Origin of the sequence: Mycobacterium sp. Aquia_213 (assembly GCF_026625985.1) — a bacterium.
GTDB lineage: Bacteria > Actinomycetota > Actinomycetes > Mycobacteriales > Mycobacteriaceae > Mycobacterium.
Window position 1 is genome coordinate 173,015 of record NZ_CP113116.1, and the last position, 226,553, is coordinate 399,567.

211 protein-coding genes, 5 tRNA genes, 1 other RNA gene and 3 pseudogenes (1 of these 220 cut by a window edge) are annotated in these 226,553 nt (G+C 65.9%); 124 read left to right on the top strand and 96 right to left on the bottom strand.

Annotated features, from left to right (window positions below; translation table 11 throughout):
• Positions 1–136 precede the first annotated feature (136 nt).
• Entirely contained in the window at positions 137–1,237 is a 1,101-nt protein-coding gene (locus LMQ14_RS00720; RefSeq protein ID WP_267732975.1) for an SPFH domain-containing protein, read from the bottom strand.
• 42 nt (positions 1,238–1,279) lie between these two features.
• Positions 1,280–1,489, bottom strand: coding sequence for a hypothetical protein (locus tag LMQ14_RS00725; RefSeq protein WP_267732976.1), 210 nt, complete (start codon positions 1,487–1,489; stop codon positions 1,280–1,282).
• A 297-nt stretch (positions 1,490–1,786) separates the two neighbouring features.
• Between LMQ14_RS00725 and LMQ14_RS00730 the strand changes: the two genes are divergently transcribed.
• Positions 1,787–2,518: a C39 family peptidase gene (locus tag LMQ14_RS00730; RefSeq protein ID WP_267732977.1), complete on the top strand. Its 732-nt coding sequence runs from the start codon at positions 1,787–1,789 to the stop codon at positions 2,516–2,518.
• Here the strand turns inward: LMQ14_RS00730 and LMQ14_RS00735 are convergent.
• Genes LMQ14_RS00735 through LMQ14_RS00755 form a run of 5 tightly spaced genes read right to left on the bottom strand, consistent with a single transcriptional unit; the run spans position 2,515 to position 7,635 of the window.
• The gene (locus LMQ14_RS00735; RefSeq protein ID WP_267732978.1) at positions 2,515–3,345 is read right to left on the bottom strand and encodes an ABC transporter permease; all 831 of its coding nucleotides are present in this window, start codon (positions 3,343–3,345) and stop codon (positions 2,515–2,517) included. The two genes, LMQ14_RS00730 and LMQ14_RS00735, sit on opposite strands and share 4 nt — an antisense overlap.
• Positions 3,342–4,256 carry a glycosyltransferase gene (locus LMQ14_RS00740; protein WP_267732979.1) on the bottom strand — a complete coding sequence of 305 codons (915 nt, stop codon included), beginning with the start codon at positions 4,254–4,256 and terminating at the stop codon, positions 3,342–3,344. Before LMQ14_RS00740 ends, LMQ14_RS00735 begins: the two co-directional genes overlap by 4 nt.
• Positions 4,249–5,097: an ABC transporter ATP-binding protein gene (locus tag LMQ14_RS00745; RefSeq protein WP_085222028.1), complete on the bottom strand. Its 849-nt coding sequence runs from the start codon at positions 5,095–5,097 to the stop codon at positions 4,249–4,251. The genes LMQ14_RS00740 and LMQ14_RS00745 overlap by 8 nt, the downstream gene beginning before the upstream one ends.
• 12 nt (positions 5,098–5,109) lie before the next feature.
• Positions 5,110–5,649, bottom strand: coding sequence for a bacterial proteasome activator family protein (locus LMQ14_RS00750; RefSeq protein WP_267732980.1), 540 nt, complete (start codon positions 5,647–5,649; stop codon positions 5,110–5,112).
• Between the two features lie 12 nt (positions 5,650–5,661).
• Complete coding sequence (locus LMQ14_RS00755; RefSeq protein WP_267732981.1) at positions 5,662–7,635, bottom strand: DUF6541 family protein; 1,974 nt, start codon at positions 7,633–7,635, stop codon at positions 5,662–5,664.
• Between the two features lie 118 nt (positions 7,636–7,753).
• Here LMQ14_RS00755 and LMQ14_RS00760 point away from each other — a divergent pair, with 118 nt between their 5' ends.
• On the top strand, positions 7,754–8,950 hold the full coding sequence (locus tag LMQ14_RS00760; RefSeq protein WP_267732982.1) for a cysteine desulfurase-like protein: 1,197 nt from the start codon (positions 7,754–7,756) through the stop codon (positions 8,948–8,950).
• A 113-nt stretch (positions 8,951–9,063) separates the two neighbouring features.
• On the opposite strand, the gene LMQ14_RS00765 is transcribed toward LMQ14_RS00760, so the two are convergent.
• A complete protein-coding gene (locus LMQ14_RS00765; RefSeq protein ID WP_267732983.1) occupies positions 9,064–10,032 on the bottom strand; it encodes an NAD(P)H-quinone oxidoreductase in 969 nt (322 codons plus the stop codon).
• Positions 10,033–10,068: 36 nt separating this feature from the next.
• Between LMQ14_RS00765 and LMQ14_RS00770 the strand changes: the two genes are divergently transcribed.
• Positions 10,069–10,155, top strand: a tRNA-Ser gene (locus LMQ14_RS00770).
• Positions 10,156–10,161: 6 nt separating this feature from the next.
• Here the strand turns inward: LMQ14_RS00770 and LMQ14_RS00775 are convergent.
• The 3 genes from LMQ14_RS00775 to LMQ14_RS00785 form a co-directional block, all read right to left on the bottom strand.
• Positions 10,162–11,247: a hypothetical protein gene (locus tag LMQ14_RS00775; RefSeq protein WP_267732984.1), complete on the bottom strand. Its 1,086-nt coding sequence runs from the start codon at positions 11,245–11,247 to the stop codon at positions 10,162–10,164.
• A 91-nt stretch (positions 11,248–11,338) separates the two neighbouring features.
• Positions 11,339–12,577 (bottom strand): lipase LipE, encoded by a 1,239-nt coding sequence (gene lipE, locus LMQ14_RS00780; RefSeq protein WP_267735722.1) that lies wholly within the window; start codon positions 12,575–12,577, stop codon positions 11,339–11,341.
• Positions 12,578–12,632: 55 nt separating this feature from the next.
• A complete protein-coding gene (locus LMQ14_RS00785; protein ID WP_267732985.1) occupies positions 12,633–13,457 on the bottom strand; it encodes a crotonase/enoyl-CoA hydratase family protein in 825 nt (274 codons plus the stop codon).
• A gap of 23 nt (positions 13,458–13,480) precedes the next feature.
• Here LMQ14_RS00785 and LMQ14_RS00790 point away from each other — a divergent pair, with 23 nt between their 5' ends.
• Positions 13,481–14,065, top strand: a complete 585-nt coding sequence (locus LMQ14_RS00790) for a TIGR03086 family metal-binding protein (RefSeq protein WP_267732986.1) — start codon at positions 13,481–13,483, stop codon at positions 14,063–14,065.
• Between the two features lies 1 nt (position 14,066).
• Here LMQ14_RS00790 and LMQ14_RS00795 read toward each other — a convergent pair whose 3' ends face one another.
• The 3 genes from LMQ14_RS00795 to LMQ14_RS00805 form a co-directional block, all read right to left on the bottom strand.
• Positions 14,067–14,969: a LysR family transcriptional regulator gene (locus LMQ14_RS00795; protein ID WP_267732987.1), complete on the bottom strand. Its 903-nt coding sequence runs from the start codon at positions 14,967–14,969 to the stop codon at positions 14,067–14,069.
• A gap of 73 nt (positions 14,970–15,042) precedes the next feature.
• Entirely contained in the window at positions 15,043–15,501 is a 459-nt protein-coding gene (locus tag LMQ14_RS00800; protein WP_267732988.1) for a DUF4334 domain-containing protein, read from the bottom strand.
• Positions 15,498–16,571 (bottom strand): pyridoxal phosphate-dependent aminotransferase, encoded by a 1,074-nt coding sequence (locus LMQ14_RS00805; RefSeq protein ID WP_267732989.1) that lies wholly within the window; start codon positions 16,569–16,571, stop codon positions 15,498–15,500. The genes LMQ14_RS00800 and LMQ14_RS00805 overlap by 4 nt, the downstream gene beginning before the upstream one ends.
• Before the next feature lie 89 nt (positions 16,572–16,660).
• On the opposite strand from LMQ14_RS00805, the gene LMQ14_RS00810 reads away from it, so the two are divergent.
• Both LMQ14_RS00810 and LMQ14_RS00815 read left to right on the top strand, forming a co-directional pair.
• Positions 16,661–16,749: transfer RNA gene (locus LMQ14_RS00810), tRNA-Ser, on the top strand.
• Between the two features lie 34 nt (positions 16,750–16,783).
• Positions 16,784–16,856, top strand: a tRNA-Arg gene (locus tag LMQ14_RS00815).
• On the opposite strand, the gene LMQ14_RS00820 is transcribed toward LMQ14_RS00815, so the two are convergent.
• The 7 genes from LMQ14_RS00820 to LMQ14_RS00850 all read right to left on the bottom strand — a co-directional run bounded on the left by LMQ14_RS00820 (position 16,830) and on the right by LMQ14_RS00850 (position 21,926).
• Positions 16,830–17,957 carry an alanine/ornithine racemase family PLP-dependent enzyme gene (locus tag LMQ14_RS00820; RefSeq protein ID WP_267732990.1) on the bottom strand — a complete coding sequence of 376 codons (1,128 nt, stop codon included), beginning with the start codon at positions 17,955–17,957 and terminating at the stop codon, positions 16,830–16,832. The two genes, LMQ14_RS00815 and LMQ14_RS00820, sit on opposite strands and share 27 nt — an antisense overlap.
• Entirely contained in the window at positions 17,954–19,120 is a 1,167-nt protein-coding gene (locus LMQ14_RS00825; protein WP_267732991.1) for a DUF1611 domain-containing protein, read from the bottom strand. The genes LMQ14_RS00820 and LMQ14_RS00825 overlap by 4 nt, the downstream gene beginning before the upstream one ends.
• Positions 19,121–19,271: 151 nt before the next feature.
• On the bottom strand, positions 19,272–19,763 hold the full coding sequence (locus LMQ14_RS00830) for a hypothetical protein (RefSeq protein WP_267732992.1): 492 nt from the start codon (positions 19,761–19,763) through the stop codon (positions 19,272–19,274).
• Between the two features lie 17 nt (positions 19,764–19,780).
• Positions 19,781–20,008, bottom strand: coding sequence for a hypothetical protein (locus LMQ14_RS00835; protein WP_267732993.1), 228 nt, complete (start codon positions 20,006–20,008; stop codon positions 19,781–19,783).
• Positions 20,009–20,029: 21 nt separating this feature from the next.
• Entirely contained in the window at positions 20,030–20,509 is a 480-nt protein-coding gene (locus LMQ14_RS00840) for a hypothetical protein (RefSeq protein WP_267732994.1), read from the bottom strand.
• An 11-nt stretch (positions 20,510–20,520) separates the two neighbouring features.
• Positions 20,521–21,516, bottom strand: a complete 996-nt coding sequence (locus tag LMQ14_RS00845) for a phosphotransferase family protein (RefSeq protein WP_267735723.1) — start codon at positions 21,514–21,516, stop codon at positions 20,521–20,523.
• A gap of 62 nt (positions 21,517–21,578) precedes the next feature.
• Entirely contained in the window at positions 21,579–21,926 is a 348-nt protein-coding gene (locus LMQ14_RS00850; RefSeq protein WP_267732995.1) for a nuclear transport factor 2 family protein, read from the bottom strand.
• A 128-nt stretch (positions 21,927–22,054) separates the two neighbouring features.
• Between LMQ14_RS00850 and LMQ14_RS00855 the strand changes: the two genes are divergently transcribed.
• Positions 22,055–22,996, top strand: a complete 942-nt coding sequence (locus LMQ14_RS00855) for a class I SAM-dependent methyltransferase (RefSeq protein ID WP_267732996.1) — start codon at positions 22,055–22,057, stop codon at positions 22,994–22,996.
• On the opposite strand, the gene LMQ14_RS00860 is transcribed toward LMQ14_RS00855, so the two are convergent.
• A complete protein-coding gene (locus LMQ14_RS00860) occupies positions 22,993–23,943 on the bottom strand; it encodes a quinone oxidoreductase family protein (RefSeq protein WP_267732997.1) in 951 nt (316 codons plus the stop codon). The two genes, LMQ14_RS00855 and LMQ14_RS00860, sit on opposite strands and share 4 nt — an antisense overlap.
• Before the next feature lie 93 nt (positions 23,944–24,036).
• On the opposite strand from LMQ14_RS00860, the gene LMQ14_RS00865 reads away from it, so the two are divergent.
• From LMQ14_RS00865 to LMQ14_RS00890, 6 genes are all read left to right on the top strand, one after another.
• Entirely contained in the window at positions 24,037–24,447 is a 411-nt protein-coding gene (locus LMQ14_RS00865) for a MarR family winged helix-turn-helix transcriptional regulator (protein WP_267732998.1), read from the top strand.
• Positions 24,448–24,457: 10 nt separating this feature from the next.
• Positions 24,458–24,877: an MmcQ/YjbR family DNA-binding protein gene (locus LMQ14_RS00870; protein WP_267732999.1), complete on the top strand. Its 420-nt coding sequence runs from the start codon at positions 24,458–24,460 to the stop codon at positions 24,875–24,877.
• Positions 24,878–24,941: 64 nt separating this feature from the next.
• Complete coding sequence (locus LMQ14_RS00875; protein ID WP_085222124.1) at positions 24,942–25,178, top strand: hypothetical protein; 237 nt, start codon at positions 24,942–24,944, stop codon at positions 25,176–25,178.
• 10 nt (positions 25,179–25,188) lie between these two features.
• Positions 25,189–25,344, top strand: a complete 156-nt coding sequence (locus LMQ14_RS00880) for a DUF6131 family protein (RefSeq protein ID WP_267733000.1) — start codon at positions 25,189–25,191, stop codon at positions 25,342–25,344.
• Positions 25,345–25,469: 125 nt separating this feature from the next.
• Positions 25,470–26,174, top strand: coding sequence for a two-component system response regulator TcrX (gene tcrX / locus LMQ14_RS00885; RefSeq protein WP_267733001.1), 705 nt, complete (start codon positions 25,470–25,472; stop codon positions 26,172–26,174).
• Positions 26,152–27,669, top strand: coding sequence for a sensor histidine kinase (locus LMQ14_RS00890; RefSeq protein ID WP_267733002.1), 1,518 nt, complete (start codon positions 26,152–26,154; stop codon positions 27,667–27,669). The genes tcrX and LMQ14_RS00890 overlap by 23 nt, the downstream gene beginning before the upstream one ends.
• Here the strand turns inward: LMQ14_RS00890 and LMQ14_RS00895 are convergent.
• Positions 27,662–28,138: a lipoprotein LpqH gene (locus LMQ14_RS00895; RefSeq protein WP_267733003.1), complete on the bottom strand. Its 477-nt coding sequence runs from the start codon at positions 28,136–28,138 to the stop codon at positions 27,662–27,664. The genes LMQ14_RS00890 and LMQ14_RS00895 overlap by 8 nt on opposite strands.
• 168 nt (positions 28,139–28,306) lie before the next feature.
• Between LMQ14_RS00895 and LMQ14_RS00900 the strand changes: the two genes are divergently transcribed.
• The gene (locus LMQ14_RS00900) at positions 28,307–30,187 is read left to right on the top strand and encodes an alkyl/aryl-sulfatase (protein ID WP_267733004.1); all 1,881 of its coding nucleotides are present in this window, start codon (positions 28,307–28,309) and stop codon (positions 30,185–30,187) included.
• 160 nt (positions 30,188–30,347) lie between these two features.
• On the opposite strand, the gene LMQ14_RS00905 is transcribed toward LMQ14_RS00900, so the two are convergent.
• The 6 genes from LMQ14_RS00905 to LMQ14_RS00930 all read right to left on the bottom strand — a co-directional run bounded on the left by LMQ14_RS00905 (position 30,348) and on the right by LMQ14_RS00930 (position 35,794).
• Positions 30,348–31,316, bottom strand: a complete 969-nt coding sequence (locus LMQ14_RS00905; protein ID WP_267733005.1) for an NADPH:quinone oxidoreductase family protein — start codon at positions 31,314–31,316, stop codon at positions 30,348–30,350.
• Positions 31,316–31,927 carry a TetR/AcrR family transcriptional regulator gene (locus LMQ14_RS00910; RefSeq protein ID WP_267733006.1) on the bottom strand — a complete coding sequence of 204 codons (612 nt, stop codon included), beginning with the start codon at positions 31,925–31,927 and terminating at the stop codon, positions 31,316–31,318. Before LMQ14_RS00910 ends, LMQ14_RS00905 begins: the two co-directional genes overlap by 1 nt.
• Positions 31,924–33,231, bottom strand: coding sequence for an acyl-CoA dehydrogenase family protein (locus LMQ14_RS00915; protein WP_267733007.1), 1,308 nt, complete (start codon positions 33,229–33,231; stop codon positions 31,924–31,926). The genes LMQ14_RS00910 and LMQ14_RS00915 overlap by 4 nt, the downstream gene beginning before the upstream one ends.
• A gap of 16 nt (positions 33,232–33,247) precedes the next feature.
• A complete protein-coding gene (locus LMQ14_RS00920; RefSeq protein ID WP_267733008.1) occupies positions 33,248–34,006 on the bottom strand; it encodes an SDR family NAD(P)-dependent oxidoreductase in 759 nt (252 codons plus the stop codon).
• Position 34,007: 1 nt separating this feature from the next.
• Positions 34,008–35,054: a phosphotransferase family protein gene (locus tag LMQ14_RS00925; protein WP_267733009.1), complete on the bottom strand. Its 1,047-nt coding sequence runs from the start codon at positions 35,052–35,054 to the stop codon at positions 34,008–34,010.
• 260 nt (positions 35,055–35,314) lie between these two features.
• A complete protein-coding gene (locus tag LMQ14_RS00930) occupies positions 35,315–35,794 on the bottom strand; it encodes a hypothetical protein (protein WP_267733010.1) in 480 nt (159 codons plus the stop codon).
• 179 nt (positions 35,795–35,973) lie between these two features.
• Here LMQ14_RS00930 and LMQ14_RS00935 point away from each other — a divergent pair, with 179 nt between their 5' ends.
• Together LMQ14_RS00935 and LMQ14_RS00940 are read left to right on the top strand one after the other, a co-directional pair.
• Positions 35,974–36,582 carry a histidine phosphatase family protein gene (locus tag LMQ14_RS00935; protein ID WP_267733011.1) on the top strand — a complete coding sequence of 203 codons (609 nt, stop codon included), beginning with the start codon at positions 35,974–35,976 and terminating at the stop codon, positions 36,580–36,582.
• A gap of 9 nt (positions 36,583–36,591) precedes the next feature.
• Positions 36,592–37,638 carry a phosphotransferase family protein gene (locus LMQ14_RS00940; RefSeq protein WP_267733012.1) on the top strand — a complete coding sequence of 349 codons (1,047 nt, stop codon included), beginning with the start codon at positions 36,592–36,594 and terminating at the stop codon, positions 37,636–37,638.
• Here LMQ14_RS00940 and LMQ14_RS00945 read toward each other — a convergent pair.
• Positions 37,635–38,051, bottom strand: a complete 417-nt coding sequence (locus tag LMQ14_RS00945; RefSeq protein ID WP_267733013.1) for a LapA family protein — start codon at positions 38,049–38,051, stop codon at positions 37,635–37,637. The genes LMQ14_RS00940 and LMQ14_RS00945 overlap by 4 nt on opposite strands.
• Before the next feature lie 103 nt (positions 38,052–38,154).
• Between LMQ14_RS00945 and LMQ14_RS00950 the strand changes: the two genes are divergently transcribed.
• Genes LMQ14_RS00950 through LMQ14_RS00970 form a run of 5 tightly spaced genes read left to right on the top strand, consistent with a single transcriptional unit; the run spans position 38,155 to position 42,244 of the window.
• Positions 38,155–39,099 carry an ABC transporter substrate-binding protein gene (locus tag LMQ14_RS00950; protein WP_267733014.1) on the top strand — a complete coding sequence of 315 codons (945 nt, stop codon included), beginning with the start codon at positions 38,155–38,157 and terminating at the stop codon, positions 39,097–39,099.
• Between the two features lie 25 nt (positions 39,100–39,124).
• A complete protein-coding gene (locus LMQ14_RS00955) occupies positions 39,125–40,216 on the top strand; it encodes an ABC transporter ATP-binding protein (protein WP_267733015.1) in 1,092 nt (363 codons plus the stop codon).
• A 2-nt stretch (positions 40,217–40,218) separates the two neighbouring features.
• Positions 40,219–40,902 carry an ABC transporter permease gene (locus LMQ14_RS00960; RefSeq protein ID WP_267733016.1) on the top strand — a complete coding sequence of 228 codons (684 nt, stop codon included), beginning with the start codon at positions 40,219–40,221 and terminating at the stop codon, positions 40,900–40,902.
• The gene (locus LMQ14_RS00965; protein ID WP_267733017.1) at positions 40,899–41,642 is read left to right on the top strand and encodes an ABC transporter permease; all 744 of its coding nucleotides are present in this window, start codon (positions 40,899–40,901) and stop codon (positions 41,640–41,642) included. Before LMQ14_RS00960 ends, LMQ14_RS00965 begins: the two co-directional genes overlap by 4 nt.
• Positions 41,643–41,689: 47 nt before the next feature.
• Positions 41,690–42,244, top strand: coding sequence for a putative glycolipid-binding domain-containing protein (locus LMQ14_RS00970; protein ID WP_420714726.1), 555 nt, complete (start codon positions 41,690–41,692; stop codon positions 42,242–42,244).
• On the opposite strand, the gene LMQ14_RS00975 is transcribed toward LMQ14_RS00970, so the two are convergent.
• On the bottom strand, positions 42,207–43,151 hold the full coding sequence (locus LMQ14_RS00975) for a prephenate dehydrogenase (RefSeq protein WP_267735724.1): 945 nt from the start codon (positions 43,149–43,151) through the stop codon (positions 42,207–42,209). The genes LMQ14_RS00970 and LMQ14_RS00975 overlap by 38 nt on opposite strands.
• A gap of 131 nt (positions 43,152–43,282) precedes the next feature.
• Between LMQ14_RS00975 and LMQ14_RS00980 the strand changes: the two genes are divergently transcribed.
• The 3 genes from LMQ14_RS00980 to LMQ14_RS00990 all read left to right on the top strand — a co-directional run bounded on the left by LMQ14_RS00980 (position 43,283) and on the right by LMQ14_RS00990 (position 44,378).
• Complete coding sequence (locus LMQ14_RS00980) at positions 43,283–43,804, top strand: tRNA adenosine deaminase-associated protein (protein WP_267733019.1); 522 nt, start codon at positions 43,283–43,285, stop codon at positions 43,802–43,804.
• Positions 43,801–44,259 (top strand): nucleoside deaminase, encoded by a 459-nt coding sequence (locus LMQ14_RS00985; protein ID WP_267733020.1) that lies wholly within the window; start codon positions 43,801–43,803, stop codon positions 44,257–44,259. The genes LMQ14_RS00980 and LMQ14_RS00985 overlap by 4 nt, the downstream gene beginning before the upstream one ends.
• 29 nt (positions 44,260–44,288) lie before the next feature.
• Positions 44,289–44,378: transfer RNA gene (locus LMQ14_RS00990), tRNA-Ser, on the top strand.
• A gap of 68 nt (positions 44,379–44,446) precedes the next feature.
• On the opposite strand, the gene LMQ14_RS00995 is transcribed toward LMQ14_RS00990, so the two are convergent.
• Positions 44,447–44,734, bottom strand: coding sequence for a carboxymuconolactone decarboxylase family protein (locus LMQ14_RS00995; protein ID WP_267733021.1), 288 nt, complete (start codon positions 44,732–44,734; stop codon positions 44,447–44,449).
• A 6-nt stretch (positions 44,735–44,740) separates the two neighbouring features.
• Positions 44,741–45,379, bottom strand: a complete 639-nt coding sequence (locus LMQ14_RS01000) for a TetR family transcriptional regulator (RefSeq protein WP_420714590.1) — start codon at positions 45,377–45,379, stop codon at positions 44,741–44,743.
• A gap of 107 nt (positions 45,380–45,486) precedes the next feature.
• Here LMQ14_RS01000 and LMQ14_RS01005 point away from each other — a divergent pair, with 107 nt between their 5' ends.
• Genes LMQ14_RS01005 through LMQ14_RS01025 form a run of 5 tightly spaced genes read left to right on the top strand, consistent with a single transcriptional unit; the run spans position 45,487 to position 50,337 of the window.
• Positions 45,487–46,317: a mycofactocin-coupled SDR family oxidoreductase gene (locus LMQ14_RS01005; RefSeq protein ID WP_267733022.1), complete on the top strand. Its 831-nt coding sequence runs from the start codon at positions 45,487–45,489 to the stop codon at positions 46,315–46,317.
• Positions 46,314–47,150: a mycofactocin-coupled SDR family oxidoreductase gene (locus LMQ14_RS01010; protein ID WP_267733023.1), complete on the top strand. Its 837-nt coding sequence runs from the start codon at positions 46,314–46,316 to the stop codon at positions 47,148–47,150. Before LMQ14_RS01005 ends, LMQ14_RS01010 begins: the two co-directional genes overlap by 4 nt.
• Before the next feature lie 30 nt (positions 47,151–47,180).
• Positions 47,181–47,996 (top strand): carboxymuconolactone decarboxylase family protein, encoded by an 816-nt coding sequence (locus LMQ14_RS01015; RefSeq protein WP_267733024.1) that lies wholly within the window; start codon positions 47,181–47,183, stop codon positions 47,994–47,996.
• On the top strand, positions 47,993–49,468 hold the full coding sequence (locus LMQ14_RS01020) for an aldehyde dehydrogenase family protein (RefSeq protein ID WP_267733025.1): 1,476 nt from the start codon (positions 47,993–47,995) through the stop codon (positions 49,466–49,468). The genes LMQ14_RS01015 and LMQ14_RS01020 overlap by 4 nt, the downstream gene beginning before the upstream one ends.
• Before the next feature lie 47 nt (positions 49,469–49,515).
• On the top strand, positions 49,516–50,337 hold the full coding sequence (locus tag LMQ14_RS01025) for an NAD(P)-dependent oxidoreductase (protein ID WP_267733026.1): 822 nt from the start codon (positions 49,516–49,518) through the stop codon (positions 50,335–50,337).
• A gap of 25 nt (positions 50,338–50,362) precedes the next feature.
• On the opposite strand, the gene LMQ14_RS01030 is transcribed toward LMQ14_RS01025, so the two are convergent.
• From LMQ14_RS01030 to LMQ14_RS01040, 3 genes are read right to left on the bottom strand one after another with little or no spacing between them, the layout of a single operon-like run.
• Positions 50,363–51,817, bottom strand: coding sequence for an aldehyde dehydrogenase family protein (locus LMQ14_RS01030; protein WP_267733027.1), 1,455 nt, complete (start codon positions 51,815–51,817; stop codon positions 50,363–50,365).
• 41 nt (positions 51,818–51,858) lie between these two features.
• Complete coding sequence (locus LMQ14_RS01035; RefSeq protein ID WP_267733028.1) at positions 51,859–53,139, bottom strand: cytochrome P450; 1,281 nt, start codon at positions 53,137–53,139, stop codon at positions 51,859–51,861.
• A gap of 49 nt (positions 53,140–53,188) precedes the next feature.
• Positions 53,189–53,401, bottom strand: a complete 213-nt coding sequence (locus LMQ14_RS01040) for a ferredoxin (RefSeq protein WP_267733029.1) — start codon at positions 53,399–53,401, stop codon at positions 53,189–53,191.
• 224 nt (positions 53,402–53,625) lie between these two features.
• Here LMQ14_RS01040 and LMQ14_RS01045 point away from each other — a divergent pair, with 224 nt between their 5' ends.
• Positions 53,626–54,180 carry a TetR/AcrR family transcriptional regulator gene (locus LMQ14_RS01045; RefSeq protein WP_267735726.1) on the top strand — a complete coding sequence of 185 codons (555 nt, stop codon included), beginning with the start codon at positions 53,626–53,628 and terminating at the stop codon, positions 54,178–54,180.
• 196 nt (positions 54,181–54,376) lie between these two features.
• Positions 54,377–55,216 (top strand): mycofactocin-coupled SDR family oxidoreductase, encoded by an 840-nt coding sequence (locus tag LMQ14_RS01050; RefSeq protein ID WP_267733030.1) that lies wholly within the window; start codon positions 54,377–54,379, stop codon positions 55,214–55,216.
• A 68-nt stretch (positions 55,217–55,284) separates the two neighbouring features.
• On the opposite strand, the gene LMQ14_RS01055 is transcribed toward LMQ14_RS01050, so the two are convergent.
• The 4 genes from LMQ14_RS01055 to LMQ14_RS01070 all read right to left on the bottom strand — a co-directional run bounded on the left by LMQ14_RS01055 (position 55,285) and on the right by LMQ14_RS01070 (position 58,606).
• A complete protein-coding gene (locus LMQ14_RS01055) occupies positions 55,285–56,496 on the bottom strand; it encodes an MCE family protein (protein ID WP_267733031.1) in 1,212 nt (403 codons plus the stop codon).
• A 177-nt stretch (positions 56,497–56,673) separates the two neighbouring features.
• On the bottom strand, positions 56,674–57,432 hold the full coding sequence (locus tag LMQ14_RS01060; protein WP_267733032.1) for an alpha/beta fold hydrolase: 759 nt from the start codon (positions 57,430–57,432) through the stop codon (positions 56,674–56,676).
• A gap of 104 nt (positions 57,433–57,536) precedes the next feature.
• Positions 57,537–58,172 (bottom strand): TetR/AcrR family transcriptional regulator, encoded by a 636-nt coding sequence (locus LMQ14_RS01065; RefSeq protein WP_267733033.1) that lies wholly within the window; start codon positions 58,170–58,172, stop codon positions 57,537–57,539.
• 101 nt (positions 58,173–58,273) lie between these two features.
• Positions 58,274–58,606: a hypothetical protein gene (locus LMQ14_RS01070; protein ID WP_267733034.1), complete on the bottom strand. Its 333-nt coding sequence runs from the start codon at positions 58,604–58,606 to the stop codon at positions 58,274–58,276.
• A 298-nt stretch (positions 58,607–58,904) separates the two neighbouring features.
• Between LMQ14_RS01070 and LMQ14_RS01075 the strand changes: the two genes are divergently transcribed.
• Positions 58,905–59,978, top strand: a complete 1,074-nt coding sequence (locus tag LMQ14_RS01075; protein WP_267733035.1) for a sensor domain-containing diguanylate cyclase — start codon at positions 58,905–58,907, stop codon at positions 59,976–59,978.
• Between the two features lies 1 nt (position 59,979).
• Here the strand turns inward: LMQ14_RS01075 and LMQ14_RS01080 are convergent, their stop codons facing one another.
• The gene (locus LMQ14_RS01080) at positions 59,980–60,546 is read right to left on the bottom strand and encodes an isomerase (RefSeq protein ID WP_267733036.1); all 567 of its coding nucleotides are present in this window, start codon (positions 60,544–60,546) and stop codon (positions 59,980–59,982) included.
• A 13-nt stretch (positions 60,547–60,559) separates the two neighbouring features.
• Positions 60,560–61,615, bottom strand: a complete 1,056-nt coding sequence (locus LMQ14_RS01085) for a dihydrodipicolinate reductase (protein ID WP_267733037.1) — start codon at positions 61,613–61,615, stop codon at positions 60,560–60,562.
• 202 nt (positions 61,616–61,817) lie between these two features.
• On the opposite strand from LMQ14_RS01085, the gene LMQ14_RS01090 reads away from it, so the two are divergent.
• The 7 genes from LMQ14_RS01090 to LMQ14_RS01120 all read left to right on the top strand — a co-directional run bounded on the left by LMQ14_RS01090 (position 61,818) and on the right by LMQ14_RS01120 (position 67,819).
• Positions 61,818–62,459, top strand: a complete 642-nt coding sequence (locus LMQ14_RS01090; RefSeq protein WP_267733038.1) for a TetR/AcrR family transcriptional regulator — start codon at positions 61,818–61,820, stop codon at positions 62,457–62,459.
• Positions 62,460–62,560: 101 nt separating this feature from the next.
• Positions 62,561–63,334, top strand: a complete 774-nt coding sequence (locus LMQ14_RS01095) for an SDR family NAD(P)-dependent oxidoreductase (RefSeq protein ID WP_420714727.1) — start codon at positions 62,561–62,563, stop codon at positions 63,332–63,334.
• A gap of 16 nt (positions 63,335–63,350) precedes the next feature.
• Positions 63,351–63,791, top strand: coding sequence for a nuclear transport factor 2 family protein (locus LMQ14_RS01100; RefSeq protein ID WP_267733040.1), 441 nt, complete (start codon positions 63,351–63,353; stop codon positions 63,789–63,791).
• The gene (locus LMQ14_RS01105) at positions 63,788–64,636 is read left to right on the top strand and encodes an enoyl-CoA hydratase/isomerase family protein (RefSeq protein ID WP_267733041.1); all 849 of its coding nucleotides are present in this window, start codon (positions 63,788–63,790) and stop codon (positions 64,634–64,636) included. The genes LMQ14_RS01100 and LMQ14_RS01105 overlap by 4 nt, the downstream gene beginning before the upstream one ends.
• 31 nt (positions 64,637–64,667) lie before the next feature.
• A complete protein-coding gene (locus LMQ14_RS01110; protein ID WP_267733042.1) occupies positions 64,668–65,771 on the top strand; it encodes a nitronate monooxygenase in 1,104 nt (367 codons plus the stop codon).
• 60 nt (positions 65,772–65,831) lie between these two features.
• Positions 65,832–66,920 (top strand): Rieske 2Fe-2S domain-containing protein, encoded by a 1,089-nt coding sequence (locus LMQ14_RS01115; RefSeq protein WP_267735727.1) that lies wholly within the window; start codon positions 65,832–65,834, stop codon positions 66,918–66,920.
• Positions 66,921–66,991: 71 nt separating this feature from the next.
• Positions 66,992–67,819 (top strand): SDR family NAD(P)-dependent oxidoreductase, encoded by an 828-nt coding sequence (locus LMQ14_RS01120; RefSeq protein ID WP_267733043.1) that lies wholly within the window; start codon positions 66,992–66,994, stop codon positions 67,817–67,819.
• 241 nt (positions 67,820–68,060) lie between these two features.
• Here the strand turns inward: LMQ14_RS01120 and LMQ14_RS01125 are convergent, their stop codons facing one another.
• Positions 68,061–69,191: a cellulase family glycosylhydrolase gene (locus LMQ14_RS01125; protein WP_267733044.1), complete on the bottom strand. Its 1,131-nt coding sequence runs from the start codon at positions 69,189–69,191 to the stop codon at positions 68,061–68,063.
• A gap of 95 nt (positions 69,192–69,286) precedes the next feature.
• Positions 69,287–69,742 carry a TM2 domain-containing protein gene (locus LMQ14_RS01130; RefSeq protein WP_267733045.1) on the bottom strand — a complete coding sequence of 152 codons (456 nt, stop codon included), beginning with the start codon at positions 69,740–69,742 and terminating at the stop codon, positions 69,287–69,289.
• A 175-nt stretch (positions 69,743–69,917) separates the two neighbouring features.
• On the opposite strand from LMQ14_RS01130, the gene LMQ14_RS01135 reads away from it, so the two are divergent.
• The 7 genes from LMQ14_RS01135 (at position 69,918) to LMQ14_RS01165 (ending at position 75,556) form a co-directional block, all read left to right on the top strand.
• Positions 69,918–70,250, top strand: a complete 333-nt coding sequence (locus tag LMQ14_RS01135) for a PE domain-containing protein (protein ID WP_324291094.1) — start codon at positions 69,918–69,920, stop codon at positions 70,248–70,250.
• 80 nt (positions 70,251–70,330) lie between these two features.
• Positions 70,331–70,717, top strand: a complete 387-nt coding sequence (locus LMQ14_RS01140; protein ID WP_267733046.1) for a DUF2237 family protein — start codon at positions 70,331–70,333, stop codon at positions 70,715–70,717.
• Between the two features lie 67 nt (positions 70,718–70,784).
• On the top strand, positions 70,785–72,053 hold the full coding sequence (locus LMQ14_RS01145) for a sulfotransferase family protein (RefSeq protein WP_267733047.1): 1,269 nt from the start codon (positions 70,785–70,787) through the stop codon (positions 72,051–72,053).
• Between the two features lie 9 nt (positions 72,054–72,062).
• The gene (locus LMQ14_RS01150) at positions 72,063–73,322 is read left to right on the top strand and encodes an MBL fold metallo-hydrolase (protein ID WP_267733048.1); all 1,260 of its coding nucleotides are present in this window, start codon (positions 72,063–72,065) and stop codon (positions 73,320–73,322) included.
• A gap of 22 nt (positions 73,323–73,344) precedes the next feature.
• Positions 73,345–73,830 carry a VOC family protein gene (locus tag LMQ14_RS01155; protein WP_267733049.1) on the top strand — a complete coding sequence of 162 codons (486 nt, stop codon included), beginning with the start codon at positions 73,345–73,347 and terminating at the stop codon, positions 73,828–73,830.
• Position 73,831: 1 nt separating this feature from the next.
• Entirely contained in the window at positions 73,832–74,797 is a 966-nt protein-coding gene (locus LMQ14_RS01160) for an LLM class flavin-dependent oxidoreductase (RefSeq protein ID WP_267733050.1), read from the top strand.
• A 69-nt stretch (positions 74,798–74,866) separates the two neighbouring features.
• Positions 74,867–75,556, top strand: a complete 690-nt coding sequence (locus LMQ14_RS01165) for a rhomboid family intramembrane serine protease (protein WP_267733051.1) — start codon at positions 74,867–74,869, stop codon at positions 75,554–75,556.
• 18 nt (positions 75,557–75,574) lie between these two features.
• Here the strand turns inward: LMQ14_RS01165 and LMQ14_RS01170 are convergent, their stop codons facing one another.
• From LMQ14_RS01170 to LMQ14_RS01180, 3 genes are all read right to left on the bottom strand, one after another.
• Entirely contained in the window at positions 75,575–76,897 is a 1,323-nt protein-coding gene (locus LMQ14_RS01170) for a M1 family metallopeptidase (RefSeq protein WP_267733052.1), read from the bottom strand.
• The gene (locus LMQ14_RS01175; RefSeq protein ID WP_267733053.1) at positions 76,894–80,814 is read right to left on the bottom strand and encodes a Pls/PosA family non-ribosomal peptide synthetase; all 3,921 of its coding nucleotides are present in this window, start codon (positions 80,812–80,814) and stop codon (positions 76,894–76,896) included. The genes LMQ14_RS01170 and LMQ14_RS01175 overlap by 4 nt, the downstream gene beginning before the upstream one ends.
• Before the next feature lie 69 nt (positions 80,815–80,883).
• Positions 80,884–81,534, bottom strand: coding sequence for a GntR family transcriptional regulator (locus tag LMQ14_RS01180; protein ID WP_267733054.1), 651 nt, complete (start codon positions 81,532–81,534; stop codon positions 80,884–80,886).
• A 67-nt stretch (positions 81,535–81,601) separates the two neighbouring features.
• Between LMQ14_RS01180 and LMQ14_RS01185 the strand changes: the two genes are divergently transcribed.
• The 23 genes and pseudogenes from LMQ14_RS01185 to LMQ14_RS01295 all read left to right on the top strand — a co-directional run bounded on the left by LMQ14_RS01185 (position 81,602) and on the right by LMQ14_RS01295 (position 103,368).
• The gene (locus LMQ14_RS01185) at positions 81,602–82,975 is read left to right on the top strand and encodes an LLM class flavin-dependent oxidoreductase (RefSeq protein WP_267733055.1); all 1,374 of its coding nucleotides are present in this window, start codon (positions 81,602–81,604) and stop codon (positions 82,973–82,975) included.
• Positions 82,968–84,152 (top strand): CaiB/BaiF CoA transferase family protein, encoded by a 1,185-nt coding sequence (locus LMQ14_RS01190; protein WP_267733056.1) that lies wholly within the window; start codon positions 82,968–82,970, stop codon positions 84,150–84,152. Before LMQ14_RS01185 ends, LMQ14_RS01190 begins: the two co-directional genes overlap by 8 nt.
• Before the next feature lie 19 nt (positions 84,153–84,171).
• On the top strand, positions 84,172–85,083 hold the full coding sequence (locus tag LMQ14_RS01195) for an HpcH/HpaI aldolase/citrate lyase family protein (RefSeq protein WP_267733057.1): 912 nt from the start codon (positions 84,172–84,174) through the stop codon (positions 85,081–85,083).
• 94 nt (positions 85,084–85,177) lie between these two features.
• A complete protein-coding gene (locus LMQ14_RS01200; protein WP_267733058.1) occupies positions 85,178–85,333 on the top strand; it encodes a hypothetical protein in 156 nt (51 codons plus the stop codon).
• Positions 85,334–85,529: 196 nt separating this feature from the next.
• Positions 85,530–86,222: a type 1 glutamine amidotransferase domain-containing protein gene (locus LMQ14_RS01205; RefSeq protein WP_267733059.1), complete on the top strand. Its 693-nt coding sequence runs from the start codon at positions 85,530–85,532 to the stop codon at positions 86,220–86,222.
• A gap of 151 nt (positions 86,223–86,373) precedes the next feature.
• Positions 86,374–87,168 (top strand): hypothetical protein, encoded by a 795-nt coding sequence (locus LMQ14_RS01210; protein WP_267733060.1) that lies wholly within the window; start codon positions 86,374–86,376, stop codon positions 87,166–87,168.
• A gap of 87 nt (positions 87,169–87,255) precedes the next feature.
• Complete coding sequence (locus LMQ14_RS01215) at positions 87,256–87,909, top strand: class I SAM-dependent methyltransferase (RefSeq protein WP_267733061.1); 654 nt, start codon at positions 87,256–87,258, stop codon at positions 87,907–87,909.
• A gap of 108 nt (positions 87,910–88,017) precedes the next feature.
• Positions 88,018–89,286 carry an aromatic ring-hydroxylating oxygenase subunit alpha gene (locus LMQ14_RS01220; protein WP_267733062.1) on the top strand — a complete coding sequence of 423 codons (1,269 nt, stop codon included), beginning with the start codon at positions 88,018–88,020 and terminating at the stop codon, positions 89,284–89,286.
• A gap of 5 nt (positions 89,287–89,291) precedes the next feature.
• The gene (locus LMQ14_RS01225) at positions 89,292–89,621 is read left to right on the top strand and encodes a hypothetical protein (RefSeq protein WP_420714591.1); all 330 of its coding nucleotides are present in this window, start codon (positions 89,292–89,294) and stop codon (positions 89,619–89,621) included.
• Entirely contained in the window at positions 89,618–90,871 is a 1,254-nt protein-coding gene (locus LMQ14_RS01230) for a metal-dependent hydrolase family protein (protein ID WP_267733064.1), read from the top strand. Before LMQ14_RS01225 ends, LMQ14_RS01230 begins: the two co-directional genes overlap by 4 nt.
• Positions 90,872–90,882: 11 nt before the next feature.
• Positions 90,883–91,338 carry a MarR family winged helix-turn-helix transcriptional regulator gene (locus LMQ14_RS01235; protein WP_267733065.1) on the top strand — a complete coding sequence of 152 codons (456 nt, stop codon included), beginning with the start codon at positions 90,883–90,885 and terminating at the stop codon, positions 91,336–91,338.
• A gap of 59 nt (positions 91,339–91,397) precedes the next feature.
• Positions 91,398–91,697, top strand: a pseudogene (locus tag LMQ14_RS01240) (2Fe-2S iron-sulfur cluster-binding protein); the annotation flags it as partial.
• Between the two features lie 35 nt (positions 91,698–91,732).
• A complete protein-coding gene (locus LMQ14_RS01245) occupies positions 91,733–92,437 on the top strand; it encodes an SDR family NAD(P)-dependent oxidoreductase (RefSeq protein ID WP_267735729.1) in 705 nt (234 codons plus the stop codon).
• A gap of 39 nt (positions 92,438–92,476) precedes the next feature.
• Positions 92,477–93,745 (top strand): aromatic ring-hydroxylating oxygenase subunit alpha, encoded by a 1,269-nt coding sequence (locus LMQ14_RS01250; protein ID WP_267733066.1) that lies wholly within the window; start codon positions 92,477–92,479, stop codon positions 93,743–93,745.
• A 2-nt stretch (positions 93,746–93,747) separates the two neighbouring features.
• On the top strand, positions 93,748–94,083 hold the full coding sequence (locus tag LMQ14_RS01255; protein ID WP_420714592.1) for a hypothetical protein: 336 nt from the start codon (positions 93,748–93,750) through the stop codon (positions 94,081–94,083).
• 44 nt (positions 94,084–94,127) lie between these two features.
• Positions 94,128–94,973, top strand: a complete 846-nt coding sequence (locus tag LMQ14_RS01260; protein ID WP_267733068.1) for a TauD/TfdA dioxygenase family protein — start codon at positions 94,128–94,130, stop codon at positions 94,971–94,973.
• Entirely contained in the window at positions 94,974–95,519 is a 546-nt protein-coding gene (locus LMQ14_RS01265) for a carboxymuconolactone decarboxylase family protein (protein ID WP_267733069.1), read from the top strand. It abuts the gene before it with no gap.
• Positions 95,516–96,655, top strand: coding sequence for an acyl-CoA dehydrogenase family protein (locus tag LMQ14_RS01270; RefSeq protein WP_267733070.1), 1,140 nt, complete (start codon positions 95,516–95,518; stop codon positions 96,653–96,655). The genes LMQ14_RS01265 and LMQ14_RS01270 overlap by 4 nt, the downstream gene beginning before the upstream one ends.
• On the top strand, positions 96,652–97,881 hold the full coding sequence (locus tag LMQ14_RS01275; protein WP_267733071.1) for an acyl-CoA dehydrogenase family protein: 1,230 nt from the start codon (positions 96,652–96,654) through the stop codon (positions 97,879–97,881). The genes LMQ14_RS01270 and LMQ14_RS01275 overlap by 4 nt, the downstream gene beginning before the upstream one ends.
• Before the next feature lie 127 nt (positions 97,882–98,008).
• Positions 98,009–98,551, top strand: coding sequence for a TetR/AcrR family transcriptional regulator (locus LMQ14_RS01280; RefSeq protein ID WP_267733072.1), 543 nt, complete (start codon positions 98,009–98,011; stop codon positions 98,549–98,551).
• Positions 98,548–100,473 carry an MFS transporter gene (locus LMQ14_RS01285; protein ID WP_324291144.1) on the top strand — a complete coding sequence of 642 codons (1,926 nt, stop codon included), beginning with the start codon at positions 98,548–98,550 and terminating at the stop codon, positions 100,471–100,473. The genes LMQ14_RS01280 and LMQ14_RS01285 overlap by 4 nt, the downstream gene beginning before the upstream one ends.
• Positions 100,470–101,846, top strand: a complete 1,377-nt coding sequence (locus LMQ14_RS01290) for an FAD-binding oxidoreductase (protein WP_267733073.1) — start codon at positions 100,470–100,472, stop codon at positions 101,844–101,846. The genes LMQ14_RS01285 and LMQ14_RS01290 overlap by 4 nt, the downstream gene beginning before the upstream one ends.
• Before the next feature lie 46 nt (positions 101,847–101,892).
• Positions 101,893–103,368 carry an APC family permease gene (locus tag LMQ14_RS01295; protein WP_267733074.1) on the top strand — a complete coding sequence of 492 codons (1,476 nt, stop codon included), beginning with the start codon at positions 101,893–101,895 and terminating at the stop codon, positions 103,366–103,368.
• Positions 103,369–103,489: 121 nt separating this feature from the next.
• On the opposite strand, the pseudogene LMQ14_RS28115 reads toward LMQ14_RS01295, so the two are convergent.
• Positions 103,490–103,675: pseudogene (locus LMQ14_RS28115) on the bottom strand (SDR family NAD(P)-dependent oxidoreductase); the annotation flags it as partial.
• A 185-nt stretch (positions 103,676–103,860) separates the two neighbouring features.
• On the opposite strand from LMQ14_RS28115, the gene LMQ14_RS01305 reads away from it, so the two are divergent.
• The 4 genes from LMQ14_RS01305 to LMQ14_RS01320 all read left to right on the top strand — a co-directional run bounded on the left by LMQ14_RS01305 (position 103,861) and on the right by LMQ14_RS01320 (position 106,277).
• Positions 103,861–104,466 carry an MspA family porin gene (locus LMQ14_RS01305; RefSeq protein WP_267733075.1) on the top strand — a complete coding sequence of 202 codons (606 nt, stop codon included), beginning with the start codon at positions 103,861–103,863 and terminating at the stop codon, positions 104,464–104,466.
• 29 nt (positions 104,467–104,495) lie between these two features.
• The gene (locus LMQ14_RS01310; protein WP_267733076.1) at positions 104,496–105,068 is read left to right on the top strand and encodes a hypothetical protein; all 573 of its coding nucleotides are present in this window, start codon (positions 104,496–104,498) and stop codon (positions 105,066–105,068) included.
• A 200-nt stretch (positions 105,069–105,268) separates the two neighbouring features.
• Positions 105,269–105,928 (top strand): hypothetical protein, encoded by a 660-nt coding sequence (locus LMQ14_RS01315; protein WP_267733077.1) that lies wholly within the window; start codon positions 105,269–105,271, stop codon positions 105,926–105,928.
• A 190-nt stretch (positions 105,929–106,118) separates the two neighbouring features.
• A complete protein-coding gene (locus tag LMQ14_RS01320; protein ID WP_267735741.1) occupies positions 106,119–106,277 on the top strand; it encodes a hypothetical protein in 159 nt (52 codons plus the stop codon).
• Here LMQ14_RS01320 and LMQ14_RS01325 read toward each other — a convergent pair.
• From LMQ14_RS01325 to LMQ14_RS01355, 7 genes and pseudogenes are all read right to left on the bottom strand, one after another.
• Positions 106,274–106,702 (bottom strand): ArsI/CadI family heavy metal resistance metalloenzyme, encoded by a 429-nt coding sequence (locus tag LMQ14_RS01325; RefSeq protein WP_267733078.1) that lies wholly within the window; start codon positions 106,700–106,702, stop codon positions 106,274–106,276. The genes LMQ14_RS01320 and LMQ14_RS01325 overlap by 4 nt on opposite strands.
• Positions 106,703–106,726: 24 nt before the next feature.
• Positions 106,727–108,239: pseudogene (arsB, locus tag LMQ14_RS01330) on the bottom strand (ACR3 family arsenite efflux transporter).
• Entirely contained in the window at positions 108,236–108,601 is a 366-nt protein-coding gene (locus LMQ14_RS01335; RefSeq protein ID WP_267733079.1) for an ArsR/SmtB family transcription factor, read from the bottom strand. Before LMQ14_RS01335 ends, arsB begins: the two are co-directional and overlap by 4 nt.
• A 62-nt stretch (positions 108,602–108,663) precedes the next feature.
• Positions 108,664–109,278, bottom strand: a complete 615-nt coding sequence (locus LMQ14_RS01340) for a TetR/AcrR family transcriptional regulator (RefSeq protein ID WP_267733080.1) — start codon at positions 109,276–109,278, stop codon at positions 108,664–108,666.
• Positions 109,275–110,048: an SDR family NAD(P)-dependent oxidoreductase gene (locus LMQ14_RS01345; protein ID WP_267733081.1), complete on the bottom strand. Its 774-nt coding sequence runs from the start codon at positions 110,046–110,048 to the stop codon at positions 109,275–109,277. Before LMQ14_RS01345 ends, LMQ14_RS01340 begins: the two co-directional genes overlap by 4 nt.
• Positions 110,045–110,488, bottom strand: a complete 444-nt coding sequence (locus tag LMQ14_RS01350; protein WP_267735731.1) for a VOC family protein — start codon at positions 110,486–110,488, stop codon at positions 110,045–110,047. Before LMQ14_RS01350 ends, LMQ14_RS01345 begins: the two co-directional genes overlap by 4 nt.
• A 59-nt stretch (positions 110,489–110,547) precedes the next feature.
• A complete protein-coding gene (locus LMQ14_RS01355) occupies positions 110,548–111,630 on the bottom strand; it encodes a dihydrodipicolinate reductase (RefSeq protein ID WP_267733082.1) in 1,083 nt (360 codons plus the stop codon).
• A 105-nt stretch (positions 111,631–111,735) separates the two neighbouring features.
• Between LMQ14_RS01355 and LMQ14_RS01360 the strand changes: the two genes are divergently transcribed.
• On the top strand, positions 111,736–112,599 hold the full coding sequence (locus LMQ14_RS01360; protein WP_267733083.1) for an SDR family NAD(P)-dependent oxidoreductase: 864 nt from the start codon (positions 111,736–111,738) through the stop codon (positions 112,597–112,599).
• Between the two features lie 3 nt (positions 112,600–112,602).
• Here the strand turns inward: LMQ14_RS01360 and LMQ14_RS01365 are convergent, their stop codons facing one another.
• Complete coding sequence (locus LMQ14_RS01365; protein WP_267733084.1) at positions 112,603–113,268, bottom strand: TetR/AcrR family transcriptional regulator C-terminal domain-containing protein; 666 nt, start codon at positions 113,266–113,268, stop codon at positions 112,603–112,605.
• Positions 113,269–113,361: 93 nt separating this feature from the next.
• On the opposite strand from LMQ14_RS01365, the gene LMQ14_RS01370 reads away from it, so the two are divergent.
• Genes LMQ14_RS01370 through LMQ14_RS01380 form a run of 3 tightly spaced genes read left to right on the top strand, consistent with a single transcriptional unit; the run spans position 113,362 to position 115,319 of the window.
• On the top strand, positions 113,362–114,267 hold the full coding sequence (locus LMQ14_RS01370) for an alpha/beta hydrolase (protein WP_267733085.1): 906 nt from the start codon (positions 113,362–113,364) through the stop codon (positions 114,265–114,267).
• On the top strand, positions 114,251–114,886 hold the full coding sequence (locus LMQ14_RS01375) for a maleylpyruvate isomerase family mycothiol-dependent enzyme (protein WP_267733086.1): 636 nt from the start codon (positions 114,251–114,253) through the stop codon (positions 114,884–114,886). Before LMQ14_RS01370 ends, LMQ14_RS01375 begins: the two co-directional genes overlap by 17 nt.
• A 49-nt stretch (positions 114,887–114,935) precedes the next feature.
• Positions 114,936–115,319, top strand: coding sequence for a DUF1330 domain-containing protein (locus LMQ14_RS01380; protein ID WP_267733087.1), 384 nt, complete (start codon positions 114,936–114,938; stop codon positions 115,317–115,319).
• 6 nt (positions 115,320–115,325) lie between these two features.
• On the opposite strand, the gene LMQ14_RS01385 is transcribed toward LMQ14_RS01380, so the two are convergent.
• Positions 115,326–117,239, bottom strand: coding sequence for an ABC transporter ATP-binding protein/permease (locus LMQ14_RS01385; protein WP_267733088.1), 1,914 nt, complete (start codon positions 117,237–117,239; stop codon positions 115,326–115,328).
• 236 nt (positions 117,240–117,475) lie between these two features.
• Here LMQ14_RS01385 and LMQ14_RS01390 point away from each other — a divergent pair, with 236 nt between their 5' ends.
• Together LMQ14_RS01390 and LMQ14_RS01395 are read left to right on the top strand one after the other, a co-directional pair.
• Positions 117,476–118,831: a WS/DGAT/MGAT family O-acyltransferase gene (locus tag LMQ14_RS01390; RefSeq protein WP_267735732.1), complete on the top strand. Its 1,356-nt coding sequence runs from the start codon at positions 117,476–117,478 to the stop codon at positions 118,829–118,831.
• 5 nt (positions 118,832–118,836) lie between these two features.
• Positions 118,837–119,322: an NUDIX domain-containing protein gene (locus LMQ14_RS01395; protein ID WP_267733089.1), complete on the top strand. Its 486-nt coding sequence runs from the start codon at positions 118,837–118,839 to the stop codon at positions 119,320–119,322.
• Here the strand turns inward: LMQ14_RS01395 and LMQ14_RS01400 are convergent.
• On the bottom strand, positions 119,306–120,379 hold the full coding sequence (locus tag LMQ14_RS01400; RefSeq protein WP_267733090.1) for a DUF2330 domain-containing protein: 1,074 nt from the start codon (positions 120,377–120,379) through the stop codon (positions 119,306–119,308). The two genes, LMQ14_RS01395 and LMQ14_RS01400, sit on opposite strands and share 17 nt — an antisense overlap.
• Positions 120,380–120,458: 79 nt before the next feature.
• On the opposite strand from LMQ14_RS01400, the gene LMQ14_RS01405 reads away from it, so the two are divergent.
• The gene (locus LMQ14_RS01405) at positions 120,459–121,739 is read left to right on the top strand and encodes a cytochrome P450 (protein WP_267733091.1); all 1,281 of its coding nucleotides are present in this window, start codon (positions 120,459–120,461) and stop codon (positions 121,737–121,739) included.
• A 22-nt stretch (positions 121,740–121,761) separates the two neighbouring features.
• On the opposite strand, the gene LMQ14_RS01410 is transcribed toward LMQ14_RS01405, so the two are convergent.
• Together LMQ14_RS01410 and LMQ14_RS01415 are read right to left on the bottom strand one after the other, a co-directional pair.
• Entirely contained in the window at positions 121,762–122,094 is a 333-nt protein-coding gene (locus LMQ14_RS01410; protein WP_267733092.1) for a DUF732 domain-containing protein, read from the bottom strand.
• Positions 122,095–122,230: 136 nt separating this feature from the next.
• Positions 122,231–123,295 (bottom strand): ATP-dependent DNA ligase, encoded by a 1,065-nt coding sequence (locus LMQ14_RS01415; protein WP_267733093.1) that lies wholly within the window; start codon positions 123,293–123,295, stop codon positions 122,231–122,233.
• 37 nt (positions 123,296–123,332) lie between these two features.
• Here LMQ14_RS01415 and ligD point away from each other — a divergent pair, with 37 nt between their 5' ends.
• Together ligD and LMQ14_RS01425 are read left to right on the top strand one after the other, a co-directional pair.
• Complete coding sequence (ligD, locus tag LMQ14_RS01420) at positions 123,333–124,373, top strand: non-homologous end-joining DNA ligase (protein ID WP_267733094.1); 1,041 nt, start codon at positions 123,333–123,335, stop codon at positions 124,371–124,373.
• A gap of 163 nt (positions 124,374–124,536) precedes the next feature.
• Positions 124,537–124,659 (top strand): hypothetical protein, encoded by a 123-nt coding sequence (locus LMQ14_RS01425; protein ID WP_267733095.1) that lies wholly within the window; start codon positions 124,537–124,539, stop codon positions 124,657–124,659.
• 74 nt (positions 124,660–124,733) lie between these two features.
• Here the strand turns inward: LMQ14_RS01425 and LMQ14_RS01430 are convergent, their stop codons facing one another.
• The 5 genes from LMQ14_RS01430 to LMQ14_RS01450 all read right to left on the bottom strand — a co-directional run bounded on the left by LMQ14_RS01430 (position 124,734) and on the right by LMQ14_RS01450 (position 129,414).
• Positions 124,734–125,645 (bottom strand): rhomboid-like protein, encoded by a 912-nt coding sequence (locus tag LMQ14_RS01430; RefSeq protein ID WP_267733096.1) that lies wholly within the window; start codon positions 125,643–125,645, stop codon positions 124,734–124,736.
• Between the two features lie 2 nt (positions 125,646–125,647).
• Positions 125,648–127,027 (bottom strand): diaminopimelate decarboxylase, encoded by a 1,380-nt coding sequence (gene lysA, locus LMQ14_RS01435; RefSeq protein WP_267733097.1) that lies wholly within the window; start codon positions 127,025–127,027, stop codon positions 125,648–125,650.
• Between the two features lie 107 nt (positions 127,028–127,134).
• A complete protein-coding gene (locus tag LMQ14_RS01440; RefSeq protein WP_267733098.1) occupies positions 127,135–127,902 on the bottom strand; it encodes an SDR family NAD(P)-dependent oxidoreductase in 768 nt (255 codons plus the stop codon).
• Positions 127,903–127,933: 31 nt separating this feature from the next.
• Complete coding sequence (locus tag LMQ14_RS01445) at positions 127,934–128,869, bottom strand: NmrA family NAD(P)-binding protein (protein ID WP_267733099.1); 936 nt, start codon at positions 128,867–128,869, stop codon at positions 127,934–127,936.
• Complete coding sequence (locus tag LMQ14_RS01450) at positions 128,866–129,414, bottom strand: PaaI family thioesterase (protein ID WP_267733100.1); 549 nt, start codon at positions 129,412–129,414, stop codon at positions 128,866–128,868. The genes LMQ14_RS01445 and LMQ14_RS01450 overlap by 4 nt, the downstream gene beginning before the upstream one ends.
• A gap of 91 nt (positions 129,415–129,505) precedes the next feature.
• On the opposite strand from LMQ14_RS01450, the gene LMQ14_RS01455 reads away from it, so the two are divergent.
• The 3 genes from LMQ14_RS01455 to LMQ14_RS01465 all read left to right on the top strand — a co-directional run bounded on the left by LMQ14_RS01455 (position 129,506) and on the right by LMQ14_RS01465 (position 132,217).
• The gene (locus tag LMQ14_RS01455; protein ID WP_267733101.1) at positions 129,506–130,087 is read left to right on the top strand and encodes a TetR/AcrR family transcriptional regulator; all 582 of its coding nucleotides are present in this window, start codon (positions 129,506–129,508) and stop codon (positions 130,085–130,087) included.
• A gap of 81 nt (positions 130,088–130,168) precedes the next feature.
• Positions 130,169–131,002, top strand: coding sequence for a mycofactocin-coupled SDR family oxidoreductase (locus LMQ14_RS01460; protein ID WP_267735733.1), 834 nt, complete (start codon positions 130,169–130,171; stop codon positions 131,000–131,002).
• A gap of 12 nt (positions 131,003–131,014) precedes the next feature.
• The gene (locus LMQ14_RS01465; protein ID WP_267733102.1) at positions 131,015–132,217 is read left to right on the top strand and encodes a cytochrome P450; all 1,203 of its coding nucleotides are present in this window, start codon (positions 131,015–131,017) and stop codon (positions 132,215–132,217) included.
• Positions 132,218–132,257: 40 nt separating this feature from the next.
• On the opposite strand, the gene LMQ14_RS01470 is transcribed toward LMQ14_RS01465, so the two are convergent.
• From LMQ14_RS01470 to LMQ14_RS01490, 5 genes are all read right to left on the bottom strand, one after another.
• Positions 132,258–132,827: a TetR/AcrR family transcriptional regulator gene (locus LMQ14_RS01470; protein WP_267735734.1), complete on the bottom strand. Its 570-nt coding sequence runs from the start codon at positions 132,825–132,827 to the stop codon at positions 132,258–132,260.
• 60 nt (positions 132,828–132,887) lie between these two features.
• Positions 132,888–133,217 carry a hypothetical protein gene (locus LMQ14_RS01475; protein ID WP_267733103.1) on the bottom strand — a complete coding sequence of 110 codons (330 nt, stop codon included), beginning with the start codon at positions 133,215–133,217 and terminating at the stop codon, positions 132,888–132,890.
• Positions 133,214–134,518 carry an aromatic ring-hydroxylating oxygenase subunit alpha gene (locus tag LMQ14_RS01480; protein WP_267733104.1) on the bottom strand — a complete coding sequence of 435 codons (1,305 nt, stop codon included), beginning with the start codon at positions 134,516–134,518 and terminating at the stop codon, positions 133,214–133,216. Before LMQ14_RS01480 ends, LMQ14_RS01475 begins: the two co-directional genes overlap by 4 nt.
• Positions 134,515–135,411 carry an enoyl-CoA hydratase/isomerase family protein gene (locus LMQ14_RS01485; RefSeq protein ID WP_267733105.1) on the bottom strand — a complete coding sequence of 299 codons (897 nt, stop codon included), beginning with the start codon at positions 135,409–135,411 and terminating at the stop codon, positions 134,515–134,517. The genes LMQ14_RS01480 and LMQ14_RS01485 overlap by 4 nt, the downstream gene beginning before the upstream one ends.
• A gap of 107 nt (positions 135,412–135,518) precedes the next feature.
• A complete protein-coding gene (locus LMQ14_RS01490) occupies positions 135,519–136,484 on the bottom strand; it encodes a TIGR03621 family F420-dependent LLM class oxidoreductase (protein ID WP_267733106.1) in 966 nt (321 codons plus the stop codon).
• 80 nt (positions 136,485–136,564) lie between these two features.
• On the opposite strand from LMQ14_RS01490, the gene LMQ14_RS01495 reads away from it, so the two are divergent.
• The 6 genes from LMQ14_RS01495 to LMQ14_RS01520 all read left to right on the top strand — a co-directional run bounded on the left by LMQ14_RS01495 (position 136,565) and on the right by LMQ14_RS01520 (position 140,749).
• Entirely contained in the window at positions 136,565–137,275 is a 711-nt protein-coding gene (locus LMQ14_RS01495) for an SDR family NAD(P)-dependent oxidoreductase (protein ID WP_267733107.1), read from the top strand.
• A 41-nt stretch (positions 137,276–137,316) separates the two neighbouring features.
• On the top strand, positions 137,317–138,774 hold the full coding sequence (locus tag LMQ14_RS01500) for an aldehyde dehydrogenase (RefSeq protein WP_267733108.1): 1,458 nt from the start codon (positions 137,317–137,319) through the stop codon (positions 138,772–138,774).
• Between the two features lie 150 nt (positions 138,775–138,924).
• Positions 138,925–139,488, top strand: coding sequence for a DoxX family protein (locus tag LMQ14_RS01505; RefSeq protein ID WP_267733109.1), 564 nt, complete (start codon positions 138,925–138,927; stop codon positions 139,486–139,488).
• Between the two features lie 12 nt (positions 139,489–139,500).
• Positions 139,501–139,848, top strand: a complete 348-nt coding sequence (locus LMQ14_RS01510; protein WP_267733110.1) for a UBP-type zinc finger domain-containing protein — start codon at positions 139,501–139,503, stop codon at positions 139,846–139,848.
• A gap of 80 nt (positions 139,849–139,928) precedes the next feature.
• Positions 139,929–140,315, top strand: coding sequence for a PPOX class F420-dependent oxidoreductase (locus tag LMQ14_RS01515; protein WP_267733111.1), 387 nt, complete (start codon positions 139,929–139,931; stop codon positions 140,313–140,315).
• Between the two features lie 41 nt (positions 140,316–140,356).
• Complete coding sequence (locus tag LMQ14_RS01520; protein ID WP_267733112.1) at positions 140,357–140,749, top strand: hypothetical protein; 393 nt, start codon at positions 140,357–140,359, stop codon at positions 140,747–140,749.
• Here LMQ14_RS01520 and LMQ14_RS01525 read toward each other — a convergent pair.
• From LMQ14_RS01525 to LMQ14_RS01540, 4 genes are all read right to left on the bottom strand, one after another.
• Positions 140,746–141,735, bottom strand: a complete 990-nt coding sequence (locus LMQ14_RS01525) for an SDR family NAD(P)-dependent oxidoreductase (RefSeq protein ID WP_267733113.1) — start codon at positions 141,733–141,735, stop codon at positions 140,746–140,748. The two genes, LMQ14_RS01520 and LMQ14_RS01525, sit on opposite strands and share 4 nt — an antisense overlap.
• A 51-nt stretch (positions 141,736–141,786) precedes the next feature.
• The gene (locus tag LMQ14_RS01530; RefSeq protein ID WP_267735735.1) at positions 141,787–142,428 is read right to left on the bottom strand and encodes a cutinase family protein; all 642 of its coding nucleotides are present in this window, start codon (positions 142,426–142,428) and stop codon (positions 141,787–141,789) included.
• A 159-nt stretch (positions 142,429–142,587) separates the two neighbouring features.
• Positions 142,588–143,088 carry a nitroreductase family deazaflavin-dependent oxidoreductase gene (locus tag LMQ14_RS01535; protein ID WP_267733114.1) on the bottom strand — a complete coding sequence of 167 codons (501 nt, stop codon included), beginning with the start codon at positions 143,086–143,088 and terminating at the stop codon, positions 142,588–142,590.
• A gap of 153 nt (positions 143,089–143,241) precedes the next feature.
• A complete protein-coding gene (locus tag LMQ14_RS01540) occupies positions 143,242–143,415 on the bottom strand; it encodes a CsbD family protein (protein ID WP_267733115.1) in 174 nt (57 codons plus the stop codon).
• Between the two features lie 179 nt (positions 143,416–143,594).
• On the opposite strand from LMQ14_RS01540, the gene LMQ14_RS01545 reads away from it, so the two are divergent.
• Positions 143,595–143,762 carry a hypothetical protein gene (locus LMQ14_RS01545; RefSeq protein ID WP_267733116.1) on the top strand — a complete coding sequence of 56 codons (168 nt, stop codon included), beginning with the start codon at positions 143,595–143,597 and terminating at the stop codon, positions 143,760–143,762.
• Positions 143,763–143,869: 107 nt separating this feature from the next.
• On the top strand, positions 143,870–145,174 hold the full coding sequence (locus LMQ14_RS01550) for a serine hydrolase domain-containing protein (protein WP_267733117.1): 1,305 nt from the start codon (positions 143,870–143,872) through the stop codon (positions 145,172–145,174).
• Here LMQ14_RS01550 and LMQ14_RS01555 read toward each other — a convergent pair.
• Genes LMQ14_RS01555 through LMQ14_RS01565 form a run of 3 tightly spaced genes read right to left on the bottom strand, consistent with a single transcriptional unit; the run spans position 145,171 to position 148,693 of the window.
• On the bottom strand, positions 145,171–146,226 hold the full coding sequence (locus LMQ14_RS01555; protein ID WP_267733118.1) for a dihydrodipicolinate reductase: 1,056 nt from the start codon (positions 146,224–146,226) through the stop codon (positions 145,171–145,173). The two genes, LMQ14_RS01550 and LMQ14_RS01555, sit on opposite strands and share 4 nt — an antisense overlap.
• A gap of 29 nt (positions 146,227–146,255) precedes the next feature.
• Complete coding sequence (locus LMQ14_RS01560) at positions 146,256–147,377, bottom strand: hypothetical protein (RefSeq protein WP_267733119.1); 1,122 nt, start codon at positions 147,375–147,377, stop codon at positions 146,256–146,258.
• The gene (locus LMQ14_RS01565; protein ID WP_267733120.1) at positions 147,374–148,693 is read right to left on the bottom strand and encodes a hypothetical protein; all 1,320 of its coding nucleotides are present in this window, start codon (positions 148,691–148,693) and stop codon (positions 147,374–147,376) included. Before LMQ14_RS01565 ends, LMQ14_RS01560 begins: the two co-directional genes overlap by 4 nt.
• 44 nt (positions 148,694–148,737) lie before the next feature.
• Here LMQ14_RS01565 and LMQ14_RS01570 point away from each other — a divergent pair, with 44 nt between their 5' ends.
• Complete coding sequence (locus tag LMQ14_RS01570; RefSeq protein ID WP_420714593.1) at positions 148,738–149,082, top strand: hypothetical protein; 345 nt, start codon at positions 148,738–148,740, stop codon at positions 149,080–149,082.
• 3 nt (positions 149,083–149,085) lie between these two features.
• Here the strand turns inward: LMQ14_RS01570 and LMQ14_RS01575 are convergent, their stop codons facing one another.
• From LMQ14_RS01575 to LMQ14_RS01585, 3 genes are all read right to left on the bottom strand, one after another.
• Positions 149,086–150,456 (bottom strand): CHAT domain-containing protein, encoded by a 1,371-nt coding sequence (locus tag LMQ14_RS01575; protein WP_267733121.1) that lies wholly within the window; start codon positions 150,454–150,456, stop codon positions 149,086–149,088.
• Positions 150,453–152,177 (bottom strand): hypothetical protein, encoded by a 1,725-nt coding sequence (locus LMQ14_RS01580; RefSeq protein WP_267733122.1) that lies wholly within the window; start codon positions 152,175–152,177, stop codon positions 150,453–150,455. Before LMQ14_RS01580 ends, LMQ14_RS01575 begins: the two co-directional genes overlap by 4 nt.
• 88 nt (positions 152,178–152,265) lie before the next feature.
• A complete protein-coding gene (locus tag LMQ14_RS01585) occupies positions 152,266–152,751 on the bottom strand; it encodes a lipoprotein LpqH (RefSeq protein WP_267733123.1) in 486 nt (161 codons plus the stop codon).
• 139 nt (positions 152,752–152,890) lie between these two features.
• Here LMQ14_RS01585 and LMQ14_RS01590 point away from each other — a divergent pair, with 139 nt between their 5' ends.
• Positions 152,891–153,277 carry a hypothetical protein gene (locus LMQ14_RS01590; protein ID WP_267733124.1) on the top strand — a complete coding sequence of 129 codons (387 nt, stop codon included), beginning with the start codon at positions 152,891–152,893 and terminating at the stop codon, positions 153,275–153,277.
• A gap of 28 nt (positions 153,278–153,305) precedes the next feature.
• Positions 153,306–154,049 (top strand): enoyl-CoA hydratase/isomerase family protein, encoded by a 744-nt coding sequence (locus tag LMQ14_RS01595; protein WP_267733125.1) that lies wholly within the window; start codon positions 153,306–153,308, stop codon positions 154,047–154,049.
• Here the strand turns inward: LMQ14_RS01595 and LMQ14_RS01600 are convergent, their stop codons facing one another.
• Positions 154,050–154,916 (bottom strand): hypothetical protein, encoded by an 867-nt coding sequence (locus tag LMQ14_RS01600; protein ID WP_267733126.1) that lies wholly within the window; start codon positions 154,914–154,916, stop codon positions 154,050–154,052. It abuts the gene before it with no gap.
• A 101-nt stretch (positions 154,917–155,017) separates the two neighbouring features.
• Positions 155,018–155,102: transfer RNA gene (locus tag LMQ14_RS01605), tRNA-Ser, on the bottom strand.
• A 79-nt stretch (positions 155,103–155,181) separates the two neighbouring features.
• Here LMQ14_RS01605 and ffs point away from each other — a divergent pair.
• From ffs to LMQ14_RS01620, 3 genes are all read left to right on the top strand, one after another.
• An RNA gene (ffs, locus tag LMQ14_RS01610) (signal recognition particle sRNA small type) lies at positions 155,182–155,276 on the top strand.
• A gap of 89 nt (positions 155,277–155,365) precedes the next feature.
• Positions 155,366–156,679 (top strand): aminotransferase class I/II-fold pyridoxal phosphate-dependent enzyme, encoded by a 1,314-nt coding sequence (locus LMQ14_RS01615; protein WP_267733127.1) that lies wholly within the window; start codon positions 155,366–155,368, stop codon positions 156,677–156,679.
• Between the two features lie 79 nt (positions 156,680–156,758).
• On the top strand, positions 156,759–158,660 hold the full coding sequence (locus tag LMQ14_RS01620; protein ID WP_267733128.1) for a DNA polymerase III subunits gamma/tau: 1,902 nt from the start codon (positions 156,759–156,761) through the stop codon (positions 158,658–158,660).
• 53 nt (positions 158,661–158,713) lie between these two features.
• Here the strand turns inward: LMQ14_RS01620 and LMQ14_RS01625 are convergent, their stop codons facing one another.
• Both LMQ14_RS01625 and LMQ14_RS01630 read right to left on the bottom strand, forming a co-directional pair.
• Complete coding sequence (locus tag LMQ14_RS01625) at positions 158,714–160,024, bottom strand: class I SAM-dependent methyltransferase (protein WP_267733129.1); 1,311 nt, start codon at positions 160,022–160,024, stop codon at positions 158,714–158,716.
• A complete protein-coding gene (locus LMQ14_RS01630) occupies positions 160,021–161,355 on the bottom strand; it encodes an FAD-binding oxidoreductase (protein WP_267733130.1) in 1,335 nt (444 codons plus the stop codon). Before LMQ14_RS01630 ends, LMQ14_RS01625 begins: the two co-directional genes overlap by 4 nt.
• 129 nt (positions 161,356–161,484) lie before the next feature.
• On the opposite strand from LMQ14_RS01630, the gene LMQ14_RS01635 reads away from it, so the two are divergent.
• Positions 161,485–161,922, top strand: coding sequence for an SRPBCC family protein (locus LMQ14_RS01635; RefSeq protein ID WP_267733131.1), 438 nt, complete (start codon positions 161,485–161,487; stop codon positions 161,920–161,922).
• Positions 161,923–161,925: 3 nt separating this feature from the next.
• On the opposite strand, the gene LMQ14_RS01640 is transcribed toward LMQ14_RS01635, so the two are convergent.
• Positions 161,926–193,101 carry a non-ribosomal peptide synthase/polyketide synthase gene (locus LMQ14_RS01640; protein WP_267733132.1) on the bottom strand — a complete coding sequence of 10,392 codons (31,176 nt, stop codon included), beginning with the start codon at positions 193,099–193,101 and terminating at the stop codon, positions 161,926–161,928.
• A 131-nt stretch (positions 193,102–193,232) separates the two neighbouring features.
• On the opposite strand from LMQ14_RS01640, the gene LMQ14_RS01645 reads away from it, so the two are divergent.
• Positions 193,233–193,385, top strand: a complete 153-nt coding sequence (locus LMQ14_RS01645) for a hypothetical protein (protein ID WP_267733133.1) — start codon at positions 193,233–193,235, stop codon at positions 193,383–193,385.
• Between the two features lie 217 nt (positions 193,386–193,602).
• Here the strand turns inward: LMQ14_RS01645 and LMQ14_RS01650 are convergent, their stop codons facing one another.
• A complete protein-coding gene (locus tag LMQ14_RS01650) occupies positions 193,603–194,364 on the bottom strand; it encodes an Rv3717 family N-acetylmuramoyl-L-alanine amidase (protein WP_267733134.1) in 762 nt (253 codons plus the stop codon).
• A gap of 98 nt (positions 194,365–194,462) precedes the next feature.
• Here LMQ14_RS01650 and LMQ14_RS01655 point away from each other — a divergent pair, with 98 nt between their 5' ends.
• The gene (locus LMQ14_RS01655; RefSeq protein WP_267733135.1) at positions 194,463–194,813 is read left to right on the top strand and encodes a YbaB/EbfC family nucleoid-associated protein; all 351 of its coding nucleotides are present in this window, start codon (positions 194,463–194,465) and stop codon (positions 194,811–194,813) included.
• Positions 194,814–194,825: 12 nt separating this feature from the next.
• Positions 194,826–195,437 (top strand): recombination mediator RecR, encoded by a 612-nt coding sequence (recR, locus tag LMQ14_RS01660; RefSeq protein WP_069401925.1) that lies wholly within the window; start codon positions 194,826–194,828, stop codon positions 195,435–195,437.
• Positions 195,438–195,441: 4 nt separating this feature from the next.
• Here recR and LMQ14_RS01665 read toward each other — a convergent pair whose 3' ends face one another.
• The 4 genes from LMQ14_RS01665 to LMQ14_RS01680 form a co-directional block, all read right to left on the bottom strand.
• The gene (locus tag LMQ14_RS01665; RefSeq protein WP_267733136.1) at positions 195,442–196,101 is read right to left on the bottom strand and encodes a C39 family peptidase; all 660 of its coding nucleotides are present in this window, start codon (positions 196,099–196,101) and stop codon (positions 195,442–195,444) included.
• A 110-nt stretch (positions 196,102–196,211) separates the two neighbouring features.
• Positions 196,212–196,646, bottom strand: coding sequence for a hypothetical protein (locus LMQ14_RS01670; RefSeq protein ID WP_267733137.1), 435 nt, complete (start codon positions 196,644–196,646; stop codon positions 196,212–196,214).
• Positions 196,647–196,648: 2 nt separating this feature from the next.
• Entirely contained in the window at positions 196,649–197,356 is a 708-nt protein-coding gene (locus LMQ14_RS01675; RefSeq protein WP_267733138.1) for a type 1 glutamine amidotransferase, read from the bottom strand.
• Positions 197,349–198,578, bottom strand: a complete 1,230-nt coding sequence (locus tag LMQ14_RS01680; protein WP_267733139.1) for a Mur ligase family protein — start codon at positions 198,576–198,578, stop codon at positions 197,349–197,351. Before LMQ14_RS01680 ends, LMQ14_RS01675 begins: the two co-directional genes overlap by 8 nt.
• Before the next feature lie 82 nt (positions 198,579–198,660).
• Here LMQ14_RS01680 and LMQ14_RS01685 point away from each other — a divergent pair, with 82 nt between their 5' ends.
• Entirely contained in the window at positions 198,661–199,653 is a 993-nt protein-coding gene (locus LMQ14_RS01685) for a DEDDh family exonuclease (protein WP_267733140.1), read from the top strand.
• Between the two features lies 1 nt (position 199,654).
• On the opposite strand, the gene leuA is transcribed toward LMQ14_RS01685, so the two are convergent.
• The gene (gene leuA, locus LMQ14_RS01690) at positions 199,655–201,469 is read right to left on the bottom strand and encodes a 2-isopropylmalate synthase (RefSeq protein ID WP_267733141.1); all 1,815 of its coding nucleotides are present in this window, start codon (positions 201,467–201,469) and stop codon (positions 199,655–199,657) included.
• A 284-nt stretch (positions 201,470–201,753) separates the two neighbouring features.
• Between leuA and LMQ14_RS01695 the strand changes: the two genes are divergently transcribed.
• The 6 genes from LMQ14_RS01695 (at position 201,754) to LMQ14_RS01720 (ending at position 207,639) form a co-directional block, all read left to right on the top strand.
• Positions 201,754–203,019, top strand: coding sequence for an aspartate kinase (locus LMQ14_RS01695; protein ID WP_267733142.1), 1,266 nt, complete (start codon positions 201,754–201,756; stop codon positions 203,017–203,019).
• Positions 203,020–203,021: 2 nt separating this feature from the next.
• The gene (locus LMQ14_RS01700) at positions 203,022–204,068 is read left to right on the top strand and encodes an aspartate-semialdehyde dehydrogenase (RefSeq protein ID WP_267733143.1); all 1,047 of its coding nucleotides are present in this window, start codon (positions 203,022–203,024) and stop codon (positions 204,066–204,068) included.
• Between the two features lie 43 nt (positions 204,069–204,111).
• On the top strand, positions 204,112–205,209 hold the full coding sequence (locus LMQ14_RS01705; protein ID WP_267733144.1) for a DUF4185 domain-containing protein: 1,098 nt from the start codon (positions 204,112–204,114) through the stop codon (positions 205,207–205,209).
• A 66-nt stretch (positions 205,210–205,275) separates the two neighbouring features.
• A complete protein-coding gene (locus LMQ14_RS01710; protein ID WP_267733145.1) occupies positions 205,276–206,748 on the top strand; it encodes a hypothetical protein in 1,473 nt (490 codons plus the stop codon).
• Between the two features lie 14 nt (positions 206,749–206,762).
• Positions 206,763–207,299, top strand: coding sequence for a hypothetical protein (locus LMQ14_RS01715; protein ID WP_267733146.1), 537 nt, complete (start codon positions 206,763–206,765; stop codon positions 207,297–207,299).
• A 46-nt stretch (positions 207,300–207,345) separates the two neighbouring features.
• Positions 207,346–207,639, top strand: coding sequence for a hypothetical protein (locus LMQ14_RS01720; protein WP_267733147.1), 294 nt, complete (start codon positions 207,346–207,348; stop codon positions 207,637–207,639).
• A 5-nt stretch (positions 207,640–207,644) separates the two neighbouring features.
• Here the strand turns inward: LMQ14_RS01720 and LMQ14_RS28120 are convergent, their stop codons facing one another.
• Positions 207,645–208,871, bottom strand: a complete 1,227-nt coding sequence (locus LMQ14_RS28120; RefSeq protein WP_324291095.1) for a PPE family protein — start codon at positions 208,869–208,871, stop codon at positions 207,645–207,647.
• A 390-nt stretch (positions 208,872–209,261) separates the two neighbouring features.
• Between LMQ14_RS28120 and LMQ14_RS01730 the strand changes: the two genes are divergently transcribed.
• From LMQ14_RS01730 to LMQ14_RS01780, 11 genes are all read left to right on the top strand, one after another.
• A complete protein-coding gene (locus LMQ14_RS01730; protein WP_267733148.1) occupies positions 209,262–210,611 on the top strand; it encodes a PPE family protein, SVP subgroup in 1,350 nt (449 codons plus the stop codon).
• Positions 210,612–210,727: 116 nt separating this feature from the next.
• Positions 210,728–211,114 carry a hypothetical protein gene (locus LMQ14_RS01735; protein ID WP_267733149.1) on the top strand — a complete coding sequence of 129 codons (387 nt, stop codon included), beginning with the start codon at positions 210,728–210,730 and terminating at the stop codon, positions 211,112–211,114.
• 212 nt (positions 211,115–211,326) lie between these two features.
• Positions 211,327–211,749, top strand: coding sequence for a hypothetical protein (locus LMQ14_RS01740; RefSeq protein WP_267733150.1), 423 nt, complete (start codon positions 211,327–211,329; stop codon positions 211,747–211,749).
• 148 nt (positions 211,750–211,897) lie between these two features.
• The gene (locus LMQ14_RS01745) at positions 211,898–213,340 is read left to right on the top strand and encodes a catalase (RefSeq protein ID WP_267733151.1); all 1,443 of its coding nucleotides are present in this window, start codon (positions 211,898–211,900) and stop codon (positions 213,338–213,340) included.
• Positions 213,341–213,387: 47 nt separating this feature from the next.
• Positions 213,388–214,035, top strand: coding sequence for a sensor domain-containing protein (locus tag LMQ14_RS01750; RefSeq protein ID WP_267733152.1), 648 nt, complete (start codon positions 213,388–213,390; stop codon positions 214,033–214,035).
• Positions 214,036–214,195: 160 nt separating this feature from the next.
• Complete coding sequence (egtA, locus tag LMQ14_RS01755; protein ID WP_267733153.1) at positions 214,196–215,485, top strand: ergothioneine biosynthesis glutamate--cysteine ligase EgtA; 1,290 nt, start codon at positions 214,196–214,198, stop codon at positions 215,483–215,485.
• Between the two features lie 92 nt (positions 215,486–215,577).
• Positions 215,578–216,870 carry an ergothioneine biosynthesis protein EgtB gene (gene egtB / locus LMQ14_RS01760; RefSeq protein ID WP_420714648.1) on the top strand — a complete coding sequence of 431 codons (1,293 nt, stop codon included), beginning with the start codon at positions 215,578–215,580 and terminating at the stop codon, positions 216,868–216,870.
• Positions 216,870–217,568 carry an ergothioneine biosynthesis protein EgtC gene (gene egtC / locus LMQ14_RS01765; protein WP_267733154.1) on the top strand — a complete coding sequence of 233 codons (699 nt, stop codon included), beginning with the start codon at positions 216,870–216,872 and terminating at the stop codon, positions 217,566–217,568. The genes egtB and egtC overlap by 1 nt, the downstream gene beginning before the upstream one ends.
• Positions 217,568–218,533, top strand: coding sequence for an L-histidine N(alpha)-methyltransferase (gene egtD, locus LMQ14_RS01770; RefSeq protein WP_267733155.1), 966 nt, complete (start codon positions 217,568–217,570; stop codon positions 218,531–218,533). The genes egtC and egtD overlap by 1 nt, the downstream gene beginning before the upstream one ends.
• Positions 218,530–219,675 (top strand): ergothioneine biosynthesis PLP-dependent enzyme EgtE, encoded by a 1,146-nt coding sequence (gene egtE, locus LMQ14_RS01775; RefSeq protein WP_267733156.1) that lies wholly within the window; start codon positions 218,530–218,532, stop codon positions 219,673–219,675. Before egtD ends, egtE begins: the two co-directional genes overlap by 4 nt.
• Before the next feature lie 11 nt (positions 219,676–219,686).
• Positions 219,687–220,259, top strand: coding sequence for a VOC family protein (locus LMQ14_RS01780; RefSeq protein WP_267733157.1), 573 nt, complete (start codon positions 219,687–219,689; stop codon positions 220,257–220,259).
• Positions 220,260–220,265: 6 nt separating this feature from the next.
• Here the strand turns inward: LMQ14_RS01780 and LMQ14_RS01785 are convergent, their stop codons facing one another.
• Both LMQ14_RS01785 and LMQ14_RS01790 read right to left on the bottom strand, forming a co-directional pair.
• Positions 220,266–220,943 carry a class I SAM-dependent methyltransferase gene (locus tag LMQ14_RS01785; protein ID WP_267733158.1) on the bottom strand — a complete coding sequence of 226 codons (678 nt, stop codon included), beginning with the start codon at positions 220,941–220,943 and terminating at the stop codon, positions 220,266–220,268.
• Between the two features lie 20 nt (positions 220,944–220,963).
• Positions 220,964–222,439 carry a glutamate--cysteine ligase gene (locus LMQ14_RS01790; RefSeq protein WP_267733159.1) on the bottom strand — a complete coding sequence of 492 codons (1,476 nt, stop codon included), beginning with the start codon at positions 222,437–222,439 and terminating at the stop codon, positions 220,964–220,966.
• Between the two features lie 224 nt (positions 222,440–222,663).
• Between LMQ14_RS01790 and glpK the strand changes: the two genes are divergently transcribed.
• The gene (glpK, locus tag LMQ14_RS01795) at positions 222,664–224,130 is read left to right on the top strand and encodes a glycerol kinase GlpK (RefSeq protein ID WP_267735302.1); all 1,467 of its coding nucleotides are present in this window, start codon (positions 222,664–222,666) and stop codon (positions 224,128–224,130) included.
• Positions 224,131–224,178: 48 nt separating this feature from the next.
• On the opposite strand, the gene LMQ14_RS01800 is transcribed toward glpK, so the two are convergent.
• A complete protein-coding gene (locus LMQ14_RS01800; RefSeq protein WP_267733160.1) occupies positions 224,179–224,901 on the bottom strand; it encodes a PadR family transcriptional regulator in 723 nt (240 codons plus the stop codon).
• Positions 224,902–225,088: 187 nt separating this feature from the next.
• Here LMQ14_RS01800 and LMQ14_RS01805 point away from each other — a divergent pair, with 187 nt between their 5' ends.
• Positions 225,089–225,478 carry a hypothetical protein gene (locus LMQ14_RS01805; RefSeq protein WP_267733161.1) on the top strand — a complete coding sequence of 130 codons (390 nt, stop codon included), beginning with the start codon at positions 225,089–225,091 and terminating at the stop codon, positions 225,476–225,478.
• 22 nt (positions 225,479–225,500) lie between these two features.
• Here LMQ14_RS01805 and LMQ14_RS01810 read toward each other — a convergent pair whose 3' ends face one another.
• Positions 225,501–226,433 carry an RDD family protein gene (locus LMQ14_RS01810; protein ID WP_267733162.1) on the bottom strand — a complete coding sequence of 311 codons (933 nt, stop codon included), beginning with the start codon at positions 226,431–226,433 and terminating at the stop codon, positions 225,501–225,503.
• Positions 226,434–226,510: 77 nt separating this feature from the next.
• On the opposite strand from LMQ14_RS01810, the gene LMQ14_RS01815 reads away from it, so the two are divergent.
• On the top strand, positions 226,511–226,553 hold the beginning of the coding sequence (locus LMQ14_RS01815; protein ID WP_267733163.1) for a stage II sporulation protein M. The gene runs 950 nt beyond the window's last position; the window shows 43 of its 993 coding nt (coding positions 1–43); it begins with the start codon at positions 226,511–226,513; the stop codon falls past the right edge of the window.

Below are 226,553 nucleotides of genomic sequence, written 5' to 3' on the forward strand. Positions count from 1 at the left end.
CTCGGGAACCTCGGGACTCTCAGGAATCCATGTCGATACGGACGCGCTACGGAACCCAATCTGGGATGCCCTTTTGGACGACCTGTTATTTGCCGCTGACTAGCGTTGCGGCACAAGTTGATTCGACAAGGCTGCCTTACTGTGGCGTCGCGTTGTCGTCATACTCGACGATCTCGCCGCGCAGCGCGTCGAAGATCGCCTTGCCCTGCGACACGAGCCCACTGGCCACCTGGCTAAGGCCGTCAGCCCCGTTGAGCACGGTGAGGTTCGCACCGGCGAGCCCGGCCGCGGCCCGCTCCACGATGTCGGGCAGCTGGTCGATCAGTGCCTTGTCCAAGGCCACCCGGTTGTGCGACGCCGCCGCCTCGGCCAGGATCTTCATCCTCTCGGCGTCGGCGACGGCCAGGATCCGGACCCGCTCGGCCTCGGCCTCCGCGGGCTTGACCACCTCGGCGACCAGTTCTTGCTGGCGCAGTTCGGCGGCGCGTTGGGCCAGTTCGGTGCGCATCGCCAGCACCTCGCGCTGGGCCTCCGCCTCGGCCAGCGGGCCCGACTGGGCGGCCTCCGCCTGGGCCTTGTCGACCTCGGCCTTGTATTGCGCCTTGACAACCGCGGTCTGACGGGCGAATTCGGCCTGCTGGCGCTGGGACTCCTGCTCGGCTTCCGCGGCTTTCTGGTTCGCCTGGGCCTGCGCGATCTGCGCCATCTGCTGGATGGCCGCGTTGTGCGGCGCCGACATCGCGTTGATGTAGCCCAGGCCGTCGTCGTCGATGGACTGGATCTGCAGCGCGTCGACGGCCAGCCCGATCCGGGCCATCTCCTCCTTGGAGCCGTCGAGGACCTCGGTGGCCAGCTTCTGGCGTTCCCGGATGATCTGCTCGACGGTCATCGACCCGATGATCGACCGGAGGTGACCGGCGAAGATCCGGCCGGTCAGTACCGACATCTGATCCTGCTCGGACAAAAATCGCTGGGCGGCGCTGATGATGCTCTCGGTGTCGTTGCCGACCTTGAAGGCGATCACCGCCCGGACGTTGAGGGTGATTCCTTGTTGCGTGACGCACTTTTCGGCGACCTCGGACTCGCACATGGCCAGGGTCAAAAAGCGCGCCTTGCGGAAGAACGGGAGGACGAAGGCGCCGTGGCCGGTCACCACCCGGAACGGGGCGTCGCCCTTGGCTTTGGCACCGGAGATCAGCATCGCCTCGTCCGGCGCGGGCACCCTATAACCGAGCATTTCTTGGACTCCTTAGGTTTTGGTGTTGTGTAACAGGGGATTTCACTCGTTCCAAGGCTCGACCACCACCGTCCGCCCGCCCCGGGTCTCGACCACCAGGACCTTGCTGCCCTTCGGTAGTGGGTCGTCGGACCAGGCCAGGAAGGTCTCCTTGGACCCCCGCACGGTCACCAACACCTCGCCGGCGCCACGGTCGCCGCGGGTCGCCACGACCAGCTTCCCCACACAACCGATTGCCAAGGCGTCGCTCACGATCGCATATTCCTCCATCGACGGGTTCCAGCGTCGAGTTTCGGCACGTTTGCCGCAAGGATAGACGCCGGCGTCACACTGCCGGACAAGATGCATATGAAACCTTTCGCTGGGTGCCGACGCCTTGCCAAATCCCCTGTTATCCAGGCTTTTTCCGGCCAGCCCAGCCTCTGACCGCGGTCTTGGCGGATTCTCAAAGAATCCTTGGTGCCGCTTCCAAGGATTCTTAGAGGGCCATGGTCGAGCCTTTCCTCATGCACCTGAATCGCTAGGCGCAGATGAGCAAAGGAGCCCATCATGATCACGACCAAGCTTGGCGTCGTGGCCGGAAAGGCCGCCCGGACTATCGGTCTCGCAGTCTTCGCTGTCGGTCTCACACTCGGTTTCGCGACGGGGTTGGCGCACGCCGACGACACCACCACCGGTGGGATGTACGGCGACCCGACCGCGGCCGCCGCGTTCTGGCGGCCCCAGACCTATGACGACTGCGCGCTGATGGCTGCTGCCGACGTGATCGGCGAGGCCACCGGCCACCAGGTCTCGGAGCAGGAGATCATCGCGCTGGCCCAGAAGCTGCCGAGCCAGACCCACCCCGGGTCGATCTACACCGTGCCCAAGGACACCAACGACCCGAACAGCGGCCAAGGCACCAGCCCCAACGACCTTCCGCTGCTGCTGGCGCACTACGGCGTCGCCGCCACGTTGACCAACACGAGCGATGCGCCGACGACCGGTGTCGCAACCGGCATGGCCGCACTCAAGCGGTATCTGGCCGGCGGCCGGAAGGTGATCGTCGAGGTGAACGGGGAACTGATCTGGGGTCAGCCGGTGGACGCCAAGGACCGCAACGGCGAGCCGACCTCCGACCACGCGGTCGTCGTCACCGGCGTCGACGTGGTCAACGGCAAGGTGCACATGAACGACAGCGGCGCCTCCGACGGCGCGGACGAGACGGTTTCCCTCGAGGTCTTCGCCAAGGCCTGGGCCACCAGCGACGACGAGATGATCGTCACCGACGCAACCCGCTAGACCCAGTAGGGAACCCGGGCGCGGTACTGGCGCATCGCGAACGCCGCCAGGATCCAGCCGACGACGGTCAGCACCAGCACCACCGTCCAGTGCCGCATCTCCTGGTGGGCGCCCAGCAGCGGCGCCCGCACGATGTCGAGATAGTGCAGCAGCGGGTTGAGTTCCACGATGCTCGACCAGCGTCCGGCGCCCTGCTGCCGCAACGTGTCGTCGTTCCAGATGATCGGCGTCATGAAGAACAGCAGCTGCACGATCGAAAACAGCAGGGGACCGATGTCGCGGTAGCGCGTCGCCAGGATGCCGAAGCACAGCGACACCCAGATGCAATTGAGCACGATCAACGCCAGCGCCGGAATCACCGACAGATCGGCCCATGACCACGGTTTGGGATAGATGATCGCGACGACGAGATAGATGACGATGTTGTGGGCGAACAGGATGAATTGCCGCCACACCAGCCGGTAGACGTGCACGCTCAACGGCGTCGGCAATTGTTTGATCAGGCCCTCGTTGGCGACGAACACGTCGGCACCTTCCAGGATGGCCGCGTTGATCAGGTTCCAGATGATCAGGCCGAGCGTGACATACGGCAGATGCACCGACAGGTCGAGGTGAAACAGCTTCGAATACAGCCCGCCCATCGCGACGGCCGTGGTCCCGGTCGCGATGGTGATCCAGAACGGGCCCAGCACCGAGCGGCGGTACCGCTGCTTGATGTCCTGCCAGCCCAGGTGCAGCCACAGCTCCCGGCGGCGAAATCCGTCGACCAGGTCGCCGCGGGCCCGGGTGAAGGTCCGCGACTGTGCGGCGGCATCGATGAAAGTCATCCAGATCCTCCAGGCTTGCCGAACTGCTCACGACGTCCCAAGCGGCGCAACCGAATCCACTCCAGCAGGCCTCGGGGGTCGCGCTGGGATATCAAGAAGAACCAACCGAACCGAACCCACTCCTGGACCAGCAGCTTGCGCAGACCCGGCTGGGACAACAGATAGCCGCGGTTGCGGTAGGTGTAGAACCGCTTCGTCGGGCTGTCGGGATACTGCGTGTGCATCCGGCCGCCCAGGATCGGCTTGAACTCGTCGGATCCGCAGGGATGCAGGTAGATCGTGTCCAGGCAGGTCCCGAACGGCAGCCCGGAGCGCACCAGCCGGCGGTGCAATTCGACCTCGTCGCCGCGGATGAACAGCCGCATGTCCGGGACGCCGACCGCGTCCAGGGTGGACGCCCGGAACAACGCGCCGTTGAACAGCGACGCGATCCCGGGCAGCAGATCCTGCCCCGGTTCGGTGCGCAATTCGCTTGCGCGCCTACGCCATACCAGGCCACGCCGCAGCGGGAAGGCCAGCCGCTCCGGGTCGTCCAGGTCACATACCATCGGCGACACCTCGGCCAGGCCGTGCTTCTCGGCGCAGCCCAACAGCGTGGCCAGCACCCGCGAGTCCTGCGGGCGACCGTCGTCGTCGGCCAGCCACACCCAGTCGGCGCCGCCGGCCAGCGCGTGCAGCATGCCCAACGCGAAACCGCCTGCGCCGCCCAGGTTTCGGCTCGACGCCAGGTAGGTGGTCGAGATCGGCTGCGCGGCAACCAGGTCGCGGATCCGGCCATCCGCGCCGCCGTCGTTGTCGACGACGATCAGGTGATCGGGCAGTCGGGTCTGTGCGCTCAGCATGTCCAGCGACTTGGCGAGTTCGTCGGGTCGCCGGTGGGTGACCACGACGGCGAAGATGGACTCACTCATCCCCGGAAGCGCTTTGCGCCAGCGGTTTATCGGCCTGAATCTGCAGCCGGGTTTCTTCCAGCACCTCGCGGACATGACGCGCGGCGTCTTCGCCCTCGTACGCGCGCACCACGTCTTCGATGCCGCCGGTCTGGCGGATGACGCCGTGGTCGATCCACATCGCGGTCTTGCACAGCCGGGCCAGGAATTCGTTGGAATGGCTGGCGAACACCAGGATTCCGGACCGTTCCACCAGGCCCTGCAATCGCGACTGGGCCTTCTTCAGGAAGTCGGCGTCCACGGCGCCGATGCCCTCGTCGAGCAGCAGGATCTCGGGGTCGATGCTGGTGACCACGCCCATCGCCAGCCGCACCCGCATCCCGGTGGAATACGTCCGCAGCGGCATCGACAGGTAGTCCCCGAGCTCGGTGAACTCGGCGATCTCGTCGACCTTGGCCAGCATCTGCTTTCGGGTCTGACCGAGAAACAGGCCGCGGATGATGATGTTTTCGTAGCCGGAGATCTCGGGGTCCATCCCGACGCCGAGGTCGAACACCGGCGCGACCCGGCCGGTGACCTTCGCCCAGCCCCGGGTGGGTTCGTAGATGCCCGAAAGTAGGCGCAGCAGAGTCGATTTCCCGGCCCCGTTGTGGCCGACCAGGCCGACGCGGTCGCCCAACTCGAGTGACATCGTGATGTCCCGCAACGCCTCGACGACGACGACGTTGGAGTTGTTGCGGCCGATCGTGCCGCCCGCCTTGCCGAGGAAGGCCTTCTTCAACGATCGCGACTTGGCGTCGAAGATGGGAAATTCCACCCAAGCGTTGCTGGTCTCGATATGAGGACCGCGAGGACCGGACACTGACGCCTTCGCCTACAGGTATTGCCCGGTGCCCGAGCCCGGTCCGTGGCCCGGTCGTACGGTTCCGGGGGGCAGGGCTCCTTGGCGCATCTGTTCGAGCTGCGCGCGGGCGGCCATCTGCTGGGCGAACAGTGCGGTCTGGATGCCATGGAACAGCCCCTCGAGCCAGCCGACCAGCTGGGCCTGGGCGATACGCAACTCGGCGTCTGACGGCTCGGCGTCCTCGTTGAACGGCAGGGTGAGGCGGTCGAGCTCCTCGCGAAGTTCCGGCGCGAGACCCTCTTCCAGCTCGCGGATGCTTTTGGCGTGGATGTCGCGCAGCCGCTTGCGGCTGGCATCGTCGAGCGGTGCCGCACGCACCTCTTCGAGCAGTTGCTTGATCATGGTGCCGATGCGCATCACCTTGGCGGGCTGCTCGATGAGATCGGTCACGGAGCGCTCGTCGGAATCGTCGTCGTCGGCTGCCTCGCGAATGGCCATGATCCGCGGGTCGACACCGCCGATGATCTCGACGCCGTCGTCGTCGTTGCCGTTAGTCAATCCGGTCACCATCCTCTTGTACGTCTATGGGCGGGGCGGGGTGGCATTTCCGCGCCATTCGTAAATTCTGGCCCCGCCGTTGTCGTAGATCAGCGCCCACGACTTCGACTTTTCCAGCGACACTAGTCCGTCGGGCACGGCGAACCCGCGAACCGTGGGCGAGCTGGTGTAGATGTACCGGATATTGAGCGCCTTGATCGCCTCGACCACCCTCGGGTCGGAATCGCCGCGGCGAGCGAAGGCCCAGATGATGTAGCGCTCGGGTCCCGGCCCGGTCTGCTGCGGATAGTCGTAGTGGGTCCACAGCGGATGCAGGTCGGCCACCGCGTACATCCAGGCCGTGCCGTCGGTATTGGCATTGCCGATCAGGGTGTCGTGTGCGCCCGGCAGTTTCGCCAGATACGCCATGGCCATCAGATCGCGCTGGTCGATCATCACCGAGTCGTATTTATCGCCGAACAGCACGATGTGGCGATACAGATAGTGCCGGCCGATGAACACCGTCGAGAACACCAGCAGCACCGCGGTGGCCGACGCCCAGATCGGCGTGGGCAACCGTTTGAACCGGCCGGTGATTCGTTTGGCGATCGCTACCAACAGCACGACCGCGCCGAACAGCGCGATGGCCGCCATCGGCGTCACCAGCATCGTCACCACAGAGGTGAGCCGGCGCGGATCGTTGTAGAAGAACGTGCTCAGCCCTTCGATGGCGGCGCCGAGCGGGTTGTGAAACGGTGCGCCCGAATAGATGGTCGCCACGGTCAGCACCAGCCAGACCGCCACGGGCCACCAGATGCGCTTGTACAGCAGATACGCCATGCCGAGGTAGACCAGCGCGACCAGGCCGTATTGGGTCGGGAAATCGTTGAGGTGGCGGGTGTGCAGCAGCAACGCATCGATGACGCCCTGCTTGACGCTCTTGAAGCTGGGGAAGGCGTGCCCGGCGATGATGTCGGCCTGTCTGAGCACCCCGATGAATTGCGGCGCCAGGATCAGCGCCGTCGGCGCCGCGACGGCAGCCAGGATCCCGACATCGGGCAGCCGGCCCCGCACCGGATGCCACAACGCATCCAGCAGCCACCAGCCCAGCAGGAACAAGATGACGATGAAGCCGCCGGTCAGGTGCACCGACAACACGCCGACGAGCGCCAACGCGGCTAGCGGGATGCGGTCGCGGTGCCGCAACGTCGAGACAATCAGCAGAAACGTCGGGATCGCGACGCCGTAGGCCGCCAGGTTGGGCATCGCGGCCACCCCGAACTCCACGTAGGGCACCGAGGTGAACGACGCGGACAGCGCGGCCGCGGTACCCGCGATCGCGGCCGCGCGGCCCGGCGTCAGCACCGGGCGCAGCAGATGCCAGGTCAGCATCGCCGCGCTGGTCGGGAACAGCCAGATCGAGGCCGCCACCGAACTCAGGGTGTAGCCGGTGGTCGGCGCCGCACCCGTGAGCTGGCAGAACACCGCGGTCAGGGCGTGGAACACCGACGGGTAGTACAGCGCCTGGTGGGTCTCGACGTTGCGCAGCTCACCCATATGGGTGGAGGACGCCTGCCCGGTGTCGAGCATGAAGCGCACCTCGTTGGCGTGCCACACCGCATCCCAGGTGCTGGGGACGGTCTGCCAGTGGGCCGCCAGCCCGCGATAGGCCGCCCACATGATCAGCAGCGTGCCGAGCAGCACTCCGGCGGTGACCGCGAGCGCCGGCCAGCCCGCGATCCCACGCGCCTCGGCGTCGGTGTCGCGGTAGCGGGCGAGTAGTAGCTGCAAACCCGTCGCCACCACACACACGACGGCGAGCGCCGCCAGCGCAGTCCAACCGTTCCAAGGGATTCCGAGCGCACCGTAGGGAATGATCGCCAGCGCGACGACACCGTAGGTCAGTGCCGGGCCGACTGCGACCGCGATTGGCCACGTCAGCTGGGCGATACGCGCAACGATTGTCCCCGGGGCGATCAGTAAAAACAGTGCGATCAGCGTTCCGATCCAGAGCCCCACTCGACTAGTATGGCTGGCCGGGTGACCTGGCTCGGGAAGCCACCGGCTGGCTCTAGCGTCTGTGGCACCCGTTACCGTCACAATTTCGCTCTAGTGCGGAAGCTCTAAGGTGGCTGGCATGGCTTATGACGTCGCCCGGGTGCGCGGACTGCATCCGTCACTGGGTGACGGATGGGTGCACTTCGACGCGCCGTCCGGGATGTTGATTCCCGATTCCGTTGCGACGACGGTCTCGACGGCGTTCCGCCGCTCCAGCGCCACCACCGTGGGTGCGCACCCGTCGGCGCAGCGCAGTGCCGCCGTCCTCGACGCGGCGCGCTCGGCCGTGGCCGATCTGTTCAACGCCGACCCGGCCGGCATCGTGCTGGGCGCCGACCGCGCGATCCTGCTGTCCTCGCTCGCCGAGGCGTCGTCCTCGCGGGCCGGCCTGGGCTACGAGGTGGTCGTCAGCCGCCTGGACGACGAGGCAAACATCGCCCCGTGGCTACGGGCGGCGCACCGCTACGGCGCCAAGGTGAAGTGGGCCGAGGTCGACATCGAAAACGGTGAGCTGCCGACGTGGCAGTGGGAGAGCTTGATTGGGAAATCGACGCGACTGGTCGCGGTCACCTCGGCGTCGGGGACGCTGGGCACAGTCACCGATCTGCGGGCGATGACCAAGCTGGTCCACGACGTCGGCGGGCTGGTGATCGTCGATCATTCCGCGGCCGCGCCCTACCGACTGCTCGACATCAAGGAAACAGAGGTCGACGTGGTCGCGGTGAACGCGCTCGCCTGGGGCGGCCCGCCGATCGGGGCGATCGTGTTTCGCGATCCGGCTCTGATCAACTCGTTCAGCTCGGTCTCCACCGATCCCAACGCCACCGGCCCGGCACGCCTTGAGGTGGGCGCGCATCAGTTCGGGCTGCTGGCCGGCGTCGTTGCCAGCATCGAATACCTTGCGGCATTGGATGAATCGGCCCGCGGCAGCCGGCGTGAGCGACTCTCGGTCTCGATGCAATCGGCCGCCTCGTATCTCAACCGGATCTTCGACTACCTGATGGTCTCGTTGCGATCTCTGCCGTTGATGATGCTGATCGGTCGCCCGGAGGTGCGGATACCTCTCGTCAGCTTCGCGTTGCAGGGCGTGCCCGCCGAGCGGGTCGTGCAGCGCTTGGCGGACAACGGAATTCTGGCCGTCTCGAACGAGAGTTCACGCGTGCTGGATGCCTTGGGCGCCAATGATGTTGGCGGCGCGGTGACGGTCGGGCTGGCGCACTACTCGACGATGGCCGAGGTCGATCAGCTGGTGCGCGCGCTGGCGTCGTTGGGTTGACCCGCCCTCGCGTTACGCCGCCCGCCCTCGCGCCGCCCGCCCTCGGGCCGAGTGTGCATTCAGGTCGTCCTAGTTGCACACTGGCAGCCCTGACTGCACACTCAACGGCCCAGCTAGACGGTCAGCACGATCTTTCCGTGCACGTCGCCCGACACCAGCCGCTGATGCGCTTCGCCGGCTTGCTGAATCGGTATGCGCGCGCCGATGAACGGACGGACCCGGCCGTCGGCGATCATCGGCCACACCGACGCCGTCACCGCGGCCACGATCTCGCCCTTACTGTTCGGGCCGCTCACCGGTCGGCCACGCAGCGTGGTGCCGATCACGTGTAAACGCTTGGGCAGCAGCTTGCCGATGTTGAGCTCGGCCTTGAGCCCGCCCTGCATGCCGATGATCACCAACTGTCCGTCGGTGGCCAGGGCGTCGAGATTGCGATCCAGATAGGAGGCACCCATGATGTCGAAGATCACGTCGGCGCCGCCGGCCTCCTGCAGCCGCGCGACGAAGTCCTCGTCGCGGTAGTTGACGGTGATCTCGGCACCCAGGTCGCGGCAGGTCTGCAGCTTCTCCTCGGAACCAGCGGTGACCGCCACCCGGGCGCCCAAGGCGCGCGCGACCTGAATCGCGTGGGTTCCGATGCCGCTGGCCCCGCCGTGCATCAATAGCAGCTGGCCCTCGCTCAGGTGCGCGGTGAGCACCAGATTCGACCACACCGTGCAGGCCACCTCGGGTAGGCCCGCGGCGTCCTCCAGCGTGACGCCGTCCGGAATCGGCAGCACCTGAGGCGCCGGAACCGCGACGTATTCGGCGTAGCCGCCACCGGCCAGCAACGCGCAAACTTCTTGTCCGACAGACCATTCCGCGACACCGGAGCCCACTGAGGCGATGACGCCGGATACCTCCATGCCGATGATGTCGCTGGCTCCCGGCGGGGGCGGATACTTGCCGGCGGCCTGCAGCACGTCGGCACGGTTGACGCCGGCCGCGGTGACCTTGATCAGCACCTCGTCGGCCCCGGCGGAGACATCGGGGACCTCTTGCCAGACGAGTCGGTCGGCGGATTCGGCGACGATGGCGCGCATGCGGGCCACGGTACTAGCCCCGTTACCCTTGTCAGCGGTGGCGTGGCAGAGCGGCCTAATGCACTCGCCTTGAAAGCGAGAGACGGCTAAAACCGTCCGGGGGTTCAAATCCCTCCGCCACCGCGGTGTTCAGCGGCGAGCCGGATCGGGCGTCTTCGTGCAGCGAAGAATGGCGCCGATTCCGTCGGCCGGGGCGATTCGCTCGTCGGTATGCACCACCGACGCGCCCGCCGAAATCGCCAATAGCGGCAATGCCTCGTCGGCCCGCAGCGTCTTGGCCGCAGCGGCGCCCTGTTCCGAGAGCATGTCGGCGTTGGGCGCGACGGTCGTCATTTCCGCGTCGGCAACCACGGTGGCGCCATCGATCTCGCCGATGATCATCGTGTCGACCGCCCCCCGACGCAGCGCCGAACAGACGGCGCCGAGGCCCTCGGCGGCCAGCCCGGAATTCCGGCCCATTTCGGCGTTGAAGCGTGCCGTCGCGTTGTCGATCAGATTGAGGCGTCGACGCAGCAGTGTTGTGTCGATGGCCCGTTGAATCTCCTCAAAGTCGTATCCACCTCGACCGACGCCGATCGGTAGCGATGTGGCGCGATCCCTCAGCCGTTCCGGGAGCTTCGCCAGCAGCTTCGCGCGCAGCTCCCCGTCGCCGACCAGGAATATCGCTTGCAAAGACCAGTTGTCGACCAGTTCGCCAACTCGGTCGGCGATCGCGTTCCGCGGCGAGGCGTCGCCCGCCGGCGGTTGCGCTGCGGCAGCGTCGGGTGCGCAATCATTGCTCGCCTCGACCGTCTCCGAGCGCCGGATGACGTCGTGGATGGTGATCAGCGCGCCCCCGGCATCGGCCACCACCAGGAGATAACTCGAGTGCTCGAACCCGTGTTCAAGAATGGGGACGATGTAGGGCAACTCGGACACACGCACGATCGGTTCGGCTGCGGCCCGAACCAGGTACTCGTTGAGCACGATGCCGGTGGCGCCCGCGATCACCGCGCGCCCGCCGCGGTGTATCGGTGGATCGAGTTCTGTGACGGCGTATTCGATGTCGGCGATGACCGAGTCGTGCGCTCCCTGCCACTTCAGTTGTTCGCGCAATGCCGGCCATTGACGACGGGCCTGAGCAGCTGCGTCATCGGCATTCTCCGTGTCCGCGAAGAACACCGAGGCGAACGGCCCCGGTGTGGCCAGCAGTGGCCGGAAGCGGTCGGATTGCATCTGTGTGTTTGCCCGGTGTGCGGTGATGCAAAACACATGCACGATTGCCCAGGCAAGTTCGATGTCGTCCGCCGGGTTCCGCTGCGCGCGCTCAGACTGTCGGGATCTGCGCCGCGATGGTGTTCATCAGCGCCGCGTAACGGCGCAGTTCCGGATCGCGGCCGGGTTTGCCGCTGCTGATCAGGCCCGCGGCCAGGCTGCGCTCGGGGTCGGCCCAGATCGCGATATTGCTCAAGCCCAGACTGCCGAAAGCGGCCGGTGCATTGCGCCCGAACGGCCCCCATCGGTTCGTGCCGAGGATGAAGCCCGTCCCCCAACGAGCCGGCATCAGCCCCACCGCGAAATCCGGGCGCAACCGCCGGGATTCGGCCACCGCGCCGCGCAGCGTTTCCGCCTGCAGGACCCGCACCCCATCGAGTTCGCCATAGCGGCGCCAAATTTCGGCGAAGCGTGACATCTCGTTGGCGGTCGACACGGTGTTCGACGACGGGATCACGGTGGTCAAGTAGAACGGTGTGTTGGTCACCGGGATCATCTCGTGCACCGTTCCGCCGATCGCCTTGCGGAATATCTGCGCGATCACCGGGGGTAAGGGCCGGCCGGTGGCGTGGCTCGGCGCGACCAGGTCGAGGTCTTGCTTGGCGACGCCGAAGTTGGTCCACCGAAAGTCCAGCGGGTCGAGGATTTCGGTGGCCAGGATCTCCCGAATATCCTTGCCGGTGGCCGTGTAGACGATCTCGCGGATCAGCGGACCCCAGGTCAGCGCGTGGTACATGTGCACCAGCCCCGGCCGGTACAGCGGCCGCAAATTGCTCAGCATCTCCTGCACGTACTCGTGATCGTCGGTGCGCTTGAGGTCCGGCAGCGGCCCGGTGGGAAACGGGAGGCCGGCGCTGTGGGTCAGCACATGCCGGATCGTGATGCGGTGCTTGCCGTGGCTGGTGAAGGTGGGCATGTATTCGCAGACCCGGTCGTCGAGGGAAAAGACGCCCCGTTCGACGAGCATGTGCACCACGGTCGCGGCGATGCTCTTGGCCGCCGAGTACACGCAGAACGGTGTGTCCGTCGTGACGGGAATCTTCTCGGCATCGGGAGCATCGGTGGGCGCGTTGCCCCAGCCGTGACCGATCGCTCGGTTGAGCACGACGCGGCCACGGTGCCGGAGGCACAGCTGGATCGCCGGGTGCATGCCCGCCTGGTACCAGCCGCGGGCGGCCAGCCAGATGCGGTCGATGGCCGCGCTGTCGATTTCCGAGTGGTCCTCGTCGCCGATCGCGGTCACCGCATCCACGTCGGTCGGGACACGGATCCTGCCGTCCGGGGTCGTCATCGCGGTTGTGTTCGCGGTCGTGTTCGCCACCCCCGCGAGGGTACGTGGCGCCCGGCTACTCCCCGGTGAACTGCGGCGGACGCTTGGCGAACGTCGCCGAGATGCCCTCGGTCAGGTCCTTGGACGGCAGGAAGGCCGCATTCCAGGCTGCGACGTAGCGCAGGCTTTCCGAGACAGCGGCGACGCGCTGCTGGTCCAGGACGTCCTTGATGCCGTGCACCGTCAACGGCGGGTTGGCGGCGATCTCCGCGGCGGTGGCATGCGCGGCGGCCAGCGCGGCCTCGGCGCCGTCAAAGACGTCGTTGACCAGGCCGATCTTCTCGGCGCGGGCGGCGTCGATGTCCTTACCGGTCAGCGCCAGCTCGCGCAGGTGGCCGTCGTTCAGGATCAGCGGCAGCCGGGCCAGGCTGCCGACGTCGGCGACGATGGCCAATCTGACCTCACGCACCGAGAACTTGGCGTCGGCGCTGGCGTAGCGGATATCGACCGCCGAGATCAGGTCGACGCCCCCGCCGATGCACCAGCCGTGCACCGACGCGATCGTCGGGGTCCGGCAGTCGGCGACCGCGGTGATCGCGCCCTGCATGCGCTTGATCTCGGCGTGGAAATGCGCACGCGGACCGGCCAGCGCGTCACCGGCCAGCAGCGGGGTGAAGGTCCCGCCCATCGCGGGCACGTCCAGGCCGTAGCTGAAGTTCTTGCCGGAACCGGTGATGACGATGGCCCGCACCTCGGGGTCGGCGTCCAGGGCCGGAAACAACTCGGGCAATTCCGACCAGAAGGCGGGCCCCATCGCGTTGCCCTTACCGGGCCCGATCAGCGTCACCTGCGCAACGTGATCTTTGATCTCGACGGTGACGGATTCGTATGTATCGCCCATGTCGAGACCGTAGCGTGGCGAATATGTCCCGTGATTTGCGACCCCGACCGGATTCTCCGCCGGCCGACGAGCTGCAGGGCGCCGAAGACACCCTCGCTGTGCTGCAGCACGTTTTGCACACCATCGCCGGCGACGACATGTCCCGGCAGACCGGCTGCTCCGACTACGACGTGACCCAGTTGACCGAGCATCTGCTGAAATCGATCACCGGCATCGGCGGCATGGCGGGTGCGGAGTTCGCGGAGCGCGAACCCAGCGATTCGGTGGAACGGCAGATCATTTGCGCGGCCCGCCCGGCGTTGGACGCTTGGCACCACCGCGGCGTGGACGGCACCGTGCTGTTCGGCAAGACCGAGATGCCGGCCACAGCGGCCTGCAGTATTTTCTCGATCGAATTCCTGGTCCACGCTTGGGATTACGCCGTCGCAGTGGGGCACGACGTCGACGCCCCGGAGCCGCTGGCCGAGTACGTGCTGGACCTGGCGCACAAGACCATCAGGCCGGAATTCCGCGGCGCCGCCGGATTCGACGACCCGGTCGACGTGCCCGCGGATGCGAGCACATTGGATCAGCTCGTCGCGTTCACCGGCCGCGACCCGGCCCGATAATTCACACGGTCGATTCGGCCGCGCTGCGGACCACCTCTCGCAACCAGCTGTGTGACGGATCCTGATCGAAGCGCGGGTGCCACACCGCGTAGAACTCGAGCTCGGTCAATTCGCGAGGCGCTGCCAGGATGCGGGTCTGTGCGGGGTCGGCGTTGTTGTGGGCAACCCGAGCCGGAACGGTCAACACGAGGTCGGTGCCCGGCAAAATGCTTGGCGCCAAAGCGAAATAGGGCATGCTGACGGCGACCCGGCGTGTGACGCCGAGCGGCTCGAGCGCCCGGTCGATCCATTGCTGGCCGATGTCGATACTCAAGTGCGGCCACCTCAGATACGTCGACAGCGAGACGGACGTCTGGTTCGCGAGCGGGTGCTCGGCAGCGACAACGCAGACGAAGCCATCGCTGAAAAGATGTTGACTGCAATACCTTTCGGGTGCGACCCGGCCGTAGATCGCCAGGTCCAGCGTCCCCGCGTCGAGCTTGTCGAATGCTTGCTCGTCGAGAACTTCGCAACTCACCGTCGAATTGGGTGATTCGGCCAGGATCGTGCGCACCAGCGCCGGGCCGAACGTAGCGATGGTGTAGTCGCTGACAGCGAGGCGAAAGGACTGCGCGGCCGTGGCCGGGTCGAAGGTCTCGGTCGCAAACAGTTGCTCCAAATGCGTTACGGCGGTGCTCAGTTGGTCACGCAGACGCGCGGCGCGCGGGGTCAGCGAGTAGCCGTCGGGTCCGCGCACCAAGAGCTCGTCTTCGAAGTGTCGACGCAGCCGTTGCAGCGCCCGGCTCATCGCGGGCTGGCTCAACCGGACCCGGTCGGCCGCACGCGAGACATGTTGTTCCTCCAGTAGCGCCACCAGCGGCGGCAACAGATTGAGGTCCACCTGATCGATATGCGTAGTGCGCATTCATGTCATGCTAACGATTCGTTTCGCAAATAGCAGCAGTCCGCCTGCCGGGCGCACAGCCAAATTCCGCGGCCTACACCCGCTCGAGATAGAAGTAGTAGTAGCGGCCGTTGTCCAGCACGCCCTTGCCGTTCATGATGCCCATCACGGCGTCGTCGTCGATCTTCTTGAAGTGGTCGTGCACGGGCTGCCCGTCGTAAACCATTGTGGCGGTGACCTCGCCGCGGAAGTCTTCCAGCCAGAGGCTCGCCTCGCCCTTGCCCATCTCCTTGTTGGAGAACTTGTTTCCGTCGGCGTCGAGGCAGACCAACGGCTGCGCGTCGCCGGGCGACGTGAAGGTCTTGCCGAACCAGCCGACCTTCTCCAGCTGGCCGTTCATCCTGTGGCCGGTGAGGAACTCGCCCCCCTTCCACTCGCCGATCATCTCGTCGATGGTCGCGGGCGGCAGGCTCGCCCAGTAGTCGTCGAGTTCGGCATCGGTAATAGCGTCGCGTTCCTTGAACTCGGTGAAGTGCTTGCGGGCCAGGCTCATTCGTCAACCTCCGGGTGGGTGATCCAGTCGCGGGCAAACGCCAGCAGCGCATCGTTTTCTTTCGGCGCACCGATCGAGACGCGCACCCCGTCGTCGCCGTATGGCCGAACCACGATCCCCGCGTCGGCAGCCCGCGCGACGAAATTGCGGGTGCGCGGCCCCAGCGGCAACCAGACGAAGTTCGCCTGCGACGGCGGCAGGGTGTATCCGGCATCCCGCAACTGCGCGCTCACCCGAACACGGTCGGCGACCAGGGCGTCGGTGCGGGCCAACAATTCGTCGGCGGCGTCCAGCGACGCGATCGCGGCGGCCTGCGAGATGTTCGTCACCGAGAACGGCACGAACACCTGGTCCAAAGCGGTGATCAGGTCCGGGTGGCCGACCGCGTAGCCTACGCGCAGGCCCGCCAGACCGTATGCCTTCGAAAAGGTGCGCAGCACAACGATGTTGCGGCGGGCGCGGACCAGGCCCAGGCTGTCGGGCAGCATCTCGTCGCGGATGTATTCGACGTAGGCCTCGTCGATCGCGACCACGATGTGCGGCGGAACCGCCTCGACGAAGCGGGTCAGTGCGTCCGGGTCGACGACGGTCGAGGTCGGGTTGTTGGGATTGCAGACGAAGATCAGCCGGGTGCGTTCGGTGATCGCGGCGAGCATCGCGGAGAGGTCGAAGGTGTGGTCGGTCAGCGGCACCTGGATTGCCGCGGCGCCGGCCACCTGGACCAGCGGTGGATACAGCTCGAAGCTGCGCCAGCCGAAGATCACCTCGTCGCCGGCCGACGCGGTGATCTGGACCAGCTGCTGGCACAGGCTGACCGAGCCGGCGCCGACGGCGATGTGCTCGGGGTCGAAACCCGGGCCGACATGCTTGGCGAGTGCCGCTTTGAGTTGCACGCAGCCGTTGTCGGGATAGCGGTTGACGATGTCGGTCGCATGTTCGATGGCGGCACGGACACTGGGCAGCGGGCCGAACACGGTCTCGTTGCTGGCCAGTTTCATCGAACCCGGCACGGTCTTACCAGGAACATAAACTGGCAGCCCGGCCAGCTCCGGCCGTAGGCGGGCAGTCATTTCGACAGCATATGTCCCGGCTGTGTACGCTATGCCTCCGGCGGTTCAGGGACGCCCGCGCTGTGTCGGGTACCCTCAGGAAGTCCAAGGGAGGCGTGCCAGAGCGGCCGAATGGGACTCACTGCTAATGAGTTGTCCCCCTTAAAGGGGACCGGAGGTTCAAATCCTCTCGCCTCCGCTGAAGTCCTTTCGAGGACACAACTGAAGTACCGGCGCCCGTAGCTCAACGGATAGAGCATCTGACTACGGATCAGAAGGTTAGGGGTTCGAATCCCTTCGGGCGCGCTCAGCTGATATCGGTGTCGGTGCCTCGGGTGCGACGCAACGGCCAAGGTGTTCGATCTTGGTGACGAAGGGCGATGTCATCGCCCGCACGAGTGCGCCGTAAGCGACACCGAAGTCGATCTCGTCGCCCACTGCGACAACGTGATCGCCGAGGTCGATCACCAGGTGGTCGCTGCTCATCCCGAGGATCGTGATGCCCTCGGGTGGCTGCAGACCGTCCGGGTCCACGTCCTGGCGACCGAGGGCCAGAATTGCTTGGTGCACCGTCCCGCTGCCGTTGCGGGCTGGTGCCACCCCGAAGGCGGCCTGGGCCCGATCTCCCCAGGGTTGAGCCGGTTTCATGGCCACCTCGATGACCTCGGCGGTCAAGGTGAAGGCGTCCGTGTGCAGGCCAGGGATCGGTGTCCGGTAGAGCGGATCGACGCCGAGAAGGATGGCTTCGCCGAGTCGGAGTTCGTCGATCCGGCCGACGTCCTGGGTGTGCAGAGCCCAGCTCAAGTTCGCCGAGTTGCCGCCCGAGACGACGTCGAGCGAAATCCCGTGCAGCGCCTCGATGTCGTCCGCGAGCCTGGTGAGGATGCCCATGTTTCGGTCGTCGGGCACGACACCGCTCTGACAAGCGAGGTTGGCCCCCAGCCCGGCGAGCCGGAGCGAGGAGTGACCGAGGACGGCCCGCACGGCCGCGGGTGCGTCGTCGAGCGCGATGCCCTCGCGCAGGTCGCCCAGCTCGACCATGAGCACGACGGCGTGCATCCGCTTCTGCTCGAATGCGGCCTGATCGAGCGCCGCCAGCACGACGGCCTCGGTGTTCAGACTGACGTCGGCGACGTCGACGACCTGTGTCACTTGGCTGAGCATGGGGGAGCGGATCAACGTGCGCAGCGGTGGTCGGTCGAGTCCGGACAACCGGGCGAGGTTCGGCACCCGGGAATCGCCGAGGCCGCAGGCGCCGCCGCGCAGCATCGCCGCGCCGACCCCCGGCGAGCCGAGGGCGGCCTTGGTGATCCCGGTGACCCGTATCCCCGTTGCGGCAAGCCGGTCGACCAGGACGCGGGTGTTCTGTTCGACCTTGTCGAGATCGGTCTCGAGCCGAAGCGTCACACCGGGGTGGTCGCCTTGGCCACTGCCGCGAGCGCGGGGAAGGCCGTCAGCACCATGTCGACCAGCTCCGACGCGGGGCGGGTCAGGGGGTCGGTGACCGGCAGGCCGAGCTGGCAATGATGTTCGGAGATCGCGTTACTCAGCTCGTCGTCGGTCATCTCTTCGTGGTTGATCGTGATGCCGATGACGCGGGTGTCGGCGAACGCCTCGATCAGTGCGATCTCGCTGGCCGCGGTCGGCATCGCAACCATCGGGAAGTCGCCGAGCATCTTGCGTTTCGGCGCGTGCTGCACGATCACGCCGGCCGGGCGGCTGCCACGCAGGATGTGAGCCGACGTGATGTATGCGGGGTGACTGAGCGCGCCCTGGCCCTCGACCACGATCACGTCTGGGTCCTCACCCTCGAACGCGGCGACGACCTGATTCTCGACCTCGCCGGAGCAGAACTGGGGGACCAGGGCATCGAGCGCGACGCCGTACTTCCCGCCCTGGATCAAGGTGGTCTGACCGGTGCCGACCATGACTGCCTTGATGCCGTGCGCGTTCAGCGCCTGAACCAACAAGGTGGCGGTGGTGCGCTTCCCGATCGCCCCGTCCGTACCCAGGACCGCAATCCTGGGGCAGGTGACATCGAAGATCCGGCCAGAGAACAGGTGCAGGTCGCGCTTGGCCTTCGGTCGGCGTACATCGGTGATGGTGACGCCGGCGATCACGGCTGCCGCCGCGAATTCGGCGTCGTCGTTGAGGAATTCGTGCAGTCCGTTAATGATGTGCATCCCGCGGGCGATGCCGTCGAGCAGCACGACCCGCTGCTCGTCTGAGAGTAGGCCGTCGGCAGGTGCCAGCCCACAGATCAGGTAGTCAGGAACGCGGCCGGCCTCAGAGATGCAGTCGGCGAGCGAGGCCAGCACCGGGATGCCGTTCTCGGTGCCGTCGAGGAGTTTTCCGGCGTCGACACCGGCCCGGCTGCTGTCGATGACACTGAGGATCTCGTACTTCTCCGAGTGGCGGACCAGGCCGTTGGCGGTCTTACCGTCCTGCTCGCCGAATACGTCCTCGCAGTAGACGACGGCGGTGGAACCGGCAGGAAGTGCGAAGTGAGCTGACGGAAGGATCTGTTCGGACGCATCGAGAGACGGGGTACTGCTGGCGAGCGAAGGCATAAAATCCTCTGAGAAGTCTCAGAAGGCGACGGGATCGTGGCGGGGCGGTGCGCCCAACGTTCAACGAGTCATCCCTGAGCGCCGGCAAGATTACCGGCGTGTTAACTGTACCCGATCGGCACCGCCGGCCCAGCTGGGAATTGTCAGCCCGTCACTCCGGCGCCTTTTCGGTGAGGTTGACGACCTCGGATTCCGCCAGCTTGTCGCCGCTGTCAGCGCCGCGCGCTTCTACCTTCCATTCGCCGTAGGTGATGCCGTTGCCGTCCAACCACCCCCGGCACGCCTGAGTTAACTCTCGCCCGCTGTCCAGTTCGCGGCGGGTATAGGGGTCGTGGTCGTACTCCGTCCAGGTGCCGCCGTCGCGGCGCATCAGTGCGTGCGTCACCAGCAGGTGCGTCCGGCACAGCGCGGCGCGATCGTTGGCACTCCCTGGGTTCGTCGGGAAATATCCACCGCAGACTCCGCAGGTCCGCATCACGTGGTCAGGCTCTTCGTCGGCCGCTATCGGCGTGAACCCCAGCGCGTCGGACGAGAATTCGAGGTCGTCTTCCGTGCTCATCAGCAGCTCCTCGAGCCGGTGCTTCGGGATTTTGACCTTACCCCGGTCACGCGCCGCGGCCGCTGCGGTAATCCGTTGTTTCACAGCACGTTAACGGCCGGCTAGGAATCGCTTCCGGGGTGCTCGTCGGCGTCGCTGTCGGTCGACTTACCCGGCATGGGCCCAACCGTGGCGATCATCGGGATTTTCAGCGTCTTACCGCCGGCGATCGGCAGGTGGATCGCGACGAACACGATCTTGAGCTCCACGCTCACTTGCCGCAAGGGCTGCTCGTACAGGTCAAAGCGCATTTCTCGTAACCGCGCCAGGCCGCGCTCGAGCCGACTCATGTCTTTGACCCTACCGATCCACTATGGGCGTGGATCGAACGGCCGGCGCGTCGGCACTGTCACCGTCTGGGTGACCGTGCTGGTCTCCGTGCTCGGCGACAGCGTGACGGTGCTTGTACTCGGCGGGACCGTCGTCGTGGGAGTGTCTGTGGTCGACGGCGGGGCCGTCTCGGTCACGGTCTGGGTCGGTGCGGGGCCGCCGCCCGGTGGCCGGTGCCGAGTGGGCTCCGCGGCCGTGGTGCTCACCGTCGTAGTGGCGGACGGCGTGGGCGTCGTCGTGGTGGTCGGGCTCGGGGCCGGCGAACCGCTCACCAGCGTGACGATCGCGTAGATCGCCAGGCCGAGCACGATCACCCCGACGGCGCCGGCCGCGACCAGCGCGAGCGGGCGTCGGTACCACGGGGTCGGGGGCTCCGGCTCGGGTGCGGGGTCGTATCCGCCGTATCGCGCCGCCATCGTCGGCTCGGAGTAGTAGTCGGGTTCCTCGGGGTAGGGAGGCACGTCAGGAAATGCTAGCGGGTGCCGATCTGGGTCAGCGCCCGCTCGAACAGGTGAACCGTGGCCGCGTGCAGTTGATCGCCGACTTCTTTCTCGGCTTTGCCGGCACACGCCCGGGCCAGCGTGCCCTCGATGACGATGCCCAGCTTGAAACAGGCGAGCACGGTGTACCAGGTGATGTGCGACAAGTCGCGGGTGGTATTGGCGGCATAGCGCTCGAACAGTTCGTCGGTGCTGGCCAATCCGTCCTGACCGCCCAGCGCATGGCTGAACACACTGGCTCCGTCCGGCTGGCGCCAGGTGGCCAGCAGCCAACCCAGATCCAGCAGCGGATCACCGATCGTGCACATCTCCCAGTCGACGATCGCGACCACGTCGGGCCCGGTGCGGGAGAACATCACGTTGGCGGCGTGGTAGTCGCCGTGCATGATGCCGGGTGTCCAGGTCGGCGGCCGGTGACGTTCCAGCCAGGACGACACTTCCTCGATGCCGGGGATGTCGGGCCCGGGGTAGCCGTCGTACTCGCTGTAGGAGTCCAGCTCCGAAAGCCAGCGCGGCACCTGGCGTTCCAGGAAGCCCTCCGGCTTGCCGAAATCGGCGAGACCCACCGCGACGTGGTCGATGGCACCCAGCTTCGCCAGCGCGTCGGCCATCGACAGGCCCATGCCGTGTCGCACGCCGGCATCGCCGGCGTGCAGCGGCAGCAGTCCCTCGCCGGCGTTGAACCCGTCGACCGGGTCCATCAGGTAGAAGACGGCGTCGCCAAGCACGCTCGTGTCGTCGCAGGCCGCGATCAGGTGTGGGTGCGGCACATCGGAACCAGCCAGCGCCGCAAGCACTTTGGTTTCCCGCAGGATCACGCTGTTGCTACGCGGACGCAGGTGTCGTGGCCCGCGCCGCAACACATAGGCCCGACCGGACCTAGTGAACCGCAGCATCACGTTCTGCGTCCCACCCGTGACGGCTGAGACGTCTTCGAGTGGTCCGTCGCCCAGCCCCTGCTCAGACATCCACTCCGCGACCGCGTTCAAGTCCACGTGCTCCACGTGGTGTGAACCTACTCTGCGGGCACTCAGCCCTTGGGTTTCGGTGTGTAGCGGACGGTCTGCGCGCGGATCACGCCGTCGCGGAAGACGAAGGTGTCGACGCCGTCGTCGACCCGGTTGATCGCCGAGTCGGCGGCCCACTCGAGGAACAAGACGTCGCCGTCGAAGAACTGGGTCTTCAGGTCCCAGGCGGCGTCCGGCAGATCCGCGAGCAAGGTGGTGAACACCTTCCGGATGCCGTCCTTGCCGCGCGCGACGCCGGAGGGGCTGATCAGCACGGAATCCTCTGCGTAGTCGGCGACGATCGCGTCGAGGTCGCCCGCGCCAAGTGCCTGCCCGTGGTGAGCGAAGACTTCCTCTGGCGTACGTGTCATCGCGGCGCTCCTTACCTGTGGGCCCTCTGTGAAGACAGCGTAAGGCACCCTTCGCGCGTGCCAAGGGGCGTCAGCGGCTGGAAGAATAGTGAACGCAACCGACTATCTCCGGTGAAAGAGGATTGGCCATGCCGCGTACCGACAATGATTCCTGGGACATCACTCAGAGCGTGGGGTCCACCGCGCTCGGTGTTGCGGCGGCCCGCGCCGCGGAGACCGAGAGCGAGAATCCGCTCATCAACGACCCGTTCGCGCGCGTCTTCGTCGACGCCGCGGGGGAGGGGATGTGGAGCATCTACGCCGATCCTGCGCTGTTGGCCAAGGCGGTCGACCTCGAGCCCGACGTGCGCGCGCGGATACAGCTGATGGTCGACTTCATGGCGACCCGCACGGCGTTCTTCGACGAGTTCTTTCTCGGTGCGGCCGACGCCGGTGTCCGGCAGGTGGTGATTCTGGCGTCGGGTCTGGACGCTCGCTCGTGGCGGCTGCCGTGGCCGGACGGCACGGTGGTGTACGAACTCGACCAGCCCAAGGTGCTGGACTTCAAGACGGCCACGCTGCGCGATCACGGCGCGAATCCCACCGCAGAGCTGGTGACCATACCGATCGATCTGCGCCAGGACTGGCCAAAGGCATTGCAGGAAGCTGGTTTTGATGCATCGAAACCGAGCGTGTGGTCCGCGGAGGGGTTGGTGCGTTACCTGCCGTCACAAGCTCAGGACTTGTTGTTCGAGCGCATGCATTCGCTCAGTGCGCCGGGCAGTTGGCTGGCGTCCAACGTTCCGAGCCAAGGCTTTACCGACCCCGATCGGGTACGGCGGCAGCGTGAAGACATGCAGCGCATGCGCGCCGCGGTCGCCAAGTTGGTCGACACCGAGATCACCGATGTCGATGACCTCTGGTACGCCGAGGAGCGCACCCCGGTCGACGAATGGCTGCGCGAACGCGGCTGGGAGGTGGCGGCGGCAACCTTCCCCGAGTTGATGGCTCGCTACAACCGCAGCGTGCCGGACGGTGCCGATGACGCCATGCCGCCCACCCTGTACGTGTCCGCGCAGCGACGCCACTAGGGAGCGATGACGATTCGCTGATCGGCGTCGGTGTCGTTCCAAGCTGCTTCGACGTCGGCGAGCCGCACGACGCGGGCATCGAGTTCGAAACCGCCACTGCTGATTTCGGCCGCAATGGCGGGAAGCTCGGCCAGAATGTCGCGGGTCGGGACCGAACCCTGTCCGCTGCCCACGATCTGCAGGCGCACGGCACGCAATGCCGCGGAGAAGATCTCGGCCGAAGGGCCCGCGACCGAGCCGATTTCGATCCAGGTGAGTGGCTTTCCGCGATCGGTGCGGTGGGTGGCGATACCGGCCATCACCTGGGCCGTGATCGGACCCCACAGATAGTCGATCACCACATCGACGTCGCGTGCGGCCCGCGCGAGATCGTCTATCGCTGAGGCATTGTCGAGCCGAACGACGGTGTCGGCGCCGAGCTCGGGCAGGGCTGCGAGCCGGCGCGCGTCGCGACCGGCGCCGATGACATGACCGGCGCCAAAGTGTTTGGCGACCTGCACGGCCATCCGGCCCGAGCTGCCGGTCGCGCCCAGAATAAGCACCGTTTGCCCGGGCCCGAAGTCGATGCGGCGGCGCAGGGCAAGCCAGGAGGACATCACGGGGTTCATCGCCGCGGCCACCAGGATGGGATCGGTGCCATCCGGTAATACGATGCTGCGGCGCTGGTCGATGACGGTCTGTTCGGCCATCGCGCCCAGCGCGGTATCGGGCACCACGAAGTAGCGGATCGTGCCGTCGGGTGCGCGTCCCACTCCGTCGATGCCGGGGACCAGGGGTAACGCCCCGGTGCTGGTGTAATGCGAGCCGTCAGCCTGGGACCGAACGCGCGGATGTAGGCCGGACGCGATCACGTCGACCACGATCTCGTCGGCGGTTTGTGGAGTGGGACTCGGGAACTCGCGATAGGCGGGAGGTCTGTCGAATGCTGTGACGACGGCTGCATGCATGGTGGCTCTCCTCACGAGATGGCTACACATTTAGGTGGTAACACGAACTAGATTAGATGGTATTACGAACTATTTCAAGGTATCGTCCGTGGTATGGCGACGGACGACGAGCTCACAGACAACCTCGTGCAGGTGTCATTCGGAGTGATCGCGGTGCTGAACCGCGTTGCGGCCGAACATGATTTGTCCCTGACCCAGTTGAGGGTGCTGGGGATATTGCGGGATCGCGAACCCGCGATGGCCGAACTGGCGACGTATCTGGGACTGGAACGTTCGACAGTCAGCGGCCTCATCGACCGGGCGGTTCAGCGCGGACTGGTACGAAAGACCAGCGATGCCGACGACGGCCGTTCGGTACGGGTCAGCCTCACCGCGCAGGCGCGCCGACTCGAGGTGCGGATCATCGCCGAGATCGGTGAGCTGATGGAGCCCATCACCGGCAGGCTCAACGCCACCGACCAGAAGCGACTCACTGAGCTGTTGGCGAAAGTGCTTGAGCACTAAGGTCGCCGCTATGGCCGATCGACCCGCTCGGGTAAGCGATGTGCATCGGATCGCCGCGTCGATGCCGCACGTGAAACGGCTGGAGGGGCCGAAGGGTAACGCGATCTATCAGGTGGGCGGCAAGTCGTTCGTTTTCTTCCGCACTCCGCAGCCCGACGCGACCGATCCCGACACCGGCGAACGCTACGCCGATGTGGTCATGCTCTGGGTGGACTCGGAGAGCGACAAGCTGGCGCTGATCCAGGATCCCGGCTCGCCGTTTTTCACCACCGACCACTTCGACGGGCATCCGTCGGTGCTGGTACGGGCCGGCCGGCTGCCGGAAATCACGGCGACGGAACTGGCCGAGCTGGTTCAGGACGCGTGGCTGTCCCGGGCCTCCAAGAAGCGGGCCGCGGAATGGCTGGCGGCGCACTCGGGCGATGTTTAGACACGAGTCCAATGGGTATCGCTAGGCGACGAGAAAATTTTTCTCGGACACAACGGAGGTCACGATGCGTGGTCGCGGAATAATCGGCGCGATCGTCTTGATTTGGCTAATCGTTGGAGTCTTCGCGGCGTGGCAGCGCGACTACTTCAAAACTGGGCAAACGAACTGTGTCACAGCGGGAAACATCGCACTGACGGTGATTGCGGGGCCGCTGAACTACGGGGGTGTCAACCCCAAAGTCAAGGATTGCCATGTACCGCAACCCAGTTCAATGCCAACCGGCTTAGTGCCCCTCACGTAAAGGAAATGTCATGATCGTCTTGGGCGTCGTCTTGCTTATTCTCGGATATGTGTTCGCCATTCCCTTGCTGTGGACGATCGGCATCGTCCTGATCGTTATCGGCGCGGTGATGTGGATCCTCGGCTCGGTCGGCCGCCCGGTCGGCGGCAGGCGGTACTGGTACTAGGCACCGCTCGGCGGGCTCGCCTGCGGTTTCACAGGACACACAAAGGAATGTCATAGCGTCGGCCCAGCCGGACGCGGATACTGGAACCTGTGACGCAGCCACGAACCTCCGTAGAGCGCGTTGTCATGTGCCGCGCTGACGGCAATCCGATCAATGTGCTGGTCGTGGACGACGAATCCGTCTTGGCCGAAATGGTGTCGATGGCACTGCGGTACGAGGGCTGGAACATCGCGACCGCCGGTGACGGATCATCGGCGATCGCTTCAGCCCGTGCCCAGCGCCCCGACGTCGTCGTGCTCGACGTGATGCTGCCCGACATGAGCGGGCTCGACGTCTTACACAAACTGCGCGAAGAGAATCCGCAGTTGCCGGTGCTGTTGCTGACGGCCAAGGATGCGGTCGAAGATCGCATCGCCGGGTTGACCGCGGGCGGCGATGACTATGTCACCAAGCCGTTCAGCATCGAAGAGGTTGTGCTGCGGTTGCGAGCATTGTTGCGGCGCACCGGCGTTACGACGGTGGATAGCGGAGCACAACTCGTCGTTGGTGATTTGGTGTTGGACGAGGATAGCCACGAGGTCACCCGAGCCGGCGAGCCGGTTTCGTTGACTTCCACCGAGTTTGAGCTGCTGCGGTTCATGATGCGCAATTCCAAGCGGGTGCTCAGCAAGGCGCAGATTCTCGATCGGGTATGGAGTTACGACTTCGGTGGTCGGTCCAACATCGTCGAGCTTTATATCTCCTACTTGCGCAAGAAGATCGACAACGGCCGCGACCCGATGATCCACACGCTGCGCGGTGCGGGTTATGTCCTCAAGCCCGCCACCTAGGGCGCGGCGAGTCTGGTCGCTTCGGCTCCGGCTCCTGGTTGGGCAGGTCATTGTCCTCGCCCTGGTCTGCGTCGGGATCACGGCGGTGACCGAACTTTCGCTGAACCATCACCTGATGCGACAGCTCGACGGGCAGTTGGGCGGGACCTCGCACCGCTCGGCGCTGATGTACCCCGAACCGAACCGTCCCGGGTGGCATCACGACCACGGTTTCAACCAGCGTCCCGGCCCTGGCCCGCGGTTCCTCGACGCCCCCGGCCAGCCGGCGGGCATGGTCGCCGCGGTGGTCAGTGACGGCAAGACGGTCGACGCCGGCTACCTGACCAGTATTGGTTCGCGGGCCGCGCTGACCGACAAGGCCCAGAACCAACTGGCGGCGATCGCCGCCAGCCGCGCGCCGGTGACCCTGGATCTCGACGGCCTCGGGCGGTATCGCGTCGTGGCGGCTCCGAGCCGGCGCGGTGGCGACGTGATCGTCACCGGACTGTCGATGCAGGACGTCGACGCCACGTTGATTCAGATGTTGGTGATTTTCGGGATCGTCACCGTGATCGCGTTGGCCGCGGCCACGATCGCCGGGATGGTGATCATCAGGCGAGCACTAGCGCCGCTGCGCCGTGTCGCGCAAACCGCGCGCCGGGTTTCGAATCTGCCACTGGACCGCGGTGAGGTCGAACTGACGGTGCGGGTTCCCGAATCCGATGCCAACCCCTCGACCGAGGTGGGACAACTGGGGTCGGCGCTGAATCGGATGCTCGACCACATCGTGGCCGCACTGACGGCGCGGCAGGCCAGCGAGACCCGGGTCCGCCAGTTCGTCGCCGATGCGAGTCACGAGCTGCGCACTCCGCTGGCCGCGATCCGCGGCTATACCGAACTCACCCAGCGGATGGGCGACGATCGCGAGGCGGTGGCCCACGCGATGAGCCGCGTCGCCTCGGAGACCGAGCGGATAACGCGGCTCGTCGAGGACCTACTGTTATTGGCCCGTCTGGACTCCGGCCGGCCACTGGAACGCGAACCGGTAGATCTGTCGCGGGTGGCGGTCGACGCGGTCAGTGACGCGCACGTCGCCGGGCCGGATCACCAATGGGAACTCGACCTGCCCGAGGAACCGGTGGTCGTCGTCGGCGACGCGGCACGGCTACATCAGGTGTTGACCAATCTGCTTGCCAATGCGCGGATTCACACCGGTTCGGGGACCGTCGTCACGACGCGATTGAGCACCGAGCCGACGCATAGCGTGCTGCAGGTGATCGACAATGGCCCCGGTATACCGGCGGCTCTGCAGTCAGAGGTGTTCGAGCGGTTCGCCCGCGGCGACACCTCGCGCTCCCGCAAGGGGGGCAGCACCGGGCTGGGGCTGGCGATCGTCTCCGCCGTCGTCAAGGCGCACAACGGGACGATCACGGTCGACAGCGCACCCGGTCATACCGAGTTCACGGTGCGGTTGCCACTCAACGGGTGGCAACCGCCCGCGGCCTCGCCTAGCTAGTGCAGGTGACGTCGATCTCGAAGGGCTTGTTCACCGGTTGCGTGGGGTTGGCCATGTCGACGCCCGTGGCGGTTCCGGTGATCTTGTAGCTGTTGCCGTTCTTGGTTGCCGAGGCGTTGCCACCGCCGCCGGCCGACGCGTAGGCGAGCGTCACGCCGTTCACGTTGCCCAGACCAACAGAGGTCACGGTGGGCGGGTTGCCGTCGCTGAGCACGGCGGCGATGCCGGTCGCGGCCCCGCCGATCGCGATGTTGACGCTGCCGCCGACGGTTGTGCACACGACCGAGCCGGTTACGTTCTGGTCCTTGCCGTCAATGATCACCTTGGTGCCGCCACCCCCGCTGGAGCTGGCCGAAGTGCTTGCGCCCGACGAGGACCCACTCGAACTTTTCTTGTCGCTCGAACAGCCAGAAATGCCAGCGACCAGAATCGCTGCTCCGGCTATAGCGACCGTCAGTTCACGCTTCACCTGTTCTCCTTTGCCCGATCGTTGCGGACCTCAACATTGAGGGCCGTCAACGCAGTATGCCGGGTTTGCCATGCCGCATAAAAGAGGTTCCGGGAAATTGTTTCGTCTGGGTTAACCGGGCGGCTCGCCACACGTCCTTTCGGGCAAGGGCCGGTTAATGGCAAGGTATTGCCGGTGAACCACAAACCTCCCACCGCGGTCATCGAGTCGGCGCAGCGCGCACATGCTCTGCCCTGGGATGACACAACGGATTTCGACGACGCCGAACGTGGATTGATCGCGTCGTTGTCTCCCTGCGTCGTCAAGGCGGCCGACGGACGTGTGGTGTGGGACAACGATGTCTATGCCTTCCTTGACGGTCCCGCACCGGCTTCGGTGCACCCCAGCCTGTGGCGGCAATCGACGCTGGCGGCCAAACAAGGCCTGTACGAAGTGGTGCCGGGCGTCTATCAGGTCCGCGGCCTCGACCTCTCCAATATCAGTTTTATCGAGGGCGATACGGGAATCATCGTCATCGATCCGTTGGTGTCCACCGAGGTAGCCGCGGCGGCCCTGGATCTCTATCGCACCCATCGCGGCGGCGACCGCCCGGTGGTCGCGGTGATCTACACCCACAGCCACGTCGACCATTTCGGCGGCGTGCTGGGCGTCACCTCGCAGGCCGATGTCGATGCCGGCAAGGTCGCCGTGTTGGCTCCAGAAGGTTTCACCGCGCACGCCGTGCAGGAGAATGTCTACGCCGGACCCGCAATGACGCGGCGGGCGACCTACATGTACGGCACTCTGCTGGAACGCGGGCCCCAAGGGCAGGTCGGGTGCGGTCTTGGTCAGGCCCCGTCTACCGGCGAAGTCGCCATCATCGTGCCGACCATCGACATCCGGGAGACCGGTGAGACGCACACGATCGACGGCGTGGAGATCGAGTTCCAGATGGCGCCCGGCACCGAGGCACCCGCCGAAATGCATTTCTATTTCCCACGTTTCCGTGCACTGTGCATGGCGGAGAACGCCACCCACAACCTGCACAACCTGCTCACCTTGCGCGGCGCGCTGGTCCGCGACCCACACGCCTGGGCGGGCTATCTCACCGAGGCGATCGACACCTTCGCCGACCGCGCCGACGTGGTGTTCGCTTCGCATCACTGGCCGACCTGGGGACGCGAGAGCATCGTCGAGTTCTTGTCGCTGCAACGCGACCTGTATTCGTATCTGCACGACCAGACGCTTCGCCTGCTCAACCAGGGCTACACCGGTGTCGAAATCGCCGAAATGTTCCAGATGCCACCCGCTTTGGATCGGGCGTGGCATACTCACGGCTATTACGGATCCGTCAGCCACAATGTCAAGGCCGTCTACCAGCGTTACATGGGCTGGTTCGACGGCAACCCGGGCCGGCTCTGGCCGCATCCGCCCGAGGCCCTCGCGCCCCGTTACGTCGAGGCGATGGGCGGCATCGACCGAGTCGTCGAGCTTGCCCAAACGGCTTTCGACGCCGGCGATTTCCGTTGGGCCGCAACGCTGCTTGACCATGCGATCTTCACCGACAGTGATCACGGCCCGGCGGGCGCGCTGTACGCGGACACGCTGGAGCAGTTAGCCTACGGCGCCGAGAATGCGACGTGGCGCAACTTCTTCTTGAGCGGCGCAACAGAATTGCGTGACGGAAACTTCGGCACGGCTACGACGGCCACCTCGATGTCGATGCTCAGTCAACTGACTCCGGAGCAGATCTTCGACAGCCTTGCCATCAGCGTCAACGGGCCGCGCAGTTGGGATCTCGATATCACCGTCGATATCACCTTCGCCGACTTGGCCACCAACTATCGGCTCGCCCTGCGTAACGGCGTGCTCGTCTATCGCAACGTCGCCGCCGACCCGGCGACGGCGGACGTTACGGTCAAGCTGGACAGCAAGTCTCGGCTGTTGGCGGTGGCCATGGGCGACGTCACCTCGGCCGGGCTCGACATCGCTGGAGACAGGTCGGCACTGCAGGCGTTGCTGGATGTGCTGGATAAGCCGGACCCGAAGTTCAACATCGTCACGCCGTAGCCGTCACATCCGCCCCTCGCGCCTCTGGGTGGAGTGGACCACGTTGTGCCCGCCTCCGAGCGACTAACGCGTATGGGCCGACGCGCCCGCAGATTTGTCGCTCAGAGGCGGGCAAAAAGAGCTGTGCCCCCACGTGTCAACCAGTGTGGCGAATGTGACGTCACGCGACGTCGATGACCACCTTGCCCAAAACCTTGCGGTCGGCCACATGCCGCAACGCGGACGGCGTCTCGGCCAACGGGAACCGGGCGCCGATGTACGGACGGACCGTGCCCGCGGCGAACATCTGCGCTAGCTCCTGCTCGTCGCGGACCGCCTCGTCGGGATAGTCACTGGCGAAGGTGCGGATTTCCATGCCACGCACGTAGAGGTCTTTGAGCAGAACAAGATTGAGCGGAATGGCCGGGATCGTGCCCGCCGCGTAGCCGAGGGTGACGAAGGTACCGCCGCGCGCCAGACCGCGCAGCGCCGGCTCCGAATACTGTCCGCCGACCGGGTCCAACACAACCCGGGCCGCGTCGCCGGTGAGCTCGCGGATCCGCGTTTTCAGGTCCTCGTGGTCGTAGTCGACGACGGCCTCTGCCCCGCGCTGCCGGCACAGCTCGAGCTTCTCCGGGCTCGACGCCGCGGCCAGCACCCGGGCTTTCATCGCGACTGCCAGATCGACGGCGGCCAGTCCCACACCGCCCGCGGCGCCGAGTACTACGACCCAATCACCTTCTGTCACAGCGGCGGTCGACCGCAGGGCATAATACGCCGTGCGGTAGGTCACGCCGAAGGCCGCGGCCGACGCGAAGTCGGCGTCGTCGGGTATCAACGACGCCTGCGTCGTGTCGAGCAGTGCCTGCTCAGCGAACGCTCCGAAGGTGGTTCCGGCCACCCGCTGGCCCGGCTGAAACGGCGCACCCTCGCCGACGGAGATCACTTCCCCGGCAATCTCATTGCCCGGTATGAACGGCGGCGGAATCTTGACCTGGTACTTGCCGGCGATGAACAACACGTCGGGGAAGTTGACCGACGCGGCGTGCACCCGCACCAACATCTGGCCCGGCGCCGGGACGGGCTCGGGAACGTCGTCGAGCACCAAACTCTCCGGAGGACCGTACGAACGACAGACAACAGCACGCATCAACTGACTCCCAAGCCGTTCAAACAGAACCGCACCACATGTGCGATGTCGTCGGGCTCGGGCCGAACGGGAGAGCCCATGTAGCGCCGCATCGTTGCCGCCGTGCAGCAGAACACCGCTTCGACGTCGCGTTCGACATCGGTACTTCCCAGTGCCGCAACCGGTTCGACCAGCAGATCGCGCAGTGGGTACATCATTTCGTGATCGACCGTACGCCAGTTCGTCGCGGTCGCCATCTGACCGGCCGCTGCGCGGCTTTTCCTGATCAGGTCGGGTTCGGCGACCTGAGCCAGGGTGCCCTCGATCCAGCGGGCGATCTTGTCCCGCGGTCGGGCCTCCTTGGCCATCTGATGTTCCAGGTACGACACGACGATCCCGACACCACGCTCCATCACGGCCAGGATGAGATCGTCCTTGCCGGCGAAATACCGGTAGAACGCCTTGTTCGACGACCCGGCCTCGGTGACGATGTCACTGACCCGCGGCTCCTCGGGCGCGACGCGCTCCATCACCCGCACCGCGGCCGCCAGGATGCGTTCGACCTCCGCGGTCGCCCCCCGCTGCCGGTCGTCGAGGGCGCGCTCGACAGCCGCGGCGACTCTGTTGATCATGGCGAATGTGGGTGTGCCGGAACGCTACCGACCAGGGCGCCGTACTTTTCCCGGGCGGCGTCACGACGTACTTGCAGCATTTCGCTGGGCCAGTCACCTTCCTCGGCGTCGTAGCCTTTGAGCAGCATCCGGGCCAGGTTGACCTTGTGCGCCTCGGTCGGCCCGTCGGCAAGGCCGAGCGCGATGCCGCCTAGCAGCACATTGACCAGCGGCAACTGGTCGGTGAGCCCGAGCGCACCATGCACCTGAATGGCGCGCAGCGCAATCGATTTCAGAACCTGTGAGGCCAGGATCTTGCAGGCGGCGATCTCGGCGCGCGCACCATGCTCGTCGCCGTTGTCGATCAGCCACGCGGCGTGCAGCACCGTCAGCCGAAACGGGATCAGCTCGGTGTAGGAGTCGGCCACGAATTCTTGCACCAGCTGCTTGTCGGCCAGCGGGCTGCCTTGGGTGAAACGGCTTTTCGCGCGTCGTGACATCATGTCTACCGCGCGCTGCGCCATCCCGATGGAGCGCATCGCGTGATGCAGCCGCCCGCCCGCCAGCCGGGTCTGCAGGATCAGGAAGCCCTGCCCGGCTTCGCCGAGCAGCCCATCCGCCCCCACCCGTACCCCGTCGTAGTGCACCAGGGAATGCCCGGGCTCATGCGGGTCGGCGCCCACCAGGTGATGGTTGGCTTCCAGGTTCAGACCTTCGGTGTCGGCGGGGATCAGGAACGTCGAGGCGCCGCGATGGACGGGCACGTCCGGATTGGTGATCGCGACGACTATGAAGAACGACGCCACAGAAGCGTTGGAGGAAAAGTACTTTCGACCGGTGATCACCCAGTCGTCGCCGTCGCGGACGGCGCGGGTGGTGAACACGCGCGGATCGGCGCCGCCTTGCGGTTCCGTCATCGAGAAGCAGGAGAAGATCTCCCCGGACAGCAATCCGGACAGATAGCGATCCTTCTGGTCTTGGGTTCCGAAGCGCGCGATGATCTCCGCGTTACCGGTATCGGGCGCTTGGGTTCCGAACACGATCGGCGCCCACGGGCTGCGGCCCAGAATCTCGTTGATCAATGTCAGCTTGACCGCGCCGAAGCCTTGCCCACCCAGTTCCGGCCCCAGATGCGGTGCCCACAAGCCATTGTCGCGGACCTGCTGCTTGAGCGGATCGACAATGCGTCGGCGCTCGTCATTGAGCGGCAGGAACTCGCAGCCCGGGAACAGCACCTCGAGCGGCTCCACCTCCTCATGCACGAACTCGCGAACCCAGGCGAGCTTCTTCTCGAACTCGGGCTCGGTAGAGAAGTCCCATGACATTCGAATACTCCTCGCTTTAGGGAATTCCGCCGTCGGTCCGCAGAATCGAACCGGTCGTGAAACTGGACGCGTCGGACGCCAAGAACAATGCGGCACCGACGACTTCGCGCGGGTCACCGGCGCGTTTCAGGTGGAGGTGGCCAAAGTTGTTGCCCCCGCTGAGGTCCCACGCCTTGCTGACGTCGGTCAGGTAGGGCCCGGCCATCAGCGTGTTGACCCGTACCGCCGGCCCGAAGGCCTGCGCCAGCCCCTCGGTCATCGCGTTGAGCCCGGCCTTGGCGGCCGCATAGGGAATGATGCCGCCGTTCGGGCGCAGCGACCCGGTAGAGCTCACGTTGATGATCGACCCGCTGCCCGCGGCCACCATTCGCTCGCCCACCAACGCCGATAACCGAAACGGCCCTTTGAGATTCAGGTTTACCACCGCGTCGAACAGCTTCTCGGTGACGTTGCTGAGCTTGTCGTAAAGCGGCGACATGCCCGCGTTGTTGATCAGGGTGTCGACCTTGCCGAACCGCTGGTAGGTGGCGTCGACCAGGCCGTCGAGCTGGTCCCAGCGTCCGACGTGCACACCGTAGGGCAGCGCGGACCGCCCGGTCTGGGCTTCGACCTCCTTGGCCGCGGCGACGCAGTTGTCGAAGTTGCGGCTGGCGATCACCACGTCGGCGCCGCAGTGCGCGGCGGCGAACGCCATTTCCCGCCCGAGTCCACGGCTGCCGCCGGTAATCAGCACCACGCGATCGGTGAGGTCGAAAAGCTGGTCGGCATAACCCATTTCAGCGGCACCTCGTCGGCAGGCTGCGCGCCATCTCGGCCGCCGTCGCGATGAGCTGAAGGATCATCGGGCCGAATGCGCCGGTGATCTTGGGGTCGACCTTTCCGGTGCGCACGCCGGCGGCGTAGGTCTTTTCCAGCACGATGCCGAGCTTCCAGTTGGCCAGCACCAGGTAGTAGTCGATGTTCTCGGTGGAAAGCCCGCTGACTTTCTCGTAGTGCTGCAGCAATTCGCTGCGCGTCGGCATGCCACTCATGTCCAGATAAAACCCGTCGCCCTTGGGGTTTTCGCCGTCGTAGCCCAGCAGCGACCAGGCGAGGTCCAGCAGCGGATCGCCGACTGTCGTCATCTCCCAGTCCACGATCGCGGCGAGTTGAGCCTGGTCCCCGTGCGCGAACATCACGTTGGCGAACTGGTAGTCGCCGTGCATGATGCCCGGCTGGTATTCCGCGGGCCGGTTGCGGCGCAGCCAATCGGCGGCCTCGTTCAGGCCCGGCAGATCGCGCACCTTGTAGGCGTCGAGGAACGCCAGCCAACGGTCGACCTGCCGATCGTGGAATCCGTCCGGGCGGCCGAAGCCCTCGAGCCCTTGGCCGCGCCAGTCCACCCGGCCCAGCTTAGCGGCGCCTTCGACGAGTTCGAATGAAAGCCCGCGCCGCGCGTCGAGGTCGGTGTCGAACGGTGGCTGCCAGCCGCCGTCCATCGGGCTCCAGCCGTCGATCGCCCGCATCACGTAGAACGGCATGCCGAGCACGGTGCCGCTGTCGTCGGCGGCGATCAGCTCGGCGTGTGGCACATCGGTGCCGGACAGTGCCCGCACCAGCCGGATCTCGCGCAGCAGGCCGTCGATGCGGGCCGCGTCCGCGCGAGCGCCCGGCATTCGCAGCACCATGCGCTCGCTGCCACGCTGAATCAGATACAGCGTGTTCTGCGAACCGCCCTTGAGTTGCTCCAGGAGCGGCTCCTCGCCGCTTCCCGGCGCGTCGTTGGCGTCCAGCCATCGGCCTAGCACTCCAGGGTCCAGTTGGGTTCCACCAGCAGTCGTCATTGTCCGCACACCCCACTCTCTGTGTGGAGAATAGCATTCTCCACACAGACCGCTAGTGGCACCGGCCCAGACATGCTCGTTCGGCGAATGGGGCGCCGATATCCCGGCGCGACTGGCCAATAGGATTGCGGGAACCGGACTTGCCGGCCGGTATTACTGGTCTTTCGCCAGAGTATCGACCAGCTCGATGATCAAGTCGTATTTCGCGTCGCCAAATTTTGGCGAACACGTGTCAAAACGGCGAATTATATATCGTGCCGCTAACCGGCCACATACTGACAAATGGCATTCGCGTAGTCTGTGCCTAATTGCCCGTCGCTACGCATCTTTTCGATGCTATCGCTGATATTGAGAGTTCTTTCCCGGTCATACCCGAAGATATGGTAATCCTGTAAAGCTTGCTCGAATGAGAAGATTTTATGAGCACGCTTGTTGACCTTGCATCCGGCGTTCCAATAGCTCATCCAACTGTCGTATGTATCCTCAGAACGGACAGTGCTGGCAATGATATTCCGTGTCCGTGTGACGACCGATTCTGCCGCGACCGGACTAACTGGAATATGTCCGCCTTCCGATAAAATCGGAGCGACTAGCGGACGGTATTCCTGGATCACGCGTTCCAGAGCCTCCAGCGCGCCGTTCGCCGAAGCGGTGCCACAAGTAAATACAGCGCCGCCCGTCAGCACAGCAGAGACCGCGGCCGTCGCTGCCGCCCTTTGAATTAGCGCCTTGATGTCCATGAGAAATTCCTCCCGCCAAGTGCTGCGATTGCTGTGAATTAACCTTGGCACTCGACCCGTAGATAGGCGCGCGTAGTTGGCTACTCGATTAGCCCGTCGCGGAAGCCTCCCGCGCGCGGCGGCAGCGGGCGATGAGAAACTGCGAACCGGCCACCGAACACCCGACGACAGGGAGAGACATGCAAGTGCTTCTGGTCCGGCATGCGTTGCCGCTGCGCAGCGAACACGGCCAGGGTTCCGACCCGGACTTGTCGGAAGAGGGGGTGGCCCAGATCGCGCGCCTGCCCGAGGCGCTCGCCAGGTTCCCGATCTCCCGGGTGCTCAGCAGCCCGCAGCGCCGTGCCATTCAGACCGCCGAACCGGTCGCGGCGGCCCGGAAGCTGTCCGTCGAGATTGACGATCGCTTCGCCGAATACGATCGCGACCTTCCGGTGTACATCCCCGTCGAGCAGATCCGTCAGGAAAACCCGAAGGAGTGGGAGCGACTGGCGCAGGGCCACCTACCCAGTGCGGTCGACGAAGACGCGTTCCGGGCGCGGATCGGGGCGGCGATCGACGACCTCGTCGCGTCCGCCGATCCTGAAGACACCGTCGCGGTGTTCAGCCACGGTGGGGTGATCAACCTGCTCCTGCACGAAATCCTCGGGACGACACGGTTGTTGTCGTTTCCCGTCGACTACGCATCGGTGACCCGCCTGCTCTACTCGCGGACCGGTCAGGCGACCGTGGCGGGAGTCAACGGCATCGAACACGTGTGGGACCTGTTGCCCCGCAATCAGCGATGGTAAACAAGTTCGGTGACTTCGGCTGATCGACTCGACGGGCTGGACCTGCCCGCCTTGGACCGGTACCTGCGTTCTCTCGGTATCGAGCGCGACGGTGAATTGCGTGGGGAGTTCATCTCCGGCGGCCGCTCCAATCTGACATTCCGCGTCTATGACGACAAAACGAACTGGCTGGTGCGCCGTCCACCGCTACATGGGTTGACCCCGTCGGCGCACGATATGGCCCGCGAGTACAAAGTGGTGGCGGCACTGCAGGACACGCCCGTTCCAGTGGCGCGCGCGATCGCGCTGTGTGAGGACGACTCGGTGCTGGGCGCGCCGTTCCAGATCGTCGAGTTTGTCGCCGGGCAGGTGGTGCGACGGCGCGCCCAACTCGAAGCCTTCAACCACACCGTGATCGACAAATGCGTGGACGCCTTGGTCCGGGTACTCGTCGACTTGCACACCGTCGACCCGAATGCCGTGGGACTGGCCGATTTCGGCAAGCCCAGCGGCTACCTGGAACGCCAAGTGCGCCGCTGGGGCTCGCAATGGGAATTGGTGCGGCTGCCCGACGACCATCGCGACGCCGACGTCGAACGGCTGCATTCCGGTCTGCAGCAAGCCATTCCGCCGCAGAGCCGCACCTCGATCGTGCACGGCGACTACCGGATCGACAACACCATCCTGGACGCCGACGACCCGACGCGGGTGCGCGCCGTGGTGGATTGGGAGCTCTCGACGCTGGGGGACCCGCTGTCCGACGCGGCCCTGATGTGTGTATACCGGGACCCGGCGCTGGATCTGATCGTCAATGCGCAGGCCGCCTGGACTTCGCCGCTGCTGCCGACGGCCGACGAGCTGGCCGACCGGTACTCGCTTGTCTCCGGATTGCCGTTGGCGCATTGGGAGTTCTACATGGCGTTGGCGTACTTCAAGCTCGCCATCATCGCAGCGGGCATCGACTTCCGCAGGCGCATGGCGGATCAGGCCGGCGGTAGAGACTCCGATCACATGCCGGAGGTGGTCGCGCCGTTGATCTCTCGCGGACTGGCGGAACTGGCCAAACTGCCGGGCTAGTCGCGCGCGGTCGCCGCGTGATGCTTCTTGGCCGCGCGACGCAGCTGCAGGATCCGCCCGGTGCCGGCGGCCACGGTGAGCAGGCCGCCGGCCACTGCCGCCAGCAGGACGGCCACGCCCAGCGGCAGGCTCCAACGCCAGCCCAGGAACTGGAACGGCGTCGACGTCGTGTTCTGGGTGATGAAGATCAGCAACAGGATCAGGATCAGGAAGCCGGCGGTCAGCGCCGACCACAGCGCGCCGGCTCGGGTGAACCCGATGGCCGGCTCTTTGGGTGGTTTCGCGCCCGCATGGGGCGCCGGGGGAGGCGCTGGTACGGGCTTAGCGGTAGGCGCTGCGACGGGTTTGGCGGGAGGCGCCGGAGTGGGCTTAGGCGGCGGGTTACCGGGCAAGCCAGGGTCGGTGCTGCTCATGGATCTATCTTTGTCCGATCCTGCCCAGAATGAAACCAAACCGCGCAAACCGCCTGCTTCATGGCCACAGCGTCGGGCCGGATATGCCATTACTGTCAGCGTTATGAGGATGCTGCGGCGCTCGCACCGCGTGATCATCCCCGCGGCAGCGTGCTTCGCGGTCGCCTGCCTGGTTGCGGCCTGCAGCAATTCCGATCCGCTGGCGCCGGAGCTCCGCAGCATGAAATCCATCGTTGTCGGGTCCGCTGACTTCCCGGAATCTCAGATCATTGCCGAGATCTATGCACAGACGTTGCAGGCCAACGGTTTCGACGTAGGAAGGCGGATGGGCATCGGCAGCCGCGAGACGTATATCCCGGCGCTCAAAGACCATTCCATCGATTTGGTACCGGAATATGTCGGCAATCTGCTGCGCTACTTCGCCCCCGACTCGACCGCGACCATGCTCAACGCCGTGGAATTGGAGCTCTACCAGAAATTGCCGGGTGACCTGTCGGTTCTGACGCCGTCCCCGGCCTCCGACACTGACACGGTCAGCGTCACCGGCGGAACCGCCGCCGCGTGGAACCTCAAAACCATCGGTGACCTGGCCGCCCACTCGCCGGATGTGAAATTCGGGGCACCCTCGGCCTTCGAGAACCGCCCGTCCGGCCTGCCCGGGCTGCGACAGAAATACTCGCTCAACATCAGTCCCGGTAACTTCGTCGCGATCAACGACGGTGGCGGCGCGGTGACGGTACGCGCGCTGGTCGAGGGAAGGGTGAACGCTGCCAACATCTTCACGACTTCGCCGGCGATTCCGCAAGACCATCTGGTGGTGCTCGAAGATCCTGAGCACAACTTCGTGGCGGGCAACATTGTGCCGCTGGTGAATTCGCAGAAGAAGTCCGATCGGCTCAAGAATGTCCTGGATGCCGTCTCGGCGAAGCTGACCACCGCCGGTCTGGCCGGACTCAACGCGGCCGTGGCAGGCAACTCCGGCATCGATCCCGACCAGGCAGCACGAAACTGGGTGCGGGACAACGGCTTCAACCACCCGCTTACATAATGACGGTCGGCTGGGGGGTGGCACGGTGATCGTGTTCGACGATGTCTGCAAGACATTCGCCGACGGGACCACCGCTGTCCATCGGCTGAGCCTTGTGGTCCCCAACGGCAAGCTGACGGTCTTCGTCGGCTCCTCGGGAAGCGGCAAAACCACCGCGCTGCGGATGATCAATCGAATGATCGAGCCGACGTCGGGCACCATCACCGTCGACGGGGAGGACGTTTCGACCGTCGACCCGGTGAAGCTGCGGCTCGGAATCGGTTACGTCATCCAGCACGCCGGGCTCATGCCGCATCAACGGGTGATCGACAACGTCGCGACCGTGCCGGTGCTGCGGGGGCAGTCCCGCCGGGAGGCCCGCAAGGCGGCTTACCAGGTGCTCGAACGCGTCGGGCTGGACTCCAAACTCGCCAACCGTTACCCCGCGCAGCTCTCCGGTGGTGAACAACAACGCATCGGCGTGGCACGCGCGCTTGCCGCCGATCCGCCAATCCTGTTGATGGACGAGCCATTCTCGGCCGTCGACCCAGTGGTTCGTCTCGAACTGCAGAACGAAATACTCCGCCTGCAAAGCGAATTGCACAAAACCATCGTGTTCGTCACGCACGACATCGACGAGGCGCTCAAGCTCGCGGACCAAGTCGCGATCCTCGGCCGCGGTGGCGCGCTGCAGCAGTACGACGAACCCACCCAACTACTTTCGCGGCCCGCCAACGATTTCGTGTCGAAATTCATCGGTCTCGGCCGTGGCTACCGGTGGCTGCAGTTGATCGATGCGAATGGCCTGCCGCTGCACCCCGTCGACACCCTCCCGGTCAGCGGCCTCACCGAACGTCCGTTAGCCGGGTGGGCGGTGGTCATCGACGCCGACGGCCTTCCGCTGGGCTGGATCGACGGCGAGGGCCTGCGGCGGCACGGCGGTGGTGCGTCGCTGGCCGACAGCATGAGCACCGTCGGCGCGTTGTTCCGGCCCGGCGGCAATCTCAGCCACGCGCTGGACGCGGCGCTGTCGTCGCCGTCGACAGTGGGGATCGCCGTCGACGACGACGGCAAGGTCATCGGCGGGGTGCTGGCCGCCGACGTGCTGGCCGCGGTCGAATCCCAGCGGCGGAGCTGACCATGCACTACCTGCTCACCCACCTGGGCGACGCCTGGACGTTGACCGTAATCCATCTGCGGATGTCGTTGGTACCGGTGCTGATTGGGGTGGTGATCGCGGTGCCGCTGGGCGTGCTGGTGCAGCACGCACCGATTGCGCGGCGGCTGACGACGGCGACCGCGAGCGTCGTGTTCACCGTCCCGTCGCTGGCGTTGTTCGTGGCGTTGCCGGTGGTCATCGGAACCCGGATCCTGGACGCAGCCAACGTCCTGGTCGCGCTGACCGCCTACACGACCGCGCTGATGGTGCGCGCGGTGCTCGAAGCGCTGGACGCGGTACCGGCCCAGGTGCGTGACGCCGCCACCGCCGTCGGCTACTCGCCCGTCAAACGCATCCTGAAAGTCGAACTGCCGCTGTCGATCCCGGTGATGATCGCGGGGTTGCGGGTGGTCGTGGTGACCAATATCGCCATGGTGTCAGTGGGTTCGGTGATCGGGATCGGCGGCCTGGGCACCTGGTTCACCGAGGGGTATGCGACCGACAAGAGTGATCAGATCCTGGCCGGCATCATCGCGCTGTTCGTGTTGGCGGTCGTCATCGACATGCTGATCGTGCTGGCCGGCCGGCTCGCCACGCCCTGGTCTCGCGCGAGTGCCCCGCGCCGGCGATCCGTCCTCGCCCCGGTGGTGGGGGGCGCGCGATGAACTTCGTCCAGCAGGCGGTGTCTTATCTGCTGACCGTCGACAATTGGACCGGTCCGGTCGGCCTCGCGGCGCGGATCTTGGAGCACGTGGAATACACCGCCGTCGCGGTGGGCGCGTCGGCGCTGATCGCGATACCCATCGGGATGGTCATCGGCCACACCGGCCGCGGCACGCTGCTCGTGGTGGGTGCGGTCAACGGGCTGCGCTCACTGCCGACACTCGGGGTGCTGCTGCTGGGCGTGCTGCTGTTCGGGCTGGGCCTCGGCCCACCGCTGGTCGCCCTGATGCTGCTCGGCGTGCCGTCCCTGCTCGCCGGCACCTACGCGGGTATCGCCAACGTCGACCCGGTGGTGGTCGACGCCGCCCGGGCGATGGGCATGACGGAGGCCCAGGTGCTGCTGCGCGTCGAGATGCCCAACGCGATGCCGTTGATTCTCGGCGGGCTGCGCAACGCGACGCTGCAGGTGGTTGCCACCGCAACCGTGGCCGCCTATGCCAGCCTCGGCGGCCTGGGCCGCTACCTGATCGACGGGATCAAAGAACGCGAATTCCAGCTCGCTCTGGTCGGAGCGCTGATGGTGGCCGGGCTGGCGCTGATCCTCGATGGCCTGCTCGCGATGGCCGTCTGGGTTTCGGTGCCCGGCACCGGACGGTTGCGCAGGCCTCATCGGCGCGACGATGTGACGGTGACCCCAGTTGCCGACCAGCCTGCCGCGGCCGGCGGGCACGTCCTACGGTAGGGAGTGTGAACAGCCCCCCTGACCCGACCGAGCACGTCTGGCCCGCGATGCTGACCTGGCGCGCACCGGACATCTCCCGCATGGAATCGGTGCGAGTACAGGTGTCCGGCAAGCGAATTAAGGCCACCGGACGCATCGTGGCCGCGGCAACCGCGACGAACCCGGCTTTCGGTGCCTTCTACGAGGTGCAGACCGACGAGAGTGGAGCCACCAAGAGGTTCGGGCTGACGATCACCCTCGCCGAGCGGGAACGCCAGCTCGCCATCGCCCGTGACGAGGAAAACATGTGGATGGTGACCGACCACCAAGGCGACCGACGTGAGGGATACAACGGCGCACTCGACGTCGACGTGGTGTTCAGTCCGTTCTTCAACGCGCTGCCCATCCGCCGGCTGGGGCTACACGAGCGGGCGGAAATGATCACCTTGCCCGTGGTCTACGTCAACGTGCCCGACATGACCGTCACCGCGGCCACGGTGAGCTACACCGGGCAGGGCGGCCCCGACGGGATCAAGCTGCGGTCTCCGGTCGCCGACACCACCGTGACCGTCGACGCCGAAGGGTTCATCGAGGACTATCCCGGATTGGCAGAGCGGATCTGATCACCCCGCCCGCCCGGCCGGCGGCGGCCAGTTCTTCGCGCCAGTTGTCAGCGCCGATCGTGACGGTGAAGATGTCGGAGCGCGGGAAGCGGTCGTAGCGCGTTCGCGCGGCATGGCCCGCCTCGACGAGGTCGGCCACCGAGTTGTCCCAATCCAGCGAGTCGCGAGCTCGGCTGAGCAGATCCATGACGCGGTCGACCGCCGTGAGCAGATGGGCGGTGTTGCTTTCGCACATCGCGCGCACCAGGTCCGGGGCGCTGCCCGCCACCCGGGTGCCGTCCCGGAACGACCCGGCAGCCAAGGCAAAGGCCAACGGAACCTCCGCGGCCGTCACCGCCAACGCCTCGGCGAGCAGATGCGGCAGATGCGAGATGGCGGCCGCCGCGGCGTCGTGCTCGTCGGATTTGGCCGGCACCACCACCGAGCCGCAATCCAGCGCCAGCGTCATCACCATCCACCACACCACCGGGTCCACGTGGTCGTCGACGCTGACCACCCACGGCGCCGCCGTGAACAATCCGGCGTGGCCGGCCGCCCACCCCGAGCTCTCGGTGCCCGTCATCGGATGACCGCCGACAAAGCGGTCCTGCAGACCGGCCGCGACAACCTCGTCGAGCACCGCCGTTTTGACGCTGGTGACGTCGGTGAGCGGGCATTTGGGGGCCAATTCGCTGACATGGGCGAGCATCGCCGGCAGGGCGGGCATCGGCACGGCCAGCACGATCAGGGCGCCCGTATCGGCGGCCCGGGTCAACGTGTCTGTGAGCTCGGTCGTGGCCGCAAAGCCGTCGGCGAGTGCTCCGCGCGCACCCTCCACCGAGCGGTTGTAGCCGAACACTTCCCGGCCGGCGGCCGCGGCCGCCCGCATGACCGAACCGCCGATAAGTCCCAACCCGAGGACACACACCGGGGTCCTCGCCGCCGTCCGAGCCACAGACCAAGGTTGGCACAGTTGGATCGACAACGGCGGCCCGAGGTCCTCTCGCTGGTTTGCGCTGTCTGGTCAAGCCGCCTGGTCAACGACTAGCGTAGGCGCCCATGGGACGAGAGCGGGCCGCAACGCAAGGCCCGTCCGTGGATATACCGGACGGCTTTGGCGTCGCAGTCGTGCGCGAAGAGGGCCAGTGGCGGTGTTCTGTAATGGCCCCCAATTCGCTGACGAGTCTGGCTGCCGCCGAGACAGAGCTGCGTGAACTGCGCAGTGCGGGAGCGGTCTTTGGGCTTCTCGACATCGACGACGAATTCTTTGTCATCGTGCGCCCCGCACCGTCAGGAACCCGGTTGCTGTTGTCCGACGCCACGGCTGCATTGGACTACGACATCGCGGCCGAAGTTCTGGACAACCTGGACGCCGACATCGATCCCGAGGACCTCGAGGACGCGGAGCCGTTCGAAGAAGGCGACCTCGGGTTGCTGTCCGACATCGGGCTGCCCGAGGCGGTGCTGGGTGTCATCCTCGACGAGTCCGACCTTTACGCCGACGAGCAATTGGGCCGCATCGCCCGGGAGATGGGCTTTGCCGACCAGCTGTCGGCGGTGATCGACCGCCTCAATCGGTGATCGATGACGAGGATCTGATCCGTGCCGCGCTGGCGGCCGCCGCAACGGCGGGCCCCCGCGATGTGCCGATCGGCGCGGTGATCATCGGTCCCGACGGAGCCGAACTCGCCAGGGCGGTGAATGCCCGTGAGGCCCTTGGTGATCCGACCGCGCACGCGGAAGTCTTGGCGATGCGCGCGGCGGCCACGGCGCTGGGTGACGGGTGGCGGCTCGAGGGGGCCACGCTGGCCGTCACCGTCGAACCCTGCACGATGTGCGCGGGTGCCCTGGTCCTGGCGCGCGTTGCCCGGCTGGTGTTCGGCGCGTGGGAGCCCAAGACCGGAGCGGTCGGATCGCTGTGGGATGTGGTTCGCGATCGTCGGCTCAATCACCGCCCCGAGGTGCGCGGCGGTGTGCTCGCCGCGGAGTGCGCCGCGCCACTGGAGGAGTTCTTCGCCCGCCAGCGATTGGGGTGAGCGGGTGCTGGTTGGGTAAGCTGCTCGGCGGTGGCGTGTCCGAGCGGCCTAAGGAGCACGCCTCGAAAGCGTGTGACGGCTAAAACCGTCCGAGGGTTCAAATCCCTCCGCCACCGCCAAAGCTATCAGCGGGAAACCGCGGGTAGCTACAACGCAGGATCCGAACCGACCGAACTTTAGGGCCCGGCTAATGTCCAGGATCAGCCAGACATTGCTCGGCGATGCAGACGCACTCGGCGAGGCTTAAGTCAGCGTGTAGTGCTACTTGCTCGATGATGTCGCGGACCTCGTCTGCAGTGACGCCATTGGCTAGAGCTTTGTCGATCTCGATACGCAGATCATCGGTTCGCAGGAGAGCTGCAGCGCCGGCGATGTTCAATATGCTGCGATCTTTTGCCGACAAACCGAGGATGTGTTCCGGCAGTGGATCAACGCCTTGCACGTGACCTTCGCAATCTAAAGTATTCGAGCTCAACGGTTTTCATTGGCTTTGAAACTCGCTATTTGTCGGGCGTTGATCGGCGGCGTGCTGGTGTTGCGTTTCGTATCCACTCGTCAAGCGCCACACGGCGCGGTCGAGGGTCGGAAGGATATCGGTGACGGCGATCTCGCCGGCGGTGAAGCGGCCCAGGAGCCCGTATACCAGGGTGGAAATGATGCTGTCGAGGTCGGCAATGAAACTATCGTCGACGTCGCGGAGTACTTCGAAGAATTTGGGCACAGCCATGTCCAGGCCGTGGCGAACGATTTGTTGCCCACCCGGTGCTGCCCGGGCACGGAAGTAAGCCGTGAGCATGCCGGGGTGCTCCTCCCAAGGGAGGAAAATGGTGCGCAACACGCGCATTAGGCCGCCGTACAGCGATTCGTCGACCTCGTGGGACTGGCCCCAAAGCTTTGCGAATCGATGCTCGTCCATCCACATCTGCACGGCCGCGGCGATCAGCTCATCGCGGTTTGAGTACCGCTTGTAGATGGTGGTCAACGACGTCTGCGAGCGCCGGGCGACTTCGCGCAATTGGACGGCGTCATAGCCCTTCATCTCCAGAATCTGCACGACCGCGTCCAGAATTCGGGCGTCGCGCCGCCCCGTCTCACCATGCGCGCCATCGAAATCGGTCACTGTCCACAACACCCTTGCCGTCCAGGAGTAACGCGGTTACTCTACTCGGGATAACACGGTTACTGCTACCCACTGGTCGCCGTGCCGGCGCAATGAAGCGAGGTCTGATGGGTCGCCTGGACGGCAAGGTCGCATTTATCACTGGGGTGGCACGCGGTCAGGGCCGCAGTCACGCGATTCGCTTGGCGCGCGACGGGGCCAGCATTATCGGCGTGGACATCTGTGCAGACATCGCGGCCAACCACTACCCGATGGCCAGCCGAGCCGAACTCGACGAGACGGTCGACCTCGTCGAGGCCGAGGGCGGCAAAATGCTGGGGTCGGTCGCCGACGTGCGTGATTTCGATCAAATCAAAACCGCGGTGGACGCCGGTGTCGAGCACTTTGGGCGACTCGACATCGTGCTGGCGAACGCGGGAATTGCGCCAGTGGGCTTCCGCGAGCTGAGTATCGAAGAAGAGCTGGCTCAGTGGAAAGCTGTTGTGGGGGTAAACCTCGACGGGGCGTATCACTCCGCGCAGGCGGCGATCCCGCATCTGCTGGCCGGCAACCGCGGCGGAGTCATCATCTTCACCAGTTCCACGGCAGGGCTAAAGGGCTTTGGGGGCCTGCAAGGCGGAGGGTTGGGCTATTCGGCGTCCAAACACGGCATCGTTGGACTGATGCGCACGCTGGCGAACGCCTTGGCGCCGGCCAACATTCGTGTCAACACGGTGCACCCAACTGCGGTCAACACCATGATGGCCGTGAACCCTGCGATGACGGAGTTCTTGGAGAACTATCCCGGATCGGGTGCACATCTGCAGAACCCGCTGCCCGTCGAGATGCTCGAGCCGTCGGACATCAGTGCCGCAATCGCCTATCTGGCGTCTGACGAGGCCAAGTATGTGACCGGTGTGACCTTCCCGGTCGATGCCGGCTTCTGCAACAAGCTATGAGTAGCAACAAGATCGATGGTGAAGCACGCCCGATCGGACGGGTAGCGGGAAAGCGTGTATTGGTCACCGGGGCGGCGCGCGGAATGGGCCGCAGTCACGCGGTGCGACTGGCCGAGGAAGGTGCCGACCTCATCCTGGTCGACATCTGCGCTTCGCTGCCAGAGTTGGAGTACCCACTGGCCTCGCGGGAAGATCTTGACGAGACCGCTCGCCTGGTCGAAAAGCACGATCGCCACGCCATCACCCGGGTGGTCGATATCCGCGACGCTGACGCGTTGGCGGCGGCGGTCGCCGACTGTGTGGAAGAGCTGGGCGGGTTGGATGCGGCCGTGGCCAACGCCGGTGTTCTGACCGTCGGAACTTGGGATTCAACGACTTCCGAACAGTGGCGCACGGTGGTCGACGTTAATCTCATCGGCACCTGGAACACCTGCGCTGCAGCGTTGCCGCATCTGCTCGATGCGGGCGGCAGCTTGATTCTCATCAGCTCCTCGGCTGGCATTAAAGGCACGCCGTTGCACCTGCCCTACACCGCCTCCAAGCATGGGGTTGTCGGACTGAGCAAGGCGTTGGCCAATGAGCTGGCGGCGCAGAGCATTCGGGTCAATACCGTGCACCCCACCGGGGTAGACACCGGCATGCGGCCGGAGTCGATGCAGAAGATTCTGGCCGAAACTCGTTCGGACTTAATCCCGATCTTCTTGAATGCCTTGCCTGCCGTGATGGCGGAGCCGATCGACATCAGCAACGCAGTGTTGTTCCTCGTGTCCGATGAGTCAAGATTTGTGACCGGACTCGAGTTCAAGGTTGACGCCGGCGTCACCCTGCGGTGAATGCCTGCATCTCGAGCAGAAAGCCAGACGATGACAGCAATCGAGACCGAACGTTCCGAATGCGGCAGGCGTTGGTTCGCAGAGGTGATGACCTTCGATCCGCCCGCCGACCGCAGTCCCACGGCCGTCGCCGGTCTGCTCGATTTCGTCTTCGGCGAGATCTGGTCGCGCCCGATTCTCAGCCGGCGAGATCGACGTTTCGTCACGCTGGCTTGCGTGGCCGCTGCTGACGCCGAGCAGCCGCTGCGCGACCATGTTTATGCGTCCCTCAACAGCGGTGACCTGTCGATCATCGAAATACGAGAAGCCGTATTGCATTTCGCGGTGTACTGCGGGTGGCCGAAGGCGTCGCGGTTCAACATGATCGTCGACGAACAATGGGATCGCATCCACCGCGACCGCGGCGAGTCGGTACCGGAGCCAGAACCATTGCTGCCACTGGCCACTCCGAGTGACCCAGAGCAACGACTGTTGGACGGCGAGCAATCTTTTCGCGACGTCAACTGTATGCCGTATGTGCCGATCCGCGACAACCCGTATTCCGGCGCGGGCATCTTGAACTTCGTGTTCGGTGAGATGTGGCTGCGCCCGGGCCTGGGAATGAAAGAGCGACGGCTCGTGACCGTGGCATGCGTGGCGATTCAGGACGCACCCATACCGATCCTGAGTCACGTCTATGCCGCACTCAAAAGTCGTGATGTCTCATTCGACGAAATGGATGAATTAGCATTACATTTCGCCGCCTACTACGGGTGGGCCAAAGCCTCTCACCTTGGTGATGTGATCACCGAGCAGAAACAGCGCATCCTGAGTGAGTGGGCGGCCGAAGCCCAGGAAACCTCATGATTGCTATCGAGGCCGTGCCGCCTGCCGCACCCGCCGGGCCAGTCGGTCTCCTGGTGGGTGGTGATCGGATCACCACGTCATCCGGCGCAGCCCATGAGCACATCTATCCGGCCACCGGCCAGCCGAATGCGACCATCGTGCTCGCCGGGCCGGCAGAGATCGACGATGCCGTCTCGTCGGCGCGCGAGGCCCAACGGGAATGGGTCGCGCTGACCGTGGATCGCCGCCGCGATCTGCTCATCGACCTGGCCGATGCCGTGCAGGAGAAATTCACCGAGCTCAGCGCCCTCAACGTCCATGACTACGCCGTCCCAGTCTCTATGGCGGGGACCTCGGTGCTCTTGGAGCGGTTCCTGCGTTACTTCGCCGGATACGCTGACAAACCCCACGGGTCGAACACGCCGGTCACGGGATCGTTCGATGTCAATTTCGTCGAGCGTGAACCCTATGGTGTCGTCGGCGTCATCGCTCCCTGGAACGGTGCCCTGGTTGTCGCGGGCGCGTGCGTGGCGCCGGCGTTGGCCGCGGGAAATGCGGTCATCTTCAAGCCATCCGAGGTGGCGCCGCTGGCCTCGTTGCGCTTTGGCGAACTGTGCATCGAAGCTGGCCTGCCACCGGGGCTCGTCAACGTCTTACCCGCCCAGGCTGACGGCGGGCAGGCGCTGGCAGAGCATCCCGGCATCGGCAAGCTCCATTTCACCGGTGGGGGTGCTACTGCGCGCAAGGTCCTGCAATCGGCCGCGATCAACCTCACCCCCGTTGTTGCCGAGCTTGGGGGAAAGTCAGCCAACATCGTCTTCGCAGACGCTGACCTGGACACCGCCGCCGTGATCTCCGCCCACCAAGGCCCGCTGATGCAGTCGGGTCAAAGCTGTGCTTGCGCAAGCCGGCTGCTGGTGCACGAGTCGATCTACGACGCCTTCGTGGAGAAATTCCTGGCTAACGTCAACGCGGCGAAAATCGGCGACCCGTTCGATCCCTCGGTGATGTTCGGACCCGTCATCAGTCAGGCCGCCGTCGACCGGATACTGCAGGCAATCGACAACGCCGTCAGCGCCCGCGCCGGTGAGCTTCTCACTGGCTGGCATCGCATCGGGGGCGAACTTGCCTGCGGCTACTACATCGAACCAACCGTTCTCGGAGACGTGGACAACTCGTCGGAACTCGCGCAAACCGAAACATTCGGACCGGTGGTGTCTCTTATCAGGTTCAGCGATGACGCCGAAGCAGTGCGGATCGCCAACGACACTCCCTACGGTCTGAATGCCTTCATCCACACCCGCGACCTCAATCGCGCCCACCGCGTCGCCCGTCAACTAGAAGCCGGCTCGGTGTGGGTCAACAAGTTCAGCGACATCGAACCCCAAGGGCCCTATGGCGGCTACAAGCAAAGTGGGTTCGGTCGCACCGGCGGCATCGAAGGTCTGCGCGAGTTTCAGCAGACCAAGAACATCCGCATCGGCATGGGCTGAGCGTGACCAGGTGACCACCACGGACACGGCGCTGTGAAGGCCGGTTGATGCGCGTCGGATTCATCGGATTGGGCAGCCAGGGCGCGCCGATGGCGCGCCGGATCATCGAAGCCGACTACCCGACGACGCTGTGGGCGCGCCGGGCGGCAACGTTGGAGCCGTTTGCCGCCACCCCGGCGAAGGTCGCCGCCTCCCCAGCCGAACTCGCCGCCGAAAGCGATCTGGTCTGCTTGTGCGTCATTGGCGATGCCGACATCGAAGAACTCGCCGGTGGTGAGCACGGAGTGCTTGCGGGGCTTAAACCGGGCGGTGTGATCGCGGTGCATAGCACCGTGCATCCCGACACCTGCCGGGAGATCGCCAAGCATGCTGGCGCACAGAATGTTTCGGTTATCGATGCCCCGGTGAGCGGCGGCGGCGCAGCGGCATCCGAAGGGCGTCTGCTGGTGATGGTCGGTGGGGACACGGCGGTCGTCGAACGCTGCCGACCAGTCTTGCAGACCTATGCCGACCCAGTCGTGCACCTTGGCGAGCTGGGGTCCGGGCAGACCGCGAAGCTACTGAACAATCTGATCTTTACCGCCAACCTGGGAACGGCGGCTAATGGCCTATCGCTCGCGAAGACCCTCGGCGTATCCCCGGAGGGTCTCAGCGAAGTTGTCTCGCGCGGTAGCGGAAATAGCTTCGCGCTCAACGTAATCAACGGTACCGGCGGATTGGGCCAGCTTGCCGGATACGCGGGACCGCTACTGCAGAAGGATGCGCGACTGATCGTTGACCTCGCCGACTCGGCTTCGGCACACGCGGGTGCCGTTCTCGACGCCGCCGACGCGGCGCTGGCCCTGATGGGCCATCCTCGGTCTGGGTGATCGTCGGCCTGGGTATCCGGGTGCCTCAGAGCTGCGCGTATACGGTCTTGGTTTGCATGAAGCTTTCGATGCCGTCGCGGCCCCACTCATAGCCCCAGCCGGACTGCTTGTGTCCACCGAACGGCATCGAATGGTCGAACACCATCTGGCAGTTGAGGGTGATGGTGCCGGCCTGCAGGCACTTTGCCAATCGGTGTGCGCGGCTGATGTCTTTGGTCCACGCGGTAGCGGCCAGCCCGTAGTCGGAGTTGTTGGCCAGCGCTATCACTTCGTCGTCGTCATCGAACGGCAGGACCGCGACCACCGGACCGAAAATCTCCTGCTGATAGAGCCTCATGGCGGGGTCGACGTCGGTGAGCACGGTCGGCTGAACGAAGTAGCCGTTACGGTCGAGCCGGTCACCCCCTGTTACCACTTGCACCCCGTCGCGCTTGCCTTCGTCGATGAAGCCCATCACGCGGGTGAGCTGCTTTTCGCTGATAATTGGACCGATGAGTGCCTTGTCGTCAGTGGGGCCGCCCAGCTTGACCGAGTTCGCCAGGTTCGCAACGCCTTCGACGACCCGCTCATAGATGCCCTGCTGGGCGAAGATGCGTGATCCGCTGATGCAGCCCTGACCGGAGTGGATGAAGATGCCCATTGCGGCCATCATGATCGCGGTGTCGACGTCGGCGTCGTCGTAGATCAGCACCGGTGATTTCCCGCCGAGTTCGAGCATGACTCTTTTGAGGTTGCCACCCGCGGCCTGCACGATCTGCTTGCCGACCTCGGTTGAGCCGGTGAAGGCGACCTTCTCGATGCCCGGATGGGCGGTGATCGCCGCGCCAGCCGTGTGTCCGTATCCGATCACCAGATTGACCACGCCGTCAGGAATCCCGGCTTCGGTGAGGATCTTTTCCAGGAGCAGCGCCGAAAGAGGGGTTTCCTCGGCAGGCTTGACCACACAGCTGCAACCGGCAGCGAGTGCAGGCGCGAGCTTGGTGCACGCGTTGAATACCGGGCCGTTCCACGGGAAGATCAGTCCGACCACACCGTAGGGTTCCTTGAGGGTGTAGGCGTGCATGGTCGAGTACGCGCCGGTGATGCCGCCGGTCTGCTGGATGTCGTGAGCGATGCCGTTGACCTTCGTACACCAGCCCGCGTAATAGCGGAACGTCTCGGCGCTGGTGGACATGATCAACGACGCCTGCTTGTAGGGCATACCGGTATTCAGCGAATCGATTTGGGCGAGTTCGTCGGCGTACTGGTCAATCGAATCGGCCACGCGCCATAAGACTTTGGCCCGCTCGTTCCCGGGCAGTCCGCGCCAGGTCCCCGCACCGACGCTGGCGCGGGCCTGGGCGACGGCCTCGTCGACCGCTGCAGCACCACCGTCAGTGAATTCGGTGATCTGCTCTTCGGTCGCGGGGTTGATGATCGGAATCACTTCACCCGTCCCGGGTCGGTGGCGGATCTCGTCAAGGATGGACTGCACGGTCATGGCAAAATCCCTCGGTCAAGAGTGCGGCTCATCGGTGATGGTCAGTGTTCCGGGGTGAACTCGATGTGCAGCTCGGTAAGCCCACGCAGCAGGAACGTAGGTTCATAGCGATATTGGCGCTTGATGGGCGGACCGTGCTTGGCCTCAGTGATCCTCATCTCGCGCGTCCGGTCGAGTAGGCGGTTGATCGTGATCTGTCCTTCCACTCGCGCAAGCGGGGCACCCGCGCAAGTGTGGATACCGCGACCGAAGGCGATATGCTCACGCACGTTCTTGCGGTCGACCTGGAACTCGTTGGGATTGTCAAACTTTCGCGGATCGCGATTGGCCGCACCCAGGCACAGCATGATCACCGTGCCCGCCGGGATAGGTACCCCGCCCAACGTGGTGGTCTTACGCGCCAGCCGGAAGTCGATCTTGGTCGGGCTCTGCATGCGCAATGCCTCTTCGATGAACGCGCCGATCAGATCCCGGTCAGCACGCAGACGCTCTTGTAGCTCGGGTTGGTCACCAAGGATCTGCACTGCCGAGCTGAGAAGTTTGGTCACAGTCTCCTGGCCGGCCGCGAACAAAAAGGTGGCCGGCCTGACGACCTCCAGTAGCGGTGGCGTCGAGCCGTCGGGGTATGTGGCGGTGGCCAATCCGGTGAGCACGTCCTCGCGAGGTTGTTGGCGCCGCTCGGCGATGTAGCCGCTGAACAGTTCGTCGAGATACTGCAACGGGTTGCTGCCCACCGGCTCGTGATCCAGGGCGCCGACCCTGGCGCCGGGTGCATTACCCGCACCGAGATTGCGGCGGATCTCCGCGCGGTCCTCGTAGGGAACTCCGAGTAGGTCCGCGATCGCCAATGTCGCGAAGGGTTTGCCGTACTCGCCGAGGAATTCGCAGTGGCCGTTGGCGATGAACTCATCGAACTGCCGGTCCGCCAGCTGCCAAATGTAGTCTTTGTTTTCCTGCAGCCGACGAGGAGTCAGCAGCCGCCCCAACAGGGAACGCGCCTTCTCGTGTTCGGGGGGATCCATGACCACCATGTGCTCAAAGATCGGGAACTGGTGGCGATGGGCTTCGATCTGGTCGCTGATGTCATCACCATCGGGGGTAAAAGGCAGCGGCGGGAACGGGCCGCCGATCGCGTTGACCGCCGAGAACGACTCGACATCTTTGAACGCGGCCTGGACCTCCTGGTAGCCGGTGACTGCCACCACCCCATGGTGCGGCTCCCGGAACACCGGCCCCTGGCTGCGCAGATAATCCCAGTACTCATAGGGGTCTTGCGCGATGTCGGCGTCGGTGAAGTAGTCGACGTCAGCGAGATCGGTCATTTAGTCCAGATCCTTTCCGGGGCCGAAGAAATCAGGGCGACAAGCTGCATCATGGTGACGTCTCTTCGACGACCATGCTGATGGCTTGACGGGGACAGGCGGCGACGGCGGCTTCCACGTTGTGCTGTGAGGACTCTTTCGGCGTCTCATCGCAAGTCGCGATGTCATCGCCGAGGTCGAAGACCTCGGGGGCGATCTCGATACACAGGGCATGCGCCTCGCATAGGCCGGGATCCACCCGCACGCGAAGGTGTGCGGTCATCGTCGCCGACCTTTACCGTCGGCGGCGCTCTTCGGCGCGGTCGGCATGGACCCTCCATCCGTTACGCTCTACTTCGCGGCTTCATAACTGATCGATCGACCAAATTGCTAGGATGCGGTATGCCTACCACGTCCCGCGCGGCCCGGTCAAGCAACCGGGAGCTGGCCAACACAGTGCCGACTCCGCGCAGCAAAAGGAACGGTGATGCTGGGGCCCGCAGCAAGTTGATCGAGGCGACCGCCCGGATCATGCGCGATGAAGGCTATGCCGCGGCCACGTCACGGCGGGTGGCCGCCGAGGCAGGCGTCAAGCAGGCGCTGGTTTACTACTACTTTCCGACGATGGACGACCTGTTCCTGGACGTGCTGCGCGCCGGCGCGGAGGCTGCGCTGGTGCGGATGCGAGCCCTGCTCGCCGATGACGATCCCCTCCAGGCGCTGTGGCTGATGAACAGCGATCCCGCATTGACGACTCTCAACGCCGAGTTCATGGCATTAGCCAACCACCGCAAGTCAATTGGAGCCGAGCTCAAAGCGTACGCCGAACGTGTCCGCGACATCGAGACGGCGGCCGTCACGATGGTGCTGCGCGCCAACGACATCGATCTTGAGAAGTATCCACCAGCCGCGATCTCGATGCTGATCGCGCAAACCGCGCGCAGCCTGTGCAACGAGAACGCCGTCGGCGTCACCCAAGGCCACGATGAATTGCGCGCCTTCGTCCAACGTCAGATCAGCCTGCTAAAGGCAGCTGCGCCCGGGTCGATGCAGCGCAGCTAGCGCCTGTTGGCGCTCCGGGGAGAGCGGCAGTCGCGTTCGCTGTCTGCAGAGCTATCGGACGCCGTTCGTCGACGTCTGTTGACAACCGGACCGAAGCGGTGTCAGGATTCCTGATCGATCGACAAACTAATTTGTTGAGAACAATCAGCGCGCCGGGCCACTGACAGATCCGGCTTGGGAGCAGTGAGGTGCAGTCATGGGTGGACGCGTTGAGGGCAAGGTTGCGTTTATTACCGGCGCGGCCCGCGGCCAGGGACGCAGTCACGCGGTGCGTCTAGCCCAAGAAGGCGCCGACATTATCGCCGTCGACATTTGTAAGCCAATCAGCAGCAACAGCGAGATCCCGCCATCGGTACCGGATGACCTCGCTGAGACCGCCGACCTCATCAAAGGTTTCAACCGGCGAGTCGTGACCGCCGAAGTCGACGTGCGCGACTACGACGCTCTTAAGGCGGCAGTCGACAGCGGTGTCGAGCAGCTCGGCCGCTTGGACATCATTTGCGCCAATGCTGGAATCGGCAACGGCGGCCAGACCCTAGACAAGACCAGCGAAGGCGACTGGCAAGACATGATCGACGTCAACCTCTCGGGAGTCTGGAAAACCGTCAAAGCCGGTGTTCCACACCTGATTTCGCAAGGGCAAGGTGGATCCATCATCCTGACCAGCTCGGTTGGCGGCCTGAAGGCCTACCCGCACACCGGTCACTACATCGCCGCCAAACACGGCGTCGTGGGCCTGATGCGTACCTTCGCCGTCGAACTTGGCCAACACTTCATCCGCGTGAACTCCGTTCACCCCACCAACGTCAACACGCCGATGTTCATGAACGAGGGAACGATGAAACTGTTTCGGCCCGATCTGGAGAGTCCCGGCCCAGATGATCTCAAGGTCGCCGCGCAGTTCATGCACGTCCTCCCGATCGGATGGGTCGAGCCCCTGGACATCAGCAACGCGGTGCTGTTCCTGGCCTCCGATGAATCCCGTTACATCACAGGTCTTCCCGTCACCATCGATGCGGGGAGCATGCTGAAGTAGGCTCCTGCGTCAGCTCGGCTAGGACTTCTGAGGTGCCAAAGCTATCGGCGAGCAATCGCAGGTAGAAACTACCCGCCACTTCCCGTCTGTGCTGTTGCCGGCGGCGGCCCCGGCAGTGGAACACCAGGTGGAGGCCCGGGCAGGGGCAGCGCATTGGGATCGATCCACGGTGGCCGCACGGGATTATGCAGCGGATCGAGGGTGTAATTCATGCGATACGGGTCCCCAGGCACCGGTGGCTCCGGCATGCTCGGCTGCCCCCAGTGGGTCCCCAGGAACAGTCCCCGCCTGAGCCGTGGAATCGTCAGGTCGAAATCGAAACTAACATTGAAGTAGTCGCCTCGGACTGCTCGGTCGACGAAGTTCTGGGTGAACGGGAACACAAAGCCCGCCGCGATCGCCGCGCCGAACTCCGGTCCCACGTCGGCGAGTGCCTTGAGGGTCGGCTCCAAGTTCTTCAGATTCTTGACCAGGTCGTCCTGCGCGTCGTTGACCAACCGAGTCGCGGTGTTGCTGAACACGCGAAGGTGATCGAGAGCCGCCGTCAGCCGCGGGCGCTCCTTGATCAACACATCCAGCGCGGGCGGGATCTTGCGCAGCGCCTCGGTCAGCACGTCGCGCTGCTCGGCGAAGGTGCCGGACAGCCGGTTCAGCGCCCGGATGGACTCAACAAGGTTGTCCCGCTGATCGTCCAGGGTCCCCACGAACGTGTCGAGGCGAGTGATCAGATCACGCACCGCGCCCTCGTTCCCGGACAGGGCGGCAGAGAAATTGTGGACGACCTCCCCGATCTGTCCCAGTCCTCCGCCGTTGACGACCGCGCCCAGCGACGACAGGGTCTGCTCGGTCGACGGATAGGCGGTCGACCGACTCAGGGGGATCGTGGCGCCGGGCTGCAGCCGTCCGCTGCCCGACTGCCCGAGTGGGGTATTGAGCTCGACATGCATCGACCCCAACAGGCTGGTCTGACCGACGCTGGCCACCACATTGGCCGGCACGACCACATCGCGCTTCACTGAGATCTCAACATCGGCATGCCAGCCCTGCACCCGCATCTCGCCGACACTGCCGACGATGATGTCGTCGATCATCACCGGCGAATTCGACTCCATCGTCCCAACATTCGGCAACTCGACGTGATAGATGGTGGCCCCCGGCCCACGTCCGACCGCGCCCGGCAACGGCAGCGAATTCAGACCATGAAATGCGCATCCTGTCGCCGTCAACACCACACAACAGCCCACGACCAACACCCGCCGAACCACAACCCGGGCGATCATTGTTGTGGCAGAAGCCGCGACTGGCGTTGCCGCACTTGCGGTTTCAGACCGGTCAAAGGGGCGGGGCCCGGGGTGATCCGTCACTTTCCTTTTCCCAACCTCTCCTAACCTGATGGGTTGAAGGTGCCGTCGGAGCCGTAAATCGACAGCGAAACCAGCAGCTCCTCGCCAGTGCGATTACGGCGGGATTAGTGGACCTATCGGTGTGGTGGCCGTCGCGGCGACGAGCAGTCCGGCAAGCTCAGCCGGCCGACTCAGGAACGGTGAATGCGAGGAGTCGATGGTCAGCGGTTCGACGCCAAGGCGCTTGATCACAACATCGGAGAGCCACCGCGGCTTGGAGCGATCCTGCAGGCACAGGATGTAGCTGCGGGGCAGGTCGGCTGCCCAGAAATGGGGTACCGATACGGGCGTGGTCGTCGTGTCGCCGAACCGCTCCGGGCACAACCGCTGAAACGCCCATCGTGCGGTTTGCTCGTCGCAGTCGTGGTAGAAGTACTTCCACGCGCCTTCGAAGGTGGCGAAGCTCATGGCGCCGTCGTCGCCAAAATGCAAGTGGCCGAACATCTCTCCGACGTCGGCGTCAAACGAACCGTCCTCGGAGTTGCGCATCGCCATCGCCTCGGGATAGGTGCGACCCTCACGAGGCAGCGCGGCCGCCAAGTAAATGATGTGGGCGACGAGGTCACTGGCTGCATCTGCGGCCAAGGTGATGTCGAAACCACCTCCGGAGTGGCCGACCAGAACATCTCCTGGCTGTAGAACGCCAACGATGGCGTCGCGTCGGTTGGCAAGCGTGGATTCCTCGTGAAGGCGCGTGCCGTGGCCGGGAATGTCGACGGCCACCGCGTCGTGCCCGAGGCGGTTCAGTTCGGGGATGGTCCGCTCCCAGCACCATGCAGCGTGAAAGCCGCCATGCACGAGAACGAATCGCATGAGCCCAGACGGTAACACGATTTCTACAAATGTAGGAATAGATTACTACGATTGTAGAAAACTCCTGGCGTGCGGGTCGGACGCTATCGGTCGGGGCGGATCGGTCAGAACTGGCCGTTGTGCACGTGATGGGAGGCGGCGACTCCGGCGACCAGCGCGTGCAGCAGCTGGGTGAGCTCCTCGGCGCTGTCGACGCCCGGATGTCCAAATACCTGCCGGACGATCACGCCGTTGATGAAGGTCGTGATCGCGCGGGCCTGCTTCTCCACGAGAGCGCGATCGACAGGGCCGGGCTGCAGCTGTGTGACGGCCTCTTCGCTCAGCGCTACGAAACCCGCAATCGCGTCCTCAATGGCCCGCTGCAGCACTTCGTCTCGGTGCGCATGCAACGCCAGTTCGTAGCGCGCCCGCGACCGATCCAGGCCGGGCCCGGTCGCCGAACGGATCACCATGTCGGCGAGTAGTGACAAAGTGGTGGCGGTCGTTGTGGCCTCCGCCAGTGCGCGCCGTTGCATGACGGTTTCGAATTCGGCAGCGTCCAGTTCGGCCACACGCTCAGCAGTTGCACGGAGCAACGCCGAACGGGTGCGGAAATACGATGACGTCGTACCGTCGGGCAGCCCTGCCTGTTGCTCCACTTTGCGGTGCGTGAGCCCCTTGGCACCTTCGTCGGCAAGGAGTTGGATCGCGGCATCACACAGAATGCGGCGGCGCCCTTCGACATCAGCTTTCCGCTTCATAGCAACGCGGGCAGTGTATCTCAGCCAATCGTGACCCGGGAGGTCACGGCGACGGGGCTGGCCAACGCCTAACCCTTCCGCCACCGCCAAAGCTGCAACGGTTAGTTCTCGGGAGCCGGCTGAAAGTCCCAACCCGGATCGGCATTCCAACCCGGATCCGATTGCGAGCTCCAGCCCGGATTCGTCGGGAAAGTCCCCGGATCCGGTTGAGGGGCCCAGCCCGGATCCGATGGGTCGTCTGTGGCGAAGCCAACGCCAGCGAGAGGCGGCGCTGCGAGATCGGTGGCCGGGGCGCCGGGCTGCGCCATGTTGAGCAGCGCGAGCGCCGCGATGGTTGCGGCCCCGGCGAAGATCACTTGCACCGCACGTACTTGTCGACGCCGACGGGCGGCTGATTGTTTTTCCTGCGCGGGGTGGTCGATGGCTGTTTTCATGCTCTACTTTTATGCTCGGCTGCTAGTCGCGGGCTGGGCGACGGCTAGCAGTCGGGTGTGAGCCCGCAATGGCGAGAATCGCAGGTGGGACTGGCTTTCACGGGTGACTGAACCCTTACCCGCCGCCGCGCTCGGTTGCCGCATCGCCCCAGTGGTGTGCAGGCAAATGGCATCCACCCCGGCGTTCTGGTCAATTCCCTGCAATTGGAACTTACGATCCTATTTACTGTGACCCAGCTCACGCAGTGGTCGCCGGCAGTGGGCTTCGTGCGGCAGAGAAGGTGGGAGGGGCGAACCAATGGGGTGGCTAGCGGCGTGGTGGCGACAGGCCGACCACTTCGATTGGCTGACAGGCTATTTGCAAGCCCACGGGCTGGGTGTCAACACCCGCAGGCTGATGGCCGGGGTGGCCGCCTCGTTGGTGTTGGTCCCGGCCAACGAGTGGGTGGGCCCTGCCCCCGCCTACCGGCCTGCGGCGCTGGCGTATTCCGTGCTGGCGGCCGCGATCGGAATTAGTATGGCGGTGCTCTGGCTGCGCGGGTGGCCCACTCGGCGCCAGTCCCTTTTCTTCATTCTCACCGGCAGCGTGATCATCGCCATCGGCTGCGTGTGGCAACCCGAGCCGTTGGTCGCCCTGATGGCGTGCTCGGCGCTGGCCGTTCCCGGCGGCTATATCGCGTTCTTTCACACCGCCAAGTACATGGCCCTGAACTTTTGGCTGGCCATCGCAATTGCTGCCTGGCAAGCAGCGCTGGTGGCCGGTACCGGTCAAGTGGTCCTGGCGTTTTCCGGCTTCTTTCTGGTCATGGAACTCAACGTGATCGTCCCGTGTGCCATCCAGATCGTGGTGCGCGCACTTGGGTTGGATTTACTGCGAGCCAACTGCGACCCGCTGACCGGCCTGCTGAATCGGCGGGCCTGCGATCGGGCCGTCGTGGGGCGGATGCTGGTCAGCTCCGCCCACATGTCTTTGGTGGTGGCGATACTCGATCTGGACCGCTTCAAGATGCTCAACGACACGCACGGGCATGCCGCTGGCGATCAAGCGCTCGTCGCGGTAGCCGGCGCCTTGAACGCTGCCTGCGGCGACACCGCTGTCGTCGGTCGCGTCGGCGGCGAGGAATTCTTGGTCGCCGACATCGTGACCGCCGAACAGAAGCCCGACTGGGGTCGACACCTCTGCGATGCCGTCGCCGCGACCAGTGCGCCGGTGACCGCCAGCGTCGGAATCGCCACCCTGGCGTTGCGCAACATCGCCTCCCACCATGCCCACCAAGCGTTTCGCCAGCTGGTTGCCGACGCCGACAACGCGATGTATGAAGCCAAACGGTGCGGGGGCAACCAAACTCGCCGTCATGAGGTTGGCGTCTGAGTCAGCGGCGAAATCGTCGGGAGACGAGCTTGGCGAACTCGACCGTGGAGCGGCGGACGGATTCGAGTTCCAGTGACACCAACAGCGTGTCCACCATTGCGAACGGCAGCGTGGTGGCGACGGCCCCGCGGCCGTACTCGATGTGCCAAGAGCCGGGATGAATCGTGAGACCCCTCGCGCGGCCCCTCTCAAGGCAGGTGTGTTCACCGGGCATCAGCGTCATGGGTCTCGTGTCGTCGGTCTCGAGATCGTAGGAGTCAATTCGCCCGGCCATCAGGAACTTGTGGATGTCCACGTGCTTGTAGCGGCCCGAAAAGCCTTGTGTGCCAGTGGGTGAACCGAAAATAACGATGTACTCACGAGGGCCGAAGTAGAGAAAGCGGACCTTGCCGAGGATCCCGCCGGCCTTGCTGCCCACCCATCGGCCCGGGGTCGGATCGACGAGGTCTGGATATTCAGCGGCGATCAATTCGATTGCCCGCGTGATCAATTCGCCGTCCTCCAGCGGTAGGCCGACGACTTGTTCGGCGATCTTGTGCAGCGAATCCGGATCGATCTTGTAGGGCATCAGTCGTCCTGTCTCACTTGCGCACTAGCCCCTTGGGCCGGATCAGCCCGAGGTCGAAATGGGTGAGCCAACCGGATGACGCATCGCAGACATCGGGTATCGCGTTGATTGCGCCCATCGCGGTCCAGTTGTAGCCGGGATGAGCCATGGTGCCGTCCGGCCCGTCGACGCCTTCCAACGTCAATTCGCTTGGCGGATCACCGTGGATGACGATCCGGTACCGCGTCTTGCCCCAATCCCACGCGGGCTCGATCCGGTCGGGACCACTAGTCAGGTATATCCCGTGGAAGACGATGAGCGGTCTGCCGTCGACCCAGGCCGTGTACTCGTGATGCTGGGCTGCGACGGTGCCGCGAGGTATCGTGCCGAGGTCGTGCGGGATGTCCTCGGTCGCGGCGGCGGCTCTGACATCCGAGGTCACTTCGTCGATCCGCACCCCAAGGCCGTCGGCGATCATGTACATCGACTGCGCGAAGAACGGCGTGCCGAGGCCGAGAATGGTTGGCTCGGTGAGGAACTTGTCCATCTCCTTGCCGAAGCCCAGCCAGTCGATGTGGTCGAGCGGGGCGTCGGTGAGCACGTTCACCACTTCGTAGACTTCGAGCTTGTCGATCCTGCTGGTTACCCGGGCGAGTGTCAGGGGCAGGATGTCGCCTGCGTAGCCCGGATGGATGCCGCCGCCGTGAAACGATGTGCCGCCGTCCCGGCAGGCCTGCCGAATCTTGTCGCCGTCGGCCGCGAAATCTGGTGAGGGATAGAAGAATCCGCTGGTGGTGACGACGTTCTTACCCGAGCGCAGCAATCGGCAGACCGTGTCGGTGTCCATGATGATCGGCGTGTAGAACACGCAGTCGGCGTCCGTCGCGACGATCGCGTCGATGTCGTCCGTCGCGGTGATGCCGATCGGCGCGATCCCCGCGATCTCGCCGGCGTCCTTGCCGACTTTGTCCTGGCTGTGCACCAGCACCGCGACGAGATCGAATACGGGGTTCTCGGCGAAGTGCCGCACGCCTACCTGCCCGACATCGCCGGTCATCCACTGAATGACTCGATAGGTTCGGTCAGACATCAGGCTCCTTTGATTGACTTGAGTCAGAAGCATATCGGCACACTGTGCTCGCCGGGAACGGCATTCCAAAGAACCTGACCGCATGCAACGGGGTAGCGGCATTCGAACAGGCACCTGAATTCTGACTGAAGTCAGCTTCGGCGACGGAAACCCGTTCAAATCTCTCGGTCACCGCGGCCGCCTGAGTGGGTATGGTTCGACGATGACGCCGAGCGGCGCAGCGCGACAGCGGCGGGACGCGCCGGTCATCAGGGCCGACGAGTCCGACGCCACGCGTGGGCGCCCGCGCGACATGCAGCGCCGCGCGGCGGTCATCTCCGCCACCCGTGAACTGTTGATCGCCAACGGCTACGACGAAATCACGCTGGCCGGCGTCGCGCGTCATGCCGGGGTGTCTCGGCCCTTCGTCTACGAACACTGGGGCAGCAAGTTCGCGCTGGTTGAGGACGCCATCTTCTCCGTTCCCGGCGAATATCCCGCGGTCGACGAACTCCCCTTCGCCGACGCGCTGACCAGCCTGATCACCGGCATGGTCCGCGTCCAATCGGATCCCGCCTACCTGGCCGGCATGCCGGGCGTCGCGTCCGTGCTCTACAGCCGGCCCGACTTGGTCGAGCAGGTCGAGGCGCGGTACATGGCCCCGATCCGGGCACTGTGGGTCCGACTCATCGAACGCGGAAAAGCCGAGGGTCTGGTGCGGTCCGAGGTCGACGGGAGTGCGTTGATGGACACCATGCGCGGTGCCGTCACCCTGCACACGTCGGTGAACAAGGCGCTCGGAGAAGCCGAACTTATCGCGCATCTGAAGTCGTTGATCATCCATGGGATCAGCGTCAAGGAATGATCGTCGAATATTTTCCTTACGTTGTGTAAGGTAATGGCGCCATGGTTGATCGCTGCGATCGACGGTGGCCGTTGGCGGGTGCGGAGGAGGGCTCGGAGACCTTGACCAAGAACTCGCTGCACGCACTGTTCGACCTCACTGGCCGCACCGCCATCGTCACCGGTGGCACACGCGGCATCGGGCTGGCCATCGCCGAGGGGTTGGTCGAGTGCGGGGCCAATGTGGTTGTCGCCAGCCGAAAGGCCGATGCGTGCGCCGCGGCGGCCGACAAGCTGCAGGCGCTGGGCGGCGGCCGGGCCGTCGGTGTCCCCACGCATCTGGGGGACCTGGACGCCATCGATCGTCTCGTCGAAGCCACCGTCGCGGAGTTCGGCGGGCTCGACATGGTGGTCAACAACGCCGCCAATGCCCTGTCGTTGCCGCTGGGCGAGTTCACCGCGGAAGCGTGGTCGAAGTCGTTCTCGGTCAACCTGCAAGGTCCGGTTTTCCTGATCCAGTCGGCGTTGCCGCACCTGCGCAAAAGTGAGCACGCGTCGATCCTCAACGTCGTCTCCGCCGGCGCGTTCATTTATTCGCCGGCGGTGTCGATGTATTCGGCGGCCAAGGCCGCGATGGTGTCGTTCACGCGGTCCATGGCCGCGGAGTTTGCGTCGCAGGGGATTCGGGTCAACGCCTTGGCGCCCGGGTCGGTCGACACCGACATGGTGCGGGCCAATCCGCCGGAGTTCATCGAAGTGATGAAGTCGTCCGCACTGCTGAAACGGATTGCCGACGCCGCCGAAATGGTGCCTCCCGCGCTGCTATTGCTCTCCGACGCGGGAAGCTTCATCACCGGGCAGACCATCATCGCCGACGGCGGCATGGTGGCCCGGTAGAGCGGAAGGGACACTCATGACCGGCACGGACAGCGCGACACGTGAAGCCAACAAGCAAACGCTGCGGCGGGCGATGGACGGTATCAGCGCGCTCGACCTCAACGCGGTCGTCGGCGAACTCCACGACGACGTGCGCTTCGAATTACCTTACGAGAATGCGGTTCCGGACTCCGGCCAGGACGGCATCCGTGACCTGCTCGGGTCGATGTTCGTGATGTTCGAAAAGTTCACGATCACGCTCACCGACATCTACGACCTGCTCGACCCGAACATGTTGGTGGCGCGCTATCGCGGCGACGCCCTGGGGCGAGCCAAGCCCGTTGTCTACCAGAACGACTACATCGGCGTGTTCGAGTTTCGCGACGGCAAGATCACGCTGTGGCGCGAGTTCGACAACCCCATGGTGTCCGCCGCGATGGTCGCGGAGTTCGCCGACGACGCCGGGGCGACCTCGTGAAGACCGGCACGGCGATCACCGTCGAGCGCCGTGACGCCGGGGCGATCGCCATCCTGACGATCAACCGTCCGCAGCGCCGAAATGCCTTGGACTCACAGACTCTCGTCGACATGCATCGACTGTTGGACGGACTCAACGGCGATCCCGCGCTGCGCGCGATCGTGGTGACGGGCAGCGGCGTCTCGTTCTGCTCCGGCGCCGACCTGAAGTCGCAGCCGGACGATCTCTGCGACAGCGCGGGTGTGCCGTACGCCGAGCTGCGCGCCGCGGCGACCTCGACCGTCGCCGTCACGATGGCCGCACAGGAACTCATGGCCTCGGCTTTCGAGAAGATCCACCGGCTGCGGGTCCCGGTTATCGCGGCGGTCAACGGCTTCGCGCTGGGCGGTGGTTTCGCGCTGGCGTTGGCGTGCGACATCCGGTACGCCGCCGAATCGGCCACGTTCGGTGCAGTTTTCATCCGGCATGGGGTGTCGGCATGCGACATGGGCACCAGCTACTTCCTGCCCCGCCTGGTCGGAGCGTCGCGGGCCGCCGAACTGATGCTGACCGGACGGGTTTTCGACGCGGCGGAAGCGGTCACCATCGGATTGGTCCTCGAGGTAGTCGACGCGGCGAAGTTGCTCGACACCGCTATCGCCAAAGCCCGTGAGATAGCGCAGAACTCGCCGTTGGCGGTCTGGATGACCAAGGAAACGATGTGGCAGACCATCGACTCCCCAAGTCTGCGCCATGCGCTCGACATCGAAAACCGGACGCAGGTGATGTGCACGGGCACGGGGGATCTGGCCAACTCGTTCGCCGCCTTCCGCGACGAAGGGACTGCCCGGTGGAACCCATTGTGAGCAACGCAGAAGCGCATCAAGGAGACTGAGTATGGCGAATTCCCTATGTGAGCGACTCGGTATCGAGTTCCCGCTATTCGCGTTCTCGCACTGCCGCGACGTGGTCGCCGAAGTGAGCAAGGCTGGCGGCTATGGGGTGCTGGGGGCGTTGGCCTACAACGCCGAGCGCCTCGAGGTCGAGCTGTCCTGGATCGACGAGCACGTCGGTGGCCGGCCGTACGGGGTGGACTTCGCGATGCCGGAGAAGTTCGTCGGCAAGGGCGAGCCCTACAGCCTCGATGCGCTGCGTGAACTCATTCCGTCGACCCACACCGACCACATGGAAAAGGTGCTGAGTAATCATGGCGTGCCACCGCTACCGGAGGATGCCGAGCGGCGAGTGATCGCCGCGGGCCTCGGGGTCGAGGCGGAAGGGCCGGGCCAGGTAGAGGTCGCGCTTCGGCACCCGGTGTCGATGATCGTCAATGCGCTTGGTCCGCCGCCGGCATACGCCATCGAGGCCGCGCACGAAAAGGGCGTCCTGGTGGGCGCATTGAGTGGTTCGCCGCGCCACGCTCGGCGCAATGTCGATGCGGGAGTGGACGTGATCATCGCCCAGGGCGGCGAGGCCGGGGGACACACCGGCGAGATCGCCACGATGGTGCTGGTGCCCGCGGTCGTGGATGAGGTCGGGCCGGACATCCCGGTGCTGGCTGCCGGGGGCATCGGTAATGGCCGGCAAATGGCCGCCGCGATGGCCCTTGGCGCACAAGGAGCTTGGACGGGTTCGTTGTGGCTGACGGTCGCCGAGGCATCGACGGAACCGTGGGTCGTCGAGAACCTGTTGAAAGCCGGGTACTCCGACACGGTGCGCTCGCGCGCGATGACCGGCAAGCCGGCCCGGCAGATCCGCACCGAATGGACCGAGGCCTGGGATGGCCCCGACAATCCCGCGCCACTGCCAATGCCGTTGCAGGGCATTGTGTATGCCGATGCATCCGCGCGGTTCATGCGGGCGCGGTCGAGCGCGTTGTCGGGCTCCCCGGCGGGGCAGATCGTCGGGTCGATCAACAAGGTGCGGCGCTCGCGCGAGGTGGTTCTCGACATCGTCGAGGAATGGCTGGCCACCGTGCGGCGACTGGCGGAAGACGACTGAGGAGGAATCGCTGTGGTCACCATCAACAACGACATCCGGGACATCGACACCGGCATACCCATGACGCGGTTCGCCCGCGGCTGGCACTGCATCGGCCTGGCCGAAAACTTCCGTGACGGAAATCCGCACGCGATCAACGCATTCGGCACTCGCCTGGTGGTGTTCGCCGACTCCGACGGCGAGCTGCACGTCCTCGATGCGTATTGCCGCCACATGGGTGGCGACCTGTCTCAGGGGACTGTCAAGGGCGACTCGGTGGCATGCCCGTTCCACGACTGGCGCTGGCAGGGCTCGACCGGACGTTGCTCACTGGTGCCCTACGCCAAGCGCACACCCCGATTGGCGCGGACCCGGCGTTGGCCTACCGGAGAAGTCAACGGCCAACTGCTCGTCTGGCACGATCCCGAGGGATCGACGCCCGCCGCCGAGATCTTCCCGCCGACGATCGACGGGTACGCCGAAGGTCAATGGTCGCCGTGGTCGTGGAACTCGCTCCTCATCGAGGGGTCGCACTGTCGTGAGATCGTGGACAACAACGTCGATATGGCCCACTTCTTCTATATCCATCGCGCGTACCCGACGTTCTTCAAGAACATCATCGAAGGCCACACGGCGACCCAGATCATGGAGTCAAAGGCCCGCCCCGATACGACGGCGAACTACGACAAACTCTGGGAGGGCACCAAACTGCGCTCCGAGGCAACGTATTTCGGCCCCGCTTACATGATCAACTGGTTGCACAACGACGTGGCGCCGGACTTCACGATTGAAGTGGCGCTGATCAACTGCCACTATCCGGTCTCCCACGACTCGTTCGTGTTGCAGTGGGGCGTGGCGGTCCAGGAACTCCCCGGTCTGCCGGCGGCCAACGCGGCCAAGCTCGCCGGTGCCATGAGCCGATCCTTCGGCGAGGGCTTCCTCGACGACGTCGAAATCTGGAAGCACAAGACGCGTATCGAGAACCCGTTGCTCACCGAGGAAGACGGCGCGGTGTATCAGCACCGGCGCTGGTATGAGCAGTTCTACGTCGACGCCGCCGACGTCACCGCGGAGATGACCGACCGCTTCGAAATCGAAGTAGACACCAACCACGCCAATAAGTTCTGGCAGCGCGAGGTTGCCGAGAACCTCGCGGCGACCGCGCGGTAGTAGCCGCCTCCTCCGACAAGGGAGGAAATATCTTCTGGCCGTGCCCCGTCGTTCGCTCCATGCTGGATGGGGTGAATTCGACGAACGTCGCGCGGGTCGCGATCACCGGGGGTACTCGCGGCATCGGCCTCGCCATAGCCGAGGCCTGTGTGCGCGCCGGGATGACGGTAGCGATCGGCGCCCGCAATGGTGACCAAACTGCCGCATTGGCAGACCAATTGGGTGACCGCGCAGTAGGGTTCGCCCTCGATGTACGCGACGGCGGACAGTTCGACGCCTTCCTCACCCGCGCCGAAGAACACATCGGCCCACTGGATGCGCTCATCAACAACGCCGGCATTCTGCACACCGGCAGCTTCGTTCACGAAGACCCCGTCGACACCCAGCGGTCGCTGGATACCAATCTGTCCGGGGTGATGATCGGCACCCGGCTGGCCCTGCGGCGTTTCCTGCCCCGTGGGCATGGCCACATCGTGAACATGGCTTCCGCCGGCGGAGAAGTCGCCCTGGCGGGCGAGGCCACTTATGCCGCCAGCAAGCATGCGGTGGTGGGGTTCACCCGTGCGATCCGGGCCGAAACGCGCGGCACCGGTGTGCGAACGACCATCGTCTTGCCCGGATTCACCGACACCGACATGTGCGTCGGACTCGAAATGCGGCGCGGGATACGCTTAATCAGCCCCGATGCGGTTGCCGACGCGATCGTCGGCGCGCTTCGCACCGGAAAAGAAGAGCTTTACGTTCCACGGGAGCTCCGCGCAATCGCCAAACTCGTTGCCGGAACGCCGCCGTGGATCGCAGACCGTGTGAAACGCGCCTTCGGTCTCGACGAAATAGTCTTGCGTGCCGACCCGACAGCACGCAGCGGCTACCTCCGGAGCGTCGAGCAGCCGTCCTGAAACCCATGCGGATACTGTTCAGTTGCGTTCCCGGGCATGGACACCTGATACCGCTGTTGCCTCTTGCCCGGGCTTTCCGGACGCGGGGACGCATCAGAATCCGACCTATCGGGCAGCTGCGCGCAGCATTGCGAGGCAAATTGGCGACATGCCCTCAGCAGACGATGTGGCGGCGCTGCTGGTCAACTAAAGGCTAAAGCTGCCAACGAGATTGACCAACCGCCGAGGACCGCACATTGGACTAGCCCAGCCCGCCGGTCAGCCCCCGAACCGCCTGCACTTCGTTCGGCCGATATGGCCGTCCGTCGGGTAGGAGCAGGTCGTGGAACCACAGTTTCGGCGGCGCGGTGTACGGGTGATTCCATGAGTCCCAGGGAAAATAGGTCTGGGTCTTGCCGGCCACGAAACCCCAGTTGAACGCACCAACGTTGTGCCGCTTGGCAATCGGCAGGATTGTGTCAATGGTGCTGCCCTGGGACCGGGCCATGTACTCGGTGCACAGGATCGGTCGCCCCATCGGCGCCAGTTCATTGATCTTGGATTCGAAGTCGGCGGGTTTGCCGTAGTTGTGGAAGGTGATCACGTCGGCGTTGTCGAGCTGGATGGCGCTGATTGCGCTGCGGCTTCCCGGGTCTCCCCAGGAGCCTTGCCACACACCGCTGGTCAGCGGCTGACCGGGATCAACCGCCCGCGCCCATCGGAATACCTGGGGAAGCAGGTCGGCGACATGCTGCAGCTTGTCTGCGCGCTCGACCTTGCGGTACTCCTTCGCGGGATTGTCGGGTTCGTTCCACAGGTCCCAACCCAAAACCCGGTCGTCATTGCGGAACTGGTTCAACACTCCGGTGACGTAGTCCTGCATAACCGGGACGTAGCGTGGGTCGCCGAGGCGTTCGGCGCCCGGACTCTGCACCCAGCCGGAGTTGTGCACTCCCGGTACCGGCGCGTGTTGCGGGCCGGACTTGGGCAGCGGGTCCCAACAGGAGTCGAACAAGACGAAGAGCGGTTTGATGTTATGGCGCGACGCGATACCGACGAACTGGCCCAGGCGGCTTTGAAAGCCCTGGCGGTCGGTGGCCCACAACTGGTCGTGCAGGAAAACCCGCATCGTGTTGAAACCGAGTGTGCGGGCCACGCCCAACTCGGCGTCGATGCGTTGCGGGTCAAAGGTTCCCGGCTGAAACATCTCCAGCTGATTGATGGCGGTTGACGGGATGTAGTTCGCGCCGACAAGCCAGCCCTGCGCGCGATACCAGGTGTTGGCGCGCTCGGCCGACCACCGCGCCGCTTCAGCAGAGGCGCGCGGCACTTGGGTCAGCGCCGCGCCTGCTGCCAGCAATACTGGCAACTTCAGGGCCGTTCGGCGGTTCACGAAGTGACACTAGATTTCCCTTGTCGCGCAGGCGGTTCGACGCGCCGATCGCAATGATTTGAGGTTGGGAATCGTGACCTGATCGTGATCTGGTGCTAGCGGAGCTTGCGGCCGTAGTTGTCCTTCACGCTCCCGGTGAACATCATGATCGCGTCGACGACGGCCCACACGACGCTGCCGATAAGGACCGGCAATGCGACTAGGCAGAACAGGCTGAAGACGAGTCCAAGGAGGCCGAGTAGCAGCTGCGCGACCGCGATCTGGGTCGAGTCGATGTAGAAGCGGCCGATTCCGAACACACCAAAGAAAAGCTGCAACAGCCCCGCCGTGGCACCGGACTTGTCCGACAGCGGAACGCCCGTGGCGGGATCGCGCCCGAACGGCGCTTGGGGATCAACGGGCATCCCCGGATACCCGGCGTAGCCGGGATACGGCTGCGGAGGCGGATAGCCGGGCGGCGGGTAGCCGGGTGGCGGAGGCGGGTAGCCGGGCGGCTGCCAACCCTCGGGCGGCGGGCCGGCGGGGAATCCGGGCGGGTTCGGCGTCGACATTGCCCTGAGTTAACCCTGCCGCGGCGGGTGCGTCCATTCGCTGCGGCCGTAGTTGTCCTTATTGCGCGGCCGTTCGCGAGCAACAATCTCGCATAGCGCTACTTTTAGAGACACACATAATTGCCTATTGCTACTATTGCATCCGACATTGTTTTGCTGACCCAGGAGTGCGCGGATGCAGTCCATGTCCTTCGACCCGGCGGTGGCCGTCGTCGGCACTCAGATCATCGGCAGCGCGATGCAGGCACTGCAGACCAGTGTCGCGGCGGAGCCTGCGGTGGTCGCGGTGGTTCCCGCCGGTGCCGAAGAGGTCTCGGCCCGGGCGGCAGCGGCGTTCGCGGCGGAGGCCACCCAGATGCTCGCTTTCCTCAACGCGGCGCACACCGAACTGGCGCGGACGGGCAACGCGCTGGTCGACATTGCCCGGGTCTACGCCGAGACCGACACCGCCGCGGCCGGCCGGCTGAGCGAGATCCGCCCCCAGGTCGGCTACCGGATCGCCGGGTAGCCGCACAAATACGGCAAATTCGCTGGGCGCAGTCGGTGATGTCTCTTCTCACTTCCCCCCGGCGGCGCGATACTAACGAGATGTCCGAAAGCAATGTGCTCGGCGGCCCGCTACAACCGTGCGGCACCGAGCCCCTCACCGGTTACTACCGCGACGGCTGTTGCACAAGCGGACCCGAGGATGTCGGCCGCCACACCATCTGCGCGGTGATGACCGCCGAGTTTCTCGAGCATCAACGTTCCATCGGCAACGACCTGCTGACGCCGGTGCCCGAGTACCGGTTTCCGGGCCTGCTACCCGGCGACCGCTGGTGTGTGACCGCCCTGAATTGGCTTCGGGCCCATCGGGATGGCTGTGCCGCGCCGGTGGTGTTGGCCTGCACCCACGAACGCACGCTTGAGGTCGTGCCGCTCGAGGCGTTGCTGGAACACCAAGTCGACGTTCCCGACGACCTGGCTAACTTGTAGGGCTCGCGATCTCCACCGCGTCTACCGTCCGTATCATGTTTCGATACTCGGTCGAGGAGGCGGTTGCATGGGCTCTGCGGGCCCCGACATCGCTGACATCGATTTCAACGACCTGACATCGCCGCAGCTGACCGATGTCCAGCGTCAGATTCTGGAATTCACCGAGGCCAAACAGGTCACCTTCGATGTCGACGGGATGCTCGCGGAGGCCGTCGAGCACGCGGGCGCCGACGATCTGGAGGACACCGACGGGTTCGGTGACCGGCTGACCGCCCACGTCGCCGCGATCGAAGCCGACGACGGCCTGCGACAGCTCTCTCGCTCGACCTTGCGGCAGCGGGTGGTTCGCTTGCTGCGAAACCGGTTGTCGCTCAACGAGCTCATCAAGCGCTATCCCGAGATCGAGTCGATTCCGATCGAGAAGCCCTTCGTCGTCGTCGGAATGCCACGATCCGGCACCACCCATCTGGTGAATCTCATTGCCGCGGACCCGCGCCGGCGCGCATTGCCGTATTGGGAGAGTCAGGAGCCGATACCCGCGCGCGGCGAGGGCCCCGACATCTACGGGGTTGACCCGCGCTATGCGCGCGCGAAGGCCGAACACGACGCCCTGATGGTCAGCGCTCCGGTGGTGGCCGCCATGCACGACCGGTTCCCCGAAGCGATCGAGGAGGAAGTCGAACTCCTCGATCTCGACCTGGCGGGCTACGTCTTGGAATGGCATGCCCGCGTGCCGGATTGGCGTGACTATTACCTCGCGCTCGACCAAACGCGGCACTACGCGTATCTGAAGAAGGTCTTGCAGGCGCTGACGTTTCTGCGCGGTCCGCAGACCTGGATCCTCAAGAGTCCCCAGCATTGTGAGCAGCTCGGTCCGCTGATGGCGACCTTTCCCGATGCGACGGTGGCGTTCACGCATCGCGATCCCGTCGCGGTCGTGCAGTCGGCGATCACGATGATGGCCTACTCGGATCGGCTGCGCCGGACCAGTATCGATCCGGAGTGGCTCCTGGACTACTGGACCGATCGGGTGCATCGACTGCTCAGCGCATGTGTCCGCGATCGCGAGCTGGTGCCGTCCGAGCGCAGCATCGACGTCAACTTCCACCAGCTCAATGGCAACGAATTGCCGTTGCTCGACGAGCTCTACCGGCGCGGCGGCGTCGAACTGACACCGAAGGTGCGCAAGCGGTTCGAGCACTACCTCGACGGCAACCCGCGCGGCAAACACGGGCGTATCCGCTACGACCTGCAACGGCACTTCGGCGTCTCCGCCGATGAACTGCGTGGGCGGTTCGACTTCTACTTCGACCGGTTCGACGTCCGCCCCGAATGAGGAGCATCGATGAGTGCCCAAGACTTTGAGCCGGTATACCGCAGCAGGCCGGGCGCCGACGGTCTGCGGCCGGCGGCTGCCGAACGCGCCGAGGAGATCGCACCCGGACTGTGGTGCTCGCCGGGCCTTTCGAACGCATACCTGCTGACCACTGGCGACGGCCGGGTGATCGTCAACACCGGCATGGGCTTCGAGGGTCCGGTGCATCGGGCCAACTTCGACGCCGTCGACGCCTCGCCGGTGCGCTACATCATCTTCACCCAGGGCCATGTGGACCACGTCGGCGGCCTGGACAGCCTTCGTGATCCGGAAACAACCGTTGTCGCCCAGGCGAACTGGACGCATTGGCGAGACGACAATGAGCGCCTCATCCCGTACCGCGCCAGCCGCAGCGCCTTTGCGTTCAAGGACACCCTGGCGACGGGTATCCAGGCCATTCAACGTCGTCTGGGCACCAAGCGGCTGCCCGCCCAGAGTGTTCCCTCCGTCGACGTGGACTTCGCGGACACGCTCGCTCTCGAAGTCGGCGGCCGGCGACTGGAGCTGATCTCCGTCCCGGGCGGCGAAACCACAGACTCGTTGGTCATCTGGCTGCCCGATGAGCGAATATGTCTGTGCGGAAACACCTTTGGTCCGATATTCGGACATATCCCCAACCTTGTCACGATGCGTGGCGATCGCTACCGTGACGCCCTGAGCGCGATCGAATCCGTCGAGCGGGTGCGCGACCTGCGGCCCGACCTCCTGGTGACCGGCCACTTCGAACCGATCGCGGGCGCCGACCGCATCCACCACGAGCTCACCCGGCTGCGCGACGCCATCGAGTACATTCACGACCAGACCGTTGCCGGGATGAACGCCGGAAAAGACGTCCAAACCCTGATGCGCGAGATCACCTTGCCCGCGGAATACGAAGTGGGCCAAGGCTATGGAAAGGTCTCCTGGGATGTACGCGCAGTCTGGGAGAACTACTCGGGCTGGTTCCACCACCGGTCGACCACCGAGCTGTATCCCATCGGGTTCGACGCCGTCGGCACCGACGTGGTGCAACTGGCCGGAGCCGATGCGCTCGTTGGGCGAGCACGGGCACACCTGGCCCAGAGCCGTCCCGTGCACGCCATCCACCTTGCCGAGCTCGTCAGCACCGCACAGCCCGATCATCCGGGGGCGCGCGAAGTGCTGCGGGAAGCCCATGAAAGTCTGCTGACTAGTACCACCAACTTCTGGGAAAGAGCTTGGCTCTCGCGGCAAATAGCCGGTAACTCGTGACGGCACGAGAAGGGACATCACTATGACGTTTGTGTTGCAGCCCAAGGACTTCTATCACACCGGCATCGTGGTGCCCGATCTCGACGCAGCGATGGCCCGGCTCAGCGCACTGGCCGGCTACCGGTGGATCACCCCGCTCAGCTATACGCTGCCCTTCCGCACGACGGAAGGGGTTCGCGACCTGACCTCGACGATCGTCTACTCCGTGCAGAGCCCGCACCTCGAACTGGTCCAGGAGGTTCCGGGAACGCCGTGGACCGCCGCGCCGGGCAATTCCGTGCACCACGTCGGCTATTTCACCGACAACCTCGCCGAGTCCGCGCGCGCGTTGGAGAGCAACGGCTTCACCTTCGAAATGACCGGAGAAATTCCGGACTCGGAGTTTGGGATGTTCGCCTACTACATCGACGCGTTCGGCACCCGCATCGAGATCGTTGACCGCGCACTGTTCCCCGACTTCGCCGCGTTCGTGGAGTCCATCGCCGCCCCGGGCCCCGACGGAGCCTGACATGGTCCTGACGGTGCTGCGCTTCAACTTCGCCTCGCCGCACGGAGAACCGCGCACCCAGAGCAGGCTCTTGTCCGCCGCGCTCGAATTGGTGCAATGGGGCGAATCCCATGGCATCACGTCGGTCAGCGTCGACGAGCACCACGCCACCGGCCATGGCTGGAGCTGCAACCCGATCATGGCCGCGGCGATGTTCCTGGCGCGCACCTCGACGATGATCGCCAGCGTGGATTGCGCGCTGGGGCCGTTGTGGAACCCGGTCCGGCTCGCCGAAGACATCGCGCTCGTCGACAACATGAGCCGCGGCCGACTGCACACCACGGTGGGCCTGGGCTACCGCACCGTCGAATACGACGCACTCGGAATGGATTTCAGCCAACGTGGCGCGCTGATGGACGACCTCGTCGAGCAGATGCTGGCGGTCTGGTCCGGCGTCGGGGCGGGAATCTGTACCGGTACCTGGACCCGGCCGCATCCGCCGTTGTACGTCGGCGGCGGGGCTCGCGCCACGGCGCGCCGGGCGGCGCGATTCGGACTGCCCCTCAGTCTGGCCGACCATCTGCCCGACATCGCCGCCTACTACCGCGAACTGTGCGCCGGCGCGGGCATCAAGCCGTTCATCCTGATGCCCGGGCCGATCAATCGCGGAATGATCTACCTGCACGAGGATCCCGAGCGGGCGTGGGCCGAACTCGGCGAGCACATCCTTTGGGAGGCGGTTACTTACGGTGAATGGTCAACCGACCAACGATCCCTGATGCACCTGCCCGGGGTCCGGACGCTGGACGAGGTCAGGGCGTCGGGGCGATACCGGTTCCTGACGCCCGACGAGCTGATCGCCGAAATCCGGGACGCCGACGATTATGGGCCTCTGGTGCTGCATCCGCTGGTCGGTGGCATGCCCGTCGACGAAGCGTGGAAATCGGTCCAGCTGCTGACCGACACTGTGCTCCCCGCGCTGCGCTGACGGTTGGCGGTAAATCGCCGAGCCTCTACGATTCGTTAGCATCAGCGCAGGCTGGCGGCAGGAGTTCAGATGATCCCTTACTCCGATGGCATTCCGGCACGACGGTTCCCGATCGTCAACGTCACGCTGATCGTCCTAAACTTCGCGGCCTTCCTGTTCTACGAATTACCGAACGGCGACGCGGCGGTCGATCGGGCATCCTTCTATCCGTGTGATGTCACCAGCGCATGCCACCTGGGCATCCCGTGGGGCGTTGGGTGGATCACCGCCATGTTTATGCATGCCGGTTGGGACCACATCCTCGGCAACATGCTGTTCCTGGTGATCTTCGGCAAAAACGTAGAGGACGCTTTCGGCCGGCTTGGCTATCTTGTCTTCTACTTCGCCGGCGGACTCGCCGCGATGATCTTGCAAACCGCGATGACCTTGCTCTTCGGAACGGCGTCGGATGCGCGGATACCGACGTTGGGTGCCAGTGGCGCGATCGCGGCCGTGCTGGGCGCCTACATCGTGCTTTATCCCGACTCGCGCATCCTCACTTTCGTGGGGTGGTTCCCGATCGGCATCCCGGCGTGGATTTTCCTCGGCGGCTGGTTCCTGTACCAGTTCTTCGAGGGCAACGCGGCGCTGATCCACCCCGCCGACGCGGGTGGCAGTGGGGTCGCGTTCTTTGCCCACGTTGGCGGCTTCGTCTTTGGTGTGCTCGTGGCGGTAGCTCTCACGCGTACTGGACGAATCGCGGCCCGCAGTCCGGGATAGGCTGCCACCCAGCGCTTTTCAGGGCACCGTCGTCGCGTACAGCCACGCCTCCCATAACGGCCGTAGCGACTCGTCCGAGTAGTTGGCCGCCAGGCCGGTGAAGTCGTCGGTAATTGCGACGCCGTGACGATGCCGCGACGTCCAATCCTTGAGCAGCGCAAAGAATTTGTCGCTGCCCAGCCGTCCGCGCAGCGCGTGCAGGGTCAACGCGCCGCGTTTGTATACGCGGTCGTCGAACATATCGCGTGCTCCGGGATCGGTCAGTAACAGGTCTTGTGGCTTGGCCCGCAGCTGCGTGTGGTGCAGCCGCGCGAGGTCGTCGGCGCTGGGGCCGCCGCTGCGCTCGGACCACAACCACTCCGCGTAGCACGCGAACCCTTCGTGCAGCCAGATATCGCGCCACTGGCCCGCGGTCACCGAGTTGCCGAACCACTGATGTGCCAGTTCGTGGGCGATCAGCCGCTCGCTGGACCGGGTTCCGTCGCAATGGTTCGCCCCGAAGATCGAAATGCCTTGGGCTTCAAGGGGTATCTCCAGCGGGTCGTCGGTGACGACGACGGTGTACCCGGTGGCCAGCGGATACGGCCCGAACAGCTCGATGAACAACTTCATCATCTCGGGTTGGCGGGCGAAGTCGTGATCGAAGTCGCGGCGCAACCGGGAGGGCAGCGCGGCCTGTATCGGTACCGGGGCACGGACCAGCCGCCGCATCTCGTAGCTGCCGATCTGCAGGGTGATCAGGTAGGTCGACGTCGGCTCGCGCTGTTCATAGGTCCACACGGTCCGTGACGCGCGGGCCCGACGGGAGAGCAGCTGCCCGTTGGCGATCACCCGGTACCGGCTTTCGGTGCTGACCTGGATGTGAAACGCGGCTTTGGCGCTGGGATGGTCGTTGCAGGGAAACCACGACGCGGCGCCGTTGGGTTGTCCCGCAACCAGCACGCCGTCGGTCAGTTCCTCGAAACCGACATCGCCCCACAGCGAACGAAGCGGCCGCGGCGAACCGCCGTATCGCACCACGATCGACAACGCCGCCCCAGTCGGGAACTTCGAGGGCAGCCGGATGCGTAATTTACCGCCACGACAAGAGAATTGGTCCACGCGCTTGCCGTTCACCGAGACCTTCGACACCGTCAACGCGCTCGCCAGATCGAGGGTGAATTGCTGCAACTCGGTCAGCGTGACGGCGGTGATCGTGGCCGAACCGGACAGCCGGTTCAACGAGACCTTGTAGTCCAGATCCAACTCGTACCGGGATACCTGGTAACCGGCGTTGCCGTTTTTCGGCAGGTACTCGTCGATCACATCGGGTGGCGGCGCCTTCTTGGCGGAAGCCTTCACGCCGCCGTGTCCTCGGCGCCACGCCCGGATGCATCCTTGCGCGCCTTCTTGCGGCGGGGATTCCACGGCCTGATCGGATTGCCTTGCCAGCGTGTCGATCCCGGCACCTCATCGCCCCGCACCACCAGGGACGCGGGTCCCACTGTCGCGCCGGCGCCGAGTCGGGCGGCGGGCAGCGCAACGCAATGCGGGCCCAGCGTCGCGCCGGGCTCGAGCACTACGCTGTCCATGCGCATGATCCGGTCGTGAAACAGATGTGTCTGCACCACGCAGCCGCGGTTGACGGTGGCGCCGTCGCCCAGGGTGACAAGATCGGCCTCAGGGAGCCAATAGGATTCACACCAGACGCCGCGCCCGATCCGGGCGCCCAGCGCGCGCAGCCACAGATTCAGAACGGGTGTACCGCTGGCCGCCCGGGCGAACCAGGGCGCGGCGACGGTCTCGACGAACGTATCGGCGAGTTCGTTGCGCCAGACGAACGACGACCAGAGCGGAGATTCGCTGGCCCGGATCCGGCCGACCAGAAGCCATTTCGCGACGATCGTGATTGCGCCGGCGACGGCGCCCGCCGCCAGCAGCACCAGCCCGCCGCCCAACGCCGCCCACCAGATGCCGAATATCCGTGCCAGCGCTTGCAATCCACCGAGCACGGCGAGTCCGATCGCGACCGACACGATCACCGGCAGCAACCGGAACGTTTCCACCAACGCCCGCATTGCCTTCAGTCGTTGCGGCGGGTCGTATGTGGTCGCCGCGTCGGCCTCGGCGGGGCGACGGCGCAGCCGCATCGGCGGGCTACCCAGCCACGACGAGCCACGTTTGGCCTTGGGCGGCGTGGCCGACAACACCGCCACCAGTCCGTCGTCGGGGACGCGTCGGCCGGGCTGGGTAATGCCGGAATTGCCGAGGAACGCGCGCCTGCCGACGGTCGTCGTTGCCGCGTAGATCCAGCCGCCGCCCAGCTCGTAGGACGCCACCATCGTGTCGTCGGCCAGGAACGCGCCGTCCTCGATCACGGTGAACTTCGGTGTCAGCAACACCGTCGAAATCTCGGTGCCCTGGCCGACTTTGGCGCCCAGCAGCCGTAGCCACATCGGTGTCAGCAGGCTGGCATAGAGCGGGAACAGATAGTTGCGCGCGGCGTCCATCAGGCGCTCGGTAGCCCACAGCTGCCACCCGGCGCGGCTGCGCACCGGGTGATAGCCCTCGCGCAGCCCGAGCGACAACACCCGCACCGCGAGCACGGTCAGCAGTGCGTACACCGCGAGTGTGGCCAGCGTCGCAACCGGTGTCCACAGCAGCGCCGGGACCACGGCCTGCGACAGGCGATGGGTGTGCCGCACCCCAACCCCGATCACCGCGAGGCCGCTCGCCACCGCGACCAGCGGCAGCGCCCCCAGCAGTACCGACGTCAGCCCGTACATCGCCACCCAGTGCGTGCGGCGCGCAGGCCGTTCGTCCGGCCACGGGTGGTTGACCCGGCCGGACTTCACCGCCGGCGAGCCCTTCCAGTACTGGCCGTTTTTGATCTTGTCCAGCACGCCCGCGCCCGGTGCCACGTCGGCGTTCTTGCCGACAACGGCGCCGGGCAGCAACGTGCTGCGGGCGCCCACCGTCGCGTCGTTGCCGATCGTGATCTCGCCGACGTGGAACGCGTCCCCGTCGATCCAGTGACCGCTCAGGTCGACCTCGGGTTCGATCGCGCAGCGGTGACCGAGGGTGAGCAACCCGGTGATGGGTGGCAGCGAATGCAGGTCGACCCCCTTGCCGATGTCGGCGCCGAGGGCGCGGCCGTAGTACACCAGCCACGGCGCCCCGGACAGGTTGTGGGCGCCGCCGGCCTCGGCGAGCCGTTCGGTGAACCAGATCCGCAGGTGCACCGACCCGCCGCGGCGATAGGTGCCCGGGCGCACTTTCGACAGCAGTATCCGCGCGCACAGCACCGCGATGCCCATCCGGCCCAACGGCGTGACGAACAAGACGAACGCCACCGCGATCAGCCACCAGTTCACCGCGACGGTCCACGGCACCACATGCAGGGCGCGGGCGACATTGTTGCCGAGCGCCAGCCACGTCAACCACGGCAGCGCCGATAGCGTCGCCAATGGCACGGCCAGCACGGTCTGCGCGAACCGTGTCAGCCACGGCGTCGGCCGGACGGTACGTTCGGTGACCTCCGGCGGCGCCTCGAGTTCGTCGAGGAACCCGGCGAGCGAGCCCAGCCGGGGGTGGTCGTACAGATCGGCAACCGTGACCTGCGGGTACTGCTGGCGCAGCGCGGCGACAAGTTGCGCGGCGGCCAGCGAGCCGCCGCCCAGCGCGAAGAAGTCGACCTCGGTGGTGTCGATCGCGGCCCCGAGCAAGTCCCGCCACAACCCGGCCAGCCAGCCGGTCGTGCCGCCCAGATCCACCGCTTCGTCCGACTCGCCGCCCGGCGGTGGCCACGGCAGCGCGTCGCGGTCGACCTTGCCCGATGTGCGGGTGGGCAGCTCGTCGACCCGGACCAGCCGCGGGACTAGCGAGGCCGGCAGCTGCGCGGCGAGCCGGGCGCGCGCCTCGCCGAGGTCGAACTCCGGATCTGCGCTGACCAGATAGCCGACCAATACCGGTGTGCCGGTGGCGGTGTGGCGCACCGCGGCCGCCCCGCCGCTGACCCCGGGCAGGTGCACCAGCGCCGAGTCGACCTCGCCCAGCTCGATTCGCCGGCCGCCGACCTTGACCTGGTCGTCGCTGCGGCCGCAGAAATACAGCCCGTCGCGTTCCAGCCGGACCAGATCGCCGCTGCGATAGGCGCGCGCCCAGCCCAACGACGGCATCGCGGCGTACTTCTCGGCGTCCTTGTCCTTGTCCAGATAGCGGGCCAGCCCGACGCCGCCGATCACCAGTTCGCCCACGTCGCCGTAGACGACCGGTAGGCAGTCAGCATCGACGACGGCCAGGTCCCAGCCGGGCAGCGGCAGGCCGATGCTGATCGGCCCGGTGCCGCCGAGTCTCGCCGCGCACGCGACCACCGTGGCCTCGGTCGGGCCGTAGGTGTTCCACACTTCCCGGCCGTCGACGGCGAGCCGCTCGACCAGCTCCGGCGGACAGGCCTCACCGCCAAAGATCAACAGCCGCACCGCTTCCAGCGCCTCGCTGGGCCACAGCGCAGCCAGCGCCGGCACCGTCGAAACCACCGTCACGTCGCGGGTGACCAGCCAGGGACCGAGGTCCATCCCGCTGCGCACCAGCGAGCGCGGTGCGGGAACCAGGCAGGCACCGTGGCGCCAGGCCAGCCACATTTCCTCGCACGACGCATCGAAGGCCACCGACAGCCCGGCCAGCACCCGATCGCCGGGCCCAATCGGGTTGTCTTGCAAGAACATCTGCGCCTCGGCGTCGACGAACGCGGCGGCGCTGCGGTGAGTCACTGCGACACCCTTTGGCGTGCCGGTCGATCCGGAGGTGAAGATGATCCAGGCGTCGTCGCGGCCCAGCGGCGCGGTGGCCCGCCAGCCGCGCGATAAGCCGACACCCCGGAGCAGGCCCGCCTCGGTGATGACGCCCACGACGCCGGCCTCACCGAACACCAACTCGGCGCGTTCGTCGGGATCGTCGGCGTCGACCGGCACGTAGGCCGCGCCAGTGGCCAGTGTCGACAGGATCGCGACGTACAGCGCATAGCTGCCCGACGGCATCCGGATCCCGATCCGGTCGCCGCGCCCGATGCCCCGGGCGGCCAACCACTGCACGCTGGCCTCGATGTCGCCGATCAGTTCGTTGTAGGTGAGCTGGACGGTGCCGTCGTCGATGGCCGTCGCATCCGGGTAGCGCGCGGCGGTCTCATAGAGGATGTCGATCAGCGTGCGCGGGCTCGGTGCGGCAGGCGACAGCGTGTACTGCGCTGGGACTCGTGCTGGAACAGGGGCTATCGCCACCCCACGAAAATACTCAAATCCTGGCGCCGCGCCGGCAAGCGCTTGCGGCGTGTGGGGGCTGGTTGCGTCTCAGGCAGGGCGGCGCTGCTCGAGCCAGTCGGCCAGCGAGCGTCCGGCGTCAAGGACATGGCGTTCGGCGATCGTGCGGGACCGTTCCACGTCCTTGTCACCAAGCGCGTCGAGCAGCTCCTGATGGTCGTCCAGCGAAAGTTTCTCGTGGTCGGGAAACAGGGTGAGGAAGTTGCTCGGCACCACCCGGGCGGCCTGTTTGATCTGCGTCAGCAGCCGCGGCGAGTGTGCGGCGCGATGGATTTTCTGGTGGAAATGCCAGTTGGCCTCGCCGATGCTGTCGTCACCGGAGCGCGCCACCACATCCGCGGCGAGCTCGCGCAGCATGTCGAGCTCTCCCGGTTCGATGCGGTGGGCCGCCCAGGCGGCGGCCTGTCCGGTGAGGACGCCGAGGATGGTGAAGCTGTCCATCACATCGGTGGGGCTGATGCCGATCACGGTGACGCCGCTGCGGGGCGCGACCTGCACCAAACCTTCGTAGGAGAGTTCGAGCAGGGCCTCGCGGACCGGGGTCCGGCTGGTTGCGAACTCCTCGGTGATGGCGTCGAGGTCGATCCGCGCGCCGGCGGGCAAAGCGCCGGTCAGGATGCGGTCCCTGAGCTCGCGGGCGGCCCGCTCGCGCACCGTGCCGGAGATGTCGATCGCTGCCATCCGGGAATGCTACCAAATGCCGCATCTCACATTTGATATCTGAAATATCAGATGTTAGGTTTCGACTATGGCTGATCCACGACACGACAAGATGGCCCTCGTTGCTTTCATGCAGGCGGGCAGCACCTCGGTGTACGCGGGCTCGTGGCGGCACCCCGCGACCGAACACGGCTACCTCGACGCCTCTTACTACGCCAAGATCGGCCGCCAGCTCGAAGAAGGCTGCTTTGACCTGATGTTCTTCGACGATCGCCTGGCGATGCCGGGCGTCTATGGCGGATCGGTGGCTGAAGCGGTGCACTACGGCGCGCGGCCGGTCAAGCTGGACCTCAGCGTCGTGCTTGGCGTGCTGGCCGAGGCGACGTCGCGCATCGGACTGGGCGCGACCTACTCGACCACCTATTACCAGCCGTTCCACGTCGCCCGGACCTTTGCGACACTCGATCACCTGTCCGCCGGTCGGGCCGCCTGGAACGTGGTCACGTCGGTCAACGACAGCGAAGCACAGAACTTCGGGGTCAATGCCCATCTCGGTCATGACGAACGCTACGACCGGGCCGACGAGTTCATGGACGTGGTGGCCGGTCTCTGGGATACCTGGGAGGACGACGCGGTCCTGCACGACCGATCGTCCGGTCAGTATGGTGACCCCGCCAAGGTGCACGAGCTAGGCCACGTCGGACAGTACTTCTCCGCCCGTGGACCGCTGACCGTGCCCCGCACCCCCCAGGGCAGGCCGGTCATCATCCAGGCGGGCTCGTCGGGTCGCGGCCGTGAATTCGCTTCGCGCTGGGCCGAATTGATCTTCACCGGGGACCCGGGCATCGAGGTCGCGCGCAGCCACTACGCCGACCAGAAAGAACGCATTGCCGAGGCGGGGCGCGATCCTGCCTCGGTGCGGATCTGCCCGATGGCCTACGCTGTGGTGGGCGAGTCCGAGGCCCACGCCAAGGAGCGCGAAGCTCTGTTCCTCAACGATCTGGTTCACCCCATGGCATCACTGACACTGTTGTCGGAGTTGATGAATTACGACTTCGCGCAACACGATCTGGACGATCCCGTCACCGACGAGTTGATCGCATCCGTCTCCGGAATTCGGGGACTGGTCCAGAACCTGCGCACCCACATCGGTGGTGACACCGTGACCGTCCGCGATCTGGCCGGCCATCGCGCGACCCTGCTGCAGGGTCCCCGCTTCGTCGGTACCGGCGAGCAGGTCGCCGACCAGATGGCGGACTGGTTCGAAAGCCGCGCCTGCGACGGTTTCGTGCTGGCGGCAACGCATCTGCCCGGGGCATTCGAAGACGTCGTGCGGATGGTCGTTCCGGAGCTACAACGACGCGGGCTGTTCCGCACCGAGTACGAGTCCTCGACATTGCGGGGACACCTTGGGCTGCAACGGCCCTCGAACGCACACGTGGGTGCCGGTGCGAATGCTTGACGGTGTGCGAGTGCTCGACCTCGCGACTTTGGCGGCCGCGCCGCTGGTCGCGACCTACCTGGGCGAGTTCGGTGCCGACGTGATCAAGGTCGAAGACCCCCGCCATGGTGATCCGATCCGCGGCTGGGGCAACCAGCGCGAGGACGTCGGGCTGATGTGGAAATCCTTGTCGCGCAACAAGAGAGCGATCACACTGGATCTGCGCTGCGCCGAAGGTCAGGCGATGGTGCGCCGCCTGGTCGAGCATGCCGACGTCGTCATCTTCAACACCCGACCGCAGACGTTGCGCAAATGGGGCCTGGATTACGAGAACTTGCGCGCGGTCAACGACCGGATCGTGATGCTGCACATCACGGGATACGGGCTGACCGGGCCGAAGAGCGAACGCCCGGGTTTCGGCACGCTCGGCGAGGCGATGAGCGGGTTCGCGCACATCACCGGGCAGGCCGGCGGGCCACCCACGCTGCCGCCGTTCATGTTGGCCGACGGCGTCGCCTCGTTGAACGCCACCTACGCGGTCATGATGGCGCTGTACCACCGCGACGTGCACGGTGCGCCCGGCCAGCTGATCGACGTCAACCTGATCGACCCGCTGGCGCGGCTGCTGGAACAGACGCTGTTGGGCTATGACCAATTGGGCTTGGTGCCCGAACGTGCCGGCAATCGGTGGGATATCTCGGCGCCGCGCAACACCTACCGCACCTCCGACGGACGCTGGCTGGCCATGTCCGGCAGCTCACCTGCCCTGGCGTTGCGGGTGTTTCGCGCAATCGGCCGAGACGACCTGCTGTCCGACCCCGACTTCTCCGACCCGCAGCGGCGGCTGGCCCGGGCCCGGGAGGTCGACGCCGTGGTCGCGGATTGGGTTGCCACCAAGACTCTTTCGGAAGCGATGGAGACATTCGAAGCCCACGAGGTCGCCGCGGCCCCCGTCTACGACATCCGTGATCTGGTCGCCGACGAGCAGCTGAGGCATCGCGAGGTGTTCATCTCGGTCTCCGACGATCAGCTCGGGCAGATGACGGTGCAGGCCCCGGTCCCGCGTTTCTCGTCGGCCGCCGGAACGGTCGAGCGTCTAGGACCACGTCTCGGAGAACACAACGCCGAAGTTTATGGCGAGCTACTCGGCTTGACTCCCAACGAGATTGACGATCTGCGCGCCCGCGGCGTGCTGTGACAGAAGGAAACTCTCACCCGTGACTGGTCTGCTCCGCCGTTCCGAACTCGCGGTGCCCGCGAGCAACGACAACATGTTCGAGAAGGGCGCCAAGTGTGGCGCGGATTTGGTGTTCCTCGACCTCGAGGACGCGGTGCCCCCGGCGTTCAAGGAGGAATCGCGCGTCAAGGCGATCGGCGCGCTCAACGACATCGACTGGGGGCGCACGGCACGCGCCATCCGGATCAACGGTCTGGACACGCAGTGGTGCCACGACGATGTCATCGATGTCGTCACCAAGGCCGGCGAGAACCTCGACACCATCATCATCCCGAAAGCCCGCACGGCCCGTGACGTCTGGTGGGTGGACGTGCTGCTCACCCAGCTCGAGTCGAAACTTGGTCTGAGCAACCAGATTCGGCTTGAGGTACTGATCGAAGAAGTCGAGGGCCTCGCCAACGCCGAGGAGATCGCGGCGGCCAGCCCTCGCCTGGACGCCTTGATCTTCGGGGTCGGCGACTTCTCGCTGTCGCAGGGTGCGCGGGTGGACACCAACTTCGTCCCGCTCGGCGAATACCCCGGCGAATTCTGGGCTTACGCGCGGAACAAGGTGATCGTCGCGGCGCGGATCGCCGGCATTGACGCGATTGACGCGCCGTATCCCGACTACCGGGATCTATCGGGTTACGAGCGGGACGCGCGGCGCGCGTCTCTGCTCGGCTACACCGGCAAGTGGGCCATCCATCCCGACCAGGTGCCCGTCGCCAACGGGGTTTACGCGCCGACCGCCGATGAGATTGCCCGGGCCGAAGCCAATGTCGCCGCCTACCGGGAGGCCGAGGCCAAGGGGCGTGGCGCGGTCGGAGTCAACGGCGTGCTGGTCGACGCCGCGCACGTGAAGCAGGCCGAGCAGACGTTAGCTCGTGCCGCGCTGATCGACGGGAGTGGCTAGACGCGAAATCAGCGGTTGTCTGATTGAGGGCGTCCAGACCGGGGTAACCCGATGATTACCAATTCAACTGACGCCCAATAGAAGGGGGCTCGACGTGATTGTCTTAGGCATCATTCTCGTTGTTATCGGTTATTTTGCTGCCATCCCGATTCTGGAAACGCTCGGTGGCATCCTTGTGCTGGTCGGTGTGGTCTTGTGGATCCTCGGCGCGGTCGGGCGTCCGGTGGGCGGCCGTAAGGTGTGGTTTTAAGGGCTAGCGCGACGGCCATCGTGTCGAGTGTGCGTCCAGGGCGCTCGGGCTGCACAAACCCTGCCTTGGATGCACTCTCGGAGCCGTGCGGCACAGGCTTTTTCGATGCATTGCCGGCGGTGGGGTGGCGACGTAGGATTTTGCAGTCGTAGCTGGTTTACGTAACACCCTGTCGATCAAGGGACGTGAGCAACCGATGGCCAAGATCCTGTTCGTCGTCACCGCAACGAGTTACTGGACGCTCAACGACGGCACTCGGCACCCGACCGGTTACTGGGCCGAAGAATTCGCGGCTCCCTATGACGCGCTGAGCCGGGCAGGCCATCAAATCGTGGTGGCCACGCCCGGCGGCACGGTGCCGTACGTCGATGTGATGAGCCTGCGCCCGTCGATGGCCGGCAGCGTAGAGATCGCGGAAAAACTCGAAGGAATTCTGCGCTCGGCCGAACAGCTGCGCGCGCCAATCCAACTCGCCAACGCCCGCCTGGACGATTATGACGCCGTCTATTACCCCGGTGGCCACGGTCCGATGGAAGACCTATGGCGCGACGCCGACTCCGGCCGGCTACTCGTTGCCGCCCTTGCGTCGGGCAAGCCGCTGGCGATCGTCTGCCACGCACCGGCCGCGATCCTGGCCACCCGCCGCGACGGCGCCTCGCCCTTCGCGGGCTATCGGGTCACCGCCTTCACCAACGACGAAGAGGACGGCGTCGGACTCCGCGAGAAAGCGCCCTGGACGGTCGAGGACGAACTGGTCAAGTTAGGCATCGACTTCGTCCGCGGCGAGATGTGGAAGCCGTTCACGGTGGCGGACCGCAATCTCTACACCGGTCAGAACCCCGCCTCGGCCGGGCCGCTGGCGGAAAAGGTCCTCGAAGTATTGCGCTGATCGACGGCAACCCATAGGCGACTTTCGAATCTTGCGAACGAGTTGCCGAGTCGCGGACAGATAGAGAAGGATCATCCCGGCGTAGATCGTGGGCCCCATGATCTACCACGGCGTGGGCCCTCCGGCGCAATGCTTGGGAGGAGTGTGGCTTGTGAGTGGTTGGCTCGTGAGCAACGTCCCGTCGTGGCTGCTCTTGGTCGGACTCAACGTCCTCATCGCAGGCGGAGCGGTGCTGGCCCTGAAATATGTGAGGCAGCGGTTCCCCGGGGCCAGGGGGGACGAGCGCAGCGAGGTGACACAGTTCGCCTTCATGTTGGTCGGCTTCGTGTACGCGTTCTTCACCGGCTTCATCGTTACCGCGATGTGGGGGCAGGACAATACTGCCGATGACGACATGCGGGTCGAGGGCGCGACCGCCGTGCAGATGGCCAGCGACCTCACCGTGTTCGACAAACCCGACGGCGACCGAATCCGCGCGGCGCTGCTGGACTATGAACGCGCGGCGGTAACAGAGTGGCCGCTGGTCGCACACGGTGGTGCCTACCCTGCGGCCGGTCAAGCGCTGCTGCATCTCCGCTCCGCATACGACCAAGTTCAGCCGCGCACCGATACCCAAAAGACTTATCTCGCCACCTCTTTCGATTCCCTTCACAAGATCAGTCAGGCACGTACCGAACGAACGATCCGGGCCCGCACTGACAACGGCATGCCCTGGTCGATGTGGACAGTCTTCTTCCTGACCAGCGGGCTGGTACTCGGCGGCGCTTTGGTTTACGGCGTCGAGAAGCCTGCCATTCACTACGCGTTGGTCGCGACCGTGGGCGTGCTGCTAGCCACCGATGGGTTCCTCGTCGTGGAACTTGCCCACCCGTACCTCGGCGACACTGCGACGTCTTCGGAGTCACTGGGCGCGGCTATCCAATCCCTGTCGGCGCCCCCTGCGTAGAGTCAGCTGATCGGGGCCGGGCACGGGATGGAGATGCCGAGACGTCGGGCGGTCCGGGACAGCATCCGGGCCGAGGAATGAGGACGGATGTCAAACTGGCTGCGGGACTTCGCGACAGATGTCAACTCGCAACGTTCGCTGTCGGGGCGCGCTCGTGGCCGACGGTGGCAGCACTTGATCACCTGCTTTCCGTCCTTCTCGGAAATGCGGGTGTTGGATCTGGGCGGAACGCCGGAATCGTGGCAGCTGGCGCCGGTGCAGCCGCGGGCCGTGACCACGGTGAACTTGATGCCCGCCGAATCCGAGACCCCCGGCGTGACCGCGATCCAGGGCAATGCGTGCGACCTCCCAAGTTCGGTCGCGAATGACCGCTTCGACCTGGTGTTTTCCAATTCGCTGCTCGAACATGTCGGCGGCCATGTGCAGCGCCAGCGGTTGGCGGACTACGTCCACACGCTCGCCGACCGGCACTGGGTGCAGACCCCATACCGCTACTTCCCGGTCGAACCGCACTGGCTCTTTCCCGGCATGCAATGGCTGCCGTACGAAGCGCGTATCCAGGTGTCGCTGCGGTGGAACCGCGGCCACATCAGAACCCACACCCGCGCCGAGGCGCAGGAGCAGGTCGACGAGATCGACTTGGTCGGCATCTCGCAGATGCGAACCTACTTCCCGTCATCGGTCATCTGGTACGAGCGATTCGCCGGGTTGGTCAAGTCATTGGTCGCGATCCAAACCTGACGTTCAGCCGTTCACCCGGCTCTCCCGGGGCGGCAGTATCAACTACTTGTGATTAGCGGTTCAAGGATATAGCGTCGGCCCGACGGAGTCCTACGGACAGGAGCGATCATGCCTCGATTTCCCAAGCCGTCGGAGGGAAGCTGGACGCAGCATTACCCCGAACTGGGCACTGCGCCGGTGTCCTATGAGGACTCCATCAACCCGCAGATCCATGAGCTCGAGCGGGACGCGATCTTCAAGCGTGCCTGGCTGAATGTTGGCCGCGTAGACCAGGTTCCGCGTAAGGGCAGCTACTTCACCAAAGAGCTCAAGGTCGTCAACACCTCAATCATCTTGGTGCGCACGGGATCTGGCGAGGTGAAGGCGTATCACAACATCTGCCGGCATCGCGGCAACAAGCTGGTGTGGAACGACATGCCGCTCGAGGAGACCAGCGGTGTGTGCCGCCAGTTCACCTGCAAGTACCACGCCTGGCGGTACGACCTGGACGGCAATCTGACCTTCGTGCAGCAGGAGGAAGAGTTCTTCGATCTCGACAAGAGCCGCTACGGGCTGGTGTCGGTGCACTGCGAGGTCTGGGAGGGCTTCATCTTCGTCAACTTCGCCAAGAAGCCCGAGCAGTCGTTGCGAGAGTTTCTGGGGCCGATGGTGACCGATCTGGAGGGGTACCCGTTCGACAAGCTGAGTTCGCGGTTTTACTACCGATCCGAGGTGAAGGCGAACTGGAAGCTCTACATGGACGCGTTCCAGGAGTTCTATCACGCCCCGGTACTGCACGCGAACCAGTCGCCGACCGCGTATTCAAAGGCGGCCGCCGAGGCCGGCTTCGAGGCCCCGCACTATCGCCTGGACGGGCCGCACCGGTTGGTCAGCACATCGGGGGTGCGGGCGTGGGAGATGCCGGACGAGATGCGCAAGCCGATCGACGACATCTGCCAGAGCGGGCTGTTCGGGCCGTGGGCGAAGCCGGATCTGGGGCCGATGCCGGTGGGCCTGAACCCCGCGAAATGTGAGCCGTGGGGCCTGGATTCGTTCCAGCTGTTCCCCAACTTCGTCATCCTCTTCTGGGGCCAGGGCTGGTATCTGACCTACCACTATTGGCCGACGTCCTACAACAGCCACATCTTCGAGGGGACGTTGTACTTCCCGCAGCCCCGCACGCCGCGCGACCGGGTCGCCCAGGAACTGGCGGCGGTGACGTTCAAGGAATTCGGTCTGCAGGACGCCAATACGCTGGAAGCGACGCAAAGCATGATCGAGTCGCGGGTGATCGACAGGTTCCTGCTCAACGACCAGGAGATCCTGCTGCGTCACCTGCACAAGGAGACCGCGGCCTGGATCGACGAGTATCAGCGGACGACCTCGGCGGGAGTGTGAGGTCGATGTCTCCTTTGCTGCCAACCGAATTCGCCGATCTCGAGGCCTTTGCCCAGTGGTGTCTGCCCACCGAACCGCAGCGCTACGCCAAGAGGCTGGCCAGCTCGATGACCGAGATGAAGGCGTTCTACGACGCGATCACCCCCCGTGCCGAGGAAGCGCTCGCCTACTGCGACAAGTTCCCGCTCGACGACCTGCCGGAAGATGTTCTCAACCTGATGCACCTGCTGTATTCGATGATCATGGTGTCGTTTCCGGTGGAGTGCTGGAAGCAGCCGCGCGTGCCCGACTCCGGGGCCGCGGCGCTGGACTGCGTGTCTGAGCCCGTTCCATGACCGAGGCGACCGTCCTGCGGGCTGCCCGCTGGGCTGACGTCGACTCCGGTCAGATCCACTCGCCGGCCGTCGTGGTGATCGACGGCAACCGCATCACTGCGATCAATCCCGAAGGGCCACTGCCAGATTCGGCTACCCTAGTCGACCTCGGGGACGTCACGCTGTTGCCGGGCCTGATGGACATGGAACTCAACCTGCTCATCGGCGGCCCCGGTGGGCCCGAGGGCTTGCCCTCCCCGATGCACGGCGTTCAAGACGACCCCGCCTATCGGACATTGCGGGGCGCCGTGAATGCGCGCACCACTCTGGAGGCCGGGTTCACCACGGTGCGCAACCTGGGGCTGATGGTCAAGACCGGCGGCTATCTGCTCGACGTCGCGCTGCAGCGCGCCATCGATCAAGGCTGGCACACCGGTCCGCGCATCTATCCCGCCGGTCACGCCGTGACACCCTACGGCGGACATCTCGACCCCACGGTGTTCCAGCGGCTGGCACCGGGAGTCATGCCGTTGTCGGTCGCCGAGGGCATCGCCAACGGTGTGCCCGACGTAATCGCGTGTGTCCGCTACCAGATTCGCCACGGCGCCAAGCTGATCAAGGTGTCGGCGTCGGGCGGGGTCATGTCGCACAGCACCGCCCCGGGCGCCCAGCAGTATTCCGACGCGGAATTCGCCGCCATCGCCGACGAGGCCCACCGCGCCGGGGTGCGAGTGGCCGCCCACGCTGTCGGCGACTCGGCGATCCGAGCGTGCATTCGCGCCGGGATCGACTGCATCGAACATGGATTTTTGGCCACCGACGAGACGATTCAGATGATGGTCGATCACGGCACTTTCCTGGTCTCCACGACGTATCTGACCGAGGCGATGGCAATCGACCGGATCGCGCCGGAGCTGCGGAAAAAGGCGGAGGAGGTATTTCCGCGCGCAAAAGCGATGCTGCCCAAGGCGATTGCCGCCGGTGTCCGCATCGCGTGCGGCTCGGACGCACCGGCGATTCCGCACGGCCAGAACGCCAAGGAAATCCGTGCCCTGGTGGACCGCGGCATGACGCCCATGCAAGCGATCAGGGCCGCTACGGTCGTGGCCGCCGAACTCATCGAGGCCGACCATGAGCTGGGCCGCCTCGCCCCCGGCTACCTTGCCGACATCATCGCGGTGCCAGGAGATCCTTCGCGCGACATCGCCCGCACACTTGAGGTTTCCTTTGTGATGAAGGACGGCCAGATCTACAAGACGGCCGCGAGTTGAGGAGAGACAGAATGGAACTCACCGAAAACATTCTGTGGCTGCTCAAGCAGGCCTTCTACTTCTCACTGACCACCGTTAACGACGCAATCAGCGCGCACGGTGTGAGCACGGCGCAGATCGGTGTGCTGCGTCAGCTCTCCAACGAACCCGGACTGTCCGGTGCCGACCTGGCTCGGCGGCTGCTGATCAGCCCGCAAGGGGTGCAACTGGCTCTGACGGCACTCGAGCGACGCGGCCTGGTGCAGCGACAGCAAGACCCGCAGCACAAACGCATTTTGAAGGCGTACCTGACCGATCAGGGGCGAGAGGTGGTGGCCGAGGTGCTCGAAGACGCCGTGGCCGCTCACGACAAGGTGTTCGGCGTCCTCAGCACCGAGGAGCAGGAGACGCTGCGCGAATTGCTGGGCCGGGTCGTGGAAAAGGGCACCGGGCACGAGCTCACCGAGCGCAACATATCCAGTACTTGAGATGAATAGCAAGTACTTGATACTCTGCCTTCATGCAGGTCTCCCGGGCGCCGTCGTATGCCGGACCTGCCGACGCCGGTGTCCCCACCGAAAAGGTGACCATCGAGCTGGATCGGTCCACCACCACGGTGGCCTACTCGGCAGGCGACACCTTGCTGCAGACCGCGCGCATGGCGGGCCTGTCTCCGCCGTCCTCCTGCGAAGTCGGTTCCTGCGGAACATGTATGGCCCGGCTGACCGAGGGATGCGCCCGGATGCTCAATAACGATGCGCTCGAAGACGACGAGGTGGCGCAGGGCTGGGTGCTGACCTGTCAGGCCATCCCGACCAGTCCCACGGTGCGGGTGGTTTACGAGTGAACAGGGTTGCGGTGGTGACCGGTGGCGCCTCGGGCATGGGTGAGGCGACCTGTCACGAGCTGGGCCGGCGCGGCCTGAACGTCGCCGTCCTCGATATCAATGAGCAAGCGGCGCAACGTGTTACCGACGATCTGCGCGCGGCCGGGACAACGGCCATCGGTATCGGCGCCGACGTCACCGACCGGGCCGCTATCGAGCAGGCGTTCGCCAAAGTTCGCAGCGAGTTGGGGCCGGTGTCGGTGCTGGTGACCAGCGCGGGGATGTTCGGGTTTGCTCCGTTCGCCGAGATCACCCCGGAGTCCTGGTCGAAGATCGTCGACGTCAACCTGACCGGCACTTTTCATTGCTGCCAGGTCGCGCTGCCGGATATGGTCGCCGCCAAGTGGGGCCGGATCGTGATGATTTCGTCGTCCAGCGCCCAGCGGGGGTCACCGTTTGCCGCGCACTACGCGGCGTCCAAGGGTGCGGTCATCACCCTCACCAAGTCGCTGGCCCGCGAGTACGCCCCACACGGGATTACCGTGAACAACATTCCGCCCTCGGGCATCGAAACGCCGATGCAGCACCAGGCGCAGGCCGCGGGATACCTGAAATCCAACGAGGAGATCGCCAGCAATATCCCGTTGGGACATTTGGGTACCGGAGCCGACATCGCCGCGGCGGTCGGGTTTTTGGTCTCGGAGGAGGCCGGCTTCATCACCGGCCAGGTGTTGGGTGTCAACGGTGGAGCGGTGATGTGACGGTGGATCTTAAAAGCCCTAAGGCACAAGGAGGTTCAGATGACGCGAGAGGGTAGGCCCCCGGAGGGCTCCTGGACCGAGCACTATCCCGAACTGGGCACCGGCGACATCTCGTTCGCCGACTCCACCTCGAAAGAGTTCTTCGAAGCCGAGCGCGAAGCCGTCTTCAAACGGGCGTGGCTCAACGTGGCCCGCGTCGAGGAGCTGCCGCGTATCGGCAGCTACGTCACCAAGGAAATCGAGGTTGCCCGGGTTTCGGTCATCCTGGTCAAGGGGCGTGACGAACACATTCGGGCCTTCTACAACGTCTGCCGTCACCGCGGAAACAAGTTGGTGTGGAACGACTTCCCCAACGAGCCGACCCGGGGAACGTGTCGTCAGTTCACTTGCAAGTACCACGGCTGGCGCTACGATCTCGACGGCGCGCTGAAGTTCGTCCAGCAGGAATCGGAGTTCTTCGACCTCGACGTGGCCGACTATGGACTGAGTCCGGTGCACTGCGACATCTGGAATGGCTTCATTTTCATCAACTTTGATGCCGAGCCGCGGCAGAGTCTGCGCGAGTTCCTGGGCCCGATGGTGACCGGCCTGGACGGATACCCCTTCGACAAGTTGACCGAGCGCTACGAATGGGTCGCGCACAACAACAGCAACTGGAAGATTTTCGCCGACGCGTTCCAGGAGTATTACCACGTGCCGTCGCTGCACCCACAACAGGTGCCACCGGACGTGCGCGACCCCAAAGCCGGATTCACTTGCGGCCATTTTCAACTGGACGGGCCGCACCGCTTGGTGTCGACGGCGGGTCGGCGCCGCTGGCTACTGCCCCAGGAGTTCATGTATCCGATCGAGCGGGCCACCCAGAGTGGGCTCGTCGGCCCCTGGCGCACTCCGGACATCGGCGAACTACCCGCCGGGCTCAACCCGGGCGGCATCGAGCCGTGGGGAATCAGCAACTTCCAGATCTTCCCCAACACCGAGATATTGATCTACGGCGGCTGGTACCTGCTGTACCGGTACTGGCCCACCTCCCACAACACCCACCGGTTCGAGGCCTACACGTACTTCCACCCGGCCCGCAGCGTGCGGGAGCGCATCGAACACGAAGTCGCCGCAGTGGTTCTCAAGGAGTTCGCGCTGCAAGACGCGGGCATGCTCGGCGGCACGCAGGCCGCGCTGGAGTACGGCATCGTCGACGAGTTTCCGCTCAACGACCAGGAGATCCTGGTGCGCCATCTGCACAAGACCGTCGTGGACTGGGTCGAGGCCTACCGCCGGGAAAAAGCCCCGGCGCCGGTGGGAGTGTGACCATGCCGGATACCTTGCTGCCCACCGGATTCGCCGAGCTGGAAGGCTACGCGCAAATCTGGTGCCTGGCCACCGAAACCGAACGCTGGAACGCCCGGATGGCCAGCACCATGACCGAAATGCACAAGTTCTACGACGCATTCTTCCCGCGACTCGAAGAAGCCATCGACTACTGCGACAAGTTCACGCTCGACGACTTGCCCGACGATGCGCGGCACCTGCTGTACATGATCTATTCGCTGATCATGGTCGCGATGGCCGTGGAGGTCATGCACCAGCCCATCCCGACGGACGCGGCGGACGCGGTGATGATCCGCACCGGTGAGCCCATTCCTTAACCGCGGCAGCTAATCTCGCCCACCCTCGTCAGAAAGGACAGACCATGAGTCTGCTCACCATTACCAAACTCAGCGACTCCGTCGGCGCCGAAGTCACCGGCCTGGATCCCGCCCACCTGGCCGCCGACGACCCCGTCGGTGAGACCATCCTGGATGCGTTGGAGGACAACGGTGTTCTGGTCTTTCGTGGGCTGCATCTCGACCCCGAGGCCCAGGTCGCGTTCTGCCACCGCCTCGGCGCGATCGACTACTCCTCGGACGGTCACCACCCCGTCGCCGGCATCTACCCGGTCACACTGGACAAATCAAAGAACTCCTCGGCGGCCTACCTGAAGGCGACGTTCGACTGGCATATCGACGGCTGCACGCCCACCGGCGACGACTACCCGCAAAAAGCCACCGTCCTGTCCGCCAAGCAGGTGGCCGAGCGCGGCGGTGAAACCGAATTCGCCTCCTCCTACGCCGCCTACGATGCGCTGACCGACGACGAGAAAGAGCGGTACGGCGCGTTGCGCGTGGTGCATTCGTTGGAGGCCTCCCAGCGGCGCATCACCCCCGACCCCACCCCGAAGCAGTTGGCGCAGTGGCGGTCCCGGCGCACCCACGAACACCCGTTGGTGTGGACGCACCGCAGCGGCCGTAAGTCGTTGGTGCTGGGGGCTTCTGCCGACTACGTGGTGGGCATGGACCTCGAGGAAGGCCGCGCGCTGTTGACCGAACTGCTCGACCGGGCCACGGTGCCCGGCAAGGTGTACAGCCACAACTGGTCGATCGGCGACACCGTCATCTGGGACAACCGCGGTGTGCTGCACCGGGCCGCTCCGTATGACCCCGACTCGCAGCGCGAAATGCTGCGGACGACCGTGCTGGGTGATGAGCCGATCCAGTAGATGACCGACCAACACCCGCTGCGGCTGACCCCGCTGCCGGCCGACGAATGGGACGACCGCAGCCGCCGGGCGATCGCCTCCCTGATCCCCGCCGAGCGGGCCAACCCCGCGGGCGCCGGCAATATCTTGTCGACCTTGGTGCGCCATCCCGACCTGACGCGGGCATATCTGCCGTTCAACACCTACCTGCTCAACGGCTCCACGTTGACGCCGCGGGTACGCGAGGTGGCCCTGCTGCGGGTGGTGCACCGTAGGAACTGCGACTACCTGTGGTCGCATCACCTCCCGATCGCGCACCGGGCGGGATTGAGCGCCGCCGAGACCGACGCCATTCGTGACGGGCAACTCGCCGCCGACGCCGACCAGTCGGTGCTGGTCGCGGTCGACGATCTGGTGGATACCGGCACCGTTTCGACACCGGTGTGGGACGAGTTGGGCCGCCACTTCACCGATCCCGAACGCATGGATCTGGTGTTCACCATCGGGGGCTACTGCCTGCTGGCCATGGCGGTCAACGCTTTTGGCGTAGAAGATGAGGAACTGTGACACCGTCTTCGTCAGAGACCGAGCTGTTCCTTTCCACCGCCCGCGCGTTTCTGGACCAGCACGCGACGTTGACCCACCAACGCGCGCTGCGCGCCGCGGACCGTCCCGTCGACACCGCATGGTGGAAGCAGGCGTCCGAGCTGGGCTGGGCCGGCTTGTTGGTGCCCGAGGAACTCGGCGGCGGCAACGTTTCCGGCAGCGGGCTGCACGACCTGGCGGCAATCGCCGAACTGACCGGACACACGGTCGCACCGGGACCGCTGCATCCGGTGAGCACCGTGCTGGCCGGGCTCGTCGATGCCGAGAACCACGCCGATCACGGCGCAACCATCCAGGCACTCGCCGCGGGCGCGGCGGTGGCGACATGGGCGGTCGACGAACCCGGGCGCGGTTTCGACCCGGCCGCGCCCACGCTCACCGCGACCGCCACTGCAGCGGGCTATCGCCTCGACGGGGTCAAGGATCGGGTTGAGGCGGGTGCGGAAGCCGACCTGCTCCTGGTGACTGCCCGTGCCGAAGACGGCGTGCGCCAGTTCCTGATCCGCGCCGACGCCACCGGCGTGACGGTTCGGCCCCAACGCTGCGTCGATATGGTGAAGCGTTACGCCCGAATCGAATTCGACGGTGTTGTGGCCGACGGCGCGGCGCAGGTGGGCTCGCTCGCCGAGACCCAAGCCCTGATCGACCGGCAGAGTCAGGTGGCCATGGTGCTGCAGTGCGCCGAGACCGTCGGAATCCTCGAAACTGTGCTCGCGCTGACGATCGAGTGGACTCGCGACCGTTACAGCTTCGGCCGGCCGTTGGGGTCCTATCAGGCGATCAAACACCGACTCGCGGACATGACGATGTGGCTGCACGCCAGCCGCGGCATCACCGCCCGGGCGGTCGAGCGGGTGGCCACTCGTGCCGGCGATGCCGCGCTCTGGGTCAGCGCGGCCAAGTCCTACCTCGGCGAGCACGCCGGGCCGCTGGTGCAGGACTGCGTACAGCTGCATGGTGGTATCGGCGTCACCTGGGAACACGACCTGCACTTGTTCCTGCGTCGAATCACCCTGTACCGCAGCCTTTTCGGCACTCCGACCGAGCATCATCAAGCCATCTACCGATACGTCAGGAGCGGGGGGCCGGCCGCATGACCGAGACGGTAGCCGAATTCGCCACCCGGGCACGGGCGTGGCTCGCCGACAATATGCCGCGGGTGGATCCCGACAATCCGCCCCTCGGTGCCCGCGATGATGAACACGCGTGGCAGCGCGCCCGCGAATTGCAACAACTTCTCCACGCCGGTGGATTCGCCGGGATCTGCTTCCCCCGCGAATACGGGGGACTCGGCCTCGACGTTGCCTATCAGCAGGCCTTCGACGCCGAGACCGACGGCTATGAGATGCCGCTGATTCTCAACGTCCCCACCTTCACGATCTGTTGTGCGACTCTGCTGGACGTCGGCACCGAAGACCAGAAGCACCAACATATTTCGGCAGCCTTGCGCGGCGAGGAGGTGTTGGTCCAACTACTTTCCGAGCCGGGGGGCGGATCGGATCTGGCGGGACTGATCACCCGCGCCGAGCATGACGGCCAGGGCTGGATCGTCAACGGCGCCAAGACCTGGAGCACCAGCGCCTTCGCCGCGGACTACGGGCTGCTGCTGGCTCGGACCGACCCGACGGTGCCCAAGCACGATGGGCTCACCATGTTCCTGATGCCGATTCACGCACCGGGCGTGACGCTGCGGCGCATCGAGCAGGTGGACGGTTCCAACGAATTCTGCGAGGAATTCTTCGACGGGCTCCGCCTGGATGACTCCGCGGTCGTCGGTGAGGTCAACAAGGGCTGGGAAGCTGCGGGGCGACTGCTGTTTCACGAACGCCGAGCCGTCGGACAGGGTTCGGAGTTCGCCAGCGGCCGGGGCCGCGAGCGGTCGGAGGATTCCTACTCCGACTACTTCGCCCTCGCCGAGGCGGCAGGCAAGGCGGACGATCCGTTGACACAGGACAAGATTGGCCGGGTACTGGCCCGCAGGATGGTGCGCGACGGCCTCGTCGAACACGTTGCCGCCGCGATGCGCGACGGCACACTACCGCCCGCAGCCGGCTCGATCATCCGGCTCTTCCACTCCGATGTGACCTTCCTACAGGTCGACACCGCCCTCGATATCGTCGGTGCCCTCGGCGTCGTCGACGATGATCACGAATTGCTGAAGGTCGGGGAGCGCTACCTGGCCCGTCAAACCGTCGCGCTGGGCGGCGGCAGTGATGAGATGGCCCGCAACGTGATTGGGGACCGGGTGCTCGGCCTGCCCCGCGAATACGCCGCCGACCGCGGGGTCCCGTTCAACCAGGTGCGGCACAACAAGTCCCGGTAGCAGACGGGTGGCTCGCAGGCTGTTCTGAGTGGGACTTGCGGCCACCTGGAATACCGAGTGCATCCGCCTATGAGATCAAATTGTCTCGTTTGAGACAGTTTTGTCTTAAGCCGTGTAGGATCGTGGCATGGCAATGGACCGTGAAAGAGTGTTACGTGCCGCGGCGGACTTCCTTGGTCGCCGTCCGAACGCAACCCAGGATGAGATCGCGGCGGCCGTCGGCGTCAGCCGTGCGACTCTGCATCGCTACTTCTCGGGGCGCGCGGCACTCCTGGAGGCCCTCGACCAGTTTGCGATTGCACACTTGCGTGAGGCTCTGAAAACCGCCTGCTGGACAGAGGGCTCGGCGGCAGATGCGTTACGGCGCTTGGTGACCGCATGCGAACCGGTGTCTGGATACCTCACATTGCTCTATACGCAGAGTCAGGACTTTGAGGCCAATCAGCCCAAGCAAGCGTGGGCGGAAATCGACGCTGAGGTAAGGGAACTGTTCCTGCGCGGTCAGCGGGAAGGCGAATTTCGCCCCGATATGAATGCCTTCTGGCTGACCGAGGCGTTTTTCAGCCTGATGGCCGGCGCGGCGTGGGTGGTCCAGGTCGGCGGCGCCGGACGGCGCGAACTTGCCGATATGGTCACCGACTTGCTGCTACATGGTGTGAGCCGGTCATGAGGCGATCTTGGCTGGCGCTGGGTGTGCTCACCCTCGCGGTCGTGCTGATCGGTGTCGACGGCACGGTTCTGGCTCTCGCCCTTCCGTTCATCGGTAGGGATCTCGCGCCAGGGGCAACGCACGTGTTGTGGATCGGCGACATCTACTCGTTCGTACTGGCGGGTCTGCTCGTCACGATGGGCAGCCTGGGCGATCGCATTGGCCACAAGAAGCTATTGCTCACCGGGGCAACCGCTTTCGCCGTTATCTCGGTCGCGACGGCATACGCCCCGACTGCCGGGATGCTGATTGGTGCGCGGGCGTTGCTGGGTGTTGCCGGGGCGACGCTGGCGCCGTCGACCCTGGCATTGATCCGCGCCCTGTTTGCGCAGCCTCGGGAACGCAGTGTGGCCGTGGGCATCTGGGCCTCCGCATTCTCGGCGGGCGCTGCTTTGGGTCCGGTGGTGGGCGGGCTGCTGCTGGAGCATTTCTGGTGGGGTTCGGTGTTCTTGATCAATGTCCCGGTGAGTGTCGTGGTGTTGGTTGGTGGCGTGGTGCTATTGCCTGAACAGACCAACCCAAAGCCGGGGCCGTGGGACTTGCCCAGCGTTGGGCTATGGCTCATCGGCATGCTCGGCCTCGTCTATGCGGTCAAGGAAGTGGTCGCTCATGGGTTCCGTGTCGAGGTCGTGGCGGTAGGTGGCGTCGGGGCCGCGGCGCTGGTGCTATTCGTCCGGGGGCAGTTCAGGGTGCCCACCCCGCTGATCGAATTGCGGCTGTTCCGCAATCGCACATTCGCGGCGGTGATCGTCGCCAATCTGCTTGCGGTGCTGGGCCTTTCAGGCGTCGTGTACTTCTTGTCGCAGTTCTTCCAGCTTGTTATGGGATATCACCCGCTGAAAGCCGGGCTGGCCGAGCTCCCGGCAGCAGTGAGCGCGACGTTGTTCGGCGTGCTGGCCGGGGTAGCAATCTGCTATTGGTCGCAGCGCGTAGTTCTTTCGATCGGCCTGACTCTTGTTGGGTTCGCGATGGCGTCGCTGACGCTGATCACCGCGGCCACCTCCTACCCGCGACTCGGTATCGCCCTTCTTGTCCTCGGTGTTGGCCTCGGCCTGACCTTCACCGCGGCCAGCGACGCCATCCTCACCAGCGTTCCGCCAGAGCGAGCGGGCGCCGCGGCGGCGATGTCCGAGACCGGCTACGAGCTGGGCATGGCGTTGGGTATCGCGACGCTCGGCTCCGTCGTGACGGGCGTGTACCACGCTCTGACGATTCCGCCCGGCGCATCCGATGCGGTCGCCTCGAATGCCGGGGATTCGCTTCCCTATGCTGTCGAAGCGGCAAAGCACCTTCCCGCCGACCAGGCACTAGCTACGCTGACGGCCGCAAAGAATGCCTTTAGTAGCGGCCTGGCCATCGCCGCGGGTATCGGTGCCGTATTGCTGCTGGTGTCGGCAGCCGCGACTTGGCTGCTGCTGAAGCCGCCGACGGCGCAAACACCCGCAGCCCGAGGGAGTGCTGGTACTTGCGGACGTCGCCCCCGAAACCCACCTGTTCCGCCAATTGCTCCTGCTGCTCATCGCGTAACCGACGTCCGACGCCAAGGTTTCCCCCGTAAAGACGGTGTGGGAAGAATTGGGGGCGCCGAATCGACGGATATGCCTCATGCCAGGAGTTCCTGCGATGGAAGTTCTTGCAGTCGTGGGCAGTTCGCTGCAGGGAGTTCGTGCCGTCTGATCTTTTCCCGGCAGCATCTGGTCTCGGAACGAGACTCCATGGTCTCGCCCATTCGCCCATTCGCGAATTTCGCGACCCAGAAATCCATTCGGGGCTACTGTTCGCGGCATAACCTGCCGCGGCAGGTCGGATGTTTCATGAAGGCGACAGCCACCAAGCCCGGTGACGTCGATTCGCTCGCGACTATGTCCGAGGTGATTGAATGAACTCTACTGCTGCAGGACCGGCCGCGCTGACTGGACGTGTCGTTCGTCCTGGTGATGCCGAATACTCCGTTGCCAGTGCCGGTTTCAACCTGCTCTTCACTCATGGGCCCGCGGTGATCGTCTTTGCCCAGACGACGCAGGACGTCGTCAACGCGCTGGCGTGGGCCCGGCACAACGACGTCGTGCCCCGGGTGCGCTCCGGTCGGCACGCTCTGGAGGGCTGGTCCAACGTCAACGATGGCATCGTGATCGACGTCAGCGACATGAAGTCGGCAACCATCGATACGGCGTCGAACACAGCGACCGTCGGTGCCGGGCTCAATCAGCTGGAAGCCGTGACCGAACTCGGCAAGGCCGGGGTTGCGACGCCGACCGGCACCGAAGGAAGCGTCGGCTTGGTCGGCGCGACACTCGGCGGCGGCTTCGGACTACTCACGCGCACCTTGGGCATGTCATCCGACAACCTGTTGGCGGCCGAGATCGTTATCGCTTCCAAGAGCGGCGGGGCCGAGGCCGTCATCGCCGACGAGACCAACAATCCAGATCTGCTCTGGGCGCTGCGCGGCGCGGGCAACGGCAACTTTGGAATCGTCACCTCACTGACCTACCGGATACACCCCTTGTCACACGTCACCTACGTCACCGCCAAGTGGCCCGGGATGGACGACCTGCCGGCGGTGTTCGACGCCTGGCAGCGCTCGGCTCCTTACGCCGACGACCGGCTGACCAGTCAGCTCGAGATAGGCCGCGAAGAGATCGCGCTGCTGGGTGTCCTCGCAGCCGGTTCCGAGGCGGAGGCGACGCAGCTGCTGGCACCCGTCCTGTCGGTCGGCATTCCCGATGTGTCGATGACGAACGCGAGCTGGTCCGACACCTACGCGGCATTCCAGATCCCGATGACCGAGGAGCCGGCGAACCATAAGTTCTCCTCGCAGTTCGTCTCGGAGCCGTTCCCCGCGGAAGCCATCAACACGATCGGCTCGTTCCTGGCGAAAGCGCCTGCCGGCTGCAATTACTTCACCAATGCGTTCGGCGGAATGGTCACCGGAAGTGAGCCTCCCGGCGGGTCGGCTTTCGCTCACCGCGACGCGTTGTTCTACGCCGAGCCGGGCGCGGGCTGGGGTACCCGCGGTGACGGGATGTCTCCCGAGGCCAACCCGCTGACGGAGCCGTCCCTGGCATGGGTTGCCGAGTTCGCCGAGGCAATGGAGCCGTATGGGACAGGCGCCTACGTCAACGTGCCGAACGCCGGCATGGCGGACTGGGAGACCGCGTATTGGGGTGCCAACGTCGAGCGACTGCGCACGATCAAGGCGAAATACGACCCGGACAATGTCTTTCGCTTCGAGCAGAGCATTCCGCCGGCGACGTAGCCACCCACTCACTGCGAAACCCTGAACGAGAGGTTGGGCGAAACTGATGACCCAAATGAAGACGGGTAACGAGGTCGCCGACGAATTCTGCGAAGACTGCGGGTACCAGCCGGAGCTGAAGCGGGCGCTGAACGGTTTCCAGATGTTCGCCATCGCGTTCGCGTCGATGTCGGTGGTGATGGGCGTCTTCTCCACCTACGACGACATGCTGCGGACCTCCGGGCCGGTGGGCATCTGGTTGTTCCCTGCTGTAGGGGTCGGACAACTGTTGGTGGCATTGGTCTACGCGCAGTTCTCCGCGCGGATACCGCTCAGCGGCGGTCCCTATGCGTGGGCATCACGGCTGGCTAACCCGAGGATCGGCTGGGCATTCGGTTGGATGGCCTTCCTCGGTGCCGTGACCGGCCCGGTGGCGATCGACATTGCGTTGGCAGAGCAGGTTTTGATGCCGCTGTTCAACATGGACGCCGACGAGACGACCGGGCGGGTGATCGCCGTGGGGCTCCTGGTGACCCAAGCCGCGCTGGCGATCGCGGCAACCCGCATCGTCGGCTGGGTCAACTCGCTGTCAGTGGGCGTCGAAATCGGCATCCTCGTCGTGCTGGGAATCGCGTTGGCGGTGGCGGTGGTGCTGTCGGGCGATGGCAAGACCGAGAACCTGTTTTCCCGCGGTGTCGCCGACGGCAACCCCGACTACTTCGCCATCGGCGGCGGTCTCATGGCGGCCACGCTGATGGGTCTGGCCACCCTCGTTGGCTTCGAGACCGCCCCGAACATGGCAGAAGAGGCCGCGGATCCCGTCCGAACCGTGCCGCGCGCGATGATCGGATCGGTGCTGGCCTCTGCCGTTTTGGGGTTCTTGTTCCTCGTTGTGTTGACGGTGTCGATCAAAGACCTCCCGGCGGCTTCCGCGAGCCATTCGTCGGTCGAGGAGATCATGCGTCAACAGTTCGGATCCGCGTTGGACAGGTTCTTCCTCGTCGCCATCGCTGTAGCGTTCTTCGGCGCCGCTCTGGTCTCGGTCGCTTCGACGTCGCGCTACATCTTCGCGATGTCACGCGACGGACGCTTTCCGGGGCATCAGGTGATGCAGCGCGTCGATGCGCGTACCCGGACCCCCATCCCAGCGACGCTTCTGGTGTTGGCTATCGGGGTTGTGCTGATGGTCGTGCTGCCGGGTGCGGCACTTATACAACTGGTCTCGACGGGTGCCATCGTAGGTATCTTGCTCTACATCATGACCATCAGTCTCTATCTGGCGGTGGGCCGGAAGATGGTGCGCGGCAAGGGCGGCTTCGACCTCGGGCGCTTCGATCGGCTCATCGCGGTCGCGGCGCTGGCCTGGGTGCTCCTTGCGCTGTTCATGGTGTTGGCCGCCAACACGACATTGGCGTCGCTATTGATCGTCGGGGGCCTGCTCGCTGTGGGTTTCGCCTACTTCCTCTACATGTGGAAGTTCGATCGCGAAGTGCTCGAGCGCGAACCGGGGGTACCTGATCTGATCTCTGATCCAGCCAAGTGACCGAAAAGCATTAGTCAGGTGTCACTGCGGTTGGCCAGTGCAGCAGGGGTTTTGACAGCAGCGGCTCTCCCAAGTTGACCCGGGGCAGAACCCACTTGCACATATTCGATGGCGATCGCGGTGAGCTGATGTTAACGATCGATCCCCCGCCGGTGCGAGCCATCACTGTTGCAGCTAGCGCCGTCAGCCGCGTCGGCCCTCTGGGGTACACGCCAATCACTTTGTCGAACAACGTCTCTGAGGTCTCCAGCAGCGACGGAGCCACGGGACTCATCCCGGCATTGTTCATCAGAGCGTCGAGCCGACCCCACCGCAGGACGGCGGCATCAATGACGGCGTCCACATATCGGCCAGGGCGCGGATTTGCAACAATTTCGCCAACGCCCGGATCGGCCACGAAGACCCCGGTTGTGAACTGCCTAGAGTCCGTTAACTGTGAGCATAAGTAAGGTCCGCGCATGTGCAGTCGCCTTGGCGGCCTTAACTCTGGGTATGTCGACCGGGGTAGCGCCGGCGCACGCCGAACTGGTCGCGATCCCGATGCCTCCTAAAGCCGTTACCAAGGTCACCCGCGAGGGGTATCAGGTTGAAATGCGCCTAGAGCGCGAGGCAGTGACGCCCACGCCCAACCTGGCTGGCGCCCCCAATTCCCACGAAGCATTCATAACCGTAACTGGAACCGTGACGGCTACCGGCGGCTCAAGCCCCATCACCGACAGCCTCCTTATCATCGGCTACCAGCTGGGGTGTCAGAACGATGTTTCGGCGGGCCTGCAGATCGGCGGAACCGGGGGCACCATCCCGAACGGAACGGTTAGTCTGACGCCGGGCAGCCCGAGCACCACGGACCTGGGTAACGCCGGCGGGGGGGCCGGGTTCGGCCAAACGGTGCTCCAGCCGGGCGTGATCGTGGATTTGCCATTGTCGAACATGACGCTCAACGACAAGGGGCAGGCAGCCCTTGATATTGAGGACCTCCACATCAAAGCCGACGCGTGCGGTGGTGATGTCACCATCCGGTCCCTCCTATATCTACGGATCTCCACCAAAGTCGCGCACACGCAATACGCCATCTTCGGCGACCCCATCAAGATTTGACGTTGCACCCACCCGGAGGAAAGTAGAAGATGACAGTCATAAAGCGGCAGATGACGGTGATGGCGTTGCGGCTGATTCCGGCAGCGGTTATCGGCGCGCTGTTGGCGCTCGCGCAGGCACCCGCCGCCGGCGCCGACCCGCCGCCGCCGGTCCCGCCGGCGCCCTTCCTCCCTAACACGGGGTTCATCCCCGGTGCCTACGGCTACTTGTACGGCGTCTATGTCACCCCGCCACCGGCGACCGTCGACGCCCGCGGGGTAAAGGCCAGCGCCTTTGGCGACCCAGACGCACAGGAGTTTGGCATGCCGGGCAGCAAACTCGGCAACAGCCCTCCGGTTGCCGGGTTCTTCACCGGTGCGAGCGCGCAGTACTACATCACCGCCGGCCAGACTGTGCTGCCCCCAGTCGTCAAGGGGCCCTATGCGATGGCCCTCAGCCCCGGCACCCCACCGGAGAATCCTGACGGCATTCCACCCGAAAAGCGTCCCGGGCCCGAATCGATCCAGCCCGGCCCTCAGTCCGTGGTCGTGCCCCCCGTCCTCGAAACCCCGGGCGGCAGGCCGTTTGGCGCAGGGGGTGGTGGCGGGGCTGGTGCTGGCTGATGGCCACCCGATCGACGGCTAGCCTGACCTTCTTCACGCACACGTGGTGCTGGCCCCGGATTAGCTTGGGAGAGGAAAGCTTTGTTCGAAGTTGAACCGAATGGCGGGCGTTTCCGGATCGCGATGGCCCCGATTAGGGGGCGATCACGTTGATCACTCGAATGGTGTTGTTAGCGGGAATGTAGCTCGGAGGTTGGCCTGTGCCCGAGCGGCCGGCAATCCTTGAGCTGAAACGGAGTTGGTGCGAAAATCATTGGCGCGGCACGGTTTTCATCCGATACTCCAGCGCTTTCAAGTTGTATCCGATTCCTCTCGGAGACGTCAACGAGAAAGCGCGGCGCATGTTTGCCCGCATAACGCTCATCGCGACAGCCGCAATCGCTACCACCACGATTGTTTCGCCATCCCCAGCGAACGCCGAACCGTTACGACCTGGGCCGCACTCCGCGATCGCTGACGTCGATTTGCCGGCCGGAACTGTCCAATGCATCGCATTTGGTTGCATTGATAGTCCAGCGAACATCGATCCTAGCTACGAGTGGTGGCGTTACACCGCACCCTACGACGAGGTCGTGGCCTTTCTGCAGGACCGTTTCACCACCGGGCGGCAGTACGACGCCCAAGGGGCGACGTGGTGGCATGGCTTGCCGCCGTGCTACGACATCAACCACCAAAGTCCGCCGTCGGGATGGACTACTGACTACGGCACCAGGTGGATCTGGTCTGATAACGCCAAGGCGCTCGTTGTCGCCATCGACAAGCCAGGACTCAAGACTGGTGCCGGCGATATCGTGCCTTTTGGCAGGATCTACGTGATATCGGTGGATTCTTCGGTGGGGGCCGTGTGTAATCGCGCGTGAACGCGCAGTCACGCTTTTATTGATCAGACCTGCTATTTTGTTGTTTAGCTGCCGGGAATCGAAACCGACTCTGTACCAAGGGTTTTAGCTTCTGAACTGCAGCTTCGCCACTTCTCTTTACGATTCAGTGGTTCTCAGTACCTGCGATTTCCGGCTTACTGCACCGCGCGGGTGATGCAGGCCCAAACCGATGCTGGTCGTCGTTGGCTGCGCGATTATTTACGGCGTACTGGTGGCCGCCAACCTGTTCCTCATATTGGAACTCGCGCATCCCTACGTCAGGGAAATCGCGACGTCACCGCAGCCGCTGCGAGACGTCGTGGTGGTGTTGTCGACACCGACGACCTAGGACGCCGATCGGGCCGTGCAGCAGGCTTGGTCGGGTTCGCGGCTGCCCGGTCCGAACGTGTCGGAGTCGGCCAGCACGGTGTAGACCTCCCAGCGTTCGCCAGCGGGTCCGGTGACCCAAACCTTGTCCTGGGCAGAGAAACAGCAGGTGGTGTTGATCTCTTCCTCGGTGAACAGCCCTTCGTCAGCGAGCCGGGCGATCTCGGTGTGCACCGTGTCGCTGTCGCCAACTTCGACGCCGAGATGGTTGAGCGTACCGCCGCGGCCGCGGTTCTCGATCAGGACCAGCTTGAGCGGGGGCTGGGCGATGGCGAAGTTCGCGTAGCCGGGTTTGACCTTGGCGGGTTCGGTGTGGAAAAGCTTGGAGTAGAAGGCGATTGCCTCGTCCAGATCATCGACGTTGAGGGCTAGCTGCACACGTGACATGGTGGTTCCTTTCTCCGGATCCGGTTATGGGGCCGAGGTGGCCGACAGGAGTTCGGCGATGAGGGCCGCGACGCGGTGGACGATGTCGTCGCGGATCGCGCGCACGGTTTCCAGCGGCTGGCCCGCAGGATCAGGCAGCTTCCAGTCGCGGTAGGACACCCCGGGAAAATACGGGCAGGTGTCTCCGCAGCCCATGGTGATCACGACGTCGCTGGACTGCACTGCCTCGCCGGTCAGGAGCTTGGGAAGCTGGGCGGTGATGTCGATGCCAAGTTCGGACATCGCCGCGATCACCGCGGGGTTGAGTTCATCGGCGGGTTCGGTTCCCGCGGAACGGACTTCGATACGTTCCCCGGCCAGATGCGTGACGAGTGCCGCGGCCATCTGAGAGCGACCGGCATTGTGGACACACACGAACAAGACACTGGGGTTGTCAGCCATCGCGGTTGCTCGAATCTGCGGTAGCCGGAAAGCTGAAGAGCCGGTGCCGAAGTGCCAGGGACAGGTAGACGAGACCAACGAGGACGGGGACTTCGATCAAGGGACCGACCACGCCGGCTAGAGCTTGCCCGGACGCGACGCCGTAGGTGCCGATCGCCACCGCGATGGCTAGTTCGAAGTTGTTACCGGCAGCGGTGAACGCCAATGTGGTGGTGCGGGCATAGCCGAGCCGCAGTGCCAATCCAAGGGCGTATCCGCCGGCCCACATGACCGCGAAGTAGCCCAATAGTGGGATCGCGATGCGGGCGACATCCCATGGGCGCGAGGTGATCTGGTGGCCCTGCAGGGCGAACAGGATGACGATCGTGAACAACAACCCGTACAGGGCCCACGGTCCGATGCGCGGAAGGAATCGAGTCTCGTACCACGAGCGGCCTTTGGCCCGTTCGCCCAGTCGGCGGGACAGGTACCCGGCGAGCAACGGAATGCCGAGAAAGATCAGCACGGATTTGGCAATGTGCCACGGGGAGATGGCGATGCCGGTTTGCGGCAGGCCCAGCCAGCCGGGCAGCACTGACAGATAGAACCAGCCCAGCACGGCGAACATCACGACTTGGAAGATCGAGTTGAGGGCGACCAGGACGGCGGCGGCTTCGCGGTCCCCGCACGCCAAGTCGTTCCAGATGATGACCATGGCGATGCAGCGGGCCAGCCCGACGATGATCAGACCGGTGCGGTATTCGGGAAGATCGGCGAGTAGCAGCCATGCCAAGGTGAACATCACTGCCGGGCCGACCAGCCAATTGAGTCCCAGCGAGGCGGCCAGGAGTTTGCGGTCGCTGGTGACCTCGCCGAGCCGGTCATAGCGGACCTTGGCCAGTACCGGGTACATCATCACCAACAGGCCCAACGCGATTGGCAGTGAAATGCCATCGACTTCAACGGTGCTCAGCGCAGATCCCAAACCGGGCACCAGCCGGCCGAGTAGTAGACCGGCGGCCATGGCCACCCCGATCCACAGGGGAAGCAGCCGGTCCAGGGTCGAAAGCCGGGCGACCGTCTGCGTGGTTGCAGGGCCTGACCTGGTCTCAATCACGGGCAGCGCCCCGGCGTCGTCGCGACCGAGTCTCCGACGTTCAAGGCCGACGAAAGTTGCTGCAATGCTGAGGGAATCACCCAGTAGTACACCCAGGTGCCCCGCCGCTCGCAGTCGATCAGACCGGCTGAGCGCAACAGTTTGAGGTGGTGGGAGATGGTTGGTTGGGAGACATCGAACGTCGATGAGATTTCACAAACGCAAGCCTCGCCGCCGGGATGGCTGGCGATCAGGCTCAACAACCGCAGGCGTACCGGGTCGCTGAGCGCTTTGAACATACCGGCCAAGGTTGCGGCCTGCGAATCTACTAGCGCGGCGACGCCCAGACTCGGGCAATACGTGACCGTCGCTTGATTCGACATTCTTCTATATAAACACATATCGAATCAGGTCGCCAGTATGAGCTGCCGCCGGAACCGGCTGGCTAGTCCGTCGAGCGCTTCTTTCGCCAATAGGGGCTCTTGACCGCTTCGAGAGCTTCGATCACATAGCGGTCCAGCGGCTGTCGGTTGGTCGACCGCAGTACCCACTGTTGGAAGGCGAAATCTGCTGCGGCAAAGGCAAGTTGGATCAGCAGCCCGGGCCGCATATCGGTTTCCGGATTGGTGCCCATGCGTTGCGCGACGAGCTTCATCGCCCGGTCCTTGTCGGCGGGAGTGTGGATCGTCGCCTTGTCGAGCAGGCCCGGTGCAACCAGCAGGGCCGCACGCCACTCCTCGCAGTCGGCGCGGTCGAACGACTGGGTCCGCGTGATGATGGCGTTGATCAGTGCGACATCGGGCGCCTCGGCGGCTGGTCGCTGCTCCAGGTGATTGACGATCGCGGCACCGCCATGGCGCACCGGCGCCAGCAGCAGCTCCTCCTTGGTCGGCACATGCCGGAAGAAGGTGCGCGGTGAAACGCCTGCGGCAGTGGCGATCTCCTCTGTGGTTACGGCGTCGTATCCGCGATCGACAAACAGCCGAAAAGCCGCTCGCCGGATATCGGCGCGGATCTGGGCGCGCTGACGATCACGTAGCGACTCGCCTTCGGCGTTCACCGGAAGCAGCCGATTCCACCGTCGACGTGGATGGTCTGACCGGTGATGAAAGTGGCGTCGCTGCCGAGCAGGAACGCCACCAGCGCGCCCACGTCGGTGCGGACGTCTCCGATGCGCTTCATCGGAACCCGCCCCACCGCCTTGTCGTACTCCTTGGGCGCGAACGACTTCCAGAACTTGACGCCGTCGGATTCGGCGAACGGGCAGATGACGTTGACGCGGATGTTGTCGCGGCCCCATTCCAGCGCCGCGACCTTGGACAGGCCGCGGATGCCTTCCTTGGCGGTGGCATAACCGCCCCACTTGGGTTCGCCACCGGTTCCCGTCCCCGAGCCGAGGTTGACGATCGAGCCGCCGCCGGCCTCGACCAGCAACGGATACACGGCCTGCATGAGCAGGAACGTAGCGCGAGGGCCGACGTCATGGCCGAGCGCGAAGTCCTCGAGGGTGATGTCGACGAACTTCTTGGGCTCGTTGGTGGCAATGGCATTGTTCACCAGCCCGTTCACGGAGCCGAAGGCATCCACCGCGGTCGCGGCGATGCGCGCCGCGCTGTCGGGATCACGCAGATCGGCGACCAGGCTTTCGACCGGGCCCAGTTCCTTGAGCTCGGTGCGTGTCGCTTCCAGGACATCGGCCTGTATGTCGACCAGCAATACCGAAGCGCCGCGTTCAAGCAGCGCCGTCGCGGTCCCCTTGCCTACCCCCTGAGCGGCGCCGGTGATGATCGCGACGTGGCCGCGCATCGAATCGGGATGGGTGTAACTCATCTGACGGGTCCCATCTGCAGCCGCACGCCGCGGTGCATCTCGTAGGTGCTGCGCACCCCGTCCGGCAATTCGATGAACTCCACCGGCGTCCCGTCCGGATCCTTCACGAAAAACATTCGGACCCCGCCGATCTCGAATGGCTCCTGGTCGGGGGTGCAACCGGCGTCGACGACGCGACGGTGGGTGTCATCGAGATCGGTCACCGACAACGACAGGTTGTGGATTCCGGTGATGCCCCGGCGCGCGGGCTTGTCTTCGGCAGGCTTGGTTCCCAGTGACAGCAGCTCGATCATCAGCCCGCCCAGTAAGCCGCCGACCACCCGGCCCTCCTGGTTACGGGTCGCGTGCAGGACCGCGTCGAAAGGTTCTCCGGAGATCAGGGATTCGAAAATGACCTCCATGCCGAGCACGTCCCGATAGAACGCGAGCGCGCGGTCCATGTCGGTAACGCCGACGACGAGGTGACAGAACGACACATCGGTGAGGACGCTTTCTCGGGTCACGATGTCCGCGCGAGATTGGGAGCCGGGCGCCCGGCGAACAGCGGCAGATCAAGGTAGGTCTTGATACCCGGCTCCGCGGCGCAGACATCGGGAATGGCGTTGATGCAATGGTTGGCGGTGACCACGACGCCCGGATTTTTGATCAGGCCTTCCGCGATCGTCTCCGGTTGCAGCCCCTTGAAGGTGAGCTTCACCGGCGGGTCGCCGGTGATCTCCACCTCGAACCGTTCGCCGATCCCACCGAAATTCCAAGCGGGATCCAGGTTTTCCTCACCCATCAGCCAGTTGACCGCCGCCTCGATCACCGGCTCGCCGTCGACAAGGGCCTGCCAGCGGAACCGGCGCGCGGCCACCTGTCCGGCCGTGATCGGGAAGGGGTCGTAGTCGATCGTGGCGGTCGCGACCGCGATCTCCTGAATGGTCCTGATGTTCGGCTCGATGCGAAATCCCATGTGGTCGGCGATCATTCGCACCGACTGTTTGAAGCCCGCCTCGAGCAGGCTGGCCATGGGTCCGTTCACGGCTTCCTCGGGGGTACCACCGAAGCCCATGATGTGGCGCACCACGTCCGGGGCGTTGTAGGTGCGGATGTCGGAGAACTCCTCGGAGCGCACGTGGGTGATAGCCGCCGACAGTCCGGAGATCGTCAGCGGGAAGCGCTCGGTGATGCCCCCGGGGTGGATCCCCGAACCATGCAGCGTCACACCGCTTTCCGCCGCCGCATCGGCGACGGCTTGGTGACGCTTGTTGCCCGGATCGGGGTAGACCCAGCCGACCGGAGTGACCACGTTCTTGCCGGACCGCAGGATCGCGATGACCTCGTCGTCGTTGGGCACCAGCGGGCTGTACATCACGCAGTCGGCGTCGAGCGCGAGGATCTCGTCGATGCTCGACGTGGCGGTGATGCCCAGGTCCTCAGTCCCGATGATTCGGCCGACGTCGACACCGTTCTTGTCGGCGCTGTGCACCCAGCAGCCGGCCAGCTCGAGCTGCGGGTGGTTGAGCACGCAGGAGATGGCGGCCTTGCCGACGCCCCCGGTCGCCCATTGAATGACACGAAGCTTGGCCGAACTACTCATCGGTGACCTTTCGATTGCGCGTCTTTACATGCCAACGATCGAACTGGCACAGTATGACCTGCTGACAGTCACTGTCAACAACGTCGCCGGTAGGAAGGCCTGTTCATGAGCGTCCTCGAGGGCAAGATCGCGATCGTCACCGGAACCAGCCGCGGCGTGGGAGTGGGCATCGCCCATGAACTGCTGCGCGCGGGCGCCACCGTCATCGGTTGTTCGCGCGGGCCGCTGGACACCATCCCGGGTGTCGACGCCGAATCGGAATGGGCACCACGTGCCTCGCAGCGCGTCTGCGATCAGGGTGACTGCGCATCGATCGACGCCTTCGTCGCCGACGTGGTCGCCACGCACGGCCGGGTCGACATCCTGGTCAACAACGCCGGCGGCACCGTCCCGGCGCCGCACGTGGAGAGCATTCCCGAACTCGTGCAACGCATTCAGGGCGCACCGCCCAGCGACGACGACTACGAACGCACCGCGCTGTTCCACGCGTTCGCGGTGCAGATGAACCTGATCAGCCCGCTCTGGTTCGCCATCCGCGCCTATCGGCAGATGTCGACCCAGGACGGCGTCGGCTGCATCATCAATATCTCGAGCGGCGCCGGGCACCCGGCCGGTTCGCCGACCCTGGTCTCCTACGGCGCGGCCAAGAGCGGCCTCAACCACCTCACCCGATCACTGGCCGAGGAGTGGGGACCGAAGGTGCGGGTCAACTGTGTGGCGCTGGGCCCCACGATGACCGAGAACTTCCGCTCGTTCGTGCTGCCCAAGGACGATCCCACCGGGGAGAAGTATTTCGCCGCCGTTCCAATGCGCCGTGCCGGCGAGCCCGCGGAGGTCGGACGCGTCTGCGTTTTCCTGGCCGGCGGGCAGGCCGACTTCGTCAACGGCACCACCATCGAAAGCGATGGCGGCATGATGCCCGGCGTGCTCTACGACGCGGGCCTCAAGACGATCACCGACCTGCTGTAGTCCTCAGCGGCGGCGTTTGGCTGGTTTTGAGTCGTCGCGCGCCCGGGCTTGGATACCGGTGAGCAGCATGTCGAGGGCCGTGTCGAAGTCGTCGCCCATCGTCGAACGCTGACTGGTCTCGGCCAGCGCGGCCAGGTGCGGATGCTCGGCGCCGGCGAGGTCGCCGATGCGCTGGGCGATCGCCGCATTGGATTGTTCGCGGTCGGCTGCGGCCAGCGGACCGGCCAATTCGACTTGGGCAGCGCCCATTACGAGACTCAGCACCCCGCGAAAGGCTGCGAGCGCATCGAGGTCGCTCAGTCCCGCGCGTCGGAGCGCCTCGACGAGGCGTTCGGCGGGAAGGTAGCCGACCGCCGAGACCGTGCGGCGCGTCAACACCAACGGCGCGGCATTGGGGTGTTGGCGCACTGTGCGCCAGATGGCCGTCGCGATCGCCTTGACGTCGGCACGCCAATCGTCGGACCGGCGTGGCAGCCGGACATCGGCGAGCACCGCTTCGGCGACGAGGCCTTCGAGCTGCTCGCGGTCTTTGACGTAGTTGTACAGCGTCATTGGCCCGGTACCCAATGCGGCCGCCAGCGATCGCATGCTCAGGCCCGCGAGCCCATCGTTGTCGACGATCTGGATCGCCTGCGCCCGTACTTCGGCGAGAGTAAATCGTGCTCGCATGAACGGCCGGCCTCCTCATCGTGTGCACGCATTGATACGTACGGTGTACGTAGGCTAAAACGTACGGTGTACGTATCTATGGAAGGATCTCACATGAGCGCTGTCCACGACACCACCAGGGTGTCCTTCATGTCGCGCGGCACCCGATGCGCGGGCTGGCTCACTCTTCCCGACGGCCCCGGTCCGCATCCGGGCCTGGTGCTGGCCCACGGCCTGGGCGCTACGCACGGCATGTCGCTGTCCCAATACGAGCAGCATTTCGCCAAATCCGGCGTCGCGACGCTGGCGTTCGACTATCGCTACACCGGCGAGTCCGACGGTGAACCCCGCCAGCAGTTCGGAATGCGCGCGCACCGACAGGACGTCGAGGCGGCGTGTGACTATCTGCGCGAGCACGGCAGTATCGACGCTTCCAGGCTGGGTTTGTGGGGGACCAGTCTGGGTGCGCTGCACGCACTGCAAGCGGCGGCGCACGGGGTCGAGGTCGCGGCGGTGGTGGTGCAATGCCCGATCGTGCACGGGCCGGGAACGCTTCAGCGCGGCGGCGTCCTGCCCGCCTTGCGGCTCACGCCCGCGATCGTCGCCGATGCCGTCAACCGGCTGCGGAAGGCGGGACGGACGTATGTGCCCATCGTCGGGCGGCCCCGGGACCGGGCCGCGGTTACGGTCGCGGGCGCGTTGGAGGGCTGGTACTCCACCGTCGAACCCGGATGCACGTTCGACAACCGCATGGCGGCGCTGGCCGTGCTCGGCATCGCGGCGGGCAGCGCCAAGCGTGGGGCAGCGAAAATCGAAGCGCCGCTGCTCGTTTGCATATCGGACCGGGAAACCTTGATGGACCCTCAGCACGCTGAAGACGTCGCCGCCGCGGCGCCGCGCGGCCTGGCGAGGCACTACGACGGCGACCACTTCCAGATCTATCACCCGCCGCTGCTGGCTGCGCTGCTCGACGATCAGACCACCTTCTTGCAGGAGCATCTCGGTGTCCCCGTCGGTTAAGGCGTTGCAAGACAACGACACCAGGCTCGTCGAATGGGCTCGGGGCATCACCACGGCGCAATGGGAGAAGCCGAGCCTGTGCACCGAGTGGACCAATCACGAGGTACTGGCCCACCTCGTCATCGGGTACGGGGTCGCGTTCTCCGCGGTTGCCACCAGCATGCTGCGTCATCGCGGCTCGTTCGATGCCGCCAACACCGAACTGGCCCGCGTCCTCGCGGACCAGCGCGGTCCGGACCAGTTGCTCGGCGACCTGGTGGCGCTGGGCGAACGCCCCCGGGGCATCGGGCGCCTCTTCCCGAAGCGGCTGCTGCTCGGCGACCACGTCGTCCACGAACTCGACATCACGTATGCGTTGGGTAAGGAGTCGGCGGTGCCGGTCTCGGCCGTCGTCGCGGTGCTCAACACTCAGGTGCGGGTGCCTAACCCGTTCGTGCCGGCGGCCGCGCGAGCCCGTGGCCTCAATCTTGTTGCCACCGATGCCGACTGGGCTCATCGCACCGACGGACCCACGGTCACCGGACAGGCCGCTCACCTGGCATCCGTGCTCGCGGGAAGACCCTGGGGGCTCTCGCATCTGCGTGGCGACGGCGTCGCGGTACTTTCTACTCGGATGTGAATCGCACAACGGCACGATCACACAACGGCACGATGGCAGGGAGACTCACATGAGCGGACTCGAACCCACTGCCGAGCAATTCGCGGCGCTGGCCGCGCGCCCGGCGGATGCACCGGTGTTCATGGTCAACCTGTTGAAGTTCCAGCCCGAGGGCGGCCTGGAGCGTTACCTGCAATACGGCGAAGGAGTCGTTCCGCATCTAGAACGCGTGGGCGCAGCCCTGCGCTACGCCGGGGGAGCACCGTCGATGGTGATCGGCGATGGTGAAAAGCCTTGGTGGGACGCAATTCTCATTGTCGAATACCCGTCGCCCCAGGCCTTCATCGACATGGTGACGGATCCGGAGTACATCAAGGTGCACGAGCACCGCGCCGCCGCCCTGGAGCGGGGCGACCTGATCGCGACATCGACGTGGTCGGTGGTGGCGGACTGACTCAGGTCAAGTCGAGCTGATTGGCTCGGGGATGTCCCTGACGTGCCACGGCCCGTCGCCGAGCAACGCCAATTCCTGATGGTGATGCTGTTCGATGGTGCTGCGGTGGCTCACACTCACCACGATGCAGTCCGGCAACTCGCTCCGTAAAAGGTTGTACAGCAAGAACTCCAGAGCTTCGTCCACCGCGGAAGTGGCCTCGTCAAGGAAGACGGCCTTTGGTTTGATCGCCAGTAGCCGGGCGAACGCAACGCGTTGCTGCTCTCCGGGCGAGAGGACCTTGGCCCAGTCCTGCTCCTCGTCGAGTCGGGTGGTCAGGTTGGGCAGTGCCGCCTTGATCAGGGCCTGCTGCAATGTGGTGTCGTCGATCTCGCCGGACAGGGCCGGGTACGACACCACGGCACGCAGGTTGCCGAGCGGGACGTAGGGCAACTGGGACAGGAACATGACCTCGTTGCGACCGTCCGGGCGGTGCAACGTGCCCGAGGCATACGGCCACAATTGCGCCAGGGTGCGCAACAGCGTGGTCTTTCCACTGCCCGACCTCCCGGTGACGACCAGCGCGTCGCCGGGCCTCAGCCGCAAATCGAGCGGCTCGATCAGTCGCGTCCCGGATGGGGTACGGACCTCGACATCGGCAAGCTCGACCGAGCCATCGGAGCTCGCCACCGTGGACAACTCCGGAAGAATCCGTGCCTCGGCGTTGGCCTGGACCAGCCCATTGAGGCGCAGTATCGCAGCCCGGTAGCTGGCGAAGCGGTCGTACGCGTTACGGAAGAACGACAGTGAATCCTCGATATGACTGAAAGCGCTGGCCGACTGCGTTACCCCGCCGAATTTGATGCTGCCGGCGAACAGTCGCGGCGCCTGCACGATAAAGGGCAGCGGGGTGATCGCCTGACTCACCGTGAGGTTCCAGCCGATGAAGCCAATCGTGCGTCGCACGTAGTTTCGGTAGTTGGTGATCGTCGTATCGAACCGGTTCATCAACTGTGCGCGTTCGGCGCGCTCGCCGCGATAGAAGCCGACCGCCTCCGCGGCATCGCGCAGCCGCACCAGCGCATATCTGAATGCGGCGTTGAACTGTTCGTTGCGGAAACTGAGGTGGACCAGTGGGCGGCCTATCCAGAACGCGACCACCGTCGCAATCAGAACATGCACGAATACCACCCAGAACAACGCTCTCGGGATCGTGACCCCGAAGATGTGCAGCGTGCCGGAAAGCCGCCACAGAATCACGCTGAAAGACACGACCGAGACAACCGAATGAACCGCGCCGAAAAGCAAATTGCTCGATGTGCCGCCATTTGGGTGGTTGGCTGAACCGCCCATCCCCGCGGTGAAAATGTCGATGTCGTGCTGGATGCGTTGGTCGGGGTTGTCGATCGTGTCATCGATGAAACGAGCGCGGTAGTACGCGCGGCGATCGAGCCAGTCCATTGTCAGGCGATCGGTGAGCCACACCCGCCAGCGGATGAGGAACCGCTGCGTCAAATACAAATCCGCCATCGCCCGCAACACGTGCAGGGTCGCGATCACGCAGAACGTGCGGATGGCTACCCAAAAGCCGTGGATGCCGGAGTCGCGTACGGCGTCGTTGCCGGCGCCGGCACCCTGAAATGCGGTCTGCAGAGACGAGTACAGGTCGTTGCTGTAGTAGCTGAGCAAGATGTTGATCCGCACCGCGAGCATTACCGACAGCAGCAGCACGGCAAACAGGCCCCACACCGGTAGGCTCTGCCGCCCGGTGAAGTAACCGCTTGTGATGCGCCAGAACTCGCCGCCCCATCTGGTGAACCGGACCGCCGCGAGCCCGAGGACAAGCAAACAGATCGCGCTGATCGTCCAGGCCTCGAGAATCCAGCGCGACGAGGAAACCAGTTCGTGGTTCCAGTCGATCGATGGTGTGAATTTCTCCATCGCGGGCCCGTCTCTTTCGTGGCTTGTCGGTCAATCCGGTATGGGAAGTGATGCTGTGGCCCATCCGGTCAAGGGCAGTCTGCAGTATTTGCCGGGGACGGGGGTTGACATCACGAAAATCACGGTCTTGCCCTCGGTATGCCTGTTGGCGATCTGAGGAGGGCCGATCTCATTGCCGCACAAGCCTTCTTAGAAGTTGCTAGCGGGTTGGTTCCCGGTGGGAGTCTAATTGGGTGATGGAACTGATGAGCCCCACCGACTCGGTCTTTCTGCTGGGTGAATCCCGTGAGCATCCCATGCACGTCGGTGGGCTGTCGTTGTACGAGCCACCCGAGGGCGCCGGCCTGGAGTTCGTGCGGGAGTTCTACGACAGCTTGGTCGTCCAGCAGGATTTTCAGCCCACCTTTCTCAAGCGTCCGGCAACCTTCTTGGGCGGGATTGCCAACCTCGGCTGGTCCTATGACAAGGACCTCGACATCGACTATCACGTCCGGCGTTCCGGGTTGCCCTCGCCGGGACGGGTCCGCGATCTGCTGGAGTTGACGTCGCTGTTACACAGCAGCCTGCTCGATCGGCACCGCCCGCTGTGGGAGGCGTACGTGATAGAGGGACTCAAGGACGGCCGCTTCGCGATCTACACCAAGATGCACCACTCGCTGATCGACGGCGTTTCGGCGCTCAAGCTGATGCAACGCGCACTGTCGAACGACCCCGACGACACCGAGATTCGGGCACCCTGGAGCCTGCGTAAACCGAAGCGCAAGTCTGCTCCGTCGTCACGGCTGAGTTCGCTGATGCACACGGCGGGATCCCTTGCGGCACTTGCGCCGTCGACGGTGTCGCTGGCGCGCGCGGCGCTGTTCGAACAGCAACTCACGTTGCCGTTCGGAGCCCCGCGCACGATGCTCAACGTCAAGATCGGCGGTGCCCGGCGCTGCGCCGCGCAGTCGTGGTCGGTGGACCGCATCAAGAACGTCAAGAACGCGGCGGGGGCGACCCTCAACGATGTCGTCCTGGCAATGTGTTCGGGTGCCTTGCGTTACTACCTGCTGGAGCAGGACGCCCTGCCGGAGGCGCCGCTGTTGGCGATGGTCCCGGTCAGCCTGCGCCGGGAGGACGAGGCCGACGCCGGCGGAAACCTGGTCGGAGCCATCCTGTGCAACCTGGCCACCGACATCGAGGATCCCGCCAAGCGGCTGGAAACCGTCAGCGAGTCGATGTACAAGAACAAGACGGTGTTCTCCCAGTTGCCGCGAGTTCAGGCGTTGGCGCTGTCCGCGGTCAATATGAGTGCGCTGGCGATGGCCACGGTTCCGGGATGGGTGACGTCGACGGCGCCGCCCTTCAACATCATCATCTCGAACGTTCCGGGACCCCGTGAGCAGATGTACTACGGCGGTGCCCGCCTGGACGGCAGCTATCCGCTGTCCGCGATTCTCGACGGCCAGGCGCTGAACATCACCCTGGTCAGCAATGCCGACAAGCTCGATGTCGGTCTGGTCGGGTGCCGGCGCAGTGTTCCACACCTGCAGCGCCTGCTCACGCATCTCGAGTCGTCGCTGAAAGATCTGGAACGCGCCGTCGGGGTCTGAGTTCGGTGCCCAAACTCAGTGCCGGTGTGCTGTTGTACCGCATCCGCGACGATGTCGTCGAAGCCTTGCTCGCGCATCCGGGCGGCCCGTTTTGGGCCCGCAAGGACGACGGCGTGTGGTCGATTCCGAAAGGCGAGTACACCGACGGGGAGGACCCGTGGGCCGCGGCGCAGCGCGAGTTTTCCGAGGAGCTGGGCCTGCCGGTCCCGGCCGGACCGCGCCTGGACCTCGGTGCGCTGAAACAACCGAGCGGCAAGGTGGTTACCGCGTTCGCCGTCCGGGGTGACCTCGACGTCGGTAACGCGCGCAGCAACACCTTCGAATTGGAATGGCCGAAGGGCTCGGGCAACGTGCGCGAGTTCCCCGAAGTCGATCGGGTCGGGTGGTTCTCAGTGGCACAGGCACGCGCCAAATTACTTAAGGGACAACGGCCTTACCTCGATCTGTTGATGAAGCACCCGGAGCTGGCGGCCTTCACCGAAGGGTGCTAGCGCGCTGCCGGCGCCTGCGGACCGCGAAGATGGCGACCGGCACGGCCACCGCGATCACCACGAAGAGGAATCCGACGAACACGATCAGCTCGATCGGGATGACGGCGTTGCGGTCGACATAAATCACCTGCCGGTATGCGTCATCGTTGGCCGCGTTGCCGAAGGCGAAATCCGAGGAGATCTGTGCCGGCTTGGGGATATTCACCTGAAACTTGGTCAGATAGCCGCCGTGATTTACCGACAATTCGCGCAGCAGCGGGTCCCGTACCTCGGCGGAGACGTTGCCCGCGAACTGGACTTGGACGGACTGGCCAGCCGCAGCGTCGGCGTCGGTGCGCTGCTGTCGATGATCGGACAGCGTGAAGATCGTGACTTGCTGTGGGCTCGCGGCCGCGACCGAAAGCCGCATCGGATAGACCAGTTGCGTCGACGGGAAGGTCATCCGCACCGGGTTGAGCCCGCCCACGATGGGGTCGGAGCTGGTCAGCCGGATCGCGACGAACGACCACCCGTCACGCACATAGGGGCCCAGCGCGTCCGACACCGCCGGGCGGATGGCATAACCGTTGTCGTCCAACCACTTTTGCAATCCGCTCAGGTCACCGCCGGCCAGTGTGGTGGCCTCCAGCGGACCGAGGTGGACCTGGTTGACCACCGTGGGGCCCCGGGGAGCCGCGGCCTCGAGGGGCGCGGGCGCGCCGGAACCCGGCTGTCCCAGCACCCAGTGCCGGCGCTGCTGGACCCGGGGGGCGGTGAGCGTGTCCAACTCGGCGAAGGTCGCCTTGTCGCCCTCCGTGACGGTCGCCGGCGTCGGGGTGGGCACCACCAGCGCCACGTTGTTCGTGTCGGCATTGAGGGCGAGCTGCATGACGATGGTTTCGCTCGATCCATTCCAATGCAGCAGCGCCACTTCGTGGTTCATGGCGGCCTGGCCGCCGACGGGAGGGACGATCGCACCGCACGCGCATGCGTGGCCGGGCGCAGCCATGGCCACATTGGCCAGGGTAGCCAGAACGACAGCGACCAGACCCAACCCGCATGTGCGGGGCATCTTCATGGCGCAATGTTAGTTGCTGAAGGGTGCGCGGTCACCCATATCTCCGGGCGACTTAGGTTGCGATATGCACAATGGGTCCATGACGACTGCGTCGATTCAGCCGCCCGCCGAGCCCGCCGACCCAGCCGAATCGCAAAAGTTGCTGTTCGGATTCCTCGACCCGGCCAATCGGGCCGATCCCTATCGGCTGTGCGCAGAGATTCGCGACGGTGGACCGATCCTGCTGCCCGAGGCGCATCTCGCCGTCTTCTCGTCCTACCGGGACTGCGACGACGCCCTGCGGCACCCGGCGTCGAGCAGCGACCGGATGAAATCGGCGCGCGCTCAGGAGCAGGTTGAGGCACAGATCCGGGAACTCATCGAATCCGGTGCGCCGCCACCCGCGCAACCCCCGCCGGGATTTCTGTTCCTCGATCCCCCCGATCACACTCGGCTGCGCAAGCTGGTCAGCAAGGCGTTCGCGCCGAAAATGGTGAATGCGCTGCGGCCCGGCATCAGCGTCCTGGTGGGCGTATTGCTCGACGCGATCGCCGAGAAGGGCCGCTTTGACGTCATCGACGATTTCGCCTATCCGCTACCGGTGGCGGTCATCTGCCGGCTGCTCGGTGTGCCGCTGGAAGACGAGCCGCAATTCAGCCATGCCTCGGGATTGCTTGCGCAAGCACTGGATCCATTCGTCACGTTCACCGGCTCGGCCTCGGACGGTCTGCAGGAGCGCCTCGACGCCGGGACGTGGTTGCGGGAGTATCTGCACGGTTTGATCGACCGGCGTCGCTGCGACCCCGGCGAGGATTTGATGTCGGGACTGATCGCGGTGGAGGAGTCCGGTGATCAGCTGACCGAAGAGGAGATCGTCTCGACCTGCCTGTTGTTGCTGGTTGCCGGCCACGAGACCACGGTCAACCTGATCGGCAACGCGATCCTGGCGATGCTGCGCGAGCCGTCGCAGTGGGCGGCGTTGCGCGCGGACGCGACCCGGGTCTCGGCGGTCATCGAGGAGACGCTCCGGTACGACCCGCCGGTGCAGATGGTGGGCCGAATTGCTCTCGAAGACATGAAGATTGGCCAAATCGAGGTGCCCGAGGGCGACGTGATGATGTTGTTGCTGGCCGCGGCGCACCGGGACCCGGCCGAATTCGATCGGCCCGACACGTTCGACCCCGATCGGGGAACCTTGCGGCACTTGGGTTTTGGGCGCGGCCTGCATTATTGCCTGGGCGCGCCGCTGGCGCGGATGGAAGCCAGCATTGCCCTGTCGGAAGCCGCGGCGCGTTTTCCGGACGCGCGACTGGACAGCGAACCGTTGTACAAGCCGAACGTCACGCTGCGCGGACTATCGGAGCTGACCGTCGCGGTCTAGCTCCGTCCCATAAACGAAGTTTTCAGCTGCTCGGCAAGCCCATCCTGGGGGCGTACTGCGGGCAGAAGTTTGTGACTGAAGCCGTGATGAACAGCGCGGACTGATTCCGGTCCAGACCGGAGTGCTGATTGAGGTATTGGTAGGCCGCCTCTTGGTAATCGAGCATGGCGCACACCTCCTTGGCATCCTCGATCAGGGCGCCATCCGGTGCGCCTACCCCGATCCCGGCAGCCCGCACTTGGTTGAGGAAGTCGGCCGTGGTTGCATGGGCGAGCGGCGTCGCGCCCCCGAAAAGCGCGATGGTCGCCATGATTCCTATGGCCATGGGCTTCTTCACGGCCGCCGCAGCGTTCATTCGTTGCCTTCCTATGCGTTTTCTATGCGTTTTGCACACTAAGGATCCGCTTCCGGCGCCCGTCTCGCAACGGAACTTTCTACTAACGCGCACGGAACGCGACCTCGTTTCGCGGGATCAACCAGCCGCTGCGCTTTTAGCCGAGACCGGGCACGATTTCGCTCAGGCTGAAAGTGACTGGCTGTTCGAGTTGTTCGTAGGTGCATGAGCGCGGATCGCGATCGGTACGCCACCGGCTGAACTGGGCCGTGTGGCGGAACCGTCGACCTTCCATGTGGTCGTAGCGGACCTCGACCACCCGCTCGGGTCGCAGCGGGACGAACGAGAGGTCCTTGCCGGCGTTCCACCGGGACGTTTCGTTCTTGCGCGGTGTGCGTTCGCCGGCTTCGTGGGCGGCCCAGTTCCACGGATGGTCGTCGAAAGTGGTTACCAGTGACTGCAATTCGGTAAATAGCCGCCGCCGCTCGGCCATCGGAAATGCGCCGATCACGCCGACCGATGCCAGCTGGCCATCGTCGGAATAGAGCCCGAGCAGTAGCGACCCGATCGCGTCGCCGCCCGACTTGTGCACTCGATACCCGGCGACCACGCAGTCGGCCGTCCGCTCGTGCTTGATCTTGAACATGACGCGCTTGTCCGGCTGGTAGGTGACGGTCAGTGGCTTCGCGATGACGCCGTCGAGACCGGCTCCCTCGAACTCGTCGAACCAGCGCTGCGCCGTCTGGCTATCGGTGGTGGCCGGCGTGACATGAAACGACGGCCCGGATTCGGACAGCGCGTCGAGGAGGGCGGCACGCCGCTCACGGAACGGACGCGGGGTGAAGTCCTCGTCGCCGAGGGCCAGCAGATCGAATGCGATGAATGACGCCGGGGTGTGCTCTGCGAGCATCCGCACCCGCGAATCGGCCGGATGAATGCGCTGTTGCAGTGCCTCGAAGTCCAAACCGTGGTCGGTGGCGATCACGATCTCGCCGTCGATCACGCAGCGCTGCGGCAGCTCGGCCTGGGCCGCGGCAATCAGCTCGGGGAAATAGCGGGTCATCGGCCGCTCGTTGCGGCTACCCAGTTCGACCTGACCGCCGTCCCGGAAGCAGATGGACCGGAAGCCATCCCATTTGGGCTCATAGGAGGCGTCCGGGGGGATCGCTTTGACCGACTTGGCCAGCATCGGCGAAACCGGCGGCATAACGGGCAAGTCCATGGGTTCATTCTGACCCGCGGCGTGCTGGAATCGAGACATGGCTGCGGCATCTGAAGAGCTCGACGTCGACGGCGTCGCGGTGCGACTCTCCAACCCGGACAAGGTGTACTTCCCGAAGCTCGGGTCGAATGGCACCAAGCGGCGGCTCGTCGAGTACTACCTCGCCGTGGCGGGCGGCCCGATGCTGGACGCCCTGCGCAACCGGCCCACCCACCTGCAGCGTTTTCCGGACGGCATCGACGGCGAGGAGATCTACCAGAAGCGGATACCGCAGCACCATCCCGATTATCTGGAGACCTGCCGGGTCACGTTCCCGTCGGGACGGACCGCCGACGCGCTGATGGTGACGCATCCGGCGGCGATCGTATGGGCGGCGCAGATGGGCACCGTCACGCTGCATCCGTGGCAGGTGCGCTGCCCCGACACCGAGCACCCCGACGAGCTGCGCATCGACCTTGATCCCCAGCCCGGCGTCGGTTTCGAGCAGGCGCGTTCGGTCGCGGTGGACGTGCTGCGGCCGTTGCTCGACGAGCTCGGCCTCGTCGGCTATCCCAAGACGTCCGGGGGGCGCGGGATCCACGTGTTTCTCCGGATCGCCACCGACTGGGACTTCATCGCGGTGCGCCGGGCGGGCATCGCGCTGGCGCGTGAGGTCGAACGCCGCGCGCCGGACGCGGTGACCACGTCGTGGTGGAAGGAGGAACGCGGCGAGCGCATTTTCATCGACTTCAACCAAAACGCCCGGGACCGCACCATGGCCTCGCCCTACTCGGTGCGACGGACGCCGATCGCGACCGTGTCGATGCCGTTGACCTGGGACGAGTTAGCCGGCGCCGAGCCGGACGATTACACGATGGCGACCGTGCCGGACCTGGTGCAAGGCCGCGACGACCCGTGGGCCGGCATGGACGAAAAGGCCCAATCGCTGACTCCATTGCTGGAGATGGTCGAGGCGGACGAAGAGCGCGGCCTGGGCGATATGCCCTACCCGCCGAATTACCCCAAAATGCCCGGCGAGCCGAAACGCGTGCAGCCGAGTCGGGATACCGATCTGACCAGGAAAAACAAGTCGAATTGAATGAACGCGTTCGTCGGGCGCACACCAGGACCGTGATTTATTTCTGTAATTGCCGACGACGTATGTGGCCTATTCTGGCAGTCTGATATCAAATTATCGCAGCATTGCGACGGGGAGTTAGTGCGGTCGAACCGGGGGGCGGCCAGGAAGGAATGAAGTAGTCATGTCCGGTCTGAAGAGCAAGCTCCTCATCGCGGCGATCCTCACCGCCACCGCCGCCGCGACCGCGGGGTGTACCGTGCCGCTCACGATCGACTGTTCACCCGGCGTCTGCGTCGGCGGCTAATCCTTATCGGCCAGGATCCCGTCGACCGAATCAAACTGAATTGACGCTGTCACAGCAATTCTCGCGCTGACTGACTACGACTGCGCCGGCTGCGGCACAAATCCCGACTGATTCGTCAACGTTCCGGGTGCGTTGTCGCGTGACCGCAATATCCAGGCGGCGACGAACGCGATCAGCGCACCTGCCGCGCCGGCTGTCGGTGCCGGCCCTGCCGGTCCGCACAGCACCATGTACCCGAAGGCGGAGCCGATCACCAGCAAAGCCGAGTGCAGCAGCGTCCAGCGCAATATCGAGCGCAGCCGGAAGGACAACGCGACACCCAGCAGCAGCGCCACCACGTGCCCAATCGCGGTGAAGTCCGCGCTCAACGCTGCGGCGATGGCGTTGCCAAACCACCAACCGATCCAGATCGGCCGCCATCGCGACGGTATCGACGCCGTGAGCGCCCCCAGAACACACACCGCGCCGTAGCTCATCCCCACGTCGGTGGCGCGCGCCAGGGACATCGGGAGCCACCCTGCCTTGAGTGCAGCGGTCAGCCAGACGGCGACGACCAACGTGGCACCTATATGGCCGAGTGCGAATGCGACGACCAAACCCCTGCTGCGCCAGATCAGTTCGCCTAGAGCCAGCAAGCACACCAGGCCCGGTAGCCAAAGCAGCACGTGGCCGCCGTCGCTGAGGAACGCGCTGCCGACCAGCGTGACGATGTGGCCGTGGGCCAGGTTGTGCAAGTTGGTGCTCATCTCTCGCACCGCGACATCGTGGGTATGCGGCCCGAGCGCCGCCATTAGGAAAGACACCCCGAGCAGCATGGCGGCGTAGACGATGGTGGCGGGGAACCACGCCGCTACGGACAGCACCCGCGAGCTCACCGTTGTGCGGCGGTTCTCACTGCGAAGCATTGCGGTTGCACCTTCGTGGGCGGTCCGGGTGGCGACCGGCGGCCAATGGTCGCCGTGCGGGTCAACAGCCATGTCGGCCATGCCTATTCCCCCCTCGCCCTGTTGATAACCATTGTGACGGAACTGGGGCGGTGAGTCTGGTGAGACCAATCACAGTCACGGGCCAGCAGGTCAGCGACGGTTTCTCGGCGCACCAGCGCGCGAGTGCGGCCGCCGGCGACGGCGATCAGTGGCGGACGACCCACCAGGTTGCAGGCCGATCCCATCGAATAGTGGTAAGCGCCAGTGCAAGCCAACGCCAGCAGATCGCCGGGCTGGACGTCGGTGGGCAGCTCGACGTCGCGTGCGATCTCTTCCCCGGCTTCGCATTGCCGGCCCACAATCGTGACGGGTGCGGTTTCGGTTGGTATGTGCCGGTTGGCCAGCGCCGCTGTGTATTTCACGCCGCGGAGCCCCTCATGCGGGTTGTCGACCATTCCGCCGTCCACGACGACGAAGGTGCGCCCGTCGGGCTGATGTTTGACGGCGATCACCCGGTACAGCGTTATTCCCGCGCGCGCGGCGATCGCTCGGCCCGGCTCGATCACGATCTGCGGGGGCGGATAGCCGTAGTCGGCGCAAGAGGATTGAAGTGTGGACTCGATGACTTGAGCGAGCGTGTCCGGGCTGAGCTCGGGATCGCCGCTCACATAGGGGACCGCGTGCCCGCCGCCCAGGTCGAGCTGGTTCAGCACGACTCCATGGCGGTCGCGCACCTCGGCCATCAGGGCCACCAATTGCCGGATCGCCGCGCCGTACCGCTGCGGGTCGGCAATCCGCGACCCAAGGTGGCAATGCAGACCGACCAGGTTCAGCCAGGGCTGATCCAAGAGGCGCCGGACGGCGCCGGCCGCCCGGCCGTCCGCCAGGGTAAAGCCGACGCCGGCCCCGCCCGGGCTTTGGCCTTCGATGTCGGGAATCACCCGGATCAGCACGTTCTGGTGGCGCCGCACCTGCGCGGCCAGCAGCGCGATCGCGTTCGGGGAATCGATGACGATGCGGCCCACCCCGGCGTCGACCGCGTCGTGCAACTCGCCGGCGGTCCGGGCATAGCCGTGCAGGACGATCTGCGACGGCGGTACCCCGGCGGCCAACGCGGTGGCCAGTTCGCCCGCCGAGCAGACGTTCAGGCCGGCACCTTCGGCGGCTGCCCACTCGGCCACCGCGGTGCTCAGTAGCGCCTTGCCGGCGTAGACCAGCTCGACCCCGGGAAGTGCGGCACGATAACGCCGGATCCGGGCCCGAAAATCCAGCTCATCCACTACATAGGCAGGCGTGCCGTACTCGGCGGCGATCTCGGTGGCGGGCACCCCGGCTACGCACAGCCGACCCAGATCGTCGACGGAGGCGCTCGACGGCCAGATGGCGCGATCGAGCTGCGAGCCCAATCCGTGCTGCGACGGAAGCAGCTCGAACAGCGTCATGCTTCCAAATTGAGGTCTGCGGCGCCGTCGTGCCACGTTCTTAACGGATTTTTCACAACCGTGCGGTCAATCTTCACGGATTTTCGGGCCGGGGGCGCCCGGCACTCTTAGCTTTTGAAGTAATTCGCCGGGATGAATGGGACGTCGTCGGGCGCCGCTTTACGGCCGGCCAACAGTGTCCGCGCGGCCTCACCAATCGGAATGCGCAGTGGCAGCTCCGGCTTTTCGGCCGCATCGGCCACCTCGGCGGCCACCTCTTCAGGGGTGATCATCCCGGCTCGCGGCCCGCCGCCTTTCAGGATGGCGGCATAAGGATCGTCGGGCAGCGTGTAGGTGGTCACGTTGTCGAGGGCGCCGGAGCTGACGGCGCCGGGTTCGAGCAGCGCCGCCTGAACGCCGAATGGTGCCACCTCGATGGCCAGGGCCTCGACGAGCGCCTCCAGGGCCCATTTGGTCGCCGCATAGGCCGCACCCGGCGGGAGCACGACCCGCCCGACGACGCTGGACAGGAACATCAGCTTCCCGTTGCCGCGGGCCCGCATCTGCGGCAGCACCGCCTGAGCCACCCGGATGGCGCCAATGGTGTTGAGGTTCAACAGGCGCTCTAGTTCGGGTAACGGGATGGCTTCGACTGCGGCGTAAAAGATATTCCCGGCGTTGGCGATCACGATGTCGATGTCGCCGGCGGCCGCGACGGCAGCCGTGACGCTGGCGTCGTCGGTGGCATCGAGGGCCAGCCGTTCGCTGACGTCGAGGTCGTCCAATGTGCGCGGATCGCGTGCGGTGGCTAGCACGCGATGCCCGCGACGCGCGAACTCGGTGGCGATGGCGCGGCCGATGCCGCGGCTGGCCCCGGTGATCAGGACAGCAGACATAGCGTTGTGCTCCTTAGAATTTCGACGGGAATTACACCCGAGTGGTCGCGGGCGCAAAGTGCTGCAGATTGCGGCGGACGAAGTCAACGAGGCGGGTGGGAGGGCGGTCGAGTATCGCGGCCAGCGCATCAGGGTCCGGCGGGATCATGGGCTCGGTTCGCTGCGCCAGGGCGCCGCCAATCGCCGAGATATGTTGTGCCATAGCCGCATTGATGGGGGAGGCGGGCTCCGCCTCGGCAGCGGACTCCAATTCGCTGCGCCAGGCGGCCGCGGAGATGGGCTCGAAGCGAACGGCACGACCGATCTCGGCCGAGATGATGCGCGCCACCTCGGCGTGATTGATCACCTCGGCCGGAGGCGGACAACTGACCCGGGCAGACTCCGGCGCCGGCGCCAATAGGTGCGCGACAGCGATCTCCGCCGCGTCGTCACCGCCGATCCACGGCGCCGGGCCTTCGCCGAAGCTGTTGGTAATCAAGTCATTCTCGCGAATCGTGGCACCATGCAGCAATAAGACGTTCTCGTGGAAAAGGCCGCCGAACCGCAGCACGGTCGGATTCAGGCCCGCCCGCGTGAGGACTTCCTCGGCGACCGCCTGGCCCTGACCCAGCCTGCTGGGACTGTCGACCGAGGACACGGCCATCGACATCACCACCAGGTGTGGCTGCGGGTGGGCGTCAACCAGAACCGACGCGAGATTCGCTGCCGCCGAACTAACTCCTGCCGCAACGGGATAGGTGAAGTACACGGCGCTGACATCCTGCGCCGCCGCAACCAGCGACGCCCGGTCGTGCAGGTCGCCGACCACGGTCGTGGCCCCGCGGCGCCGCAGTTCTGCGGCTCGTTCGTCGTCGCTGTGGACCAGTGCGCGTACCGGGCGCCCACGGCTCAGCAGGCGTTCTGCGACGATCCGTCCGGTGCCGCCGTGCCGGCCGGTCGCCCCGATGACCAGGACGGGGCCGCTCATCGGCGCAACTCGAAAATCAGCAGGGTGGTGCTCGCGGTCGCGACCACGCTTCCCGACGCGTCGGTGACCTCGCCTTCGGCGAAGCCGATCCGCGACCCCGCTTTGACGACGGAGCCCACCGCGGTCAGCGGCCCGCTGTCCAGCGTCACCGCTTTGAGGTAGTTGACCTTGATCTCGACCGAGGTGTACCCGACTCCTTGCGGCAACGTGGTGTGCAGCGCACACGCGGCAACGGTGTCGAGCAGCGTGCACAGTGCGCCGCCGTGCACCAGTCCCAGCGGGTTGTACATCGACGCGTCCGGTGTGCAGGAGAAGGTGATGGCGCCGTTTTCCACCGCGACGACGCGCATCTGCACCAGCTCGCCGATCGGCGGCGGAGGCAGGCGCCCATCGGCGACCGCCTGCCAGTAGGAAAGCCCACTCATCGACGCGACCGTGGCCTGCGTCGTCATGGGGTCGCGCCAGGTGATCGTTCGCGACTGCTCGGCGCCCCACGGCGGCGAACTTGCGACGTCAGTGCGGGAAGCCTCTTGTGAAGCCGTCATGCCGTCCTCTCGGAAACTGATCGGTTTACTTGATAGGGCGAAACTAGTAGGAATTTCGGATTTTGTAAACCGATCGGTGTATCTTTGAGGAATGGCCGAAGTGACGACGCGTCCGGCCGGCGGACGCGGAGCGCGTGAGCGCATCGAGCGTGCGGCAGCCCAGCTCTTCTATCGCCAGGGAATCCACGCGACCGGTGTCGAGCGCATCGCGCAACAGGCCAACGTTTCCAAGCGCACCCTCTACCAACACTTCCCCAGCAAGAACGACCTGGTGGACGACTATCTGCGCGGCATGGACGCGCGCGGCGGCTCGCCCAATGAGCAGCGCCTGGACGACCCAACCCTGCCCGCGCGGGAGCGGCTGTTGGGGATCTTCGAGATCTCGCGCCGAGAGGTGATGCGGGGCTGCCCCTTCCACAATGCGGCCGTGGAATCCGCCGGAACGCTGCGCAGCGCCGACGCGATCGTGCGGACGCACAAACAGGAATTCACCCGGCGTCTGGTTGCCGTCGCACAGGAAGCCGGTGCCGGCGATCCCCACCTGCTGGGCCAGCAGTTGGCGGTGTTGTTCGAAGGTGCGACCGCGATGGCGACGTCACTCAACGACACCGCGCCCGTCGTGCACGCGCGGGCGGCCGCGGCCACGCTGATCGATGCCTCGCTGAACTCTTGACGACCTCGTCCCGGGGCTGTTAGACATGGCCTGCGTCACTAATTTGGGCGATCGCTCAAAAAGGACTCGGTGGAGGTTGCCATGGGCCGGATGGACGGCAAAGTCGCATTCGTGACCGGTGCCGCGCGCGGGCAGGGCAGAAGCCATGCCGTTCGGCTCGCCCAAGAGGGTGCCGACATCATTGCCGTCGACATCTGCCGAGACTTCGAGAATTCCCCCGCTGATGGTGCGACGTCGGAAGACCTGGATGTGACCGCGGGAATGGTCAAAGACGCCGGCGGTCGCGTCGTGACCGCCGAGGTCGACGTGCGTGATTTCGACGCGTTGAAGGCCGCCGTGGACAGCGGCGTCGAACAGCTCGGGCGCCTTGACGTCATCGTCGCGAACGCGGGCATCGGCACCACCGCGGGCAAGCTGCACAAGACCAAAGAAGCGCTGTGGCAAGAGATGATCGACGTCAACCTCAGCGGGGTGTGGAAGTCGGTGAAAGCCGGGGTTCCGCATGTATTGGCCGGGGACCGCGGCGGCGCGATCATCCTGACGTCGTCGGTCGCCGGCAACAAGGCCTATCCGCATGTGGGCCACTACGTGGCTGCCAAGCACGGTGTCATCGGCCTGATGCGGGCGTTCGCCGTCGAATTGGGGCAGCAGATGATCAGGGTCAACGCCGTCCTGCCGACGCACGTTGGATCGCCGCTGCTGTTGAACGACGCCACCTACCGGGCCTTTCGGCCCGAGTTGGAAAACCCTGGGCCCGAAGACCTCAAGCCGGTGTGCCAGAGCTTTCACTATCTGCCGATCCCTTGGGTGGAACCCGAAGACATCAGTAACGCCGTGTTGTTCTTGGCCTCCGACGAAGCGCGCTACATCACCGGGGTTGCGCTGCCGGTGGACGCCGGCAGCTGTCTGAAGTAAGGGAATGCATCGATGACTGTCACCAACGACACCGAGGTCTACTACGACCCCTATGACGTCGGCATCAACTCCGACCCCTATCCGACGTACGCGCGGCTGCGCGAAGAGGCCCCGCTGTATTACAACGAGCAGTACGACTTCTGGGCGATATCAAGACATTCCGACGTCGAGCGCGGGCTGGCCAACTGGGAGACCTTCTCGAACCGCCGCAGCGACATCCTCGAGCTGGTCCAGTCGAAATTCGAGATGCCCCGTGGCGTCATGATGTTCCAGGATCCGCCCGAACACACGATGCTGCGCGGGCTGATGTCGCGGGTGTTCACGCCGCGCCGGATGGCCGAAATCGAAGACCAGATCCGGCGGTACTGCGTGCGCTGCCTGGATCCACACGTCGGCTCGTCGGGGTTCGACATCATTGCCGAACTCGCATCGATGATGCCAATGCGGGTGATCGGCATGCTGTTGGGAATCCCTGAGTCCGAGCAGATCTCGGTGCGCGACGCCAACGACGCCAACCTGCGCACCAAGCCGGGAGCGCCGCTCAAGGTTTCCAGTGCCGATTCCATCGCCGACGGCCGCATCTATGCCGACTATGTCGAATGGCGATCGAAGAACCCGTCCGATGACCTGATGACCACGCTGCTCAACGTCGAGTTCGACGACGAGGAGGGTGTGCACCGCAAGCTGACCCGTAAAGAGGTTTTGCACTACACCCAGGTGGTCGCCGGTGCCGGCAACGAGACCACCGGGCGGCTGATCGGCTGGCTGGCCAAGGTGCTTGCCGAACACCCCGACCAGCGCCGGGAAATCCACCAGGACCGCTCACTGCTCAACCGCACCGTCGACGAGACGCTGCGGTTCGAGCCCACGGGACCGCATGTAGCACGTTGGATGGCAAAGGATTTCGAGTGCTACGGCAAGACCATTCCGGCCGGCAGTGCGATGCTGTTGTTGTTCGGCGCCGCCAACCGCGACCCGCGGCGATACACCGATCCGGACACCTTCGACATCCGTCGCGACAACATATCGCACATCACCTTCGGAAAGGGCGTGCACTACTGCCTCGGAGCAAACCTGGCCAGGCTGGAGGGACGCGTCGCGCTGGACGAGATCCTCAACCGCTGGCCGGAGTGGGATATCGACTATGACACAGCACAACTCAGCCCGACTTCGACCGTGCGCGGCTGGGAGCGACTGCGGGTCGTGCTGCCCTAAGCGGTCGAGTGTGCGCTGCGCGCACCCTAAGGGCCAGCGATCAGCCCAGCGCGCCGCGGTCTCGGCGAACTTTGGGCTCCGGCATCTCGAACCGGTCCAGGAGTCGGTTGACCAGAGCGATCGCCGCGTCGTGGCCCCCGGAGGAACCCAACCCCTCTTCCAGGATCAGGGTGCGGCCTATCGAGGCGATGAAGACCGCGATCGCCGCGGGCGGGAACTCGTCGGTGTCGATGTCATGTTCGCGGATGATGAAGTTCAGCGCGGTGATCTGCTGCTCGCGCCACCGGTCCGACCACGCGGCGATCTCCGCTCGGATCTCCTTGCGGTGGTTGGCAAGTCCCATGAACTCGAGCAGCAACCGGGTGTCCTTGGGCGCGATCAGGGTGTCCCAGAAGGCGTGCAGCGGGCGGTCGGACGACAGTGCCGTCTGCTGACGCTCCAGGTAGACGGCAGCGCCGCTGCGGAAGACAGCCAGATACAGCTCGTCCATCGTGGGGAAGTAGTAATGCACCAACGCCGGCTTGACACCGGCTTTGGCGGCGACGCGGCGTGACGTCGCCGCGGCGTAACCCTCCTCGACCATGATCTGGCTCGTCGCGGCCACCAGCATGTCCCGCGTTGTGGAATCGCGGGCCTTCGGGCGCTCGGATGCGGTCACAGTGTGGTCATATCACACGGCAGGTTCGGCGACCATGTCGAAGAACGCGGCACCGGAGTCGGGGATGCGGTTCTGCTTGAACACGTTGACCGCGTAGGAGACCAGGATCATCGAATACAGCAGGTGCAGCAGCCGTTCGGCATCCTCGGGTAACTCGTTGATGTCGAGGCCATTCAGGTAGGCGATCGCTTCCTCGGCTCTCGGGGCGATGGCGTCGTAGAACGTGACGAGTTCGTCGTAGGGCTTCGACAGCCGCGCCTCGTAGCGTTGTGCACGAGTGGGCAATGCCCAGTCGGCGACAAACGGTTCGAGATCGGCGAACCCTTCGGGCAGATTGCTCATGACGACTCACCGGACCGGTAGGCGTCAACCGTGTCGCGGATGACGGTGTGGAACTGACGGATCAGCAGCTCCTGGTCGCTGAGGTGAAAGGTGTTCTGCGCCCGCGTCTTCAGCGCGGAATGCGTCGCCTCGATGGTGTTCACGTCCTGCATCGCGAACTCAATCGTGCTGTCCACCACCAATTCCTGTGCCAGGCGTTCTGTCGCGTTTGCCGGGGGCACGAAGTACATGTCGATCTCGTAGATGTGCGTATCGACGGTCTCGGGCCAGTACGTGTAGGTGATGTAGTAATTGCGCGCCCAGAGCTGGATCGAAATGTTCGGGAAGACCCAGAACTGGTCATTGCCCCACGAGGCGATGTCGCCGCGGTTGAGGAAGTCGGCCGAGGCCTCGTCGATACCGATATCCGGAACGTCGTCGGGCCCGAAAAGCCCGGCGCGGAACAGCTTGTAGACCCAACGCTGGTCTTGGCGGGCCGGTCCCGCGGTGCCCGGGTCGCGCGGCGGCAGCGGTGGCGGTCCGGGGACGGAGGTGAGCATGTGCGGCCGGAACAGGTCGTAGTGGTAGGAGTCGACGGGCGGCACCATCTTCTCGGCCTTGGAGACGTCGGGATCGATGAAGCGACCGTGCACGTATGGCGGGTGGTACCACTCGCAGACCGAGTCGACGGCCAGCTTCCAGTTGCCTTTGATCTGGGTGGAGAAGCCGTAATGCTGCGTCATCTTGTCGAACGGGTAGGCCTCGATGCCCAGCAGTCCGTCACCCAGGAAGCTGCGCAACGGCACCGGATCCTCGGCGAGGTTGACGAAGATGAAGCCCGCCCAGACCTCGCAGTGCACCGGCGGCATCCGCAATGCGTTCTTGTCCAGATCGAAAAACTCGCCCTCGTTGGTGATGTGGTTGACCTTGCCGTCCAGCCCGTACCGCCAGCCGTGGTACTTGCAGGAGAACGCGCGGCAGGTGCCGGACGACTCCTCGCCCGGGTGTTCTTGCCAGACAACCTTGTTGCCACGATGGGCGCACACGTTGTGGAACGCGTGCACCGTGTCGCCCCGGTCGCGGGCGATCACGATCGAGGCGAGTCGTCCGGGCAGGTCGCGGGTGAAGTAGGATCCCGTGCGCGGCAACCGCTCAATACGCCCTACGCACAACCAGTTTCGCTCGAAGACCGCCTTGCGCTCGTCGGCGAAGAACCCCTCGGAGATCGAGTCTTCATAGTTGACCGGACCGGTACCCAGTTCCGGGTAGTCGGTGGTGAACTTGCCCCGCCCGGTCGACAGTCGTTGCTGGATGCTGGTCACGAGGGGACTCCTTCGCTGTGCTGACCGCCGTTCGATGTCGTCGACCAGGGCTCTTGGTCCCATGGTCTGTCCAGCGGTGCCATCTCGCCGCCGAACGGGAAGAACACGCGCTGGGCATAGGTCTCGCGGCCGAGGCCGTGGCCGAGCTCGTTGACGAACGCGCGCTTGAGCGGGTTGGTGAAGAGCTGGCGCGTGTACCGCAGCGTCAGCGGTGGCCGCTTGATCAGTTCGCGGGCATGCTCCCAGGCCCGGTCGAGCAGTTGATCTTTGGGCAGCACCTCGTTGACCACGCCCCAGTCCTTGGCTTCTTGGGCGCTGAGCTTCTGGCCGGTGAGCAGGAAGTAGCGCGCGCGGTTGTGTCCGGCCAGCACGCTCCAGATCACGTGCTGTCCGTCGCCGGGTACCTGGCCGCGCGGAAAGTGCGACGCGTCCTGGAAATAGGCGTCCTCGGAGGCCAGCACGATGTCACCCATGATCGGCACTTCGGAGTGCATGTTGCATGGGCCGTTGACCGCGCTGATCATCGGTACGTCGACGTCGAGCACATTGAAGATGAGATGGCGTGCGTACCAGGCCTTTTCGTCGAGCTTGTGTGTCCCGCGGTCGTTGGGCATGGCCTGGTAGATGGGGTGTTCGGGTGGTTCGCCGTTGGGTAGGCGACCCCAGTTGGCGTTGTAGTTCTCGCCGGTGCCGGTGTGGATGAGCACCTTGATCTCGCGATCGCCCGCGATGTCGGCGAACGCGTCCGACATCTCGTCGTGTGCCTTCCAGCTCCACACCAGGCTGTCACCGTCGGTGTGGCACTGCATGAACAGGATTCCGTCGTCGGTGAGTTCGAACCGGTAGTTGGCATAGCTGTTCTGGTACTCGGCAAATCGCGTCCGCTTGGCCATCGAGTCGTCTCATCTCCGCGGTGGTGAAAGTGGCGTCTACCTCATTTGAGCGATCGCCCAAATAAGGTAGCTGCCATGTTTGCACCTCAGCCAGCACTGGTCAAGGCTCAGCGACCGTGCAGCAGGGCTACCACGGGTGCGAAGGATTCGATCTGTGACTGCTGCACGGTGACGTAGTTGACGCCGAGGGTTTCGCGGCGTGAACGCAGCAATTCCCCAACGCTTTCCGGCGTACCGATCAACACGTTGGGATGGTCGCGCAGCAATTCGGCCGAGATGCCCGTCGTTTTCGCGATGCCGGCCAACGCCGTTTCGGGGTCGTTGGTGATGTCGGTGAAGTACGGGGAGCTCTCGACGTCGAGCCGGCGATAGCGGTCGCCGGCGGCCGCACGCACGAAGCCGATTCGACGCTCGGCAACCGACTGTGGATCCAGGCCGTCGGCATCGCGCGCCACGAACGGCACGCTCGAGATGCTGACGATGTCGGCCTCGCGGCCGGCGAGCGAGAGCACGCGCTGGCCACCGCCGCCGATCATGATCGGTGGATGCGGCTGTTGCACCGGCCGCGGTGTTCCCGCATACCCGCGCACGTGAACGAACTCGCCCGAGTAATCCAATTCTTCACCCTGCCAATGGGCCTTGATCAGCGCGACGACCTCGGCCAGCTTGGTGATTCGGCGCCCCGGGCGGTCGAATTCGAGCCCCATCGCGGCGTATTCGACGTCGCTCCAGCCCGCCCCGATGCCCAACTCCAGGCGGCCGTCGGAGAGCAGGTCGAGTGTCGCCGCCTCCTTGGCCAACACCGCCGGCACGTGATAGTCGATGCAGAACACCCGGCAACCGATCCGCAACGTCTCGGTGTGGGCGGCGGCTGCCGCCATCGCCGCGATCGGAGCCAGGTCTTGGCGAGGCGTGCGGGCGGCCCGCTGCGCGGGGCCCGGACCGAGATAATGATCGGCGAGGAAAAGCGTTGAATAGCCGAGATCTTCGACTTTTCGCACGGTGTCGCGCCACTGGTGTCCGCCGGAGGCGTTGGTCGCTTGTACCCCGAAGCGAAACGGAGGCCGGTCCATGGGTTGACCGTAATCGATGCCGGGTGATAGGCATGTGAAGCCACCGTTTGAGCGATCGCTCAGGAAAGGTAGATGACGGCTTGAGCGCGAAGACAGCGGTTGTGACCGGCGGTGCCTCGGGGATTGGCCGTGCGGTGGCCGAAAGGTTGCGCAAGGACGGATTTCAGGTGGCCGTCCTCGATCTCACCCCCACCGACGACGGGTTCGGTCACGTTGCCGACGTCACCGATCGCGCGCAGGTCGACGCGGCGATGTCGGCCATCCGCGACGCGCTCGGCCCGATCCTGGTGCTGGTCAACGCCGCCGGCGTGGAGGGTTTCAAGAAGTTCCTGAGCATGTCGTTTGAGGAGTGGTCGAAGGTGATCGACGTGAACCTCAACGGAGTGTTCAACACCATTCAGGCCGTGCTGCCCGACATGGTCGAGGCGGGCTGGGGACGCATCGTCAACATCTCGTCGTCCAGCACACATTCCGGTCAACCATTCATGGCCCACTACGTCGCGGCGAAATCGGCGGTCAACGGACTGACCAAATCGCTGGCCCTCGAATACGGCCCGAGTGGGATCACCGTCAACGCGGTGCCGCCGGGATTCGTCGACACCCCGATGCTGCGCAGCGCCGAGAGCCGGCAGCTGCTCGGCGGAACCGTTGAGGACCACATCGCTCGCACGCCGGTTCGGCGGGTGGGCAAGCCCGAAGACATCGCCGCCGCATGTGCCTTCTTCGCCTCCGAGGAAGCCGGCTACATCACCGGACAGATTCTCGGCGTGAACGGCGGCCGCAACACCTGACGCTGACAACGGGCCAGATCCCAAGAGATCCAAGGAGTTTGATGTACGACAGGGACCAACTCTTCATCGACGGGAAGTGGGCAGCCCCGGCTTCGGGCCAGGATTCCATCTCGGTGGTGTCCCCGCATAGCGAGGCTGTCATCGGCCGCGCGGTCTGCGCGGGACCTGCCGACGTCGACCGCGCGGTCGACGCTGCGCGCGCGGCTTTCGACACCGGACCGTGGCCACGCCTGCAACCGGCGGAACGCATCGAGGCCATCACCCGGCTGGCCGGCATCTACAACGAGCGGCGAGCCGATATGGCCGCACTGATCTCGGCCGAGATCGGCGCCCCGATCAGCTTCGCCAAAAGGGCACAGGTCCGGCTACCCCTGACCATGATGTCGGCGTTCTGCACCATCGCTGCCGACTACGCATGGCAGCAGGAACGGCCGGGGCTCTACGGCAAGAACATTCGGATCCGGAAGGTTCCGGTCGGCGTCGTCGCCGCGGTGGTGCCGTGGAACATGCCGCAGTTTCTGACCGTCACCAAGGTGGTGCCCGCGCTGCTGGCCGGCTGCACGGTGGTGCTCAAGCCCGCACCCGAGTCGGTCCTTGACGCGCAGCTGCTCGCGGATCTGGTTGCGGCAGCTGAGCTTCCGCCCGGTGTGCTCAATGTGGTGCCGGGCGGTCGAGAAGTCGGCGAGCTGCTGGTGCGCCATCCCGGCGTCGACAAGGTTTCGTTCACCGGCTCCACGGTGGCCGGCCGGCAAGTGGCCCTCGCGTGTGCCGAAGGCCTGAAGCAGGTGAGCCTCGAACTGGGCGGCAAGTCGGCGGCGATCGTGCTCGACGACGCCGACCCCGCCGCCGCCGCGACCGGCATTCAGATGGCCAGCCTGGCCAACAGCGGGCAGGTCTGCAACGCGCTGAGCCGGATTCTGGTGCCCGAGCAGCGCAAGGACGAATTCGTCGACGCGCTGGCCGCCGGGATGGCGGCGATGGCCGTCGGCGACCCGGCCGATCCCAACAGCCAGATCGGTCCGTTGGTCGCCCAGCGCCAGCAGGAGCGGGTCCGCGGTTACATCGAATCGGGCAAAAGCGAAGGGGCGCGGCTGGTTACCGGCGGCAGCGAGATGCCCGACGGCCTCGACGCCGGTTGGTATGTGCGCCCGACACTGTTCAGCGACGCGACCAACGACATGCGAATCGCGCGCGAGGAGATCTTCGGTCCGGTGCTGACGGTCATTTCCTACCGTGACGAGGACGAGGCGATCCGGATCGCCAACGACTCCGAGTACGGGCTGGCCGGATCGGTGTTCACCGCCGACGTCGAACGCGGTTACGGCGTCGCGGCCCGGGTCCGGTCCGGGACCTTCGGCGTCAACGAGGGCTACATCATGGATCCGGCAGCCCCGTTCGGCGGGGTCAAGAACAGCGGCTACGGTCGCGAGCTCGGAACCGAGGGAATCGACAGTTACACCGTGAGCCAATCGATTTCGACGGCCGGCACAAGCAATTAGCGATCGTCGAGCGTGAAGCTAGCCGCACGCTCGACGCCCAACGTGAAGCTGGCTTCACGCTCGGCCGGATCCGGCCCAGCCGCACGCAGGCCGTAACCCGCGACCCTATCTAGGTGCGACGTGTACTTGTACCTAGCGAAAGAAGCGGTCATGACCTTGCGCGAAGCCGCAAAACCGCCCCCAACGCCGCTGCTCTCTCGGCGCGATCACCCCGTGGGGAGACTGTGGAAGTGGTTCGGCAAACCGCCGACCGGTGGGCCCGCGGCGATCATCCTGATCCGCCTGATGGCCGGTGGTGTGTTCTTGTGGGAGGGCATCCTGAAGTTCGTGTACCACAATCAGGGTGGCGGACGGTTCGCCCTGATCGGCATTCCGCTCCCGGAGACGATGGCAACCTTTGTCGCGCTGCTCGAGATCGTGGGCGGGATCCTGCTGATCTCCGGCCTTTTCACCCGGCTGATCACGGTGCCGTTCATCGTCGAGATGTTGGTGGCGATGCTGTCGACGAAGATCGCGATGTACCTCGGAACCTCGCCCTTGCCTTTACCGCCGGCTCCCCCTAAGACTGGCCTGTGGGCGGTGTTGCATGAGATCCGCTCGGAGTATGCACAGCTGATGAGTGTCGCCTTCCTGCTGATCGCCGGGCCGGGCCCATGGTCGATCGATGGACTGCTGGCGCGAAAGCGACGCGGGGTCGCCAGCGCGCGTTTCTAGATCGGAGATCGGGTGAGCGAGCAGACCGGCATCGACACCACCGTCACGCCCAGCGGGGCAGGCTGTGTGGAGTGCGAGCAACACCAGGGCTGGTGGTTCCACCTGCGCCGGTGCGCCCAATGTGGTCATATCGGGTGCTGTGACCAATCGCCGGGCCAGCACGCCACTGCCCACGCCGGAGCCGCCAAGCATCCGCTGATCACCAGTTTCGAACCCGGAGAGGACTGGTTCTACGACTACCGGGACGAACAGTTCTACGACGGTCCGGCGCTGGCCCCGCCGGACCATCATCCGGTTGACCAATCGGTGCCCGGACCCGCCGAGCGTGTCCCCGCCGACTGGCAACGGCGGCTGCACTGACGCCAGGGGATCAAGAACACGATTAAGAGCCCCATAACCGGGGAATTGTTCTGAGAACCATCCACAGATAAGGAAAACGCGTGGCTCCGAGTTTTCAGGACGTCATCCAGTCCAAGTACCTGCTGCTGACCACCTTCACCAAGGACGGCCGCCCGAAGCCCACGCCAATCTGGGGAGTGCCCGACGGGGACATGCTGCTCGTCATCACCGACGACGGCTCGTGGAAAACCAAACGGATCAACAACACGCCGCGCGTGACGATCGGCAAAAGCGGCGTATTGGGCAAGCCCCTGAGCGAAGAGGTTGAGGGCGTCGCCCGGGTGCTGCCGAAGTCCGAGACACGGCGGGTCTACAACGCCGTGCTCAAGCGGTACTGGTATCACGCCCCGTGGTTCTACGTTCACTCGATCGTGCGTGGCGGTATCGACAAGGTGCACGTCGGCCTCGAGATCAAACCCGGCGCTTAGCAACGCTTCCCGGGGTGCGACGCCGCGGTTAGGGTTGACCCGTGGCCCAGGAATCGCCCAGGACGGCGTCGCCGATTTTGGCATTGGTCGCAGCGGCCCGCGTCGGCGTCGGCGCCGCGATGCTGCTGGCGCCCGACCGATTCTTCAAGCCCGACTCGGGGACCGAGACGCTGCTGATGCAAACGATCGGTATTCGGGACCTGGTCATCGGGTCGGGCGCTTGCGCCGCGTTATTGCGCGGCGGCGACAGCGAATTCCGGCGCTGGGCCGCCATGGGCTTGGTCAGCGATAGCGCCGATCTCCTGCTCGGGCTGCGCAGCAGGCCCCTCGTCGGGACCAAGAGCGCGTTGATCGCCATACTGGCGCCGGTGCCGTTCGTCGGCGCGGGCGTGCGCGGCTTTGGCCGCGGTTTCGGCAAGGGCGGGCAGCCCTAGCTGCCGGCTCTCCGCAGGCCGTCGATCGTGTCGGCCACGGTTTCCCGCGGATCCCGATAGGTGATGCCGAGATCTTTCTCGCTGGGCGAATCATCCGACGCCGGTATCCGGGTGTAGTACTGCATGCCCGCCGAGGTGAAAGGCGTATCGACGAAGGGAAGAAGCCGCTTAGCCCGATCCAGCACCGCCCCCGCGACGCGCAACGCGGTGTCGGGAATCGGAAAGGCGACCATCGGGGTGTCGGCGGCCTGGCCGAGTATCTCCGCGAGCGCCGCGGCCGGAACCCGGTGACCGCCGGCGGTATAGCGGCGCGGCCCTTTGCCGGGCTCGAGCAATGCGGCATGCAGCGCGGCCAGATCGCGGACGTCAACGATCAGCCACCCGCCGCCGCGCCCGGGGATCACGTGCATCTGCAACGCCGCTTTGAGACCCTCGCCGACCTCGCCGTACTGGTTGCCGACGGGCGGGCCCAGCACCATGCCGGGGTAGGTGATGTTCACCGGCGCAGCGGCGTCTTGCAGGCCGCGGGCGTAGAGGTCGACCTGGGCCTTGGACGTTCCGTAGCCGTCGGCCCCGCCGACGACCGGCAGGTCGGCCGTCATCGTCTCCAGGTTGGGATGGAACAGCGCGGTGAAGCTCGACACGTGCACGATCGGGTCGAGGCCGAGTTCGACCGCTTGACCGAGCACGTTTTGCGCGCCCTGCATATTCGTGGTCAGCATCTCGTTGGTCTGCCGCGGATCGGTGGCCACCAGGGCGGCGGCGTGCACAACGGCGTCGCATCCCTGCAAGGCTGCGCGCACCGAGACGCGATCGACGATGTCCCCGACGGCGAAGTCCGACACATCGACACCGAGTTGCGCGACCGAGGTGTGCAGCCGATCGGGATTGCGCACCAGGAACCGAACCGAGTGCCCCGCGTCGGCGATGGCCTTAGCGGTCCACCCACCGACGAATCCAGTACCGCCCGTTATCAGAATTCGCACGCAGCGATTCTCCAAGGCCTGGCGTCGCTGCGGCAACCGGGGTTGCGTTAACTACAGGTGGCTGGCCACGTAGCTCGCGGCTTGGCCCGTCATCCCGTTCACGACATACGAACCGTGTGCGGCGCCGTCGCTGCCGCCACCGCAGATCGGATCGCCGGGAGCGCACAGCTGCAGCGTCTTGGGCTGGTACAGCGGGCCGATCGCGATGTCCGGCGCACCGTAATGCTCCAGGAATTGATTCGACGGTGTGCCGAAGAGGGTAACCGCGGCGATGTGGTTGGCGACGTCGGGCGGCATCGGTGCCGGCACCGAAGCGGTGGGGACGCCCTTGGGGACGGCCGACGAGGTAACGAAACCGGCAACGGCCGCGCCCTGCGAAAAACCGCCCAGCACTTCCCGGGTCTTGGGGCAGCTGGCCGCCATCGACTCGATGTGCGAGCTGGCGTCACGGATCCCGTCGATGAACGTCGCCGGGAAGTCGGGGTTGGCGAAGTCGCTGCTGGCCGGGTAGTTCACCGGGTACACCGTCAGGCTCCGCCCGCCGAGCTGACCGCGCAGCGCGTCGACGAAGCCGGAACCGATGCCGCCGACACCGGGCGGCTCGCTGGTGCCGCGGGCAAAGACCAAGTCGACGTCAGGACAGTCGGCGCTTGCCGCCGGGGCGTGGCCGCTGACCAGCACGGCTGTCGCCATCAGTGCGGCCGTTCCGCCGGCCGCCGCGAGCCTGCGCATCGGGCTGTCGATCAACTTCAAGAAATTCATTTCCAGTCCCACCGTGTTATGCCAATTTCCCATTACCTGTATTCGATGCAGGTGGCGTCAAGGATTGCCCAAAGCGTGATTTCTCAATCGTTACCGGGGAGCCAGGCGCAATACCGGGATGTGCCGCCCGACCGCCGTCGTCGCTGCCCGATAGTCGCTGTAGCCAGGGTAGGAGCGTTCGGCGAGGCCGTAGAGCCGCTCGTACTCGACGGGATCGGTGATCTCGGTGGCCACGAAGCTGTCCCCACCCAATTCACACTCGGGATGGGCTTTGAGGTTGTAGTACCAATTCGGGTGTGTGTTGCCGCCGAAGTTGGAGGCGACCGCGATGACGTCGCGACCGTCGTGAAAATAGGAGATCTGCGCCTGCCGTGGCTGGCCGCTTTTGGCACCCGTCATGTGCAGCGTCGCCGACGGCACAGCAAACATTCCCCAGGACACTTTGTCGTGGGAAACCCGCATCAGCCATGGATCGGTCTTGGCCGCGATGTGTTGTGCGAGAAACTTTCCCGGCCCGCTGCGTGCAAACTTTGTCATCGTGCGCGTGAACGCCGTGCTGGGGCGCTGCGGGTCGACAATCGGTAGCGGCATGAATCGACGATAATCCGATCAGAAAGTGCGCGGGCATGTTTGGCGCAACCTTGGTGCCGATCGGCTTCAGTGCCAAGCGCCGTCTGCTGCGTTGAAAAAACGACCAGCAGGTTTACCGGCGTCTTGAGTAAACCTGCTGGTCGAAGCCGTTCGCTACTTCTTGAAGGCGTCCTTCACCTTCTCGCCGGCGTCCTTCAGGCTGGACTTGGCCTGATCCGCCCGACCTTCGTTCTTGGTGTCGTCGTCGCCGGTGACCTTGCCGATGGCTTCCTTGGCCTGGCCGCCGAGGTCCTCGATTTTGTTCTTGATCTTGTCTTCGGTGCTCATGCGTTTCGCTCCCTGTTGACTCGATGTTGTTCTCCGTCCGGCTACCCCGGTGAGGGATTCCGAAACCCCCGGACCGGGATCCGCCGCGGCTCGAAGCGTGCGATTACCCGGCCTAACTGGCAAACAACTAGATCTTTTGGTCGGCATGGGATGGATCACAATGGACCTATGGGGATCCGATGAGCACCGCAACCGTGGTGGCGATCGTCGTCGTGCTGATGCTGCTGGGCCTGGGCATCGTGATCAATCAGCTGCTTCGGCTGCGGAAGTTTCTGGGAGACTCGCCACCCGAGGATTTGCCCGGTGCGGATGGCGGAGAGACACCGGGGCACGATCCGCCCAACTGACTTTCAGGTCTCTGCTCGACTGATAGCTTCGATCTGGTAATCGCACCTCATCGGGGAGGGGCCGCCGCGGCGGTAGCTGTCCGATGCGCACAACGCCCGGGGGCACCATGACACCGTCGACTCTGCTGGTAACCGACGATGGCCTGCCGCGTGGCGTGTCGGGGGCCGCCGATCCGCATTTCGCGAACGTGGTCCAGAAATTTGCGCAGCAGTTCCCGGGGCGACGGCTCGGCGGGGGCGCCCTGTCCGTGTACGTCGATGGTGTTCCGGTCGTCGACGTCTGGACCGGGTGGTCGGACCGGGCCGGGACACAGCCCTGGACCGCCGACACCGGCGCGATGGTGTTCTCGGCGACCAAGGGTGTCGCCTCGACGGTGATTCATCGGTTGGCCGATCGGGGCCTGTTGTCCTACGACGACCCCGTCGCGGAGTACTGGCCCGACTTCGCGGCCAATGGCAAGGAAGAGATCACCGTGCGCGATGTGCTGCGGCATCGAGCCGGGCTGTCGCATCTGCGCGGTGTCACCAAGACGGAGCTGATGGACCACCTGGCGATGGAAGCGCGGCTGGCCGCCGCGCCCGTCGACCATCTGCGGGGCGTGCAGGCCTATCACGCGCTGACGTATGGCTGGCTGCTGTCCGGGTTGGCCCGGGCGGTCACGGGCAAAGGCATGCGCGAGCTGATTCGTCAGGAGGTCGCGCGTCCGCTCAACACCGACGGCCTGCATCTGGGCCGCCCGCCCGTGGGCTCGCCGACCACACCCGCGCAGATCCTGATGCCGCAGAAAGGAATTGTGCGGACCCCGCTGCTCAACTTCGTCGCACCGAGGGTGGCCAACATGCGGTACTCGGGGGCGCTGGGCGCGATGTACTTCCCGGGGATCATGTCTCTGATGCAGGGCGACACCCCGTTCCTGGACGGCGAGATCCCCGCGGCCAACGGAGTGGTGACCGGCCGCGCGCTGGCCAAGATGTATGCCGTGCTGGCCAACGACGGCCGCATCGACGGCAAGAAGTACTTGTCCAAGGAGCTGGCACGCGGGCTGACCGGGCAGGCGCGAATCAAGTGGCCGGACGCAAACATGGTGGTGCCCATGCCCTTTCACCTCGGCTACCACGAATCGCCGGTGCCCGGTCTGTTGCGCGGGTTCGGGCACGTGGGCCTGGGCGGGACGCTCGGCTGGGCCGACCCCGAGGTGGGCGGCTCGTTCGGATACGTGCACAACCGGCTGCTGACGTCGCGGGTGTTCGACATGGGATCGTTCGCCGGGCTCGCCGGTCCGTTGCGCTCCGCGATGGAGGCCGCCCGGCACCGGGGTCCGGTCGAGGTGCCCCAACTCGGTGCGACCTATCCCAAGCCCGGCCGGCGACGGACGGCCGCGCCGGCGCGGGCTGCGTCGGGCGAGGGCTAGATCTTCGCGAAGCCGCGCGGCAGCGTCAGCGGAAGGTCGGCGTAGGTAGCGATGCCGGGTGCCGCGGCGACCACGGCCGGAATCGCGTTGATGGCGGGCACGGCCGTCATGATGTGGCCGAGGTCCATGAATTCCTCGAGCGTCGTCGCCTCGAAGTACGGCGGCGGCAGGAATCCGACCTTGGTCGTCACCGTCGGCTGACCGTCGATCTGGATGACCCAGCCGTCCTGCTCGATCTGCCAGTCGGGTTCCAGGGTCTGCCCCTTTTTCCACCGGACGTTGAGGTCGATCAGGGTCTTGCCGTTCACGATGCCCTGCCAGCTGATGTAGGTGCCCGCGACGTGTCCGGCGGGGATGGTCCAGGACGCCATTTCGAGGTCGGCGGTGGTTTGGGCGAACTCGGCGACGCATTTGACCTCGTCGAGCTCGACGCCGAGCGCGTCGGCCACCAGCCGGACGGCCTCGCCGAAGATCGCGGTGCCCTTGGCGGCCATCGCCGGCAGCTCCGGATGGTCGATCGGCTGGCCGAAACCGACCGGCTTCTCGGTCTCCGGGGAGTCGTAGAACGTGGTGTCGGCGGCTTCGTTGACGGTGACCTTGTCGACGCGGTTGCACACCATCGCCGAGACGATGGCCAGTAGCTCGGCGAAGCCCGGGCTGACGCCGGACCCGAAGATCGTCGAGCCGCCCTTCTCGCAGGCCTCGAGGAGCCGGTCGCGGCCGTCGCCCAGGTTGTGGCCGGTGATGAACGACGCCGTGGTCACCACGTTGACGCCCGCGGACAAGATCTGGACCAGCTCGTCGACGTTGATCCACATCGGGTTGTAGACCACGCAATCCGGTTTCAGCGCGAGCAGCGCGTCGATGTCATTGGTCGCGGCGACCCCCAGCGGGGCGATGCCGACCAATTCGCCGGCATCACGTCCGACCTTGTCCGGAGACCAGGCGAAGCATCCGACCAGTTCCAGGATGGGGTTGTCGGCGATCGACTTGAGCGAGCTTTTGCCCACGTTTCCGGTGTTCCACTGAACGACTCGATAGTTGTTTGGCACTCGCTCAGCATAGGGAATTGTTCGCACGCTTAATAGGCGGCCTCGGAAGCCAAAATCTCGGCCAGAAACGCGTCGGCCGGCGGCCGGCCCAGCCTGGCGTGTGCCCAACGGCGGATCCGTTCCCGGGTCTCGCGGGTCTCGGTCGTGTCGGCTCCGACGATCACCGCGGTCGCCGTCCAATCGTGATCCCAGGCGGCGGATTCGGTCAGCGGCTGCTGCGCGGCGTCGACCAGCGGGAGGAGCGCACGGCCCTCGCCGTCCAGAACGCCGGCACCGCTGATCGCGCCCGACTGCAATCGCACCGCGATGCCGGAGGGCAGGTCGGGCCCGATGATCGCCGCACGCACCACAGCCCCCGACGCCTCGACGTTCCAGTCGACGGTGTTCTCGCCCGCATCGAAGATGGCCGCGGGCACCGCGGTCCAGTTGATGGAGGCGACGCCCCGGGCGATCGACGCCGCGCTCCGGGGGCCCGTGTCGGCGCCCGCGGCCAGCGCGTAGTCGTCGCGGCGCCCGCTCGGTATCGCCAACGCCACACTCGAATCGTCAAGAGCGGCAATCAGTTCCGCCCACGCATCGTCGTCCACACCGACCTCGTCGGCCAGTTCGGCGCCCGCGCGTACCAGGTTCGCGATCCGCCCATCGTCGCTGCGGACATAGCTGAACAGCGCCGTGGCGTGCGGCGCCAGCAGCCCGGTCACGTCCGAATCCAGCGTGTCGTCGGCGAAGAAGTCCTGTGCGCCGGCAGTCAGCAGCGCGACCTCGACGTCGAGCAGCGCGTGGTCCAGGCCGGCAATGCCGTCCCGCTGACTCGCCGGCCACCAGCGCCGCAGCCAATGCCCGACGGCCAGCCGGCGCAGCGGGCCCACCGAACCCGGCACGATCTCGACGCCGGTCAGCTCGACACTGGCCGCGCCGTCCGCCGTGTCCGCGGCCGCAGCCAGCGCAACGTGCCCGGCTTCACCGAACACCCGCCACAGCCAGTCCGCGCGCGACAGATCGGTGAAGGTGATCTGGGCGCGCTCTTCGCCGGGCGGATCGTCGATCGTCCAGGACAGTACGGCGCCACTGACTTCCAGCACGGCGGCCAGCGGCGTGTGGGCGCTGGCCGGCCCGACCGTCCAAAGGCCGGAATCGGCAACCAATTTCATCCGGCCACCTGCAATTCCAGCATCGACTTGATGCGCTGGCGGTGATCGAGGCTGACCGATCGCGCGACCCCCTCCAGCAGCGACCGCACCTCGTCGACGTCGTCGCAGGGCTCCTGCCAGACGTCGCGCCCGTGCAGGCGGGCCCACAGGCGGCTGAGGTAGGGCGGTGCATACGCCGCCAGGTCGTCGACCACTTGGCGTTGCCGTGGATGCATCGGGCCGCCCTCGGCGAGATAACGCCGGGCGTGCAGGACATACGCCTCCTTGCGCAGCCGCGCCTGGATCTGCGCCGCCAGCGCGTAGCGGCTCGCGACGGTTCGGTCCAGCGGCGCCAGCTCGACCGCGACCTCGATTCCGGCCACCAGGGTGGCCTGCTTGTCCTCGGACAGCAGGCCCCAGGGTGCACAGGCGCGGTCGACTTCTTCTTCGCAGAGCAACGGGATGTCGGGCAGGGCGTCGCGGTCCAGGGCGCGGCGCAGCGTCGCGCGCACCCGGTCCACCACGCTGCGATCCAGCGGGCGGTCGCCGTCGGCGCCGCCGGAAACACGCGGGAGCCGTTGCGGTGCAACCGAACTCAATCCCAGCTTGACGATCGACCAGGGCAGCTCGGCCGATTCGATGCGGACCAAAGCGCCCAGATTGTACGGGGTGGTGTCGCTGATCATCGCCGACCAGACCCGCTGGCGGGCGGTTGCGGCGCGGTGGCCGTGTGCGGGCCCGAGCACGGTGCCGAGCTCGGCCAGAAACGGAGCCGTCACGGTCTGGCCCGGCCGCACGTCACGCCAACTGCGCTCAAGCTGATCGGTCAGCGTGGCCACGACATCGGGGCCTGCCACGTACTGGTGCAAGACTTCGATCGCGGTGCGGTCGCGGCCCTGGTGAATCTCGCCGAGCACGGTGGCCGCGGTCTCGCGATCTTCCGGTGCCGGTGAGCCTTTGGTGACCGCGAGCTCGTAGCACACCGGGAAGTAGAGCTCCTGGGCATTTCCGGAACGGATCCGCTGCCTGCGGCGCTCGAGCTTGAGGACCTCGAACCATGCTGCGGTAGCGCGTAATTCGGATGCGTTGCCCACGATCACTTCGTGCATTGCCGCGGCGGTGTCGGGGGTGACCACCGGGGCCGAATACTGCGGGTTGGACCGGAGCCGGAGCACCAACGGGTCGAGGATGCGTTTGACGGTCCGGGTCAACGGCCCGCCGTCGTCGCTACTGAGCACTTCGACGCCGAGCCCGATTGCCCGCCACGCCTGGTCGATCACCGACCGGCGTGGGTGGCCTGCGGCCACGGTGGTGGCCAGCTGCGGGTCCGCGCTCATCAGCACAGGATAGGGGCATTCGGAAAATACCGGCAGCCAAAAAGTTGGGTTCGGTAGCCGCGCGGCACACCGATCCTGGATGCATGAAGAAGCTGATGACAGTGCTGGCCCGGTTCGCGTTCTGGCGGCGTGGCGACGCCGTAGGTCGTACCGTCGGCGTCGGTACGGTCCGCAAGGTCGCCGGCGAGCGGCAGGTTTTCATCGAAGTGGTCGCGGTGTCCGGTGAGACGTTCATCGGCAGACTGGCGCGCTGCGAGGACGATCCGGACGTGTCGGTGCTGCGGCCCGGCCTGGTTGTGCTGGTTGCGTTCGATCCGGCTGCCCGCGAGAAACTTTCGCTGCCCGACGATGTATTGGCCGTCCATGCGTCGTGGCTGGCCGCGGTCTGAGCGCTAGCGTGCGCCGTCGACCGCGAAGGTGACCAGCGCGGCCCAATACAGCGGGTTTGCGGTGCGGTCGCCGTCGCGCCAACGCCGCATCTGTTCGCGCTGCCATCGATTCACCGCGGACCCGGCGTCGTCGGCTTCGTGCGCGTGGTCGACGGCGGCGACCACATCGGCCATCGGATCGGCCGCGTCGCCGTCCCTGGCCGCGAATTGGCGGTAGGCAGCCGTGGTGGGCAGCGACCACAGCGTGGCGGTCACCAACTGCGCGCCACCCAGAATCATCGCCGCGACCAGACCGGTAGCCTCGTCGAATCGATAGTCCCCGCCCGATCCGCAGGCCAGCAGGGCTACCCGCGGAGGCATCGGCATTCGCAACGACATCAGGTCCGACGCCGTGAGCGGGCGGTGATCGCCGATGGTGTCGGCGTCGCCCGGGGCCGCCGCCGTACAGGCCAAGTGCAGCGCGGCGCGGTCGGCCTGGGCGGCGTGATCGTGCTGTGCGTCTGCAGAACTCGCGTGGCCGACGTAGAGCAGTCTGCTGGGTGTCCGCTCCAGCATGCCGGCCAGCCAGCCGCGGTCGGCGTCCTGACGGCGGAACAGGTCGACCGCCGCGTCGACGCCGGGCAGCACCGCACGGTGGGCCATCAGTTCGGAAAAGTGGTGTGCCAATTGCGTTTCCGCTGACGGCCTGCCGAGCACCGACCCGAGTGCGGAGTCGGGGCGTTGTCCGGGCACGCGCGGGTCGAGGACCAGGACCGGCGGGCGATCGTGGCGGGCATCCCAGCGCGCCGGTGTGCGCGGTGCGTGCACGATGTTCGCCGGCACCGCCATCAGCACGTCCACCAACTCCATCAGCCGATGGCCGTCGGTGTGATCGCTGATATTCGTGAGCTGCCAAGGGATCCGGGCGGCCACCCGCCCGCTACGGGTGATGGCGTCCTGGCGGGCACGTACCAATTCCTCTTTGCTCGGGCCCGATTTCGGCACCGCCAGCAGGTTCCATGGGACGCGGGCCAGGCGCGCGCTGGGGGCCACGAACAGCGTGGCGCGCGGCGAGGCCACGCACTCCGTCAACAGCTGCCAGCCCTGTGTCGATATCAGCAGCACACCCAGAATGTAGGCGACGGTGAGCTCGGTGCCCGGATTCGCGAAAGGGCCAGTGGCCAAGGCCCGCTCGATGGCGTCGCGGCGGCTCTCGCTGCCGTGTGGCTCGGGGATGGCGTCGGTCAGCTCCTCGATGGCGGCCAACAGCAGGGGCTCCTCCACCACCCAGGTGACGGTCCGCGACGGCTGCCCGACGATCCGCAGGCTGCCGTAGGTGGCGATGCCGACGTCGGCGTACCGCAGGACAAGAGTGAGCCGGTCCGCCTCGCTCATGGCCAGGTCGACCAGGCGGGTTCGGCGGCGGTGACGTCGCGGCCGTAGCGCTGCAGCGCCAGCGCGCGATAGTGACTCATGATCGGCGGGCTGTCGGGTTGCATCTGTAGCGGTGGCAACGGGCCGAGCCGGGTGAGCGAGCGGCCGGCGCCCACGGACGGGCCGGCGGCAGCCAGCGCCGGTTCCAGGTCGGTGTCCACGAGCACCGTGGCGGTGGCCGTCGATGCCCATTCGCCGATTGCCGCCCGCTGTGGATCGGTGTCGAAAGTGCCTCGTGCGCTGTGATATTCGACCAACTCACTGATCAGCTGGGTGTTCTCCCACTCGTACGCGACGGCGAAGGCCCCGGCCAGGATGGGTGCCGAAATGCTAGTTGCCCAGCGCGCTCTTGCGTCGGCGTCCGCGATCGAAAAACGCACCGAATCGACTGCCAACGCGGCCGGGACCTTGAGCTCCGCCGCCTGTTCGAGTTTGGTCATGCCGCGCCAGTATTCGGGCGTGCCGACCTCGCCCTGCAGGATGCCGAGCCCCGCGGCCTGCCGCGCCTCGGTTTCCTCCAGCGGTTCGTCGGGATCGCCCGAGCTGTCGAAACCGAGGTCCGCCAACGCATCCGCACGCCACACCGTGCCGAGGTGATTGTCGAGTTGGGCGTACTGCAGCCAACTGCTGCGTGGTGACGAGTCGAGTAGTTCCCGAGCCTGGGCGATCAGCTCGACCGCCTCGGCGAACCGGCTCCAAAATATCGCGATCCAGCTGCGCTGCAACAAGATACGGTGTAAGTACAACGGCTTGCCCAGCTCACGCCAGTGTCGTTCGGCATGCTCCCAGGACTCGTCGGCGGCTTGGAGTTCGCCGGTCGCCAGCCGGGTGAGTCCCATATACAGCCAGCACCGGGCGACGTCGTGGGCCCGCTCGTATCGCGCGATAACCGGGTATGCCTCGGAGACCAGCTGCTCGGTCCCCGCGTGGTCGCTGACCAACCAGCGCGCGGCCGCGCGCTCTAATTGCGTTCTGGCATCGGCTAATTCCCATCCCCGGGCCCGAGCCCTGGCCCCGGCGCGACGCAGCCAGGGCTCGGCTTCGGCCAGTCGCCCCGTCTCGACGCAGAACCTGCCATAGTCGGTGGCCGCGGCCACCCGCAGCTGGTCGTCGAATTCGGTGTCGTCGAGACGGTCGATCGCATCGAGCACCTGCTCCCACAACGGCACCGACCGCATATGCAGGTCGTCGTCGCACAGCGCGGCCGCGCACAAGACCTGTGCATGGACGATCAGATGCGTGTGTTCGTGGGCCAGGTCGGGAAACGCGTCGTCGGCCCGGCTCAACTCGGCCAGCGCCGCCTCGGCGCCTTCGTGATCGCCCTGGGCGGCGGCCAGGCCGGTCTGCAGGAACTGAGCTCGTCGCGAATAGCGGCGGATCATCCGGGCTATGTCGGCCGCGGGCAGCGACACCTGACTGGCGGCTTCCGGCGTGGTGCCGGCGATGATTCCCGAGTAGATCGCCAGACAGTCGCGGATGCGCCGGATGCATTCGTGCACTCCGTCATTCGCGCCCCGCGCCAGGTAGATGTCGCCCAGCTGCGCGAAGACCTCCAGGATCAGGTCGTCGCGGTCTTCGGCCTCGATCGCGGGGACCAGGGACAGCAAGAGGTCCCGGGCGCCGGTCTCGTCGGCGACCAGTGCCAGGCGGCGGGCTCGCTCTAATTCGCCGGAGATCGACACGGCTGCATCATAAGTCTCGAATGTGCCCTGGACAGCCCGGTGCGGCGGACGGGTGAGTGAGGCCGTCCGCCGCCCGGAGTGAAACCGATTAACCGCACGTCACCTTGATGCTGAAGTCCTTGGTGATCATGCCGGCCATCGGGTTTTTCAGGTCGGCGCCCTGCGCCTGACCGGTGATGGTGTAGGTCTTGCCGTCGACCGCCACGTCGGCCGATCCGACCTTCCCGCCCATGCTGTTGGCGACCGACAGGGCGTTGCCGTCAACAACCAGGGCCAACGACTCGACCTTCGGGGTCGCTTCGTCGGTCATCACGACGGCGAGCGCCTGCTGCGCACCGCCGGTGGAGCCGCTACCGATGTCGATCTTGCCGCCCTGCTTCACACAGGTCACCGAGGCGGGGTTGACGCCGGCCAAGTCGGAGCCGCCGACCTTGACCTGAGCACCGCTGCTCCCGGAGGCGACACTGGGGGCTGTGCTCGACGCCGGGCTGGCTGTGTGGCCGCCGCTCGAGCAGCCCACCACGGCCGCAGCCACGCCAAGGGTTCCGATTGCGCCCACGAGAAGACGTTTCACTGCAGTTCCTTCCTTCATGCGTCGCCCCGTTGGCGTCGTCATGGGAGCAAGTACAGAACGCCGGTGTTGCTACCGATCCCAATATTTGGGTGCAGCCGGTAGGCTCCGTCGGCGGGGACCCGATGAAGGGAGAGAGCCGATGGCCAGCGTGAAGTGGCTGGAAACGCCTGAGGCACATGACTTTCCGGCAGCAGCCGATTACCTTGACCTGCTCGCCGACCCGCCCACGGTCAAGAAGCTCGCAAAACGGCTGCAGACCGGAACCGTGAGCCACAAGAAAGCCAAGGACATCCTGCGGGCCGCGCAGCTGAGCCTGTTACCCGTTGATAACCCACACGTCGCCGCCGATCTCACCAAGATTGAGCAAGGCGTTGCGCTGTCGCCCATCCTGCTGGTGCGTGGTGACATCGTGACGGGTGTTCCGTTGCAGATCGCCGATGGCTACCACCGCGTCTGCGCGAGCTATCACACCGACGAGAACACCGACATTCCGGTGATCCTCGCCAGGCTGACCCACCAGCAGTAGCGCGGCCGGCGAGTGCTTGAGTGTCCTTGTGATTGAGATCCAGACTGTTGGTTCGGTGCGGGTGCTGACCCTTTCGGCGGGACGCGTCAACGCACTCGACGTGGAAGTGCTCGACGAGTTGACCCGAACGTTTCGGGAACTGCAGGAGTCGGGCAACGGTCCGTTGGTCATCACCGGCGCGGGCCGGGTGTTTTCCGCCGGGGTCGACCTCAACCGCGTGGTCGAGGGCGGCAGCGACTACACAGATCGGCTGGTTCCGGCGCTGTCCCACATGTTCGACGCGTTGTTCGGCTTTCCGTGGCCGACGGTGGCCGCCATCAACGGCGCCGCGATCGCCGGTGGGTGTGTGCTGGCGTGTGCCTGCGATCGCCGCCTGATCGGTCCCGAGGCGGGGATCGGCGCGGCCGAGGTTCGCGTCGGCGTCTCGTTCCCGGTCGCCGCGCTGGAAGTGATGCGCTATGCCTGCGGGGATCACGCCGAAGAAGTGCTGCTCGGCGCCCGCACCTACAAGGGACCCGACGCCATCGCCCGCGGGCTTGCCCATCGCGTCGTCGCCGACGATCTGGTCGAGGCGGCGGTCGCCGAGGCCGCAGAGCTTGGTGAACTCCCGGTTGAGGCCTATCGCGACACGAAAGCTCAGCTACGTGCCCCAGCGGTGGCGCGGATCCGGCAGGGTGGCGCTACCGATGCCGACGTCCGCCAGCTGTGGGGTTCAGACGAGACGCAGCAGCGCCTGGCCACCTACGTGGAGAGTCTTCGACGCCGCGACTGATCACTCGTCGAGCGCGACGCCGCCGCGGGTGCGCCTGCGCCGCATGCGGTGCGTGCCCTTGCCCTCCGGGCGGCGGTTGCGCAGTCCGCTCCGGGGCTCCTCGGCGTCGTCGGTGGCCTCGTCGTCGGTGGCCTCGTCGGTGTCGTCGGTTGACGGCTTCTCGGCTTTGACGGCTTCGACAGCTTTGGCGGTGGGATCAACGGACTCTTCGGCGGGCTCGGGTTCTTCGGTGGGCTCGGCCGCCTGTTCCGGCGCTGCCTCTTCGGCCGTGACGGTCTCGGCTTCTTCGGTCTCTTCGGCGTCGCCGGCCTCGGTCTCCTCGGCTTCGCCGGCTTCCGCGTCGTCGGTGTCGATGGCTTCCTCGGCGTCCGCCTCGTCGCCCTTCTTACGGCGCAGACGACCCCGTTTGGGCTTCTTCGCCTTGATCGGCTTCGGCGGCGGAGGCGGCAGCTCGGCCACAAACGACAGGTAGAACGCGAAAAATCCGAGCAGACCGATCGCGGCGGCGGCACCGTAAATCCCGAAAAGATACTGTCCGGCAGCGTCCAGGCTGAGCCAGATCTCGCTGATCGCGGTGCCGATGATCAGCGCCCCGGCCAGCACGTGGCCCACGATCGACCAGACCCTGATCGTCAGGGCCATTTGCGGCGTGCCCAGCTCCGGCTTGCGGGTCCGCAGATGAGTGAACACCACGGGTAGTGCGGCCAGGGCGATCAGTGCGCCCGCGGCGATCCGGCCCGCCATCCCCAGTCCGCGCGATGTGTCGCCCATCAACTCGGACCAGCGGGGCAACACGCAGAGGAAATAGAGGACGCCGGCACCGATCGAAAACACCAAGTGCCACGGTATGGCGACCTTGCGCCCCATACGCCTCCCTCATACTGGTGAGCCCACGTCAGCCTAAAGGCAGCCAAACAGATTCCAAACAACCGTCTGGCCGCGTCCGGCAACCGAGTGAACCCGATTTGCGGAGGATGCGGGATTTGAACCCGCGAGGGCGTTAACCCAACCCGCGTTCCAGGCGAGCGCCATAGGCCACTAGGCGAATCCTCCGTGGCAATGGTAGCGGCTGGGTCAACGTGGAATGTCCCGCGGCCGTCATCGGCCGACCCGAGCCAGGTACTACACTCGCCATGGACCCCGCGCGGCGTCTATCCTGTGAACTCCCCCAGGGCCGGAAGGCAGCAAGGGTCAATGGGCTCTGTCGGGTGCGCGGGGTCCCCTATGTGCGGGGCCGTGCAACCAGCGCTTACGCCGCGAGCCGGCCCGGTCACCCTCCGGCGTTCGACAGCGAAAGGGCCCTCCAAAAAAGCATGGTGGCGTTCGATTCCCTCAGCCCCGAAGAGCTCAGCGCACTGCACTCCCGCAACCAGCAGGACTACGCGGAGCTGCAGGCTAAGAAGCTGCATTTGGATCTCACCCGCGGCAAACCCGCCCCGGAACAGCTCGATCTGTCCAACCAGCTGCTGAGCCTGCCCGGCGACGACTTCCGCGACGCTGAGGGCACCGACACCCGCAACTACGGCGGCCTGCACGGCCTGCCCGGACTGCGGGCCATCTTCGGGGAGTTGCTGGGCATCCCGGTGCCCAACCTGATCGCCGGGAACAACTCCAGCCTGGAGCTGATGCATGATCTCGTCGCCTTCTCGATGCTGTACGGCGGCGTGGACTCGCAACGCCCCTGGAAGGACGAGCCGGGCATCAAGTTCCTGTGCCCGGCGCCCGGCTATGACCGCCACTTCGCGATCACCGAGACCATGGGCATCGAGATGATCCTGGTCCCGATGCGCGACGACGGCCCGGACGTCGACATGATCGAGGAGTTGGTGGCCGTCGACCCCGCGATCAAGGGGATGTGGACGGTGCCGGTGTTCGGCAACCCGACCGGTGTGACGTACTCCTGGGAGACCGTGCGCCGGCTGGTGCAGATGCGCACCGCCGCGCCCGACTTCCGGCTGTTCTGGGACAACGCTTACGCCGTGCACACCCTGACGCACGACTTCCTGCGTCAGGTCGACATCCTCGGGCTGGCCGCGACGGCCGGTAACCCGAACCGGCCGTACGTCTTCGCGTCCACCTCGAAGATCACCTTTGCCGGCGCGGGCGTCAGCTTCCTGGGCGGATCGCTGGGCAACATCGCCTGGTACCTGCAGTACGCGGGGAAGAAGTCGATCGGCCCGGACAAGATCAACCAGCTGCGGCACCTGCGCTTCTTCGGCGACGCCGACGGGGTCCGGCTGCAGATGCAGCGCCACCAGCAGATCCTGGCGCCGAAGTTCGCCCTGACGCTGGAAATCCTCGAGCAGCGGCTCGGCGACTCCAAGATCGCCTCCTGGACCGAGCCCAAGGGCGGCTATTTCATCAGCCTCGACGTGTGGCCCGGCACCGCGCGCCGGACCGTCGCGCTGGCCAAGGACGCCGGTATCGCGGTCACCGAGGCGGGTGCGACGTTCCCGTACCGCAAGGATCCGGAGGACAAGAACATCCGCATCGCGCCCACCTTCCCGTCGCTGCCGGATCTGCGCGACGCGGTCGACGGGCTGGCCACCTGCGCGCTGCTGGCGGCTTCCGAGGCCCGGCTGGGCGGCCCCGGCTCCGAGCGTGACCTGACGGCGCTGTGTGTGCGCTGACGGCGCCGTGCTTGCACACTCGACGGCGTTGAACGCCCGGCGCGGGCCGTAGTCAGCTCGCGCCGGTAGCCTGCTGACCGTGGCTCTCTACCGCAAGTACCGACCGGCAACCTTCGCCGAAGTGGTGGGGCAGGAGCACGTCACCGAGCCGCTGTCCATTGCCTTGGAAGCCGGCCGGATCAACCATGCGTACCTGTTCTCCGGGCCGCGCGGCTGCGGAAAGACCTCGTCCGCCCGCATCCTGGCCCGGTCGCTGAACTGTGCGCAGGGACCGACGGCCACCCCGTGCGGGGTGTGCGACTCGTGTCAGGCGTTGGCACCCAACGCGCCCGGCAGCATCGACGTGGTGGAACTAGACGCCGCCAGCCACGGCGGCGTCGACGACACCCGCGAGCTGCGCGACCGCGCCTTCTATGCGCCGGCGCAGTCGCGCTACCGGGTGTTCATCGTCGACGAGGCGCACATGGTGACCACGGCGGGGTTCAACGCGCTGCTCAAGATCGTCGAGGAACCGCCCGAGCACCTCATCTTCATCTTCGCCACCACCGAACCGGAGAAGGTGCTGCCGACGATTCGGTCGCGCACTCATCACTATCCGTTCCGGTTGTTGCCGCCCAAGACCATGCGTTCGCTGATCGGGCGGATCTGCGAACAAGAAAGTGTGGTCGTCGACGACGCGGTGTACCCGCTGGTGATCCGCGCCGGCGGTGGTTCGCCCCGCGACACGTTGTCGGTGCTCGACCAGCTGGTCGCCGGCGCCGACGACAACCACGTCACCTACCCGCGCGCGTTGGGGCTGCTGGGTGCCACCGACGTCGCACTGATCGACGACGCCGTCGACGCGCTGGCCGCCGGGGATGCCGCGGCGCTGTTCGGCGCGGTCGAATCGGTGATCGACGCCGGCCACGACCCACGCCGCTTCGCGATCGACCTGCTGGAACGATTCCGCGATCTCATTGTGCTGCAAGCGGTTCCGGATGCGATAAGCCGCGGTGTGGTGGACGCACCGGAAGACGTGCTGGACCGCATGCGCGAGCAAGCGGCCCGGATCGGCGCGGCGACGCTGACCCGCTACGCCGAAGTGGTGCAGGCCGGGTTGGGCGAGATGCGCGGAGCGACGGCGCCCCGGCTGCTGCTCGAGGTGGTCTGCGCTCGCCTGCTACTGCCCTCGGCAAGCGACACCGAATCGGCTCTGCTGCAACGCATCGAGCGCATCGAGACCCGGCTGACCATGTCCATTCCTGCCGCCGACGCCGCACCGGCGCCTGCGCGCCCAGTGGCAACCCCACCGCCGTCCGCTGCGCCGCGCCCGGCCGCCCGGCAGCCGGCACCGGCCGAGCCCCCGGATGAACCGGAGCGTGAGCCGGTTCCCGAACCGGTTGTGGCGCCTCCTCCCGATCCGGTGCCCAATCCGGAACACGCTTCAACCCCGGAGCCCGAACCCGCTTCTGCCCCAAGCGAACTCAATGCGGCCGCGGTGCGAACGATGTGGCCGACGGTGCGCGACAAGGTACGCGAGCGCAGCCGCACCACCGAGGTGATGCTGGCCGGCGCCACCGTGCGCGCCGTGGAGGGCGACACCCTGGTGCTCACGCACGAGTCGGCGCCACTGGCCAAGCGACTATCCGAACAGCGCAACGCCGACGTCATCGCCGAGGCACTCAAGGACGCGCTGGGGGTGAACTGGCGGGTCCGTTGCGAGACCGGCTCCCCGGCCGGGGCAGCGGCGGCTGCCCCGCCCCCCCGCAAGGCGGCCGCCGCGCCGTCGCCCCCCAGCAGGAGAGCGGTGCCGCCGCCTGCCGAGCAGGAACCTCCCGTAAACGATTCCGCCGCTACGGAATCCGCTCAGCGCGACGAAGAGGAACACATGCTCGCCGAAGCCGGTCGTACCGATCCGTCGGCGCCGCGCCGCGACCCCGAAGAGGTCGCACTCGAGCTGCTGCAGAGCGAGCTGGGCGCGCGCCGGATCGACGGCGACTAAGCCTGCTGACGATGCGCGCCGCGTAGCGCGGGCTGAGCAGTCAGGCAATCCAGCTATGGCCGCCACCAAGGGCGCAGCGGCAAACTGTCGGCGCCTCGCCGCTCGACATTGGCGGCCAGCACGTGATGGAGCTGAAGGTTGTTCTCGTCGAACGCAACTCGCGAAGCTGCCATGTAAAGTCCCCAGACCTTGGCGACGGGCAGACCCACTTCGGCAACCGCCTCGTCCCAGTGGTCGACGAGGTTGCGGCACCAATCGCGCAATGTCATCGCGTAGTGGTGGCGGAAGTTCTCCGTGTGCAGCACCTCGAAACCCGTGTCCTGGATGTCCATCATGATGTGTCCAGATCCGGTGAGCTCCCCGTCGGGGAAGACGTACCGGTCGGTGAAGCCGCCGGCGAACGTGTGCTGCTCGTTGTCGTGGCGGGTGATGCAGTGGTTGAGCAGCAGACCGCCGGTGCGCAGCTTCGACTTGAGGAAACCGAAGTAGGCGGGGTAATTCTTCACGCCGATGTGCTCGGTCAGCCCGATCGACGAGACGGCGTCAAAGCCCGCCTCGGGCACGTCGCGGTAGTCGCAGTGGCGCACCTCGGCAAGCTCGGAGAGGCCTTGGTCCTCGATCGCTTTTTGCGACCACTTGGCCTGTTCGGCCGACAGGGTGGCGCCGACGGCCCGGACCCCGTGGCGGGCGGCGTAGCGCACCATGCCGCCCCAGCCGCACCCCACGTCGAGCAGCCGGTCGCCCGGTTGCAGCTTGAGCTTCTCGAAAATTACCCGGTACTTATTGTCTTGCGCCTCTTCCAGAGTCGCGTCGGCATCCGGATACACCGCGCAGGTATAGGTCATCGACGGCCCCAGCACCCATTCGTAGAACGTGTTGGACACGTCGTAGTGGTGGTGGATGGCTTCCGCGTCGCGGGTCTTGCTGTGCAGCAAGCCTTCTGCGACCCGGCGCCACCGGGGCGGCGTTTCCAGCGCGGGAGGCGCAATCGGCACCAGATGTTCGATGCCGATCGAGCGAACCACCTGAGCCAGTGTCCACGCCGACGGCCGCTTGAAATCCACCCGGTCGGCCAGCATCTTGAGCAGCTCGTAGGGATCGCCCGGATGTACGCCGAGTGGCTGCAGGTCGCCCGAGATGTACGCGCGGGCAATACCGAGCTCGCCGGGCGCCGTGGCCAGGTAGGTGGCGCCGCGTGGCGAGCAAAGGTCCAGACCCAGCGGGGCGTCTTCGCTTCCGGCGGTGCTGCCGTCGTACGCGGTGAACTTGAGCGGGTGCCCGCCGGATGCGGTGAAGATGGCGAGCACCTCGGCCATGGTGAGCTTGCCCGTAATGGAGTGGTCGGGCTGTCTGGTTGTCGTCATCGCCGTTGCACCGCCTTTGCATAGAGATCGAGCAGACGAGAGTCGGGGTCGTAGGATTTTTTGACCGTCTTGTAGGCCTCGCCGCCGTAGAGCTGGTCGAACTGTTCACGGGTGTAGAAGGAGTCGGAGTACAACGACTTGTGCCCGTCGAGCTCACTGACCTTCGCCTCGATTGCCCGATTGGTGATGCCCACGCCGTCGGCGGCGGGCACCGAGGACCAGAACCCGATGTTGACGTAGCTGTGGTCGGGCGGTATCGGATACAGGGGCCAGCCCTTGTGATCGCGAAGTCGTAACGGGCACAACCAGATCGGTGTGATCGGGACGCTGTCCAGAAACCACTCCAGGAATTCGCAGGACCGTCCGATCGGCACCTCGACATCCTGAACCACCCGCTCGCGGGCCGGGCGGCCATGGCGAGTCTCGATCCGGTCGGATACCCCGAAGCGGCGATCGGCGGCCACCAGCTTGGAGTAGACGCTGCTGCGCCGGTAGCGGCGTGGCCAAAAGCGGCGCAGCCGAGGGTTCTGCACGCCGAATGCGCGTGAGCACCAAAACCAATCGGTGTCCCAGCGCCAGAAGTAGTCGTGCGTCGTCAGCCGGTCGTCTTTGGTGCCTTCCACGCCGGCGGCGTCGTGCCGCATCGACTGGTAGTAGATCCTTTTGCCGGTGTAGTCGCTGACCGGTCCCGGGGTGGTGGTGCGTCTGCCCACGCACAGATAGCTCTCGTCGGGACTGAAGACCACGCCGTCGAGATAGTCGACCGGGGTGCCGCCCTGCCCACCGGTGTCGATGATGCGTTCCATGGCCGCGACGAGCCCCGGTAGCGACCGGAATCGGATGTGCCGCAACGCCACAAACGGTGCGATGGGCTCCAGCTCGATCTGCAGTCTGGTTGAATAGCCCAGTGTTCCATAGGAATTGGGAAAAGCCCGGAACAGGTCGCAGTGCTGATCGCGCGACGCGGTGAGCAATTCGCCAGCGCCGGTGAGGATATCCATTTCCAGCACCGATTCATGTGGCAAACCGTTGCGGAACGACGCCGACTCGATGCCCAGCCCACTGACCGCGCCGCCCAGCGTAATGGTCTTGAGCTGCGGGACTACCAGCGGCGACAGGCCGTAGGGAAGGGTCGCCGCGACCAAATCCTGATACGTGCACATGCCGGCCACATCGGCGGTGTGAGCTTCGGGATCGACGCTCAGCACGCCGGTCAGTCCCGAGGTGTCCAGACCGCGCGCGTCGCGTTTAGTGCGGGCGCGGAACAGATTTGACGTGGGCTTGGCGAGCCGGACCGCGGACGTTACGGGGATGGAACGATAGCTCGCCATCAACCGATCGACGCCCGACGTGTGAGCCGAGAGTGCAGATCCTGAACCTGGCACCACATATACCCTAGTCTTCGACCACACCTCGTGCACCCGCACGAGGGCGGCATCACAACGGAGGAGTCGCGCCTGATGGCACAGGTCAGCGCAGCCAGCACCATCTTGATCACCGTCGAGCCCGGGGCCACGCTCGCCGCGGTGGCGGACTACCAGAACGTGCGCCCGAAGATCCTGTCCCCGCACTACAGCGAATACCAGGTCCTGCAGGGCGGACAGGGGCAGGGCACCGTCGTCAAGTGGAAGCTGCAGGCCACCAAATCACGCAGCCGCGACGTGCAAGCCAACGTTGACGTCGCCGGTCACAGCGTCATCGAGAAGGACGCGAACTCGTCGATGATCACCAACTGGACCGTGGCTCCGGCGGGCCCCGGATCTAGCGTGACCGTCAAAACCAGCTGGACGGGCGCGGGCGGTGTGAAGGGCTTTTTCGAGAAGACGTTTGCGCCGTTGGGGCTCAAGAAAATTCAGGGTGAGGTACTGGCCAACCTCAAGAAGGAACTCGAAGGCTAGGCCTCAGCGCAGCGTCACCCTGGTGTGCAGGTACAGGCTGAGTTGTTCGCCGTACGCGCTCAGCGAATCGGGGGTCAGCATCTCCAGGTGCGTGCTGTCGACCGAGTACGTAGCGATCTCTCCGGCGACATACGGCCGCCAAAGCCGCTGCTGGGACCGGGCTGCCCGGCCGGTTCGCAGTCCTCGCCAGCGTGACTTTCCTCGCCCGTTGTCGTTTCTGCCGCGGGCCGCGGAGAAGATGACCATGTCGCCGTCGAACACACCTGGCACGTGGTCCAGCAGACGTCGCTGGTTTGTCTTGACGCTGTGCACCATGAACTCCAGTAGCTGCTGTGGTGGCAGCGGGAAATCGGCCCCGTGCTGATGCACTAGTTCCTCGGCCCGCCGGTAGCTCAGGGGCTCGGACTGCACGGGAACGTCGATCCGATTGGTCCGCAAGAGGTGTTCCAGGATGTGGCTTTCGTCCAGCGTCTGATTCTTTGCTGCAGCCCGGTTCGCGCTCAGTTTCGCGATGAACTTGCTGGCGCTGAACACCGGGTCGACCAGTACCAGACTCTGCACCACCCGACCGCGTCGCTGCAGTTCGATCGCGATTTCATGGGCGACGACGCCGCCGAAAGACCAGCCGAGGAGCCGGTAGGGCCCGTCGGGATAGCGGGCTTGGATGCGATCTGCGTAGTTTGCCGCCATATCGCGAATCGAGACAGGCTCGGCTTCGCCCTCGTCCGGGATCTGGTTGATCCCGATGATCGGGCAATCCACGTATTCGCCCAGCGCCCGATACGACCAGCTCAGTCCGAGGCCGTCGTGAATGCAGCACAGCGGAGCGCCGGTGCCCTCCTGGAAGACCTCAACGGGGACCACTTCCGAGGCACTGTCCTGCGTGCCCAGCTGCTCGCTCAGATTTCTGACCGACGGGGCATAGAACATGGTGCGCACCGGAAGATGAACATTGAGGGCCGCGTTGAGCGCGGCGATCACCCGCATCGCCGAAAGCGAATCGCCACCGAGGTCGAAGAACGAGTCGTCGACCCCGACCCGCTCGATCCCCAGCACCTGCGCGTAGATACCGGCGATGACCTGCTCGGTCTCGGTCTGCGGGGCCTGGAATGGCGTGGCGGCGAACACCGGTGCCGGCAGCGCCTTGCTGTCGATCTTGCCCGACGAGGTCAGGGGGAACTCCTCGAGCACCACAATCTGCGCCGGCACCATGTACTCCGGCAACCGCGCGCTCAACCGCTGGCGCACCGCGCTGATCTCCATGTTGGTGTTGGGGTTGTTGGCGTGGGCGCTGCGTGGGTGAGTCTCGGCGCGGGGCACATAGAGGTCGGTCAGCGGGGCGCCGCCGGAGATGAGGAAAACGGCGTCGAGGGTGCCGGGCTCGGTGCCCCAGGTGACCGCGACCTGGTACCCGGCGTTTTCGCCGAGGCGGTGCAGCTGTTCGGGAGTGACGTTGTCGGGGGCGGTCGCGGGCGGGATCAGCGCGTCGGCCAGCGCTAGCCCGTCAGCGAGGGCGTGTTCGATGCGGACGTCGCCGACCAGCCCGGCGCGCGGGATCTCGGCGACGCGCACCGCCGCGGGACGTTGCGAGGCCAGGCGGGCGTGCAGGCCGAGCAGGCCCGCGCATTCGGTCCACGTCCAGATGGGTGCGGTGGCCACCGAACGCACCGGGACGGGGGTCTTGCGGATGACGACGTCATAGCGGTACCGGTTGAGTTCGTTGTCGGCCAGCCCGCGTTTGACTTGGATGTCGAGTCCGGCCGCGGACGCGCTGCCAGCCGCCCAGGTGGTGAAAAAGTCTGGTGCCAGGAGCAATTCGGGTTCACTGACCACGGCGCGGTGCACCCGCTGGCGGATCTCTGCGGCGTCGGCGGTAGTGGTACGCGCGAGCGCGACCCCGGTTTGGAAGGCGTCCTGCAGGGTGTGGTTACGGATGTCGCCGAGGAACAGTGCGCCGCCCGGGGCGAGGAGGTCGATGGCGCTGTCGATCAGGTCGGCCAGGTATCCCGCGTTCGGGAAGTACTGGACGACCGAGTTGACGATGATGGTGTCGAAGTAGCCCTGCGGCAATCCCTCGGTGACGTGGGCGGGCCGGGCCAGCAGCTGCACCCGATCACGCCACGGGATCTGCAACCGCTCCAGCGAACGCGCGAGGTTGTCGATGGCCACCGCCGACATGTCCGTGGCGACGTAGCGCTCACACTGCGGGGCGATCTGCGACAGCAGCAGCCCGGAACCGGCACCGATCTCCAAAACTCGCCTGGGCCGCAGGCCCATGATCCGATGCACCGTGGCCGCACGCCACTCGAACATCTCCTCGAGCGGAATCGGTTCTCCGGTGTAGCTGCTGTTCCAACCCCGGAAATCCATGCCGAATTGCGGCACCGCGTCCGGCCCGTCGTACAGGTCGTCGTACACGTCTTGCCACTGCCCGACGATTTCGGCGTCATGGTCGGCGGTGCTGGTGCGCCGCAGGGTGATGTATGCGACGAGGTTTTCGCCGGCATTGCCGTGGTGCACGGTGGTGACGGCCTGGGTGACTTGCGGGCAGGCCAGCAGGGCGCTTTCGATTTCGCCGAGTTCGATGCGATAGCCGCGGATCTTGACCTGCTCGTCGGCGCGCCCGACATAGCGCAGCTGCCCGTCGGCACCCCAGGACACCAGATCCCCGGTGCGGTACATCCGTGTTCCCGGCGCACCGAATGGGCACGCCAGGAACCGCGACGCGGTCAAGTCCGGCCGGCGCACGTATCCGTCCGCCAGCCCGGCGCCGGCCACGTACAGCTCACCGACCACCCCGGGCGGCACCCGGCGCAACCACTTGTCCAGCACGAAGAACGCCAGATGCGCCAGCGGGCCGCCAATGGGGCTGACAGTGCTCTCGAAGTCGCCGTCGCCCAGCTCCCGGAACGAGGCGTGCACCGTCGTCTCGGTGATGCCGTACATGTTGATCAGCCGTGGCGACCCCGGATGACGTTGCAGCCAAGTCCGAAGACGTTGTGGCTCAAGGGCTTCGCCACCGAAGACCACGGTCTGTAGCTGCAGTTGTTGGGCGAGCTCGGGTGAGAGCGTATCGGCAGTTTGCAGCGCATAAAACGCCGTCGGGGTTCGGCTCAGCACGCCAACGTGTTCGGCAACCAGTAGCGCGTGGAAGTCTTCGGGCGATCGGGCCACCGATTCGGGCACCACCACCAACCGCCCGCCGTGCAGCAGCGCGCCCCAGATCTCCCACACCGAGAAGTCGAACGCCAGCGAATGGCATTGTGTCCACACCTGTTTCAGCTCCACCTCGCTCTGCAGCGAGTGCAGCAGTCCCGTGACGTTGCGGTGCGCGACGGCCACACCCTTGGGAGTTCCGGTGGTGCCCGACGTGTAGATGATGTAGGCGGTGTCATCGGGGGCCGGCACCGGTAGCGGGCTGCACGGGTGGCCGGAGATGCGGGGGTCGTCGACGGATACGACCGCCAGGTTGTACCCATCGAGCCGGTCGGCCAGCGTGGCGGTGGTGATCGCCGCGACCGGCTTGGCGTCGGCAACCATGAATCCGATCCGGGCGTCGGGGTGGGCCGGGTCGATCGCCAGGTAGGCCGCGCCGGTTTTCAGCACCGCCAGTATCGCGATGATCGCCTCGGCGGAACGGGTAAACAGCAGGGCCACGGCCTGTCCCGGCCCCGCCCCGTGCGCGGTCAACAGATGCGCCAGCCGGTTCGCGTCCTCGTCGAGTTCCCGATAGGTCATCGACAGCCCCGCGAAGGTCACGGCCAGCGCCCCCGGCGTCCGTGCGACCTGTTCGGCCCACCGCACCGGAATCGACGCGGCTGGCAATGCGGGCAGGTTCAACACCGCCCGGTTGCCCCAATTGTCCAGGCGCGCATACTCGTCGGCCTCGAGGAGATCCGCCGAGGACAGTCGCCGGGTGGGGTCGGTGGTGATGGCCACCAATACCCGTTGCAGCCGCTCGATCAACGCGCTGATGGTGGACGCGTCGAACACGTCGGTGCGATATTCGACCGTCCCGCCGATCCCGGTGGGCTCACCGGCGTCGTCCCAGTGTTCGGCGAGGTGGAACACCAAATCCATTCGGGCGGTTTGGGTGTCCATCGGCAGTTGGGTAACGTGCAGATCATCCAACGCCAATCCGGTGTCGGGATTGACCCGGTGTCCCGGGGCGCTCTGCCAGGCCAGCATCACCTGGATCAGCGGGTGATGGGTTAGGGAGCGGGTGGGATTGATCCGCTCCACCAGGACTTCGAACGGCACGTCTTGGTGTTCGTAGGCGGCCAGGCTGCGGCGACGGACCTGGGCCAGCAGCTCGGTGAAGGTGGGATCCCCGGCCACCTCGACACGCAGCACCAACGTGTTGACGAAGAAGCCGACCAGCTCGTCGAGTGCGGGATCACGCCGCCCGGCGATCGGGAAGCCCACCGCGACATCGGAACTCGCGCCGACCGCCGAGAGCAGCGTCGCCAGGGCGGCCTGGATCACCATGAAGCTGGTCGCGTTGTGCTCGCGGGCGATCGCACGGATTCGCTGTTGCAACTCGGCCGGCCACTGCAGCGCCACGTTGGCGCCGCGGTAGTCGGCGACCAGCGGGTAGGGTCGATCCGTGGGCAGCTGCAACTGCTCGGGCATTCCAGCCAGCGCGTGCTCCCAGTAGGCCAGCTGAGCGGCAATCGGGCTGTCGGCATCGGCGAGATCGCCGAATTGTTTGCGCTGCCAAAGCGTGTAGTCGACGTACTGCACCGCCAACGGCGCCTGTTGCGGGTCCCGGCGCTGCCGCCGAGTCCGGTAGGCCTCGCTGATATCCCTGGCCATCGGGGCCAGCGACCAACCGTCAAAAGCAATGTGGTGCACCACAATCCCGATGTAATGCTCCTCCGGTGTCACCGAGTAGATCTGCGCACGAATCGGGATCTCGGCCGACAGGTCAAACCGGTACTTCGCCAATGCCACCATTTCGGAGACCATGTGGTGTCGCGCCAGCGGTACCACCGCGTCGCGGCCGCGCCGCCACAGTCCGGGCGCGGCAGGTAGCACCTCCTGGTATGGCACGCCGTCGATCTCGACGAAGATGGTGCGCAGCGATTCATGGCGGGCGATGACGTCGTCGAGGGCCGCGTCCAGTGCCTCGATGTCCAGTGCCCCGTTGATCCGGAACGCGGTCGGCATGTTGTAGGTTGCGACCCCGCCCTCGAACCGGTAGAGGAACCACAACCGGGATTGGGCGAACGACAGCGGAACCAGCGCCGGCCGCGGGCCGGCGATCAGCGGCTTACGCCGGCCGGATCGGTCGGTGCCGATGCGGGGCGCCAGCGCGGCGATGGTGGGTGCGTCGAACAAGGTGTGTACTTCGAGGTCGGCGTCGAGGGCGGCGTTGATCGCGGTGATCAGGCGCATCGCCGAGAGCGAGTCGCCGCCGAGGTCGAAGAAGGAGTCGTCGGTGCCGACGTGCTCGAGTCCCAGGACCTGGGTGTAGATGCCGGCCAGTATTTCTTCTTTCGCGTTGGCGGGGGCGCGGTAGCTGCTGGCGGCGTGGTAGTCCGGCGTGGGTAAGGCGCGGATGTCGAGTTTGCCGTTTGTCGTCAGCGGCAAGGTTTCGAGTACAACGATGGCGGCGGGGATCATGTAGGTGGGGAGTTTGTCGGCCAACGCATTTCGTAGCGCCGCCGGGTCGACGGCTCCGGTGACATACCCGATCACCCGGGTGGTGCCGGGCGCGTCCTCGCGGGTGATGGCGACGGCTTGTTCGACGCCGTCGAAACTGGCCAGAGCCGTTTGGATTTCACCGAGTTCGATGCGGTAGCCCCGGATCTTGACCTGCTCGTCGGCGCGTCCGACGTAGTCCAGCTGCCCATCGGGATGCCAGCGCACCAGGTCACCGGTGCGATACATCTGAGCGCCGCGTTCGCCGAACGGACAGGCCACAAATCGCGATGCCGTCAACTCCGGCCGGCGCAGGTATCCGCATGCCACGCCGTCTCCGGCGACATACAACTCGCCGACCACCCCGATGGGGACCGGGCGTAGCCAGTCGTCGAGCACGAAAAGTGCCGCGGTCGAAACCGGACCGCCGATGGGCGCCGCACCCGACCCCGCGCTGAGCGGCGCGCTCATCGAGGCATAGACCGTGACTTCGGTGGGGCCGTAGGCGTTGATCACCACGCGGCCGTCCGCCCACTGATCCACGACATCGGCGGGGCAGGCCTCCCCGCCCAGCAGCACCGCGACAGAATCCAATTGGCTCGGTGTCAATGCCGCTGCAGCCGAGGGTGTTTGGGTCAGGACGGTGACGCCTTCGCTGATCAGCAGTCGGTGGAAGTCGTCGGGTGAGGCGGTCACCGACTCCGGTACCACGACGAGTCGCCCACCACCGAGCAGGGCGGCCCAGATCTCCCACACCGAGAAGTCGAAGCCGTAGGAGTGACATTGCGTCCACACCTGTGCCAGCGGCAGGTGTGCGGGTGTCGAGCTGGCCAGGTGGGCCAGGTTGCGATGGGTGACCGCAACACCTTTGGGGACACCGGTGGTGCCCGAGGTGTAAATAAGGTACGCGATATCGCCGGGCGACGGGGGCGACGGAGGGGTGGCGGGCTGGGTGCCGACGACGGGGTCATTGACGTCGACAATCCGTAGGTCGTATCCGTCCAGTCGCGGGCGCAGCTCGTCGACGGTCAGTGCGGCGATCGGTGCCGCGTCGGCGAGCATGAACCCGATCCGCGCGTCGGGCAGCGCCGGGTCGATCGCCAGATAGGCCGCCCCCGTCTTCAGCACCGCCAGCATTGCGATGATGGCCTGGGGTGAGCGCGAAAACAGCAGCGCCACAGTCTGTCCCGGACCTGCCCCGTGGCCGGCGAGCAGGTGCGCTAACCGGTTGGCGGCCTCATCCAGCTCGCGATAGGTGTGCGGGCTGCCCTGGAAGCTCAGCGCCACCGCGTCCGGGTCGCGTTGCACATGCTCGGCGAACAACTCCGGGATCGACACCGGCGCGGGCGCGCGCCGGGCCAACGTCGCCCGGTTGCCCACCTCATCCATCAGAGTCTGCTCGTCGGCATCCAGAAGTTGAATCGACGACAACCTGCGGGTGGGCTCGGTGGTCATGGCCCGCAGCACGTCGTGCAGCTGCAGGATGAGTGTGTCGATGCTGTCTGCGGCGAAGATGTCGGTGTTGTATTCGACCCGCAGGCCGAGTTCGTTGCCGGGCATGGCTTGCAGCGTCAGGGGGTAGTGGTTGTATTCACGAGCCGTCATCTCGGTGATCGCCAGCCCGTCGATGCCGGCCAGGTTGGCGGCATCGACGGGGTAGTTCTCGAACACGAATAGCGTGTCGAAGAGTTGGTCGTGGCCCGTGACGCGGTGGATCTCGGATAGCGCCAGGTGCTGATGCTCGAGGGTGTGGTTGTTGGCGCGGTGCAATTGGTCGAGCAGGTCGGCGGTCGTGGTCAGCGGCGTGCAGTTGGCCCGTACCGGGACGGTGTTGATCAGCAGGCCCACCATCGAGTCGGCGCCAGGGAGCTCGATGGGACGGCCGGAGACCGCGGTGCCGAAGGCGACGTCGTGCTGTCCGGTCAGCCACATCAGTAACTGCGCCCAGCCGACCTGCAACACCGTATTGAGGGTGGTGTGATGTGCGCGAGCCAGCTCGCTCAGCGACTGGGTCATCTTTTCGCTGACTCGAGACGTCTGTACGCCGCGACGCCCCAACCCGATTCGCGCCGGTGGGCCGACCAGGGTGGGAATCTCGAAGTCCGCGAACGCCTCTCGCCATGCCGCCTGCGCGGCATCGACGTCCCGTTCGGCCAGCCAGGACACGAACCGGCGGTAGGGCGTCGGTGCGGGGAGTCGGTGACCGAAATAGCTGGCGAAGATCTCTTGCGCCAGGATCGGCAGCGACCAGCCATCGAGCACGATGTGGTGATTGGTGAGCACCAGGCGATGGCGGTCTTTGCCGGTGTGGATCAAGGCGACCCGGAATGCCGGTGGTTCAGCCAGATCGCAGACCGCGGCACGTTCGGCGGCGGACACCCGCTCGACCGACGCCGCGTCCTCACCGAGCTCGAGGTATTGCCACGCCGGGACCGGATCGGCCGGGATGACCTGGATCGGTTCGTCGAATTGGCGGCAGAACCGGGCGGCCAGGTTGGGGTGCCTGCCGACCACGGCGTGTACGGCCCGGTGCAGCCGGTCGGCGTCCAGCGGGCCAGTGATGGTGATGCCCAGCTGCATCGCGTAGACATCGTCGGTGTTGCCGTGGCTTGTGTTGGCGTGGAACAGCAGTCCCTGCTGCAGCGGGGTGAGCGGCAATATGTCGGCGGTGCGGTCTCGTTGGCACAGCTCGTCGATCTGCTGCTGGCTAAGGCGCGCCGGGGCGATATCGGACGGGGTCAGTCCACCTCCGCCGCGTTGGACGTGAGCGCAGATGCCGGCCAGGGCGTCGAACCACAGTTGACTGAGCCGGCTGATCTGCGGTCCATCGATTGTCGAGGGCGCCCAGGTCCAAGTGGCGTTCAGGCGTGGGCCGGCGTCGGTGTCGAGCGTGCTGGCATTGAGTTCGACGGTGTGCCCCAACGGCATTGGAATGGCGGAGGATGCCGCGGCCATCGACAGACCGTCCTGGCTGATCTGCCACAGGTCGTCGGAGAGCTCGGCCGCGCCGCCGAGCCGTCCGAGATAGTTAAACCCGATCGCCGGGTCGGCCCCGGTCAGGTCCGGCTCGGGGTTGAGGTAGCGCAGCAGTCCGTAGGTGAGGCCGTCGGGCAGGGCGCGCAGTTGTTCCTTGGCCTTCTTGACCAGCGCACCCAGCGCCGACTCGCCGGCCAGCACCTGTGCCCAGTTCAGCCCGCCAACACCCAGTGCCACAGGGTATTTCGTGGTGAACCAGCCCACCGTGCGCGACAGGTCCACATCGCCGGCCAGCTCCTCGTGGCGGCCGTGGCCTTCGACGTCGATGCAGATCGGCTCACCGCCGGTGTTCAAAAACTCCGCCCAGGCCAATCCGAACGCGATCAACAGAATGTCCTGCACGCCAGCGTGAAACGCCGCGGGTACCTCTCCGAGCAGCATTCGGGTGGTCTCGGCGTCCAGCTCCACCGACATCTGACCGGCGCTGGCATAGGTGTCGAGTTCGGGGTGGGGCGCGGGCAGTGCGGCCGGAACCGCCATCACTCGTGTCCAGGTGGCAGCGTGCTCGACGACGTCGGCGGCGCGGGCGTGTTCGGCCAGCAACGACGACCACCGGGCGAACGATGTTCCGCCCGCGGGTAGCGCGACCGGCTGCCCGTTGTGCAGCTGACCCCAGGCGATATTGATGTCCTCCAACAGGATTCGCCATGACACCGCATCGACGGCCAGGTGGTGGATGATCAGCATTAGCTGACCGGTGGAGGTAGCCCACACCGCGCTCAGCATCGTCCCGGTAGCCGGGTTCAACCGCGCTCGTGCCTCGGCCAGCGCCTCTTCGGACAGTTCGTCCACGGTGTTCAGGCACGCGCGGCCGTCCACCGTGCCGACCTCGGGTACCTCTAGCGACCCGTCGTTGTCGACGCGCAGCCGCAACATGGCGTGCCGGTCCAGCAACGCCTGGAGAATCACCAGCACCGCGTCCTCGGTCACCGCGGCGGGTGCCTGCAGCACCATTGCCTGGTTGAAATCCTCGACCGGACCGTCGATGTCGAGCAGCCAGCGCATGATCGGGGTGGCCACCGCGGGTCCGATGCCTTCATCGGCTATCGCGCCTTCGCTCGCCACATTGGCGACCTGTGCCAGCCGGGCCACGGTCTGCTCGACGAAAATGTCACGCGGACGGCACAACACACCGGCCGCCCGGGCCCGCGCGACCACTTGCATCGACAAAATGCTGTCTCCGCCCAGATCGAAGAAGGAGTCGTCGACTCCGACCCGCTCGACGCCGAGGACTTGTGCGTAGATGGTGGCCAGGATTTCCTCGGTCGCCGAGCCCGGGGCGCGGTAGCGATCGACATCGCGGAATTCCGGTGCGGGCAAAGCACGGGTGTCGAGTTTCCCGTTGACCGTCAGCGGCAGCGCGTCGATCAGCACCACCGCCGACGGCACCATGTAAGGAGGAAGCCGGTCGGCCAGCGCCGCGCGCACCCGAGCGGGGTCGGCGGTGCCGGTGATGTAACCGACCAAGCGGACAGTGCCCGGGCGGTCCTCGCGGGTGACCACCACCGCCTGATCGACGCCGTCCAAACCGGCTAGGGCGGTGCGGATTTCGCCGAGCTCGATACGGTAACCGCGAATTTTGACCTGCTCGTCGGCGCGCCCGACGTAGTCCAGCTGTCCGTCAGCCCGCCAGCGCACCAGGTCTCCAGTGCGATACATCCGCGATCCGGGCCCGCCGAAGGGACAGGCGATGAATCGTGACGCCGTCAGCTCGGCTCGCCCGAGGTATCCGCACGCCACCCCGTCACCGGCGATATACAACTCGCCGACCACGCCGATGGGCACCGGGCGCAACCAACCGTCGAGGACAAACAGTGCCGCCGTCGACACCGGCGCACCGATCGGCACCACGGCCGTGCGCGGCGTCAACGGCGCGCTCATCGACGCATACACGGTGGCCTCGCTGGGGCCGTAGGCGTTGATCACCACACGACCGTGCGCCCATTGCTCGACAACCTCGGCCGGGCAGGGCTCGCCGCCGAGCAGCAACGCCGTCGACCCCAACTGCTGTGGTGCCAATGCCACTACCGCAGAAGGGGTTTGGGTCAGCACGTTAACCCGTTCGCTAACCAGCAGGGCGTGGAAGTCGTCCGGTGAGGTCGTCACCGCCTCGGGCACCACCACCAGCCGAGCACCGCCGAGCAGGGCGGCCCAGATCTCCCACACCGAGAAGTCGAACGCATACGAGTGGCACTGCGTCCACACCTGTGCGGCCGGCAGCTCTCGGGGCGTCGACTCCGCCAAGTGCGCCAGGTTGCGGTGCGTGACCGCTACCCCCTTCGGAGTGCCGGTGGTGCCCGAGGTGTACACGAGATAGGCGATCTCGTCGGCCGACGGCGCCGGCAGTGCGGTGCCGGGCTGGAGTTCGACGGCGGGGTCGTCGCTGGTGATCACTGCAAGGTCGTGCCCGTCCAGCCGGGGGAGCAGCTGCCGGGAGGCGATCGCCGCGGTCGGCGCCGCGTCGGTGAGCACGAAACCGATCCGTGCGTCGGGCAGCGCGGGGTCGATCGCCAGGTAAGCCGCGCCCGTCTTGAGCACCCCCAGCATCGCGACGATCGCCTCGGCCGACCGCTCCATCACGAGTGCCACACACTGTCCCGCCCGCACACCGTTCGCAGTCAGCAAGTGCGCCAACCGGTTCGAGGCCTCATCGAGGCCGCGGTACGTCACTGAGCGGCCTTCGAAGGTGATCGCCACTGCCTCGGGCGCCCGGGTCACATGTTCGGCGAACAGCGCCGGGACCGACTTCGCCGCCGCTGCGGGCCGGGTCAATGCCGCACGATTCCCGATCTCGTCGAGGCGGGCGCGCTCGCCCGCGTCCAACAATCGGATCGAGGAGAACCGCCGCGCGGGGTTGGCGGTGATTGCTTCCAGCACCCGCTGGAACCGCTGGACCAGGGTGTGGATGGCGGCGGCGTCGAACACGTCGGTCCGATATTCCACCGTCCCGGAGATCCCGGCGGGCTCACCGGCGCGAGTCCAACGTTCGACCAGAGAAAACGCTAAATCTGTTCGAGCGGTGTGAGTTTCAATCGGCAGGGGGGTGGCCTGCACATCGCCCAATGCCAGCGCGGAGGCGGGGTCGTCACCGTACACGTTCTGCCAGCCCAGCATCACTTGGACCAGCGGGTGATGGGTGAGGCTCCGGGTGGGGTTGAGGCGTTCGACGAGGACTTCGAAGGGTACGTCCTGGTGTTCGTAGGCGGCGAGACTGCGCTGCCGGACCTGGGCCAGCAGCTCGCTGACGGTCGGATCGCCGTCGACCTCCACGCGCAGCACCAGGGTGTTGACGAAGAACCCCACCAGCTCATCGAGGGCCGCGTCGCGGCGCCCGGCGATCGGGAAGCCCACGGCCACATCGGAACTCGCGCTCACCGCCGAGAGTAGTACGGCCAGGGCGGCTTGGACCACCATGAAACTGGTCGCGTTGTGGTCGCGGGCCAGCCCGCGCACCCGCTGCTGCAATTCGGCCGGCCACTCGATGTCTACCGTGGCGCCACGCTGATCGGCCACCGGCGGATAGGGCCGATCGGTGGGAAGTGTCAGGCGCTCGGGCATTCCGGCCAGGGCGCCCTCCCAGTAGGACAACTGGGCGGCGATCGGGCTGTCGGCATCGTCAAGGCGACCGAATTGTGTGTGCTGCCAGAGCGTGTAATCGGGGTATTGCACCGGCAATTGCGTCCAGCGCGGTGCTTCTTCCGCACACCGCGCGGCATACGCCGCGCCCAGATCACGTACCAGCGGAGCGACCGAGGAGCCGTCCGCAACGATGTGGTGTACCACGCCCACCAGGACATGCTCATCCTTGGTGAGTCGGAAAAGAGTGGCCCGTAGGGGAATTTCGCTCGTCAGATCGAATGTGTAGCGCGTCGCGGCCGCGATCGCCGCGTCCAGTTTCGCCTCAGCCCAGTGCCTGGAATCGACTACCTGCCAATCGAACTCGGCTTGCTCGGCGGCCACCACCACTTGCTGCGGGACACCGTCCGGCGCCACGAACAGTGTCCGCAAACTCTCATGGCGGGTGACGACGTCGGTGAGCGCGGCGCCCAGTGCGTCGACGTCAAGGCGGCCGGACAACCGCAACGCGACCGCCATGTTGTAGACCGGGGACGGCCCCTGTAACTGATCCAGGAACCACAACCGGGATTGGGCAAAGGACAGCGGCAGCACCGCGGGCCGCTTCCCGGCCGCCAACGGCTCCAGCCACCCCCGGCCGGTGCCGATGCGCGGAGCCAACCGGGCGATCGTGGGAGCGTCGAACAGGGTGTGCACTTGCAGGCCCGCGTCGAGGCCGGAGTTGATCGTGGCGATCAAGCGCATCGCCAACAGGGAGTCGCCGCCGAGGTCGAAGAAGGAGTCGTCTACGCCGACCTGTTCGACGCCGAGGACTTGCGCGTAGATGCCGGCGAGGATTTCCTCGATGGCGGTGGCCGGGGCGCGGTAATCCCCGCCGATGCCTTGGTATTCGGGTGCGGGTAGGGCGCGAGTGTCGAGTTTGCCGTTGGGTGTCAGCGGGAGTGCCTCGAGAGAGACCAACGCGGCCGGCACCATATAGGACGGCAGGCGCTCGACCAACGCGCTGCGCAGTGCGGCCGTGTCGGCGGATCCGGTGATGTAGCCGACGAGCCGTTTGGCGCCGGGGCGGTCTTCGCGCGCGATGACGACCGCTTGCTCGACGCCATCGAGATCGGCGAGGGTCGTTTGGATTTCGCCGAGTTCGATGCGATAGCCGCGGATCTTGACCTGGTCGTCGGCCCGGCCCAGGTAGTCGAGTTGCCCGTCGTCGCGCCAGCGCACCAGGTCGCCGGTGCGATACATCCGGGCACCGGGCTCACCGTAGGGGCAGGCGATGAATCGGGATGCGGTCAGCTCGCAGCGGCCGAGATACCCGCACGCGACTCCCGCGCCGGCCACATACAACTCGCCGAGCACACCGGGTGGTACCGGGCGTAGCCAGCCGTCGAGCACGAAGATGGCCGCGGTCGATACCGGCGCGCCGATCGGCACGACGGCGGTGCCCGGTGTCAGCGGCGCGCTCATCGAGGCGTACACGGTGGCTTCGGTCGGTCCGTAGGCGTTGATCACCACCCGGCCGGGTGCCCACTGGTCCACCACCTCGCCGGGGCAAGCCTCCCCACCCAGCAGCACCGCGACCGACTCCAGTCCCTGTGTCGCCAATGCGGCTGCGGCCGAGGGGGTCTGGGTCAGTACGTTGACGTGTTCGCGCACCAGCAGATCGTGGAAGTCCTGTGGTGCGCTGGTGACCGCCTCGGGTACCACCACCAGGCGTGCGCCTCCGAGCAGCGCGGCCCAAATCTCCCATACCGAGAAGTCGAAACCATAGGAGTGACACTGGGTCCACACCTGGGTCACCGGGAGCGCAGCGGGCGTCGATTCGGCTAGGTGAGCCAGGTTGCGATGAGTGACCGCAACGCCTTTGGGGACACCGGTGGTGCCGGAGGTGTAGATCAGGTATGCGATATCGTGCGGCGACGGTGTCGCTTCCGGTGGACCGGCGGGTTGGAGAGCCACGGCGGGGTCATTGATGTCGATGATGCTTAGGTCGTGCCCGCGCAGCTGCGGTCGCAGCTCCGCGGTGGTCAGTGCGGCGATCGGCTCGGCATCGGCGAGCATGAACGCGATGCGGGCGCCGGGGTGGGCCGGGTCGATCGCCAGATAGGCGGCTCCGGTTTTGAGCACCGCCAGCATTGCGACGATGGCCTCGGCCGAGCGCGAAAACAGCAGCGCCACCGACTGTCCCGGGCCGACGCCCTCACCGGCCAACAGATGAGCCACCCGGTTGGCGGCCTCGTCGAGCTCGCGGTAGGTGATCGAGCGACCGTCGGAGCTGATCGCCACCGCTTCGGGGGTGCGGGCGGCCCGCGCGGCGAACAGCTCCGGAACCGATTCGGCCCCCGCGGCGGGTCGCGTCAGCACCTCCCGGTTGCCGATCTCGTCGAGGTGGGTGTACTCGTCGTCGTCCAGCAGCCGGATCGAGGAAAGCCGTTGTGCGGCATCGGTAGTCATGGCCACCAGCACCCGTTGCAGCCGCCTGATCAGCGCCTCAACGGACTCTGCGTCGAAGATTTCGGTGTCGTATTCGACGCGTAAGCCGAGTTCGTCGCCGGGCATCGCCTGCAGCGTCAGTGGGTAGTGGTTGAATTCGCGGGCGCTCATCGCGGTGATGGCCAACCCGTCGGTGAGTACGGTGGACGTGTCGATCGGGTAGTTCTCGTAGACGAACAGGGTGTCGAACAGTTGGTCGTGGCCTGCGGCACGGTGGATTTCGGTGAGCGCCAGGTGCTGATGATCGAAGGTGCGGTTGTTGGCGCGGTGCAATTGGTCGAGCAAGTCGGTCGTCGTGGTGGACGCGGTGCTGGTGGCCCGGACCGGAACGGTATTGATCAGCAGGCCCACCATCGAATCGGACCCGGCCAGTTCGGCCGGGCGGCCCGAGACCGCGGTCCCGAAAGCGACATCGTGCTGGCCGGTCAACCACATCAGCACCTGCGCCCAGCCGGCCTGCAACACCGTGTTGACGGTGGTGTGGTGTGCACGGGCCAGCTCGCCCAGGGCGCGGGTCGTCTCTTCCGACATCGCCGAGCCGGCGACGCCGCGGCGCCCGAGTGTGACGCGGCCCGGCGGGCCCACCAGGGTGGGGGAGTCGAAGCCGGCCAACGCTTCACGCCAGGCCGCCTCCGCGGCATCGACGTCTCGGTCGGCGAGCCAGGCGACGAACCTCCGGTACGATCCGGCCGCGGGTAGGCGTTGCCCGTAGTAGCTGGCGAAGATCTCTTGCGCCAGGATCGGTAGTGACCAGCCGTCGAGCACGATGTGGTGATTCGTCAGCACGCATCGGTGCACGTCGTTGGCGGTGCGGATCAACGCCACCCGGAATGCCGGCGGTTCGGTCAGATCGCAGACCGCAACGCGTTCGGCGGCACAGACCTGCTGAATTCGCTCCTCGGAGTCCAGGTCGTAATACCGCCAGGGCACACCGGGATTGGCGAGCATGACCTGAACCGGCTCGTCGAATTGCCGGCAGAATCGGGCGGTCAGGTTGGGATGACGGTTGACAACGGTGCGCACCGCCCCGCGTAACCGGTCGGGGTCCAGCGGGCCGGTGATGGTGATGTCCAGCTGCATCGCGTACAGGTCGTCGGCGTTGCCGGTGGCGGTGCTGGCATGGAAGAGCAACCCTTGCTGCAGGGGGGTGAGCGGCAGGATGTCGGCCACCCGGTCGTCGCGGCACAGCTCGTCAATCTGCTGCTGGCTCAGGCGGGCCGGGACGATATCCGACGGCGTCAGTCCGCCTCCGCCACGGCGCACGTGGGCGCAGATCCCGGTCAATGCCTCGAACCACAACCCGCTCAGCAGGCTGACCTGTTCGCCATCGAGCACCGATGATGCCCATGTCCAGGTCGCTTGCAGGTGCGGGCCGGTGTCGGTGTCGATGGTGCCGGCGTTGAGTTCTATGGTGTGGCCCAACGGCATTGGGATCGCTGAGGCCCTGGCTGCCACCGATATGTCGTCCGGACTGACCCACCACAAGTCGTCGGACAGCTCGGCGGTACCGGCGCCGAGTCGTCCAAGGTAGTTGAACCCGATCGACGGGTCGGGTCCGGTCAGCTCCACTTCGGGGTTGAGGTAGCGCAGCAGTCCGTAGGTCAATCCGTCGGGCAGTGCGCACAGCTGCTCCTTGGCGTCCTTGACCGCCGCGCCCAGTGCGGACTCGCCGGCAACCACCTGCGCCCAGCTCAGATCGCCGATGCTCAGCGCCACCGGGTATTTCGTGGTGAACCATCCCACCGTGCGTGACAGGTCGACGTGGGCAGCCACTTCGTCGTGGCGGCCGTGACCCTCGACGTCGATAGCGACGGCCGAATCGGTGTCCAGGAACTCCGTCCAGGCCAACCCGAACGCGATCAGCAGAATGTCTTGTACACCAGCGTGAAACGCCGCGGGCACCTCGCCCAGCAGCATGCGGGTGGTCTCGGTGTCGAGCTCGGCCGTAAACCGCCCCGCACTGGCGTAGGTATCCAGCTCGGGCTGGGGTGCGGGCAGTGCGCTCGGTGTCGCCGCCACTCGCCGCCACGCGTCAGCGTACGGCAGCACGGCCGCCGAGCGGGCGTGCTCATCGAGCACCGACGCCCACCGGGCGAACGAGGTCCCCGACGGCGGCAGTGCTACCGGCTGCCCGCCCTGATACTGGGCCCACGCGATGTTGAGATCCTCCAACAGGATTCGCCACGACACCCCGTCCACGGCCAGATGGTGAACGATTAATACCAACTGGGACGTCGAGGTAACCCACAGCGCACTCACCATCGTCCCGCTGCCGGGGTTCAACCGCTGCCGCGCTCCGATCAGCGCCTCATCGGAGAACACTTCGACGGATTGAAGACAGCTTCGCGCGTCAACCGACCCGGCCTCGGGCACCTGCGGCGTCCATTCGGCATCGACACGCAGCCGCAGCATCGCGTGCCGATCCAGCAAGGCCTGCAATACGATTGCCACGCCGGCCTCGGTCACGCCGACGGGCGCCCGCACGACGACCGTTTGGTTGAACAGCTCGACCGCGCCGTCCACGTTCTGTAGCCACCGCATGATCGGGGTGGCCACCACCGCTCCGATGCCCTCGTCCTCGTCGACGGTTTCTCCGCTGACCACGCCGGCGACTCGGGCCAGCCGGGCTACGGTCTGCTCGACGAAAATGTCACGCGGACGGCACAACACACCGGCTGCCCGTGCTCGGGCAACCACTTGCATGGACAGGATGCTGTCGCCGCCCAGGTCGAAGAAGGAGTCGTCGATGCCGACGTGGCCGAGGCCAAGGACTTGGGCGTAGATGCCGGCCAGGATCTCTTCGATGGCGTCGGTGGGGGCGCGATAGTGATCGGCGTCGTGATAGTCGGGTGCGGGCAGTGCGCGAGTGTCGAGTTTTCCGTTGACGGTCAGCGGCAGCGCATCGAGGACGACGATCGACGACGGCACCATATAGCTGGGAAGCAGTTCGGCCAGTGCGGCGCGCAGCTCGGCCGGATCGGGCGTGCCGGTGACATAGGCGACAAGCCGGGTGGTGGCATGCTCGTCGCGGGTGATCACGACGGCTTGATCGACGCCGCCGAGGCCGGCGAGCGCCGTTTGAATTTCGCCGAGTTCGATTCGGTAGCCACGGATCTTGACTTGTTCGTCGGCCCGGCCGAGGTAATCGAGTTGTCCGTCGGCGCGCCAGCGCACCAGGTCGCCGGTGCGATACATCCGGGTGCCTGGTTCCCCATAGGGGCAGGCGATGAATCGCGACGCGGTCAAATCGGCCCGGCCGAGGTATCCGCAGGCCACCCCTGCGCCGGCGACGTATAACTCGCCGACCACCCCGGCAGGTACCGGGCGCAGCCAGGGGTCCAGGACGAACAGGGCCGCGGTGGCCACGGGCGTGCCGATGGGTGCGGCGCCCGATCCTGCTGCCAGCGGGCTGCTCATGGAGGCGTATACGGTGGCTTCGGTGGGGCCGTAGGCGTTGATGATCGTTCGGCCGGGCGCCCACTGGTCCACCACCTCGGCGGGGCAGGCCTCGCCGCCGAGGAGCAGCGATACCGACTCCAGGCCGTCTGTCGTCAATGCCGCTGCCGCCGAAGGGGTTTGAGTGAGCACATTGACTTGCTCGGCGACCAGCAGGGCGTGGAAGTCTTGCGGCGAGCTGGCCGTCTCCTCGGGGACGACGACCAGGCGGCCGCCGCCGAGCAGGGCGGCCCAGATCTCCCACACCGAGAAGTCAAAGCCGTAGGAGTGGCATTGCGTCCATACCTGCGTCACCGGCAGCTGGCTGGGTGTCGACACGGCCAGGTGGGCCAGGTTGCGGTGGGTAACGGCTACGCCTTTGGGGACGCCGGTGGTGCCCGAGGTGTAGATCAGGTACGCGATGCCGTCCGGCGACGGTGCCGGAAGTGGGCTCGCGGGTTGAAGATTGACGGCAGGGTCACCGACATCGATGACGGCAAGATCGTGCTCGCCCAGCCGCGGCCGCAGCTCCGCGGTGGTGATCGCGGCGATCGGGGCGGCATCGGTGAGCATGAACGCGATCCGCGCGTCGGGTTGGACCGGGTCGATCGGCAGATACGCCGCACCCGTCTTGAGCACCGCCAGCATCGCGATGATGGCCTCGGCCGACCGCGAAAATAGCAGTGCCACAACCTGTCCCGGGCGGGCACCCCGACCGGCCAGCAGATGGGCTAGCCGGTTGGCGGACTCATCGAGCTGGCGATAGGTCAGTGAACTCGCCTCGAACGTAATGGCTACCGCGTCCGGGGTGCGCCGCGCGTGCTCACCGAAGAACTCCGGCACCGACACAGCGACCGGCGCGGGCAGCGCCAACATCGCACGGTTGCTCAGGATGTCGAGCCGGGCGCGTTCGTCGACGTCCATCAGCTGTATCGAGGAAAGACGCCGCGTCGGATCGGATGTCAGGGCCGTCAGCACCCGCTGGAGCCGACCGATCAGGGACGCTATGTTGCCTTCGTCGAACACGTCGGTCCGATATTCCACTGTCCCGTAGATTCCGGCGGCCTCTCCGGACGCGGTGAAGCGTTCGGTCAGCGAGAACGACAGATCCATCCGCGCGGTATGGGTGTCGATCGGCAGCGCGGTGGCCTGCACGTCGCCCAGTGCCAGTGCGGCGGGCTGCGAGTTTTGCCAGCCCAACATCACCTGGATCAGCGGGTGATGGGACAAGCTTCGGGTGGGGTTGAGGCGTTCGACGAGAACCTCGAAGGGCACATCTTGGTGTTCGTAGGCGGCCAGGCTGCGCTGACGCACCTGGGTCAGCAGCTCGGCGACGGTGGGGTCGCCGGTCATGTCGACGCGCAGCACCAGGGTGTTGACAAAGAAACCCACCAGCTCGTCGAGCGCGGGATCGCGACGTCCGGCGATCGGGAATCCCACGGACACATCGGAACTCGCGCTGACCGCCGAAAGCAGCACCGCGAGGGCGGCCTGGGCCACCATGAAGCTGGTCGCATTGTGCTCGCGGGCTACCGCACGCACCCGCTGCTGCAACTCCGCCGGCCATTCCACGGGCACGGTGGCCCCGCGCTGATCGGCGACCGCCGGGTAAGGCCGATCGGTCGGAAGCGCGATACGCTCGGGCATCCCGGCCAGGGCATCGCGCCAGAACGCCAGTTGGGAACCGATCGGGCTGTCGGGATCGGCCAGGTCGCCGAACCGTGCGCGCTGCCAGATTGCGTAATCGGCGTACTGCACCGGCAATTCGGCCCATCTCGGCTCTTGCCCTCGGCTCCGGGCGGCATACGCCTCGCCGAGATCGCGGACCAGGGGGGCGATCGACCAGCCGTCGGCCGCGATGTGGTGCACCACACCCACCAGCACGTGTTCGTCGTTGCCGCGCCGGAAAAGTGTTGCCCGGAGCGGGAGTTCGGCAGCCAAGTCGAAGCGGTGACCCACTACGGCGTCGATGGCGTCATCGAAAAGAGCCGCGGACCATCCGCTGGAATCAACGATCCGCCAACCGAACTCGGCTCGATCGGCACCCACCACCACTTGCCGGGGTATGCCGTCGGGCGCCGCAAACCGGGTTCGCAGACTTTCGTGGCGCGCCACGACGTCGCCCAGCGCGGCGGCCAGCGCGTCGACATCGAGCCGGCCGGACAGCCGCAACGCGATCGCCATGTTGTAGACGGGCGATGGGCCCTGCAACTGATCTAGGAACCACAACCGAGATTGCGCAAACGACAACGGCACCAGCGCGGGCCGTTCGACCGCCACCAGCGGCTCACGATGGCTCGCCTCGGTACCGAGATGCGGTGCCAACTGGGCGACGGTGGGCGCGTCGAAGAGCGTGGCTACCTTCAGATCGGCGTTGAGATGCGTGTTGAGCGCGGCGATCACTCGCATCGCCGACAGCGAATCTCCGCCCAAGTCGAAGAAGGAGTCGTCGACTCCGACGCGCGCTACGTTCAGCACCTGGGCATAGATCCCGGCCAGGATCTCCTCGACGACGGTGGCCGGCGCGCGGTAGTGATCGTCATCGCGGTACTCCGGTGCCGGCAAAGCACGGGTGTCGAGCTTGCCGTTGACCGTCATCGGCAACGCGTCGACTGTCAGGACCGCGGACGGCACCATGTACAGCGGAAGCTGCTCGGCGAGCTGGGCACGGACCAGGGCCGGATCGGCGGTTCCGGTGATGTAGCCGACGAGGCGCCGGGCGCCCTGACGGTCTTCGCGGGCGATAACCGCGGCCTGCTCGACGCCCGCCAAACTGGCTAGGGCCGCCCGGATTTCGCCGAGTTCGATTCGGTAGCCGCGGATTTTCACTTGCTCATCGGCGCGCCCGACGTACTGCAGCTGCCCGTCGGCGCCCCATCGCACCAGGTCGCCGGTGCGGTACATTCTTTGTCCGGGGGAGCCGTCCCCCGCGAACGGACACGCCATGAAGCGCGACGCGGTCAGCCCGGCGCGACGCCAATACCCACATCCCACACCGCGGCCGGCCAGATACAGCTCGCCAACCACCCCGACGGGCACCGGGCGCAACCAGCCGTCGAGAACGAAGAACGCCGCGCCGGCGATCGGCGAACCGATAGGTACCACATCGGTTTTCGCGGTCAGAGGTGCACTCTTGGATAGCCACATCGTCGTCTCGGTGGGGCCGTAGACGTTGACCATCGTGCGCCCGGGCGCCCATCGATCCACCACCTCGGGTGGGCAGGCCTCGGCGCCGATAACCAATGCCGCCGATTCCAAACCCTCGACAGAGAGCGCCGCCACCGCGGACGGTGTTTGGGTGAGAACCGTGACGCGTTCGTTGACGAGTAGGTCGTGGAAGTCTGCCGGTGATCGGGTCACCGGCTCGGGCACCACCACCAGCCGGCCACCGTGTAGCAGCGCACCCCAAATCTCCCACACCGAGAAGTCGAACGCATACGAGTGGAACTGCGTCCACACTTGCTCCGCGGTCAGCTCCAGCCCGACTTCCAGCGAGTCGAAGAGCTGGGTGACGTTGGAGTGGGTAACCGCAACGCCTTTGGGAACACCGGTAGTGCCCGAGGTATAGATGATGTGGGCGACATCGTCGGGTGCCGGTGTCGGTAGCGAGGTGGCGGGCTGAGCACCGACGGCGGGGTCGCGGATATCGATGGTCGCCACGTCGTAGCCGTCGAGTCGCGCGCGCAGCTCGGCGGTGGTGAGAACGGCGATCGGCGCGGCATCGGTCAACATGAATTCGATGCGTGCCGCGGGGTGGGCCGGGTCGATCGGTAGATATGCCGACCCGGTCTTCAACACCGCTAGGATCGCGACGATGGCCTCGGCCGAGCGCGAAAAGAGCAGGGCCACAAATTGTCCCGGACCTGCTCCTCGGTCAGCCAGCAGGTGCGCCACCCGGTTGGCCGCCTCGTCGAGCTCCCGGTAGGTGATCGAGCGGCCATCGAACGTGATCGCTACCGCGTCGGGCCTGCGCGCGGCTTGCATGGCGAACAAAGCGGGCACCGATACCCCGGTCGCGGGCCGGGTCAGCACCGCTCGGTTCCCGATCTCGTCCAGGCGGGTGTGTTCGTCGGCGTCGAGTAGGTCCAGCAACGACAACCTGCGCGTGGGGTCGGTGGTGGCGGCCGTCAGCACTCGCTGGAACTGCCGGATGAGCGTGTGAATGCCGTCGGCGGTGAAGCTTTCGGTGTCGTATTCGAGGCGCAGGCCGAGCTCGTCGCCGGGCATCGCCTGCAGGGTCAGCGGATAGTGGTTGTTTTCGCGCGCGGTGTACCCGGTGACTGCCAAGCCGTCGACGCCGAACAAGGCGGGATCGACGGGGTAGTTCTCGTAGACGAACAGGGTGTCGAAGAGTTGGTCGTGGCCGGCGGCGCGGTGGATCTCGGGCAGCGCCAGGTGCTGGTGTTCGAGGGTGTGGTTGTTGGCTTGGTGTAGTTGGTCGAGCAGATCGGCGGTCGTGGTGGCCGTGGTGATGCTGGCCCGCACCGGAACGGTGTTGATCAGCAGGCCCACCATCGAATCGGACCCGGGCAGCTCGGCGGGGCGGCCCGAGACCGCCGTGCCGAAAGCGACGTCGCGCTGGCCGGTCAGCCACATCAACAGCTGCGCCCAACCGGCCTGCAGCACGGTGTTGACGGTGGTGTGACGCAGCCGCGCCAGCTCACCCACGGCCCGTGTCGTGTCGGCGGGTACCAGCGACGTCACCACCGCTCGCCGCCCGAGCCCGACCCGACCCGGCGGACCCACCAGGGTGGGAACCTCGAAGCCGGCGAACACTTCCCGCCAGGCCGCCTCGGCGCTGGCGTGGTCTTGGTCGGTCAGCCAGGACACGAACCTGCGGTAGGGCGGGGGTGCGGGGAGTCGCTGGCCGCAGTAGGTGGTGAAGATCTCTTGCAACAGGATTGGCAGTGACCAGCCATCCAGCACGATGTGGTGATTGGTCAGCACCAACCGGTGCAGGTCGCTGCCGGTACGGGTCAGCGCAACTCGGAACGCGGGTGGGTCGGTCAAGTCGACGACCGCCGCGCGTTCAGCAGCACACAGCCGTTCGATCTGTTCCTCGGTATCGACGCTGTCGTCGAATTCGGCGTATTTCCAAGCTAGTTCGGGGTCGGCCGGGATGACCTGGACCGGGTCGTCGAACTCTGGGCGGAATCGGGCGGCCAGGTTGGGATGGCGGCCGAGCACTGTGCCGACCGCTGCGCGCAGCCGGTCGGGCTCCAGCGGGCCGCTGATGGTGATGTCCAGCTGTACCGCATACAGCTCGCCCAATTCGCTTCGGCCGTGCGTATTCGCGTGGAACAGCAATCCCTGCTGCAGCGGGGTGAGGGGCAAGATGTCGGCGATGCGATCCTGCCGGCACAGCTCATCGATCTGCTGCTGACTAAGCCGGGCCGGAGTGATATCCGACGGTGTCAAACCGCCTCCGCCGTCGCGGACGTGAGCGCATATCCCGGACAGGGCGGCAAACCACAGCTGGCTCAGCCGGCCGACTTGCTCGTTGTCGAGTGCCGAGGTGGCCCAGGTCCAGATGGCGTGCAAGCGCGGGCCGATGTCCGTGTCGAGAGTACCGGCATTGAGTTCCACGCTGTGCCCCAACGGCATTGCGATCGCCGAGGCTACGGCGGCCACCGACACACCGTCCTCGCCGATCAGCCACAGATCGTCGGAGAACTCGACGGCACCGGCACCCAGGCGCCCGAAGTAGTTGAACCCGATCGCCGGGTCGGGTCCGGCCAGATCCACGTCCGGATTGAGGTAGCGCAGCAGCCCGTAGGTTAGACCGTCGGGCAGCGCGCGCAGCTGTTCCTTGGCGTCCTTGATCAGCGCGCCGAGCGCGGGCGCACCGGAGAGCACCTGTGCCCACGACAAGCCGCCACCACTCAGGGCCACTGGGTATTTGGTGGTGAACCAGCCCACGGTGCGTGATAGATCCATCTCGGTGGCCAGTTCGTCCTGGCGCCCATGGCCTTCCACGTCGATGCCGACCGGCGCACCGCCACTGCCCAGAAATTCCCCGCAGGCCAACGCGAACGCGATCAACAGAATGTCTTGCACGCCAGCGTGAAACGCCGCGGGCACTTCACCCAACAACATTTTGGTGGTCTCGACGTCCAGATCCACCGACAACCGTCCCGCATTCGCGTAGGTATCCAGTTCGGGCCGGGGTGCGGGTAGGGTGGCCGGGGTCGCGGCCACCTGCCGCCACACCTGCGCCTGGGCGATCACGCCGGGAGAACGGGCGTGCTGATCGAGCCACGACGCCCACCGGGCGAACGAGGTCCCCGGTGCCGGCAGGGTCACCTCTTGCTCGCCGCAATGCTGGGCCCAGGCAAGATTGATGTCTTCCAACAGGATTCGCCACGACACCCCGTCGACGGCCAGATGGTGAATGATCAGCACCAGCTCGCCGATCGGCGCCACCCACAACGCACGCAGCATCGTTCCGGTGACGGGATCCAACTGGGCCCGCGCCTGGATCAGTACCTCTTCGGAGAGTTGCTCGACGACTTGCAGGCAACCGCGCGCATCCACCGAACCGGGCTCGGGCACCCACAGTGACCAGCCGCCGCCGAAGTCGTCGTCGACGCGCAGTCGCAGCATCGCGTGCCGATCGAGCAACGCCTGCAGCACCACCACCACGTCGGCTTCGGTCACCGCGACGGGGGCCTGAATGGCTATCGTCTGGTTGAACTGCTCGACGCGACCCGCTACTCCCTCCAGCCAGCGGATGATCGGGGTGGCCAGCACCTCGCCCACGCCCTCGTCGACGACGCCGGCGTCATCGGTTGCGACACTGGCTACTCGGGCCAGCCGGGCCACGGTCTGCTCGACGAAGATGTCCCGCGGACGGCACACCACCCCGGCCGCGCGCGCCCGGGACACCACCTGCATCGACAAGATACTGTCGCCACCCAGGTCGAAGAACGACTCGTCGACCCCGACTCGCTTCAACCCCAGCACTTGCGCGTAGATCCCGGCCAGGATCTCCTCGACGGCGTCGGTGGGCGCGCGATAGTGATCGGCGTCGTGGTATTCGGGCGTGGGCAGGGCGCGGGTGTCGAGTTTGCCGTTGACCGTCATCGGCAACGCGTCGATCGACACCACCGCCGACGGCACCATATACGGCGGGAGGCCGTCGGCCAGGGCGGCGCGTGCCTGGCTGGGGTCGGCGGTTCCGGTGATGTAGCCGACGAGGCGTTTGACGCCGGGCCGGTCTTCGCGGGCGATCACCGCGGCCTGCTCCACGCCTGCCAAACCGGCCAGGGCTGCCCGGATTTCGCCGAGTTCGATGCGGTAGCCGCGAATCTTGACCTGTTCATCCGCGCGGCCCAGGTAGTCGAGTTGTCCATCGGGGCGCCACCGCACCAGGTCTCCGGTGCGATACATCCGGGCGCCGGGGGCGCCGAATGGGCAGGCCATGAAGCGCGACGCGGTCAATCCGCCCCGGTGCCAATACCCGGACCCCACGCCGCGGCCGGCCAGGTACAACTCGCCGATGACGCCGATGGGTACCGGGCGCAACCACTCGTCGAGGACGAAGAACGCCGCCCCCGACACCGGCGAACCGATCGGCGGAACGCCCGAACCCGTTGTGAGCGGCGCACTCTTGGCTGCCCACATCGTCGTCTCGGTCGGGCCGTAGACGTTGATCATCACCCGTCCGCGCGCCCACCGATCCACCAGTTCGGCCGGGCACGGTTCGGCGCCGATGACCAGCGCCGTCGATTCCAAGCCTCGCGGGGAAAGCATCCCGGCCGCCGACGGGGTCTGGGTGAGAACGGTGACCTGTTCGGCGACCAGCAGGGCGTGGAAGTCTTCGGGTGAACCGGCCACGGCCTCGTGCACCACCACCAACCGGCCGCCGTGCAGCAGCGCGCCCCAGATCTCCCAGACCGAGAAGTCGAAGGCGTACGAGTGACACTGCGTCCACACCTGCTCCGGCGACAGTTCCAATCCGGCATCGAGGGAGTCGAAGAGCTGGACGACGTTGTGGTGATTGACCGCAACACCTTTGGGATTGCCCGTGGTACCCGAGGTATAGATGATGTGGGCGATGTCGTCGTGCGACGGCCCGGGCGGCGAGGTCGCGGGCTGGGCGTCGATGCGTGGGTCGTCCACATCGATGACCCGCAGGTCGCGTCCCCGCAACCGCGGCCGTAGCGCCGCGGTGGTGATCGCGGCGACCGGGGCCGCATCGGTCACCATGAAATCGATCCGCGCCGACGGGTGCGCCGGATCAATCGGCAGATACGCCGCCCCGGATTTGAGCACCGCCAGGATTGCGATGATCGCTTCGGCGGATCGCGAAAACAGCAGCGCCACAGACTGTCCCGGGCTGGCACCGGCGGAAACGAGTAGGTGCGCCAACCGGTTGGCGGCCGCGTCGACCTCGAGGTAGGTCATCGAGCGGCCCTCGAACGTGATCGCCACCGCCTCCGGGGCGCGGGTCACCTGCGCGGCCCACAGCGCCGGAACTGTTGCGCGGGTGGCCGGCTGGGTCAGGACGTCGCGGTTGCCGAACTCGTCGAGGCGGGCGTGTTCGGCGGAATCCAACAGCTGAATCGCCGATAGTCGTTGCGTTGCGTCCGCGGTCATGGCGAGCAGCACGCGCTGCAGCCGCCCGACCAGCGCCTCGATGCTGCCCGGGTCGAACACGTCGGTCCGGTACTCCACCGCCCCGGAGATTCCGGCCGGCTCACCGGCGGCGGTGCAGCCTTCGGTCAGGGAGAACGCCAAATCCATTCGCGCGGTGCTGGTGTCGATCGGCAGCGGGGTGGCCCGCACCTCGCCCAATGCCAGTTCGGCCGGCTCCGCGTTCTGCCAGCCCAACATCACCTGAACCAGCGGGTGATGCGCCAGACTACGGGTGGGGTTGAGCCGCTCGACGAGAACCTCGAAGGGCACATCTTGGTGCTCGTAGGCGGCCAGGCTGCGTTGCCGCACCTGAGCCAACAACTCCGCGACGGTGGGATCGCCCGTCACGTCGACGCGCAGCACCAGGGTGTTGACGAAGAAGCCGATCAGCTCATCGAGGGCGGGGTCACTACGTCCGGCGATCGGAAAGCCGACGGCCACATCCGAACTCGTAGTGACCGCCGACAGCAGCACCGCCAACGCGGCCTGGACCACCATGAAGCTGGTCGCATTGTGCTCGCGGGCCACTTCACGCACTCGTTGTTGCAACTCGGCCGGCCACTCGATGGCCACACTGGCCCCGTGCTGATCGGCCACCGGTGGATAAGGGCGATCGGTGGGAAGCGGCAACACCTCGGGCAATCCGGCCAGCGCGGCTTCCCAATAGGCGACTTGGGACGCGATCGGGCTGTCGGGATCGTCCAGATCGCCGAACTGCGCGTGCTGCCACAGCGTGTAATCCGGGTACTGCACCGGCAATTCGGTCCAGTCCGGAACCTGCCCGACACACCTGGCTGCATACGCCTCGCCGAGATCGCGCATCAGCGGACCGATCGACCAGCCGTCGGCGGCAATGTGGTGCAGCACGCCGACCAGCAGGTGCTCGTCTGCGCTAAGGCGGAAAAGCGTTGCTCGCAGGGGGATTTCGGCAGTCAGGTCGAAGGTGTAGCGCGCCGCTGTACCGACGGCATCGTCCAGGCGGTGCTGCGGCCAACCGTTGGAATCGATGACCTGCCAACCGAAATCGGCCCCATCGGCGGCCAACACCAGTTGCCGCGGCGTGTCGCCGGCCGCGGGGAACACCGTACGCAGACTCTCATGACGGGCGATCACATCGGCCATCGCGGCGGCCAGTGCGTCGACGTCGAGGCTGCCCGCCAGCCGCAACGCGACCGCGATGTTGTACACCGGGGAGGGTCCTTGCAACTGGCCCAGGAACCACAACCGCGATTGGGCGAACGACAGCGGAACCACCGCCGGCCGCTCCCCGGCCGCCAGCGGTTCCAGCCGGCCCTGCCCGGTGCCGATGCGGGGTGCCAGTTGCGCGATGGTCGGATCCTCGAACAACGCCCGCACCGAAAGTCCGGTATCCAGAGCGGTGTTGATCGCGGCGACCGCCCGCATTGCCGAGAGTGAGTCGCCGCCGAGATCGAAGAAGGACTCCTCGATTCCGATCCGTTCCAGACCGAGAACCTGGGCATAGATTCCGGCCATGATCTCCTCGACCGCGGTGGCCGGCGCAAGGTAGTGCGCGTCATCGCGGTAGTCGGGTGCCGGCAGCGCACGGGTGTCGAGCTTGCCGTTGACCGTGAGCGGTAGCGCATCGATCGCGATCACCGCGACCGGCACCATGTACGCCGGCAACCGCTCGGCCAGTGCGCTGCGCAGCATGGTCGGGTCGGCGGTTCCGGTCACGTAGCCCACCAGACGCAAGTCACCGGTGCGGTCCTCGCGGGCGATCACGGCCGCCTGCTCCACTCCGTCCAAACCTGCTAGAGCAGTGCGTATTTCGCCGAGCTCGATGCGGTATCCGCGAATCTTGACCTGTTCGTCGGCGCGCCCGACATACTCGAGCTGCCCGTCGGCGCCCCAGCGCACCAGGTCCCCGGTGCGATACATTCGCGCGCCGGGCGCGCCCGGCGCGACGAAGGGGCAGGCGACAAACCGCGCTGCCGTCAACGGAGCTCGGCGCACATACCCGTATCCGACGCCGCGGCCGGCCACGTACAGCTCACCGACCACGCCGGTGGGCACCGGGCGTAACCAGTCGTCGAGCACGAACAGCGCCGACGTCGATACCGGCGCACCGATCGGCACCGCATTCCCTGCGATCAGGGGCGCGCTCATCGCCGCGTAGATCGTGGTTTCGGTGGGACCGTAGGCGTTGATCATCACGCGTCCGGGCGCCCACCGATCGACCACCTCGGCCGGGCACGCCTCGCCGCCGATCAACAGCGCCGTCGACCCCAAGCCTTCGGGAGACAACGCCGCCACGGACGAAGGGGTCTGCGTCAGCACGGTGACGTGTTCGCCGGCCAGCAGGGCGTGGAAATCATCCGGTGAGCCGGTCACCGACTCGGGCACCACCACCAGCCGCCCGCCGTGCAGTAGCGCACCCCAGATCTCCCACACCGAGAAGTCGAACGCATAGGAGTGGCACTGTGTCCACACCCGTCCGGGTGGCAGGCCGGCGTCCAGCGAGTCGAGCTGCGCAGTGAGGTTGTGGTGGGTGATGGCCACGCCTTTGGGCACGCCGGTGGTGCCGGAGGTGTAGATGATGTGGGCGATGTCGTCGGGCGACGGCCCGTCCGGCGCGGTGACGGGTTGGGCGCCAACATCCGGGTCGTGGATATCGATGGTCTCCAGGTCGTAGCCGTCCAGCCGGTCGGCGAGCGCGGCGTTGGTCAGCGCGGCCATCGGCGCCGCATCGGCGAGCATGAACTCGATTCGTGCCGCGGGGTGGGCCGGGTCGATCGGCAGATACGCCGCTCCGGTCTTCAACACCGCTAAAATCGCGACGATGGCGTCGACCGAACGCGAAAAGAGCAGCGCCACAGTTTTTCCCGGGCCGGCACCCCGGCCGGCGAGCAGGTGTGCGACCCGGTTGGCGGCCTCGTCGAGTTCGCGGTAGCTCAGCGAGCGGCCCTCGAAGCTGACCGCTGCCGCATCGGGGGTGCGCGCGACTTGTTCGGTGAACAATGACGGAATCGACACCCCGGTCGCGGGGCGCGTCAACACCGCCCGGTTGCCCATGCGATCCACGCTGACGTGTTCGTCCTCGTGCAGCAGATCCAGCGAGGAAAGCTCGCGTTCGGGCGCGGCGGTCATAGCTGCTAACACCCGCTGCAACCGCTCCGTCAGTTCCGAGACGTCGAAATTCGAATACGGTTGCCCGGCACCGGCAGTGGTGAGGAACTGCTCATCACCGGCACCGACGAAGAACAGCCCGAAGTGAGCTATCGGTCCAAAACTGGTGTATGTGGCGGTTCCCGTAGCACCGGCAAAGTTCAGGGAGAGTCTGGATGGGATGAAATTGACGACTACCCGATTCGCCGCCTGCCCGGCACCGCGAAGGCCGCTTTCGTCCCCACGGGTCTGAACCGGAAATCGCTGATGCCGCAAAGCATCTCGTGTTTGCTTGTCGACGTGCTTGCAGAAGTCGGCAACCGTCGACGCCGGTGATGCTTTCAGGACCAGGGGCACTACCCCGGCGACCATCCCGGGTAGCGTCTTCGATTCCGGATGCACCCGCCTACTGACCGGGAAGTCGAGCACCACCTCCGAACCGCCGGTGCAACCTCGCACCAACAGGGCACTCGCCGCCGTGATGATCGAGGTGCGACGGACACCCAACGCCTTGGACAGCTGTTTGATGCGGCTCACGACTGACGGGGCCAATTGAACCGGCGCGGTCGGCTGATTCGGATCCCGCCGCGAGGTGGCTTGCGGCAATCGATAATCCGGTCCGCTTTCCGACGGCAGGTGCGCGTTCCAGTAGGCCTGATCTTCCAGATACTCCGTTGACGCCTCGTACTCCAGCTCGCCGCGGACGAAGTCTTGCAGCGAGCCGAAGAAGGGGGGAGAGCTGGGCGTGCCGGAAACAATTGCGGTGTAGATGGCCGCAATCCGGCGGCCCACCAGTCCCATGCCCAATCCGTCGAGGACTATGTGGTGGCAGCAGGCAGACCAGTAGTATTCGTCGGTTTTTGTGCGGAATAACGCAAATTTGAGTAACCGGCCGTCCAGCGGCATCGGCGTGCGCTGGATCGATGACGCGATGTCGCGAGCTTCCTGCACGGGATCGCGCGAGCCCCTGAGATCATGGAAGTCCAGCTCGAAATCCGGGTAATCGATTGCCGTTTGGAAGACCTGACCATCCGCTTCGAAGAATGCGGCGCGGCATGGTTCGGCCTCGTGCAGTGCTTTGCTGATTGCCTGTTTAAGCAAATCAGGTTCGACCGAGCCCTCGATCCTGATGAACAGGCCGAGCTGCCAGTCAGTGCCGGAGCGTCCCGTTTCTTGTGAGAGCCAGATATCTAATTGCCGGCGCGTCAGCGGAAGGGCACGGGCGTCAAGTTCCATCCGACCGTCCCTACCCAAAAGGCTTACGCAATAAAGGCCCTGTCCGGTTCCGGCTTCCGCAGATTCGATGGCCGTATGTCAGTGCAGGAGCGTGCGATGCAGGCGAAAAGCACCGCGTCGACCGTCTCGTGGTGAACCGCTTACCCCCAGGCAGCGACATCCACGAAAGCCCACCCTGGGCGGTGCTGCTGGTCGTCGTTGACCTGGACGAAGTTGTCGCCGAAGGTTTGTTGCTCACCGATTCTCCCCGCACGTCTAATCGACATGAGTGGAACAAACCCTAGTGGACCAAAACGGGCTCCAACAGGGTTTCGGCAAAGTTCTTGATGTTAGCCACGCGTTCGCCGCGATTTTTCGCGCAGCCAGACTAGCTTTGCGAAACTGCTAGGGCCGCAAGCGATCTCGCCTCCTGGCAGCCCAAGCCGGGGGTCCCGCACAACTGACGTTCACGCTACCGGCTGTGCGGCATCGCCGCTACCCGAAATCTCGGTGCAGCCGCCCTCAGCGCGCCTGACCCTGGGTGGCCAGGAAGCCTGCCACGCCGCGGACAAGTGCGTCGGCATACTTCTGCCGGCCATCCGGGGACTCCATCAGCGCCGAATCGACGGGGTTCTTCATGTTGCCGCACTCGACCAGGATCGCGGGGTATTGCGCCAGGTTGAGGCCGGTCAGATCCGAGCGCCCGTACAGGCCGCCCTGGCCGATGTAGGTGGCCGGCGGGATACCGGCGGCCTGCATCTGGTCACGCATGATCCGCGCATACTGCACCGACGGTCCGGCCTGCACCTGGTTGAGCGGCGGGGCCGAATAGTTGACGTGGAATCCCCGCCCGGACGGTGGTCCGCCGTCGGCGTGGATGCTCAGGATCGCGTTGGGCCGCAACGAGTTGGCCACGTTGGCGCGCTCATCGATACACGGTCCCAGTGCGGTGTCGTTGCCGCGGGACAGGGCGGTCCTGACACCGAGTGCTGTGAGCGCGGCGCGAACCCGCAGCGCGGTGTCCCAGGTGAACGTGTGCTCCATATAGCCGCTGTTGGTCGCGGTTCCGCTGGTCTGGCAGTCCTTGGTGCCGCCGCGGCCGGTGGTGACCTGCCGGCCGATGGAGGCGTCGTTGGCACCGTTGTGGCCGGGGTCGATGAAAACGACCATGCCGGCGATGCTGGACGGGACTGCGGTCGCGGTCGGAATGATGATCGTCGAAGCAGCAACAATCATTCCGACGATCGTTTTGATCCCGACACGCCTGCTCACTGGTAGGTCCACGGCGCAAAGGTAACGTTGTGCGGTCTACGCTGGGTGTTTCGAATCGCCGGACGTCCACAGGCGAAACCAACTCGAGACCAAGATGCGAGGGGATTGTCATGCAACCCGGAGGCGATATGTCGGCGCTGCTCGCCCAGGCGCAGCAGATGCAGCAAAAGCTCATGGCAGCGCAGCAACAACTCGCCAACGCCGAGATCCGCGGTCAGGCCGGTGGCGGCTTGGTCGAGGCGGTCGTCAAAGGCAGCGGTGAGGTCGTCGCGGTGAAGATCGATCCATCGGTCGTCGACCCTTCCGACATCGAGACGCTGCAGGACTTGATCGTCGGAGCCATGGTGGACGCCTCCAAGCAGGTCACCAAAATGGCACAGGAGCAGTTGGGGTCGTTGACCGCCGGGTTGACCGCGCCACCGGCGCCACCGGGCCCACCGACTCAGATACCGGGGCTTTGACCTCCTACCGACATGTTTGAGGGACCGGTCCAGGATCTGATCGACGAGCTCGGCAAGTTGCCGGGCATCGGGCCAAAGAGCGCGCAGCGCATCGCTTTTCACTTGTTGTCGGTCGAGCCGCCGGACATCGACCGACTCACCGCCGTGCTGGCGAAGGTCCGCGACGGCGTCCGCTTCTGCGCGGTGTGCGGCAATGTTTCCGACGACGAGCGTTGCCGGATCTGCGCCGATCCGCGCCGGGACGGCTCGCAGGTTTGTGTCGTCGAGGAACCCAAGGACGTCCAGGCCGTCGAGCGGACACGCGAATTCCGGGGCCGCTACCACGTCCTGGGCGGCGCGCTCGATCCACTGTCCGGGGTGGGCCCCGATCAGTTGCGGATCCGCGAGCTGCTCGGCCGCATCGGCGAGCGGGTCGATGGTGTGGACATCACCGAGGTGATCATCGCGACCGACCCCAACACCGAGGGGGAGGCGACGGCTACCTACCTGGTCCGGGTGCTGCGCGACATTCCCGGCCTGACCGTCACGCGTATCGCCTCCGGGCTGCCGATGGGCGGTGACTTGGAGTTCGCCGACGAGCTGACCCTGGGCCGCGCCCTCACCGGCCGCCGGTCCATGGTCTGACGCGTTACTTGGTCACGACGGCGAAGTTGTCGCCGGCGGCCCACGCCTCTTCGAACGTCGCGATCGACACCTGCTCGTCACGGCCCGTGGGCACGCCGCTGTCGTTGAGGTGCACCACCCCGGCGTCGGTGTCGATACCGATGACGACGACGAAGTGGTTTTGCTTGGCGCGGTCCCCGGCGTCGTTCCAGATGACGTGGTCGTTCACCCCGACGATCACCTTGCGTCCGTTATCGAGGTCGCGCGCCAGCCCTTTGGTATCGGGGTGGACGGCGTCGGCGTGGACGCCGTAATGCGCTAAGAGCGGCACCAGGTCTTTGTTGCTTGTCCTGCTGCCGGGGCGGTAGATCGGCCCGGGGTGCGCGGCGCTCGGAATGTTTCCCGCCGCGGCGTTGATCTCGTCCTCGGCGGGCTCGTGGCCGCTGATCTGGCCGATCACGTCGGCCACCGCCATCTCCCCGCAGTCGAGATGCTGTTGCTGATAGCGCCAGTAGGGCGCGGCGGCGTCCGGGTCGCCATGCATCCCGGGGTCGGTATGCGGGGCGGGAGCGCCCGGGGCGGCGTGGACACCGGCGATTCCACCCGCCCAGCCCGCGGCTGCTGCGGTCAACAACGCCGCGAACACGCCGACGCGTGCCGTCCTGGTCATGGTGCTGCCGGTCATGGGGCCCTCTTTTCTCGAGCCGCCGCAGGTCGCGTCGGTGTCGAGAACAGGGTTGGGTACGGCCCTAGAAGGAATCTTGTTGCGCAGCTAGGCGAGCCGCATCGGCGTCCTCAGGCTTTGCTCAATTGGAATTGCCTGGTAAAGGTCTTGCCCGGCGCTCCACTACACGCGTCTGACGTCGTCGTCTGGCCTTCTCCGGCAAGCGATACGGCATCGAAGCTGTAGTTGACGGTCGCCGGGGCCGATGCGCCGTTCGGGCACGGCACCTGCGCCGTCCCGCTGTGCGTCCATCGTCCATTGGCGAGTTGGAATTCCCAGCTGATGACGAAAGTCCCGCCGTCTTGCGAGGTCGCCCGGGTGCAGTCGGATCCGCACGGGACGAAGAACCAGGCGGTCGGTTTGTCGCTGTTCGCGTACAGCACGTTGTACCGGCCGTTCAGGACCTCTGGGTCGGCGTTCGCCGCCGCCGACGACGCGATGAGCGCAGCCGCGCCGAGCAGTGCGGCTGCCAGTCTCGGGCTGATTTTCGCCCTCTCGGCCCGCACGGTTAGCGCGCCGCCAGTCGTTCGCGGCGCAGCAGGTCCACCTCGGGCAGGTCCAGCGGCGCCAGCTCGCCCACCACCTTGCTCAGCAGCAGGTCGGCCAGCTCCGGGTTGCGGGCCAGACACGGCCCGTGCAGGTAGGTCGCGACGACGCTGCCCTGGATCACGCCGTCGAAACCGTCGCCGAGACGGTTGCCCGCGCCCTTGACCACCGCGCCCAACGGCGACGCCTCGGGGCCCAGCACGGTGCCGCCGCGGTGGTTCTCAAACCCGGTGAGCCGCTGGGTCAACCCCGCCAGCAACGGCGTGCTCACCAGCTCGCCGATCGTGCGCGCCTGCTGCGGAGAGGTCGTCACATCCAGCATCCCCACGCCGTCGACCCGTTCCCCGGATGACGTCTCGTACCAGTGCCCGAGCACCTGGACCGCGGCGCAGATCGATAGCACGGGTGCGCCGCGCTGCGCGGCGAGCTGCAGGCCCGGGTAGCGCAGCAGGTGCCGGGTGGCCAGCCGCTGCGCGTAGTCCTCGGCGCCGCCCAGGGTGTACAGGTCCAGGGACTCCGGCACCGGGTCGTCCAGCGTGATCTCGACGATCTCGGCGGCGATACCCCGCAGCAGTAGCCGTTGCCGCAGCACGACCGCGTTGCCGCCGTCGCCGTAGGTGCCCATCACGTCGGGCAACACCAGCCCGATCCGCAGCGTCGAGTCAGCCATGCCGTGCCAATGCTCGGTGCAGCTGCAGGAAGGCGGTGTAGTTGGCGACGACCTCCACCCGTCCGGGCGGGCAGGACGCGATCGCCGCCAGGGTGTCGTGCAGCAGGGTGTGCTCGACACCCGCGTACCCCAGGCGCACGGCCAGATCGGTGCCGCGTTCGCCGGCGGCCACCACCGCCGTCTCCTCGAAGTGCTCGAAGCGCACATCCCACAGCCAGGACAGGTCCTCGCCGTCGGGCACCTGCCCGTTGACCGAGATGACCACCCCGGCCGCGTGCTTGTCGACCATCGACAGCGCCTCCTGCCAGCCGGCCGGGTTCTTGGCCAGCAGAATGCGGGCGTCGTGCTGGCCGAGGCGCACGGTCCGGTAGCGGCCCGCGACCTCGTCCACGCCCGACACGGCCGCCACCGCCTTAGCGGGATCGGCGCCCAGCGCGACGGCGGCCGCGACGGCCTGGGCGGCATTGCCCCGGTTCACCGCGCCGGGCAGTGCCAGCCGCATCGGCAAGGCCAGCCCGTCGGGCCCGTACAACGTGTCGTCGTCGAACCACCACTGCGGGCTGGGCCGCTTGAAGTCGGCGCCGGTGGAATACCAGTGGCCCTGGTCGCGGACGATCACCTCGCCGCTGCGCGGGCAGCTGACCGAGTCGTTCGCCCACGCGCCGCCGGCGGCCACCCACACCACGTTGGGGCTGTCGTAGGCGGCCGAGGTCATCAGCACGTCGTCGCAGTTGGCGACGACGACGGCGTTGGGGTGGCGGGCCAGGCCGGCGCGCAGCGTGCGTTCGATCACGTTGATCTCGCCGACCCGGTCCAGCTGATCGCGGGACAGGTTGAGCAGCACGATGACGCTGGGCTCGACGGCGTCGGATACGTGCGGCACGTGCATCTCGTCGACTTCCAGGGCCGCGAGCCCCGCGCCGCGGTCGGCGGCCAGCGCGGCCACCAGGCCGGCGTCCATGTTGGCGCCCTCGGCGTTGGTGGCGACCGAGCCCAGCGTGCCGAGCGCGGCCGCGGTCATCCGGGTGGTCGTGGACTTGCCGTTGGTGCCGGTGACGACGACCGTGCGCCGTCCCGCACCGAGCTGGCGCAGGATCGAGCGGTCCAGCGTCATCGCGACCAGGCCGCCGATCATCGCGCCGGCGCCGCGTCCGGTCAGCCGCGACGCCCAGCGCGCGCTCGCTCCCGCGGAGAGGGCCAGGCGGGCGCGGGCGGTCAGCATGCGCGCAGTTTATGTGGCGCCAACTGGCGACACGACCGCGCAGCGACCGAGCGATGTCGGTCCGGCGTGCGATTCTCAGTTCATGAACCCGATCTCCTGGGGTCTTCCGGCAGGCGAGCCGCCCACGGGCTGGGCCGTCATCGACGTCGAGACCTCGGGTTTCCGGCCCGGTCAGGCCCGGATCATCAGCCTTGCGGTGCTCGGCCTCGACGCGGCGGGCCGCGTCGAGCAATCCGTCGTCAGCCTGCTCAACCCCGGGGTGGACCCCGGTCCCACTCACGTGCACGGGCTGACCGCCGCCATGCTCGAGGACCAGCCGCAGTTCGGCGACATCATCGGTGACGTGATCGAGGTGCTGCGCGGCCGCACGCTGGTGGCACACAACGTCGCGTTCGACTACGCCTTCTTGGCCGCCGAGTCCGAGCTCACCCGCACCGAACTTCCCGTCGACAGCGTCATGTGCACGGTCGAGCTGGCCCGGCGACTCAATCTCGGTGTCGAGAACCTGCGGCTGGAGACCCTCGCCGCGCACTGGGGCGTGACCCAGGAGCGGCCGCACGACGCCTTCGACGATGCGATGGTGTTGACCGGCGTTCTGGCGTCCGCGCTCGATCGGGCGCGCGAACACGACATCTGGCTGCCGGTGCGTCCGGTCACCCGCCGCCGCTGGCCCAACGGCCGGGTGACCCACGACGAGCTGCGCCCGCTGAAAGCGCTTGCCTCCCGGATGCCCTGCCCCTATCTCAACCCCGGGCCATTTGTCCGCGGCAGGCCGCTGGTCCAGGGCATGCGGGTGGCGCTGGCCGCCGAGGTGCGCCGCACCCACGAGGAGCTCGTCGAGCGTATCCTGCACGCGGGGCTGGCCTACACCGATGTCGTCGACCGCGAGACCTCACTGGTGGTCTGCAACGCCGCCGAGCCCGAGCAGGGCAAGGGCTACCAGGCCCAGCAGCTGGGCGTGCCGGTGGTGTCCGACGCACAGTTCATGGACGGCGTGGGCACCGTGATCGGCGGCACCAGCATGGAGGAGTTCGTCGACGCTACGAGCGCCGACGACCAGCTCGCGCTGTTCTGACCTACCCGCGCGACGCCCGGTTGACCGCCGACACCACGGCACGCAGCGATGCGGTGGTGATCGACGGAGCGATGCCCACACCCCATACCGTGCGGCCGCCGACCGAAGCCTCTACGTACGCCGCGGCCTGAGCCTCTTCACCGGAACTCATCGCATGCTCGGAGTAGTCCAGCACCGAGACGTCGAATCCGACGTCTCCCAGTGCGTCGACGAACGCGGCGAGCGGGCCGTTGCCGGCGCCGGTGATCTCGGTCTCGACCCCGTTGATCTTGACGGTCGCAACGATGCGGGTCGTCCCGCTGTCTTCCTCGTCGGCATCGACACGCTGCTTCATCCGCTCGAGCGGCAGGATCGGGGCGATGTACTCCTCGGAGAACGCGTCCCACATCTCCTTCGGCGACACCTCGCCGCCCTCGCCGTCGGCGATCTTCTGGATCACCTGGGAGAACTCGATTTGCAGCCGTCGCGGCAGGGCCAGCCCGTGGTCGGCTTTCATGATGTAGGCCACCCCGCCCTTGCCGGACTGGGAGTTGACCCGGATCACCGCCTCGTAGGTGCGCCCGACATCGCGCGGGTCGATCGGCAGATACGGCACCTGCCAGAGCATGTCCTCGACATCGGTGTCCGCGGCGTCGGCGTCGGCCTTCATCTGGTCCAGGCCCTTGTTGATGGCGTCCTGGTGGCTGCCCGAGAACGCGGTGTAGACCAGATCGCCGCCGTACGGGTGACGCTCGTGCACCGGCAGCTGATTGCAGTACTCCACCGTGCGGCGGATCTCGTCGATGTTGGAGAAGTCGATCTGCGGGTCCACGCCGCGGGAGAACAGGTTCAGCCCCAGCGTCACCAGGCACACGTTTCCGGTGCGCTCCCCGTTGCCGAACAGGCAGCCCTCGATCCGGTCCGCTCCCGCCTGGTAGCCCAATTCGGCTGCGGCGACAGCGGTTCCGCGGTCGTTGTGCGGATGCAGGCTCAGGATCACCGACTCCCGGTTGGCCAGGTTGCGGCTCATCCACTCGATCGAGTCGGCGTAGATGTTGGGGGTCGCCATCTCCACGGTGGCGGGCAGATTGAAGATGATCGGGTTGTCCGGCGTCGGCGCGATGATTTCGCCGACGGCGTCGCACACCTGCTTGGCGTACTCCAATTCCGTTCCCGTGTAGGACTCCGGCGAATACTCGAATCGCCATTGCGTGTCCGGGTATTTGGCGGCCTCTTCGACGCACTTGCGGGCGCCCTCGGTCGCGATGGCTTGCACCGCAGCCCGGTCGGCGCGAAATACCACGCGGCGCTGCAGGATTGACGTCGAGTTGTAGAAGTGCACGATCGCCCGGTGCACGCCCTGGCACGCCTCGAAGGTGCGCTCGATCAGTTCCGGGCGGCACTGCGTCAGCACCTGGATGGTGACGTCGTCGGGAATGGCGCCGTCGGTGATGATCTCGCGCACGAAGTCGAAGTCGGTCTGGCTGGCCGACGGGAATCCGACTTCAATCTCCTTGTAGCCCATGCCAACCAGCAGGTCGAACATGCGGCGCTTGCGGGCCGGGCTCATCGGGTCGATCAGTGCCTGGTTGCCGTCGCGCAGATCGACCGCACACCACAACGGGGCGGTACTGGTGACGCGGTCGGGCCAGGTGCGGTCGGCGACCCGGATGGGCTCGACTTCGTCGGCGAAGGGCCGGTACCGGTTGACGGGCATCGACGAGCCGCGCTGCGGATTCCATGCGGGCTGGTCAGGTCGGGGCGGGCCCGCGGGCTTTTGGACGGTGCGGGCCGAAGTGTATGAGTCCGGGCTGGCGGGCTGAGAAAAGTTGGTCACGGTATTGCTCCGGGGATGTCAGAAGGGACTTCAGACCGGCGCATCGCAAACACCCGCGACGGGAGGCCGGTCTGGATCAGACCCCGTCGCGGCGTCCGAGAAGGAGCACCCGCTGCACGGTCTGAACTCTACCGCTATCAGCGCCTAGGCGAAAACTACGCCTGATCGGGACCAAAACCGCAGGCTGTGATGCCCGCCATCAGGTCAAAAAACAAGATGCGCCGCCACGTATCCTGTTGTGAACTTGATCCACGTCTGTGGGTGCGGAAGGGCAGAGAGAAACAGTGGCGCTGGTCGTACAAAAGTACGGCGGATCCTCGGTGGCCGACGCCGACCGGATCCGTCGTGTCGCCGAACGCATCGTCGAGACCAAAAAGCAGGGCAACGACGTCGTCGTCGTGGTCTCCGCGATGGGCGATACCACCGATGACCTGCTGGATCTGGCGCAGCAGGTGTGCCCGGTGCCGCCGGCCCGCGAACTGGACATGCTGCTGACGGCCGGTGAGCGCATCTCCAACGCGTTGGTCGCGATGGCGGTCGAATCGCTCGGTGCCCGCGCCCGGTCGTTCACCGGCTCCCAGGCCGGCGTGATCACCACGGGTACCCACGGCAACGCGAAGATCATCGACGTCACGCCGACGCGGCTGCAGTCCGCGCTCGCCGAAGGCGACGTCGTGCTGGTCGCCGGCTTCCAGGGCGTCAGCCAGGACAGCCGCGACGTCACCACGCTGGGCCGCGGCGGCTCGGACACCACGGCGGTCGCGCTGGCCGCCGCGTTGAACGCCGACGTGTGCGAGATCTACACCGACGTGGACGGCATCTTCAGTGCGGACCCGCGAATCGTGCCCAATGCCCGCAAGCTCGACGCCGTGACCTTCGAGGAGATGCTCGAAATGGCCGCGTGCGGCGCCAAGGTGCTGATGTTGCGCTGCGTCGAATACGCCCGTCGCTACAACCTTCCGGTGCACGTCCGGTCCTCTTATTCGGACAAGCTAGGCACTGTCGTTGTCGGATCGATCAAGGACATATCCATGGAAAGCCCTCTTCTGACCGGAGTCGCGCACGACCGTAGCGAGGCCAAGGTGACCGTCGTCGGGATCCCGGACATCCCGGGGTATGCGGCCCGGGTCTTCCGGGCCGTCGCCGAGGCCGACGTGAACATCGACATGGTGTTGCAGAACGTGTCCAAGGTCGAGGACGGCAAGACCGACATCACGTTCACCTGCTCGCGCGACAGCGGACCCACCGCGGTGGCCAAGCTGGACTCCCTCAAGGACGAGATCGGCTTCACGCAGCTGCTCTACGACGACCACATCGGCAAGGTGTCGCTGATCGGCGCGGGCATGCGCAGCCATCCCGGGGTTACCGCGACCTTCTGTGAGGCGCTGGCCGAGGTGGGCGTCAACATCGAGCTGATCTCCACCTCCGAGATCCGGATTTCGGTGTTGTGCCGCGACACCGAACTAGACAAGGCGGTCGTGGCGTTGCATGAGGCATTCGGCCTCGGCGGCGAAGAGGAGGCCACGGTGTATGCGGGGACGGGTCGATAGATATGGGCGCCGATAGGCTCGCAATAGGGGTAGTGGGCGCCACCGGCCAAGTGGGCCAGGTGATGCGCAAGCTGCTCGACGAGCGCGACTTTCCGGCGACGACGGTGCGGTTCTTCGCATCGGCCCGCTCGCAGGGCCGCAAATTGCCCTTCCGCGGGCAGGAGATCGAGGTCGAGGACGCCGCGACGGCGGATCCGACCGGCTTGGACATCGCGCTGTTCTCGGCCGGCAAGACGATGTCGCTGGTGCAGGCCCCGCGGTTCGCGGCGGCCGGGGTGACCGTGATCGACAACTCCTCGGCCTGGCGCAAGGACCCGGACGTGCCATTGGTGGTGTCCGAGGTGAACTTCGCTCGCGACGCCGCCACCCGGCCCAAGGGCATCATCGCGAACCCGAACTGCACCACGATGGCCGCGATGCCGGTGCTGATGCCGCTGCACCAGGAAGCTGGACTGCAGCGCCTGGTGGTGTCGAGCTATCAGGCGGTGTCCGGTAGCGGGTTGGCCGGTGTCGAGGAGCTGGCGACGCAGGCGCGCGCGGTGATCGACGACGCCGAGCAGCTGGTGCACGACGGAAGTGCGCTGCAATTCCCGGCGCCCAAGACCTACGTCGCGCCCATCGCCTTCAACGTGCTGCCGCTGGCCGGATCGTTGGTGGACGACGGCTCCGGGGAGACGGACGAGGACCAGAAGCTGCGCTACGAGAGCCGCAAGATTCTCGGCATCCCCGATCTGCTGGTCAGTGGGACCTGCGTGCGGGTTCCGGTGTTCACCGGGCACTCGCTGTCGATCAACGCCGAGTTCGCCCGCCCTCTTTCGCCGCAGCGGGCTGCCGAATTGCTCGGCGCCGCCCCCGGTGTGAAAGTGGTCGACGTGCCAACCCCTTTGGCCGCCGCCGGAGTTGACGACTCGTTGGTCGGCCGGATTCGCCACGACCCGGGCGTACCGGATGGGCGTGGCCTGGCGCTGTTCGTCTCGGGGGACAATCTGCGCAAAGGGGCGGCGCTCAACACTATTCAGATCGCCGAGTTGCTGGCCTCGGAACTCTGAGTAGCCGGGGGTGAGATTCGCTCACACTCGCCTGGGTACGCTGATGTGTTTGGTTGTCTCACAATCATTTTGGATTGTGCACGCCGATCCGCCCGCGCCCGTGCCGCAGCCCATCGTGGCGCCGCTGGCGCCGGGGCAGGTATTGCGAATCGGTCCGACGGCCGGAACCGGCACTCCCACAGGGGATTACGGCATCGGTGCCACCGATCTCTGCGAATTCCTGGAGTTTCCAACCGAATTGCTGCAGGTCTGCGGCGATAGCTTCGCCGGGCAAGGCGTGGGTTTCGGCGGTTGGTACTCGCCGGTCGCGCTGCACGTCGACACCGCGTCGGTCGATGATCCCGCCGGGGTGCGCTACACCGGCGTCACCGGGATCGGCAAGCCGCTGCTGGCCGATCCCACGCCCTCGGGCGACTCGCAGTTGCCGGCCGGCGTGGTGCAGATCAACCGGCGCAACTACCTGATGGTGACCACGACGAAGGATCTCAAGCCGCAGAGCTCGCGATTGGTGACGGCCGAAGCGGCGCGCGGGGGATGGCAGACCGTTGTCGGCTCGAAGCGCGACGGCTCGTATCAGGGCGGCTCGCAGACGCAGATCAGCGGCTACTACGACCCGATTCCGACCGCCGATTCGCCAAGCGGGTGGGTGTACGTCGTGGCCAACAGCTTCACCCGCAGTCAGCCAGCGGTGCTGTATCGGGTTACGCCGCAGAACTTTACGGACCGGTCACGGTGGCAGGGCTGGGCGGCCGGGCCCGGTGGTGGCTGGAATAAGCCGCCGACGCCGCTGTGGCCCGACCAAGTGGGGGAGCTGTGCGTCCGGCAGGTCGAGGGCAAGGCGGTGCTGTCCTACTTCAACGCGAGCAACGGCAACATGGAGGTCCGGGTGGCCAACGACCCGACGTCGCTGGGCGAGGCTCCGGTGACCACGGTTGTGCAGCACGACGAGTGGCCCGAGCCGCCGGAAAGCCTTCCGCCACCGACTGACAACCGGCTCGCACAACCGTATGGGGGCTACATTTCGCCCGGCTCCACGCTCGACGAGCTACGAATCTTCGTCAGCCAGTGGGACACTCGCGCACGGGTGTCGGCGCCGTATCGGGTAATTCAGTTCGCGGTCAACCCATTCAAGCCGGAGTAGCCACCAAATCGTCGTCTCGTCGAGGTCAGCGGCGGTAATCTGATTGTCAGCGCGAAGGGGGTGGCGATGCAGCTGCGCTACATAAGCGTTCCGGCGCTGATCGCCGAGGCCGGCGGGGATCCGTGGGCGATCAACCAAAGCCTGCAGGCTGGTCGTCCGGCCCAGATTTCCGATTTGGCCGAGGCGTTTCACGTCGCGGGTGTGTGTACGGCCGAGTCCAGCAAGGCCTTTGAGGAGGCTCGTCGTCGCTTTGAGGCGGCTTGGAATAGGGAGAATGGCGAGCACCCGATCAATGATTCGGCCGAGGTGCAGCGAGTGACGAAACTGCTTGGTGCGCAATCGTTGCAGATACCCAAGATCGGGGTCGACCTGGAAAACATCGCCGCCGCGCTGGCCGAGGCGCAAAAGACCGGGGCCGCCCAAATCGCCGCTCTGGAGAATCAGTTGCAGACGCTCGACAACATGATCGGCCAAGCAATCGAGATGGAAAAAGATCCCCACCTCAGCGCGGCGGATCGACAAACGCTGGATGCATTTATCACCGGGCGTGAAGACGACGCCATCCGCGACACCAAGACCGCCGTCGATCAGCTGCATGCAACGCGCGACACCTATGCGAACTCACTGCATCAAGTGCAGGCGAACGGAAACCTGACCCCGCAGGACGCTGTCCTGGCCACCGACTTCAAGCCCGCCGACCTGGGTGAGGGCGACGGTCTTCCGACTAACGACCCCAGGATCACCGGTCCGGCCGGCCCGCCTCAACACGAGCAGAACACCTACGACCTACAGGACCAGTTCCAAGACGGCCAGGGCCCTACCTTCGGCGGCGATCCGCGCGATGGTCTGCCGCGCAGTCCGGCTTCCCAGCTGGCGCAAGGCCCCCCGGGCACCCGGCCGCTGCCGACGGGGACCGCGCTTGGGCCCAATGGCCGCCGGTACGCGTTTTTCAGCAACCCCGACGGCACCCACACCCCCGGGCTCAACGAATACGCGACCAACGGATCGGTTTGGGACTACAGCGATCCCAACCATCCCGTGAAAGTCGGTGAGCTGCCGGGGATTTTCCAGGCCAGCGGCGTCTACGACCCCGCCACCAACCAGATGGTCATCATCGGCAACACCAGCAACCGAACGGGCGACCTCAACCGCGGTTTGTGGGTGTCCGGACCTATCGACCCGGCCAACCCCAATGGCTGGATGAATTCCTTGCAGCGCGTCGGCGACGTCAGCCTTCCGGGTGATCGCGAAAGCCAGCTGGTTGGCCTCAAAGGCGGCGGATACATGCTCGTCGGCGCGACGAACGGCGGGCCGGTCCAGGCCATCACCGCCGCCACCCCACAGGGACTGACGGCCGCCGCCCCGCAAACGCTGATAGGCGCGGACCAGCTTCCGACTGTCTACGGACCCACCGTCACGGGCACGACGGTCGATCCCGCGACCGGCCTCGAGACGGTTCAGCTGCGGGTAAGCACCTGGCCGCCCGGGCCGGCCTACGACCCCAACACCTGGACGACCACCTTCGGCGTCCAACACTAGAAAGGCGACATCGCATGCTGAGCAGGATGGCCGTAGCGGCGATGACCGTGACCGTGGCGTTTTTGGGGCTGGGTTGTTCCCATGCGACCCCCGGCGTCGCAAAGGCGACGCCGCCGAACTTTCCCGATCTCAATGCCTTTCAGCCGGTGGATCCCGCGCCGTACACCGCGGCGGCCCGGGCCGGTGGCGCAGCCTATTTCGCTACCCCGGACGGACTCCAATGCAGCGTGCCCAATCCGACCAAGCCCGGCGATCACGTCAGCGCCAGCTGCGACGGGAAGCTACCCGGTCTTCCCGACAACGCTCCCGTCGGAAGCGACGGCTGCTCGGTGGTGGGAACGCCGACCTCGTCGCCAACGGACTTGGGCCCGTACGGATTTCAGAAGGGCACCGGGTGCCCGGTCATCACCTCGCCGCTGCTCAACGTGGGCCAAAAAATCACCAAAGCCGACATCACCTGCGTTGTCGGCGCGGACCGGCTGACCGCCTGCATCGACCCAATCCTCAACCGCGGGTTCGTACTTCAGACCCCCGGCTCGTGGACGTTCTAATCGCAGTCACAGGCGCCAGGCCCACCGGACGACGTACGATGTTTCGGTGAGCTGGATCTGGGGGGGACGGCTGGTGGCGGCCATTGGTGCTGCCGCCGTTGTCCTGTGCCCGGCCGCGGCGGCCGATCCCGGATCTCCGTCTTACCTGCAGGGCAAACAAGCCATCGATGATCAGGTTCAACAGCACCACGTGCAGTTTCCTGCCGGCACCAACTGGTTGGACTACTGCCAGGAAGAGCTGCGCAACGTCCTCAAGAGCGGGAAGGTAGCCCGCGTGGACTCCCCGCCGGACTTCATTGCCGGCTGCCAGGACGAGGGTCGCGCCCTAGCGTCTCAGTGAACTACTCAACCCACCTCGGCTAGGCCGGCGGCCAGGTCGGCTCCGTTGATGCCCTGACTCCACTCCATGAGTGCGCCGACGTCGAACTGAGGTTGAATCCCAGCGGCTCCCGCCAGACCCGGCGAGCCGCTTACTCCGCTCGCGGATGCCGCCCCCAGCCCAGACGCGCTCGCGGCCGGGGCGGCGGGAACTGGGGTGACGACGGGGCCGGTCACGATGGTGCCGCTATTGACGGCGGTGACAAGGCCGCTGGCGTCGACGGTGACCATGGCGCCGCCGGTCCCGCCGGCGATGGGAGAACCGGCCGGGAGGGTGAGGATTCCGGGGCCCTGGACACTGGCGAATTGGAAGGTACCACTCACGAAGTTGCCCGGGCCGGGTGTGGCATAGATAGCTCCCGCGGCGATGACGTGGCTCTGGCCGGTGTTCAACACGTAGGTCGTCTCTGTCACCGCGTGAACGACAATGGTGCCCATGGATTGCCCAACGGGATAGCCGTCGGTGGCGGTGACCGTTACCCCCACGCCGACGTTGGCGCCGCCGGGCGCGACAGTGCCGGAGCTGCCGACGGGCAGGGGCGGGTCGACGGCACCGACGGCCTGCCCAGTGGCGTTGTTCGAGGCGAGCTGCATCGCGGACTGGCTGCGGGCACTGGTGGCGTCGGTGGTCGCCCGGGCGACGGCGTTGGCCTGGTCAACTTGCCCGTTTTGGTTCGTGGCCTGTTGCGGTTCGTCGAACGGTGCCAGGGTGCTGGCGGTTTCGGCCGTGGCGGCGTAGCCGTACATGGCGGTGGCGTCCTGGACCCACATCTCCATGTACTGGGCTTCGGTGGCCGCGATCGCCGGGGTGTTCTGTCCGAAGAAGTTGGTCGCGACCAGGACCATGAGCTGCATCCGGTTGGCTGCGATGACCGGCGGGGGCACGGTCATGCCGAACGCCGCGTCGTAGGCGGCGGCCGCGGTGTAGGCCTGGGCGGCGGTCTGGGTCGCCTGTGCGGCGCTGATCTGCAGCCAGGCCACATGCCGAGTGGCCGCGGTGGCCATCCTCATCGACGAGGGGCCAATCCATCGCCCGGTCAGCCCCGCGATCTCCGATGAGCAGCCAGTCGCGGCGGACTCCAGTTGGGCGGCCACCGCGTCCCAGCTCGCCGCTGCAGCGAGCATGGGCCCCGACCCCGGGCCGGTGTACATCAGCCCTGAGTTGACTTCCGGCGGCAGCAAACCAAAGTCCATGTCTTATCCCTTTTCTTGAGCTAAGCGCGATGATTTGCTCGGCACATTAACGCGCGTCCAATAAGGTCCGCGTAAACGCTCAATGACCGGACGCTGAAGCTCCTCCGAAACCGTGGGGTGCTCGAAAGCGCTGCTGCCGTTGGACTTCTCAAGATCAAGCTGCTGCTCGGTCGCGCCCGAGGTCGTGTGCGCGTCGTTGCCGAACGTTTAGCCAACAGCGCTGAACAGATGTTCTTGCGATGCACGACCGGGTAATTCAGTTAACGCGCGTCATGTCTGGCCGGAGAATCTCCGCGAGATCTGCACGTTTCTGCCTCATATGCAGTAATACAGCGGTGGGGCCGCCGAGGCCACCAAGGTGATCGCCATCCGCTAGGAGGTTGTGCAGCAATGGATTTCGCAATATTTCCACCGGAATTCAACTCCGGACGGTTGTACTCCGGCCCCGGGTCTGCATCGATGCTGGCTGCCGCGGCGGCCTGGGACGGGCTGGCCGCCGAGTTGCACATGGCGGCGGCGGGCTATCGATCGGTGATTGCCGGGCTAACCGCTGGGCCCTGGCTGGGTCTGGCATCGGTATCGATGGCGACCGCGGCTGCTCCCTATGTGACGTGGATGAGCACCACCGCCGCACAGGCCGAGCAGGCGGCCGCCCAAGCCAAAGCGGCGGCCGCCGCCTACGAGGTGGCGTTCGCGGCGGTGGTGCCCCCGCCGGTGATCGCGGCAAATCGCGCCACATTGAGGGCCCTGGTGGTGACCAATCTTTTCGGTCAAAACACCCCGGCGATCGCGGCCGCCGAGACCCACTACGCCGAGATGTGGGCCCAGGACGCCGCGGCGATGTACGGCTATGCCGGGCTGTCGGCGTCCGCGACAGCGCTGACCCCGTTCACCCCGTCACCGCAGAGCACCCGTCCCGGCGGGTCGGGTGACCAGGCCGCCGCGCTCGCACGGGCCACCGGCACATCGGCCGCATCCGATACCCAGACGGCGTTGGCGCAGTTGAGCTCGAACGTGCCGACGACGTTGCAGGCACTCGCCTCGCCCCCGACCTCCACGGCCGCGGCCCCCACGTCGGGCATCATCGATGCCCTGCTATCGCCCTCGACCTTCTTCGAGCCCACAAGTCTGGGTGTCGCGACGAGTGAATTGGGCACCGCGTCAGGGGCGTGGGCAGACGCGGCGAAAGCCGACACCGAGATCGAGGCCGCCGGCCGAGAAATCGCCGACGACCAGGACGTCCTCACCCGCCAGATTTCGGGCGCCGAGACTGAGATCATGCGCCGGTTCGACCAGTTGGGCGCCGTAGGAGAGGCGGGCTCGGCAGGCCTGGGCCAGGCGACCACGATCGGGGCGTTGTCGGTGCCGCCCGGTTGGGCCACCGCGGCACCGCAGATCAGGCTGGCCACGTTGGCGCTGCCGGCCACCGGCCTGGGTGCCATCCCGCAAGCCTTCGCCGGTAGCCCCGGGATCTTGTTCGGTGAGATGACCCTGGCAAGCATGGCCGGCCAGGCGATCAACGGCACCGTGAGCCCGGCTCACCGGGAACGCATCAGGGCGACTGCTGGCGCATACCCCGCGCCCTCGCCCACCGCGGGCGGCCAGATGACCGGTATCGCAGCAGACATGCGCGAATTCGCTGAGCTGCTAGGCAAACTCGGCGACCTGCGCGACGCGGGCCTGCTGACCGACGCGGAGTTCAACGAGCAGAAGCAACGCCTTCTCGGCCGACTCTGCTGAGCAGATCCGCCGGCGCGATCTCCGGTTTTGGCTGGTGAGCAGGGTTTTTTGGCTCACAGCTGCTACATAAGTAGCGCATAGCCAGAACTACTGTTTACCCCCGCATCATTTGTCTCATGAGTGAAACATCTGAAACCCCCACCGTGCGGTCCTCGACCGCAACTGCACCGGCGCCGGCAGAGCCGGTCGTCGTCCACCGGGCCCCCAGGGTCTTCCAGGCGGCGGCCTACGTCGCCATCGCCGCCGGGACCGTGTTCGTCATCGCGGTCATCTTCTTTACCGGCTTCTTGCTCGGTAAGTCCACCGGGCACCACGGCCACCACGGCCACCACCACAAGCACCACGCGATGGTGCATCCCCACCGGTTCGGTGGTCCCGGTGGCCCGGGCGGTCCGGGTTGGCCCGGCGCGAACCAGCAGCCGGGTGGGCCCGCGGCCGTGACCCCCGGCGCTCCGGGGCCCAGCCAGGTTCCGTCGTCGGTCGCTCCGTCTCGCACGCCGTAGCCGAAAGATTTCAACTGTTCGGATGCTCACGGGGTAAAAGGAGGACTCCGGGGGGCCACTAATCTCACACGCAGTAGCCCGGCGCTCACCAGAGCGCCGGGCTACCAGTGGTTTCGGCGATACCGGCACCTGGGTCGCATTCGGGTGAATTCACAGCAACTTTGTCGCCGGAATCTGTTGCAGCAGTTGCATTCAAGGGCAGTATTCAAGGCATGAGTGAAACACCCCAACCCGCAGCACAGCCGGCGCCCGTCGCGACGGCCCCGCCACCGCAGGTGGTCAAGCCGCCCAAGGTCTACACGGCCGCGGCGTGGGTGGTGATCGTTGCCGGGATCGTCTTCATCTTGTCGGTCGTCTTCTTCTCCGGCGCGATGATCTTCGGATATCACCACCAGTACTGCCACCATCGCCACGGCATGATGTGGAAACCCGGCGGCCCGGGCGGCCCCGGTGGCCCCGGTGGCCCGGGACCGTGGCAGTACGGCGGACCGGGCGGCCCCGGCATGATGCCGCCGCCCTACCAGTACGGGCCGCCGCCGGGATACGGTCCGGGTGGTCCCGGTGGCCCGAACACCGGCCCGAGTGGTCCGGCTGGGCCCGCTCCGGCGAGCAGCGCCCCCGCTCCGCGCCCCTAGCACCGACACCTGCAACGGCCCGGTACCCCACCAGGGGTGCCGGGCTGTTTCATGCATTGAAAGTGCTTGTCACCGATTCGGGTTCACACTGGGTGGGTACACGGCGCACTGCCCTCGAATTCAGCCCAGTTAGCGAGGAGATGGCGAGATGACGAAGCGTTACACCACGACCGATGCCGGTATTGCCGCACCCAGCGACGAACAATCGCTGACGATCGGTCCCGACGGCCCGATCCTGCTGCAGGATCACTACCTGATCGAACAGATGGCGCAGTTCAACCGGGAACGCATCCCGGAACGCCAGCCGCACGCCAAAGGTGGCGGCGCCTTCGGTCATTTCGAAGTGACCAACGACGTCAGTAAGTACACCCGGGCCGCGGTGTTCGCGCCCGGAACCAAAACCGAGATGCTGGCCAGGTTTTCGACCGTAGCCGGTGAGCGCGGCAGCCCGGACACCTGGCGGGACCCACGCGGATTCGCGTTGAAGTTCTACACGTCGGAGGGGAACTTCGACATGGTCGGCAACAACACGCCGGTCTTCTTCATGCGTGATCCGATGAAGTTCCAGCACTTTATCCGCTCCCAAAAGCGCATGGCCGCAACGAATTTGCGCGACCACAACATGCAGTGGGACTTCTGGAGCCTGGTTCCCGAATCCGCGCATCAGGTGACCTGGCTGATGGGTGATCGGGGCATCCCCAAGAGCTGGCGGCAGATGAACGGCTACAGCAGCCACACCTACAGCTGGATCAACGCCGCCGGCGAGATCTTCTGGGTGAAGTACCACTTCATCACCGATCAGGGCGTCGACTTCCTGACTCAGGAGGACGCCGACCAATTGGCCGGCGAGGACGGCGATTATCACCAGCGCGACCTCTACGAGTCGATCGAGGGCGGCGACCACCCGAGCTGGACGCTCAAGATGCAGATCATGCCGTTCGAGGAGGCCAAGACCTACCGGTTCAACCCGTTCGATCTGACGAAGGTGTGGCCGCACAGCGACTATCCGTTGATCGACGTCGGCACGATGACGTTGGACCGCAACGTCACCGATTACCACACCGAGATCGAGCAGGCCGCCTTCGAGCCGAACAACACCGTGCCCGGCACCGGGTTGAGCCCGGACAAGATGTTGCTCGCGCGCGGCTTCTCCTACTCGGATGCGCACCGGGCACGGCTGGGCGCCAACTACCGGCAGATTCCGGTCAACACGCCCCATGTGGAGGTCAACAGTTACTCCAAGGACGGCGCAATGCGGATGACGAACGCCTCGGATCCGGTGTATGCGCCCAACTCCTACGGTGGCCCGCAGGCCGACCCGGCGCGCGCGGCCGAGGTGCGCTGGCAGGCCGACGGGCAGATGATCCGCGCCGCCTACACACTGCACCCCGAGGACGACGATTGGGGCCAGGCGGGCACCATGGTTCGTGAGGTGCTCGATGACGCTGCTCGAGACCGATTGGCCCACAACATCATTGGGCACGTCTCCAAGGGTGTCAAGGAGCCGGTGCTGTCCCGGGTGTTCGAGTACTGGCGCAACGTCGATCCCGATCTCGGTAAGAAGGTCGAGGAGGGCGTCCGGGGTCAATAGTTCGGCGTTCGCCGCCAGACGGCCACCTGGCATGATCGAGATTCATGATGCGGATCTCCGCTGTGGCGGTAAGCGTCGGTCTGGGCTTGGGGGTGGCTTCCGGCGTCCCCGTCGCGGCTGCTCATCCATCCGAACCCGGGGTGGTGTCCTACGCAGTCCTCGGCAAAGGCTCGGTCGGCAACATCGTCGGTGGACCCATGGGTTGGGAGGCGGTGTTCACCGCACCGGTCCAGGGTTTCTTCGTCGACCTGGCCGACTGCAACAACTGGGCGGACATCGGCCTACCCGATGTGTACAACGACTCCGACTTGGCGTCCTTCAACGCGGCCACGTCGCAGACGTCGGCCAACGATCAGACGCATCTCGTCAAGCAGGCGGTCGGTGTATTCGCCACCAACGACGCCGCGGGCCGGGCCTTCCACCGGCTGGTGGATCGCACGGTGGGCTGCTCGGGTCAGACCACCGCAATGCACCTGGACAACGGGCAGACCCAGGTGTGGTCGTTTGCTGGAGCGCCGGCGACCGGGACCGACGCTAACTGGACCAAGCAGGAAGCGGGCACCGATCGCCGCTGCTTCAATCAAACCCGGCTGCGCGAAAACGTATTGCTTCAGGCGAAGGTTTGTCAGTCTGGCAACGCGGGACCCGCGGTCAATGTGCTGGCCGGGGCGATGCAAAACGCGCTGGGGCAATAATCCGGTGAATTTGGGTATTTATATAAGCCGTGCGGCGAGAACCTGCGGGAACGGGAATATGTCGGGGCGATCTGGAAGATGAAGAGACGGCGGCTATCGTTCGGATAGCTGCCCAACTTGGCGCTCGGCGACGCGTGGTCGGGCCCGAAGGGATCGTGATATGACGCTCGCCGCTATCACCGCCGCGGCCTCGCAGCTGGATGCCGCCCGCCCGGCCGAAACCGAGTTGACCAGTTCCGAGGAAGCCGCCCAGTACATCGCCGATGGTTGTTTGATCGATGGCCCGCTGGGGCGCGTCGGCCTGGAGATGGAAGCGCACTGCGTCGACCCGGCCGATCCCTACCGCCGGCCGAGCTGGGACGAAGTCACCGCGGTCATTGATCAGCTACCCGCACTGCCCGGCCGCAGTGTCATCACCGTCGAACCGGGTGGCGCGGTCGAACTCTCCGGGCCACCCGAGAACGGCGTGGTCGCCGCCATCGACGCGATGAACAACGATCAGGGCGTGCTGCGCAAGGCCTTCGCCGCCGCCGGCCTGGGTCTGGTCTTCCTGGGTGCGGACCCGCTGCGGGCGCCGAAGCGCATCAACCCGGGCGCGCGCTACCGTGCGATGGAAGAGTTCTTTGCCGCCAGCAACTCCGCCGAGGCGGGTGCCGCGATGATGACGTCGACGGCTTCGGTTCAGGTCAACCTGGACGCCGGACCGCGGGCCGGATGGGCGGACCGGGTTCGTCTGGCGCACGCGCTGGGCCCCACGATGATCGCGATCGCGGCCAACTCCCCGATGCTGGGCGGCGAATTCTCGGGTTGGGTGTCCACCCGACAGTGGGTGTGGGGCCAGATGGACTCGGCGCGCTGCGGGCCCATCCTGGGCGCCAGCGGCGACGACCCGGGCACCGACTGGGCGCGCTACGCGCTCAAGGCGCCGGTGATGATGGTGCACAACCCGGAGGCGGTCGCGCTCACCCACTATGTGTCCTTCGCCGACTGGGCGGACGGCTCGGCGCTGCTCTGCGACCGCCGGCCCACCCTCGCCGATCTCGACTATCACCTGACCACGCTGTTCCCGCCGGTTCGCCCCAGACAATGGCTGGAGATCCGCTACCTGGACAGCGCGCCGGATGCCTACTGGCCCGCGATCGTGTTCACGATGGTTGCCCTGCTCGATGATCCGGTCGCGGCCGACGCCGCCGCCGCGGTCGTCGAACCGGTGGCCACCGCCTGGGACTACGCCGCCCGGCTCGGGTTGAGCGACCGGCGTTTGCACGACGCTGCCACCTCCTGTGTGGCCATCGCCGCCGCGAAGGCGCCGCCCGAGCTCACCGACGCGATGGAGCGGCTGATCCGCACGGTCGAACGGGGCCGATGTCCGGGCGACGACTTCTCCGACCAGGTAATCGACCACGGCATCGCGGCCACCGTGTCGCAGTTGGCGCAAGGGGGCTTGTGACTTTCCCCGATGATTCCGACCCGTCCCCCGCAAGCGGGAGGTACCCCCAGCGCCCGGCTACGCCGCGCTTGCGATCGTCATGCCGGGAACGGATCGCCGACGATCTGGAGCGGGCGCGCACGCGCACGCTACGGCTGGTCAATTTCGACGATGCCGAACTGCGTCGTCAGTACGACCCGTTGATGAGCCCGCTGGTGTGGGACCTCGCGCACATCGGTCAGCAGGAGGAGCTGTGGCTGCTGCGCGGCGGAGACCCGAATCGCCCGGGGATGCTCGATCCGTCGGTCGAAGGTCTCTACGACGCGTTCGAACACTCCCGCGCCAGTCGCGTCGATCTGCCGCTGCTGTCCCCGGAACAAGCCCGATCTTATTGCCGCACAGTGCGTTCCGCTGCACTTGATGCGCTCGACGCACTGCCCGACGACCCTGCCGGAGACCGCGCGGCCTTCGTCTACGGGATGGTGGTCAGCCACGAAAACCAGCACGACGAAACCATGCTGCAGGCATTGAACCTGCGCACCGGTGCTGCGCTGCTGCAGGACCCCGCCAACCTGCCCGCGGGCCGAGCCGGCGTGGCCGGAACGTCGGTGCTGGTGCCCGGCGGCCCGTTCGTGCTGGGTGTCGACGCCACCACCGAACCGTTCTCATTGGACAACGAGCGCCCCGCCCACGTCGTCGACCTGCCGGCGTTCCGCATTGGGCGGGTCCCGGTCACCAACGGTGAATGGCAACAGTTCATCGGCGACGGCGGCTACAACGAGCCGCGCTGGTGGTCCGACCGCGGCTGGGAGCACCGCCGCGGCGCGAGCCTTACCGCGCCCCAATTCTGGGGCGCCGACGGGCGCACCCGGACCCGCTTCGGCTACATCGAAGACATTCCGCCCGACGAGCCGGTGCAACATGTCACCTACTTCGAGGCCGAGGCATACGCGGCCTGGGCCGGCGCACGGCTACCCACCGAAATGGAATGGGAGAAGGCCTGCGCCTGGGACCCGATCACCGAGACCCGGCGGCGCTACCCCTGGGGAACGCAGGGGCCCTCCGGCGAATTCGCCAACCTAGGTGGCAGCGCACTGCGGCCGGCCCCCGTCGGCGCCTATCCGGGCGGCGCGTCGGCCTACGGCGTCGAGCAGATGCTGGGCGACGTGTGGGAGTGGACCAGCTCGCCGCTGCGACCGTGGCCCGGATTCGTCCCGATGATCTACGACCGTTACTCGCAGCCGTTCTTCGACGGCGACTACCGGATTCTGCGCGGTGGATCGTGGGCGGTCGAATCCGCCATCTTGCGGCCCAGTTTCCGTAACTGGGACCACCCCGTCCGTCGTCAGATCTTCTCCGGAGTACGGCTGGCCTGGGATGTCCCCGACGCGGGGGACTCCGCCTGATGTGCCGTCACCTCGGCTGGCTTGGCGCCGACGTCAGCGTCTCGTCGTTGATACTGGATCCGCCCTTCGGCCTTCGCGTGCAGTCCTACTCCCCGCGCCGCCAGAAGCACGGCCTGTTGAACGCCGACGGTTGGGGCGTTGGGTTTTTCGACGACGACGTGCCCCGGCGCTGGCGCAGCACCGCGCCGCTGTGGGGCGACACGTCGTTGGAATCGGTAGCGCCCGCGCTGCGCAGCCGCTGCGTGGTGGCCGCGGTGCGCTCGGCGACCGTCGGCATGCCTCTTGACGTCAGCGCGACCGCGCCCTTCACCGACGGCCAATGGTTGCTGTCGCATAATGGTGTGGTCGATCGGGGCGTGCTGCCCTTGACGGCTACTGCCGAATCCGTTTGCGACAGTGCGATGTTGGCGGCCACCATCTTCTCGCTGGGGCTCGAGGTCCTGGGTGAGACCATCGCGCAGATTGGGTCGCTGGACCCGAATGCTCGTCTTAATGTATTGGCTGCCAATGGTTCTCGCCTGCTGGCCACCGCCTGGGGTGACAGCTTGTCCGTCCTGCGCCGCGACGACGGCGTGGTGCTGGCCAGTGAGCCCTACGACGACGATTCCGAGTGGGAAGACGTGCCCGATCGCCACCTTGTCGAAGTGACCGGCAAAGGCGTAACGATGACCCCGCTGGACGAGCCGAAAGGATCTTGATGACACTGACGTTGTCTAACCATCTCGCCGCCGACTCGGCGTACCACGCACTGCGTCGCGATGCATTCGACGGTCTGCAGAGTACGCCGAAGTCGTTGCCGCCCAAATGGTTTTACGATTCAGTAGGCAGCGAGCTCTTCGACCAGATCACCCGGTTGCCGGAGTACTACCCGACGCGGGCCGAGGCGGAGATCCTGCGCGCCCGGGCCGCCGAAATCGCGTCGGCCAGCGGGGCCGACACCCTGGTCGAATTGGGCAGCGGCACCTCGGAGAAGACCAGGCTGCTGCTGAACGCGCTGCATGGCCGCGGATCGCTGCGCCGTTTTGTGCCGTTCGACGTCGATGCGAGCATCCTGTCCACCGCCGCGGCCGCTATTCAGCAGGAATACGCGGGCGTCGAAATCAAGGCTGTCTGCGGCGATTTCGAGGAACACCTCGGCGAGATCCCCAGCGGTGGCCGACGCCTGTTCGTGTTCCTCGGTTCGACGATCGGCAACCTCACGCCCGGACCGCGCGCCGAATTCCTCAAGTCCCTCGCGGACGTGCTGCGCCCCGACGACACCCTGCTGCTCGGCACCGACCTGGTCAAGGACACCGGTCGGCTGCTGCGCGCCTACGACGACTCCGCCGGAGTGACGGCGCGGTTCAATCGCAATGTGCTCGCGGTGGTCAACCGGGAACTCGACGCCGATTTCGACGTCGACGCGTTCCAGCACGTGGCGCGCTGGAACGCCGACGAGGAACGCATCGAGATGTGGCTGCGGACCGACCGGCCGCAACGGGTCCGGGTCGGTGCGCTCGACCTGACCGTCGAGTTCGCCGCCGGCGAGGAAATGCTGACCGAGGTGTCGAGCAAGTTTCACCCGGGTGGGGTGAGCGCCGAATTGGCCGGCGCGGGACTGCGTCGGGTTCAGTGGTGGACCGACGCCGCAGGCGATTTCGGGTTGTCGTTAGCAGTCAAGTGACCGATAGCGGGTCGCTGGCCGACCGATGGCGGGAGGCCCGCCCACCCGTAGCCGGTTTGCACCTGGACAGTGCGGCCTGTTCGCGCCAGAGTTACGCGGCCATCGACGCTGCCGCGCAGTATGCCCGCCACGAGGCCGAGGTCGGCGGATATGTGGCGGCGCTGGCCGCGGCTCCCACGCTCGACGCCGGGCGTGCCGCGTTCGCCGCGCTGACCGGGATGGCCGACGCCGACGTCGTGTACACCACGGGTTCCCTGAACGCGCTGGATCTGCTGCTGGGCAGCTGGCCCACCGAGCGTCGGACGCTGGCCTGCCTGCCGGGCGAATACGGCCCCAACCTCGCCGTGATGTCTGCCCACGGATTCGACCGTCAGCTGCTGCCGGTCCTCGAGGATGGCCGCCTGGCACTCGACGACGCCGCATTCGCGTTGCAGGCCGACCCGCCCGATTTCGTCCATCTGACCCCGGTTGCCAGCCATAGCGGTGTCGTGCAACCGATTTCGATGATCGCGAAACTGTGCCGTGAGTTGGGCTTACCCCTGGTCGTCGACGCCGCCCAGGCGCTGGGCCAGGTCGACTGTGCGGTCGGGGCGGACGTCACCTACTCCTCGTCGCGCAAGTGGATCGCCGGCCCACGCGGGGTCGGCTTCCTGGCGGTTCGACCGGAGCTGACGCAACGGCTCCATCCCCGGCTGGCCGCACCGGAGTGGTCGGGGTCGTTCTCGGTGGCCCAGCAGCTCGAATTCGGCGAAGCCAATATTGCTGCGCGAGTGGGGGTTTCGGTGGCGCTTGGTGAGTATCTGGCGTTCGGGCCCGAGGCGATGCGCGCGCGCCTGGCCGAGCTCGGCAGCATCGGCCGCAAGACGCTGGCCGATGTGCCGGGGTGGGCGGTAGTCGAAGAGGCCGAAGAGCCAAGCGCCATCACCACTTTGGCGCCGGTCGATGGCGCCGACCCGCAGGCGGTGCGGGAATGGCTGCTCGCCGAACGGCGGATCCTGACCACCTTCGCCGGGGTGCAGCGGGCGCCGCTGGAAATGACCGCGCCGAGGCTGCGGATCTCGCCGCACGCCGATACCACCGCCGACGATCTGGAAACCTTCGCCGAGGCGCTGATCGCCGCGACCGCGGCCACCGCGACGTAATCGCAATCGGCATGGCCACCCTGACCTGGCTCGGCGTACCCGGTGACGAACGCGCCTGGACCGCACTGGGATTCGTGGTCGACGACCGCACGATCCACATCGGGCGGGTTCGCTGTGCGCTGAGCGAACAGCCCGGCTGGGGATTCGACGAAATCCACGCGCAAACCGATCTGCTCGGGGTACCGACGGCGGTCCACCCGCCGGTCACCGCCGCGGTGCACCCCTGCGGTGTCACCCATGTCGACCACGTGGTCTACACGGTGGGCGAATTGGACACGGCCGTCAGCGCGCTCAGTGCAGTGCTGGGCACCCCGCCGCGCCGGCGCTTTCATCCGCGGGGTCCCGAAGGACCCGAGATGGCGTTCTACCGCGCCGGCGAAGGCTTCATCGAAGTGGTCGCAGCCGGCACCCAGCCGACGCTGATCGGGCTTGCGTTGTGGTCTCCCGACCTGGACGGCACCGTCGCGGCGATCCGGGCAGCCGGCGGTCCGATCGGCGACCCCAAACCCGCGGTGCAGGGCGGGCGCATTGCGAGCGTATGGCAGGGCCACCTGAATTGGGGCCTGGCCATTATGGGGCCGTGACTTCCCTCAGGCCTTGTGCGCCGTCAATAGGTAAGCGGGAAGCTTCAACCGGCCCTTTTCGTCGCGGTCGTGCGGCGGGAAGGGGAACGGCGCGTCGGGGATCTCCGGGAAATTCGCGTGGATGAAGGCGGGCCGAATCTCGTCGATCTCCCAGTACTTGCTCACCGCGGCGCGCAACTCGTCCTCGTCGACTTCGTTGGGCTTCGGTTCCATCTCGGCGGGGAAGGCTCCCTTGGCGAACACCAGCACGTAGTAGTCGGCGCCCGGGGCGGCCGCGCGGTGCACCGAACGCAGGTAGTCGTCGCGGGCCTCGACCGGCAGCGAATGAAACAGCGTGCTGTCGGCGATGGTCGCGAACCGTCCGTCGTAGCCGGTGAACGAGGTGATGTCGGCCTGGACGAAGCTGGCGGTGCTCAGGCCGCGTTCTTCGGCGGCCTTGGTAGCCGCCGCGACGGCAGTGGGCGTGAGGTCGATGCCCACCACCGTGTAGTCCTGGGCGGCCAGCGTCAGCGACAGTTCGGCGACCCCGCAGCCGGCGTCGAGCACATCGCTGCGGAACTTCCCGGCCGCGACCAGTGCGGCCAATTCAGGCTGTGGCTCACCGATATTCCACGGCGGCGGCCCTTCGAACTCACCCTGCTCGCGATAGGCGCTGTCCCAGTCCATTAACTCGTTGGGTGTCATGGATCCCAACGTACCCGCGGCTAGCAGGGCCAGGTGTGGACCGGCTCGTTGGCGTGCATGTGGTCGCAATACCGGCGCAGCATTTCGGCGAGCGCCGCGCGCCGCGTCATGCCGGAGTCCTGCAGCGCGCGGACCGTTGCCACCTGCCAGCTGGCGCCGTTGCGGCCGGCCTTGGCGCGGCCCTCGATGACGCCGAGGAAGCGATCGCGCACCTCGGCGTCCACACCCCAGCGGCGCAGTCCTTCATGAGCTATCGGCAGCAACGTGTCGAGCACCAACTTGGTCGCGCTCACCTCACCACGATCGGGCCAGCGCAGCACGGTGTCCATTCCATGGCGGGCCGCTTCGAGGAAATTGTGATGCGCCGCAGCGAAACTCATCTTCGTCCACAGCGGATGCTCGTCCTCGGACAGGGTGCGCAGCGTGCCGTAGTAGAACGCGGAGTTGGCCAGCATGTCGATGACGGTGGGCCCGGCCGGCAACACCCGATTCTCCAGCCGCAGATGCGGGCGCCCGTCGACGACGTCGTACACCGGCCGGTTCCACCGGTACACGGTGCCGTTGTGCAGGCGCAGTTCGGGCAGCGCCGGGATGCGCCCGGCTGACAGCTCGGCGGCCGGATCCTCGTCGGACAACTCGTTCAGCAGGGACGGAAAGTAGCGGATGTTCTCTTTGAACAGATCGAGTATCGAAGTGATCCAGCGTTCGCCGAACCACACCCGGGGCCGCACCCCTTGGGTTTTGAGCTCCTCGGGCCGGGTGTCGGTGGACTGCGAGAACACCTCGATGCGGGTTTCCGACCACAGCTGATGGCCGAAGAAGTAGGGCGAGTTGGCGCCCAGCGCCAACTGCGGTCCGGCCATCACCTGCGCCGCATTCCAGTTGGGAGCGAAGTCGTCCGGAGCCACTTGCAAGTGCAATTGCGTACTGGTGCAGGCGGATTCGGGAGCGATGGTCACGGCCTCCCAGCTCAGCGGCTCCGGGCCGGAGATATGAATCGGGATGTCCTCGCCGCGCGCGTTGAAGATGGACTCGTTGAGCGCGGCGTACCTTGGCGATTCACTCATCCAGCCGTCGCGTGACAGATGCTCGGGCATCAACGTGGGCAGAATCCCGATCATCACGATGCGGGTGCCGTCCGAGCCGGCCTTGGTCTGCGCATCGTTGAGGCTGCTCCGCACCTCTGCCTCCAGATCCAATCCGGTATGTCCGAGCAGCGGCCGGGGCGGCACATTGAATTCGATGTTGTAGGCGCCTAATTCCTTCTGGTACGCCGGATCTGCGATGGCATCCAGCACGGGCCGGTTCGACATGGCTGGCTGATAGTCGGCATCGACAAGGTTGCATTCGATCTCCATGCCGGTCAGCGGCCGGTCGGAGTCGAAGCGTGACTGGGCAAGCATCGTCTCGAAGACGTCCAGACACAGCTGCACCTTGCGCCGGTACTCCCGCCGGTGTGCGCGGTCATACGTGGTGCGCTTGACCTCTTCGCCCACATCGCCGATGCAACAGGGTTCCCGCCGGTAACGCAAGGGCGACGCGACGGATTGCGCCGCCGCGTGCGCACCCGGGCGCAGCGAATCGGGTCGGTCAGCTGCAGATCTGGTGGGTCGGTCCACCATCATGGACGATGGCATGAACGTGTCGCAGTTCACGACGAAGGAGACAGGTGGCCGAGTTCGTCGCAGCTATCGATCAGGGCACCACCAGCACCCGCTGCATGATTTTTGATCACGACGGCGCCGAGGTCGCACGTCACCAGCTCGAGCACGAGCAGATCCTGCCCCAGGCCGGCTGGGTCGAACACAATCCGATCGAGATTTGGGAGCGCACCTCGTCGGTGTTGCTGTCGGTGCTCAACACCTCGAAGTTCTCGACGAAAGACATTGCTGCGCTGGGAATTACGAACCAGCGCGAGACGACGCTGGTGTGGAATCGGCACACCGGCCGGCCGTATTACAACGCGATCGTCTGGCAGGACACCCGCACCGACCGGATTGCGTCGGCGCTGGACCGCGACGGGCGTGGCGACGTGATCCGGCGCAAGGCAGGCTTGCCCCCGGCCACCTATTTTTCCGGCGGGAAGCTGCAATGGATCCTGGAGAACGTCGACGGGGTGCGTGCGGCGGCCGAAAGCGGTGACGCCCTGTTCGGCACCCCGGACACCTGGGTGTTGTGGAACCTGACCGGCGGCCCGCGCGGTGGCGTGCACGTCACCGACGTGACCAATGCCAGCCGGACCATGCTGATGGACCTGGAGACGCTGGACTGGGATGACGAGCTGTTGTCGTTCTTTTCGATTCCGCGCGCGATGCTGCCGGCGATCGCGTCGTCGTCGCCGACGCAGCCCTACGGCGTCACCTCGAGCGACGGGCCCTTCGGCGCCGAGGTGCCGATCACCGGAGTCCTGGGTGACCAGCACGCCGCGATGGTTGGGCAGGTCTGCCTCAACGCGGGCGAGGCGAAAAACACCTACGGCACCGGCAATTTCCTGCTGCTCAATACCGGCGAGACCATCGTGCGGTCCGACAACGGTCTGCTGACCACGGTCTGTTATCAGTTCGGAGACGCCAAACCCGTGTACGCGCTGGAGGGCTCGATCGCGGTCACCGGCTCGGCGGTGCAATGGCTGCGCGATCAGCTGGGCATCATCAGCGGTGCCGCGCAAAGCGAATGGCTGGCCCGCGAGGTTCCCGACAACGGCGGGGTGTATTTCGTCCCCGCGTTTTCCGGCCTGTTCGCCCCGTACTGGCGTTCCGATGCCCGCGGCGCGATCGTCGGACTCTCGCGGTACAACACCAACGCGCATCTGGCCCGCGCGACGCTGGAGGCGATCTGCTACCAGAGCCGCGATGTGGTGGACGCGATGGAAGCGGATTCCGGTGTGCGCCTTGAGGTTCTCAAAGTCGACGGCGGTATCACCCAAAACGAGCTGTGCATGCAGATCCAGGCCGACGTGCTGGGGGTGGACGTGGTGCGGCCGGTGGTCGCCGAAACCACCGCGCTGGGCGCCGCGTATGCGGCCGGATTGGCGGTCGGGTTCTGGGCCGATCCGTCCGACCTACGGGCCAACTGGCAGGAAGACAAGCGCTGGACGGCGAAATGGGACGACGCCAAGCGCGCCGAGGGATATGCGGGATGGCGTAAGGCGGTGCAGCGCACGCTGGATTGGGTCGACGTGTCATAGCGAAATGCCCGCCGGCGCATGGCCGACGGGCACTCCTTCGCAGAAAGGTCAGTCCTCGCCGAGGATGCCGTAGACCTCGCGGCGCGCATTGTTGAGAATCTCGATGATGCGCTGCTGCTGGTCGTCGGTGGCGGTGTGTGCGGATTGCGCGACCGCCCCGAACAGCTGGCCGATGCTCGACCGCAGGTTCATCTGACCGGGGTCGGCGCCTTCGGCGATCTCGTCCCACGGTGGGGTCTCGACCTTCTCGGCTGCCGCCCGGCCTTCCTCGGTCAGCTCGAAAAGCTTCTTGCTGCCGTGGCTTTCGCTCGCGGTGATCAGGCCCTCGTCGTCCAGCAGCTGCAGCGTCGGGTAGACCGAGCCGGGGCTGGGCTTCCAGATTCCGTTGCTGCGTTCGGCGATCTGCTGGATCATCTCGTAGCCGTGCATGGGCCGCTCGGCCAGCAGGGCCAGGATGGCCGCCCGCACGTCACCGCGCTTGCCGCGGTTGGGGCCGCCGCGCCGCCTTCCGCCGCGTCGCCCGCCGGGGCCGAAGCCGAACCCGGGGCCGAACCCTGGCCCGAAGCCGGGGCCAAAGCCCGGGCCGAAACCGGGGCCAAAGCCCTGATCGCCGGCTTGGTCGCGGAGGTTTTCCAGGAATTCTCGTCGGGCCTGCCGCCGGGCGCCGTGTAGGGCGCGCCGTTGTCCGGGGCCGTGTCCGGGGCCGAAGCCGAATCCGAGGCCGGGGTGACCGGTGAATGGTCCGTCTGGGGGAGTGAATGGGTTGCTCATGGTTGTAGTCCTCAATGTTCTCGGGGTAGCGCACTGTCTGTGCGCTTCGGAATATCACGATATATCGTAAACGATCGCGATGCAACGAAAAATTTCACGAATCCGCCTACGATCGGCCTGACCTGGGCGAAGTTCCCCGGACCGGGGTCTCGTTTGTCCCGGGCTGGCGACGGGTACGAAGTTCGTGATGAACGCAAAAAACCCCAACGTGACGTTCGACAGCGACACACACGGCACGGAGCCGGCGCGGCACGACGGCGGCCGCGACCGGCACGTGTGGCCGTGGGTGAACTGGGGTTTGGCGCTGTCGACGGTGCCTGCCGCGGCGATCGTCATGCTCTTCGCGCTCGGCGCGGTGATGAGTACCGACGGATGTACTGACGCCAGTTGCCCCAACGAGGGCCGCATCGGCATCGATTTCGGCGTCGCCTTTTACGGGGCGCCGCTGGTGGCCTTCGTCGTCATCCTCATCACATTTTTCACGGCCAAGCGCCGCGGCGGCATCGCGGTGCCGTTGTTCGGGTGGGTGCTGTTGGTCGCCGATGTCGCGCTGATGGCGGCCACTGTCGCGAAGTAGCCGGGCCTTTGCGGACCGTTAACTAGCGGGGTGGCGAGAAGCCGCCCGTTTGCTGTCCCTGCGGCGGCGGTGTCGCCTCTGGAGCTGTCGGCGGCGGCCAGGCGACCGGCGCGGGCTGTTGCGGCATGGCCACCGGCGGTGCGCCGGGCCACCCGGGCGGTGCTTGAAACTGCGGTCCGACCGCCCAGGGGCCGGGCGGTGTCCCCGTCGGCATTGCCGGGCGCAGCCGCGCCAGCTCGCGGCGGTGGCGTTCGGCCAGGACGGCGGCAAGTACCAGCTCCGGCGGAGCGCCGGGCGGAGGCGGCGGCGCGATCCGGGAGACCACATCACCGGTGATTCGGTATGCCATCTGCAACCGCAGCTGGGGATCGAGTTGATGTGCGCGGGAAAGGAATTGGCGTGCGACCTCGGCCTGACCGGCATCGAGGTTCGACAATTGCAGCGACGCCGCCCACCACGCCAGCGACGGTGGCATCATCGGCGGCGGTCCCAATCGCGGCCCGCGTTCACTGACGACGACGGTGCCGGCGAAGATATCGCCGACGCGTTTGGCCTTTGCCGAGAAAATACTGCAGATCACGGCCGGGCTGCCCGCGAGCATCCAGATCTCCACCACCGATGCCAGCGCGCGAAAAAGGGCCTGCCGGAACCGTTCTGGGCCACCGTCGTCGGACACCACGCGCAGGCCCATGATGATCTTGCCTACCGACCGTCCCCGGGTGGCCGTCTCGAACGCCATCGGATAGCCGACCATCACCAGCACCGTGAAGATGATCAGGATGGCCCCGCTCAGCGCGTCGTCGAACTGCGTCAGCGTGGCCGCCCACAGCAGCAGCCCGACTATGTATAAGAGGAAGATCACCGTGATGTCGATCAGCGCGCTCAGGGCTCGCACCGGCAGCTGGGCGACCTGCACGTCCAGCACCACGGCGTCCCCGGTCACCACCTCCGACATAACACCGAACGGTACAGGTTCGCTGGGTGTGTCCGGCTGCAGTCGGTGGCCCCGAAACAGCGATTAGGCTGCCCAAGGTGGACGTCGACGCATTCGTGCTGACCCATCGCCCAACCTGGG

What these genes read in the sequence shown, in the direction of transcription:
- LMQ14_RS00915 (WP_267733007.1), bottom strand. Translation starts at nt 33,231, where the DNA reads ATGTCATGGGACTTCTCTACCGAGCCCGAGTTCGAGAAGAAGCTCGCC.
- LMQ14_RS01440 (WP_267733098.1), bottom strand. Translation starts at nt 127,902, where the DNA reads ATGTCTGCTGTCCTGATCACCGGGGCCAGCCGCGGCATCGGCCGCGCC.
- LMQ14_RS01750 (WP_267733152.1), top strand. Translation starts at nt 213,388, where the DNA reads ATGCGGATCTCCGCTGTGGCGGTAAGCGTCGGTCTGGGCTTGGGGGTG.
- LMQ14_RS01185 (WP_267733055.1), top strand. Translation starts at nt 81,602, where the DNA reads ATGGCTGATCCACGACACGACAAGATGGCCCTCGTTGCTTTCATGCAG.
- LMQ14_RS01715 (WP_267733146.1), top strand. Translation starts at nt 206,763, where the DNA reads ATGCTGAGCAGGATGGCCGTAGCGGCGATGACCGTGACCGTGGCGTTT.
- LMQ14_RS00880 (WP_267733000.1), top strand. Translation starts at nt 25,189, where the DNA reads ATGATCGTCTTGGGCGTCGTCTTGCTTATTCTCGGATATGTGTTCGCC.
- LMQ14_RS01705 (WP_267733144.1), top strand. Translation starts at nt 204,112, where the DNA reads ATGTGTTTGGTTGTCTCACAATCATTTTGGATTGTGCACGCCGATCCG.
- LMQ14_RS00870 (WP_267732999.1), top strand. Translation starts at nt 24,458, where the DNA reads ATGGCCGATCGACCCGCTCGGGTAAGCGATGTGCATCGGATCGCCGCG.
- LMQ14_RS00930 (WP_267733010.1), bottom strand. Translation starts at nt 35,794, where the DNA reads ATGGACATCAAGGCGCTAATTCAAAGGGCGGCAGCGACGGCCGCGGTC.
- LMQ14_RS01475 (WP_267733103.1), bottom strand. Translation starts at nt 133,217, where the DNA reads ATGAGCAATCTGCCCGAAGGGTTCGCCGATCTCGAACCGTTTGTCGCC.
- LMQ14_RS01425 (WP_267733095.1), top strand. Translation starts at nt 124,537, where the DNA reads ATGTCCGGTCTGAAGAGCAAGCTCCTCATCGCGGCGATCCTCACCGCC.
- LMQ14_RS01805 (WP_267733161.1), top strand. Translation starts at nt 225,089, where the DNA reads ATGAACGCAAAAAACCCCAACGTGACGTTCGACAGCGACACACACGGC.
- egtD (WP_267733155.1), top strand. Translation starts at nt 217,568, where the DNA reads ATGACACTGACGTTGTCTAACCATCTCGCCGCCGACTCGGCGTACCAC.
- LMQ14_RS00920 (WP_267733008.1), bottom strand. Translation starts at nt 34,006, where the DNA reads ATGGGTTATGCCGACCAGCTTTTCGACCTCACCGATCGCGTGGTGCTG.
- LMQ14_RS01090 (WP_267733038.1), top strand. Translation starts at nt 61,818, where the DNA reads ATGACGCCGAGCGGCGCAGCGCGACAGCGGCGGGACGCGCCGGTCATC.
- LMQ14_RS01735 (WP_267733149.1), top strand. Translation starts at nt 210,728, where the DNA reads ATGAGTGAAACATCTGAAACCCCCACCGTGCGGTCCTCGACCGCAACT.
- LMQ14_RS01500 (WP_267733108.1), top strand. Translation starts at nt 137,317, where the DNA reads ATGTACGACAGGGACCAACTCTTCATCGACGGGAAGTGGGCAGCCCCG.
- LMQ14_RS01350 (WP_267735731.1), bottom strand. Translation starts at nt 110,488, where the DNA reads ATGGACCGCGCGCTCGCGTTCTATCGGGACGTGCTCGGCATGGAGGTC.
- LMQ14_RS00965 (WP_267733017.1), top strand. Translation starts at nt 40,899, where the DNA reads ATGAACTTCGTCCAGCAGGCGGTGTCTTATCTGCTGACCGTCGACAAT.
- LMQ14_RS01030 (WP_267733027.1), bottom strand. Translation starts at nt 51,817, where the DNA reads ATGACCGTGCAGTCCATCCTTGACGAGATCCGCCACCGACCCGGGACG.
- LMQ14_RS00730 (WP_267732977.1), top strand. Translation starts at nt 1,787, where the DNA reads ATGATCACGACCAAGCTTGGCGTCGTGGCCGGAAAGGCCGCCCGGACT.
- LMQ14_RS00790 (WP_267732986.1), top strand. Translation starts at nt 13,481, where the DNA reads ATGTCCCGTGATTTGCGACCCCGACCGGATTCTCCGCCGGCCGACGAG.
- lipE (WP_267735722.1), bottom strand. Translation starts at nt 12,577, where the DNA reads ATGACGACCCCGGACGGCAGGATCCGTGTCCCGACCGACGTGGATGCG.
- LMQ14_RS00970 (WP_420714726.1), top strand. Translation starts at nt 41,690, where the DNA reads ATGCTGACCTGGCGCGCACCGGACATCTCCCGCATGGAATCGGTGCGA.
- LMQ14_RS01540 (WP_267733115.1), bottom strand. Translation starts at nt 143,415, where the DNA reads ATGAGCACCGAAGACAAGATCAAGAACAAAATCGAGGACCTCGGCGGC.
- LMQ14_RS01065 (WP_267733033.1), bottom strand. Translation starts at nt 58,172, where the DNA reads ATGAAGCGGAAAGCTGATGTCGAAGGGCGCCGCCGCATTCTGTGTGAT.
- LMQ14_RS01250 (WP_267733066.1), top strand. Translation starts at nt 92,477, where the DNA reads ATGACGCGAGAGGGTAGGCCCCCGGAGGGCTCCTGGACCGAGCACTAT.
- LMQ14_RS01680 (WP_267733139.1), bottom strand. Translation starts at nt 198,578, where the DNA reads ATGCTGACCGCCCGCGCCCGCCTGGCCCTCTCCGCGGGAGCGAGCGCG.
- LMQ14_RS00795 (WP_267732987.1), bottom strand. Translation starts at nt 14,969, where the DNA reads ATGCGCACTACGCATATCGATCAGGTGGACCTCAATCTGTTGCCGCCG.
- LMQ14_RS00775 (WP_267732984.1), bottom strand. Translation starts at nt 11,247, where the DNA reads ATGCAATCCGACCGCTTCCGGCCACTGCTGGCCACACCGGGGCCGTTC.
- LMQ14_RS01415 (WP_267733093.1), bottom strand. Translation starts at nt 123,295, where the DNA reads ATGGACTTGCCCGTTATGCCGCCGGTTTCGCCGATGCTGGCCAAGTCG.
- LMQ14_RS00785 (WP_267732985.1), bottom strand. Translation starts at nt 13,457, where the DNA reads ATGGGCGATACATACGAATCCGTCACCGTCGAGATCAAAGATCACGTT.
- LMQ14_RS01600 (WP_267733126.1), bottom strand. Translation starts at nt 154,916, where the DNA reads ATGGGGCGCAAGGTCGCCATACCGTGGCACTTGGTGTTTTCGATCGGT.
- LMQ14_RS01050 (WP_267733030.1), top strand. Translation starts at nt 54,377, where the DNA reads ATGGGTGGACGCGTTGAGGGCAAGGTTGCGTTTATTACCGGCGCGGCC.
- LMQ14_RS01560 (WP_267733119.1), bottom strand. Translation starts at nt 147,377, where the DNA reads ATGAAATTGGTTGCCGATTCCGGCCTTTGGACGGTCGGGCCGGCCAGC.
- LMQ14_RS00750 (WP_267732980.1), bottom strand. Translation starts at nt 5,649, where the DNA reads ATGGTGACCGGATTGACTAACGGCAACGACGACGACGGCGTCGAGATC.
- LMQ14_RS01110 (WP_267733042.1), top strand. Translation starts at nt 64,668, where the DNA reads ATGGCGAATTCCCTATGTGAGCGACTCGGTATCGAGTTCCCGCTATTC.
- LMQ14_RS01035 (WP_267733028.1), bottom strand. Translation starts at nt 53,139, where the DNA reads ATGACCGATCTCGCTGACGTCGACTACTTCACCGACGCCGACATCGCG.
- LMQ14_RS00845 (WP_267735723.1), bottom strand. Translation starts at nt 21,516, where the DNA reads ATGTCTGAGCAGGGGCTGGGCGACGGACCACTCGAAGACGTCTCAGCC.
- tcrX (WP_267733001.1), top strand. Translation starts at nt 25,470, where the DNA reads ATGTGCCGCGCTGACGGCAATCCGATCAATGTGCTGGTCGTGGACGAC.
- LMQ14_RS01710 (WP_267733145.1), top strand. Translation starts at nt 205,276, where the DNA reads ATGCAGCTGCGCTACATAAGCGTTCCGGCGCTGATCGCCGAGGCCGGC.
- LMQ14_RS01150 (WP_267733048.1), top strand. Translation starts at nt 72,063, where the DNA reads ATGAGTGCCCAAGACTTTGAGCCGGTATACCGCAGCAGGCCGGGCGCC.
- LMQ14_RS00800 (WP_267732988.1), bottom strand. Translation starts at nt 15,501, where the DNA reads ATGAGCCTGGCCCGCAAGCACTTCACCGAGTTCAAGGAACGCGACGCT.
- LMQ14_RS00860 (WP_267732997.1), bottom strand. Translation starts at nt 23,943, where the DNA reads ATGCATGCAGCCGTCGTCACAGCATTCGACAGACCTCCCGCCTATCGC.
- LMQ14_RS01370 (WP_267733085.1), top strand. Translation starts at nt 113,362, where the DNA reads ATGAGCGCTGTCCACGACACCACCAGGGTGTCCTTCATGTCGCGCGGC.
- LMQ14_RS28120 (WP_324291095.1), bottom strand. Translation starts at nt 208,871, where the DNA reads ATGGACTTTGGTTTGCTGCCGCCGGAAGTCAACTCAGGGCTGATGTAC.
- LMQ14_RS01155 (WP_267733049.1), top strand. Translation starts at nt 73,345, where the DNA reads ATGACGTTTGTGTTGCAGCCCAAGGACTTCTATCACACCGGCATCGTG.
- glpK (WP_267735302.1), top strand. Translation starts at nt 222,664, where the DNA reads ATGATTTTTGATCACGACGGCGCCGAGGTCGCACGTCACCAGCTCGAG.
- LMQ14_RS01575 (WP_267733121.1), bottom strand. Translation starts at nt 150,456, where the DNA reads ATGAGCGAGGCGGACCGGCTCACTCTTGTCCTGCGGTACGCCGACGTC.
- LMQ14_RS01655 (WP_267733135.1), top strand. Translation starts at nt 194,463, where the DNA reads ATGCAACCCGGAGGCGATATGTCGGCGCTGCTCGCCCAGGCGCAGCAG.
- LMQ14_RS01630 (WP_267733130.1), bottom strand. Translation starts at nt 161,355, where the DNA reads ATGGCGAGCTATCGTTCCATCCCCGTAACGTCCGCGGTCCGGCTCGCC.
- LMQ14_RS01015 (WP_267733024.1), top strand. Translation starts at nt 47,181, where the DNA reads ATGACAGCAATCGAGACCGAACGTTCCGAATGCGGCAGGCGTTGGTTC.
- LMQ14_RS01060 (WP_267733032.1), bottom strand. Translation starts at nt 57,432, where the DNA reads ATGCGATTCGTTCTCGTGCATGGCGGCTTTCACGCTGCATGGTGCTGG.
- LMQ14_RS01275 (WP_267733071.1), top strand. Translation starts at nt 96,652, where the DNA reads ATGACCGAGACGGTAGCCGAATTCGCCACCCGGGCACGGGCGTGGCTC.
- LMQ14_RS00960 (WP_267733016.1), top strand. Translation starts at nt 40,219, where the DNA reads ATGCACTACCTGCTCACCCACCTGGGCGACGCCTGGACGTTGACCGTA.
- LMQ14_RS01405 (WP_267733091.1), top strand. Translation starts at nt 120,459, where the DNA reads ATGACGACTGCGTCGATTCAGCCGCCCGCCGAGCCCGCCGACCCAGCC.
- LMQ14_RS00905 (WP_267733005.1), bottom strand. Translation starts at nt 31,316, where the DNA reads ATGCGTGCTGTTGTCTGTCGTTCGTACGGTCCTCCGGAGAGTTTGGTG.
- LMQ14_RS01590 (WP_267733124.1), top strand. Translation starts at nt 152,891, where the DNA reads ATGGCCAGCGTGAAGTGGCTGGAAACGCCTGAGGCACATGACTTTCCG.
- LMQ14_RS01535 (WP_267733114.1), bottom strand. Translation starts at nt 143,088, where the DNA reads ATGCCGCTACCGATTGTCGACCCGCAGCGCCCCAGCACGGCGTTCACG.
- egtA (WP_267733153.1), top strand. Translation starts at nt 214,196, where the DNA reads ATGACGCTCGCCGCTATCACCGCCGCGGCCTCGCAGCTGGATGCCGCC.
- LMQ14_RS01640 (WP_267733132.1), bottom strand. Translation starts at nt 193,101, where the DNA reads ATGGAACTTGACGCCCGTGCCCTTCCGCTGACGCGCCGGCAATTAGAT.
- LMQ14_RS01485 (WP_267733105.1), bottom strand. Translation starts at nt 135,411, where the DNA reads ATGGCCAAGCGGACGCGATTTGCCGAGTACCAGAACAGCTATGCCAAC.
- LMQ14_RS01310 (WP_267733076.1), top strand. Translation starts at nt 104,496, where the DNA reads ATGACAGTCATAAAGCGGCAGATGACGGTGATGGCGTTGCGGCTGATT.
- LMQ14_RS01265 (WP_267733069.1), top strand. Translation starts at nt 94,974, where the DNA reads ATGACCGACCAACACCCGCTGCGGCTGACCCCGCTGCCGGCCGACGAA.
- LMQ14_RS01165 (WP_267733051.1), top strand. Translation starts at nt 74,867, where the DNA reads ATGATCCCTTACTCCGATGGCATTCCGGCACGACGGTTCCCGATCGTC.
- LMQ14_RS01145 (WP_267733047.1), top strand. Translation starts at nt 70,785, where the DNA reads ATGGGCTCTGCGGGCCCCGACATCGCTGACATCGATTTCAACGACCTG.
- LMQ14_RS01320 (WP_267735741.1), top strand. Translation starts at nt 106,119, where the DNA reads ATGCTGGTCGTCGTTGGCTGCGCGATTATTTACGGCGTACTGGTGGCC.
- LMQ14_RS01085 (WP_267733037.1), bottom strand. Translation starts at nt 61,615, where the DNA reads ATGTCTGACCGAACCTATCGAGTCATTCAGTGGATGACCGGCGATGTC.
- LMQ14_RS01295 (WP_267733074.1), top strand. Translation starts at nt 101,893, where the DNA reads ATGACCCAAATGAAGACGGGTAACGAGGTCGCCGACGAATTCTGCGAA.
- LMQ14_RS00950 (WP_267733014.1), top strand. Translation starts at nt 38,155, where the DNA reads ATGAGGATGCTGCGGCGCTCGCACCGCGTGATCATCCCCGCGGCAGCG.
- LMQ14_RS01005 (WP_267733022.1), top strand. Translation starts at nt 45,487, where the DNA reads ATGGGTCGCCTGGACGGCAAGGTCGCATTTATCACTGGGGTGGCACGC.
- LMQ14_RS01055 (WP_267733031.1), bottom strand. Translation starts at nt 56,496, where the DNA reads ATGATCGCCCGGGTTGTGGTTCGGCGGGTGTTGGTCGTGGGCTGTTGT.
- LMQ14_RS01740 (WP_267733150.1), top strand. Translation starts at nt 211,327, where the DNA reads ATGAGTGAAACACCCCAACCCGCAGCACAGCCGGCGCCCGTCGCGACG.
- LMQ14_RS01290 (WP_267733073.1), top strand. Translation starts at nt 100,470, where the DNA reads ATGAACTCTACTGCTGCAGGACCGGCCGCGCTGACTGGACGTGTCGTT.
- LMQ14_RS01685 (WP_267733140.1), top strand. Translation starts at nt 198,661, where the DNA reads ATGAACCCGATCTCCTGGGGTCTTCCGGCAGGCGAGCCGCCCACGGGC.
- LMQ14_RS01235 (WP_267733065.1), top strand. Translation starts at nt 90,883, where the DNA reads ATGGAACTCACCGAAAACATTCTGTGGCTGCTCAAGCAGGCCTTCTAC.
- LMQ14_RS01140 (WP_267733046.1), top strand. Translation starts at nt 70,331, where the DNA reads ATGTCCGAAAGCAATGTGCTCGGCGGCCCGCTACAACCGTGCGGCACC.
- LMQ14_RS01665 (WP_267733136.1), bottom strand. Translation starts at nt 196,101, where the DNA reads ATGACCGGCAGCACCATGACCAGGACGGCACGCGTCGGCGTGTTCGCG.
- egtC (WP_267733154.1), top strand. Translation starts at nt 216,870, where the DNA reads ATGTGCCGTCACCTCGGCTGGCTTGGCGCCGACGTCAGCGTCTCGTCG.
- LMQ14_RS01075 (WP_267733035.1), top strand. Translation starts at nt 58,905, where the DNA reads ATGGGGTGGCTAGCGGCGTGGTGGCGACAGGCCGACCACTTCGATTGG.
- LMQ14_RS01335 (WP_267733079.1), bottom strand. Translation starts at nt 108,601, where the DNA reads ATGTCGAATCAAGCGACGGTCACGTATTGCCCGAGTCTGGGCGTCGCC.
- LMQ14_RS01255 (WP_420714592.1), top strand. Translation starts at nt 93,748, where the DNA reads ATGCCGGATACCTTGCTGCCCACCGGATTCGCCGAGCTGGAAGGCTAC.
- LMQ14_RS01130 (WP_267733045.1), bottom strand. Translation starts at nt 69,742, where the DNA reads ATGTCGACGCCGAACCCGCCCGGATTCCCCGCCGGCCCGCCGCCCGAG.
- LMQ14_RS01470 (WP_267735734.1), bottom strand. Translation starts at nt 132,827, where the DNA reads ATGCTGGTGGCCGCGACGAGCCAGATCATGGTCGAGGAGGGTTACGCC.
- LMQ14_RS01465 (WP_267733102.1), top strand. Translation starts at nt 131,015, where the DNA reads ATGACTGTCACCAACGACACCGAGGTCTACTACGACCCCTATGACGTC.
- LMQ14_RS01280 (WP_267733072.1), top strand. Translation starts at nt 98,009, where the DNA reads ATGGCAATGGACCGTGAAAGAGTGTTACGTGCCGCGGCGGACTTCCTT.
- LMQ14_RS00910 (WP_267733006.1), bottom strand. Translation starts at nt 31,927, where the DNA reads ATGATCAACAGAGTCGCCGCGGCTGTCGAGCGCGCCCTCGACGACCGG.
- LMQ14_RS01345 (WP_267733081.1), bottom strand. Translation starts at nt 110,048, where the DNA reads ATGAGTTACACCCATCCCGATTCGATGCGCGGCCACGTCGCGATCATC.
- LMQ14_RS01100 (WP_267733040.1), top strand. Translation starts at nt 63,351, where the DNA reads ATGACCGGCACGGACAGCGCGACACGTGAAGCCAACAAGCAAACGCTG.
- LMQ14_RS01080 (WP_267733036.1), bottom strand. Translation starts at nt 60,546, where the DNA reads ATGCCCTACAAGATCGATCCGGATTCGCTGCACAAGATCGCCGAACAA.
- LMQ14_RS00740 (WP_267732979.1), bottom strand. Translation starts at nt 4,256, where the DNA reads ATGAGTGAGTCCATCTTCGCCGTCGTGGTCACCCACCGGCGACCCGAC.
- LMQ14_RS01675 (WP_267733138.1), bottom strand. Translation starts at nt 197,356, where the DNA reads ATGGCTGACTCGACGCTGCGGATCGGGCTGGTGTTGCCCGACGTGATG.
- LMQ14_RS01025 (WP_267733026.1), top strand. Translation starts at nt 49,516, where the DNA reads ATGCGCGTCGGATTCATCGGATTGGGCAGCCAGGGCGCGCCGATGGCG.
- LMQ14_RS01245 (WP_267735729.1), top strand. Translation starts at nt 91,733, where the DNA reads ATGGGTGAGGCGACCTGTCACGAGCTGGGCCGGCGCGGCCTGAACGTC.
- LMQ14_RS01160 (WP_267733050.1), top strand. Translation starts at nt 73,832, where the DNA reads ATGGTCCTGACGGTGCTGCGCTTCAACTTCGCCTCGCCGCACGGAGAA.
- LMQ14_RS00735 (WP_267732978.1), bottom strand. Translation starts at nt 3,345, where the DNA reads ATGACTTTCATCGATGCCGCCGCACAGTCGCGGACCTTCACCCGGGCC.
- LMQ14_RS00825 (WP_267732991.1), bottom strand. Translation starts at nt 19,120, where the DNA reads ATGCCTTCGCTCGCCAGCAGTACCCCGTCTCTCGATGCGTCCGAACAG.
- LMQ14_RS01115 (WP_267735727.1), top strand. Translation starts at nt 65,832, where the DNA reads ATGACGCGGTTCGCCCGCGGCTGGCACTGCATCGGCCTGGCCGAAAAC.
- LMQ14_RS01455 (WP_267733101.1), top strand. Translation starts at nt 129,506, where the DNA reads ATGGCCGAAGTGACGACGCGTCCGGCCGGCGGACGCGGAGCGCGTGAG.
- lysA (WP_267733097.1), bottom strand. Translation starts at nt 127,027, where the DNA reads ATGACGCTGTTCGAGCTGCTTCCGTCGCAGCACGGATTGGGCTCGCAG.
- LMQ14_RS01215 (WP_267733061.1), top strand. Translation starts at nt 87,256, where the DNA reads ATGTCAAACTGGCTGCGGGACTTCGCGACAGATGTCAACTCGCAACGT.
- LMQ14_RS01800 (WP_267733160.1), bottom strand. Translation starts at nt 224,901, where the DNA reads ATGAGCAACCCATTCACTCCCCCAGACGGACCATTCACCGGTCACCCC.
- LMQ14_RS01545 (WP_267733116.1), top strand. Translation starts at nt 143,595, where the DNA reads ATGAGCACCGCAACCGTGGTGGCGATCGTCGTCGTGCTGATGCTGCTG.
- LMQ14_RS01625 (WP_267733129.1), bottom strand. Translation starts at nt 160,024, where the DNA reads ATGACGACAACCAGACAGCCCGACCACTCCATTACGGGCAAGCTCACC.
- LMQ14_RS01635 (WP_267733131.1), top strand. Translation starts at nt 161,485, where the DNA reads ATGGCACAGGTCAGCGCAGCCAGCACCATCTTGATCACCGTCGAGCCC.
- LMQ14_RS01530 (WP_267735735.1), bottom strand. Translation starts at nt 142,428, where the DNA reads ATGGCGACAGCCGTGCTGGTCAGCGGCCACGCCCCGGCGGCAAGCGCC.
- LMQ14_RS01785 (WP_267733158.1), bottom strand. Translation starts at nt 220,943, where the DNA reads ATGACACCCAACGAGTTAATGGACTGGGACAGCGCCTATCGCGAGCAG.
- LMQ14_RS01385 (WP_267733088.1), bottom strand. Translation starts at nt 117,239, where the DNA reads ATGGAGAAATTCACACCATCGATCGACTGGAACCACGAACTGGTTTCC.
- LMQ14_RS00805 (WP_267732989.1), bottom strand. Translation starts at nt 16,571, where the DNA reads ATGACTGCCCGCCTACGGCCGGAGCTGGCCGGGCTGCCAGTTTATGTT.
- LMQ14_RS00855 (WP_267732996.1), top strand. Translation starts at nt 22,055, where the DNA reads ATGCCGCGTACCGACAATGATTCCTGGGACATCACTCAGAGCGTGGGG.
- LMQ14_RS01490 (WP_267733106.1), bottom strand. Translation starts at nt 136,484, where the DNA reads ATGGACCGGCCTCCGTTTCGCTTCGGGGTACAAGCGACCAACGCCTCC.
- LMQ14_RS00835 (WP_267732993.1), bottom strand. Translation starts at nt 20,008, where the DNA reads ATGAGTCGGCTCGAGCGCGGCCTGGCGCGGTTACGAGAAATGCGCTTT.
- LMQ14_RS01745 (WP_267733151.1), top strand. Translation starts at nt 211,898, where the DNA reads ATGACGAAGCGTTACACCACGACCGATGCCGGTATTGCCGCACCCAGC.
- LMQ14_RS01230 (WP_267733064.1), top strand. Translation starts at nt 89,618, where the DNA reads ATGACCGAGGCGACCGTCCTGCGGGCTGCCCGCTGGGCTGACGTCGAC.
- LMQ14_RS01355 (WP_267733082.1), bottom strand. Translation starts at nt 111,630, where the DNA reads ATGAGTAGTTCGGCCAAGCTTCGTGTCATTCAATGGGCGACCGGGGGC.
- LMQ14_RS01010 (WP_267733023.1), top strand. Translation starts at nt 46,314, where the DNA reads ATGAGTAGCAACAAGATCGATGGTGAAGCACGCCCGATCGGACGGGTA.
- LMQ14_RS01430 (WP_267733096.1), bottom strand. Translation starts at nt 125,645, where the DNA reads ATGGCCGACATGGCTGTTGACCCGCACGGCGACCATTGGCCGCCGGTC.
- LMQ14_RS00850 (WP_267732995.1), bottom strand. Translation starts at nt 21,926, where the DNA reads ATGACACGTACGCCAGAGGAAGTCTTCGCTCACCACGGGCAGGCACTT.
- LMQ14_RS00890 (WP_267733002.1), top strand. Translation starts at nt 26,152, where the DNA reads ATGTCCTCAAGCCCGCCACCTAGGGCGCGGCGAGTCTGGTCGCTTCGG.
- LMQ14_RS01565 (WP_267733120.1), bottom strand. Translation starts at nt 148,693, where the DNA reads ATGAGCGCGGACCCGCAGCTGGCCACCACCGTGGCCGCAGGCCACCCA.
- LMQ14_RS00980 (WP_267733019.1), top strand. Translation starts at nt 43,283, where the DNA reads ATGGGACGAGAGCGGGCCGCAACGCAAGGCCCGTCCGTGGATATACCG.
- LMQ14_RS01285 (WP_324291144.1), top strand. Translation starts at nt 98,548, where the DNA reads ATGAGGCGATCTTGGCTGGCGCTGGGTGTGCTCACCCTCGCGGTCGTG.
- LMQ14_RS01135 (WP_324291094.1), top strand. Translation starts at nt 69,918, where the DNA reads ATGCAGTCCATGTCCTTCGACCCGGCGGTGGCCGTCGTCGGCACTCAG.
- LMQ14_RS00945 (WP_267733013.1), bottom strand. Translation starts at nt 38,051, where the DNA reads ATGAGCAGCACCGACCCTGGCTTGCCCGGTAACCCGCCGCCTAAGCCC.
- LMQ14_RS00760 (WP_267732982.1), top strand. Translation starts at nt 7,754, where the DNA reads ATGGCTTATGACGTCGCCCGGGTGCGCGGACTGCATCCGTCACTGGGT.
- recR (WP_069401925.1), top strand. Translation starts at nt 194,826, where the DNA reads ATGTTTGAGGGACCGGTCCAGGATCTGATCGACGAGCTCGGCAAGTTG.
- LMQ14_RS01070 (WP_267733034.1), bottom strand. Translation starts at nt 58,606, where the DNA reads ATGAAAACAGCCATCGACCACCCCGCGCAGGAAAAACAATCAGCCGCC.
- LMQ14_RS01040 (WP_267733029.1), bottom strand. Translation starts at nt 53,401, where the DNA reads ATGACCGCACACCTTCGCGTGCGGGTGGATCCCGGCCTATGCGAGGCG.
- LMQ14_RS01380 (WP_267733087.1), top strand. Translation starts at nt 114,936, where the DNA reads ATGAGCGGACTCGAACCCACTGCCGAGCAATTCGCGGCGCTGGCCGCG.
- LMQ14_RS01220 (WP_267733062.1), top strand. Translation starts at nt 88,018, where the DNA reads ATGCCTCGATTTCCCAAGCCGTCGGAGGGAAGCTGGACGCAGCATTAC.
- LMQ14_RS01260 (WP_267733068.1), top strand. Translation starts at nt 94,128, where the DNA reads ATGAGTCTGCTCACCATTACCAAACTCAGCGACTCCGTCGGCGCCGAA.
- LMQ14_RS00935 (WP_267733011.1), top strand. Translation starts at nt 35,974, where the DNA reads ATGCAAGTGCTTCTGGTCCGGCATGCGTTGCCGCTGCGCAGCGAACAC.
- LMQ14_RS01550 (WP_267733117.1), top strand. Translation starts at nt 143,870, where the DNA reads ATGACACCGTCGACTCTGCTGGTAACCGACGATGGCCTGCCGCGTGGC.
- LMQ14_RS01390 (WP_267735732.1), top strand. Translation starts at nt 117,476, where the DNA reads ATGGAACTGATGAGCCCCACCGACTCGGTCTTTCTGCTGGGTGAATCC.
- LMQ14_RS01365 (WP_267733084.1), bottom strand. Translation starts at nt 113,268, where the DNA reads ATGCGAGCACGATTTACTCTCGCCGAAGTACGGGCGCAGGCGATCCAG.
- LMQ14_RS01410 (WP_267733092.1), bottom strand. Translation starts at nt 122,094, where the DNA reads ATGAACGCTGCGGCGGCCGTGAAGAAGCCCATGGCCATAGGAATCATG.
- LMQ14_RS00720 (WP_267732975.1), bottom strand. Translation starts at nt 1,237, where the DNA reads ATGCTCGGTTATAGGGTGCCCGCGCCGGACGAGGCGATGCTGATCTCC.
- LMQ14_RS01190 (WP_267733056.1), top strand. Translation starts at nt 82,968, where the DNA reads ATGCTTGACGGTGTGCGAGTGCTCGACCTCGCGACTTTGGCGGCCGCG.
- LMQ14_RS01450 (WP_267733100.1), bottom strand. Translation starts at nt 129,414, where the DNA reads ATGACGGCTTCACAAGAGGCTTCCCGCACTGACGTCGCAAGTTCGCCG.
- LMQ14_RS01360 (WP_267733083.1), top strand. Translation starts at nt 111,736, where the DNA reads ATGAGCGTCCTCGAGGGCAAGATCGCGATCGTCACCGGAACCAGCCGC.
- LMQ14_RS01445 (WP_267733099.1), bottom strand. Translation starts at nt 128,869, where the DNA reads ATGAGCGGCCCCGTCCTGGTCATCGGGGCGACCGGCCGGCACGGCGGC.
- LMQ14_RS01180 (WP_267733054.1), bottom strand. Translation starts at nt 81,534, where the DNA reads ATGGCAGCGATCGACATCTCCGGCACGGTGCGCGAGCGGGCCGCCCGC.
- LMQ14_RS01505 (WP_267733109.1), top strand. Translation starts at nt 138,925, where the DNA reads ATGACCTTGCGCGAAGCCGCAAAACCGCCCCCAACGCCGCTGCTCTCT.
- LMQ14_RS01020 (WP_267733025.1), top strand. Translation starts at nt 47,993, where the DNA reads ATGATTGCTATCGAGGCCGTGCCGCCTGCCGCACCCGCCGGGCCAGTC.
- LMQ14_RS00765 (WP_267732983.1), bottom strand. Translation starts at nt 10,032, where the DNA reads ATGCGCGCCATCGTCGCCGAATCCGCCGACCGACTCGTCTGGCAAGAG.
- LMQ14_RS00865 (WP_267732998.1), top strand. Translation starts at nt 24,037, where the DNA reads ATGGCGACGGACGACGAGCTCACAGACAACCTCGTGCAGGTGTCATTC.
- LMQ14_RS01225 (WP_420714591.1), top strand. Translation starts at nt 89,292, where the DNA reads ATGTCTCCTTTGCTGCCAACCGAATTCGCCGATCTCGAGGCCTTTGCC.
- LMQ14_RS01730 (WP_267733148.1), top strand. Translation starts at nt 209,262, where the DNA reads ATGGATTTCGCAATATTTCCACCGGAATTCAACTCCGGACGGTTGTAC.
- LMQ14_RS01780 (WP_267733157.1), top strand. Translation starts at nt 219,687, where the DNA reads ATGGCCACCCTGACCTGGCTCGGCGTACCCGGTGACGAACGCGCCTGG.
- LMQ14_RS01810 (WP_267733162.1), bottom strand. Translation starts at nt 226,433, where the DNA reads ATGTCGGAGGTGGTGACCGGGGACGCCGTGGTGCTGGACGTGCAGGTC.
- LMQ14_RS00925 (WP_267733009.1), bottom strand. Translation starts at nt 35,054, where the DNA reads ATGACGACTGCTGGTGGAACCCAACTGGACCCTGGAGTGCTAGGCCGA.
- LMQ14_RS00875 (WP_085222124.1), top strand. Translation starts at nt 24,942, where the DNA reads ATGCGTGGTCGCGGAATAATCGGCGCGATCGTCTTGATTTGGCTAATC.
- LMQ14_RS01325 (WP_267733078.1), bottom strand. Translation starts at nt 106,702, where the DNA reads ATGTCACGTGTGCAGCTAGCCCTCAACGTCGATGATCTGGACGAGGCA.
- LMQ14_RS01305 (WP_267733075.1), top strand. Translation starts at nt 103,861, where the DNA reads ATGTCGACCGGGGTAGCGCCGGCGCACGCCGAACTGGTCGCGATCCCG.
- LMQ14_RS01460 (WP_267735733.1), top strand. Translation starts at nt 130,169, where the DNA reads ATGGGCCGGATGGACGGCAAAGTCGCATTCGTGACCGGTGCCGCGCGC.
- LMQ14_RS01205 (WP_267733059.1), top strand. Translation starts at nt 85,530, where the DNA reads ATGGCCAAGATCCTGTTCGTCGTCACCGCAACGAGTTACTGGACGCTC.
- ligD (WP_267733094.1), top strand. Translation starts at nt 123,333, where the DNA reads ATGGCTGCGGCATCTGAAGAGCTCGACGTCGACGGCGTCGCGGTGCGA.
- LMQ14_RS01700 (WP_267733143.1), top strand. Translation starts at nt 203,022, where the DNA reads ATGGGCGCCGATAGGCTCGCAATAGGGGTAGTGGGCGCCACCGGCCAA.
- LMQ14_RS01400 (WP_267733090.1), bottom strand. Translation starts at nt 120,379, where the DNA reads ATGAAGATGCCCCGCACATGCGGGTTGGGTCTGGTCGCTGTCGTTCTG.